The sequence below is a fragment of the Nonomuraea helvata genome (assembly GCF_039535785.1).
Taxonomy (GTDB): Bacteria; Actinomycetota; Actinomycetes; order Streptosporangiales; family Streptosporangiaceae; genus Nonomuraea; species Nonomuraea helvata.
Window position 1 is genome coordinate 1,756,925 of sequence record NZ_BAAAXV010000001.1, and the last position, 227,125, is coordinate 1,984,049.

Here is a 227,125-nt window from a genome sequence, read left to right on the forward strand (position 1 = left end):
CGCTCCCGACCGCGATCTGCACCTGGCCGCCCTCGCAGCGGAACAGCCCGTACGGGGCGATGGACGGGTGATGGTTGCCCTGCGCCCGCCCGACCTCGCCGGCCACGGTCCAGCGCGTGCCCTGGAAGGCGTGCACGCCGACGATCGAGGCCAGCAGCGAGGTCCGCACCACCTGGCCGCGCCCGGTCCGCTCGCGCTCGAGCAGCGCCGACACCACGCCGTACGCGCCGTACATGCCGGCCAGCAGGTCGCCGATCGGCACGCCGACCCGCTGCGGGTCATCCGGTGCCGAACCGGTGAGCGACATCAGGCCGGCCTCGCCCTGGGCGATCTGGTCGTAGCCGGCCCGCCCCGCCTCGGGCCCGTCATGGCCGAAACCGGTGATGGACAGCACCACCAGCCGCGGGTTGAGCTCGAGCAGGCGGGCGGTGGTGAAGCCGAGCCGGTCGAGCACGCCGGCGCGGAAGTTCTCCAGCAGCACGTCCGCCTTGCGGATCAGCGCCTCGAGGGTCGCCCGGCCCGCGTCGTCCTTCAGGTCCAGGGCGATCGACTGCTTGTTGCGGTTGCACGACAGGAAGTACGTCGACTCGGACCCGGCGAACGGCGGCCCCCAGCCGCGGGTGTCGTCGCCGCTCCCCGGCTGCTCCACCTTGATCACGCGTGCCCCCAGGTCCCCGAGCATCATCGCGGCGTGCGGCCCGGCGAGCGCCCTGGTCAGATCGACGACGACGTAACCCGCGAGCGGCCCGCTCATGAAAGACTCCCCGGCACGACGAGGATCGCCCAGCACAGCACCGGCGCGACGACCATGATGGTCATACCCCACGTCATCAGGCGTTTGAACACGTTGTCGCGGTCGTCGGCGTCGGCGTTCGCGACGACCAGGGCGCCGTTGGTCGAGAACGGGCTGCAGTCGACCACCGAGGCGGAGATCGCCAGCGCCGTGACCAGGCCGACTGCGCCGACCTGCCCGGTCTGCAGGAACGGCACGGCGAGCGGGATGAGCGCCCCGAGGATGCCGGTCGTCGAGGCGAAGGCGGAGACCACGGCGCCGATCAGGCAGATCAGGAACGCGGCGAGCAGCGGGGTGCCGACGTGGGCCACCCCGTCGCCGAGCCACTTCACCGTGCCCTGGTCCTCGAGCAGCGAGACGTAGGTGACGATGCCGCCGACCAGGAGCACCGTACCCCAGCTGATCTTGTCGACGGTGCCGCGGGCCGCGGAGGGGAAGATCAACGTGAGCACGACCGCCACGGCCAGCGCCAGGAAGCCGATGTCGAGGTCGAAGACGAGCGCGCCCACGGCGAGCACGGCCAGGCCGACCAGCGTGAGGGAGCGCTGCGCGTCGAGGCGGGGCAGGTCGTCGCCGGCGGGCTCCGGTTCGCTGTCACCGGCGGACCCGCCCACCCCCGCGCCCACCCCCGCGGGCGCCATCGCGGGCGCCTTCGTGGACTCGCGGTCGCGACGCAGCAGCTTCGCGCCGCCCAGGGTGAGGAAGCCGATCAGGCTGATCAAGGCGCACGCGCCCATCGCGCTGAAGAAGAGCACGGCCGGGTTGCCCGGCAGGTGGCTCTTGTCCACCACGCCGTTGGTGATCGCGCCGAAGATGCCGATCGGCGAGAAGCTTCCGCCGGTGGCGCCCTGAACCACCATCAGGCCCATCATCACCGGGTTGATCCGGTAGCGGGCCGCGAAGCCCATCGCCACAGGGGCCACGATGGCGACCGCGGCCGGGCTGGCGGCGCCGATCGCCGTGATCGCGGCGCAGACCACGAACATCACCCACGGCATCAGCGCGACGCGGCCGCGCACCGCGATCACGGCCCGGTGCACGATCCAGTCCACGGTGCCGTTGTTCTTGGCCAGCGCGAACAGGTACGTGACGCCGACCAGGATGACGAACAGGTTCGCCGGGAACCCGCCGAGCACGTCGGTCACCTTCACGCCGAACACGGCGGTGCCCACGACAAATGCGGCCACGAGCGCCAGCGCGCCCATGTTGATGGAGCGGACCGTGGCTATCAGGAAGACCAGCACCAGCACGATCAACGCAATGACTTCCGCCGACATCGGCGACTCCTCGGGTCAGTCTCAGTCCGGTTACGGGGGGATTTCCGGATTGGCCTAGCCTCTGCTCCACTGCGCCGTATGTCAATAGACTGTCGCCGTGACCAAGAAGCGCCCCCAGAGCTCCGTGGCCCCCGAGCGGCTGGAGCGTCCCCGCCTGTATGTGCAGCTGGCCGAGCACATCGCGCGCTTCATCGAGGCCCAGGGGCTCTCCCCCGGCGACCGCCTGCCGCCCGAGCGCCGCCTGGCCGCGGAGCTCGGCGTCAGCCGGGCCACCCTGAGCCGCGCCCTGGTGGCGCTCGAGGTCCAGGGCAAGGTGGAGGTTCAGCACGGCAACGGGGCCGTGGTGCTCGCGCCGGCCGCCGAGGAGGCGCGACCGGACCTGCCCTTATTCCTGGTGGGGCGGGACCGGGGGGAGATCGCGCGGGCCAGGGAGGCCGTCATGTCGGGGCTGGCGCGCAGTGCGGCGGCACATCCCGACCGCAGCCTCCGGCTCGCCCTGCTCGACGCTGACGGCCGCCCGGTCCGCTTCTCCGACACCTGGCCGTGCGTGCGCAGGCTCGCGGGCGACAGCCTGCTGGCCGACCTCGACGATCTGCTGGCCGGGTCCGCGCCGCTGGACGACGCCCGGATCCCGGCCGACCGCCTGGCGGCTCTCGCCCGGGCCGTCGTGGTCGGTGACGCCGACGCCGCCGCTGCCGCCTGCGCCCACCTGCTCCAGCCTTGAGCGTTCAGACGGTGGCGCCGCGGGCGGCGTGCGCGACGGCCGCCGCCGCGCACGCCCGCACGATGGGGTGGCACAGGTCGCCGTCCCCTGCCAGCTCCGGCTGGAAGAGCGTCACCAGGTAGAACGGGTGCTCCGGCAGCTCCGCGACGCGGATCTCGCCCTGGTCGTCGTGGCCGGTGAAGCGCATCCCGTGCGCGCGGAGCGTGTCGGCGTACGAGGCGTTCATGCCGTACGCGCAGTGGTAGCGCTCGACGGAGCGCTCGGTGCCGAGGATCCGCTCCACCCTCGAGCCGGGCTCGACCAGCACCACGCCCTCGTGGCCGACCAGCGAGCAGGCCAGCGGCACGACGATCTGCTGGCCGGCGTCCGGCATGGTCTCCGCGTTGCTCGCTCCGGCGAGGCCGCAGACGTGGCGCGCGTACTCCAGCAGGGCGTGCTGGAACCCGCCGCAGGTGCCGAGCAGCGGAATGCCGCGCTCGCGGGCGGTCCGGAGCGCGGACAGCGCCCCCGCTTCGCTGCGGTACGGGGTGCCGGGCAGCACCCACACCCCGTCGAAGCCCTCCACGCCGGTGTCCGGCACGTCGTCGGTGGCCATCCAGTACGCGTCCAGCGCCAGCCCGTCGTGGGCGCGCAACGTCTCGATCAGGTGGGGGATGCGGGTGTGCGAGCGTACGTGTGGCGAGCGGTCCCCCACGAGGGCCACCCGCGCGGTGCGAGTCTCAAGCATGGCTCTCATCCTCGCGACGCAGCCTCGATAAGGCCAACGACTGTTTCTCCACTGTCCATTAGCGATACTGATGCCGTGGACCCCCATCTGATCCGGACGTTCGTGACCGTGGCCCGCTGCGCGTCGTTCTCCACCGCCGCTGAGGAGCTGGGGTACACCCAGTCCGCGGTGTCCCAGCAGATCGCGGCCCTTGAGGCCGACCTCGGCGTGCCGCTGCTGCGCCGGCGGCCGGTGACGCCCACCGACGCCGGCCGGCGGCTGCTGGAGCACGCCGCGCCGATCCTGCTGCGCCTGGACGCGGCGCGCGCCGACATCCGCCGGGCCTCCGGCGCGCCGCCCGCCCACCTGCGGGCGGGCGCGTCGCCGCTGGCGGACAGCGGCCGCCTCGCCGAGGCGCTCGTGCGGGTGCGTCGATCGATGCCGCGCGTGTCGGTCGCGCTGTCGGTGCTCGGGCGCGAGGGGGTCGTCACCGGCGTCGCCCGCGGCGAGCTGGACCTCGGCCTGGTCGACGGCGTGACGGCGCCCAGCGACCCGCTGCGGCTGAGCGACGCCGGCGCGCTGACCAGCACCGTGGTCGGCGAGAGCCCGCTCGCGGCCGTGCTCCCGGCCGGTCATCCGCTGGCCGGTCGAGCCACGCTGCGTCTGGACGACCTCGCGGACGCCTGGTGGATCGACGCCCCTGATGCCGCCACCCCGCTCGCCCAGCTCCGGGCGGTGGCACGCGCCGACGGCTTCCGTTCCGGCTTCGGGTACGACGGCGCGGAGCTGTCGGTGCTGCTGGCGCTGGTGGCCGCCGGCGCCGGGCTCGCGCTGCTGCCCGAGTCGGTGGCCCGCGACCGGCCTGACGTGGCCGCGGTACGCCTCGCCGCCCCGGCTCCGGTGCACCGCACCGAGCTGGTGCACGGCGGCCTCACCGGTCCCGCCGCCGCCTGCGCCCGTCTGCTCCAGCCCTGACCCAGGGCCATCGGGGCGTTCGCCGACGTCAGCGCGCGTCGCCGGGGACGATCAGGCCGGTCTCGTAGGCGGCGATCACCGCTTGGGCTCGGTCGCGCAGCCCGAGCTTGGTCAGCACGTTGCTGACGTGCGTCTTCACCGTGTGCTCGCTGACCACCATGGCCTGCGCGATCTCGGCGTTGGACAGGCCGCGGGCGATCATCCGCAGCGTCTCCTGCTCGCGTGCCGTGAGCACGGCGAGCCGCTCGGACGGCGGCGCGGCGGGCCGGGCGGCCGCCCTGGAGGTGAACTGGGCGATCAGCTTCGTGGTCACCGACGGCGCGAGCAGCGACTCGCCGGCGGCCACCGCTCGTACGGCGTGGACGAGGTCGTCGCGGCGGACGTCCTTGAGCAGGAACCCGCTCGCCCCCGCCCGCAGCGCGTCGTAGACGTAGTCGTCCAGGTCGAACGTGGTCAGCATGAGGACGCGGCAGCCGCTCTCCGCGCACACGATCCTGGCCGCCTCGATCCCGTCCATGACGGGCATGCGGATGTCGAGCAGGAGCAGGTCGGGAGCATGGTCGCGGACCGCCGCGACGGCCTGGGCGCCGTCGCCCGCCTCGGCGACGACCTCGAAGTCCGGCTGGGCGCCGAGGATCATGCTGAACCCGGCGCGTACGAGCTCCTGGTCGTCGGCGACCACGATGCGCACGCTCACGCCGCCACCGCCCGCCCGGTCAGGGGCAGCCGTACGAGGACCCGGAAGCCCGGCCCGTCGGTGCGCCGGCCGATGTCGGCGGTGCCACCGCAGGCCGCGGCCCGCTCGCGGATGCCGATCAGCCCGTTGCCGCCCGAGGGCAGCGAGGACGCGGAGCCGCCGCCGTCGTCGGCAATGTCGATCATGAGGGTGTCGTCCTGCCAGGCGAGTCTGATGTCGGCGCGGGTCGCGCCCGCGTGCTTGACGATGTTGGTGAGGGCTTCCTGGGCGATCCGGTACGCGGCCACCTCCGCGTCGGGAGGCAGCGGCCCCGGCTCGCCGGAGGTGGAGTATGCCACGTCGAGCCCGGCGGCCCTGACCTGCTCCACCAGGCCGGCGACCGCGGCGATCGTCGGCTGTGGCGCGCGCGGGCCCTCCTCCTTCTTGAGGACGTTCAGGAGCCGCCGGAGCTGGTCCATGGCGTCGCGGCCCGCGGCGGCGATCGCGTCGAAGGCCGCCTCCGCCCTGGCCGGGTCGTTCCTGACCACCACCGGTCCCGCCTCGGCCTGGACCACCATGAGGCTGACCGCGTGGGCCAGGATGTCATGCATGTCGCGGGCGATCCTGGCCCGCTCGCGTTCGGCGGCCCGCTCGGCCTCGGCCTCGCGTTCGCGGGCCAGCTGGGCGGCCCGTTCCTCCAGGGCGGCGGCGTGGGCGCGGGAGACGGCGGCGGCCCGGCCGATGGCGTACGCGGCGACGCAGAGCACGACGCCGCGCATCGCGGTCTCGTACGAGCCCACTACGAGCAGGCCGCCGCCGACCGTGACGACGATCATGAGCCGTCTCAGCCATGGGGCGGAGTGGGCGGCCACGGTGTAGATCGCTATCCCCGCGCCGTACCAGATGGGCTGGGCGGCCACCTCGTCCACGAGGTCGTAGCACGCGGTCGCAACGAGGGTGGCCAGCAGGACGGCCGCGGGCGCGCGCCGCCGCCAGACCAGCGGCACCGTGGCGGCGACCACGACGACGTAGCCCCACCAGTGCCAGGGACCGCCGCTGGGGTTGTCGCGGGTCAGGAGCGGCCAGAGCTGCACGACCAGCACCAGGCCGGTCAGTGCGGCCTCCAGCCAGATCGGCGGCAACGCGCTCGACCACCGCCGGACCGGCGCCAAGAACCTCAGATCGGACACAAGGCTCAATCCTGCCTTCCCCGTCATGCGAGGGCGACGGCGGGCCTGGGCGCGGTGACGGCCGCCCGGGCGAGCGGGACGAAGGAGATCAGCAGGCAGACGGCGCCGAGCGGGATGAGGTCCTTGTCGATGAACGGCACGATGAGGTCGACCAGCACCAGGGCGGGCGTCCACGCCCTGACCCGGCGCATGACCGCGAGCTGCCCGACGAGGGCCAGCTGGCCGGCGTAGAAGAGGATCGGCACGGCGTCGTAGACCACGAACGGCACCCCGGGAACCTCCTTGACCTGCTCGAACAGGCCGCTCATGGCGGCGTGGTCGGCGGACAGGAGCCCGACCGCGATGTCGATGCCGAACTGGGCGAGCAGCGCCACGACGCCCACGGTCCCGGCCACCGCGCTCACGGTGGCCAGGGCGTTCCCACCGGCCATCCGCCGCATCCGCCAGAAGATGTGGACGAACAGGACGAGGGCCGCCATGAAGGCGAGATGGCCGGTGGTCCACGCGAGGCCGGGCCCGCGACTGCCGTCGAGACCGTCGAGGATGCGGATCACCCCGTAGGCGAACACGAGGACGGGCGCGGCGATGAAGGCGAAACGAGAGTTCATGCCGGAAATCCTCCGGCTCGCCGGGGGTGGCGAGCATCGCCGGTAGGGGCGATTCCGGGGCTCACTCTCAAGAGTGAGCACGAAACGGCAGTACCGGTCTTATGACCTAGAATCCGACGAATGTCCCCCGCCCCCGCCCGGCTGGCCTGGTTGGACGCCCTGCGGGGACCGGCAGCGCTGGCCGTCACCATGCACCACGCCGGCTGGACCTTCGTTCCGGCCCTCTGGACGGAGGTGGACCGCCGGATCGATCTCGGCACGTGGGGCGTGTTCGTGTTCTTCCTGGTCAGCGGCTACATCATCCCCGCCTCCCTGGAACGGCGCGGCGACCTGCGCGCCTTCTGGACCGGCCGGGCCTTCCGCCTTCTCCCCCTGCTGCTCGCCGCCTGCGGCCTCGCGCTCGTCCTCGCTCTCGCGGGCGTGTTCCCCCTCGAGCCGACGCTCGGCGAGCGCCCTCTGCCCGTGGTAGCGCTCGGCAACCTGACGATGCTGCAGGAGCTGATCAACCTGCCCGCCGTCGTCAGCGTGACGTGGACGCTCTCGTACGAGATGGCGTTCTACCTGATGAGCGTCGCGCTGTTCGAGACCCGCCAGGCGCACAGGTCGGCGGGGATCGCCGTCGCGCTGGCGTTGGCCGCCGTGCCCTTGGGGCTGCTGCTGCCGGGGGCGACGATCGGCGGCCGGGCCGACCTGGCCGCCGCGCTGCTCGCCCTCGCGGTCGTCGCGGCCATCGCGGTGACCGCGCTGGGACGCGGCAGGACGCGTACGGTCGCCGCGGTCGCGGGCGGTCTCCTCGGGCTCGCGCTGGTGGTCCTGGGCAGCCGGGCCGGCACCTGGCAGGGTGTGATCATCCTGGCCACGATGTTCGCGGGAACGGCGGTGCACCGCGCCGAGCAGGGAGCGATCTCCTGGCGCACGGCCGCGGCCGCGGTGGCGGTGGTGCTGGCGTGCGGGGTCCCCGCCAAGGACGATCCGGCTTGGGCGCCGGCGATCGTCCTGGCGTACGGCGCTTTCGCGCTGGCGTTCGCGCTGCGCCGACGGGCCTTCCCGCGCTGGCTGACGGGCCTCGGCGTGATCAGCTTCTCCCTCTACCTGCTGCACCCGATCCTGCTGCACGTGGTCCCGCACCTGGCGCTGTTCTACCTGGCCCTGATCCCGCTCAGCCTCCTCACCTACCACCTGATCGAGGCCCCGGCCCAGCGCCTCGGCAGGCGCCTGATCCACCGCGCCACGGAGCACTCATGACGCCGCGTACCTGCGGATCTTCGGCACCGCCTGGTCGCGGCGGCCCGCCTCCAGCCTGACCCGACTCTTCAGCGCCTTCCGCTGCCGCGCCGCGAACCCGAGCTGGTCATCGGCACGGTCGAGGAGCTGCTGCGCTACTGCTTCGGCGCTCCGCTCGCCCGTCTGGAGACGCAGCTCGCGCTGCGCGAAATAGCCCGCCGGCTCGTCAACCCACGCCTCGTACCGGCCGAACCAAGGGCTGCGCGGGCCGCGTCATCTCGCCGTCGAGTTCGACGCCGTCATCCCGGCCTAAACGGAAGGTCGTTTTCCCTCGACGCCGGTCCTTCATGCCACCTGTCACGGTGCTCTGACAGGTCGTAAGTAGATTTTTTACTCATATGTGTCATTTGCGAGGTATCGCCCTCTAAACTTCATGGATGCGTTATGTCCCTTTTGCCCTGATTGCTGCTGCGTCGCTCGCGCTCACCGCGACGCCCGCGGTGGCCATCACGAACGGCTCCGCCGACGGTGGGACGCACCCTGAAGTAGGGGCTCTCGTCGCCAAGAAGCAGTACGACGACGGCACATGGACGTACTGCACGGGCACGCTCATCTCGCCGACGGTCTTCCTCACCGCCGCCCACTGCGGGGGGCACAAGCTCAAGACCGCCCGGGTCACCTTCGCCAGTCAGTACAAGCCCGGGACGCCCGTCTACACCGGCCGCTACATCATCGACCCGCGCTACAACGGGAAGTCCAGCAACCACGACATGGCCGTCGTGGTTTTCGAAACGCCTATCCCGGGCATCACGCCCGCCCAGCTGCCGACTTCAGGGCTGCTTGACCAACTCAAGGCCAACAAATCCCTTAAGGCCGTACGTTTCACTCCTGTCGGATACGGCTCGCTGCTCCCGGTAAAGAAGGGACGTCACCAGCAATTCAAGTACACCGACACGCGCCACCAGGTCTCCATTTCCTTCAAGGGCCTGTCGCGCAGGTGGCTTGACCTGTCCCTGTCCACCAAGGGCGACGGGAGCACCTGCTTCGGCGACTCGGGCGGCCCCAACTTCCTGGGCGGGCCCGACTCGCACCTCCTCGTGGCCACCACGATCAGCGGGGCCGACAACGCCTGCAAGGCGACGAACTACGACTACCGCCTGGACAGCGCCACGGCCCGGCACTTCCTCGGCAAGTACGTCACCCTGCCCTGACCCCGTCCACGCGAGCACCCGGAGCGGGGATCGCCGCTCAGCCGTCCTGCACGGGCGACCGAGGCGGTTCTCCGTCGTCCGGACCCGCGCCGGCCACGGGAACGGGTGCCGCCACCTGGTCGGCCCTGGGTTGCGGCGCCTGATCGACGAGTGTCTGGATCGCCGTCCTGCGCCGCTCGATGCCCGCCCCGTCAATGCTGATCCGCCGTCTGCCCCGGCTCTTCTCATCCGCCACGGTCGGGAGCGTACTGATCGGGAGACCAAGGCCGGGTCACGAGCACGCCCGCATTCCCCCGGCCGCTACTCGATGACGAGGTTGACCGGGATGTTGCCCCGGGTGGCGTTGGAGTACGGGCACACCTGGTGGGTGGCCTCGACGAGCTCGCGGGCCGCCTCCGGCGAGAGGGTGTCGGGCAGCTCCACCCGGAGCGTGGCGTCGAGCTGGAATCCGCCCTTGCCGTTGGGTGAGAGGCCGATCTCGGCCGTGACCGACGCGTCCGAGACGTCGAGACCCTTGCTCGAGGCCACCAGCCGCATCGCCGAGGCGAAGCAGGCGGCGTAACCGGCGGCGAAGAGCTGCTCGGGGTTGGTGCCATCGCCGTCGCCGCCGAGCTCCTTCTGCAGCCCCAGCTTGACGTCCAGCTTGCCGTCGGAGGTGACCGCGCGGCGGTCACGCCCGGCGGAGGTCGCGATGGCGGTGTAGATGCTCATGTCCGTTGCCCCTTTGTTCTAGACAGACCTGTCTGTCTGCCAACAAGAGGAGACTAGACAGGTCTGTCTGGTATCGTCAACTCGTGAGCGCAGAAACGTTGAAAGGCAGCCGCCCCGGTTCGGCGCGCACCCGCGTCCTGGAGACCGCGACGCGCCTGTTCTACGCGGAGGGCGTCCACTCGGTCGGGATCGACCGGATCATCGCCGAGGCGGGCGTCGCCAAGGCGACCTTCTATCACCACTTCCCAAGCAAGGACGACCTGGTCCGCGCCTATGTGGAGGAGCAGAGCTCACTGCAGCGCACCCTGGTCGCCGGGATGCGTGCCGGCTCGCCGCGCGAGCAACTGCAGGGCATCTTCGCCTTCATGTGCGACTTCGGCGCCGGTCCCGGCTACCGCGGCTGCCCCTTCGTCAACACGGCGGCCGAATATCCCGATCCGGCCCATCCCGTACGGCAGGCCATCGCCGATCACCGCCGCTGGAACCGCGAGGTGTACCGCGACCTGCTGGCAGCCGACGGCCACCCCGACGCTGAGCGGACCGCCGACATCCTCCTGCTGCTGCGGGACGGGCTCGTGGTCGGCTTCGACCTCGACGACCCCGCCACGGTCCGCGCCGCCGTCATGGAAGCCCTCACCAGAGCGATCGGATGAGGTCGACGGCGGCGATCTTCGACAGGCGGCAAGCGATGCGTCGCGGGGCCTCAGCGCATGACGCAGAACTCGTTGCCCTCGGGATCGGCCATGGTCACCCACGCTTCGTGCTCGGCCAGCACGCGTGCGCCCAGCCCCACCAGCCTGCGGACCTCCACCTCGGCGTCGTCGGCCGTGAGGTCGAGATGCAGGCGGTTCTTGACCACCTTGGACTCGGGCACGAGCGTGAAGAAGAAGCGCGGCCTGACCCCGGGCCCGGCCTCCACCAGCACGCTCGGATCGTCCTCGGGATCGTCGATGCCGTTGCTCCGCAGACGCGCCAGCTCGGCCTCGTCGTACGGCGCCACCTGGTAGCCCTCGAGCGCCTGGGCCCAGAAGCGGGCGAGAGCGGCGGGATGCCGGCAGTCGATGACGATGTCGTGGATGCGCGCCATGATCACATATTGTCACCATCCCGCGACCGCCACCACTGCGCTCCGGAACCGGTCGTGCGGCGACGGTATTGACACCCAGTTGAGCCGGTGTTTACATGTGGCCCCAAGCTGTGATCTACGCGATTGCGCCGACTCGGGGAATTGCGGGCAATTTCCATAGGGCGCCCCCAACCCTCGGCTGGCAGCGGAATGGGGCACGCTGAGCATGAGGCCGATGCTGCGAGCAGAGAACCTCACCAAACGATTCGGCTCACTGGACGTGGTGAGCAATGCCAGTTTCGCGGTGCGGGCGGGGGCGGTCACCGGCTTTCTGGGGCCCAATGGGGCCGGCAAAACGACGACGCTCCGCCTTTTCCTCGAACTCATCCATCCCACCTCGGGCTCGGCGCTCGTCGACGGCCGGCCGCTCCACGAGTGGCCGGCGCCCGGCCGCAAGGTCGGCGCGGTGCTGGACGGCCATTGCGCGCACCCCGGCCGCCGGGCCATCGACAGCGTGCGCTGGGCGGCCCGGCTGGCCGGCGCCGGAGCGGACGCCGAGGAGTTACTCGGCCGGGTCGGCCTCGCCGAGGCGGCCGGCCGGCGCACCGGCGCCTTCTCCCGCGGCATGCTGCAGCGCCTCGCGCTGGCCATCGCGCTGGCCGGCGACCCGGAGATCGTGATCCTGGACGAGCCCATGAACGGCCTCGACGCCGAAGGCATCGCCTGGATCAAGACCGTCCTGCGCGACTTGCGCGACGAGGGGCGCACCGTGTTCATCGCCAGCCGCCTGCTGGCCGAGCTGGAGGACCTGGTGGACGATCTGGTGGTGATCGCGCAGGGCAATGTCGTGGGCAGCGGCTCGGCCGGGGCCTTCGTCGACCGCTTCCAGCCGCAGGCCGTCAGCGTCCTGTCGGACCAGCCGCAGGCCCTGGGAATCGCGGTGAGCCGGGCCGGCGGGCAGATCCTCGACACCAACGGGCAGCGCGTCCTGATCAGCGGCCTGACCTCTACACAGCTGGACGAGATCGCGCGCGACGCGGGGATCGCGCTGTTCGGCGTCACCGAGGAGAGCGGACCGCGCTCGGCTTTGAGCCCGGACCTGAGCCCGGCCGTGGGACCGGACCTGAGCCCGGACCTGAGCCCGGACCTGAGCCCGGACCTGAGCCCGGACCTGAGCCCGGACCTGAGCCCGGACCTGAGCCCGGCCGTGGGGCCGGATGCGCACCCGCCCATCGCGGACGTGGCCGGCATCGTGGGCGAGGTCTGCTAGACCCGGTCCTCACATGACCGTCCCGGAGCCCCCGAGGCTCCCGTCGTCAGGGTGCCCTGGGCAGCCAGGCCGTTGCCGTTGATGAAGGCGCGGGCCATCTTGGCCCTGGACGCGGTGCGCTGCATCCCCGAGACCCGGGCGATCTCCTCAGCGGTCGCCAGGTCGTCGTAGGCGGCCTTGGGGTCGCCCAGCAGGATCCGCGTCGTACCCAGATCCAGCAGGATGTCCGACTGCACCACCCGATCGCCGATGTGGATGGCGATCTCCAGCGCCTCCATCAGCTTGGGGTAGGCCTTCTCCGGCGTCCCCGCCTTGGCCGCGTGCATGGCCACCGCGCGGCGGATGCGGGCCTCGCTGCGCAGGCTGCCCGCGTCGCGGCACAGGCCGAGCGCGCGGTCCAGACAGTCCTTCGACGCGGCCCTCTCCCCCGTGCTGTGCAGCACCGTCGCCAGCCCGACCAGGGCCTCGGCCTCGGCGATCACGTCGCCGCTGCGGTGCAGCGCCGCCACCGCCTCCTGGTAGACCTCCCGCGCCGTGATCGGGGCCTGGTTGACGCGGTCGAGGTCGCCGACCAGGCGCAGGGTCAGCCCGCGGCCGTGCTCGTCGCCCAGGCGCCGGAAGATCGTCAGCGCCTCCTCCAGGTGGCAGGCGGCGCCGGTGTGGTCGCCCACCAGCAGGGCGCGGTAGCCCAGCGAGTACGTCAGGACGGCCTGGCCGCGCAGGTTGGCCGCGTTCCGGACACTGGCCAGGGCGATCTGGTGCGACTCCAGCCAGACGTCGAAGCGGGCGCCCGCCTCGAAGAGCGCCAGCGGCGCGATGGCCAGCTCCCAGCAGGTCTCGGGGAAGGCCACGGCGCGGCGTACGAGGGCGAGGTTGATGTCGATGTTCGCCTCGAACCAGGCCGAGCCGCCGCCCGTCCACGCCCGGGCCGCGGCGGGCCGGTAGCGGGGCGCCGTACCGCGCGGGATCGAGTTGTCCTTGCCGCGCATCGAGGCGTGGGCGGCGTCGGTCAGGGCCAGCCAGCCGCCGAAGGCGCGTCCCACGGCCGCGATCAGGTCCCGCTCGTCATCCTCCATGCGGGCGCGGGCGTCACCGAAGCCGAGCAGCAGCTCGTGGCAGTGGTAGCGCTCGTCGCCCGCGAGGGGGGTGACGAAGTGGGTCTCGGCCAGCTCCTCCAGCAGCACCTCGGCGGTGTCCACGGACACGTCCGCGAGAGCGGCGGCGAGCGGGGCGGTGAGTTGGGTGATGCCCAGGAAGCCGATCCTGCGGATGAGCGAACGCGACTCGGCGGGCAGGGCCTCGTAGCCGGCCATCAGCGCCGGGGTGATGCTCTTGCCGCCGTACCGCAGCTCGCCGAGGATCCTCGCCGGGGAGGACAGGCGTTCGGCCAGTCGCTGCAGGGTCAGGTGCGGCCGGGCGGCCAGCTTGGCCGCGACGATGTCGAGGGCCACCGGCAGCCCGGCGCACAGCTCCACGATCCGGTTGGCCGCCGCGGGCTCGGCCTGCATCCGCTGCCGGCCCGCCCCCGTGGCCAGCAGGGTGCGCGCGGCCGGGGCCTCCAGCCGGGAGACGGTCACCGTGAGGGCGTCGCGCGGCAGGGCGAGCGGCGAGCTGCTGGTCACGAGCACGGCACAGCCGGCGTGGCCCGGGAGGAAAGGCTGTACCTGCCCGGGGTCGGTCACGCCGTCCAGCACGATCAGCACATGACGTACGGCCAGGACGCTACGCAGGAAGGCGGCACGCGCTCCGACGCCCTCGGGGATCTCCTCGGCCGCCACTCCGAGCGCCGTCAGGAAGCCCGCCAGCACCTCGCCGGGGTCTCTCAGATCGTCGGCGAACAGCTGCCCGTCGGGGAATCGACCGGCCACCCGGTGCGCCGCCTCCAGGCTCACCGTGGTCTTGCCGACGCCTCCGGAGCCGGTGACCACCACCAGGGGTGAGGTCCCCCGCTCGGTCAGCCCCTCGATGATGCGGCGTACCTCGCCGTCCCGCCCGGCCAGCACGCCCGGACGGGCGGGCAACTGCCTGGGCAGGTCCATGACAGGGTGCGGCAGCTCCAGCGCGGAGTCCTGGCGGAGGATCTGGAGCCTCAGGTCGCGCAGCGTGGGGCCGGGATCCGTGCCGAGCTCCTCCCGCAGCTGCTCCTCCAGGTCGGTGAAGGCCTGCAGCGCCTCACTGCCCCGCTGGGAGCGGTAAAGGGCGATCATGAGCTGGGCCCAGAAGCGTTCCTTCAGCGGGTGCTGGTCGGTCAGGTGCTGGAGCTCCGCGATCACCGCGCGGTGCCGCCCGAGCGCCAGATCCGCGTCGATGCGGGCCTCGACGGCGGCCAGCCGCCGTTCGTTCCAGACGGCCGCCTCCGTGACGAACGCCTCGCTGTCCAGGCCGGACAGCGCAGGTCCGCGCCACAGCTTGAGCGCGGCGTCCAAGGTCTTGGCGGCCTGGGCGTGGTCACGCTTCTCGGCCAGCAGGCACGCCTGGTCGTACATGCGCATGAACACGAAGGCGTCGATGCCGTCCTCTGCCGCCTCAAGCTCGTAGACGTTGTCGTGCACGTCGATCGTCACACCGCTGCGCCTGAGTTCGCCGACACCACGGTGGACCTGATTTCGGGCGCTCTTCGTAGGGGAGTCGCCATAGATCGCGTCAATGAGGCTGTCAACCGACGCCGAGCGCGTGGGGCTCAGCAGCAGATGGGCCAGCACCGCACGCGATCGACGGGTGGCCAGCCTGATCTCACTTCCCTGTCTCCATATTGTCGGTTGCCCCAGGATTCCGTAGTGCATCAAGAGCACTTGCCCCCTCCGTCGCTCCCCGACCATCTCCCACACGGATCGCTCTGTCGTCGTTTCGGGCGTACTCACCTTGGTTGTCACAAGTGTGCGGATCACGACTTGCAACTGACTTTCGGTTTACCTTAAAACCCGTTGTCTTGGCGCCCCCTCAGAGGCGTTTTTCCTGCAAGGAGCGCTAAATATGCGTTTGTCGCTTTCGCTGCATGATAGATGTCACATCGCCCCCATGACATAGGCGCCTACCGGGCAAAACGGCTCCAGAGTCAGACTCCTGGTATGTCCACAGAGTCGCCTATCCGAGTTCTCCTCGCCGTCGACGAGCAGCAGACTCGGCGGGTGCTGGCCGCCCTGCTCAGCCTGGAGGAGGGCATCCAGGTCATCGCCGAGATCGGACATGGGGACGACGTCGTCGACGCGGTCCGGCGGCACCGGCCCGACGTGGCCGTCATCGACGCCGAGCCGCCCGGCAGCGACGGCCTGACCGCCGCCGTGCTGATCGGCGGCCGCTGCGCGATCGTCGTTCTGACCAGCTTCGGCAGGCCGGGCTACCTGCGCCGGGCGATGGCCGCGGGGGTGGGAGGCTTTCTCGGCAAGGACGCCTCCGCCGACGAGCTGGCGGCGGCGATCCGCAAGGTGGCCGCCGGCGGCCGGTATCTCGACACCGAGCTCGCCGCCGCCTCGATGACGACAGCGGACAGCCCGCTCTCCGAGCACGAGCGCGACGCGCTGCGCCTGGCCGGGGGCGGGGCCACGATCACGAGAATCGCCGTCGAGCTCCACGTGTCCGAAACCATGGCACGCGGGCTCGTCTCCAGCGCGATGACCAAACTCAACGCCGAGGGCCATCACGAAGCCGTCCACACCGCACGGCGACAGGGCTGGCTGTGACGCGATCCGACAACCATATGCAGACAAGTCGCACAGACGCGGACGGGAATCATGCACGGCGAGCGCGATGAACGGTTTCAGCGCGATACCAACGACGAGGTCACGGTGGAAGTAAACGGGGAAGAAGTCGGCCTGGATCCGGATCGCACGCGTACCATCCGCTATCCGCCGCCGAACCTGTCCAAGGGAGCGGACGAACCGTCTCCGTCTGTTCCGGAGCCTCCCATGTGGTGGCAGGAATCGGGGGACGGCGACGACCGGCGGCTCGGACATTTCGCCGCCGACGACGCTGACGGGGAGCTCACGCGGAAGACGCCGCCCATCGACCCGCTGAGCTCGCTCCAAGGGCTGGGGTCCTTCCCCCCGCCGCCCACGCTCAACCCGCCGGTCTGGAACCCTCCGGCGTGGGAGCCGCCGGCCTGGACGCCGCCGGCCGGGGGGCAGCCTCCGGCGCCGGCCGTTTCGGGCTCCGCCGACGTGCCGGCCCCGCCGCAGCACCCGCGCCCGGAAGCACAGGCCGTGCCAGAGGTGCCGGTCTTCCCGCCGCCCCAGCACGGCGAGCCCGAGGTGCCGGTCTTCCCGCCGCCCCAGCACGGCGAGCCGGGGCCGCCGCCTCCTGCGGACCTCCCGCCGGCCGGCACGTCCTCGGAGAGCCTGCGCCCGGACCGGCTGCTGCGCACGCGACGCCGCCCGCCTGTCGGTGGCTGGCGCAGGGCCGTCTTCAACCTGACCGGCGGCCTGATCCATCCCAAGGACTCCAAGGCGGAACGGCACCGCCAGGAGCTGATCGAGCGCATCAGGCAACCGGTCGCCGCGGGCCACTTCAGGGTCGCGGTGATGAGCCTCAAGGGCGGCGTGGGCAAGACGACCACGACCATCGGCCTGGGCGCCACGCTCGCCCACCATCGGGGCGACCGCGTCATCGCGGTCGACGCCAACCCCGACCGGGGCACGCTGTCGGAGAAGCTCCGGGTGGAGTCGCCGGCCACCGTACGGCACCTGCTCAACGACCGCGCGGGCATCTGGCGCTACGCCGACGTGCGCTCGTACACCTCCCAGGCGCCCTCGCGGCTCGAGGTGCTGGCCTCCGACCGGGATCCGGCCATCTCCGAGGCGTTCAACGCCGAGGACTACCGCGCGGTCGCGCAGATCCTGGAGCGGTTCTACTCGATCGCCATCACCGACTGCGGCACCGGCATGCTCCACTCCGCGATGAGCGCGATCCTGGACATGTCCGACCAGATCGTCCTGGTCAGCCCGGTCACCGTGGACGGCGCCAGGTCCGCGTCGGCCACCCTCGACTGGCTGCAGGCCCACGGTCACCAGGACCTCGCCGCGAGCGCCGTGGTCGTGCTGTCAGCGGTGAAGAACCCGCGGAGAAGCGCCGTCAACATCAGCGAGCTGAAGGACCACTTCACCAAGCGCTGCCGGGCGGTGATCGGCGTGCCGTTCGACCCGCACCTGGAGCAGGGCTCGGAGGTCGACCTCGACCTGCTGCGCACCGCAACCCGGGACATGTACCTGGAGGTGGGGGCCACCATCGCCGACCGCTTCGGCCCGGGGGCGGTCACATGACCTCCCTGCTCAGCGTCACCGACCTGTCCAGATCGCCGGATCTGGAGGAGGTGTCGTTCACCGTCGAGCGCGGCGAGGTCGTCTGCGTGGTCGGCCCGCCGGGCAACGGCGGCGCCACGCTGATGGAGTGCCTGGCCGGCACGGGCGAGCCGGACGCGGGCCACATCGAGCTGCTGGGCGTGACGGTCGGCCCCGGTGACCGGCGCCCGCCGGGGCTGGGCGCCGCCCTGCGAGGTGAGGCCCTCCCGGCCCGGATGAAGGTCGCCGAGGCCATGCGGCTGCTCTCCCGCCTGTACGGGACGCGCGGCCTGCCGGGGCGCCTGGTCGACCTGCTCGACCTGGAGCCGCTGCTGCCCAAGCGCTTCGGCCGGCTCACCGACGGCCAGCGCAGGCGGGTCATGATCGGCCTGGCCCTGGTGGGCAACCCCGAGCTGGTCCTGCTGGACGACCCGACCGCCGGGCTCGGGGAGGGCAGCAGGCGCCGCATCGAGCAGGCCGTCGACGAGGTGCGCGCCGCTTACGGCGGCGTCTGCGTCGTGCTCGACGACCTGGCCCAGGCCGAGCGGCTGGCCGACCGGGTGGTCCTGCTGCGCGCGGGCCGCGTGCTGGCCGAGGGCACGCCGACCCGGCTGATCAAGCTGCTCGGCTCGACGTACGTCATGGGCGTGCCCCCGCACCTGCGGGTGGACGGCCTCCGTGACGTGCGGGTGCTGCGCGGCGCGGCCGCCACCTACCTGTACGGCTCGCGCCCGGCGCTGGAGGCCGCCATCCAGGACCTGTCGCCGATGAGCGGCGACCGGGTCTGGTCGATTCGCACGCCCACGCTCAGGGACGCCTATCTCACGCTGTCGGCCGTGCCCGAGCCTGCCGCCTTGGAGGCATGAGGATGGCCGCGACAGCCCTGACCGAACGGCCCGCGGACGTGCGGGTGACCGGGACGGTGTGGACCCTCGTACGCGCGCAGCTCGCGCTGCTGCTGCGCACGCCGGTCGTGCTGGCCGCCGTGTTCGCGCTGCCGTTCGCGGTGCTGCTGGTGCTGATGCTGGTCATCGGCTTCCGCTTCCCCACGATCGAGTTCGGGGCGATGCCGGGGGTCAGGGTCATCGACCGGCTGGTGCCCGAGATGGCCGGGACGGTCGCCGCCGCGACCGGGATCCTGGTGCTCACGCTGCACCTGTCCGAGACGCGGGCCACCGGGATGCTCAGGCGGCTGCGGCGCACCCGCATGGGGGAGGCGTCGTACCTCACGGCGCAGGCGATCGTGGCCGGTGCGCTGGTGGCGGCGTCCACGCTGCTCTTCATGGTCGTCACCTTCGTCGTTTACGGCCTGCCCCGCTCCTGGCACCCGCTGTACCTGGCGGGCGCGCTGCTGGTGGTGGCGTACTGCTCGGTCAGCGCCGGGCTGCTGCTCGGCGGCCTGCGGATGTCGCGCACCGGGGCCAGGGTCGCCGCGCCGCTCTGTTTCGGGCTGCTGTTCCTCGGCAGCGGGCTCGGCGTGCCGCGCGAGGGCTGGGAGGGCGTGGCGCCCTGGTTCTACCAGGTCACCACGGTCAACCCGCTGGCCCAGCTCAACGATTTCGTCTTCCATGCCTATCAGGGGCGGCTGGCGGAGACCTGGCCCGCCGTGGCCGGGCTGCTCGCCACCGCCGTCGTCGTGAACGTCATGACCAGGCGTGTCTTCGACTGGGACGGTACGTCATGAGAAGAGTCCTGATAGCCGTCACCGTGCTCGCGCTGCTGGCCGGCGGATGCGCCCAGCGGGACGAGCAGAACCCGATCGCCATCGCCATCGCCGGCACCCCGCCGGCGGCCGCGGCCGAACAGGGCGCGCCCAAGGTGTCGCCGGCCACCACGGTCAATCCCGACGACGTGCTGTTCAAGGTCGCCCAGTGCCTGCGCCAGAACGGCATCGACGTGCCCGACCCCGGCTCCGCCGAGGACAAGACGTGGAAGTACACCGGGGACCCGGCCAAGATGGAGAAAGCGTTGAAGGCCTGCGAGAAGTACACCTCGCAGATCCCCAACCCCCTCAACGACCCGAAGGTCCGCGACCAGCTCATCCAGTACGCGCGGTGCATGCGGGAGCAGGGCATCGACATGCCCGACCCGCCCCAGGTCAACAAGAACCTCGACCCCAACGACCCGAAGCTGCAGAAGGCGGCGGGGTCCTGCGCCAAGCTGATACCGAAGATGGAGGGCGGCCAGTGAACGGGGGGCTCAAGGGGGCCGTGGCGGCCCTCGGCACCGTGGTCGTCGGCAGCGCGGTCACCGCGGGCGGTGTGTTCGCCGCGGCGGCGCTGTTCGACACCGGTCCGCAGGCGAAGGTGGCGCCCACGCCGACCGCACGCCCTGTCTCGGCGGCCACCGCGGCGATCACGCGCGGCGACCTGGTGGACGAGGAGAGCGTGGACGGCAAGCTCACCTACGCCGACAGCCGTACGATCAAGTCCGCGTCCGGGGGGACGATCACCAGCCTGCCGGCGGAGGGCCAGGTCATCAGGCGCGGCAAGAGCTTCTACTCCGTGGACCGCCGCCCGCGCGTCCTCATGTACGGCAAGCTGCCCGCGTACCGGACGCTCGAGGACGGCGTCAAGAAGGGTCCGGACGTCAAGCAGCTCGAGAAGAACCTGCGCGCCCTCGGCTTCGCCCGCGGCGTGACGGTGGACAGCCGCTTCACCGACGCGACGGCCCGTGCCGTACGGCGGTGGCAGAAGAAGAACGGAATGGAGCGGAACGGAAAGGTGACCACGGCGGACGTGGTCTTCCTGCCGGAGGAAGTCCGCGTCGCCAGGACGAACGTGGAGGTCGGCGACCAGGTCGGCGCCCCGCGGCCGATCCTGGACATCACCGCCACCGACCGCCTGGTCCGCATCAACCTGGACGCCGACAAGCAGGACCTGGCCAAGAAGGGCAGGAAGGTCACCGTCAAGATGGCCGACGGCAAGCGCGTCACAGGCAGGATCAGCAAGGTAGCCAAGGTCGCCCAGGTGACCAAGGGCTCCGACAACCAGGAGAAGGGCGCCACGGTCGAGGTGGAGATCAAGGTCGCCGCCAAGTCGCTCGGGTCGCTGGACGAGGCGCCGGTGACCGTCGAGCTGACCAGGCAGCGGGCCGAGAACGTGCTCACCGTGCCGGTGGAGGCGCTGCTGGCGCTGCCCGAGGGCGGCTACGGCATCGAGATCGTCGATCAGGGCGCGGCGAGGCGGGTGCCGGTGCAGACCGGCGCGTTCGGCAACGGCCGGGTCGAGGTGAGCGGCCCCGGGCTGGCCGAGGGCATGAAGGTGACGGTGTCGGGCCGATGAACGTCCTGGAGATCCGCGGGGTCAGCAAGACCTACGGCCGGGTGCACGCGCTCCGCAACGTGGACCTGACCATCCGCAAGGGCGAGATGGTCTCCATCGTCGGCCCGTCCGGCTCGGGCAAGTCCACGCTCCTGCAGATCGCGGGCACCCTCGACCGGCCGACCTCGGGCACCGTACGGGTGGCCGGCTACGACGTGAGCACGCTGTCCGACAGCCAGCTCTCGGCGCTGCGCGCCCGCTTCATCGGCTTCGTCTTCCAGCAGTTCCATCTCTCCCCCAGCCTGTCCGCGCTGGACAACGTCGCCGACGGCCTGCTCTACACCGGCCTGTCCAGGCGGCAGCGGCGGGAGCGGGCCGAGGTGGCGCTCGACCTGGTGGGGCTCTCCCACCGCCTGGGCCACCGGCCGAACCAGCTGTCCGGCGGGCAGATGCAGCGGGTGGCGGTCGCCCGCGCGGTGGCGGGGCGGCCGCCGCTGCTGCTCGCCGACGAGCCCACCGGCAATCTGGACTCCGAGGCGGGCGCCGAGGTGCTGTCGCTGTTCCGGACGTTGAACGCGCGGGGCATCACGATCGCGATCATCACGCACGACACCGAGGTGGCCATGGCCTGTCCGCGGCGCATCCGCGTACGCGACGGCCTGGTCAGATCCGAGGTCTCATGACGGCGGGGGTCCTGCGCGGACGGCGGGGGGATTCATGAGCACGGCGGGGGTTTCGTGAGCGCGCTGCGGGGGGTTTCATGAGCACGGCGCTTCGTCCGGCGCGGCTGCGGACGACGGACATGGCCCGGCTCGGCACCTCGGGCCTGCGCGCCAGGCCGGCGCGGGCGATCCTCGCCGCGCTGGGCATCGCGATCGGCATCGCCACCATGGTCACGGTGGTCGGCATCTCGGCCTCCAGCCAGGAGAAGCTCCTGCGCCAGCTCGACGAGCTCGGCACCAACCTGCTCAGGGTCTCCCCGGGCGACAGCCTCTTCGGCGACAAGGTCAAGCTCTCCAAGAACGCCGCCGAGATGGTCAAGCGCATCGACGGCGTCACCAGCGCCAGCCAGACCGCCGAGACCGGCACCACGGTCCGCCGCAACGACCTCATCCCCAAGGGCATCTCGCTGGGCATCACGGTCCAGGCCACCAGCCTCGACCTGCTCACCACGCTCGACGGCCGGGTCCGCCAGGGCACCTGGCTCAACGCCGCCACCGAACGCCGGCCCGTGGTGGTGCTCGGCCCGGTGGCCGCCGAACGGCTCGGCCTGCTCACCCCCGACGCCCAGGTCTGGATTGACAACAGGTGGTTCACGGTCATCGGCGTGCTGGACAAGACGCCGCTGGCCGAGGAGATCGAGCGGTCGGCACTGGTGGGCTTCCCCGCGGCCAAGGAGTACCTGAACCATGACGGCCACCCCACCACCGTCTACGAGCGCTCGGCCGACGAGGCGGTGGAGAGCGTACGGGCGGTGCTGGCCCGCACGGTCAGCCCGGAGAACCCGAACGAGGCCAAGGTGAGCCGGCCGTCGGACGCGTTGAAGGCCAAGGCCGCCGCGGCGGGCGCGTTCACCGGGCTCATGCTCGGGCTGGGGGCGGTCGCCCTGTTCGTCGGCGGCGTGGGGGTGGCCAACACGATGGTGGTCGCGGTGCTGGAGCGGCGCAGGGAGATCGGCCTGCGCAGGTCCTTCGGGGCCACCAGGGCTCAGGTACGCAACCAGTTCCTGGTCGAGGCGCTGCTGCTGTCGGCCTTCGGCGGCGGGGCGGGGGTGCTGCTGGGGGCGCTGGCCACGTTCGTCTATGCCCAGCTCAACGGGCTGCCGACGGTGGTGCCGCTGTGGGCGCTGGGGGGCGGGCTGGGCATCACGGTGGTGATCGGCGCGCTGGCGGGCATCTATCCGGCGCTCCGCGCGGCCCGCGTCCCTCCGACCGTGGCCCTCAGCACCTGAGCGGGGCTCAGCCGGGGCTCCTCCGGCCGGTGTCGGCCGAGGCTCCGCGCTCTTCGGCCGTCTCCCACTCGTCCAGGTTCATCAGCAACGACTCGAAGTAGGCGCGCAGCCTGCCGCGGTAGTCCCGGCTCGCCGCACGCAGCCGGGCGGCCTCCCGTCGCAGGCTCCCCGCCTCCGGTTGATGCTCCGGGCGCGGCCCGCTGCGCCGCCGGCAGGCGCAGCGCCCCCGCGGCCACGTTCGCGACCAGGTGGTCAGGGTCGCCGGTGCCGGGGATCGCCAGCACGTGCGGCCCGCGGTGCAAGGTCCACGCCAGCCGTACCTGCGCCGCGCTGACCCCGAGCTCGCGGGCGACGTTCAGCACCGCGTCGCTGTCGGCGCCGCTCGCGCCCGCCTCGCGGCCGGCGGCGGCGATCGCGAAGAACGGCACGAACGCCACTCCCTGCTCGCCGCAGGCGCGGACGAAGTCGTCCTGCCCAGGCCGGACGCCGATGCCGTAAGAGTTCTGCACGCACACCACCGGGGCGATGGCCTGGGCCTCGGCGAGTTGGTCCGGGCCGACGGCGGACAGGCCCAGGTGGCGGATCAGCCCGGCCTCGCGCAGCTCGGCCAGCGCGCCGAAGTGCTCGGCGACGGAGCCGGGAGCTGTCACGCGCAGGTTGACCACGTCGAGGTGGTCGCGGCCGAGCTGGCGGAGGTTCTCCTCGACCTGGCCGCGCAGCTGACCCGGGGTGGCGGGTGGCAGCCATTCACCGGAGGAGTCCCGGGCGGGTCCGACCTTGGTGGCGATGACCAGATCATCGGGGTACGGGGCGAGCGCGCGGTTGATGAGCTCGTTGGCCGAGCGCAGCGGCGAGAAGTAGAACGCGGCGGTGTCGATGTGGTTCACGCCCAGCTCCACCGCCCGCCGCAGCACGGCGACCGCACGGGCGCGGTCCATCGGGACGGCGTCGGCCGTGAGCGCCTCGCCGTGCTGGGCCAGCCGCATCGCGCCCAGGCCGACGCGGTTGACCGTCAGGTCGCCCAGCCGCCAGGAGCCCGACGCCGCCGCGGTGATCTGTTCTGAGGACATCCAGAGATTATGTCCGCTTTGTGGCGTGTGCCGTCAGGCGGCGGGCGATGACGCGCAGGGCGAGCACCTCGTCGGCGCCCTCGAAGATGGAGAGCACCCGGGCGTCCACGAACAGCCGCGAGACGCTGTACTCCTCCGCGTACCCGTAGCCGCCGTGCAGCTGCTGCGCCTCCCTGGTGACCCATTCGGCCGCCCGGCAGGCGAGCTGCTTCACCTGGGCGGCCTCCAGCTGGCCGTCGCCGTCCGCCACGGCGCGGGCCGCCGCGTACGTGAAGGCGCGGCACGCGGCGATCAACGCGGCCATCCTGGCGATCTTGGTTCGGGTCAGCTGGTAGCCGGCGAGAGGGCGGCCGAAGACCGACCGCTGCCGCGCGTAGCCGACGGCGCGCTCGAGCGCCGCCTGCATGACCCCCACCGCCCGGGCGGCGGTCTGCAGCCGCGCGTTGGCGAACGCCTGCATCTGCAGGTAGAACCCGCGCCCGAGGCCCTCGTCCAGGCCGATCAGGTCCCCCGCGGGGACGCGCCAGCGGTCGAAGCGGACCTCGAACGAGTGCATGCCCCGGTAGCCGAGGGTACGGATCGCGCGCCCCTCGACGGCTCCGCCGCCCTCCTGGGTGAGCCGCCATTCGTGACCGGTGAAGGACGGCTTCTCCACCACGAAGAGCGACAGCCCGCGATGCCCGGACGGATCGGTACGGGCCAGGACCAGGAGGTAGTGCGCGCGGCCGGCGAAGGTGCACCAGGTCTTGACGCCGTTCAGCACCCATGCGTCGCCGTCCCTGACCGCGGCGGTGGTGATGGCGGCGACGTCGGAGCCGTGGTCCGGCTCGGTCACCGCGACCGCGCAGAGCCGCTCCCCCGAGGCGATCGGCGGCAGCCAGCGCCGCTTCTGCTCCTCGGTGCCGCCACGGACGATCGCGGTGGCGATGATCTCGGGGCGGGTGATGAGCGAGCCGGCGGCGCCGAGCGAGGCGCGGGAGAGCTCCTCGGTCACCACGACCATGCTGAGCAGGTCGCCGCCCTCGGCGGCGCCGCCGTACGCGGCCGGGACGGACAGCCCGAAGCACCCCATGTCCGCGAGCCCGTCGATGATGTCGGCCGGGATGTCCTCGTCGTCGCGGTGGATCCGGTCCGCGACCGGGACCACCCGGTCCTCGGCGAACTCGCGGAAGGCCGAGCGGACCAGCCGCAGCTCGTCGGGCAGGTGCCGCGGCCCCGCCTCGCCGGTGGCCATGACCCGCTCGGCCACGCGTTCCAGGAACGCGGGGTCGCGTCCGGCTGCGAGGTGGGCCTCGACGCCGTCCAACGCCGTCCTGGCCACGCCCCACTGGGCCTGCCTGCCGGTCATCCGGCCGGCCAGGTCGGCGGCGACGTCGGCGGCGTACAGCAGCGCCAGGTCCGCGTCGTGCTTCAGGAGCTCGGCGGCCGCCGCGACCGCCGACGAGATCGACGCCACGTCGTACGCCACAGCCTGGTCCTGGTCCGGGCTCTCGGATGCGAGGTGCGCCGCCGCGCCGGCGACGACGGACCGCAGCACGTCGACGACGGCCCGCGCGCCGGTGGCCGCGTCACCCATGGCCGGTGCTCTCCTGGTCGATCGTCAGGGTGCTGTGGGGCTCCGGATCCGGGCCGAACACGCCGAGAGTGAGGGGTCCGGCGTCCTCGACCCGTCGCAGCCGCGCGGGCCGGCCGCAGAAGAGCGGCCTGCGGTTCCTGTGGCGCATGCGCCGGATCCGCCCGGCGTGCCCCTCCAGGCGCAGCACCTCCGCCAGGGCGAGCGTCATCAGCGGGCCGTGCACCACCAGGCCGGGATAGCCTTCCACGCGGGTGGCGTACGGCCAGTCGTAGTGGATGCGGTGCGGGTTGGACGTCGCCGCGCTGAACCGCATCAACAGCGTGGGATCCGTGGCGAGATCCCAGGCCCATTCCCCGGCCCGGGTCAGGGGTGCGCCGGCAGGGTCCAGGTCAGCCGGCTCCGCGGCGGGGGCGACGGCTCCGGAGTCGCGGTAGACGAGGTCCTGCCGCTCCTCGATCGCCGGCCGGCCGCTCTCGTCGTACAGCCTGGTGGCGACCACCACGACGACCAGCTTGCCCGAGCGCCCGGACTTCTCGGTGACCGACTCCACGGACGACTCGCGGCGTACCGTGCTCCCCACCGTGAGCGGCGCGTGGAAGACGACCTCGCCGCCCGCGAACATCCGCCGCGGCAGCTCCACCGGAGGCAGGAACGACCCGCGCGCCGGATGCCCGTCCGCCCCGAGCGCGGACGAGACCGGCCAGCGGGCCAGTGCGAGCCAGTGCCACAGCGGCGGCAGGGCGTCCCCCGGGCCGGCCGCGGGGATGCCGTCGTCGAACAGGGCCGACAGCGCCGCGACGGGATGGGGGTCGAGCGTCTCGGTCGTGACGACGGTGTGCGGCGCCCAGCTCACATGAACCGCCCGCCGGTGACTTCCAGCACCGTGCCCGTCATGTACGAGGACAGGCCGGAGGCCAGGAACAGCGCGACGGTGGCGACCTCGTGCGCCTCGCCCGCGCGCCGCATCGGGATCTCGGCCATCTTCTGGTCCCACGCCTTCTGCGGCATCGCCTCGGTCATGGCCGTACGGATCAGGCCCGGCTGGATGACGTTGACCCGCACGCCGTGGTGCGCCAGCTCCTTGGCGGCGGCCTTGGACAGGCCGACGATGCCGGCCTTGGCGGCGGAGTAGTTGGTCTGGCCCACCAGGCCGACCTTGCCCGACAGCGAGGAGATGTTCACGATCGCGCCGCTCCCCTGCTCGCGCATGATCGCGGCCGCCTTGCGCGTGCCGTTCCAGGCGCCCTTGAGGTGTACGTCGATGACCTGGTCGAACTGCTCCTCGGTCATCGTCCGCATCGTCGCGTCGCGGGTGATCCCGGCGTTGTTGACCATGACGTCCAGCGAGCCGAAGGCCTCCAGCGCGGCCCCGATCAGGGCGTCCACGTCGGAGGCGTTCGTGACGTCGCACCGCACGGCGCGGGCCACCGCGGGGCCGCCGAGCTCCTTGGCCGCCGCCTCCGCGGCGGCCAGATTCAGGTCGCCGAGTACGACCCTCGCGCCTTCCTTGACGAAGACCTCCGCGATGGCCAGGCCGATGCCCTGGGCGCCGCCGGTGACGACCGCGGTCTTGTCGGCGAGCAGCGTCATGGTTGACCAGCTTCTCTCGTTCGTGGGTCGCGATCTCGTTGATGCCCGCCCGGGTCCCGGATGACGCCGTCCTCCCGGAGCTTCGCGAGCTCGGCGGCGGACAGCCCGAGCTCGGCGCGGAGCACCTCGCCGGTGTGCTCGCCGACCTGCGGGGACGTCTCGGGCGGCGTCTGCTCCCCGTCCATGACCACGGGCGATCCCGGCGCCCAGTGCTCACCGACCCCGGGCTGCGTGAGCTTGCCCATCAGCGGGCTCTCGGGCAGCAGGGCCGCCAGCTCGGCGAAACTCCGGTACGCCGACCACAGCACGCGGGTGGCCCGCAGCGCCGACTCGGCCTCGGCGCGTGTCCGCGTCCCGAACCAGCCGGCGAGCAGGTCGCCGAGCAGCTTGCGGTGCCGGTGGCGTACCGACTCCTCGCCGAAGTCCACCCCGAGCGCGCCGGCCAGCGCGGAGACCACCTCGGTGAGGCCGGTCGCGGCCAGGAGGTCCTGCCAGTGCCGGGCGGTGAGCGCCACGACCATCAGCCGCCCGCCGTCGGCGGTGGCGAAGTCGCGGCCGAAGGTGCCGTAGACGTAGTTGCCGCAGCGCTCGCGCGGGGTGCCGCTCAGCTGTGCCTCGGCGAGGTAGCCGAGGTTTCCGGCGGTCGCCAGCGCGACGTCCTCCAGCGCGACGCGCACCTGCTGCCCCTCGCCCGTCAGCAGGCGGTGCCGCTCCGCGGCCAGCAGCCCGACCGTCACGTAGAGGCCGGCGGCCAGGTCCCAGGCGGGCACCACGCTGTTCACCGGCTGCGCCGCCTCCTCCGGGCCGGTCAGCAGAGGGAAGCCGGTGGCCGCCTGCACGGTGTAGTCCACGGCGGTCTCGCCGTTCCTGCGGCCGGTGAGCAGCACGTGGATCACGTCGGGGCGGCGCTCGCGCAGCGCCTCGAAGGCCAGCTCCGGGTGCCGTTCGGAGTTGCCGACCACGATCCCGCCGCGCCGCCCTCCGCTGACGACCAGGTCGGCGACGAGCCGGCGGCCCCGCTCCGATGACAGGTCCACCTCGATGGCGCGCTTGCCCTTGTTGAGCCCGGACCAGTACAGGCTCGTCCCGCTCTCGGCCAGCGGCCAGCGGGTGCGGTCGGGGGCGCCGCCGATGGGCTCGATCCGGATCACGTCCGCGCCCAGCTGCGCCAGCGTCATCCCGCTCAGCGGGGTGGCCACGTACGTCGAGATCTCGATGATCCGCATGCCGCGCAGCGGCCGCGAGCGCCGCGGCCCCGTCACCGGCCCCCTCTCATCTGAGGCCGGGTCCCCGAACGCTTCGCTCTCCACCGTCGGTCTCCTGGCATGGTCGTGGGCCGGTCAGCGGTCCGATCCGGGCGCACGGCCCCGCTGCTCAGGCGGGGACGCACTCCTGGTGGGCATCGTCCAAGGGTGGATAGCTCTCGCTGCCCATGCGCTCGGCCGCGTCGATGTAGTCGGCGAGAGCGTCGCGGGATTGGGCGAGCCTGTCCATCTGATCGTCCAGCAGCCGCAGCCGTGACCGCATCGCGGCCAGCAACTCGGGGCACCCGAGCAGCTCCGGGGCCTCTCCGACCGCACAGGGCAGCAGGTACGCGATGTCCTCAGAGGACAGACCGGCGCCAAGCAGGTGCCGGATCTGCTTCACGCGCAGCACGGCTTGCTCGTCGTACTCGCGGTAACCGTTCGCGCCGCGGTCGGCCTCCAGCAGTCCCTGGGCTTCGTAGTAGCGCAACTGATGGGCGTTCACGCCCGTCCGGCGACTCAGTTCCCCGATCAGCATCGAGACCTCGCTTGACCTTCATACCGGTATCAACGTTGACGATGCTGCCATGAACCGCAGAACCGATACACCCGTGACAGTCATCGGACTCGGACTTATGGGCCGGGCACTCGCCGGCGCGTTCCTGAAAGCCGGGCATCCCACGACCGTGTGGAACCGTACGAGCTCCAAGGCCGACCAGCTGGTGGCCGAGGGCGCACGGCCGGCGCCGACGGTCGGCGACGCGCTCAAGGCAGGTTCCCTGACGATCATCTGCGTCACCGACTACCCGGCCATGTACGAGCTGCTCGGTTCGAGCGACGTCGAGCTGGACGGCACGATGTTGATCAACCTGACCTCGGGCGACTCGGGCCAGGCCCGGGAGGCCGCCCGATGGGCGAAGCAGCGTGGCGCCCGCTACCTGGACGGCGCCATCATGGCCATCCCGCCGGCGATCGGGACCGCCGAGGCGGTGATTCTGCACAGCGGGCCGCAGCCGGACTTCGAGGCACACCAGCCGGCACTCGGCGCGCTCGGCACGGTCACCTACCTTGGTGCGGACCATGGGCTGGCGTCCCTGTACGACGTGGCCGGTCTCGCCATGATGTGGAGCGTCCTGAACGCCTGGCTCCAGGGCACTGCGCTGCTCAGGACGGCCGGTGTGGACGCCGTGACGTATGCGCCGTTCGCGCGGCAGATCGCCGCCGTGGTGGCCGAATGGCTGCCCGGGTACGCCGAGCAGATCGACAACGGCTCCTTCCCGGCCGAGGTGTCGGCCCTGGAGACCGACGCGCGCGCGATGACCCATCTGATCGAGGAAAGCGAAGCGGCGGGTGTCAACACCGAACTACCAAAGTTGATCAAGGCGATGGCCGACCGGGCGATCGCCGCCGGACACGGTCGGGAGCAGTATCCCGTGCTGATCGAAGAGTTCGGCAAACCCGGCGACGACTGACCGATCCCCCACCAGGCTCCAAGCGGCCGGAGAGGCCGGAGGCGGGGTGGGAGCGCCTCCGGCCCGCGGTCCGGACCGAGGTCAGAACGGCTGGTTGTCCAGCGTGTTGACCTTGATCGCGGTGATCTTCACCTGCTGCATCCGCACCTGCGCCGTGCCCGCGGGCTTGGTGCAGGCGAAGGTGAGCTGGCCGGTGCCGGCGAAGGTGTGCACGACGTTGACGAAGACGCCCTGCTTGCCGTTGGGCGGCAGGGTGACCTCGGCGAAGTCGGTGTCGGCGCCGCCGGCGGCGCTGATCAGGCACGTGTAGGTGATCGCGGCGGAGCCGGTGTTCTGCGCGGTGAGCTTCGCGGTGATCGTGTACGCGCCCGAGGCCAGGAACATGCTGAAGCCGGGGCTGATGGAGTTGCTGTGGATCAGCTCGTTGTTCCAGCGGCTGATCACCTCCGGCGGCACCGCCTCGGCCGACGTGGCGTTCCCCGCCAGCAGCGCGCCCACCGCCACGGTCGCCACGGCGGCCAGCGCGGACAGGCGCAGGCCCGTGCGGCGGCGGACCGGAGTGGTCAATGGCATGGTCATACGGATCTCCAAGGTGTGAATCCGGCCCCCCCGCGCGGGACTGCGCGGGGAGTGGCACGCCTGTCGCCGGCCGAGGCGGCGTGCGCCGGCTCACGTGCACCCGAGGAAGGTAGCTCCCAGCCGTCCCACGGCACCGCGCAGAAATACCGGCACCGGCTGTGCCCCGCGTCATCGCCCCTCGGGTGCGGGAGTCCTACGCCGTGGCGCCCTGTGAGGGTGTCGGGCGGCGGCGGGTCCAGGAGTCGGTGATGTGCCGGCGCATCGCCGCGGCCGCCCCCTCCGGGTCACCGGCCGCGATCGCGTCCTTGATCGCCTGGTGTTCGTCCAGCGTCTGGCGCATCACCGCCTCGTTGTACTCCCCGTGGTAGAGCATGCTGGTCCGGGCCTTGTCGTGGATGCGGTTGACGATGGCCCGCCCCAGCCGGTTGCCGGACGCGACCATGATCATGTCGTGGAAGCGCACGTCCGCCGCGGCGAAGTCGGGCGTGGAGGCGAGGTTGGCCCGCATGACCGCGAGCTCGGCGTCGATGCGCTCCTCGTCATCGGGGGTGCGCGCCAGGGCCGCGGCAGCGGCCATCTCGGCCTCCAGGGCCGTGCGTACGGCCACCAGCTCGTCCAGGAACGCCACGTTCTTGTCGTGCGCGATCACGGCGGTGAGCACGACGTCGTCCAGCAGGTTCCACTGACGGGGGTCGGTGATCTGGGTGCCGCGGCCGTGCTCGATCCTGACCAGGCCCTTCTCCTGGATCACCTTGACGGACTCGCGGATCACCGTCCGGCTGACCCCGAACTCCTCGCAGAGGTCGGCCTCGGGCGGCAGTGACGTGCCCGGCCGGAGCGCGCCGCGGACGATGTCGTCGACGAGTTGCTCGACCACGGTGGTGCCCAGTTTGGCCCCGCGGACGCGGCGCGGCGGCCGCTTTCCGGCGCCGCCCGGCGGCGGCGCATCCCATGGATCCGTCGTCGCTTGCTCAGTCAACGCAACCCCCATCCGCGCGTTCGGGTGAACACCCCTCAGTCTAAGCCATTGTGAATACGTCACACGTATGATGTCATATCTTCGACGCCGCATCGCGCTGCTGCTCGCCAACGCCGATCGCGACCTGCCCGAACCGGACATCCACCCCTGGCAGAACGTCAACCCCGTGGCGACCGAGGCCCTGGCGCAGCTGATGTGGGGCGGACTGTAGGTCGTCTACAACGTCGGCCTGCAGCAGGCCAGGGTGCGCTACGAGCTGAGCCCGGGTGGACCGGGCACGACACCGAGTACGTGCACCACGAGCCGGTGCGGTCGGTCACGGAGGCGGCGGTGAACGGGCCGCACCTCACGGTCGAACTGCCCGCCGGCATCACGGTCACCCTCACCCTCCGGCTCCGCCTCCACGCCTACCCGCCGTCCTACCGGTGGCCGTGGGAGCGAAAGCCCCGCCCCGGTTGACCGTGGACCAGGCTCTGGTGTGAGGCCGGCGCGGATGCCCGCACCGGCCTCACGAGCTCACCAGGCGACCCAGACGTCCTGGAGCCCGCCGGACAGCAGTCCGGTGCGCAGGCGCAGCTCGTCGGCGCCGTCCCGCAGGCGCAGGGTGGGCAGCCGGCGCGTGAGCGTGCCGAGCACGACCTGCAGCTCCAGGCGGGCCAGCGGCTGGCCGAGGCAGTAGTGCGAGCCGACGCCGAAGCTCAGGTGCTGGGCGGCGTTCTCGCGGCGCGGGTCGAACCGTTCGGGGTCGTCGAACTTGCGCGGGTCCCGGTTGGCCGCGGGCCGGCACGGGATCACGGTGCCGCCCGCGGGCACGACGGTGCCGCTGAGCTCGGTGTCCTCGGTGGCGACCCGGGGGAAGCCGATCACGCTGAGCGTGGTGTCGAGCCGCAGGACCTCCTCGACGGTGCCCGGGATGAGCTCGGGGTCGTCGATGACCGCCTGGTAGCGTTCCGGCTCCGCAAGGAGCATCGCCGTCATGATGGCGATCATGTTGGAGGTGGTCTCGTGCCCGGCCAGCAGGAGCGCCATCACGGTGGTGATCAGCTCTTCGTGGCTGAGCCTGCCGTCCTCGCTGTCGGAGATCTGGGTCAGCTCGCTGAGGAGGTCGTCGCCCGGGTTCGCCCGCTTCTCCTCGACCAGGGCGGAGACGTACGCGCCGAACTCCTCGTACGTCTGCCGCACCTCCTCCTGCGTGTAGCGCGTCAGCGTCAGCATGACCTGCGACCAGTGCGCGAACTTGTCCTGGTCCTCGCTGGGGGCGCCGACCAGGGCGCAGATGACCCGCACCGGCAGCGGCAGGCCCAGCTGGGCCGACAGGTTGGCCGGCGAGCCGGACTTCACCAGGTCGTCCACCAGTTCGTCGGCCATCTGCTGCACCCGGGGCCGCCACGTCTCCATCTTCCGGATGGTGAAGGACTTGTTGAGCAGCCGCCGCCACCGCAGGTGGCCCTCGCCCTCCCGCACCCTGGAGTTGCTGTTGCGGGCGAAGATCCCGCCGTCCTCCGTCGTGGAGATCCGCGCGGCGCCCTCGCCGCCCCGCCGGAACTGAGGGTCCGCGAGCACCGAGCGGACGTCCTCGTAGCGGGTCAGGAGCTGGGCCGTGTCGCCGCTCGGCAGCCGTATGTGGGCCACGGGACAGCGCTCCTGTAACTCGGCCCACTCCTGCGGCGGCTCCAGGGCCTTCTCCCGGGAGAAGGGGTAATCGGGCATGGTCTCAGTCATGACGCCCTCTATGTAGTTGACAATTCACCGCCAACCATAAGGAGGACGCCTTAGTAAGGCAAGGACCTTAAACATCCCCGGATCGGTAGTCGAACCAGTCGAAATCGGCGCTCCCCTCCGTGACGTACATGCCGATCACCCGTCCCGTGAAACCGGTCGCCACCTCCGTGGACAGGTACCGGCCGTCCAGCGAGGCCAGCAGGGCGCCGTCGGCGGAGAAGTCGATGGTGTCGGGTCCCCTGGCGCCGACGCCCGTTGCCTCTGCGGTCGGCTCGATGACCGAGGGCGGCAGGACGTCGCGGGTGCGGATGTCCAGAGTGAGGGTGAGCGGCCCGGGCGGCACCGGTCGCTCGGCCACGCACTGGCGCAGCGGGCCGATGCGCGCGATCACCCGCGCCCGCCCCTCGCTCACCTCCAGGTCGTAGTGGTGCGCCTCGTCCATGCGGACGGACAGCCCGGCCGTGCCGGACCCGGGATCGAGGCGGGCGGCGACCCGGCAGTCGTGGTGCTGCTGGCGGCGCCCCACGAAGGTGTGGCCGGGCCGGTCGAGGGTCGGCCCGGTGGCGCGCAGGGTCAGCCAGCCGGGGCGGTCGCCCAGCGACCAGGACCCGTCGGGGCGGCTGCGCGGCGAGATCCAGTACGGCGCGAGCGCCCCGGCGTCGAAGTCGTCGCGGTACGGCTCTTCGGGCAGCGGATGCCAGGCGGCGGGTGCGGGGTGGCGTTCCTCGACGGGGCCCACGACGGGCCAGCCGTCCTCCCACCGCACGGGGGTGAGGAAGGTCTCCCGCCCGAGGACCTGGTACTCGGGCGAGTAGCCGCGCGGGCGGGCGCCGAGCAGGATCATCCACCAGGTCCCGTCGGCGGCCTGCACGAGGTCGGCGTGACCGGTGCTCTGGATGGGCCGGTCCGTGCCGCGGTGCGTCAGGATCGGGTTGACCGGCCCGGGCTCGAAGGGGCCGCGCGGCGAGGGGCCGCGGGCGATCGACACGGCGTGGCCGCGCTCGGTGCCGCCTTCGGACATGAGCAGGTACCACCAGCCGTCCACCTGGTAGAGGTGCGGCGCCTCCGGATATTTCCCGCCGGTGCCCGACCAGATCGGGTACGGCCCCTCCAGGATCTTGCCGGTCGCCGGGTCGATGCGCGCCACCTGGTTGCCCGAGGTGGTGCACCAGCACGAGCCGTCCTCGTCCCAGGCCAGGTCGGGATCGACGCCGGGCAGGTCGATCCAGACCGGGTCTGACCAGGGACCTTCGGGGTCTTCGGCGGTGACGACGAAGTGGCCGCCCGCTCCCACGTTGGTGGTGATCATGTAGAAGCGGCCGTCGTGGTGGCGGATCGTCGGCGCGAAGACGCCGCCCGAGGCGGGCACGTCCGCGGGCAGGTCCAGCTGTGAGGGCCGGTCGAGCACGTTGCCGATCTGGCGCCAGTGCACGAGGTCCCGGCTGTGGAAGATCGGCACGCCGGGGACGTACTCGAAGCTGGAGCAGACGAGGTAGTAGTCCTCGCCGACCCGGCACACGCTGGGGTCCGGGTGGAACCCGGGCACGACCGGGTTGTCGTAGACGTTCACGTTGAGCCTTTTCGAAAGGTCAGCCCTTGAAGGCGCCGTCCATGATCCCGGCCACCATGCGGCGCCCGACGAAGACGAACAGCACCACCAGCGGCAGCGTGGACAGGAACGATCCCGACATGGCCAGGCCGAGGTCGATGTCCAAGCTGTTCTGCAGGGCCTTGATGGCAATCTGCGCGGTGTACATCTCGGGCGACTTCAGCACGATGAACGGCCACAGGAAGTCGTTCCACGAGTAGACGAAGCCGAGCAGCCCGAGCACGAAGGCGGCCGGCCGCACCAGCGGGAACGCGATGCGCCAGTAGATCTGCCAGGTGTTCGCCCCGTCGATGCGAGCGGCCTGCAGGATCTCGTCACTGATCGTCGAGGACAGGTGCTGGCGCATCCAGAAGATGCCGAACGCGCTGGCCAGACCCGGGACGATGAGCGCCTGCAGGGTGTCCACCCAGTTCAGCGAGGAGATGATCATGTACTGCGGGATGACCGCGAGCTGCGTCGGCACGGTCATGGTCAGCACCACGATCAGGAACAGCGCGTTCCGGCCCGGGAAGCGCAGCTTGGCGAAGGCGAAGCCGGCCAGCGTGCAGAGCACCGCGTGCCCGACGCCGATCGTCCCAGCCACGATCAGGCTGTTGATGATCGCGCGCACGAACGGCACGGTCGAGAACACCAGCCCCGCCAGCTCGAAGAAGTTGCCGCCGGGCACGATCTCGGGCGGCAGCTGGGTGGCCGTCGCCGAGTCGGTGGTGGCCACCACGAACATCCAGTACAGCGGGAACAGGCAGACGAGCGTGGCCAGGCCGATCAGCAGGTAGGTCCACCAGCGGATCCGATCGTTCATGACTTCCCCGGGCGGATGCGGGTGGACAGGACGTAGTTGAGCGCGGCGAACAGGATGATCAGGACGAACAGCGCCACGCCGATGGCGGCGCCGTAGCCGAACTGGAACTGACCGAAAGCCTGCTCGTAGAGGAACAACGTGAGCGTCTGGCACTGCCGGATCGCCCCGCAGGTCGTGGAGCGGGACATCAGCAGGGGCTCGGTGAAGATCTGCAGGCCGCCGATCGTCGAGGTCACGATCGTGAAGACGATGACCGGGCGCAGCGACGGGAGGGAGATGTGGCGGAACTGCTTCCACCCGCCCGCGCCGTCCACCGCCGCCGCCTCATAGATCGCCCGCGGGATCGCCTGCAGCGAGGCCAGGTAGAGCAGCGTCGTGTAGCCGAACCAGCGCCACGTCACCATGACGGCGATCATCAGGTGGCTGCCCCACACCGACTGCTTGAAGTCGATCGGCCCGATGCCCGCGAAGCCCAGCAGCCAGTTGAGCAGACCGTAGTCACGGTCGAACATCTGGGCGAAGACGATCGCGGTGGCCGCCACCGAGGTGATGTACGGCACCAGCATCGACATCCGGAAGAACACCGCCAGCCGCAGCCGGGCGTGGTTGAGCAGGTGCGCCACGCCCAGCGCGAGCACCAGCTGCGGGAGAGTGGACAGCAGCCAGATGCTGAGGGTGTTCCACAGGGCGTTCGAGAACCGGGGATCCCCGAACAGGCGGGTGAAGTTGTCGAAGCCGACGAAGACGTGCTCGCCGATGGGGTTCCAGTCGAACAGCGCGACATAGAACGTGAACAGCAGGGGGACGAGCCCGAACACCGCGAAGATCAGGAAGAACGGCGCGATGTAGGCGTAGGGGGCGATGCGCTCGCCGACGCTCTGGTGGACCCGGGTCGTGATGGGGGGCGCGTCCGCGACCCTGTCGAGTGTCGCGGTCACTTGCCGATCGCCGTCTTGATGTTGGTCAGCGCCGAGTCCCAGGCCTTGGCGGGGTCACCCTTGCCCTGCTCGACGCTGGTGATGGCGTTCAGGAACTCCTGGCCGATGGCCGCGCTGTCCGGGCCGATGTAGAACGGCTTGAGCCCGAGCAGCGACTCGGTGTAGATCTTCCCGATCGGCGCGTCGGAGAAGAACTCGTCCTTCTTCGCAATGAGCTTGGGGTCCTGGTAGACCGACGGGGTCGTGGGCAGCGAGCCGGAGTCCAGGAAGTGCGTGAGCTGGCTTTGCGGCGACTGCATCTTGGAGATGTAGTCCCAGGCGGCCTTGGCGTTCTTGGCGCCCTTGGGGATGGCCAGGTAGCTGCCGCCCCAGTTGCCGGCTCCGCCGGGGATCTTGGCGATGTCCCACTTGCCCTTGGTGTCGGGGGCGTTCCTGCGGATCTGGCCCAGCAGCCACGACGGCGCGGAGATCACCGCGAACTGCCCCTTGCCCATGCCCGCGCTCCAGCCCTCGGTGAACGAGGTCTGCTTAGCGCTGATCCCGGCCGCCACGGCCTTGAGCGACAGGTCGAAGGCCGTCTTGACCTGCGGGCTGGTGCTGTAGACGACGTTGCCCTGGGGGTCGTAGTACTTCTGCGGACCCTGGTTGACCGCCTGGTAGAACACGCTGGTCTCGGCGTTGTCGATGAACGCCTTGCCGGTCTTTTCGACGTACTTCTTGCCGGTCTCGATGAACGCGTCCCACGTGGGCCAGAGCTTGCCGACCTCCTCCCGGTCGGTCGGCAGCCCGGCCTCCTTGAACAGGTCCGTCCGGTACGCGATGGCCATGCCGCCCACGTCGGTCGGGATGCCGATGATCGAGCCGTCCTTGGCCGTGCTCTGGCTCATGACCCAGTCGAGGTAGTCGCCCTTCATCTTGTCCGCGCCGAGCTGCCGCAGATCGTAGAAGTTCTGCGGCTGCTGCACGAACTTGGGCAGGTCGTCGCCCTGGATGAGCACCAGGTCGGGCACCTTGCCGCCGGCCAGCGCCGTCGTCAGCGCCTGCGCCGTCTCGGTCGAGCCGCCCACCTCGGTGAGCTTCACCTGCACGTTCGGGTTGACCTTGTGGTACTCGTCGACCGAGGCCTTCTGGTTGATCCCGGAGAAGGACCAGAACTCGAACGACTTGCCGTCACCCGACGGCTGCGACGGGGTGCTGCCGGAGCCGCCTCCGCAGGCGGTGGCGGTCAGGGCGATGGCCGCGAGGAGCGCGGCTGGGGTTGCGATACGGAATTTCACGGTTGTTCTCTTCCGGGGTGGGGGTCAGGAGCGGAGCGCGGTGGCGGGCGGGGTGCACGCTGCGCTCCTTGGGTAGGGTTCGCAGCTTGCCTGAAAGTTTCGGTTCCAGGCCCGATTGTTAATCGGGGACTCTAAGCAGGCATGAGGAAACCCGTCAAGAACACAGGCGTAAGATCCCCGAAATCAATCGGGCTAGACTGCGCCCCATGACCGCGACCGAGCAGCCGTTCGACGCCGACACCCCGCCCGCCCGGCCGCTGACCATCACCGAGCTGGCCGAGCTGGCCGGCGTGTCCACCGCGACCGTCTCCAAAGTGGTCAACGGCCGCTCCGAGGTCGCCCCCGAGACGCGCGCCCTCGTCGAGGGGCTCATCCGCCGGCACGGCTACCGCAGGCAGCGGCGGCGAGTCAGCCCCGCCGCCCTGGTGGAGGTGGTCATCCACGCACTGGGAGGCGACTACCCGGTCGAGATCATCAAAGGGGTCGGGCAGGTCGCGCGCCAGCACAACCTGGCCGTGGTGATCTCCGACGCGCCGGACCGCGAAACCCCGGGTCGCGGCTGGATCGAGGGCGTGCTGAGCCGCCGCCCCAGCGGGGTGATCGGGGTGTTCTCCGGGCTGACCGACGACCAGCGCGAGCAGCTCGTCACCCGTGACATCCCCATCGTCCTGGTCGACCCGTCCGGCGACCCCGGACCGGGCTTCCCCTCGGTCGGCGCGGGAAACTGGAGCGGCGGCCTGTCGGCCACCCGCCACCTGCTCGACCTCGGCCACCGCCGCATCGCCATCATCACCGGCCCCGACTGGGCGCTGCCCAGCAGGGCCCGCCTCGACGGCTACCGCACCGCGCTCGACCTGGCCGGGGTGGCCGCCGACCCCGAGCTGATCGGTTCGGGGGACTTCCTCATCGAGGGCGGCCGCGCCCAGGCCCACCGGCTGCTGCGCCTGCCGAAGCCACCGACCGCGATCTTCGCCTGCAACGACGGGCAGGCAACCGGCGTCTACCGCGCCGCCCACGAGCTGGGTCTGCGCATCCCCCACGATCTCAGCGTCGTCGGCTTCGACGACCTGCCCTCGGTGGAGTGGATGAACCCGCCGCTCACCACGGTCCGCCAGCCGCTCTGCGAGATGGCCGTCGCGGCCACCGGCATGCTCATGAAGCTCGTGGGGGGCGAGCCGCTGCCGCAGAGCCGGGTCGAGCTCGGCACCGATCTGATCATTAGGGGCAGCACCGCGCGCCCTGCCCACTGACCGAAACTTTCTGGATTATTGCCGTACGTATCGCGGGTTGACAGCCTCCGCACAGCTGCCTAACGTGGCGCGCACATCGCGGCCGTCAGCCTCGAAAATTGAGTGTTAGCGCTAACAACGCAATGAGGGGAGGACGCAGATGCCATCCGGCGGCTCCTTGCAGGCGTACGACCGCGTCGTCCTGCCGCCGGTCCTGGTCTCGGGCACGTCCATCGGGCCGGACGCGGTGCTGAGCACCGGCCATCCGGACCTCGAGGTGCGCGAGGGCGTGATCACGAGCCGGTCGGCCGGCACCGTCCAGGCGGCGATCTCCGTGGCGGGCGCCGTCATGACGGACGTCCAGGACGTGCGGCGCATCCGCACGCTGGCCGATCCCCACCTCTTCCACACCCCGACCGGGTACGGCGTCGTGGCCACCGCGTGCCTGCCGGACGGGACCCCGGAACCGTACGTTCTGATCTTCACGACGCCCGACCTCGTCCACTACGAGGAACTGGGCCCAGTGGATCTCGCCGCGGTCGATCTCGGCACGGTCGATCTCGGCGCGGGCGGCCGCGTCTTCCGGCCCCGCGCGGTCTATGACGGCGCCCGCGACGAGTATGTGCTGTGGTGGACGGACGGCGCGGGCGAGCGGATGTTCACCACCATGAAGACGCTCGCTCGACGCCGAGCCGCTGCCCGCCCGGTTCGGGGCACCGCTCGTGCCGGCCCCCGAACCGCCCGCTCGGCTCAGGCCGCCGGGCCGCCTCCTGCCTGCCGGTGGACGAGACGGCGGCAGGCAGGAGGCGGCCCGGCCGGTCCTCAAGGCCGACGGCAGCCCGCTCCAACTGGACCGGGAGCACCCCGGCAGCTCCCTCGACATGACGTACTTCGAGGGCGCCGGACGCGGTTACGTCGCCTGGTCCCAGCGCTACATCACGGTTGGAGCGCTCCCCACGGATGAATCCGGGAGATTCCAGCCGTCCCAACCGTGCGGCTACGCGCATGGTCGCGACGCTGTTGCTTGGCGATTCACCTTCCGGCCCCGCATGCACGGGTTTCCACGCCCCAGCCCGCACACCCGGCCTGGGCTGCGCGGACTCCGCCCTCCCGGCGGTGAGTAGATCCTGCCTTGGCCTCCCTCGCGAGCTTGGTTATCACACGCGTGTTCGACCACGACCCACCATACCCGCACTGGATGGGCCGCCGCAGCCTGTTCTCGTCCATGCACGCTCGCGCCCTGAGGGGCACTCCCGCGCCGGGCTTGCCCCCATGGCTGAAGCCAGGGGTCCGCGCCCGGCATCCTCGATCGCCACCGTCGATCCCGCCGACCCGTGGCGGCTGACGAGCGATCCCGTCCGGCTGATCAGCGCCGAGTACGGCTGGGACCTCAACGACGGGAATGTGGCCGAGGGCCCCTTCGTCGTGCGGCACGGCGACCGGATCGTCATGACCTACTCCGGCTCCGCCGTCGGCCCGACGTACGTCATGGGCCTGGCCACCGCCGCCTCCGGCCGCGACCTGCTCGACCCGGCGAACTGGACCAAGCTCAACGCCCCCGTCCTCGCCACCGACGCCCGCCACCGGGGAGTGGGGGCCGGGGCACAACACGTTCAGCCACGACGAGGACGGCCTGCCGCTCGTCGTCTACCATGCCCTCACCGCCCCGGACGCGAAGGGCAGGAGCACCGCCATCCGCCGGATGCACTGGGCGGCCGACGGGCATCCCGTTCTCGACATGCGGCCGGACGAGGAGGTCGCCCCGCATCTCAGGACCGTGTCCACCAGCGTCCGAGTCAGCAGGCGACTATCCCTGTAGGTAATGTAGGGACATGTCCGAGACAGATCCCTCCACTCCGCCCCCATTACCCACGGCGTCGCCCACCACGGCCACACCCACTCCGACGTCCACCGGACCGTCCCAGCCTTCGCCGACTCCTTCCACGCCCACGTATCCCGCCCCCACGTATCCCGCCCCCACGTATCCCGCCCCCACGTATCCCGCCCCCACGTATCCCGCCCCCACATACCCCGCCCCCACATATCCCGCCCCCACCCCTTCGCCGACCTCACCTGGTCTCCCACGTCCGGGCATGCCGCCCACCGAGGTCCACGGGAGCACCTTCACGAGCGCGGCCGGCGGATTCACGACCGAGCACGAGGAACTGGCGAGGGATGCCCGCGGGATTCTCGACGCCCTCTTCGCACTGGGCGATTTCGCGGGCACGGACGAGGCGGGCAACAGGTTCAGGCAGGGCTACTCCACCGCGTTGAAGAAAGCGGAGACGTACGTCAACGCACTGCGCGACGTCTATCCCAGCGTCGGCGAACGGCTGGCCGGCATGAAGACCACCTTCGACGTCGCGAACTGGGCCACCATCGAATCCCTGCCGAAAGTGTCTGACCCACCCGAGTACTCGGAGTCGGACGGAAAGCTCACCCCCTGACGTCTTCTGGAGACCTGATGACCACACCGGACGACGGCGCGCCCTTCCTCGACGAGGAGATGCGCCGCTTTCTCGCCGAGTTCCAGGCCGACACCCGGCCGCTGGAGCAGTTGCAGGAGGGCCTCAATGCCGTCCGCGGCCGAGGCGAGGCGGCCAATGGCCAGGTGACGGCCGAGGTGCTGGCGAGCGGCGCGCTCGGAAGTGTGCGCATCGACCCGCGGGCGATGCGGCTCGGCGCGGACGCGCTGGCAGAGGCGGTGCTCGCCGCCGCGAACGCCGCCGCCGCGGACCTGACCGCGCAGATGGAAAGGATGATGACGGACGGCCTGACCCCGTTCGCCGACGAGGTCAGGCGGTTCAACCAGGGCTAGCCACCTGCTCACCGGCGGTCAGAGGCCGCGCCAGCGCCTGAACTGGTCCTGACCAGCGGCGACACCCAGCTTGGCGAGCATCTGCTCCCAGGTGGGCAACAGGCTGGCCGGATCGTCGATCACGTCGCCGGGTCGGTTGAGCGCGTTCGCCGTGGTGCTGAAGATGGTGGATCCGGTCAGGAACACCATGGCATTGCGCGCCGCGTCGTTCTTCGGCAGCAGGTTGGCGGCCTTTCCGAAGTTGGCCGGGTCCACGTGGTAGAAGACCATGGCCGCCGCGAAGTTCTTCAGCATGTACTCGCCGCGGTCGCTCCACGACCCCATGTCCTCGCCTCTCGCGAGCTTGAACCCGTCGATGAGCGCCTGGTCGAGGGCCGCGTAGGCGAGACTGCCGCCCACGGCGTAGATGAACCGCTTGCCCACCTCGTGTTCGAACATCTTGACGAGCAGCCGTGCCTGCGCCTTGCGCATCGCCCAGTTGATCATGGCCTGGACTTTCCTGTCGATCGCCGGCCAGCAGAAGAACATCAGCAGCTCGATCCACTGGATCATGGCCATGGTCCGCAGCGCGTGCTGGGTCTGCTCCAGCATGTCCGCGTAGTCGTCGACCGCGTCGGCCAGCCCGCGGAGGTACGCGGACACCCGCGGCGGATAGGGCGCGACCTCGTCGTTGAAGTATTTCCTGAAGGCGTCGACGCCCGCGCCGGACATGGGCGGCCGCCACACCCTGCTCGCGGCCTCCTCCACGTCGTCCAAGCTGGTGTCCACCCGCCTGGCCAGCCGCCGCAGCAGCTCCGCGGCCTCGCGCGCCTTGGCCGGGTCGCCGTCGGGATAAGCGACAGCCAGCATCTGCCTGACCACGGCGCCGACACCGACGGCGGAGAGCATGAACCCCGCGATCGGAAGCTTGGGGGACGGACTCACGTAGCAGACCCTTTCTCTCTCAACATCGACTGCCACGTTAGCCCCAAAGCCGCCACAAATCTCCCTATTTCTGGTCGGTTATGGCGCGAGGCGGGGCGGTGGAGCGGCGGGCGACCAGGGTGGGGGTGACAGAGAAGCGGACCGCGGACGTGCGCCCCTCGATGATGCGCTCGAGCAGCAGCCGCCCGGCCGTCTTGCCCATGATGGCCCCGTCCTGGTCCACGCTCGTCAGCGAGATGTGCGCGAGCGCGGTCACGCGGGCGTTGTCGTAGCCGACCACCGATACGTCGCCGGGCACGGTGAGCCCGGCCTCGTGGATGGCCGCGAGCGCGCCGAAGGCGGCCTGGTCGGCCCCCGCGAAGATCGCGCTAGGGCGGAGACTGCGGGCCAGCAGCTCACTGGTGGCCTGGTAGCCGCCCTCCTCGGTGTAGGAGGTGGCGACGACGGCGACGTGCTCGGCCAGGCCGTGCTCGGCCATCACCCGCTCGTACGTCCTGGCCCTGATGGTGTGCAGCCACGCGACGGAGCGGGACGGGCCGCTGTCCTTCTGCGAGATGTGCGCGATGCGGCGGTGGCCGAGCGCGATGAGGTGCTCGACGGCGAGCTCGGCGCCCACCTCGTCGTCGTCGAGCACGGAGTCGTAGACCGCCGAGCGGTCGTGGCGGCCGAGCACGACGGTGGGCGTGCTCCTGGCCGTCTCCTCGAGCCGGGACCTGGCGAGGACCGGGGCGACGATGAAGATGCCGTCCACCTGCCGGTCCACCAGGGCGTCGATCGCGCGGCCCTCGGAGCCGGGGTCCATGGTGCCGCCCTGGACGATGATGGCCTGGTAGCCGGCGCCGGCGATCTGCTCGTCGAGGCCGTCGAGGATGTCGGCGAAGAACGGGTTCCTGATGTGCGGCAGCACCACGCCGATGGTGAACGTGCGCCCCCGCATGGCCCGGGCCGCGGCGTGCGGGCGGTAGCCGAGCTCGTCGATGGCCGCCTGCACCTTGGCGCGCATCGCCTCGCTGACGCCGTAGGCGTTGCGCAGCACCTTCGACACCGCTGTGGTGGAGACCTGGGCATGGCTGGCCACATCGCTGATCGTCACCCGCCGCCGCCCGTCACGCGTGACCATCTGGCACCTCGCTCGACTAGACGCGACCCGATTGTACGAGCTCGGACCCGCCGCCGTGATGGATAACGATACCCATCGCAAAGGTCCGACGATCCTCACACCGGGGGCCCCACGTGGATCACGATCGGGGACCGTTCCTCAAATCGAGCCTTGACGCCGTACCACGTAACGCTTACGTTAACTGGAATCGGGGGGCGTTAAAACGATTCAACGGACCCGGAGGGGCGTTGTGAAGACCTCTCATCGCACATTGGGAGCGGCACTGGCCGTTCTCACGATGACTGCCCTGACCTCCTGCGGCTCAGGCTCCGAGCCGGCCGCCGACGGCACGGTCACCCTGAAGTTCCTCATCGACAACGGACAGGGAGCCGTCGACTCGGCCAAGGCGATGACGACCGCGTTCATGCAGGCCAACCCCAAGATCAAGATCGACACCGAGACGCGGCCGGCCGGCAGCGAGGGCGACAACATCGTCAAGACCAAGCTCTCGACCGGCGACATGGACGACGTGTTCCTGTACAACTCCGGGTCGCTGCTCCAAGCACTCAACCCGTCCCAGACCCTGGTCGACCTCACCGGCGACCCGGTGCTGCAGAACGTCCAGAAGGACTACCTGCCGGTGGTGACCCAGGGCGACCACGCGTTCGGCGTGCCCTTCGGCACCGCCATGGGCGGCGGCATCCTCTACAACCGCAAGATCTACGAGAAGCTCGGTCTGCAGGTGCCCAAGACCTGGGACGAGTTCATGGCCAACAACGCGAAGATCAAGGCTGCGGGGATCAGCCCGGTGGTCTCGACGTTCAAGGACACCTGGACCTCGCAACTCTTCGTGCTGGGCGACTTCTACAACGTCCAGGCCGCCGTGCCGAACTTCGCCGCCGACTACACCGCGGGCAAGGCCAAGTTCGCCACCACCCCGGCCGCCACGGCCGGGTTCCAGCATCTTGCCGACGTGCACGCCAAGGGCTACCTCAACGAGGGCTTCGGCTCGGCCACCGCCGATCAGGGCATGAAGATGCTGGTGGAGGGCAAGGGCGCGCACTATCCGATGCTCAGCGCCCAGTTGCCGCCGCTGGTGGCCTCGATGCCGCAGGCCGCCACTGACGTCGGCTTCTTCGGGATCCCGGGCACCGACCCCGCCAAGAACGGCGCGACGCTCTGGGAGCCGAGCGCCGTCTACATCCCCAAGAGCACCAAGAACCTCGATGCGGCCAAGAAGTTCCTGGCCTTCATCGCCTCGCCGGCGGCGGCCGACGCGGTGAGCAAGGCCGTGCAGCCGTCCGGGCCGTACCGGATCACCGGCGCCAAACTGCCCGACAACGCCATCCAGGCCGCCAAGGACCTCCAGGCGTACATCGACAGGGGCGCCACGGCGCCGGCGCTGGAGTTCGTCTCGCCGGTCAAGGGTCCGTCGCTGGAGCAGATCACCGTCGCGGTGGGCTCCGGGTTGACGCCGCCCGCCGAAGGCGCCGCCCAGTACGACAAGGACGTGGAGAAGCAGGCCAAGCAGTTGGGGCTCGCGGGGTGGTGACCGAGCAGGCGGCCCAGCCACGGCAGGGAGCCGGCGTCACGCCAGAACCGGGGGCCGCCCGCCCGGTCAGGCGCAAGTCCGCCTACCCGTACGCGCTCTACCTGCCGGCCGCCGTCGTGTACCTCGTCATCTTCCTGGTGCCGACGGTCATGGCCTTCTACTTCGCGCTCACCCGCTGGACCCTGTTCGACAGCACCTTCGTCGGCCTGGACAACTTCCGCGACTTCCTGTCCGAGCAGAACCTGCGCATCGGCTTCGTCAACACCCTCTTCTACGCGGTTGTCACCAGCGGCCTGAAGGTCGTCCTCGGGCTGCTGCTCGGCGTGCTGCTCACCTCGAGACTGCGGCTGCGCGGCTTCCTGCGCTCGGTGGTGTTCTTCCCCGTCCTCGTCTCCACGGTCGCGGTCGGCATCACCTTCAGCGCGCTGCTGCGGCCCGACACCGGCCTGGTCAACAAGGCCCTGGCCCTGGTCGGGATCGACGGGCCCGACTGGCTCGGCGACGCGAGCACCGCCCTGCTCTCGGTCGCCCTCGTCGACGTGTGGAAGGGCGTCGGCATCGCCACCGTCATCTACATCGCCGGCATCCTGTCCATCCCCCGCGACTACTACCAGGCGGTCGCCGTCGACGGCGGCGGCGCCTGGCACCGCTTCCGCCACGTCACGCTCCCCCTGTCCTGGCCCGCCACCTACTCCGTCATCATCCTGTCCTTCATCGGCGGCCTGCGCTCCTTCGACCTCATCTGGACGATGACCCGCGGCGGACCCGGCTTCACCAGCGACACCATCGCCTCCATCATCTACAAGCAGTACCAGGCCGGCTTCTTCGGCCTGTCCACCGCCGGCAACGTGCTGCTGTTCATCGTCGTCACCGCCATCGTCGTCCCGCTCAACTACGTCCTCGGCAAAAGGCAGGTGGCCGCATGACAGTCCTGCGCAGGTTCGGCGCCGAGGCCGTCGCCCTGACCCTGGCGGCCGTGATCTTCCTCGTCCCGTTCGCCCTCATGCTGCTCACCGCGGTCAAGGACCAGACCCAGGCCACCGACCTCGACTTCGCCTGGCCGACGAACTGGCCCATCGTCCAGAACCTCACCGAGGTGATCGAGGCCCGCGACTTCGTCCTGCTACGCGCCTACGTCAACAGCACGGTCCTGACCGTGGCGTCAGTGGCGCTGATCGTCGTCTTCGCCGCGATGGCCGCGTTCGTGCTGCAACGCCGCGCGGGCCGGCTCGGCTCGATGGCCAACTTCCTGGTGCTGTCCGGGCTGATCATCCCACCCGCGATCGTGCCCACCATCTGGCTGCTGCAGGCACTCGGCCTGTTCAAGACCCTCCCCGGGCTGATCCTGATCGAGGTGGCCTTCAACCTGGCCTACGCGGTGCTGCTGTTCCGCGCGTTCATCGCGGCCATCCCGCGCGAGCTGGACGAGGCCGCCATGATCGACGGCTGCACCGGGCTCACCCTGTTCTTCCGGGTGATCTTCCCCTTGCTCCGGCCGGTCACCATCACCGTGGTCCTGACCACATCGGTGGCCATCTTCAACGACTTCGTCAACCCGCTCTACTTCACCCCCGGCGACGAGAACGCCACCGTGCAGGTCACCCTCTACAACTTCCAGAGCCAGTACAACACCCAGTGGAACCTGCTCTTCATGGACATCGTGCTCATCACGATCCCACCGTTGCTGCTGTTCATCTTCTTCAATCGCAAGATCGTCGCCGGGATGACCGCCGGCGCCATCAAGGGCTAGGAGACCCGTGACCTTCGTGCATGTCGAAGCGCCCGCCTTCGAACACCACCGCGACCCCCTCGGCATCGGCGAACGCGCGCCCCGCCTGTCCTGGACCGTCACCACCGACATCCCCGGCTGGCAGCAGGAGGCGTACGAGATCGAGCTCAGCGACGGCACGGCCACCGGCCGGGTCGAGTCGGCGGAGTCGGTGCTCGTCCCCTGGCCGGGCGGCGAGCTGAGCTCGCGCGAGCGCCGGGGCGCCCGGGTGCGCGTACACGGCCGCGACGGCTCGGCCGGTGACTGGAGCCCCTGGTCGTGGGTGGAGGCCGGCTTGCTGGACCCGGCCGACTGGCAGGCGGGCACGGCCGCGCCGCCACTGGAGCTGCTGGGCGTCCCCGACGGCCCGGCGCTGCTGCTGCGCCGCGACTTCACCGTGCGCGGCCCGATCCGGCAGGCCCGTCTGTACGTCACCGCGCACGGCATCCACGAGACGGAGATCAACGGCCGGGTCGTCGGCGACGACGTGCTGGCCCCCGGCTGGACCACCTACGGCCACCGCCTGCGCTACCGCACGCACGACGTCACCGAGCTCCTGGCCGAGGGCGCCAACGCGATCGGCGCCACGCTCTCCGACGGCTGGTTCCGGGGGCGGATCGGCTTCGCGGGCGGCAAGACCGCCGTCTACGGCGACCGTACCGCGCTCATCGCCCAGCTCGAGATCACCTACGCGGACGGCACGACCGACGTGGTCGTCACCGACGACAGCTGGCGCTGCGCGAGCGGCCCCGTCACGGCGGCCAGTCTGTACGACGGCGAGAACCACGACGCCCGGCTGCTGCCGTCCGGCTGGTCGGGGCCCGGCTTCGACGACGCCTCCTGGCTGCCCGCCGACGCGCTGCCGCACGACCCGGCCCTGCTCGTCGCGCCGCTCGGCCCGCCGGTCCGCCGGGTGGAGACGCTGGCCCCGGCGGAGGTCCTGACCGGGCCGGACGGGGAGACGATCCTCGACTTCGGCCAGAACATCGCCGGCCGGCTGCGCATCCGCGTGCAGGGCCCGGCCGGGCACACCGTCACGTTCCGGCACGCCGAGGTCCTGGAGAACGGCGCGCTCGCTCTGCGGCCACTGCGTCACGCGGCCGCGCTCGACGAGTACACCCTGCGCGGCGACGACGCGCCCGAGGAGTGGGAGCCGCGCTTCACCGTGCACGGCTTCCGCTACGCGCAGGTGGACAACTGGCCGGGCGAACTGGACCCGGCCGACGTCCAGGCCGTGGTCTGCCACACCGACATGCGGCCCACCGGCGATTTCCGCTGCTCCGAGCCGCTGCTGAACCGCCTGCACGACAACGTCCGGTGGAGCATGCGCGGCAACTACGTCGACCTGCCCACCGACTGCCCCCAGCGCGACGAGCGGCTCGGCTGGACCGGCGACATCCAGGTCTTCGCCCCGGCCGCCGCCTTCCTGTACGACTGCGCGGGCCCGCTGTCGTCCTGGCTGGCCGATCTCTCCGCCGACCAGGCCGAGCACGGCACGGTGCCGCACTACGTGCCGTGGGTGGAGCTGGTGTTCGGCACCTCCCCCACCGCGGCCTGGGGCGACGCCGCGGTGCTCGTGCCGTGGACGCTCTACCGGCGCTTCGGCGACCTCGGGCTGCTGCGGCAGCAGTACCCGAGCATGAAGGCGTGGGTGGACCAGATAGCCGGGCTGGCCGGCGACGACCACCTGTGGGACGAGGGCTTCCAGTTCGGCGACTGGCTCGACCCGGCCGCGCCGCCGGACGACCCCGGCAAGGCCCGTACCGACCACGCGCTCGTCGCCACCGCCTACCACGCCTGGACCGCCGGCATCCTGGCCGAGACGGCGGCCCTGCTGGGGCACTCCGCCGACGCCGAGCACTATGCCGCGCTCGCGGGTTCGGTGCGCGAGGCGTTCCGCCGCGAGTTCGTCACGCCGTCGGGGCGGCTGGCCTGCGACACCCAGACCGCCTACGCCCTGGCTCTGACGTGCGACCTGCTGGACGGGCCCGCGCAGCGGGAGCGGGCCGGGCGGCGCCTGGTCGAGCTGGTCGCGGGCGACGACCACCGCATCGGCACCGGCTTCGTCGGCACCCCGCTCGTCTGCGACGCGCTCTGCTCGGTCGGCGCGTACGACACGGCGTACGCGCTGCTGCTCCAGCGCAACTGCCCGTCCTGGCTGTACCCGGTGACGATGGGCGCCACCACCATCTGGGAGCGGTGGGACAGCCTGCTGCCCGACGGCTCGGTGAACCCCGGCGAGATGACCTCCTTCAACCACTACGCGCTCGGGGCGGTGGCCGACTGGCTGCACCGCACCGTGGCCGGCCTCGCCCCGGCCGCCCCCGGCTACCGCCGCCTGCGCATCGCTCCCCGGCCCGGCGGGGACCTGACCCACGCCTCGGCCGACCTCGAGACCCCGTACGGCCCGGCGTCGGTCTCCTGGAGCAGGGACGGCGGGACGCTCACGGTCACCGCGTCCGTGCCGCCGGGCACGGTGGCCGAGATCGACCTTCCGGGGGCGGCCCCGCAGGAGGTGAGCTCCGGCACCCACACGTTCACCACCCGGATGTGAACACCCGGCGCCGGGCCGACCTGACTGGCCGGCCCGGCCCGGCCATGACACAAGACGCGCCCGATCACCTCTTGTCGCGCCGTCATCGCCGCCTGGTGGTCAGGCCACCGCCATCGGGATACCTCATGCAGTTCAGGTAGAACATTCTGCGACGAACCATCTATTTGCGGATAGATGATCTACGCGGGTCTCCTTCGGGAGGCCGAAATCGGATGGGCGACCAGAGCAAACCCCTGGCCATACGGAGCAATGTCTGCGCAAGGAATGATCAATCCTGCGGCGCGATCATGCTGGCAAGCGACCCGATCATGATGTGCTTTCGCCGAATCCGATCATGCGTGCAGTGAAGGCATGGCGACCTGTACGCCTGCCGATCGCTGCGTGGCGAAGCATCGACAAGGAAGGTCGCTATGTTCACGAGACCAGTGTGCTCCCTACCCACAAGTCTGGCGGCGGGCGCGCTGATGGCCGCCATGGCTCTCTCAGTCCCGGCGTCCGCGTCGGCTTCCACCTCCCCGGCTGACACCCGCGCGACCGTCGTCACCGCCCTCGACTACAACAGCACGGGCTGGAGGTACCGGCAGGTGCCCCCGGGAACCGACGAACCCTTCTTCTACGAAAGGGACTTCGACGACAGCGACTGGACGGCAGGACAGGAGGGCTTCGGCACAACCTCCGCTCGCGGGTGTTCCTGGAACAACCCCGCCACGGTCAAGACCCCGTGGGAGCTGAACACCGACATTCTGGTACGCCACTGGATCCACATTCCGCGGGACGCGCAGGAGGTCCGCATCCAGGGAACAGTGGACAACGACGCGCAGGTCTACCTGAACGGCCGGCTCGTGCAAACCGCCGTGAGCGGCAACTGCCGCGCCGGTGCGATCGACGTCGTCGTCCCGGTGAGGTACCTCGACTGCTGCAACGTGCTCGCCATCCGGGGCCATGACCGTGGCGTGGCGTCCTACCTGAACGTCAGGGTCACCTACGTCAAGCCGACCGCCGCCAGCGCCTGAAAAGGCTTCCCCACCCGCCAGGCCGCGAGGGTGGCCTGGCGGGACCGGGCCGGGCGGCGCGTGGTCGAGCTGGCCGAGGGGGACGACCACCGCATCGGCAGCGGCTTCGTCGGCACGCCGCTCGTCTGCGACGCGCTCTGCTCGGTCGGCGCGTACGACACGGCGTACGCGCTGCTGCTCCTCCGCCTGCCACTCCGCGGACTCGCGAGCTTCTCGGGGACGACTCGGATCGGGCAAAGGCGCCCAACCCTAGCAAGCCGCCCCGAAGATGATCAAAACTCGTTCTCGTAACGGCCGGGCGGTCGTCTCACGGCCCCTCGACAAGTGCTTTCAACGCGGGGGCTCCGCTTCCGTCTGCGGTGTCGCCGGCGGGGCGAACGCGGCCACGACGCGGGTGAGCACCGCCGACCACTCCTCGTCGTCCACCGCGTGCAGGTTCGGCGTGATGAGTGCGCTGCCCATGGAGAGCAGCAGGCAGAAGTGGGCCAGCGCGTCCGGGGGCAGCGCGGGGTCCAGCTCGCCGCCCGCCTGGCCCGCGCGCACCAGGTCGGCGAGCCAGTCGGCCCGCTCGCCCAGGTAGTCGCGCATCGGGCGGGCGACTTCCTGGTCGCGGCGGGCGGCGACCAGCGCCTCGACGATCAGGTGGCCGGGAGCCCCCTTACGGCGGGGCAGCCAGCGGCCGACGATGAGGAGCAACTCCGCGACCGACCGGTCGGGGGCGGCGGCGAGCAGCTTGGCCAGCATCAGCGGCCCGTGCGCCTTCAGCGCGGACACGAGCAGGTCGGCCTTCGAGCTGAAGTGCGCGTACAGCGCGCCGTTGCTGACGCCGGCCGCCGCGGCGATGTCGGCGACGCGCGTGCCGTCATAGCCGCGCTCGGCGAACACCTCGGCGGCCGCCTGCAGCAACCGTTCACGCGTCTCAGCTGCGGTGACGCCCGCTATGCGGCCCATGGAGGGAATTTAAAGTCGGTTCATTTCGCACGTCAAGACCAACGCCGCTCGGCCCGGCCTCTGACTTCTGCTTCGACGCCGGTCTTCTATGGCTTTTCTAAGGTTCGCCGACGGCTCGGTGAAGGTCGGCCGGGTTGGCTGGCGGCAGCCACCGGCCGGAGAAGCCGGCCGAGCGGTCGGAAGGAGAAGCGACATGGACCGACGAAGGGCCGGCCTGGCCGCCGGGATGGTCGTGGTGCTGATGTTCGGCGGGTCGGGGGCGCTGGCCGCCTCGCCCCCGCCGGGCGGCGCCGACGATCCGTGCGCCAAGGCCGCGACGTGCTCGCCCGCCGACATCGAGAAGCTGAAGGAGGAGGCGGCGAAGGCCGAGAAAGCCGGGACCCCGGCCGCCGATCCCGGCGGTGACGGGTTCAAGTGTTCAGCCGACGTGAAGCAGGGCAGGGCCGTTGACTCGGGCAAGCTGGCTCAAGCGCTGGCCGACACGCTGGGCGTCGGGCTCGACCGGGCGACCGCCGCCGTGGAGGAGCTCGATCTGCTCGCCCAGAAGGGCGGGACAAGTCCCGACTCGCCGGAGTTCGCGGCGTTGGCGGCGCGGCTGGGCGTGTCCGCGGATCAGCTGAACCAGGCGCTGTACGCGTTCAAGCGGTCATACGCACCGCCGGAGACCGGCACACCGGACCCCGCCGGAAAACCGGACCCCAAGAAGACTCCTGGTCCCGAGAAGACTCCTGGTCCGCAGGAGACGCCGGGCTCCTGAGCCTCAGGGCGGCGACCGGCCGGGCGGGCGCTCAGCCATCGGGGATTCACCCCCGGAGGCGGGGCGACGGCCATCCCGCCCGGCTGGGGCTTGCGGAGGGCTGGGCGGCGGCGGGCTTGGCGAGGAGAGTGTCATCATGCATGTCCTTGTGGCCGATGACGACGAGGCGGTGCGCCGCTCGCTGGCGCGTGCGCTCGCCCGCGAGGGGTACCACGTGAGCACGGCCGCCGACGGCCTGCGGGCGCTGGAGGCCGCGGGCGGCGGGCGGCAGGACGCGGTGGTGCTGGACATCATGATGCCCGGGCTGGACGGGCTGGAGGTGTGCCGCCGGCTCCGCTCCGGCGGAGACCGTACGCCGATCCTGATGCTCACGGCCCGCGACCTGGTCGCCGACCGGGTGGCCGGGCTGGATGCCGGGGCCGACGACTACCTGGTCAAGCCGTTCGCGCTGGAGGAGCTCCGGGCCCGGCTGCGCGCCCTGCTACGGCGCAGCGGCGCGGCTGAGGAGGTGCTGCGCTTCGCCGACCTGGAGCTGGACACCGCGGCCTGCCGGGCCTCCCGCGGCGCGCGGGTGCTCGACCTGACCAGGACCGAGTACACGCTGCTGAAGGTGTTCCTGCGCAACCCGAACCGGGTGCTGAGCCGCGGCGTGATCTTCGACGCCGTCTGGGGGTACGACTTCGGCCCGTCCTCCAACGCGTTGTGGGTCTACATCAGCTACCTGCGGGCCAAGCTGGAGGCCGGAGGCGAGCCGAGGTTGATCCAGACGGTGCGTGGGCTGGGGTACGTGCTGCGGGAGGAGCCGTGAAGCTGCGGACCAGGGTCGCGCTGGCGGGGGCGGCCGTAGTGGCGGCGGCGCTGCTGGCGGCCTCGTTCGTGCTGTATCCGTCGATGGCGTCCGGGCTGGCCGGGCAGCACGACGGGGAGCTGGTCCTGGCCGCCGGCCAGGCGCCCCGCCTGCTGAAAACGTTCAAGGTCACCGACGCGCGCCTGCCCGTGAGTCCGGTCACCGTGGGCAACACGCTGCTGCAGCTCTTCCCGCATCCCGTGGAGCCGGGCCCGACGGCCGGTTTCGTCCCGCTCACCGTCCAGGATGTCGCGGTCGCGGCAGGCAGGAGCAGCCCGTACTTCCAGGACGTGACCTACGACGGGCTGCCCTACCGCGTCTTCACGGCTCCGCTGACCGAGATCGACCAAGGGCTGGTACGCGCCGCGTTCCCGCTGGACCGGGACGACGCGACGCTGGGCAGGCTGAAACTCCTGCTGGCGGCGCTGACGCTGGGCGGCGCGCTGATCGCCGGGATGGGCGCGCGGCTGCTCGCCGGGCGGGTGCTGCGTCCCATCGGCCGCCTGACCCAGGTGGTCGAGCACGTCACCGCCACCCGTACGCTCACCGCCGGCGGCCTGGACGGCAGCGGGCGCGACGAGGTGGCCCGGCTGGCCCGGTCCTTCACCACGATGACGGGGGCGCTGCACGAGTCCCTGCTGGCCCAGCGGCGCCTGGTGGCCGACGCGTCGCACGAGCTGCGTACCCCGCTGACCAGCCTCATCACCAATCTGGAGCTCCTGGAGGAAGGACGCGGCACCGCCGACCCCCAGGCCCCCGCCCTGGTGCACGAGGCCCGCGCGCAGGCCGGGGAGCTGCGGGTACTGGTCAACGACCTGGTGGAGCTCGCCCGGTACGGCGACACCCAGATCCACCTCGAGGACGTCCGCCTCGACCTGGTGGCAGAGCGGGTGCTCGCCAGGGCGGGGACGCGCGCGCCCCATGTGCGGCTACGGGCCGAGCTCGCCGAGTGCCTGGTGTGCGCGGACCCGGACGCCGTCGAACGCGCCGTCGCCAACCTCGTCGACAACGCCGTCAAATGGAGCCCGCCGGACGGCGAGGTGCTGGTGCGGGTGAGCCCCTCGGGCACGCTGTCGGTCGCCGACCAGGGGCCCGGCATCGCGCCCCAGGACCTGCCGTTCGTCTTCGACCGGTTCTACCGCGCCGAGGCGGCCCGCTCGCTGCCCGGTTCGGGGCTCGGCCTGGCCATCGTGCGGCAGATCGCCGAGGCACACGGGGGCACGGTGCGGGCGGAACCGCTTCCGCAAGGGGTCCGGCTCGTCCTGTCGCTTCCCCTGGCGACCTGAGACGGTCCATCCAGACGCGCGTGCCCGGCCGCCTTCTGTCGGTGGTGGTGCGTAGCGTGCTGTCCATGGCGACACTCCTGGACAACCTGGTGGACCTCTCTGACTTCGCCTGGCAGCGCCTGCGCAACCGGCTCGAGGGTCTGACCGACGAGGAATACCTCTGGGAGCCGGTGCCAGAGTGCTGGACGATCCGTCCCTGCGCGGACGGATCGTACGAGGCCGACGGGGCGCGGCTGCCGCCCGATCCGCCGCCGTTCACCACGGTGGCCTGGCGCGTCACGCATCTGATCGACGTGCTCCAGGCCGAGCGGACAGCGACCTGGTTCGGGCACCGGCCGTCACCGCAGGACGGGCCGCCTGGGGTGCCGGGCGCCGCCGCCGACGCGCTGCGGGCGCTGGAGCACGCCTATGCGGTGTGGCGGGGGCGGCTGGCCGGCCTGAGCGGCGACGATCTCGCCCGGCCCATGGGTCCGATCGCGGGGCCGTACGCCGAGGCGGACGGCACCGCCTTCGCCCTGCACATCCTCGACGAGCTCATCCACCACGGAGCCGAGATCGGCGTCGTGCGCGACCTTTACCGTCAGCTCGGCCCGCAGGACCCGTTCGTGTTCACCTGTCTGCGCGGCGAGCGCGCGGAGATCGACGCCATGCTCCAGAAGGACCCGGCGCTGCTCGAGCGCATGCGTGCCGAGCGTCCCGCCCTGCTCGTGGAGGCGGCCGCGCTGCAGCGCTGGCCCGCGGTGGAGCTGCTCGTGGAGCTGGGCTTCGACGTCGACGCCCGTTCGGCGTCCGGCAGCGTCCCGGCCCACTATGCCGCCGCCACCGGCCACGTCGAGACCCTGCGGCTGCTGGTCGGGCGGGGCGCCGATCTGACCGTCATCGATTCGATGTACCAGGTCACCCCGCTCGGCTGGGCTCAGTGGTTCGGCCAGGAAGAAGCCGCCGACTACCTGCTGCGGCACCAGGCCGCCGGCACGGCCTGACACCGCAACCCACTCCCGCTGCCACGGCGGGGTCGATCAGTCGGAGGAACGGGGGCGGCCGGGCGGGACGAGGTCGCTGAGGGGGACGGCCAGCCAGAGCTGGAGCCGGTGGCCGGGGTCGGTCAGGGGGCGGCCGCGCGCCCGTGCCGGTTGAGTAGTCCCTTACTCAGGTGCGAATCGCACCATCCCGGCGACTCTGAGGCAATCGAGTCATGTGACGGGGAGGTGCAAGTGTGAGAGCTTTACGCAGAATGCGGCTCTGCGCGGAGTCGCTGGCGGTGACGCTCCTGGTGCTGGCCGGGGTGGCGCTCGTCGGCGTCACTCCGGCCCAGGCGGCTACCCACAAGGTCACCGTGAGCCTCTACAGGGTGGTCGAGCTGTCCTGCAACGAGGGCGACGGCGAGGCCTGCGGGAACGATTACTATCCGAAGTTCAACATCGACAACCAGGGCCTTTTCGACGGCAGAGACGATTTCTGCTGCGCCCATGGCAAGGATTTCACCACCAACTGGACGCACTCGGCCACCGTGGACGAGTCGCACAACCGGATCGCCATCCACCTGGAGCTGTGGGATCAGGACGACCTGACCCAGGACGACGTCATCCACTGGGTCAAGGGCAGGGACTACCTCGATCTCGAATTCGACCTGTTCACGTGCGTGTTCACGGGCAGCGGCCTGACCACGCAGCAGGGCGCGAACCTGCCGACGCTGGCCGGAGAGAGCGAGGGCACCGGCGACGACTCGGCCCGGGCCTACTTCACGATCAGCACCCCGCACTGCAAGGACGTGCTGAACGAGACCGACACCGACGGCGACGGCATCATGAACGGCTGGGAGACGCCCACGGGAGGTCTGGACGTCAACGGCGACACCCTGATCGACCTGCCTCTGGGCAAGGCGCCGTACAACGCGCTGCCGTACCGCAAGGACCTGTTCGTCGAGGCGGACTACATGCAGGGATTCGAGCCGCAGGACGGGGCGCTGGACGACGTCGTCAAGGCGTTCGCCGCCGCGCCGGTCGATCCTGATCCCGATTCGCCGGGCGGCTTCCGCGGGGTCACCCTCCACGCGATGAAGGGCGAAGAGGTGCCGCTGGTGCACGACATCCTGTTCAAGACCGACGGCGGTAACACGCAGGACGACTTCAACGACCTCAAGGGCCGCCACCAGGTGCCCGGTGAGTGCCCGGGCTTCTTCGGCACCGTCGACGACCGCAGGAGCGCGAACTGCGCGAACATCCTGAACGCCAAGCGGCAGGTGTTCCGCTACATGATCTTCGGTGACACCTTCAAAGAGGACACCCATTCGTCCGGCAGCTCCGAGTTCGACCCTGCGGGCCCCTCGGGCGGCAACGACTTCATCGTCACGATGGGCGCGCTCAGCCCCACGACCATCAACAGAGCAGGCGGCCGTCGGAACGCCGAGGCCGCGACCTTCATGCACGAGCTCGGCCACACGCTGAGCCTGGGCCACGGCGGCGGCGACACCGTCAACTGCAAGCCGAACTACCTCAGCGTGATGAACTACACCCTGCAGTTCGCGGACATGGACTCCTCGCGTCCGCTGGACTACTCCAGCGCGGTCAGGGGCACCGCTCTCACCACCATGCCGCTCAAAGAGGCCGGCCTCGACGAGAACAAGGGCGTGTACGGGACACCCGCCAACCCCAGCCGCAACATCGTGTACGGCCTCAAAGGCAAGGCCAAGGTCTGGCCCGCCAACGACGGCCGCGTCGACTGGAACGGCGAGCGCGGTGACAAGGAAACGAATGTCGCGGCCGACATCAACGTCATCGACTCGATCAAGCGATGCGACACCGCCAGCGCCGGGGAGACCCTGAACGGGTTCGACGACTGGGCCAACCTCCAGTACAACCCGCGGCTCGACGTCGGCTTCTTCGCCGACGGCGTGCGGCGCAGCGTGCCGGACGAGCTCACCGAGCAGACGATCCTGGCCATGACCCAGCGGGCCGACCTACAGGTCACGAAGTCGGCCGACCAGGCCGAGGCCGCCGGCGGCGACACCGTGAGCTACACCGTGGCCGTGACCGACCTCGGCCCCGGCACCGCGACCGCCGTCTCGGTCACCGACACGCTGCCCGACGGCACCACGCGGCAGCGCTCGCTGCCCGACCTGACCAACGGCGCCGTCCACACCGTCGCGCCGAAGTTCACCTACCAGGTGCCGTGCGACACGGCCGACGGCACGGTGCTCACCAACCGCGTCACCGTCGCCGGCAAGGACACCGACGGCGTGCCCGACCCGTACACCAGGGACAACGCCGCGCAGGCCACGACCACGGTCCGCGCGCCGGTGCTGACGGCGGGCATGACGGCGACGGCCGCGGTGAACGCCGGCGAGGCGATCGCCTACACCGTCACGTACGCGAACACCGGCGGGGGCGCCGCCTCGGACGTCACCGTCACCGGCACGCTGCCGGCCGGCGTCTACTACAGCCAGGCGCTCGACCAGGGCGCCGGGCCGAAGCCGGACTCGGTGACGCTCAACGCCGACGGCACCAGGACGCTGGTCTGGAAGGTGGGCGCCCTGCCCGCCGCCTCCGGCGACAAGAAGATCGTCTTCACGGCGCGGCCGACGCTGCTGGCCACCGCGGGCACCGCGTACACCGGCAAGGTGTCCGTGGCGTACCGGAACGCCGGCGGGGCCTGCGGGTTCGCACCGGTCACCGCCTCGGCGGCGACCTCGGTGACCGAGGTCGCGCCCAGCAGGACGCCGCTGCTCTCGACGGTGTGGGCGCTCCGGAACGACCTGCGCACCGCAGAGGTGCTGGCCCGCGTCCAGGCCACCGACACCCGCTTCGACGGCGCCGACGGCTCCACGCCGGACGGCGCGCTGTCCCAGCAGGAGGCGTCGGCGGTGCTGACGCTGCCGGTGACACAGCCGCGCACGCTCCAGGCGGAGCTGCTGGCCACGGCGTTCAACCTGGCCACGCGCCGGATCAACGCGGGCACCGCGGTGGACACGATCACCATCCGCCGGCTGGGCCTGAGCACGACCGGCGACGCCGTGCGGTACGCCCAGGCCACCCTGGCCCAGCCGCCGGGGCTGGGCAACCTCGTCCGCTACACCGACACCACGCTGGCCCTCACCGAGATCAACTCGGGCGTGGCCGAGCGCTACTAGTCCAAGTCCGACTCGGACAGCCCCGCTCGCGCCATGGCCGCCATGGGACAGCTGACTCTGCCCCGACCATCCTCAAGTGGGCCGACATCGGGCCAGAAGGGGTGGTCGGGGAGTGGTTACGGGGATGGTTGGGGGCAGGACGAGGAGGCGAAGCAGGCGGCCGACCTCGGCTTCCGGGTCGGTGGTGAGTCCCGTGTGGGTCGGACTTGCCTGGATGACGGTGCTTCGCGGTGCGGCGAGCCAGCGGAAGCGCTGACCGAGATCCAGGGTGATGGCCGGGCCTGCGGTGGCGTCGCCCACACAGATGGCGGCGACCGTCTGCAGGGCGTCTTCGATGGCCGTGATGTCCGCCGTGGGGTCGAGCATGCGCAGGCGATCGGCGTCCAGGTGGACCCGCGCGCCGAGGTATCGCCGCGCCCGGCAGTAGAGCATGACGCCCGCGTTGAGCGTTTCGCCGCGATCGATCCGTGGGACGACGCGCAGCAGCGCGTAGTCGAACGCCTCGGTCTGCTGGATCATCACAACCCCTTGCCACCGCGCGTGGCAGCGGGACGGCGCTCCGGCCGGGGCGGGGCCTGGGCGGCCGCGTCGAGTACGCCGGAGAGCCAGCTCTCGCGCGCTGCGAGACGGTGCGTGAGCCGGACCACGTAGGCTTCGCGGATCCGTTCCGGGGTGTCGAAGCCTTCCTCGCCGATGAGCCAGGGCTCCGGGACCGCCGCGACGGCGGCCTGGATGGCCTCGTCGGTGACCTGTGGCGTCAGCTCGGCGTCGGCGTCGGCGAGGTCGGGTTGGAAGCCGAGCATGACGTGGTCCGTGGCGTCGTAGGCTCGGGTGTCCCAGGAGGCCGCGCCGGCCCAGTTGTGGTGGAAGGTCAAAGCGGCCCCGTGGTCGATGAGATAAGGCCGGGCGTGCCAGGACAGCAGGTTCGGGTTTCGCCACGAACGGTCGACGTTGCCGATCAGTGCGTCGAACCACAGCACCCGCCCGGCCAGTTGCGGGTCGATCGTGAACGTTGCGGGGTCGAAGTCGAGGGAGCCGGGCAGGAAGTCCACGCCGAGGTTCGTGCCGGCGCTGGCCTTCAGCAGGGCCTGCACCTCGAAATCCGGTTCGGTGACGGCCAGCGCCGGGTGGAGCTCGACGGTGACCAGCCGCGGCACGGGCAGGCCCAACACCTCGGCGAGCCGGGCGCAGATGACCTCGGCGACGAGCACCTTGCGGCCCTGGCCGGCACCCACGAACTTGACCACATAGGTCCCGAGATCGTCGGCCTCCATGAGGCCGGGGAGAGAGCCGCCTTCACGAAGGGGCGTGATGTATCGCGTCGCGCGGACGCCTACCAGCTCGGTGTGGCTCATGCGTCGTGCTCTGTGCTCCGGAAGGTCGACCACGAGCGCATGAGCAGTTCGGCCGCGTCCACGATGACCTCCTCGGAGATCTCGTCCGGGAACAGCATCCGCTGGATGAGCAGGCCGTCTTCCAGGGCGTGCACGATCAATGCCAGGAATGCCGGATCGGCCGGGGGGTCGACGTCGAGGCCGGCGAAGGTGGCCTTGATGCTCCCGGTGTGGGCGTCGCGGGCGATACGTTCGCGTTCGGCCAGTTGCGGCCGGAATGAAGGGTTACGCAGAGCGTAAAGGATCAGCTCGGTGCGTAGCGACAGCCAGCCGAGCAGGTTCGCGGCCCGGTCCTTGTGCCATTCGCGGAGCCCTGCGTAGGGGTCTTGCTTCCGCGTGAGGGCGGTGACCTCCTCAAGTTCGCGGAGTGTGCGCTGTTTCAGCAGCTCGACGACGAGCTCGTGCTTGTCGGCGAAGTTGCCGTAGAACGCGCCGCGGCTGTAGCCGGCGTGCTCGGCGATCTGCTCGATGGACGCGCCGTTCACACCGCGCTCAGCGAACAGTTCCGCCGCGGAGGCGAGCAGCCGCGTGCGGGTTTCCTGCCTGCTCTCCTCACGGGTGCGTCGTCTGCGTGTCACATCCCACCCCAAATTTGGGTTCGTATCCAAATACAGTTGTGTATGTTAGCGGATTATGTGGAAGTCGAAAGCCACCGAGTTGGCCACCTCAGTACGTAAGGGCGAATACAGCGCGACCGAGGTCGTCCAGGCGCATCTGGACCGGATCGCCGAGGTCAACTCCACGATCAACGCGGTGACGGCCGTGCTCGCCGACAGCGCCATGGCCGCGGCCGCCGACATCGACCGCCGCCGGGCGGCGGGCGAACCGCTCGGCCCACTGGCCGGAGTGCCGTTCACCGTCAAGGAGAACCTCGATGTCGAGGGCGTGCCCACCACCCACGGCGTCCCCAAGTTCCGGGACAACGTGGCCGAGGCGGACTCGCCCTCGGTGGCACGGCTCCGCGCGGCCGACGCCATCCCGATCGGGCACAGCAACATGCCGGACCTGACGATCGGCGGATACACCAACAGCCAGCTCTTCGGCGAGACCCTGAACCCCTGGACCGTGGTGCGCAATCCGGGAGGCTCCAGCGGCGGTGACGGCGCCGCCGTCGCGGCCGGCATGGCCGCCATCGGCCTGGGAAACGACTCGGGCGGCTCCGTACGCGTGCCCGCGTACTGCTGCGGCGTCACCGCGCTCAATCCGAGCTACGGCCGCTTCCCGATGGTGCACCATATCAACGGGAGCACGCCGATGCTCGCGTCGCAGGTGTTCCCCAAGGACGGCCCCATCGCCCGCTCGGTGCACGACCTGCGCGCCGCCTTCGAGGCGCTGGCCGGCACAGACCCGCGTGACCCGCGCGCCGTCCCCGCCCCGCTGGACGGCCCCCCCGCTGCCCGGGCCCATCCGGGTCGCGGTCGTGGCCGACCCGGGCGGCTTCGGGGTGAACCCGATCGTCCGGGCGGAGATCGAGCAGGCTGCCGGAATCCTGGCCGACGCCGGTTACGCGGTGGAGGAGGCCGACGTACCGCGGCTGACCGACGGGCTCACCTCGTACCTCAAAATGATCACGTCCGAGTTCGGGCTGACCTGGCCGCGCCTGCGCACGCTGCTGACCGAGGAGAGCGCCCGGCACATGGAACTGAACCTGAAGCAACAGCCGCCGCTGGACCTCGCGGACTACCTCCAGCTCACCGCCGACCGGCATGCGATCATCCGTGACTGGCTGCTCTTCCTGTCCGACTACCCGCTGGTGCTCGGCCCGGTGTCCACCGAACCGCCGGGCGACCCGAGCGGCAGGGAACTGAACGCAGAGGAGAACGTCCGCATCGCCATGGCGGGGCGGCTGTGCACCGTGACCACGTTCGTCGGGCTGCCGGCCGTGGCCCTGCCCACGAGGGTCGACAACGGGGTGCCGCTGGGAGTCCAGATCATCGGCCGGCCCTTCCGCGAGGACCTGTGCCTGTCGGCCGCCGCGGTCATCGAGGCCGCCGCCGGCACGTTCACCCCGGTGAGCTGATCGCCGAGCCGAACAGGGAGAAGCCCGGGCCGGGCTTCGGTGAGGGCCGGATATCTGCCCTCACCGCGCCGCCTGCGAGGTGACTTCTCACGCCCACTTCGCGGAGTCGGCGAACGGCATGTGCTCGCCCTCCACGTACGTCGGGAACGGCTGGTACACGTTGGCCCCCGGCCGCCCGCGCAGCAGCAGGGCGGAGACGAACGGCTGCTGCTCGCTCGTGATGCGGGTCGAGGTCGGGATGTAGCGGATGGTCAGGCCGCAGCGGCGGCGCGGCGAGGTGTTGGCGTTGGAGGCGTGCAGGATGTTGGGGTGGTGGACCTCCACGTCGCCGGGCGCGAGGACGAGGTCCACCGCCTGCGACTCGTCCACGGTCACCGCGCTCTCCGAGCCGAGCACGTTGTCGATGTCGTCGCGCTGCCGCAGCTCGTGCAGGTCCTGCCGGTGTGAGCCGGGGATCACGCGCATGCAGCCGTTCTCGGGCGTGGCCTCGTCCACGGCCAGCCAGAGCGTGACCACGCGCATCGGCTCCAACGGCCAGTACGCGCCATCCTGGTGCCACAGGACCGGCTTGCCGGAGAAGGGCGGCTTGCTGATGTAGTGCGAGGCGAACAGCGCGATGTCCGAGCCGACGAACAGCTCGGCGAGGTCGAGCAGCCGGCCGTCGCTGACCAGCCGCACCCAGAAGGGGTCGCCCGCGACCAGCTCGGTGGCCAGGTCCTCGCCGAGCCGGTCCGGATGCTTGGCCTGGAGCCAGGCGACGTGGTCGTTCGCCTCGGCGATCAGGTCGGGGTCGAGGACGTCGCGGAAGATCGTGTAGCCGTCGCGGTCGTAGTCCTGGAGGGTCCGGTCGACATCCGTGATCACCATGTGCTCCTTGTGCGAGGTGGGCGTCGATCCGGATTCTTCGGTCTTCGGGCCGCGAGTTACTAGTACTCGCCGCTCCATAAGTATTAATTTCCTGACATGCCGACCGTCCTGCGCTGGGCCGAGTTCGCGGCCGGTCTGCCGTACCACGCGGCTCTGGTGCCGGTGAGGGGCAGCCGCAGGGACCGGCCCGAGCCGCACAGTCACGCGGACTTCCACGAGCTCGTCTTCGTCACCGCGGGGACGGGCGCGCAGAGAGTCGGCGAGGTGGAGCTGCCGCTGCGCGCGGGCGACGTGGTGCTGGTACGCCCGCACGACCGCCACGAGTTCTCCTCGACCGACGGCATGCGCTTCGTCAACATCGCCTTCCCGAGCGAGCGCTGGCGCGCCTTCGCCGACCTTGCCGGGCTCGCGGGCCCGGTGGACTGGGATCGCCGGGAGCTTCCGCTGTCGGCGCGGGCCGAGCTCGACGGGCCGGTGGCGGCGGAGTTCGGCCGCGTGCTGGGCGCCTATCCGGGCGTGCCCCGCGTCCTCGACCTGGTCGGGCTCTGGACGGCCGTCGTCCCCCTGCTGGAGCGCGCCGACGGCACGGCCGTGGACCCGCGGCCCGGTTGGCTGGTGTCGGCCTGCGCCGCGATGAGCCGCGAGGAGAACCTGCGCGAGGGCCTGCCCAGGCTGCTGGCGATGGCCGCGGTCAGCTCGGGCCACCTGGCCCGCTCGATGCGCAGGCACTACGGGTGTACGCCGGTCGCGTTCGTGGCCGGACGCCGGCTGGAGCACGCCGCCCTGCTGCTGGCCACGACGACGGAGGGCATCGGCCGGATCGCCCAGCGCTGCGGTTTCTCCGGCCAGTCGTACTTCGGCCGGCTCTTCCAGGAGCGGTACGGCATGGCGCCCAGACGTTACAGGGAGGTTACGCGGCGGGCGGTCGTCCCTATGGACACCCAAGATATCAAGTGATTAGATGACTCAACCCCCAAAGATCGAAGAGGAGGCCGGGCATGATCCGGTCACTTGGTATCGCCGCCGCCGTCTGCCTCGCTCTCGCCGCCTGCTCCTCCGGCGGATCCACCCCGAAGCAGGCCGCCGGCAAGACGGAGCTGAAGCTCTACAACGACAAGGGCGCCTGGAGCAAGTACTTCGACGAGATGGGCAGCCTGTCCAAGCAGCAGATCGGCCTGTCGATGAAGCCCGTGGGCTACACCGACGAGCCGACGTACCAGGCGTTCATCAAGGCGTCGTTCCGCACGGACGTGAAGCCCGACCTGTTCACCTGGACGACGGGCGGCCGGCTGGCGGAGATCGTCGCCCAGAAGCAGGTGTCGGAGACGACGCCGATCTGGCAGGAGGCGATCAAGAACGGCGACCTCTCGGCGGATCTGGCCAAGTACTACACGGTGGGCGGCAAGCAGTACTGCGTGCCGCTGAACGCGGCGTACTGGGGCATGTTCTACAACAAGTCGATCTTCGACAAGTATCAGCTCAAGCCCCCGACCACGTGGGACGAGCTGATCAAGGTCGCCGACACGCTGAAGAAGAACGGGGTGACCGCGTTCTACCACACGTCGGTGCTGTTCTCCTTCGTCTGGTTCGAGCAGCTCCTCGCCGGCACCGACCCCGACCTCTACGACCGTCTCGCGACCGGGCAGGCGAAGTACACCGATCCCGGCGTGGTGGAGGTGATGAAGCGGTGGAAGTCGATGATCGACGCCGGTTACTTCAACAACCCGGGCGACAAGACCGACCCGGGCGACGTGCTCAAGACCGGCAAGGCGGCGATGGTGTCGTTCGGCACGTGGTTCAACACGAGCATGACGCAGCGCGACCTCAAGGCGGGCACCGACTATGGCTTCTTCGTCATCCCGAACGTCAACCCGGCCCTGCCCAAGACCTCGATGATCTTCGAGAGCGGTCCGCTCTGCTCGCTGGCCAAGGCGCCCGACCCCGACGCCAGCATGAAGTACCTCAAGTGGTGGGTCGGCTCGGCCGCGCAGGAGAAGTGGTCCACCGCCAGGGGCGACGTGTCGGCCAATCCCAAGGTGGCCATCGCCGACCAGGCCATCGCCGAGGTCAGCAAGGCGGCGGGGAGCGGGCAGTATCGCCTGGTCAACCGGTATTTCGAGGCCACGCCGCCGCCCGTGCTCACCGCCGCGCTGGACGGCTTCGGCGCCTTCGTCGTCAAGCCGGACACCTATCAGAAGGTCCTCACGGACATCCAGGCCGCCGCCGACGAGTACTGGAGCACCCACCAGCAGGGGAACTGACGGCGGCCGCCCTGGCGCCCCGCGGACGAGCGGGGCGCCAGGGCGGCTACGGCGCCGGCTCGCCCACTACAAGATCCCCCGGTACGTCCACGTGGTGGACGCGTTCCCCATGACCGTCACGGGCAAGATCCGCAAGGTGGAGATGCGCGAACGGGCCGCCGCCATCCTCGGCCGCTCATGACCGTCACGAGGGCTCGCGGGCGCTCCAGCCCGCGGTGCCCTCGACGATCCTGACGGCGGCGCGGGCCAGCGGCTCCAGCCCGGCCACGTCCACCTTGTCCAGGGTGTCGGCCGAGTCGAACAGGTACATCGGCGCGGACAGGAAGTGCACCAGCGGCACGCCCTCCGGGTGGAAGTAGGCGCCGTCGGTCGGCGGCATCGGGGAGAACACGTCGGGCGGGAGCACGAACGAGCGCCGCAGGTCCTCGGCGACCAGCGCCTCATGGACGAGCCTCTCCAGCTGGGGTCGCCTGGAGGTGAACCACCAGCGCGGCTCAGGATCGCCCGTCGGCACCAGTTCGCCGTCCACGCCGACGCATCGGAGTGCGGCGTGCTCCAGGTGGAGCTGGAGCACGACGTCCGGGAGCATGGCCCGGTTCTCCTCGATGAACGCCCGCGTACCGGCGGCCAGCGCCATGTGACCGGCGGTGAGCAGGAAGATCAGGTTGTGCGGACGCTCGCGGGCGGGCACGGAGGCCCAGTGGCGGGCGGCGGCCAGCACGAGCGCGATCCCGGTGGCGTCCTCCACGGCCGAGGCCCAGGGCGCGTCGTGGTGCGAGCCGACGATCACCCACTGGTCCGACGCGCCCGGCAGGGTCCCGATGACGTTGTGCGAGACGGCGGGGCCGCTCTCCGCCTCGACGGTGAGCACGCCGGTGCGCGGCCCCTCGTCCATCAGCGCCAGCACCTGCCGGGCGTCGCGACCGGACAGCCACACGGCCGGGATGTCCCTGGGCTGGGCGTCGTAGGGGGCGTAGTAGTCGCGGGTCTCCCACGGCACGCCGGTCAGCCCGCCCGCGAACCCCGCAGCGCCGTCCCGCATCGCGCCGTGCAGCACGTCCAGGTAGTCGAGCTGGAACGGCAGCACCTGCGTGAGCGAGTCGAACACGCCTTCCGGGTCGTGCCAGGCGGTCGCCAGGTCCCTGACGTACGACTGCGGCAGCTCCGTGAACGCCGTCTCGGCCACCACGATCGCCCCCGGCGCGACCTGCCTGCTCAGCGGCGCCCGCACCTGGGCCTTCGCCCGCGTGTACGGCAGCGCGAACGCCTCGAACCCGGGCCCGCCCTCCACCGCGAGGCTGGCCGCGACCGGCTTCCAGCACGGCAGCTCGACGGGCGCCAGCCGCACATCCTCCAGCCCGAACTCCTCGAAACGCTCGGCGGCCCACGCGGCGGCCCAGTCGTCGGCCGGATAGCCGGGGCGTCTGATGCCCCGCTCGATGATGGCCTGAATCCACGCGACCATCTCGGCTGCACTCGGAATCATCGCGGCTCTCAGCTGAGGTTCTTGAGTGCCTGGTTCTGCCAGGCGGTGTTGGTGGGCAGCTCGGGCGCGGAGCCCGCGAAGGCGCCGCGGGCGAGCGCGTCGTCGCGTAACCGGTACATGAGCCAGGCGGTCAGGTAGCCGAGGAACCCGCCGCCGCCGTTCTGGATGTCGTTGTGGCCCGCGCCCTTGAGCAGCGCCTTGCCCGCCGCGCCGGGCACCTGGTCGTAGTAGCCCTGGACGGCGGCGGCCGAGGAGATGAGCCAGTCGTTCGCGCCGCTGAGGAAGAGCACGGGGCAGGTCAGCGCCGCGACGGAGAACTCGTCCCCCGCGCCGACCCAGACCTGGGCGGGCAGCGCGATCGGCACGACCGTCGTGATCAGCCCGGCGGAGTGGTTGGTGGCGTTGACCGAGCCGCCCGCGCCCTGGGAGTGGCCCACCGCCGCGACCCTGGTCACGTCGAGCTTGCCGGCGAAGACGCTGCCGGAGTCGGAGTTGAGCCCGACGAGGTGCTGTGCGGCGGCCAGGATCTCGGCTCCGGTGCCCGTGGTGGTGTCGGTCGAGGCGACGACGGCGAAGCCCCAGGAGGCGAGCTGGCTGAGCACGCCGGGGTAGTTGTCGGGGGTGGCGTTGGTGCCGTTGCCCCAGGTGACGATCGGGTGCGCGAACCCGCCCGCGCCCAGGTCGGCCGGGTAGTAGAGCCGGTGGCCGCCGGAGGTGCCGGTCGCGACCGCGTGCGGGCCGCGGACCGCGAAGTGCGACTCGATGGCGCTCGCCGCCTCCGCGGACGTCGTACGGGACAGGACGCCCGCCGCCAGGAGGCCCGCGATGCCCGTCCGGAGCGCGCGCCGCCGAGTGATGTGTTCCATGGTCACCTCGCGGGGAAGGGTTTGAAGACATGAACGTCTCCTAACCGAAGGGAAGTACGATCGGTGAGCGATGTCAAGGGATCAACAGAACGAAGTTCCAATCGCTGAGCCGCTCCCCCGGGGGCGGCACGGGCTCTCGCCGGAGACCGTGCGGAGCTCGCAGCGCGAGCGGCTGATCGAGGCGATGCTGCAGCTGGTGGCGCGGCGCGGCTATGCCGCCACGACCGTGCCCGACGTGATCGCGGCGGCCCGGGTCTCACGCAACGCCTTCTACCAGCAGTTCGCCGACAAGGAGGCCTGTTTCCTCGCCCTGTGCGAACGCGACCTGCCTGAGCTGATCGAGGAGATCCGCACGGCCGCCGCCGCGCCGGACGACTGGCGAGCCGCGAACCTGCGCGGGCTACGGGCGTATCTGCGCTGGTGGCAGGGGCGCCCGGCCTACGCGCAGGCGTACTTCGTGGAGCTGCCGCGCGCGGGCGAGCGGGCGGTGGCCCAGCGCGACCGCGCCTACCATCCGTTCGTCGGCATGGTCACCGCCATGGCCGCCAGGGCCAGGCAGGCGGACCCCGCGCTGCCACCGCTGCCCGCCACGACCGCGCGGCTCATCGTGTACGGGGTCACGGCGTTCGTCGAGGCCGAGGTACGCGAGGGCCGGGTCACCGGCCTGCTGTCCTGGGCCGACGACCTGCAGGACTACATGGTCACGCTGCTCACCGCCGTCAGGACCGGCCCCGGCTCATGAAAGCGGCCCGCCGCGAGAGAAGCGGCGGGCCGCACAGGACAAGGCGGTCAGTTCTGGTCGAGGAAGCGTTGGGCCAGCGTGCGGCCCAAGGTCACCGCCTGGGAGTGGTTCTCGATGGTCTGGACCTTGGTGTCGGAGCCGGTGAAGACGATGTAGGTGACGCCGCTGTCGGTGCCGCCGTTGCTGGGGTCAGGGTTGATGCCCAGGTCGGCGGCCGTCCGGTAAGAGGCCTCGCCGATGATGCCGCTCGGCCCCGTGTCGCCCATCACCGCGTACTCCACCTGCCCGTTGTAGACGATCGCCACCACGGTGCCGCAGCCGATGCCCTTGGTCCGGTAGTCCCAGATGGAGCTGGAGCTGGGCACCACCATGTACGCGAGCTGCGCCGCGTTGAGCGGCGAGTCGCCGCTGGTGTGGCAGAACGTGTCGGCCTGGAAGCAGCAGTCGGTGTCCTCGTTGCACTGCGACGTGCGGACTCCGTCGCAGTCGATGTCCATGTCGCCCTTCCAGAACACCGCGCCGGTCTTCTGGCACACCGCGACCGTCGCCGAGCTCACGTCGGAGTCCGTCTTGTACTTGCCGTTGGAGATCTGGTTGCACGACGTCACCTTCGCCAGGAGCTGGTCGGCCGTCGGGCCGGTGCCGCCGCCACCGCCGGTCGTGCCGCTGACCGCGGTGCTGTGCCCCGACTCGTTGCCGGCCGCGTCGAACGCGGTGACCGTGTACGTGTGCGTGGACCCGGCGGCGAGCCCGCCGATCGTGGCGCCGGCGGTCGGCGTGGTGGTGACCACGGCCGTCCCCTCGTAGACGCGATAGCCGGTGACGGCCACGTTGTCGGTGGAGTCGGTCCAGGCCAGCGAGATGCTGGAGGCCGAGGTGCCGGTGACACGGACGCTCACGGGCACGGTCGGCGCCTGCCCGTCGGGGCCGCCGGGGCCGCTGACCGAGAGCCGGTCCACGTTCGGGCCGCCGTTGGCGGTGGTGGCGGTCGCGCGGACGGTGTTGACGCCGGCGTTCAGCGTGGCGGTGATCTGGGCGTCCGCCCAGGTGTCCCAGTTGGCGGTGGCGGGGAAGTCCCGCGTGATGGCCGTGCCGTTGACGTCGATGCTCATCGGGCGGTTGGTCGACGTTCCGTTGGCGTAGCGGATGGTGAGCGTGTGCGAACCGGAGTCGGCCACGTTGACCGTCCACTCGATGTAGCCGCCGGTCGTGTTGACGTAGTCGACGAAGCCGGAGCCGGTGTAGCCGGTGTGGTTGGTCGCCACCGCGGCCTGCGACAGCGTGGCGGCCTCCGCCTGGTACTCGGTCGCGGGCGCGTCGGCCACGGTGACCTCGAGGTAGTCGAGGTTGGGGTTGCCGCCCGAGTTCGCGGCGGTGAGGCGAATGGTGTTGTCGCCCGCGTTGAGCGTCGTGGTGAGGGTCGAGGTGGCCCACGTGGTCCAGGCCCCGGTGGCGGCGAACGAGCGGCCGGCCGAGACGACCGTGCCGTTCACCGAGACGTCCGCGGTGCGGGCGCCGGTCGTGCCGTTGGCGTAGCGGATGGCCAGCGTGGCGGTGCCCGCCACGGGCGCGTTGACCGTCCACTCCGTGTACGGGCCGGAGGCGTTGTCGCTGTTGACGAAGCCGGTTCCGGAGAACCCGGCGTGGTTGGACTCGACGACGCCCTGCGAGATCGTCGCGTTCTCGGCCTCGTAGCGGACGGTCGCGGCCCGGGCGGGGAGCGCGACCAGCGCGGTGACGGCGAGGCAGGCGGCGGCCAGGACGATCAGAGGGCGTAAGCGCGCGAAACGGGGTAAGCGCAGGCGTGGGGGGTGCATGGGCGCTCCTTCCGGTCAGGAGAGGTCGAGGTAGTCGACGTTGGGGCCGCCGTTGGCGGTGGTGGCGGTGGCTCGGACGGTGTTGGCGCCGGCCTGCAGGGACACGGTGAACGTGGCGTCCGCCCAGGTGTCCCAGTCGCCGGTGCCGGGGAAGTCCCGCGTGGTGGTGGTGCCGTTGACGTCGATGGTCATCGGGCGGTTGGTCGACGTTCCGTTGGCGTAACGCAGGGTGAGTGTGGCGGTTCCGGCCGAGGCGGCGTTCACCGTGAACTCCACGTACGAGCCCACCACGTTGTCGCCGTTGACGAAGCCCGTCCCGGAGTAGCCCGCGTGGTTGGACTCGGCGGCGCCCTGCGAGATCGTCGCGTCCTCGGCCTCGTACCGCTGTCCCGCGCTGGGCCGTACCCGGATGAGGCGGGTCTCGCCGGGCCGTAACGTGGCGCTGTAGGAGGAGCTGACGGTGCCCTCCGACGCGCCCGACCACAGGTTCGTGACCGCCGCCGGTCCGCTGAAGCCCACCTGTGACCAGGTGACGCTCACCGTGGAGGTGCCCGACGTGCCGGTGTTGTAGAGCGCGACGATGTAGTCGCCGTTCGACTCCCGCTTGCGCCACACCTGGTTGACGCCGCTGTTGACGACGCGCTGCGCGGCGACGCCGTCCTGGTTGACCGCGATGAGCCGGTCGTTCTTCAGCATCGCCAGGTCCACCGAGGTGAGCGCGGTCAGGTCGGTGCCGAGCAGCAGCGGGCTCCCGGCCATCGCCCAGTGCGTCATGTGCGAGCGGCGCTGGTCGGCGGTGAGCCCGACCTGGTCGCCGTTGCCGATCTGCAGCGAGTCGTAGTCGTTCCACCCGCCGGGACCGGCGTACTGCTGCCAGGAGGCGGCCGAGTTGAACCGGCTCACGACGTGCGACCAGTCGGTCAGCGGGTAGCCGCTGCCGTTCGGCCCCGAGCCGCAGTAGCACTCGACGTCGCCCTGGGTGCGCCAGCTGTTGGCCAGCCGCTTCCAGGTGGTGGCCTGGGCGATCGGCAGGTTGTTGGAGAGCGCGAAGTTGATCGGCCGGCCGGTCTGGCGCAGCGCCTTGTCCCACGCCTCCACGTCGGCGACCGTGGTCGCGTCCACGCCGTCGATCTTGAGGTAGTCCACGCCCCACGAGGCCATCTGGTTGGCCCACGAGTTGATGAACGCCTGCGCGCCCGGGTGGGAGTACTTGAGCCGGTACATGTTCTTGCAGTTGTAGTTCTTGTGCGTCTGCGTCGTGTCCGCGATGTCCTGCGCGTGGTACGACGTGCCCTCGATCGGCTTGTTGGCGGTGACGGCGTTCTTCGCGATGCCGGGGGTGACGTAGAAGCCGAACTTCAGCCCCTTGGCGTGCACGTAGTCGGCCAGCGCCTTGATCCCGGACGGGAACTTGGCGGTGTCGACCGCCCAGCGGCCGTAATTGTCGACGACGAAGCCGTTGGAGTCGCACTTCTGGTAGAAGTCGTCGAGGTTGACGTAGACGTAGCCCTTGTCGGCCAGGCCGCTGCTGACCAGCGCGTCCGCCTGCGCCTTCATCTTGGTCTCGTCGGGCCAGCGGCGGACGAAGCTCCAGCTGCTCCAGCCCATCGCGGGCCTGATCGACAGCCCGTTGTCCGAGGCGGCGGCCGGAGCGGCCCCGGCGGGGACGGCCAGGCACGCGCCGACGAGCGCCACAGCCGCGAGTGCGCCCTTCATGAGACACCTCCCGTGGTGACGTCGATGTAGTCGAGGTTCGGGTTGCCGCCGTCCGTCGTCGCGGTCACCCGCAACGTGTTCACGCCGGCATTGAGCGAGACGGTGAACGTGTCGGTCGTCCAGGTGGTCCAGTCACCGGTGCCGGCGTAGTCGCGGGCCTGGGCGGCGCCGCCGTTCACGCTGATGGCCGCCGGCCGGTTGGTCGACGTTCCATTGGCGTAGCGCAACGCGATCGTGGCGGTTCCGGCCGCGGGCGCGTTCACGGAGAACTCCACGTACGAGCCCGTCACGTTGTCGCCGTTGACGAACCCCGTCCCCGAGTAGCCCGCGTGGTTGGACTCGGCCACGCCCTGCGAGATCGTCGCGTTCTCGGCCTCGTAGCGGGTGCCGGACGGGGCGCTTCCGCCCGCGTACTGGCCGCCGACCCACGCCTCGTCCACCCGCCAGCGGGCGACGCCGTGGTGCCCGGTCTTGCTGAGCCGGACATAACGGGCGGTGACGGCGCTCAGGTCGATGAACTGCACGCCGCGCGCGTTCGGGACGGTCCCGGTCTTGATCGCGCTCCCCCAGCTCGAGCCGTCGTCGCTGACGTGCACCTGGTAGCCGGAGATCCGCGCGGAGCCGGACGGCGGGTAGACGGTGGAGTCCTCCCGCTGGTTGACCGCGAGGTACTGGATGCGCTTGGCGGAACCCAGGTCGAAGGTGAGCCGCGCGGGCTCGGCGGCGTTGCTGTCCCAGTAGGTCAGATAGTCGCCGTCGCCCGCCGCCGCCGCGCCGTGGCCGCTGGTGGACGAGCTCGCCGAGAGCGTGACGCCGGTGTAGATCCCCTGGCGGCCGCTCGAGATCACCTTGAAGACCGTGTCGTAGGTGTCCCAGCTGCTGATGCCGCTCAGCGTCAGCGTCCCGCCCGACTGCGTGAACGCGACGGGCGCGCCGGTGCGCAGGTTCGTCACCGAGGTGATCCGGTAGCCGTTGTCCCGCAGCGACAGCGTGCTGCCGGACGGCGGCGTGAGCACGTGGACGTAGTGCCGGTCGGGGTCGTTCTTGGCGATCGTGGTCACGCCGTGCGCGCCGTTGTTCCAGAAGCCCGGCTTGAGCCCGCCGAACATGTAGCCGCCGCCCTCGGTGCCGCCGAGCGACTCCCAGATGGCCGAGAGGTAGGTGTTCGCGAAGTTGTTGAAGTCGGCCTGCTGGGCGGGGAAGCGGCCGTTGACCATGGCGGTCTCGGCCATGAGCGCCTTGACCGACGAGCCGGCGTTCGCGATGAGCCGGCCGAGCGTGAGCTTGCGGTCCACGGCCTGGTCGGAGCCGCCGTACCACCAGGGACCGCCGGTGGGCAGCTTGAAGTCGGCCTCGATCAGCCGCGGCAGCGCGGTGTAGACCGCCTGCGGGTAGTCGTACGACGGCGTCATGCCGGTCTTCTGCTCGTTGCTGATCATGTCCATGATCGGCGTGTCTTCGTTGTTGTTCGAGATCGTCATGTCGGGGCGCTGCTGGTAGATCTTGGCGTAGAGGTCGTTGCGCTCCCAATAGGCGTTGTCGTTGTCGATCCAGAACCCGGCCAGCTTCGGGTAGCGCTTCATCTGCTCGAAGAACTGCAGGTAGCTGAACTCGCCGAACCCGTCGCGGGTGGTCAGGTCCACGCTGTGGCCGACGTAGCTGGAGAAGGCCGAGGAGTTGAGCCAGTCGCCGGAGCTGAGCCCCTCGTTGTGCCACTGCGGGTCGTCGGTCATGTAGTTGATGACCTTCAGCCCCTGCGCGTCCGCGGTGTCGATCAACTCGCCGAGGAAGTCCCGCGTGGTGCGGCAGGAGCCGGGGATCTCGCTCGGGTACGGCCGGGCGTACCCGAGCCTGCTGTGGAAGGTGGCCAGCACGATGTACTGGGCGTGCAGCTTCTTGGCCTCGTTCACCCAGTAGGAGGCGCTCCAGCCGCCGTTGGTGACGTCGGCCTCCCACCCGCTGCAACTGGTGTGCTGCGGCGAGGTCCGCTCGCCCCAGTGGAGGAAGAGCCCGGCGATCGAGTTGCGCAGGAACGCCTGGCGCGGATGCTGCAGGTCGGCCCGCGCCGGAACGGCGGTGAGGAGGCCGAGCAGGAGCGCTAGGACGGCGAGCGTCGCCGTGCGTTTCATGGTGTGCGTCTCCTATGGTTCGGGGGTGAACGCGGGGTCGCTGGAGATGGCCACCCGGTCGAGGCGGGCGCCGTCCTCGCGGTAGGCGAAGGTGATCGTGCGCGCTCCGGCCGCCAGGTCGTACGTGACGGGCAGCTTGGCCCAGTGCCAGGAGGTGCCGATCGGGATGTTGTTCCAGTTGCTCCATGTTCCTGTGCCGGAGCGCGCCCAGAACGAGTCGTCACCGTCGTTGGCGGCGATCACCCGGGCCCAGACGGCGAAGGTGCCGCCGCGCGGGAGGTCGAACGCGAGCGTGGCCCAGCCGGTGGCGGGCGCGCTGGACTTGCTGTTGTTGCCCGCGGCCACGGTCACGTACGAGCCGCCGGACGCAGCGGTGTCGGCCGCCGTCTGCATCGGCGCGGTGATCGTGCCGGACTCCGCCTCGGCGTACAGGCTGACCGGGTCCTCACCGATGGGCGTGGAGTTGGTGGCCCGCACACGCAGCGCGCCGCCGGAGGTGTCGGCGCTGTCGCGCACGGCGTAGCCGTTGACGCCGCTGAACCCGGCGTCGTACGCGCTGCCGCTGCCGCGCTGCGCGACGACGCCGTTCAGTTGGACGTTGGAGGCGTCGTCGGCGATGACGTACGGCCGGTTGTCGTTCTCGTCGAACCGGGTCTCGCCGTTGAGCGTGATGCCGGTGGCGTGCCGGATCCAGTAGCCGTACGAGGGGCGCGCGCCGTAGTCGCGCGGCGGGTACGTGGTGAGATACTCGCCCGGCACCCTGCTCGCCTCCGAGGCCGGGTGGCCGCCGGGGACCGTGAGGTCGACGTTCTGGAACGTGATGCCGGGGCCCAGGTCCACGGACGGCGTGCCGGTCAGCGTGCTGGTGTAGTCGGACGCGCCGACCGTGCCGGTGACCACGGGCGCCGTGAGGTCGGTCCCGGTGACGTTCGAGATCGTGATGTTCCGGATCCGTCCGGCGGGCGGCGAGCCGGGGCAGCGCTTCCGCTCACCGATCTTGAAGAAGAAGGGCGACGTGGTCTTGGTGAGCGTCACGTTGTCGTAGTGGACGTCCTCGATGACCGCGCCGTCCATGGAGACGATGCCGATGCCGGCCTTGCCGGCGCCCAGCACGGTGATGTTCTCGAACCGGAAGTCGCGGAAGCTGCCGCAGGTCTCCGAGCCGAACTGCAGCGCGTTGTTCTCGTGCGAGTAGACGGTGGTGTCGCGCACGCGGACGTTCTGGCTGGTGTAGGTGTGGCCGAGGGCGTAGTCGCTCTTGAACACCAGGGCGTCGTCGCTCGCCTCGATGCGGCTGTTGGTGACGGTGACGTTCCAGCTGTTGATCAGGTTGATGCCGTCGCGCACGCCGCTGCCGGCGTAGACCGTCTTCAGGTTGTCGATCGTGATGTCGTGGCAGCCGTTGATCAGCGCGCCGAAGTGGCCGCCGCGCCGGAACGTGACCCCGGTCAGGCTGATGTCGGAGCACTCGGTGAGCGTGAGCGCCTTGTCGGCCTCGCCGGAGTCCGGGTTACCGGTGATCAGGTTGCCGTCGCCGTCGATCGTGCCGGTGCCGGTGAGGTGGAAGTCGGTGATGCCGCTGCCCCACATGAGCGAGTTGTGAAAGTGGCTGTGGCCGTAGTCCTGGTAGTCGTCGTTCGCGTTGGACTCGGGCGCGTCCATCCCGCTGCCCGCCGCCAGGAGGGTGGCGCCGGCGTCGAGCCTGAGCGTGACGTGCGACTTCAGGTGGATCGTCCGGGCCCGGTAGCGGCCGGAGGGGAAGACCACGGTGCCGCCTGGGGCGGCGCTCGCGGCGTTGATCGCGCGGTCGATGGCGTCGTCGTCATTGGTCGAGCCGTTGCCCGTGGCGCCGTAGTCGCGCACGTTGAACTCGGCGGCCGCTTCTGCTGGGAGTGGCACGGCTCCGAGCAGGGCGAGGGCGCACACCAGCAAGGCCCGGGCGAGCGGTTTCATGGCTGGAGCTCCACGTAGTCGAGGTTGGGGAGGCCGCCCGTTGTGGTGGCGGTGAGCCGGACGGTGTTGGTGCCGGAGACGAGGGGCACGGTGACGGAGACGGACGTCCAGGTCGTCCAGGCGCCGGTGCCGGGGGCGTTCACGGCGGAGCCGACGGCGGTCCCGTTGACGGTGACCGCGAAGGGCCGGTCGGTGCTCGTACCGTTGGCGTACCTGATGGTGAGGGGCCTGCTGCCGGCCGCCGCCGCGCTCACCGCGAACTCGACGTACGCGCCGGCCACGTTGTCGTAGTTGACGAACCCGGTGCCGGAGAACCCGGCGTGGTTGGACTCGACGACTCCCTGCGAGATCGTGGCGTTCTCCGCCTCGTACCGGTTGCCGGGGGACGACCCGTACAGGACGCCGTTGATGCGCACGTTGCGCAGCACGACGTCGTCCGCGTTGGAGAGCTGGGGCGCGGGCGTGTCGATCTGGGTGAAGGTGCTGTTGGTGATCGTCACGTTGCGGAGGTGGCTGGCGGACGAGCCCGACAGCTTGATCGCGAACGGCGAGTCGGCGATGTCCAGGCCGTCCACGGTGATGTTCTGGATGACCGGGTTGACGATCGGGCCCTGGCCCGGGCCGGTCAGGCTGTAGTTCATGTCGACGAAGAAGCCGCCCCGGTCGCACGGGCCGCCGGCCAGGTTGCGGACGTGCACGCCGTCCACCGTTCCGCCGCGCCGGTTGTTGGTCTTCAGGTAGAGCGCGTAGAAGGAGTGGTACGAGGAGCCCGCCTGGATGCGGTTGTTCTCGGCGAAGACGTTGCGGACGCCGCCGGACATCTCGCTGCCGACCGTGATCGCGCCCCAGCGGCCGTAGTAGGTGTTGCCGCGGATGACGATGTCGGTGGACGGCACGCCCACGCGGCGGCCGTCGGTGTCGCGGCCCGACTTGATGACCGTGCCGTCGTCGCCCGTGTCGAACGTGCAGCCCTCGATGAGCACGTCGGACGAGCACTCGGGGTCGACGCCGTCCACCATCGCGCCCCGGCTGTAGATTTTGACCCGCCTTATCGTGATATTTCGGGCTAAGACGGGGTGGATGGTCCACATCGCGGGGTTCCGGATGTCCAGGTCCTCGACGAGGATGTTCCGGCAGCCGTAGAACTGGATCATGCTCGGCTTGAGGTAGTGGCCGTCACCGAACTGCCGCTGCTCGACCGGCACGCCGTCCACGGCCAGTTGCTGCAACCGGTCCCAGTCGGGGCCGCGCTGGTCGTCGAAGCCGAACCACGGCCCGGCCGCCGCGTTCCCGTCGATCGTGCCGGTGCCGGTCAGGGCGATGTCGGTCTGGTTCCTGGCATAAATGAAGGGCGAGTAGTTGTAGCACTCGATCCCCTGCCAGCGGGTGTAGACGTTCGGCAGGTACGAGCCCGCGTCCGACCTGAACCGGATTGTCCCGCCGGCCTCGACGTGCAGCCGCACGCCGGACAGCAGGTGGATCTGGCCGGTGCGGAACTTGCCGGTGCCGGGGACGAGCACGGTGCCGCCGCCGGCCGCGTTGCAGGCGGCGATGGCGGAGCGGAAGGCGGGCGTGCAGTCGGTGGAGTTGTCCGGCTTGGCGCCGAAGTCGGTGATGGGGAACGTGCGGTCGGGAAAGGCCGGCGGCACGATCCTGGCCAGGATCGCGGGGACCTGATCCCAGGGCGACTCAACGGCCTGGGCCGTGGCGGGCGCCGGCGGCAGCACGGCGCCCGCCTGCACGGGGACGAGCAGCGCTCCTTTGAGCACGGCCCTTCTGGAGGGATGCATCGGAGGCTCCGGGGGGTGCTGGATCCGGCGGCCGCGCTGCTGCGCGGCCGCCGGCGTTCAGGGGGTGACTACTGGATGTTGGAGCGCCGGATCGTGTCGGCCGAGCCGTCTCCGTTGTTGTCGGAGTTGGTGGAGCCGAACCAGATGGCGTTGGCGCCGGGCACCTTCTCGACCGCGCGGAGCCGGCCGTACGTGCCGTTGAAGTACGAGTTGACGGTCGAAACGTTCTCGCCGTTCAGCACGATGCGCCACAGCCGCTGGCCGCGCAGCGCCGCCATGAAGACGGTGTTGTTGACGATGGCGATGCCGCTCGGCGAGGCCTCGGAGACGCTCCAGGTGTACTTCGGGTTCGTCATGCCGGAGGTGCTGCAGGTGCCCTCGCAGGTGGGCCAGCCGTAGTTCTTGCCCGGCTGGATGAGGTTGAGCTCGTCGCGCGAGGAGTTGCCCAGCTCCGACGACCACAGGCGGCCGGCCGAGTCCCAGGCCAGGCCCTGCGGGTTGCGGTGGCCGTAGCTGTAGACGCGGGTGCCGAACGGGTTGCCGGGCGCGGCGGCGCCGGTCTTGGTGATGCGAAGGATCTTGCCGTTGAGCGAGTCGAGGTCGGGCGCGTTGCTCGAGGACTGCGCGTCGCCGGTGGTGACGTACAGGTAGCCGTCGGGGCCGAACCTGATCCGGCCGCCGTTGTGGTACCGGTTCTTGTCGATGCCCTGCAGGATGCTCGCGTACCCGCTGAGCGCGGTGCCGTTGAAGTTCATCTTGGCGACCCGGTTGCCCTCGGAGGCGGTGTGCATGAAGAACACCTCCTGGTCGGTCGTGCCGTTCCAGGTGGGCGAGAAGTCCAGGCCCATCAGGCCGCCCTCGCCGCCGGTGGTCTGCACGTTGGGCACGGTGCCGACCTGCGTCTTGGTGCCCGACGGCGTCACCTTGAACACCTTGAACGTGTCGCGCTCGGTCACCAGCGCGTACGAGCCGTCCGGCGCCCAGGAGATGTCCCACGGCACGTCCCAGCCGCCGGCGACGCTGGTCGGCGTCTGCGGCACGGTGCCACAGCCACCCGTGGTGAACGACGCGGACGGCGCGCTCGGCGTCGAGAGCTGGTTGGCGCTGTCACGCGCGACCACGTGCACCTGGTACGTGTGCGCGCACTCGAGCGGCACACTGGCCGTGGTGGCGGGCGGGGTCCCGGTGACCGTGGCGAGCACGGCGTTGGTGGCGTTGTCACGCACCAGGTAGGCGCGTACCCCGTTGTCGTCCGTGGAGGCGCCCCAGGTCACGGTCGCCGAGGTGGCCTGCACGCCGCTGACGGTGGGCTGCCCCGGCGGGGACGGCGGGTTGTCGGCGGGCGCGGGCAGCGTCTGGCAGTTCGCCTCGGGGCTGCTCAGCGACACGTTGCCGGAGGCGTCGCGGGCGAACACCGACAGCTGGTAGGAGAAGTTCGGGTTGAGCCCGGTCAGCCGGTACGGCGGCGCGGTCGCGGTCGCGATCTGCTGGCCCTGGTGGTAGATGTCGTACGCGACGACGCCGATGTTGTCGGTGGACGGCGGCCAGTCCAGGGTCAGGGCGTTGTACGAGATGTCGGAGCACGTCGGCTGCCCCGGCGAGGTCGGCTTCTCGGTGTCGCCCGGGCCGCTGACCCGCAGCCGGTCGAGGTTGGGCCCGCCGTTGTCGGTGGTGGCCGTGGCCCTGACCGTGTTGCCGCCCGCGTTGAGCGGCGCGTCGACGCTGATCTCCTGCCAGGTGGTCCAGGCGCCGGTGCCGGGGAAGGAGCGGGCGGTGGCGACGGCGGTGCCGTTGACGGTGATGGTCATCGGCCGGTCGGTGGTGGTGCCGTTGGCGAAGCGGAAGGTCAGGCTCTGGGTGCCCGCGCCGGCCGCGCTGACGGCGAACTCGACGTACGAGCCGGTGACGTTGTCGTAGTTGACGAAGCCGGAGCCGGTGAAGCCGGCGTGGTTCGACTCGACGACGCCCTGCGAGATCGTCGCGGACTCCGCCTGGTAGTCGGTGAAGGTCGACGACTGGACCTCGGCGTCGAGGTAGTCCCAGTTCGGGTTGCCGCCCGCGCCTGTGGCGGTGGCCCTGATCTTGTTCGCGCCCGCCGTGAGCTGGGCGGTCAGCGTGACCGTGGTCCAGGTGGTCCAGGCGCCGGTGGCGGGGAACGACCGGGCGGCGGCGACGGTCGCGCCGTTGACCGCGATGTCGCTCGGCCGGTCGGCGCCCGTGCCGTTGGCGTAGCGGAAGGCCAGCGTGGCGGTGCCCGCGCTGGGCGCGTTGACGGTCCATTCGGTGTACGAGCCGGCGACGTTGTCCCCGTTGACGAAGCCGGTGCCGGAGTAGCCGGCGTGGTTGGACTCGACGACGCCCTGGGAGATCGTCGCGTTCTCGGCTTCGTACCGGGTGGGCGCCGCCTCGGCTGGGACGGTGACAGCTGTCATTCCCAGGGCGAGCAAGCAGGCGATGACGCAGGCCCGGGACTTGCTGAAGTTCATCGGGCGCTCCTGGCTGAGAGTGATGCCTCGAGTAAAGGGGAGGGAGCTTTCCAAACGTTTGTCACAAACCACCGTGGGCGTCAATACTTGGAACGGTCCATATTTTAGGAAACTTTCCTAACTCTTTGTTTCCGATACATCGGATGAAAGTGACCGGTAGACAGGCGCGAGGTCGGGATGTATGCATTTAAATGCGCCTCAGAAGATCGGAGCCATGCGCCGCTGGGTGCCGTACATCTGGACCGGCGGCCCGGCATCACCGCTCGTCAGACCCGGAGTGATACATGGGACGTCTTCGCGCGACCAGCGCCGCCGCACTCGGCGCGCTCGTGTTTCTGCAACCGGTTGCCGTCGCTCCGGCCGCGGCTGCCACCCGCTACGAGGCCGAGAACGGAACGATCTCGCAGGGCGTCGTGGAGTCGAACCACGCCGGCTTCACCGGCACAGGCTTCGTCAACTTCGACAACGTGGCGGGATCGTCCGTCGAGTGGACCGTGAACGGGCCGGGAACCGTCACGCTCGCCTTCCGCTACGCCAACGGCACGAGCGCCGACCGGCCGATGAGCATCACGGCCGGCGCCACGGCCACGACGCTCTCCTTCCCCGGCACCGGCTCCTGGACCACCTGGCGGACGGTGACGGTCCGGGCCGAGCTGGCGGCGGGCACGAACGCGGTCAGGGCCGCGGCCACCACCGCCGACGGCGGCCCGAACCTCGACTCACTGAGCGTGGACTCCGCGGCGGGTACCGACTGGTCCAGGGCGATGGTCGACTCGACGATGGCCCGCTTCTCCCCCAGCACGATCGGCGGCTGGAGCTACCCGCAGGGCCTCTACCTCTGGGGCCAGTACCTCGTCTACCAGCGCACGGGAGAGCCCCGCTACCTGCAGTACATCAAGGACTGGGCCGACCGGTTCGTGGACTCCTCCGGCGGCATCTCGCAGAGCTTCAACAACCTCGACAGCATGCAGGCCGGCAACGTCCTGCTCGCCCTCTACCGGGAGACCGGCCAGGCCCGCTACCGCACGGCCGCGGCCAAGATCAGGACCCGCCTGAACACGTACCCGCGCACCTCCGACGGCGGCTGGTGGCACTCCACGTCCAGCTCGCGCGAGGGCCAGCTCTGGGGCGACGGCGTCTACATGGTAGACCCGTTCCTCGCCCGCTACGGCGCCTGGGTGGCGGCCGACTCCTTCACGGGCGCCGAGCCGGCCAAGCAGCTCGAGATCTACTGGAGCCACCTGCGCCGCACGTCGGGCCAGGCCGCCGGGCTGCTGTACCACGCCTACGACGAGCCGGGCGGCCCCACCGCGTCCTGGGTCAAACCCTCACTGGGCAACACGAACGGGATCTCGTGGTGCCGGGCGATGGGCTGGTTCGGGATGGCCGTGACCGACATCCTCGAGCTGCTCCCGGCCGACCATCCGCGCCGGTCGGCGCTGATCGACATCCTGCGCGAGCTCGTGCCCGCGTACGCCCGTTGGCAGGACCCGGCCACGGGCCGCTGGTGGCAGGTGGTCACCGAGCCGTCGAACCCGTCGAACTGGACGGAGACGTCGTGCTCGGCGATGTACACGTACACGATCTCGCGGGCGGTCGAGCGCGGATACGTGGACGCCTCCTACCGCGCGAACGCGGAACGCGGCTACCAGGGCGTGCTGGCCCAGGTGTCACTCGGCGCCGACGGGCGGACCAACCTCGTGGGCGTCAGCGAGGGCACCAACGCCAGCGACTCGCTCAGCTACTACTTCGGGCGTGCCCGGCCGGTCAACGACTTCCACGGACTGGGGGCGTTCCTCATCATGAACGAGCAGCTCAGCCACTAGGGGCCGGGGCCCCACTCCCGCCGGCCGCTCCGCCCGCGATTGGCGCGGGCATCACCTGGTCGGGTCGGCCGGCGGGAGGCAGCGCGATGCGGTGACGGCCCGCGAGCGTGTCTGTGATCATGGCGAGGAGGTCGAACTCGGCGAAAGCGAGACCGAAATTCGCGGCGCCGCGGTTATTCGCATTTCCGTCCGTTGTTGCGTGCTGAATATGCCGACGTGTGGCTTCCTTGAATCGCCTGCTCACCTGCGGTTCGTATGCCCGGACGATCCCGGCGAAGAAGTGAGCGGCGGTGTCTAGGCGAAAGGCGGACACCCGGATATGGTGCGATACGGGCAAGCCACAGAATTAGCGATAGGTAGGCGTCGCATGCCGGATCTGTCGTTCGTCACTCAGAGGTTGCCGGGCGTGAGCGTGATCTCGGTGGCCGGCGAGGTCGACGCCACCACCGCCGGGCGGCTCGACCGCTACATCCGGCGCAGCCGCCGGGTGCCGGGCGAGCATGTGGTGATCGATCTCAGCGAGGCCCAGTTCATGGGGAGTTCGGGCCTTCGCGTCCTGCTCAACACCCATGCCTACGCCCGCCAGCACGGCGGCAGCCTGCGACTGGCCGCGCCCCCGCCGAAGCTCGCGAGGATCATGGAGATCACCCAGGCTCACACCGTCCTGCACGTGCACGCCACGGTGGAGGAGGCCGTACTCGCGGCACTCGGCAACCCGCTCCCCGAGTCGCTCGGCCCGCCGGCCGAGGACCGCGGCAGAGACGCGGTCTGAGCCCCACTTCCGATCAAGGGCCTCCCAGCTCCAGGCGGATCGTGCTCGACTCGGCGAGCATGACCACCACGCCCTCGTCGCGCCGCCAGTCGTCCGCGATCAGGAAGTAGCGGCCGCCGGTGTGCGCGAACAGGCGGAGGTTGCCGTACCGGTACTTGTAGGCGCCCTTGTCGGTCGAGACGGGCCCGGTCGAGGTGGGCAGGGCGGACTCCTTGCCCGCTCCCAGGTACAGGCGCTCGGCGCTGTAGACGGTCACCCTCGTGAGCTCGGTGACGGTGAAGTTCTGCGCCAAGGAGACACCCTGGTAAATGGCCAGGTTGGTGGCGCCGTAGAACAGCGAGACGCAGACGATGACCGACGTGAACGTGTACAGCAGCGGCAGGCCGTCGCGCGAGGACGCGCCGGGCAGCAGGGTGCGGAGGTGCGTTCCGTACAAGGTGAGCAGGACACCGGCGCCGATGCTGAACGGGAAGGCCAGGAACGAGGCCGTCCGCAGGACGAAGCCCAGCGCCCACATCGCGAGCGGCAGCACCAGCCAGGCCAGGGACAGGGCGCGGAGGGTGTGTCTGACCAGGCGGTCGCCAGTGCCGTCCCGCCTCGCGCGCGGAGCGAGCACGCGGTCGGCCTGCAGCCAGAGCAGCCCGGCGATGCCGATGATCATCAGGAGGTACAGCACCGGGCCTACGCTCCGGAGCACGTAGTCCTTGGTGGACATGTCGAGGATGCTCTCGTCGATGCCCAGCTCGAACGCCTGCACGGCGCTGCGCTGCCAGCCGAAGTACACCAGCAGCGCGGTCATGACGGTGACGTTGGCCAGCACGGCCAGCGCCCACCGGAGCACCGGATGCCCGGTGGACCCGGCGGGCCCGGCCGCCTCCGTGAGGTCGTCAGTCGAGGGCTCGGCCGCCTCGACTGGGTCGTCAGGCGACGGCTCGGCCGGCTTCTTGCGCATCTCGACGGTGGACTCGCTCGTCACGAACCCGATCCCGATCCCGTGTCCGTGCCGGAGCCCACGTCCGGAGTCTCGGCCGGGTCCGGGGTCTGCACCGGGTCAGGAGTGCTCTCCGAATCGGGAGACTCGGCAGGATCCGGACTGTCATCCGGGCTCGGAGGCAGCGGCAGGACCGGCGGGCACCCGCCGAAGGCCGACTTCGGTTTCTGCTTGACGACGCTCCCCACCGCCCGATGCAGCTCGCAGATGAACCACACGTCCGACCCCTCCCACACCAGCCGGGCGTACTCGGACTTGGCCGAGGCCACATCCTTCCGGCACAGGTATACCCCGGCCTGGAAGAGCGGCACGGTGGTCGCTGTCCTGAAGTTCCCTTTGGTCTCGTCGAGCGCCGTCTGAGCACCGGGGCAGTCCCCCTCCGCCAGCGCGTCGTACACCCGTCCCTCGTTGACGTCCACCGCGGTGTTGCCGGTGGGGAGGGTGAAGCCGTATTTGGTCCGCTGCTTGCCCGCCGCAGGGCCCTGCTTCCCCGCACGGGTCGAGGTGCCGTCGGGCCGATCCCCCGTGTCCGGCCCTTCGAAGGCCCCGCTCTTGCACGCTCCGATGGTGAGGCACAAGGCGAGTACCGTCGCAACCGTTCTAATCTTCATAGATCACGACGCTAGGCGCGTGATCCGCAAGGGTCTTGAGTATCCCCCTGCTCAAATCCGGCTCGGGGCGCCGGGCCGGAGAGGAGCAGGGGGATGGCGGGTCAGCGGTAGGCGGCGGCCTGGAGGGTGTAGAGGTCGGCGTAGAGGCCGTCGAGGGACATCAGGGTCGCGTGGTCGCCCTGCTCGGTCACCTTGCCGTGGTCGAGGACGTAGATGCGGTCGGCGTAGCGGACGCTGGCCAGGCGGTGCGTGATGAGCAGGACGGTGCGGCCGTCGGAGTGGTGGCGGATGCGTTCGAAGAGGGCGTGTTCGGCGCGGGCGTCGAGAGCGGCGGTGGGTTCGTCGCAGATGAGCAGGCTGGCGTCGCGGTGGAAGCCGCGGGCCACGGCGATGCGCTGCCACTGGCCGCCGGACAGCTCGTGGCCGTCCTTGAAGCGGCGGTCCAGCAGGGTGCGGTAGCGGTGCGGGAGCCCGGCGATGACCTCGTCGGCGCCGGCCACGGCGGCGGCCGCGTCCAGGGCCTCCGGGCCTTTGTCGGTGCCCATGGTGATGTTGTAGCGGGCGGTCAGCGGCCAGCGGGTGTGGTCCTGGGCGATGACGGCGGTGCGCAGGCGGAGGTCTTCGGGGTTGACCTCGCGCAGGTCGGTGGAGTCCCAGCAGACCGTGCCGGAGTCGGGCTCGTACAGACCGGCGAGGATCTTGGCGAGGGTGGTCTTGCCGGAGCCGTTCTCGCCGACGAAGGCGATCACCTCGCCGCGTTTGATCTCGATGGAGACGTCCCGCAGCGCGGGTTCGTCGGCGCCCGGGTAGGTGAAGGTCACGCCCGAGGCGGCGATGCGGTCGAAGCCCTCGGGGGCCGGGGTGGGTCGGAGGGCGGTCAGGCGGCGTTCGGCGTCGGCGCAGAACTCCAGGAAGTCGGTGAAGTACAGGCCCTGCTCGTAGAGCCGGTTGGTGGCGTACAGGAGGCTGCTGAGCGAGCTCTGACCCGATCTGATGGCCAGGACCGCCGTGCCCGCCACCGCCAGCGGGATGGCGGCCAGGGCCAGCAGCACGCCCAGGGCGACGTAGACGAGCGCGGTGCCGAGGCCGCCCAGCGCCTCGCCGATCAGCCGGACGAAGGTCTGGCGGCGGGCCAGGCGGAGCATGACCTCCTGCTCGGCCCTGGCCACCGCGTCGTACATGCGCAGCAGGAACCCGCGCATCGTGAACGACCGCACCTCGGCCGCCGACTCCCGCTCCGCCAGCAGCTCCGCGATGATCCACTTGCGGCGGCGGGCCGGGATCAGGCCGTACATGGTGGAGTAACGCATGCGCGCGCTGCGGACCGCCGCCCACGCGTCGGGCAGGACGGCGAGGAGCAGGAGCGGCAGCAGCACCGGATGGAGCACACCGAGCACCCCGGCCGCGGCCACGATGCCGACCGCCGCGGTGACCACGTCGACGGCCCCGGACACCACGGAGTCGGCCACGGCCGCGCCCCTGCCCCCGGCGCGTTCCAGCGCGTCGTGGAACTCCGGGTCGTCGTAGGCCACCAGCTCGACCCGGCTGGTCAGCCCGTACAGCCGCTCCTCAGTCAACCGGGTGATCTGCGGGGTCAGGCGCGACTCGGCCCACCCCGCGCCCGCCTGTACGGTCGTGCGCAGCACGGCCGCGCCGCCGACCAGCGCGAGGCTGGGCAGCGCGGCCATCACCCGGTCGGGGGTGGGGCCCTCGCTGAAGAGGGCGGTGAGCACGCCGGTCGTCGCCAGCAGGCCGAAGGCCGTGAAGACGCCACCGAGGAGGTTGAGGCTGATCGTGGCGAGCGTGTCGCGCGGGCTCGCGCCCCACGCCATGCGCAGCGCCTGGGACACCAGTGAGGGGAGCCGCCTGGCGATGGTCAGGAAGCCGACCTCCGCCATCTTGTCGTTGTGAACGTTCCATGTGGGGGTGGCGATCTCGCCGAGTTCGAGAGGCTCATCCGGCATGCTCTGAGTATGCGGGCGGGCACCGACAGTCTGTCATCCAGATAAATCGGAGCCGCCGAGCCGCCGAGGGGTCATATCACCGTGATAGGGGCAATCTAACAGCTCTCCCACGGGCGAAGGGTGCGGTTACCGTGACGGCCACCCCCAACTCCCCGAGGAGGCCACGTGCCAAGACACCTTCGTCTCGCGCTGTCCCTCTTACTCAGCCTCGCGTTCCTGCAGGTCAGCGCGCCCGCGCAGGCCGCGGTCCTGCTGGATGGGCAGGCAGGCCACAAGTCAGGGCTACAACCCCCTCCGCATCGCCGCCCACGAGATCGGTCACATCCTGGGCCTCCCGGACCGGCGCACCGGGCTCTGCTCCGACCTGATGTCAGGGTCGAGCGCGCCCGTGAGCTGCACCAACCCGAACCCGAGCGCCGCCGAGCGGGCCGAGGTCGACCGTAACTTCGCGGGAAGCACGCCGCAGGTGGAGTTCGACCGGCTCCTCGTGGACCGCTGACCCGGCCGGGCGGCGGTCTCTCCCTCCCTGAACGCCGCCGCCCGACCGCCTGTCCTCGCCCGTACGGGCGTCCGGTCAGGAGCCGGTGCCGGTGGGCGGGATGCGGACGATGCGGTCGTCCGTGGCCACCGGGCTGCCGCGGCCGTCCCTGTTGCTGGTCGTCACCCAGAGCCAGCCGTCGGGCCCGACCGTCACCGCGCGCAGCCGCCCGTACGTGCCCCGGAGCTCGGCGACCGGCGTCCCCGCCCCGCCGCTGCTCGTCACGGGCACCGTCCACAGCCGCGTCCCGCGCAGCGCGGCGACGAAGAGCGTGCCGTTCGCGTACGCCAGCCCGCTCGGCGACGCCTCGGCCGTCGACCAGGTGACGATGGGATCGCGGTACGACGGGTTGCCGCAGACGCCCTCGCACGTGGGCCAGCCGTAGTTGCCGCCCGCCACGATGAGGTTGACCTCGTCCCTGGCGTTCTGCCCCAGCTCGGCGGCGAAGAGCCTGCCCTGCGCGTCCCAGGCCAGCCCCTGTACGTTGCGGTGCCCGTAGCTGTAGACCCGGGAGTTGCCGAACGGGTTGCCCGGCGGGATGCTGCCGTCGGGCCTGATGCGCAGGATCTTCCCTGCGGGGGTGTTCAGGTTCTGGGCGTTGGCGGTGTTGCCCGCGTCCCCGGTGGCCACGTACAGGAGGCCGTCGGGACCGAACGCGATGCGCCCGCCGTTGTGGATCGAGGACCGCGGCACGCCGGAGAGCAGGACGGTCTGGGTCTGCGGGGCGCTCAGCCGCAGGCGCACGAGCCGGTTGTCGCTGCCGGTGCTGAAGTACGCGTACACCCACTGGTCCTGGGCGTACGTCGGCGACACGGCGATGCCGAGCAGCCCGCCCTCCCCTGAGGCGGAGACCCCGTTGACGGTGGCCACCTGCGTGGGCGCCTGGCCGGGGCGCACCTGCAGGATCCTGGCGGTGGTGCGCTCCGAGACCAGCGCGCTGCCGTCGGGCAGGAACGCCAGGCCCCACGGCACCTGCAGGCCGGTGGCGGCCACCTGCGCCCTGGAGTAGTCGAAGCCGCCGATGGCGGAGGCCGGAGGCGGGGCGACCAGGACGAGCCCCGCGGCGGCTAAGAGGAGCATGATCACGGTACGTACGCGCATGGCTAGCTCCTTGACACGGATTGTCGAGGTTTCTCTACGTACCCGTCATCCGCAGGTGTAGCCCGCCGCTCCTCGCGTCCCTGCAAAATGAGTGAAAGTTTCAGGCGCGCTCGCGGGCGAACGGCGGCGGCTCCGACGGGTCCTGGAGCGGGCCGCTGAGCTGGATGTTGGCGATCCGCCAGCGCTCACCCTGCCTGACGGCGACCAGCGTCACCCGGAACGAGTGGTTGGACTCGCGCCCCCTGACCGAGGTGCGCTGCTCCTGCACGGCGCTCACGATCGCGGTGTCGCCATGGAGGCGTGCCTGCGGGTCGAGGATCGCGAAGTGGTGGTTCTTCAGGTCGCCGCGGTGACGGCCGGCCCACTGCTCCTTGTCCAGCTTGAACCCCACGGGGCCGATGCCCGCGAAGTCGTCGCTGAGGAGGTCTCCGAAGGCGTCGGCGTCGCCGTTGAGCTCGGCCTGTGCCCAAAGGCCGACGAGGTCGAGGACCTGCTCCTGACTGCTCATGATCCATCCTTTCGTCATGATAAGTGGGGAGAGATCCCCCGGTTAACTGTCGCACGAGGCAACGAGCCAGCACAACCCAAGTGGGGAAATTTCCCCCGGTTAGCGGTTAAGGTGGTCTCGTGAAGTCCAAGCCCATGCGGGCCGACGCCCGGCGCAACCAGGAGCAGATCCTGCTCGCCGCGCGCGACCTGGTCGCCGAGCGCGGCCACGACGTGCCGCTCGACGACATCGCCCGGCGCGCCGGGGTGGGGAGCGCCACGCTCTACCGCCGCTTCCCCGACCGGGACACCCTCTTCCACGCGCTCGCCATGGACGCGCTGACCAGGACCGCCGCGGCGGCGGTGACGGCGGCCGAGGAGGAAAGCGACCCGTTCGAGGCGCTGGCGCGCTACCTGCGCGAGGCCCTGGAGCTGCGGGTCTCGGCTGTGCTCCCCGCCCTGCTCGACGTGGTGGACCCGGCCGGCGACCCGGAGCTGTCACCGGTGCGCGAGGAGTCCGCCGACGCCGTGCGGCGGATCATCGCCGACTGCCACGCGGCGGGCGCGCTGCCGGTTGACGTCACGTTCATGGACGTCGCGATGATGCTCGTCCGCATAGCCCGCCCCCTTCCGGGGCCGCTGTCGGCGGAGGCCAAGCACGAGCTCGCCCGCCGCCACCTGGAGCTGTTCATCGGCGGCCTGCGGGCGATGGGGGCGGCGTGAACCGGTGAACTCCCTCTTTCCTGACAAGATCCCCCGATGTATCGTGCCGGAAGGAAAGTTTCACCAATGGAGGAGTCTTGGGCAAGAAGCTTCACCTACTGGCTTTACCGGTCGCCGCCGCCGCTCTCGCGCTGACGGCACTGCCGGCCCAGGCGGCCACCGGCTATGACCGCTGCGCCGCCGGCTACTACTGCCTGTTCTCCGGCCTCGACGGCACGGGCGACATCGTCCAGATCAAGAGCGACACCCCGGATCTGGCCGCCTACGGCATCGCCGACCGCGCCAAGTCCGACTGGAACCGTACGAGCTCGTACATCCACCTCTTCTCGGAAGCCGGCTACGGCGGCTGCTCTGCCGTGACCAGCCCCGCCGGGAAGGGCAACTTCTACACGCCGTTCCGTGACTTCTTCAACTCCGTCCGCTTCGACGGCCAGAACGGCCCGTCGTGCTTCCCTCCCCCTGGGGAGGGGCTGACCGCCAAGACGGCTCCGGCCGACTCGCACGGCTGATCACCTTTGACAAGGGGAAACCCCCGGCCGGTGACCCCGGCCGGGGGTTTCTTTCAGACGGTGATCAGCCGGTGAAGCCGACGATCGAGTAGTCCGGGCTCTGGTAGCCACGCGCGCCCCAGTTGGCGAGCGTCTTCTTGGTCGCCTGGATGTCGGGCCGCTGGTACAGCGGGATGGTGTGCACCATGTCCCAGATGAGCTTGTCGGCGGCGTTGGCCTTCTCGATGGCCTTGGCCGCGTCCATCTCGCTCACCGCGGCGTCGATGGCAGCGTCGACGGCCGGGTCGCTGCCCTTCGGGAAGTTGCTCTCGGAGCCAGTGTAGTAGATCTGCTTCAGGCCGCCGATGGGGAGCGGCGTTCCGATCCACGAGAACGGCACCAGGTCGAAGTCGCCCTTGATGATGTAGTCGTTGAAGAACTTGTCAAGCGGGACGGGCTTGATGTTGACCTTGATCCCGGCCTCCTTGAGCATGGCCTGGGTGAGCTCGCCCTCCGTCTGCGACACCGGCGTGCCGGTCGGGATGACGAAGTTCAGGTCGAACTCCTTGCCGTCCTTCTTGCGGTACTCGCCCTCCTGCTTCCAGCCGGCCGCGTCCAGCAGCTGCTTGGCCTTCTCCAGGTTGTACTTGCCGAGGTCGCCGGAGTTGTCGACGTAGCCCTTGTGGTTGTTCATGAAGACGTGGTTGCCGAGCGTCTGGATCGGCCAGTCCATGTCCTTGAGGTCGGACTGGGTGATCACGTCACGGTTGATCGCGTACGAGACCGCGTGACGGATGTTCTTGTCCTTCAGGAACTCGCTCTGATTGTTGACGGTGATGTGCCGCCAGTTCGGGCTGAGCGCCTTGCGGATGTCCACGTTCGGGACTTCCTTGGCCCGCTTCAGCTCGGCCGGGGCGCCCGACGGGATCTCCACGCCGTCGAGCTCGCCGTTGGCGAAGGCGTTCACCTGCGCTTCCGGCGACTCGATCGCCCTGAAGATGATCTTGTCGAGCTTGGCCTTCTTGCCCCACCACTTGTCGTCACGGACGAGCGTGAGCGTCTTGGTGCTCTCGTCGATCTTCTCGACCTTGAAGGGGCCTGCGGTAACCGGGATTTTCTGCAGGTAGTCCTTCTCGTACACCTCGGGCGTCTGCATGTGCTTGGCGGGGTAAAGGTTCGGGGACCGAGAGAACTGCCCCATCCACTCCGGGTACGGCTTGGAGTAGGTGATGATGGCCACCTTGTCGTTGGCGCCCTTGGTCACCGATTCGATCTTGTCCCAGCCGTCCGTGGAGGCGGGCTTGAACTTCTTGTTCGCGCCGTTGTTGGCCTTCCACGCGGCTTCGAGGTCCTTCCACGTGATCGGCGTGCCGTCCGACCAGGTGGCCTTGTCGTTGATCGTGTAGGTGACGACCTGCTTGCCCGACGACAGGTCGTTCTTCACGTCGGCCAGATAGTCGGGGTTCGGGCTCCACTCGGCCTTGTCGTTGGAGACCATGAGCTGCGGCATGATGGGGTCCAGCATGAACTGGGTGTCGTCCTGGTTGCCGTCGACGTGGTTGCCGTTCCACTGGGTCGGCCACTGCCCGACCGCGAGCGTCAGCGTGCCGCCGTCCTTGACCTGGTCGTAGGGGACGGGGTTGATGCTGATGGCCGGGGTCTCCGTCATCTGCTTCTGGGCCTGCTGCGACTGCTCGGCGCTCGGCTTCTTGGCTTCGCCGCCGCCTCCGCCACAGGCCGCGACGGCCAGGGCCAGGACCGCGACACCCGCGGCCGCCCGGTAACGAACCTTCACTTTTCCTCCTGATCGTCCGAGGCCGTGATGACCTCGATCTCCTCCGCGTAGTGGCAGGCGGCGCCGTGGTCCACGGCACGCGCCAGCCGAGCAACCGAGGGCTCTTCGTCCACACACCGCCGCTTCTCCGCCTCGCTGAGCGCGGCGAACTTGGGGCAGCGGGTACGGAACCGGCATCCCGACGGTGGGTCTGCCGGGCTGGGCAGGTCGCCTTCGAGCAGGATCCGCACGCGGGTGCGTTCCATCTCGGGGTCCGGCAGCGGGATCGCTGACAGCAGCGCCTGCGTGTAGGGGTGGGCGGGGCGGTCGTAGACGTTCTCGACCGTGCCGATCTCGGCGATCCTGCCCAGGTACATGACCGCCACGCGGTCGGCCAGGTGCCTGACCACGGCCAGGTCGTGGGCCACGAACAGGTACGACAGCCCCAGCCTGTTCTTCAGCTCCTCCAGCAGGTTGATCACACCCGCCTGGATGGAGACGTCGAGTGCCGAGACCGGCTCGTCCAGCACCAGCAGCTTCGGCTCGAGCGCGAGCGCGCGGGCGATGCCGATGCGCTGGCGCTGACCGCCGGAGAACTGGGCCGGATAGCGCTCGGCGTGCTCAGGGGAGAGCCCGACGAGTTGGAGCAGCTCAGCGACCCTCTCGGCCACGTTCTTCTTGCCGTGCGCGCGCAGCGGCTCGGCGATGATGTCGCCGACCGGCATGCGCGGGTCGAGCGCGGCCATCGGGTCCTGGAAGACGATCTGCAGGTCTCGGCGCAGGCCCCTGCGCGCCGCGCCGTCGAGCTTGGCGCTGTCCTTGCCGAGCACCACGACCCGCCCGCCCTGCGGCGGCTCGAGCTGCATGATCTGCTGGAGCGTGGTGGTCTTGCCGCAGCCGGACTCGCCCACCAGCGCCAGCGTCTCGCCCTCGGCGATGTCGAAGCTGATGCCGTCCACCGCGAACACGGTGCCGACGCGGCGCTTGAAGACCGCGCCCTTCATCAGCGGGTAGTGCCTGATCATGTCGTCGAGCTCGAGCACCGTGGCGCGCTCGGTGCGCGGCACGCGTACGACGTCGCTCGGCGGGATCACCGGCACGGGGAACACGTCGGCCCCCGTCAGGCCCTTGTGCTCGATCTCGTGCGAGCGGATGCACGCCACGTGGCGCCCGGCCCCGAACGGGGTGAGCGGCGGCTCCTCGTCGTCGCACATGTCCACCTTCATCGGGCAGCGCGGTGCGAACGGGCAGCCGGGCGGCAGCGCCGACGGGGAGGGCGGGTTGCCCTCGATGGGCACGAGCGGCCCCTCCTCGCCGTCGATCCGGGGGATCGAGGCGAGCAGCCCCATCGTGTACGGCATGCGCGGCCGGTAGTAGATGTCGTCCACCGGGCCCTGCTCGACCGGCCGGCCCGCGTACATGACCAGCACCCGGTCGGCCATGCCGGCGATGACGCCCAGGTCGTGGGTGATCATCACGATGCCGGCGCCCGTCTCCCGCTGCGCGGTCTTGAGCACCTCCAGCACCTGCGCCTGGATGGTCACGTCGAGCGCGGTGGTCGGCTCGTCACAGATCAGCAGGTCGGGGTCGTTGGCGATGGCCATGGCGATCATCGCCCGCTGGCGCATGCCGCCGGAGAACTCGTGCGGGAACGACTTGGCCCGCAGGTGCGGGTTCGGGATGCCGACCAGGTCGAGCAGCTCGACGGCCCGCTTGGCGGCCTTGTCCTTCGCCATTTTCTGGTGGATGCGCACGGCCTCGGCGATCTGGTCGCCGATCGTGTAGACGGGCGTGAACGCCGACAGCGGATCCTGGAAGATCATGCTGATCGTCTTGCCGCGGACCTTGATCTGCTCGTCCTCGTCCATGCCGAGCAGCTCACGGCCGTGCAGCTTGACCGAGCCGCTGACCACGGCCTTCGGCGGCAGCAGGCCCATGACCGCCAGCGAGGTCACCGACTTGCCGGAGCCGGACTCACCCACGATGCCGAGCACCTCACCGGCCTCGACCTCGTAGCTGACGCCGCGCACGGCCTCGATGCCGCCGGGGAAGGTGACGGTGAGGTCCCTGACCTCCAAGATGCTCACGAGTTGCTCCCCGGGTCGAGTGCGTCACGGAGGCCGTCGCCGATCAGGTTCACGGCGAGCACCAGCAGCACCAGGAGGCCCGCGGGGAAGGCGAACAGCCATGGGTAGCCGGTGGCGTTGCCGGAGCCGGACGCGATCAGCGTGCCGAGCGAGACGTCCGGCGGCTGGATGCCGAAGCCGAAGAAGGACAGCGCCGCCTCGCCGATGATCGCGCCCGAGACGTTGACCGTCGCGTCGATGATCAGCAGCGAGGACATGTTGGGCACGATGTGCCGGAAAATGATCTTCCAGCGTGGGATGCCCATGTAGACAGCGGCCTGGACGTATTCGCGCTCACGCAACGAGATCGTCATGCTGCGTACCACTCTGGAGGTGATCATCCAGGAGAAGGCGGCCAGCAGCACCACGAACCAGAGCCAGGAGGAGCCCGCCTTGAGCCGCGGCGAGATGATGGCGATGATCAGGAAGCTGGGCAGGACCAGCAGCAGGTCCACGCCCCACATGAGCACCCTGTCCACCCAGCCGCCGAAATATCCGGCGAACGCGCCCACGACCGCGGCCACGCCGGTCGAGATGAGCGCGACCAGGAGGCCGATGACGATCGACTTCTGCATGCCGCGGAGCGTGATCGCGAACATGTCCTGGCCGATCGAGGTGGTGCCCCACCAGTGGTCGGCGTCGGGCGGTGACAGGAAGGCCATGAAGTCCTTCTCCTGCCAGTCGTACGAGCCGAAGTAGGGGCCGATGTAGGCCAGCGCCACCAGCAGGATCAGGGCGGCGAAGCCGTAGCGGGCCTGCTGGTTGCGGAGCAGGCGCCTGAGGACGACTTTCGAACGCATGTCAGCTCACCCGCACCCGAGGATCGAGGGCCGCCACCAGCACGTCGGACAGGAAGGCGGCGAACAGGACACAGACGGCGGTGAAGAAGGTCACCGCGGCGACGGAGTTGACGTCGTTCGCGTTGATCGAGTCCACCAGCCAGGCGCCCATGCCGTGCCAGGCGAAGATCTTCTCGGTGAACGTGGCTCCCGTGAACAGCGTGCCGAACGCGAAGGCGAAGTAGGTCGCGACGGGGATCAGCGCGGTGCGCAGCGCGTGCTTGGTCAGCGCCGTCCTGCGCCGCAGCCCCTTGGCCATCGCGGTGCGGACGAAGTCCTGGTTCAGCACGTCGAGCATCATGTTGCGCTGGATCCGGCTGTAGAAGGCGACCAGGCCGAGGCTCAGCGAGATGGTCGGCAGGATCAGGTGGTTCAGCCGGTTGACGAACTGGTCCCAGCCCGACAGGCGGGGGTTGTACTCACCGGTGTACTCGATCAGCGTGAAGCCGAGCCCTCTGTTCAGGTTGTACGTGGCGATCGCCAGCAGGGTCGCGAGTACGAGAACGGGGACCGCCATGATCACGAACGAGCCGACACCTATTAACCGGTCACTGAGCTTGTACTGCTCCACCGCGGACCACGCGCCCATGGCCACGCCGATGACGAAGCCCACGATCGTGCCGATGAGCATCAACCTGAGACTGACCATGATCCGGCGGCCCATCTCGGCGTTGACCGAGCCGCCGTTCCAGGTCTTGCCGAAGTCGCCGACGACGACGCCCTTCGCCCAGGTGGCGTACCGCAGGAGGACCGGGGTCTTGTCGTTCAGGTTGTAGGCGTCGAGGGTGCGGTCGATGACCTCCTCGGCGATCGGAGGCTGGCGGCCTTGGTACGCCGATCGCGGGTTCATCGTGCTGGCAGCGAGCATGTACGCCAGACTTGCCGCGATCACAACCAAGATCACATTTATAACCAACCTGCGGAGCAGGTACCTGCCCATTACTCTCCGTTCGCGCTGACCGGGGACACGTGCTTCCATCCGGAGAGGTGTCCCCGCAACGAAAACCCATCTCGGGCTGCGAAAATCACAAGCACCTCGAGATGGCGATCAACGCGCAGAATATAAGCAAAAATGTAACAGTCAGAAACCGTTGGACATAACGGTCAGGTCACTCGCAATAGCCATCCGAAGGTGGTCAGGCACCTTACCAAACCCGTCCCGACCTGCGCAAACGCCCCTCATTTGGACATCATTTACGGCGTCCGCCGGGCGCCAGTGTCACAGAATCCGGACATAATTTGACGATCACGGAAAGTGGCCCACTTCACGTCGATCTGATCGTCAAGTGAGTTCGGACAACACCCTGATCACAGCCTCGTACGTGTCCCGCACGCCGTCGCCGCTGCCCAGGCGGTGGCGCTCCAGCCGGACCGCCCCGAGGTGACGCACCTCATAGAGCAGGAAACGCCAGGTCGCGGCCGCGCCGCGGGCCGGCTCCCCGTACCCCTCCCAGAACGCCACGCGCTCGTCCGGCTTCTTCGCGACCATGCGCATGGTCCAGTCGGCCGCCGGGTCGCCCCACAGGGTCCGGTCCAGGTCGAGCACGCCGGTGATCGTCGGCTTGGGGGCTCCGGCGGCGATCATGGTGTTGACCGTCCACAGGTCGCCGGCGAGCAGGCGGGGCTCGGTGATCTCGTCGAGCACCGTACGGTTCTCCCCGGCGAGTGCGGCGGCCTTGCGGAGGTCGGCGGCCTCCAGCCCCGCGCGGTCGAGGTCGGCCGCGATGTCCTCCAGCGAGGCGATGACGGCCTGGCTCCAGGTGGCGTGCCCGCCGCCCGCCACCGGCCCGAACGCCGGGCCGCGTACCTGGTGGATCTTCCTGGTGATCTCCCCGAGCTGGCGGAAGAACGGTGCCCAGGCCGGTCGGGGGTAGTCCGGCAGCCCTTCGGGCGCCGGGACCCCGTCGAGGAGGGTCTGCACGAGGTAGTCACGGCCGATCAGCTCGTGCGACCAGTCGGCCGCGATCACCCGCGGCATCAGCGGGGCGATGACGGCGAGGTACGGCACCGTGGCGTACTCGTTGCGCATCAACTGCCGCTCGGAGGGGAACTGCGCGCCGGGCTCGGGCGCGAACCGCACCACCACGGGCCGCGCCTCGCCGTCGACGGTGACGCGATAGGTGCTGTTGTACGCGCCCAGCCCGAGCTCGACGGCGGACCGGGCGTCCCGGCCGAAGACGCGGCGGCACACGGCCTGGATGTGGTCGGGGGCCACCGGCCGCTGGAACGCGTCACCGGCCCGCTCGATCGCCTTGAACTCCATCCGGCCATCTTCCTACGCCCGCCGGCTCGGATTCGCCATGGTCACACCGGCCGTGTTCACCATGGGCACCGGTTTACTCACTCACCGCCTTTACCGCGAGTCGATATGACTGCTCGGACGAGGGTTGTGTTCTGTCTCGATGTGAGAGACGATCTCTCTAGAGAGCTTGGCATCTGATTAGGCTGGACAGCCGGTTAGAGGGGCCTCTTGTCGGAAATCATTGACCACGACCCCATTATCTCCCTCGCCTCTCCCGACCTCCTTGTCAATCCTTATCCCGGGTACGAAAGCATTCGCCGGGAAAGGCCGGTGTTTTTCTACGACCGCCTTGACTCATGGATTTTCACTCGGTACGACGATTGCGTCGCCGTGCTGAAGGACAGTGCGAGCTTCGCCGCCGACTGGCGCCGGGTCGGCGAGAAGATGCCGCCGCGGGCGATCAACATGCTGACCCTGGACCCACCGGAGCACACCGTGGTCCGGCGGCTGTTCATGGAGGCGCTGCGCGCGCAGGACCACACGGCCCTGGAGCGGATGATCGAGCAGCACACGACCGAACTGCTGGCCACGCTGGCCCGCCGTCCGTCGTTCGAGTTCCTCACGGAGTTCGCCGAACCGCTGGCGCTGTCGACGACCTCCGCGTACCTGGGCGTGCCGACGCCGGATCCGGCCTGGTCCAGCCGGATCGCCCGCGACATCGTCGCCGGAATGGACGCCGGGCTCTGGCCCGAGCGGGCACGACCCGTGCTGGCGGCGCAGGAGGAGCTGGCCGTGCTGGTCGAGGAGTGGCTCGCCCATCCGCCGCCCACCGGCGTCGTCGGCGTCATCGCGGAACGGGCGGCCGGCAGCGGCGTGGACCCGGCCATCATCGAGAACACTGTCAGAGGGCTGCTGTTCAGCGGCTACAGCTCCGGCAGCAAGCTGCTCGGGCTGGTGGCGATCGCCCTGCTCCACGAGCGGGCCGCCGAGCTGGAGCGGTTTCGGGCGGCCGACACCGCACGGGCCGTCGAGGAGATGGTCCGCTACGCCTCCCCGATCCAGGCGGTCGCCCGCGCGTGCGTGCGCGACACCGAACTGGGCGGCGTCGAAGTGCGTGCGGGACAGGCGGTCACGCTGCTCCTGGGCGCGGCCAACCGGGATCCCGCACGGTTTCCCGACCCCGGCACGGTACGGCTCGACCGCCATCCCAATCCGCATCTCGGCTTCGGCCGGGGCCCGAAGTCGTGCCTCGGCTCGCCCTTTACAGCCGTCTTCACCCGGGTGGTGCTCCGCGTACTCGCCGAGCGGTATCCCGGCATCAGGGCGCTCAGCGCGCCGACGTATTTCCCGAACCTGACAGCGCGCAGCGTTGAGCGTTTCGAGGTCGCCTTTCGGTGAAGGAGGATTACGTGCTGAAGGTCGTCGGAGCCTCGTACGGGCGCACCGGGACCACTTCCGTTCGATTAGCTCTGGAAACCCTCGGGTTCGGCCCCTGCCATTACATGAGGGAGCTTTTCACCAGCCCCGCGCATGCCCAGGAATGGCTGCGGGTCGCCGAGGGCGGTGCACCCGATTGGAAACGGCTGCTCGACGGTTTCGCCTCGACGATCGCGTGGCCCGCCGCCTTCTACTGGCGAGAGCTCGCCGCCGTCTTTCCCGAGGCGAAAGTCCTGCTGATCGTGCGGGATCCGGCCTCGTGGTACGCCAGCATGCGCCGCACGCTGTACCGCACCAGGCCCGCGGGGGCCGGGCCGGCGGCGAACGTGCGGGACCAGGTCATCGAGAAGATCGTCTGGCAGGGCACGTTCTCCGGGCGATTCGAGGATCGCGACCACGCCATCGGCGTCTACCTCGCGCATCTGGACGAGGTACGCGAGGCCGTGCCGTCCGGCCGACTGATCGAGTTCGAGCCGTCGCATGGGTGGGAGCCGCTCTGCGCGGCTCTGGGGGTCGGCGTGCCGGATGTGCCTTTTCCCACGGCGAACACCACTGATGAATATCTGCGCCGCGCCGAGCAGGCCGGGGTCCTCCCGCCACGGTGAGAACGCGGTGTGGGCAGGAGAGGACAGGGAAGTGTCGCTCACCGTCTCATCCACCACCGACCCGTACGGAGTGGCGGCGGCTTATTGGGACCGCCTTCACATTGGGCCCGGCTCAGCAGCGCTGGTCTCCTTCTTCGCCGGCCTGGCCCCGCCCGGCGGCCACGCGCTGGAGATCGGCCCCGGTACCGGCCGGGTGACCCTGGCGGTGGCCGGGCGTGTGGCGAGCGTGCACTGCCTTGAGCCCTCCCCCGCGATGCGTGCGGTGCTCATGACCAAGCTGGCCGCGGAGCCGGACCTGCGGGATCGGGTGACCGTGCTCGGCGCCGCCGCGCCGGACTTCCGTTTTGGCCGGCGCTTCGACTACATCTACCTGGCCGCCGTGTACGAGGACGTGCCGCCGGAGGCGCGCCGGCCGCTCTTCGCCGCCTTGGCCGAGTGCCTCGCACCGGGTGGCGTGCTGGCCATGGACATGGTGACCGACGAGGCCGTCCCCGACCATCCCCAGCGCGAAGTGCGCAGCGCGCGCCAGGGAGAGTGCCGCTACACCCTGTCGTCGGCCGTCTGGCCGCTCGGCCCCGACCTGGCCGGGGTGCGGCGCGTGTACCGCACCTACCACCGCGACACGCTGGTGGCCACCGAGACCACGAAAGGCGACTACCACCTCCATCGGCCCGCCGACGTGCTCGCCGATCTGCGCGCGGCCGGCCTGACCGCCGTGGGCGGCTCAGCCGTCACCGACGAGGTGACCCCGCTCGACGACAAGGGAACGCTGATCGCCCGGCACGACAGCTGACCCCTTTGAGCTCGAGGCTCCCCTGAACGGCCCACGCCATGTCGCCAGGTGCCGTTCGGGCCTCGAAACCCGTCCATCGGACCTCGATGGGCGGCAGCGGCGAGTCAAGGAGGTGCGCCATGCGGTACTGGTACTGACCGATTCGACCGTGGCCTGATCCTGCGGCCTGATCCTGCGCGATCAGGCCACGGCCTGGCAGCCACGCACCGACACGAACGGGGAGTCGTCTGATGCTCCAGTCCCACGAGACTGAGGTGCTGGTCGTCGGGGGCGGCCTCACCGGGTTGTCCTGCGTGCTGTTCCTCGCTCATCACGGCGTACGGTGCACGCTCGTGGAGCGCCACCCCGACCTGCTGAGCCATCCCAGGCAGCGCAGCCTGGTCCCACGCCTCATGGAGATCTACCGGCAGGTCGGACTGGAATCCCGGATCCAGCAGAATCGGGTGGATTTCGCGAGTTCCGCCGAATACACGGCCATCCGCGCGGAGACGCTGGCCAGTGCGCGGTACCTCCCCGTGGACCAGCAGGATGACGCCGCGCGAACCGCCGCCTTCAGCCCCTGCACCGGCACCCCCATCGATCAGAACCGGGTGGAGGCTCTGCTGCGGGCACGGGCGCGCGAGCTCGGCGCACGGATCCGGTTCGGCACCGAGCTGCTCGGCCTCGCCCGGCATGAGGCGGGGGTGGAGGCGCGGCTGCGCGATCTCGACGGCGCCGGGCACCGGCTCGTGGCCCGGTACGTCGTCGCGGCCGACGGCGGGCGCAGCCCGGTCCGGCACCTGCTCGGGATTCCGATGGAAGGGCCGGTCGACTTCTTCCGTCTGCTGACGCTGATGGTCGACGCCGACCTCCGGCCCGCGCTGGCCGGCCGTACCGCGCACATGGCCTTCCTCGAACGACCCCGGCCGAGGACGTACCTGATGGCGCTGGACCGGACGGGTCAGCGCTGGGTCTTCGGCACCACGGACGGTCCGGGCGACGCCGCGCCGGACGAGGACGAATGCATCGAACTGGTACGTGCCGCGGCCGGCCTGCCGGCGGTGCCGGTGGTGCTCCGGCCGCAGATACCCGGCACCGCCAGGACCGTCCTGCGGTTCGAGGTCGGCGCGGCCGTGGCGGCCGCGTACCGGAAGGGGCCGGTGTTCCTGATCGGCGACGCGGCGCATCTCATGCCGCCGACCGGTGGATTCGGCGGTGTCGTGGGCGTGGAGGACGCGCACAACCTGGCCTGGAAGCTGGCCGCCGTCGTGCATGGTCACGCCGGGGAGGGGCTGCTCGACACGTACGAGGACGAGCGCCGCCCGGTCGCGGCGTTCGCCCTGCGGCAGGCGCTCGCGCGGTACCGGTCCCGCCTGGCTTCCGGGGAAACCCTGGCACAGCTCCCCATGGCCGATGACCAGCCGGTGGACCGCTCGACCGTGATGATGGGACACCGCTACCGGTCTACGGCGGTGGCAGGCGGCGTGAGCGATCCGACCGCGCCGGCGGAGATCTCCGGCCTGTGCGGAGATCCCGGCACCAGGGCTCCCCATCTCCCGCTCGCCGGCTCCGGCGAGCGGTCCACGATCGACCTGTACGGCGGGCGCTTCGTCCTGCTCGCCGGCCCCGACGGCCAGGACTGGGTGTCGGCGGCAGGCAAGCTGCCGTTGCCGGTGACCGCCCGGCGGTTCGGGACCGACATCGCCGCAGCCGGCACCCCCGCGTCCGACGCCGCCGCCCGGCACGGCATCGGAGCAGGCGGTGCGGTGCTGGTGCGCCCGGACGGCTTCGTGGCCTGGCGCAGCACGGGGCCGGTCACGGACCCCGCCGCGGAACTGCTCGCCGCGTTCACCGCCATCCTGTCCCGTGACCAGGAGGCGCGGACCGAATGACGAACGGTGCCGTCACGGCATCCACTTGCCGCCCGCGACGTCGATCGTGAGCCCGGTGAGCCATGACGACGCCTCGGAGGCGAGGAAGGCGGTCACGTTCGCCACGTCGAGCGGCGTGCCGAGCCGCCCGATCGGGTGCTCGGCCAGCAGCCGCTCCTGGAACTCCGCCGGCATCCGCTCCTCCAGCCGCTCCGTCATGATCGTCGACGGGGCGACCGCGTTGACCCGGATCCCGGTGGGGCCGAGCTCGTAGGCCAGTTGCCTGGTCAGCGCGATGACTCCGGCCTTGGCCGCCGTGTACGCCACCGACGCGGCGGTCGGGGTACGGGCCGCCAGCGACGACATCGTGATGATCGATCCGCTCCGCCGCTCCCTCATGCGGGGCAGGAAGCTCCCGATGGTGAGGAACGCCGAGGTGAGGTTGGCGTTCACGGTGGCGTGCCAGTCCTCCACGCTCATCTGGTCGATGGGCCGCGGCATCCCGGTCCCGCCCCCGGCGAAGGCCGCCAGCACGTCCACGGGCCCGAGCCGCCGCTCGACCTCCTCCCGCATCGCCTCGACGGCGGCGAAGTCGGTGATGTCGGCGGCCACGCCGATCGCCGCGCCGCCGATCCCCTTCACGGCCGCCTCGACGGTCACCGGGTCACGCCCGTTGACCACGACCCGCATCCCCTGCTCGGCCAGCACCCGAGCGGTCTCCCGCCCGATCCCGCCGGAGCCGCCGGTGATCAGCGCCACCTTGCCCTGCAGGTCTGGGTACATCATGGCTTCCACTCCCTCTGCGCTTCGCGGCCGTCCCTTGGGAGTACAGGTTGCCCTGTGCGGGTGGCCGGGGACATCAGGCGCGAGGGGCGTTTCCCGCTGCGCCCGCGGGCGTGCGCCGGGGTCGCTGCCCATACTCCTCAGGTCGTACGCGGGGGCATGCGCTGAGGCGGCACGGAGCACGTAATCGTCACAGAACGGGTGTGACGTCGGTGTGAACGAAATCGTCGCCCTTGAAGAGCAGCGGCTCACGACAGTCTCTTGCCAGCGCATAGGAGAAGCAGTCGCCGAAGTTCAGCCCAGCCTTGTGACCGCTCCCCTTGCCGTAGTCCCAGTAGGCCCGGCGGGCGATGCGTACCTGCTGCAATGTGACAGGCATGATCTCGACCTTCATCCTGCTCAGGAAATCGTCCAGGAGCCGGGAAGCGGCCGGATCGCGCGTACGCTCGACCACGGCGGCCATCTCCAGATAGGTCGCGGCCGACATACGACGCAACGCGGCATCTCGGATGGCTTCGGTAAAGGCGGCGGCATCCGGCTCGCCCTTGAGGATCGCGACGATCGCGCTGGTGTCAATGATCACGCGGGGAGACCCGTTTCGGAGTCATACAGGAAGTCAGTGGACAGATCCGCGTCCCTCAACCTCGAGCGGATCTTCGCGGCGAGCGCGAGCAGATCTTCCGCCATCGTGGCGTCCTCCTCCTCCCGACTCTTGGCGAGCAGGCGCTCACGCCGCTCGCGCAGGGCGGAGATGACGGCTGCGGTCTTGCTCTCTCCCGTAAGCGCGCCGATCTCCGCTGCCAGCCGCTCGGCCTCGGGGTTCTTGATGTTCAGGCTCACAGCCTCTCCCCTTCTACCCTGTCCTTACTCAGATTCTACCCTTTCTACCATCGAGTCTCTTTGTCTTCCCCCGGCCTTCAGCGTGCGCCTGGCCATGCAGTCGGCGAAATAGCGTTCCTGCAGCGCATAGGGACGGTACCCCTCCACGACAGCCGGAACGGCGAATGCGGCCGGCCGTTCCCGTGCAGGGGGAACGACCGGCCTGGTCGCTAGGGCGCCTCGACCAAGGTGCGCAGGGTCAGTGGCCGGGCGAGTATCCGGTCAAGGACCCGCTGGGCGTGACGCAGGTGCGGGGTGGTGAAGTGCTCGTCGAAGGCCTGCCGGTTCTCCCAGCGTTCCACGATCACCATGGAGGCGGGGTCGTTGGGGTCGGCGTAGGCCTGGTAGGCGAGGCAACCGGGTTCGTCCAGCGTCGGCTCGATCAGAGCTTCCAGCGCCGTACGGAGCCGGTCATGCTGGCCAGGCGCGGCCAGGAACTCGGCGATCACGAAAAGGGACATGACGCGGCCTCCTTCACACGTGGCGGGCCGGGCCGCTGCCCGCGCCGGACACGGTGATCGCGGTGGTGATCTCCTCGAGGTCGGCGGGAGTCAGCTCCAGCGAGCCGGCGCCGATCCAGCCGTCCACCTGAGCGGCCGCGCGTGCGCCCACGATCGCGCCGGTGATGCCCGGCCAGGCCAGTACCCAGGCGATGGCGACCTCGGCCACGGTGCGGCCATGACGCTCGGCGATCGGGCGCAGCGCTTCGGCGAGCCGGAGGTTGGCGGTCAGGCCGGTGGTGAAGTCGTGGTGAGCGGTGCGCCAGTCCTCGGCGGGCAGGCCGGCCACGCGCTCGGCGGAGAAGGCCCCGGTGAGCAGACCGGACTGCAGCGGCGAGTAGACGATGACACCGGTCTCGTGGGCATGGGCCCAGGCGATCTCGGCGGCGGCCGACCGGTTGATCGCCGAGAACGGCGGCTGGATGACATCGACATGCGCGATCTGCTCGGCGGCCTCCAGCAGGTCGGGCGTGTGGTTGGACAGCCCGATCGCCCGGACCTTGCCTTCGGCCTTCAAATCGGCCATGACCTGCCAGTACTCCTCCAGCGGCGTGGCGTTGGGCGACATCGCGCCGAACCCGCCGCCGGCGTACTCCAGCGACTCGCCGGTGTCGGGATAGTGCACCTGGTACAGGTCGATGTGATCGACGCCCAGCCGCCGCAGCGAGTCTTCGAGCTCGCGGCGGACGCTGGCGGGCTTCATGATGCGCCGGGGCGCGGCCGACGGGTTGTCCGGGTCCCAGACCAGGCCGACCTTGGTGAACAGGTACGGGCGGTCGGTCTCGGGCAGGTCGGCGACCGCCTTGCCGACCAGTTCCTCCGAATGGCCCAGGCCGTAGACGGCGGCGGTGTCGATCCAGTTGACGCCGGCCTCCAGCGCGTGGCGGATCGCGGCGACCGACTCGGCGTCGTCCGTGGCACCCCAGCTGAAGCGCCAGCCCGAGCCCGACACGGCCCACAAACCGAAGCCCAACCTGGTGATCTCCATATCGGTACGCCCGAGCCGGTGGACGGGCAACTGCGAAGACGTCACGTGCGTGAACCTCCAAGGTCTTGCCGCCACGGTGTGCCCGAGGCGGCGCCGGAGCCGTTCCGGCGCCACCTACTGTGGGCGGGCGGCCGCGGCTCTGCCAGCGGCAGCGCGTGCCTGGGCACGCCATGACCAGGCACGTACAGGCGCGGGTCCGCGATACTGGAGGGCATGATGTTGGATCGACGTGCCGAGCTGGGCGAGTTTCTCCGGTCCCGGCGGGCCCGGCTGCGTCCGGAAGAGCTCGGCCTGACCGCGTACGGGCAGCGGCGCCGCGTCCCCGGGCTGCGGCGCGAAGAGCTGGCGCAGCTGGCCGGGGTCAGTGTCGACCACTACATCCGGCTGGAACAGGGACGCAGCCTGCACTTCTCCGCCGAAGTGCTGGACGCGGTGGCCCGGGCGCTGCGGCTGGACGCCGCCGAACGCGCGCACCTGCATCGCCTGGCCCGCCCCGCTCCGCCCGTTCCGCCCGGCTTGCCCGCCGCAGCCGGTCGGCCGCCGCTGCGCGCCGGCATCCACCGGCTGCTCGCATCGTTCCACGACGTGCCGGCCTACCTGGTCGACCGCGACACCACCGTCCTGGCCTGGAACCGGGCCGCCGCCGCGCTGATCACCGACTTCGGGGCGCTGCCGCCCGAGCAGCGCAACATGGCCCGGCTGACCTTCCTGGACGAGGGCATCCGCCACCTGTACGCCGACTGGCCGGCACGAGCCCGCGACATCGTCGCGTTCCTCCGCCTGGACGCCGGGCGTGAGCTCGCCGACGCGTCCATCGCGGCCCTGGTCGCGGAGCTGTCGGCCGCCAGCGCCGAGTTCCGCCGGTTGTGGAGCGAGCACCTGGTGAAGGACAAAGTCCACGGGCGCTACCTGTACCGGCATCCGCTGGTCGGGGAGCTCGAGCTGGCCTATGAGGCCTTGCGCCTGCCGGATGACCCGGGGCTGGCGCTCGCCGTTCACACCGCCGACGAAGGCTCTGCCTCCCAGACCGCGCTCCGGCTCCTGACCACCTGGGCCGATCAGGAGACACCCGCCCGCTGACCGCCTCTGGTACGGGCCAGCGGCCGTGTCAGCTGGTGCATGCTCTGCGGTTTCCCAGTCCTGCGAGATCGCTGGTTCCATGGCTTCCCCACAGCAGGCCACACTCCCGGCGCGGCGGACGCATTCTGGCCACCGGCGAGGCACACCAATGCCCCCGGCGGTGCGCCGGATCGGTGCCCACGGGCTCCAGCAGCGGGCCGTGTGCAGCTAGAGGAGCCTGGCGATCTCGGTTGCGGCGCCGAGTACGAGAGGGGCGATCTCGTTCTCGTCCCGCACCCCGATGGTCACCACGCCGACGCTGGCACCGGCCGGGCGCCGTGCCGTGGTGATCGGGGCGGCGACACCCCATGCCCCGGGCTGCAGCTCGCCCGCGGTGACCGCGTACCCGGTGGCGCGAGCCTGGGCGATCGCTGGGCGCTCCCCGGGCAGGGGCGGGCGGCCGGCCAGGATGGCGATCCCTGAGGCGCCGCGGTCCGCGGGATGCCGCGTGCCGGCGCGATAGCCGACGTGGATCTGTGAGACGCGCGGCTCGGCCACGGTGAGCACGACCGCCTGGCTCTCGTCGATGTCGAGCACCGTGATGAAAGCGGTGGCGTTGCAGGCGTCGGCCAGCACCTGGAGAGCGGCGGAGGCCGCGCTGCGGAGCCTGTGCTGCACGGCGGCGTTGAGCTCGACGATGCCGAGGCCGAGGGTGTAGCGGTTGCCGATCCGGGCGGCCAGCCGGTGGTTGCCGAGTGCGACCAGATGGCGGGAGACGGCGTTGCGATGGATCCCGGCCCGCTGGGCGAGCTCGGTGATGGTCAGCCCGTCCGGATGCTCCTTGAGGATCTCCAGGAGCCGCAGGCCGGTGTCGATCGTCTTCGAGCCCGCCGTGAAGGCGGCCGGGCTCTGCTCGTCAGTGGTCATTCGACGCCCAGAGGAGGTACGGGGGTGTAGCGCAGCGGCAGGTGCTTGACGCCGCCGATGAAGTTGGACACCAGCCGCACAGGTGGTCCGGCGAGTTGCACGTCCGGCAGCCGCCAGAGCAGTTCCCGGTAGAACACGCGGAGTTGCAGCCGCGCGAAGCGGGAGCCGAGGCACACGTGCGGGCCGTCGCCGAACGAGACGTGGTCGTTGGGGTGGCGGGCGATGTCGAAACGCATCGGGTCGGGGAAGCGGCGCTCGTCGAAGTTGGCGGCACCGTGGAAGACGACGACCTTGTCGCCTGCGGCGATGCGCCGCTCGGCCAGGACTGTGTCGTGCACGGCGGTACGGCGGAAGCTGAGCACGGGGGGATGCCAGCGCAGCATCTCCTCGATGGCCGAGTCGAGGAGCTCGGGCCGGTCGAGCAGGCGGCGATGCTGGTCGGGATGGTCCAGCAGGGCGAGCAGCCCGCCGGGCAGGGCCGAACGCACCGTGTCGTTGCCCGCGATGACCAGGAGGAAGAAGAACATCGACAGTTCGGGATCGGTGAGACGCTGCCCGTCCACCTCGGCCATGGCGAGCGCGGTCATGATGTCGTCTGCCGGATTGCGGCGTTTGTCGGCGGCGAGTGAGTGGGCGTACTCGAACATGTCGGCGAGCATGGCCGGGGATCGCGGGTTGACCGGCTTGCCGTCCGGGCCGCGGACGACGGTGGCGTGGTCGGGATCCTGGTAACCGATCACGCGGTTGGTCCACTCCAGGATCTGGCCGCGATCGGAGGGCGGGATGCCGAGGAGATCCGCGAGGTTGTGGATCGGGTAGTCGTCGGTCACGTCCGCCGGCAGGTCGCACGCGCCTCGCTCGGCGATCCCGTCGATGAGCAGCCGTGCCCGTGCCGCGACGCCGGCGGTGAAGCGCTCGATGCGCCTGGCGGTGAACACGCCGGAGACGATCCGCCGGAGCCGGCCGTGGTCCGGCGGATCGAGGTTGAGCATCATCCGCCGGATGAACGACAGGTCGGCGGGGTCCGGGTCGCGTATCTGGGTGGCGCCGAGCCAGGAGCTGAACTCGGCCGGCGTGCGCAGGACGCGTACGACGTCCGCGTGGCGGGTCACCGCCCAGAACCCGGGCCCCGCGGGCCAGTCACCGACCTCGTGCTCCTCCTGCCAGCGCACGGGATCGTGGTCACGCAGCCGGCGGTACGTCTCGTGCGGGATGCCCTGTGCGTAGATACGCGGGTCGAACACGTTGGCCGTCGTACTCATGTCGATCACGGGCAACCCTTCAAGAGATCGTCAGGTGGCCAGGAAACGTTCGATGGCGGAAACCAGGGCCAACGGTGTCTCGTCCATCGCGTAGTGGCCGGCGTCGGCGAATGTCAGCAGTTCGGCGTTCGGGTACCACTGCAGCCAGGTGCCCCGCATGACGTCGGCGGAGAGCGCGGGGTCGTTCTCACCGGCGATGACGAGCACCGGCGTGTCGGTGCCGGCCACCTCGGTGTGGAAGTCGGTGCGGGCCCAGGCGTCCAGGTAGGCCCGGTAAGCGGTCGCCGTGGAGTTGCGCAGCGAGTTGTCCACCATCTCGTCGAGCCACGGGCCCGGAAGCCGGTTGCCGGTGGTGAGATCGATGATCGCGCGACGGCCGGCGGGCTCGTCGGCGGAGCCGGCGAACAGCGCCCAGGCCTCGTCGTCGAACGGCACGCCGGAGGCCGGCACCGCGGAGATGCCGACGAGCTTGCGGACCCGGCCGGGCGCGTCCAGCATCACGCGCTGCATCGCCGTACCGCCCATCGAGTGACCGACCAGGGAGAAGGTCTCCCACCCCAGCTTGTCGGCGAGCGCGATCACATCGTCGGCGATCTCGGCGAGGGTGTACTCGCCGGTGATGTCGCGAGCCTGGCCGTAGCCCCGGTAGTCGGGGAAGGCGTAGGTGAAGGCCTCGCCGTTCAGGTACGGCTGGATCTTCCTGAAGGCGCCGCGGTCTCCGAACCAGCCGTGCAACGCGATTACGCGATGTGGCCCCGAACCGAGGACGTCGTGGGGAAGGACGACGGGGGACATGGCGGATCCTCCTTAGCGTTCGTGGCGTCGATGCCGCCGCGGCATTCCAGGCTGAACCAAACGTACTTGCCGTTCTCGTGCGGGACAGCGCCCCACTGGTCGGCCTGCGCGTCGACCAGGAACAGCCCGCGCCCGCTTTCGGCGAGGAAGTCGGGGATCCGCCGCGTGGGAAGAGCCGGATCGTGGTCGCAGACCGCCACCCAGATCGTGGCGTCCCCTGCTCGCACGTTGATCCTGATGTCGGAGGATCCCCAGGCGGGCGGGGCCGCGTGCTGGACCGCGTTGGTGACCAGTTCGCTGGTCAGCTCGGCGATCGTCGCCTCGTGAGCGAGGGAGAGAGACAGATCCCAGGAGGCGAGCATTGCCGACACCCAGCGGCGCGCGATGGACGAGGCGATCGGCGAGCGGGGCAGATCGCACCAGCGGGAGAACAGCCGGCTCTGAAGGTCGGTGACGACGACATTCACGGCGCGCCCCCTGCGATCGGCGGTAACGCGCCGCTCTCCATGGGGCGCCTTGAAACGGCTGCGGCGCGTCCGAACTCGGGTCTCAGGCGATGAATCGCGAACACGGCGTGGACTTCTCCCAGATGCCCAAATATTGGGCGTGATGGTCAAAAAATGGGCGTGCGCGAGGACAGCATCGGCCGGACCAAAGCCGTTGTCAACGGGAATGGCAGAAAATGTGGATCATCCACGTGGCGATGGCGGTCCCGAGGGGGTTGCATCTTGCCCGTCGCCACGTAACGTCCCGAGCAGCGGCCCTTGCGCGGGAGGAGAGATCGGCATGTCCGACGATGAGGCACGGCGCGTTTTCCAGGTGGTCGACTCGTTCGAGCCCGACAGGTTCGTGCAGTTGCTGGCGGAGGACGCCAGGCTGGTGTTCGGCAATGCCGAGCCCATGGTGGGACGCGACGCCATCGCCGAGGGGCTGCGGACGTTCTTCGCCACCATCGCGGGCCTGGCGCACAGGCTCGTCAGAACGTGGCAGGCCGACGCCGACACCATTGCCGAGACCGAGGTGACCTACCGGCGGCTCGACGGCAAGGACGTCAGCGTCGTGGCCGTGTCGATCTGGCGTACCCGCGACGACGGGCTGATCTCGGACTACCGCATCTTCGTCGACCTGGCACCCGTTTACGCGACGTAGGGCGCCTTCAGCGTGCGGCGGGCCGGCCAGGGAGGACGGCAGCATGATCTGGCTCGGCCCGCAGGAGTCGCGGACCTACCGCACGACGTTCCGCGTCTCTTGATGCAGCCGGTACGCGCGGCGGGCCGTACCGGCGAAGACCTCGGCCCGCTCGCCCTCCGACAGCCCCGCGCACAGCTCGTCCGCGGCCTGCGCCACCTGCTCGTACTCCGCCGCGAGCAGGCAGACCGGCCAGTCGGAGCCGAACATCACCCGCTCGGGCCCGAACGCCTCGAGCACGGTCTCGGCGTACGGCCGCAGGTCGGCCACCTGCCAGGACGCCCAGTCGGCCTCGGTGACCATGCCGGACAGCTTGCAGTAGACGTTCGGGTACGCGGCCAGCTCCAGGATCCGGCTCCGCCACGGCTCCAGCTCGCCGGAGGCGATCGGCGGCTTGGACAGGTGGTCGAGCACGAACGTCAGCTCCGGCAGCGCGCCCACCGTGTCGACGGCGGCGGGCAGCTGGTGCGGCAGCGTGAGCAGGTCGTACGTGAGCCCGGCGGCGGACACCGCGGCGAGCCCGCGCCGCACGTCGGGCCGGGTCAGCCAGTCGGGGTCCGGCTCGGACTGGACGCCGTGGCGGACGCCCACCAGCCCGTCCGGCAGCCCGGCCAGGGTGTCGGCGGCGTCGGGCGCGGTGAGGTCGATCCAGCCGACGACGCCCGCGACCAGCTCGGACCCGGCGGCCAGGGCCAGGAACTCCCGGGTCTCCGCCAGGTCGTGCAGCACCTGCACCAGCACGGTCGCCGTGACCCCGGCCGCCGCCGCGGGCCCGGCGAGGTCGTCGAGGGTGAACGTGCGGCGGACGGGCGCCATCGGCTCGGCGTCGAGCCAGCCGTGCGGGCGGGCGGCGAGGTCCCAGACGTGGTGGTGGGCGTCAATGCGGGTCATAGGTCCATCCAACTCGATCCAGAGGTCGTCAGGGATCGGGAGGGCGGCCAGGTCGAGGTCCTCGGCCATCTCCTCGGGACTGCGGGCGCCGACCACGACGCCGGTCACCGCCGGGTGGCGCAGCGGGAACTGCAGCGCGGCCGCCGCGAGCGGCACGTCGTACGCGGCGCAGCGGTCGGCCAGCCCGCGCGCCCGCTTCAGCACCGGCTCGGGCGCGGGGGCGTAGTCGTAGTACGCGCCGGGCCGGGGTCGGCCAGGATGCCGCCGTTGAACACCCCCGCCACCAGCACGCCCGCACCCCGCCCCGCTCGCGCAGCCGCTCGAGCGCCGGGTACGCGTGCCGCACAGCCTCCTCCCAGTGGTCGTCGGGGTCATGGATGAGCAGGATGTCGAACGCGTCCAGGCTGGAGCGGTCGAGGCTGGCGGCGAGCGAGGCGCTCGTCCCCGGCGACGCGGCCGGCATCGAGCTGATGAGCACCGGCCACAACGAGATCAGCAACATCGGGCTGACCGTCCGGCCCCGCACCCCCTTGGAGGGCGCCGCTAATGTTGAACTAGACTTATAGCAAGTATACTCCTACATTATAGGAGTGCTCATCGCCAAGCCTTCAGAGATCTTCGACCGCGATGCGGAATGGGCCGAACTGGTCGACTTCATCAACGATGATTCACCGTATCCGACGCTCGGCGTAGTCTCGGGGAGGCGACGCCAAGGAAAGACCCTGCTCCTTGGCTCCATCTGCGATGCGGCCGGGGGCATCTACATCGAAGGTACCGAGGCGGTTCCCGCCGAGCACTTCCATCTGATCGGCGAGCTGCTGGCTGCCCGGCTCGGTAGCCCTGCCCCGCTCCACTTCACCTCCTGGCGCGCGGTCATCGACGCGATTCTGGATCTGGAGACCTCGTCGCCCTTCCCCGTAGTGATCGACGAGTTCCCCTACCTGGTGAAGGTCTCGCCTGAACTGCCGTCCATCCTCCAGGCGGCTCTGGATCTGCGGCGACGCAAGGGAGGGTCACCGATTCGCCTGATCCTGTGCGGCTCCGCCCTTACCTTCATGGGCGGGCTGCTGGCCGGGAACGCACCGTTGCGTGGCAGGGCGGGTTTGGAGCTGGTCGTTCCCACGCTGGACTATCGGCTCGCGGCGGAATTCTGGCAGATCAGTGACCCCCGGCTCGCCTTGCTGACGCACGCCGTGGTGGGCGGAACTCCTGCCTACCGCCGCGAATACACTCGCGATGACGTCCCGCAGTCACTCGCCGACTTCGACGCCTGGGTCAAGCGCGCGGTGCTGAATCCCGCTCGCCCTCTCTTCCGTGAGGCGCGCTACCTCCTCGCAGAAGAGCCGGATCTGCGCGATCCCGCCCTGTATCACTCCGTTTTGGCGGCGGTGGCAGAGGGGAACGCCTCACGCGGCGGCATCGCCAATTACATCGGCCGAAAGGCCACGGAGATCAGTCACCCGCTCGCCGTGCTGGAGGATGCGGGGCTGTTGGCCAAATCCCCCGACATGTTGCGCGCCGCCCGCCCGCACTACCGGATCACAGAACCGCTGATCACCTTCTACCACTCGGTGATGCGACCGGCCTGGCGGGAGCTCGAACGCAGGCGAGCCGACCAGGTATGGAAGCGCAGCCGTGATCGGTTCCTGAGCGGGGTGGTGGGACCGCACTTCGAAGAGATCTGCCGCACGTGGGCCGCGGACTTCGCGGAGGCAGAGGTGTTCGGCGACGTTCCCGCAGAGGTCGGCCACGGCGTCGTCAACGATCCCGAACGCCGCACCAGTCACGAGATCGACGTGGTCGTCCTGTCCAAGCCCGACGGCGGGCCGCGCAAGGTGCTCTCCCTGGGTGAGGTCAAGTGGGGAGACATCATGTGCGAGGGGCATGTCGAGCGGCTCCGGCGCGTCCGCGACCTTCTTGCGGGCCGCGGCTACGACACGCGTTCGACCCGCCTGGCCTGCTACAGCGCCGCCGGTTTCACAGCGGACCTGCTCGCGACGGAAAACAGCGAAGTCCTGCTGGTGACGCCCGACCGCCTCTACTCCTGAGGATTCACCCAGTCACTCCCGAGCCTGTGCTCGGACACCCTTGACCGAGCACGGCGGTGGCCGGCGGCGCTCGTCATGGCTCTTCCAGCGCGTAGGCGACCGCCCGGGAGAGCGCGAGCCGCGTGCCGTCCCGGAAGGCCGCCGTGTACGCCCGGGCCCCCAGCGCGTGACGGGCCCGCTCGGCGCACTCCTGGTGTGACCTCGCCTGGTACTGCAGCCGCATCGGCGAGGCGGCGACCGCCTCCCACAACAGGTGGGCGGCGCCCAGCAGCCGGGCGGCCCGCTCGTGCCGGCCGCGCGCCCCGGCCGTCCAGGCCAGCACCTCCAGGCACTGGGGCAGGCCCCACCGGTCGTCGGCGGCGCTCCAGAAGGCGGCGACCTCCCGCATCCTGGCCTCGGTCTGCCGCCAGTCGCCCTGCTCCCAGCGGGCCATGCCGACCGCGTACAGCGCGTACGCGCGGAAGAGCGGCGCGTGGCGATCCTCGCACAGTGCCACAAGCTTCTCGCCGTACGCGGCGGCCCGGTCCGGGCTCATGGAGGCGGCGAAGAGGGCGGCGAGGTACAGGGTGACCCCTACGGCGTGGACGTCCCCTCTCGCCCAGTGGCGGGTGATGGCATCCTCCAGCAGCGCGAGCCCGCCTTCGGCGTCGCCCGCGCACAGTGCCGCGACACCGGAGAGCTGGACGGCGAACGCGAGCGCCGTCTCGTCCATCAGCCGCCACGCGAGCGCCGCGCACTCCCGCGCGTCGTCGGCCGCGGCCGGATCGCCCTGGTAGTGGCCGAGCAGCCCCTTGGCCCACAGGCCCATGGCCCTGACGACGCCCGATCCGGGGACGAGCGCGAGGCCGCGTCCCAGCCAGTACCGGCCCTCGCTGGGAGCACCGGCGACGAGCCAGTTGGCCCACAGCGTGGAGGCGATCTCCAGGCCGACAGGGGCGTCGCCGGGCAGGTGGAAGCAGAGGTCCAGAGCGACCCGCACGTTGGGGAGTTCCGGCTTCAGCGCCTGGACGTTGTCGGTCTGGCCGGGATCCACCCGGTCCACGCGCAGTCGTTCCGCCAGCCGGCGATAGTGATCGATGTAGCGCTCGCGGAGCGCCTCCTCGTCCGCGGCGGGCAGTCGTTCGCGGCCGTACGCGCGGATGGTCTCCAGCATGCGGTAGCGGACTCCGGTGCCGTACTGCTCGGCCCCGGACAGGATGGACTTGTCCACCAGGCCGCCCATCAGATCCAGCACGTCGTCGCGGTCCAGCCCCTGCCCGGGGCAGACGGCTTCGGCGGTCTCCAGGTCCACGCCTCCCGGGAACATCGCCAGCCGCTCCCACAGCAGCCGCTCGCCGGGCGAGCAGAGCCCGAAGGTCCAGTCCATGGTCGCCCGCAGGGTCTGGTGGCGTGCCACCGTGCCGGGTGCGACCTCGGCCGGCACCTCCAGGTGCTTGTCGAGCTCGTTCACGAGGTCCTGCACCGATGTCGTACGCAGCCGTACCGCCGCCAGCTCGATGGCCAGCGGAATCCCGTCCAGGCGCCGGGTCAGCCGGGCGACCGCCCGGGAATTGCCCGCGTCGACGAGGAAGCCCGGCCGGATCGTCGCCGCTCGCTCCGCGAAGAGGCGCACGGCGTCACGCCGGGCGATGTCGCGGGTGCTGTCACCGGGCTGCGGGATCGACAGTGACGGCACCGGCAGCACCCGCTCGCCGTACACCCCGAGCGACTGGCGGCTGGTGGCCAGGATCTGCAGCCGCGAGGTGTCGCGCAGGAACCGGTGCACCAGCCGGGCGCACGCGCCGAGCAGATGTTCGCAGTTGTCCAGCACCAGCAGCAGCTGTTTGTCCGCCAGATGCTCGGTCAGCAGGCCCACGAGGTCCGGTGTGGTGTCACGGATTCCCAGCGCGGCGGCCACGGCCGGGACCAGCAGGTCCTCGTCCTCGATGGCGGTCAGCTCCACCAGCCGGACCCCGTCCCGGTACCTGTGCGGCAGGATCTCGCAGACACGTCGTGCCAGACTGGTCTTGCCGACCCCGCCTGCGCCGGTCAGGGTCAGCAGGCGGGTCTTGGCCAGCATCCGCCTGACCTCGGAGATCTCGTGCCGTCGTCCGATGAAGGCTGGAGCGTCGGTCTGCCGCAAACCGGCCGCCGGGACGTTCCGGATCGTGTCCTGGACGGGCATGTTCACTCGCCTCCGGGAGGCCCCTCGCCGGCGAGGCGGGCCTGCTCCGCCACCCAGCCGACGATCTGGGTCCTGGAGGTGAAGCCCAGTTTGCGCAGGATGTGTTCGGCGTGGCCTTCGACGGTGCGCTGAGCGATCACCAGCGCCGCCGCGATCTCCTTGTTCCGCATCCCCCGTGCGATGAGCCGGGCGATCTCCATCTCCCGCGGGGTCAGCGGCGAGGACCGGCCCGCCTCACCGTCCCGGGTGCGGGCGGGCGCCTCCTCCATCAGGGCGTACGCGAGCGCCTCGCCGGAAGAGCACCTGGCCCCCCGCTTGACGGCCCTCTGGAAGGCCTGGTCGCCCAGGAGGCGGCGGGTACGGTCCGCGCATTCGTCGTGGTACCGGGTGAGGTGGCCGAACCCCAGCAGGGGCGCGCCGATCGCCTCCCAGATGTTGCGCAGGATGCCCAGCAGCTCGCCGGCCCGCGCGTACTCACCTTGTGAGGCGGCGATCCAGGCCAGCACCTCGACGGTGAGCCCGACCCCGACCGAGTCGTCCAGCGCGTGGAAGACGCGCAGGCTCTCCTGCGCCAGGGCGGTCGCGCGCCGCGTGTCGCCCTGGCGCCAGAGCTCGATGCCGAGCGCCGTCGCCGTGTACGCCCTGTGCCAGCTCTCACCATGAGCGTCGCAGACGGCGATGCCCTCCTCGGCGGCGGCGACGGCGCGTACGGAGTCGCCGAGGAACGAGCGCGCGAGGGAGAGCCAGGTCAGCGCCTGGACCTCGCCCGCGGGGTCGCCACCGGCGCGATGATGGGTCACCGCCTCCTCGAAGGATCGGATGGCCGACGCGGTGTCCCCCTCGTGCATGGCGACCATTCCGGAGTAGAGCGTGACATAGCCGAGCACCGGTTCCAGTCCGAGCCGCTCGCCGAGATCTTTGCTCTGGGCCAGCAGCCCGATGGCCGAGGCCCGATCGCCCTGGATGATGGCGAGCCAGCCGCACGCCCAGAACGCCCGGGCCCTGACCTCGGACCCGCCGGCGGTGTCCGCGAGTCCCTGCTCGAGCCAGGTGCGTCCCTCGCCCAGATGGCTGCTGGTGATCCAGTGGTAGAGCAGGTCGCTCGCCATGTCGATGCAGAGCCCGGTGTGCTCGGCATGGCAGTACTCCAGCGCGGTGCGCAGGTTCGGATGCTCGACGCGCAGCCGGGACAGCAGCTTGACCTGCGCCGGGCCGAACAGCTGCGCCTGCGCCTCGTGCGAGAGCCGCCGGTAGTAGTCGCGGTACCGGTGTTTCAGCTCCTCCTCCTGCCCTGAGGCGACGAGCTGCTCGCGCCCGTACTGCCGGATCGTGTCCAGCAGCCGGTACCGCACCCCGTACGGATGGTCCTCCCTGAGCAGGACGGACTTCTCCACCAGCCCGATCACCAGGTCGACGATCTCATCACGGGCGATGCCGTCCCCGGCGCAGACCGCTTCGGCCGCCTCCAGGTCCAGACTGCCGGTGAACACCGAGAGACGGGCCCACAGCAGGCGCTCCTGCTCGGTGCAGAGCCCGTGGCTCCAGTCGATCAGGGCGCGGAGCGTCCGGTGGCGGGCCACGATGGTGTTCGATCCCGCCCGGAGCAGGCGGAAGAGGTCGTCCAGCCGCTCGAGCAGCTGATGGACCGAGAGCGCGCGCAGTCGTACGGCGGCGAGCTCGATGCCGAGCGGCAGGCCGTCCAGGCGGCGGCAGATCCGCTCGATGACGTCCAGGTTCTCGTCCGTGACGGTGAAACCGGGGCTGACGGCCGCGGCCCGCTCGGCGAAGAGCCGCACCGCGTCAGGGATGGAGGACGACGTGTCGTGCGGGAATTCGCAGCTTGGCAGCGGCAGCGTCGGCACGGTGAACATCTGCTCGCTGGTGATGCCCAGCGACTGTCGGCTGGTGGCCAGGATCCGCAGGTCAGGGGCAGAGCACAGCAGCGTCTGGGCCACCGTGGCGGACTCGTCGAGCACGTGCTCGCAGTTGTCCAGGACGACCAGCGTGCGCTGCTCGCGCAGGTGCTCGGTGAGCACCTGCATGGGCGGCCGGGCGGAGTGGTTCTGGATCCTCAGCTCGGCGATCAGGGTCTGCGGCAGCAGCGCCGGGTTGTCCAGTTCGGCGAGTTCGACCAGCCAGACCCCGTCGGGGAACGCCCGGCGCAGGTCGGCGGCGACGCGCAGGGCCAGCCGGGTCTTGCCGACGCCGCCCGGCCCGGTCAGGGTCACCATGCGGGCGTCGGCCAGCAGGCGTTTGACTGCCGCTATCTCGTGCCGACGCCCGATGAAGCTGGTCACCTCAGCGGGCAGCCCGCCGGCGTACGTCTGTGTGCGCGATGTGCCAGTGGTCATCGATGCCTCGCATCGGCTCCCGCAAGTAGGTCACTATGAGCCGATATCACCAACATATGTACAGCAGGATCCCCTACCGAATCGTGGGCGACACTTGCCTTGTACGTGAGACAGATTTTGCCGTAGGTCGAGCTACGCGGCGGCGTTCACGATGCGGCGGACGATCTCCCGGGCCACCGGCTCGGTGCGAGCCGACGTGGTGACGCGCGTCCGGCCTGTCGCCTCCTCGAACGTGCTCGACCCGTCCGCCCCGATGATCACCTGTCCTTCGGGGCCGAACGCGAACAGCTCCGGCACCAGCATGGTCAGCACCGCGATCGGGTCGTGCGGGCAGTTCCACTCCGCGTTCCGCGACCGCCACCACTGCTCGACCTCCGCCTTCAGTGCCTCCCCCAGCGCCCCGGCGGCCGCGATGGCGGCCACGTCCGCGGCGTCCATCCGGACCGTGGTGGTGATCTCCAGCCCCGTGACCGTGATCGGCGCTCCCGAGCCGAACACGATGGCCGCCGCCTCCGGGTCGCTCTTCAGGTTGTGCTCGGGCTCGGGGCCGTCGAAGCGGCCCCCCATGATCCAGAGGTGCCGTACGTCCCGGGCGAAGGACGGGGAGGCCGTGACGGCGTTGGCGATGTTGGTGAGCGGCCCGACCGCCACCACGTCCACCTGACCGGGCGCGCGAGTCACCTCGTCGACCAGGTACGCCGCCGCGTCCCCGTCGTCCACCCGCTCGCTGTCCAGGTCGGTGAAGAGCGCGCCTTCGTGCCCCGCCCACCAGACGGGCCGGTCGGCCAGGGTCCTGACGGCTCCGGGCACGACGGCCGGTGATCGGCCTGCCAGGCCTGCCAGGCGCTTGGCCAGGCGCGCCCGCAGCAGCGTGTCACCGTAGACGGTCGTGCAGCCGATCAGCTCGACCTCCGGAGAGCCGAGCAGGACGGCGAGCGCGAGCGCGTCGTCGACGTCGCTGCCGATATCGGTGTCGAAGATGACGCGCATGGCTGAATTATCCCCTCCAGGCTCCAGTGCGCGACCGGGTCGCGAGGGCGTCCACGCGCCCGGCCACGAACTGCTCCAGCGCGCCGCCGAGCGCCTCGAGCACCTCGGTGACCGCCAGCAGGGCCGCCATCGCGACGAGCGGCCACACGATCGCGGTGGCGGGCTCCCGGCCGCTCGCGGAGCCGGTGAGCGCGGCCACCAGCCATCCGGTGGACAGGGCGGCGGCGGCCGGCGCCAGCGCCCCTCCGGCGTGCACGAGCACCAGGCCGGCGACGGCTTTCCGATCTTGGAGCGACAACTGTAACAGGCGGATGCGTTCGACCAGCAGCGTCCTCACGGAGCGGGGGCCTCCATGCGTGGGGGGATCAGGCCGGGCGCGCGGCGACGGTCAGGCCGCGCGCCCGGAGATCATATGTCAGCGATGCATGGGTGCCCAGACCGTCATCGGGCCGGTGCCTCGGTTGGCCCAGGCGCAGTAGGGCACGAACGTGAGATCGGCCGGGCCCCCGTGCTCCGGTTCGCAGGGGCCGGCGGCGGTGCGGCCGGTTCCGGGCGGTGGATGCCGCGCGGGCGGTAGCCGAGAGCGGCCGAGACGCCGAGGTAGTCGGCCAGCAGCCAGATGATGGCCAGCCACATCTCCGTGCCCTGCAGCCCCGGCGTGCGGGTCGTGCCGCTCCCCCGGCTCAGGGCGAAGCTGAAGCCCGCGCCGTCGTGCCAGCCGCCCACCGCCCGTACGAGGTGCTGCCGCGCCCACGCCTCCCCCTCCTCGCGCCGGTGCCGGGTCTGTCTGCCCAGCAGCCACAGGGGGTGGATGACGTCGAGCACGTTGCAGGCGTTGCCGGTGTCCGGGCCGAAGTATCGCGGGTCGGCGGTCTGGGCGAGCACGGTGTCGACGGCCCGCTCGGGGTACGGCAACGGCACGCCGAACTGCGCGAACGTCCCCCGCGTCAAGCGGTAGAAGCCGTTGACCACCTGCAGCCAGCCCGCGTCGGGATCCGGCTCGCCCCACATCCCGTGGGCCTGGCTGCAGCGGGTCAGCAGCCACCCGTACAGGGTCTCGAGCTCGCCCCGTACGCCGAAGTCGGCGAGGTTGCGGTGCAGGCCCGTTCCGAACGCGTCCACCCACGAGCCCGCCGACCAGGCGTTGCGGCTCCAGTCGAGGGAGTCGAGGGTGGCGATCAGGTCCTGCGAGCCGAGGTTCGCGACGGCGTGGACCGGGTGGCGGAATCGGGTGCCGAGCAGGTCGAGGGCGTAGCCGACGCAGAGCACGTGATAGGCGGCGGCTCCGTCAAGCTCCAGCGAGCCCTTCAGCGAGTCGGTCCCGCCGATCTCCGGGGAGCCAGGGACGCCGATCTCCGGGATCAGGCCCGTGGCCGGGTCCTGACGGTCGCGGAGGAACGCGACGATCTCCTCCCGCGCCGGGGTCGGCGGCGCCCCGTCCAGGAGCAGGTCGGCGATCTCGACCGCGTCGCACCAGGCCCGCACGGTCGGCGGGGCGTCCGGGCGGTCCACGTACCGCTCCCCCGTCCAGCACCGGCCGAGCACCGCCTCCGCCTGCGCCTTGGCGCGGGTGGCGAAGTCGGCGAGCAGCCGTTCCAGGTCCTGACCGGCGCTCGGGGCGGAGCGCGGGGTGCGGCGGTCGCGGATGCGGCGGGCCGGGTTGCCCGCGACCATGGCCCAGGCGGGCACGTCCTTGGTGACGACCGCGCCCGCCCCGACGATGGCGTGCTCGCCGATCGTCACCCCGTCGAGTACGACCACGTTCGAGCCGATCCACACGTCGTCGCCGATCCGGATGCCCTTCGACGTGGTCGCCTGGCGGAAGACCGGCCGGTCCGGCGCGGTCCCGTGGTTGAAGCCGAGCAAGGACGTGTGCGCGCCCACCCGCACCGCGTTCCCCAGCACGACGTCCCCCCGCACCACGGCATACGGGTTGATCGTGCAGTCGTCGCCCATGACGATGTCGTGGGTGACGTACGCGTGGGCGGCGATGTAGCAGTGGTCGCCCATGCGCAGGCTGTCGGCGTACACGGCCGCCAGCGGTGAGACGAACACCTTGCCCGCCACATCGACGGCGGTCCTGGCCCGCAGCGCCTCCAAGTGGCGCTCCTGGGCGAGGCGGTCCTCGTCGGTCGCATGGTCCCAGAACAGCCACGGGCAGAAGTCGAACTTGGTCGGTTCCGTCATGCGATCAATTCCTCTCAGAGCACCTCAACGTCATCGACCACGAGTGGCGCCGGACCGGCAGCCGGTACCGCTCGCCCCTCCGAGGCAAAACGTTTTAACGGTATACGTCTGGATCAGCCCTGACCACCCTGCCCGCTGGCACGCCGAGCGCTGCCAGCGCGCGACCGCCACCTGACCTGACGGGGGCGGATCAGGGGAAAGTCAGGGGCGATCACCGATGAGCGCCTCCCTGGCGAGAGGGCATCGTGGTCGCCATGAACCGCCTCACCCAGATCTCCTTCACCGCCGCGCCCGCCGCGCTGCTCGGCGGCTGGCTCCTCATGCGTCCCTCGGGCGCCGACATCGCGGGCGGCCTCTGGTGGACGGCCGCGCACGTGGCGTGCCTGGCGGGGTTCCTCATGTTCGGCGTCATGACGCTGGGGCTGCGCGGCATGGCCGGTCCGGTGGCGGGCGGGCGCCGGGTGGCGCTGGAGGCGGCGACGGGCGTCGCGCTGCTGGGCCTGGCCGCCGCCGTCGTGCGGCTGGTGATGGGCCTGTACGCGGGGTTCGGCGGCGAGCCGGGGGCCGGGTTCGAGGCGATCGTGTACGGCATCGAGGCGCAGGTGTTCTTCGGCGCCCTGGTCGCGCTGGCGGTCATCCTGGCCGCGCTGCAGCGGGTCACGGTCGTGAGCGCGGGCGTGACGACCCTCGGCATGGTGGTGCTGGCCGTCGGGATGTACCAGACCGGCAGGGAGTCGGCCCTGGCCGCCCTGGGCATGGCGTTCATCTGGCTGGGCACGCTGCTGCTGGGACGGGGGACGTCCGGGCAGGTCCCGCGGGTGGGGCCGGGCGTCGGCTCCCCCGAGCTCGGAGCCGGCCGCTGACAGCGCGGTCGGCGCGGGCCCGAGGTGGGTACGTTGACCACGACCCCTCCGACCCTGCAACGCAAAGGAAGTGGTTCCCCGTGCTCTACCTCTTCGGTTTCGAGCGCATCGGCGTGGCTGTGAGCGACATCTACTTCGTCGACCCGAACCCGACCGCGGGCCAGGAGGGAGCCGAGCGCGGTGTGCGCCTGGAGCTGCGCAGGCTTGAGCCGGGCGAGCTGCAGGGATCGATCTACTCGGCGCGGCCCATCACCGTGGACCGGCCCCTCTGGCGGGTGGACCTGCTGGAGTCGGTCACCGGCACGCCGGGGAGCTTCGACCGCACCCACCATCACCCCGCGCTGCGGGGGTGGGAGCCGGGCCGGCGGGTGTTCGACGAGCAGCTCTCCGGCGAGCCGCTGAAGTGGCTGGCGGAGCGGCTGGCCGACCTCGAGGGCGTGCTCGACGAGGCCGGGGTGGGCCACGACGAGATCAGCCCGGCCGACGTGGCGGGTCTGCGCGAGCGCGCCCCTGAGATCGTCGACGCCGTCAGCCGCCTGCTCGACGGCGTCCGCTCCGGCGCCCTCGCCACCCCGCCGAGCGACGCGCCGGACAGCTCCAGCGTCCGGGCCAGCTGGCTCTAGCCCCGGCCGGCGCGGAGCGACCTCCTCGCCGCCCCGCGCCGGCCTTTCAGCCGCCCATCCCGTACGACCCGACCAGCGTCGCCTCCACCCGCACCGGAGCGCCGACCACCCGTTCGCCGAGCCCGCGCTGGAACTCGGTGAACGCGCTCAACTTCGTCAGCGGCGAAAGGTCACCGTCGCTGATCACCACATGGACGAAGGTCACCCCGTCGGCCAGCCGGAGCGACATGTAGCGCAGCCCGCCGGGGTCCTCGGCGTTCAGCTCGGCGAAGACCTGCTCGACAATCCGCTGGTTGTCGTCGGCCACCTCCGGCCGCGTCTCGTACCTGATCATCGCCATCGTGCTCATCCGTCCTCCTGACCCAGTGCCCCAGTGCCATTCATCTCATATAGATCCGCATGCCCACCGAAATTCATCGGTCAGAGTAACGCGAAGGCGGCATGAGTGGATGTTCTCGGTGATTGGCGCGGACTTCCAGACGGGCGGTTTGGAACGTGACATCCCCTCCTGTTGAGCCGAAGAAGGACCACCGGGTCCAGATCATCGTCGCGATCATCGGCGCCTGCGCCGCGATCGTCACCGCGCTGATCCCGGTCGTGCTCATAGCGAACAAATCCGACGAGAAGCCCACCCCCAGCCCGGCACCCGGGACCACCACGATGGCCGCCCCTTCGACGTCCGGCAGGTCCGAGACGGCCGAGCCGGTCGTCGGGAGTTCGCCGGACGAATCGGTCTCCGTGCCGGAGGACTACCAGGGCACCTGGAGCGGCCGGATCGACTGGATGGTCCCCGGCTGGGGCTCGTACAACACCACGCTGACCATCACGTCGGGCTCGCTGACGGCGATGGTGGGCCAGTTCACCACGAACGGCGGCCAGTGCAGGGGGCTGCTCTACCTGGAGTCCGGCGGCGGCCCGGTGGTGCTGCGGCTGTCGACGACGTACAACGTGGGCTCCTGCTCGGTGCTGGCGGACGTGAAGCTGACGCTGAGCGGGGACGACGAGCTGGACTACGAGCTCGTCGGCGCGCAGTTCGCCAACATGATCGTCAATCAGCCCTCGCCCCCGGCCCGGGGGGCGCTGCGGCGCGAATGACCACTCACGCCTGGGGAGCGGCCGGGCGGCGGTGCAGGAGGCCGAAGCGCGTCCACATGGACTCCGCCGCCTCGATAGAGGCCCCCGTGCGGGCCGGGTCCACCGCGGCGAGCTGGGTGACCAAAGCCTGGGCCACCGCCATGCCGGCCGTCAGCGACGGGAAGAACGCCTCACCCTCCGCCGGCACGATCACCACCTCCTCCGCCGCGTCGGCCAGCGCGGGGCTGGCCGCGTCCGTCAGGGCGAACACCCGCGCCCCGCGCGAACGGGCCAGGTTGGCGGCCAGGACCGTGCTCTCGTACAGCCGCCAGAAGCTGATCGCCACCATCACGTCCCCTGCCCCGATGGCGGCCACCGTGTTGGCCAGCTCCGCGTCGCCGTTGGTCACGGCCGTGACGGGATAGCCCGCCAGGCGGGCGTTGTGCGCGAGAGCGAGCCCGACGGCCGCGTAGCTGCCGTCGGCGACGATCACCGTACGGCGGGCCGCGGCGACGGCCTCGGCGATCGCCACCAGCGCCCCTTCGTCCAGGCGCCGGTTGAGCAGCGCCAGGCTGTCCAGGTCGCGGCGGAGCGAACGGGAGCTGGGCGAGCCGCTGCCCCGGTGCTCGGCGGCGACCTGGCCGGCGCTCAGCGAGGACAGGTACCGGGCGCGCAGCTCCTGCTGGAGCGCCGGCCACCCCGCGAACCCGAGCGCCTGGGCCGTGCGCGTCACCGTCGCCACGTTCACCCCCGCGAGCTGCGCCAGCTCCCCGGCCGACCCGAACGAGGCCCGGCGCGGCTGCGAGAGCAGCACCTCGAGCACGGCGGCCGCCTTGCCGCGCAGGCCACGCGCGGGCACGCGGGCGCGCAGCCAGCCCTCGAAGCCGTCCCTGGCGTGCTCTGTCACGTGTCCCTCTCCAAGCGTCCCGGCGGAACATGCTACGCGGTCATGACGCCACCAACTTGCAAAGACCATTGCATTTCGTCCATTTCGCACTATATGTTGCTTCGCAATTGACTTGAAGGGCCACGACCTGGGGAAAGGTGTTGTTCGATGACCTTGTTGGCCCGTCTGGACCGGCTCCCGCTGAGCCGTCCCCACTACCTACTCCTCCTCATCGGCGGCCTCGGCTACACCTTCGACGGCATGGACTCGGCCGTGGTCGCGTTCCTGCTCCCGAGCGCGAAGGCCGCCTGGGGCCTGTCCGACGGCCAGCTCGGCTTCATCGGATCGGCCACCCCGTTCGGCTTCCTCTTCGGCGCGACCATCGCGGGCCTGCTGGGCGACCGCATCGGCCGCAAGAAGGTGATGATGTATGCGCTCGCCTTCTACGCCGTCTTCTCCGTGGTCGCCGCGTTCGCCCCGAACTACGAGGTGTTCCTGGCGGCCAGAGTCCTCGCCGGGGCGGGCGCGGGCGCGGAGAGCGCGATCATCGCGCCGTTCCTGTCCGAGTTCGTCCCGGCCAAGCGGCGCGGCTGGTTCATCGGCGCGCTGGCCGGGTTCTTCTCGTTCGGGTTCGTGGCGGCCGCGCTGATCGGGCGGTTCGTGGTGCCGACGATGGACGACGGCTGGCGGATCGCGCAGGTGGTCACCGCGCTGCCGATCGTGATGCTGCTGTGGTGGCGCCGCTCGCTGCCCGAGTCGCCGCGCTACCTCCTGCAGAACGGCCGCGTGGACGAGGCCGAGGCGGTGGTCGCCGACCTCGAACGCCGCGTCGAGCGGGCCACCGGCCGACCGCTCCCGCCGGTGCCCGAGTCCGCGGTCGCGCCCTCCACCGGCACGACCAAGGTCAACCTGCTCAGCGCGCTCCGCTTCCTGTGGAGCCCGGTCATGGCCAGGCGCACGGCGGTCACGTGGCTGGTCTGGTTCGTGATCACGTTCTCGTACTACGGGTTCTTCTCGTGGATCCCCACCCTGCTCGTGCAGCGCGGCATCACGGTGACCAAGAGCTTCGAGTTCTCGATCATCATCTACCTGGCGCAGGTGCCCGGCTACTTCTCGGCCGCCTGGCTGTCGGAGCGGCTCGACCGCAAGAACATCATCGCGATCTACCTGGCCGGCTCGGCGGTCAGCGCGTTCTGGCTGTCGCAGATGGACACGCCCCCCCACGATCACGCTCGCGGGCGCGGTGCTGTCGTTCTTCCTGAACGGCACGTACGCGGGCGTCTACTCCTACACCCCCGAGGTCTTCCCCACCTGGATCCGCGCCACCGGCACCGGCCTGTCGAGCGCGTTCGGGCGGGTCGGCAGCATCCTGGCTCCGACGATCATCGGGCTGTCGGCGGCGAAGCTCGGCTTCGGCGGCGTGTTCGGCCTGACGACCGCGGTGCTCGCGGCCGGGGTGGTGTGCGTGGTCGTGTTCGGCCTGGCCACGGCCGGGCGATCACTGGAGGAGCTGACGGAACCCGCCAAGGAGGCGACCCGATGACCGTACTGACCGAGCTCGAGGAGAAGGTGCGGCAGGAGGTGGGAGTGCGGCTGTTCACCGTCCTGGCCTGGGTGCCGGAGCGGCGCGCGCTCCGGCGGATCCACAGCAGCCATCCTGAGCAGTATCCGGTCGGCGGGGAGAAGACCGTGGAGGTCGCCCAGGGCTGGCTGGCGCGGTGCATCGAGGGGCGCGAGCCGTACTTCGGCAAGGACCGGGCCGCCGTGCGGGAGATCTTCGCCGACCACGAGCTGATCGAGAGCATGGGCTGCGGGTCGATCATCAACATTCCGGTGGTTCATCAAGGGGAGGTGCTCGGCGTGCTGAACATCCTCGACGCCGAGGGAAGCTATGACGAGGAGTCGGTGGCGGCGGCCCGGACGCTGGCCCCGCTCGCCGTACCCGCGCTGCGTGGAGGTGACGCGTGAGCGGCCTGCTGCTGCGTGACGCCCTGGTCCTCGACGTGGCGAGCGGCGAGTACGCCGAAGGCGACCTGCGCTGCGAGGACGGCCGCGTCGTCGAGGCGGGGCCCCGGCTGAGCGCTCCGGACGGCACACGGGTGATCGACGTCGCCGGCGCCCACGTGGTGCCCGGGCTGATCGACGCGCACGTGCACGTCACCGCCTCCACCGCGAACCTCGGCTCGCTCGGCGCCATGTCCCCCTCGTACGTGACCGCCCACAGCGCCCGGATCATGAGCGACATGCTCGACCGCGGCTTCACCACGGTCCGCGACGCGTCCGGCGCCGACTTCGGGCTGGCCGACGCCCAGGCGGAGGGGCTGATCCGGGGCCCGCGCCTGCTGTTCTGCGGCAAGGGGCTGAGCCAGACGGGCGGCCACGCCGACTTCCGCGGCCGCGGCGAGCACCTGCGCGACGACCACCCGTGCTGCGCGGGCGTCGGCCGCGTGGCCGACGGCGTCGACGCGGTCCGCGCCGCGGCCCGCGACGAGCTGCGCAAGGGCGCGCACCACATCAAGGTCATGGCCTCCGGCGGCGTGGCCTCCCCGACCGACCGCATCGACTCGACCCAGTACTCCATGGACGAGCTGCGCGCGGTGGTCGAGGAGGCCGAGGCCGCCAACCGGTACGTCGCCGCCCACGCCTACACCGCCAGGGCCGTCAACCGGGCGCTCGAGGCGGGCGTGCGCTCCGTCGAACACGGGAACCTGATCGACGACGCGAGCGTCGAGCTCTTCCTGCGGCACGACGCGTTCCTGGTGCCGACGCTGGTGACGTACTGGGCGCTCAAGCAGGAAGGACGCGACTTCGGGCTGCCCGAGCGGAGCTGGCGCAAGGTGGACGAGGTGCTCGAGGCGGGCCTGGCCGCGCTGGAGCGCGCCGCCCGGGGCGGGGTGCGGCTGGCGTACGGGACGGACCTGCTCGGCGGCATGCACCGGCACCAGAACCACGAGTTCCGGCTGCGGCGCGAGGTGCAGCAACCGATCGACGTGCTGCGGGCCGCCACCGTCGGGGCGGCGGAGCTGGTGGGGATGGCGGGCGAGCTCGGCACGCTGGCCGTGGGCGCGCACGCCGACCTGCTGGTGCTCGACGGCGACCCGCTGGCCGACATCGACGTCCTCGCCGACCCCACCCACATCCGCCACGTCGTCCAGGCGGGCCTGGTCGTCTCGGCCTGACCCCCCGAGGGACCCCACGCCGCTGTACGGCCCGTACTTCGGCCGGGGTCCCTTGGGAGAGAGACGGCGCGGAGGAGCGGGCATAGTGGCAGGGTGACGACGCTGACGCGCGCCGCTCTCGTGGTCGCCACGGTGCTGGTCCTGCTGCTCGCCCTCCTGTGGATGTGCCAGCGGCGGCTCATCTACCTGCCCGACAGCACCCCGCCCCCGCCCGCCGGGGAGGTCGTCCCGGGCGCGCGCGACGTCTCGTTCACGACCTCCGACGGCCTCCGGCTCGCCGCCTGGTACGTGCCCGGCACCCGTGACGTCACCGTCCTGATCGCCGGCGGCAACGCGGGCAACAGGCGGGACCGTGCCCCGCTGGCCCGCGCCCTGTCGGAGCACGGGCTCGCGGTGCTCCTGATGGACTACCGCGGCTACGGCGGCAACCCGGGGGCGCCGACGGAGGAAGGCCTCCACCGCGACGCCCTGGCCGCCCGCGAGCTCATCAGCGGCTCCCGCGTCATCTACTTCGGCGAGAGCTTGGGCGCGGGCGTGGTCACGAGGCTGGCGCTGGAGCGCCCGGCCGACGGCCTCGTGCTGCGCTCACCGTTCACCGACCTGGCCGCCGCCGGAGCGGCCAACTACCCGTTCCTGCCGGTCAGGCCGCTGCTGCGGGACCGCTTCCCGGTCGCGGAGAACGTCGCGCGGATCCGGGCGCCGGTCGTGGTCGTGTACGGCACGCGCGACGCCATCGTGCCCCCGCGGCTCAGCAGAGCGGTCGCCCAGGCGGCGGCCGGCCACGTCACGACCGTCGAGGTAGCCGGGGCGGACCACAACGACCTGGCCATGCTGACCGGCCCCGACGTCGTGGCCGCCGTGGCCGGGCTGGCCGAGCGGATCGCCCGCCGGGAGAACGGGTCATAATGAGGCCGGCCCATCCGCCGCTCTCCGAGGGGACCGCATGAAGCGATTACACGTCGGTGTGAGCGTCCTCGGGGCGAGCGCGCTGCTGGCCGCCGGCTTCCTGCTGCTGCGGGACGGCGACGAGGGCGTGCCACCGCGTGAACGTCTGGCGGTCGCCGCCACGGCGACCCGGCCCAACGTGCTGACGGACGCGCAGGGCGCCGTCATGGAGGAGCTCACCGGCGACTGCGGCGCCAGCCGATATCCGTACCTGTGCATGCGGGTGAAGAGCGAGCTCGGCGAGCAGCTGCTCGCCCGCGGCGGCCTGACCATCAAGACGGCGGTCGACCCGCGCATGCAGCAGGCCGCCCAGCAGGCCATCGACCAGTTGGTCAGCCGCGACGACCAGCCGATCGCCGCCCAGGTCATGATCGTCCCTGGCACCGGTGAGATCAGGGCCATGGCCACCAGCAAGGCCCCCGACGACGTGCTCGCCTTCCAGCAGGGCAGCACGGCGATGACGTACACGCTGACCGCGGCGCTGGAAGGCGGCATGCGCTACGACGACGGCTTCCCCTACGCCGGCGGGTACCGGGCACCGAACTACGCGGCGTTCAAGAACTGCAAAGGCGAGGCGGTCGGCGATCCGGCGTTCACCATCACCAACGCGAGGCAGCGCCACAGCGAGTTCACCACGCTGCGCTCCGGCACCCGGGCCGTCGAGAACACGTTCTTCATGAAGCTGACGGAGAAGGTCGGCCTGTGCGAGAGCGTGCAGGCGGCCCAGCGCCTCGGGCTCAAGCGGGGCGACGGGATGCCGCTGCAGGAGTACGAGACGTTCTCGATGGGCGTCAACGAGGTGGACCCGGTCTCGGTCACCGACACGTACGCGACCCTCGCCGCCCGGGGCAGGCACTGCGAGCCCAGGGCGGTCACGGAGGTGCGCGACGGGGCGTTCGTCCGTTCCTTCCCCGCGCAGTGCCAGGACGTGCTGGAGGCGCCGGTCGCCGACGCGGTGAACGGCGTGCTGAGGGAGACGCTGGGCGGGACCCCCCTCGGCCCGAACGTGGCGGCCATAGAAGGCAACGCCGACTCCTTCACCACCGCCTGGTACGCCGGTTACACCCCCGACCTGGCCTCCGCCGTCGCCGTCGGCGATCCCCGGCGCCCCCAGCACCAGCACCGCCTGACCGACGTCACCATCGGTGGCCTCCACTACGACCAGGTGTACGGTCTGTCGCTCCCCGGCCCCATCTGGAAGTCCTCGATGAGCACGGTTCTCCCCGGCCTCCCGGGGACGGCGTTCGTCAAGCCCGACGCCGACCGGTTCGGCGGCTGTCGCGACCACTGCGCCCCCTCATGAGGGGAGAAGCGACTCCAGCTCGGCGACCGCGTGATCGCGATGGACGTTGAGCGTCGCCACGGCCTCGTCGGCGGCACGGCGGCGGAGGGCGTCGAGCGTGGTGCGGTGCTCCTTGACGACCCGCTCCCGGTTGCCCGCGTCGCCGTAGTACATCGAGCGGTAGGCGTCCGTCGTGTCCCAGAGGGTCCTGATCAGGCGGGCCAGCCGCGGCAGGCCCGCGAGGTCGAACAGCGTCATGTGGAACAGCCGGTTGGCCGCCGCCATGGCCGGCACGTCGCCCGCCGCGGCGGCCCGCTCGACCTCCTCCTGGGCCGACTCCAGCCGGTCGAGGTCGTCGTCCGTGAGCCGGGCGACGGCGTGGCGGACGGCCTCCTCCTCCAGGAGCTCGCGGATGCGGTAGACCTCGCGCAGGTCGTCGAGCGAGAGCACGGCCACGCAGTAGCCCTTGTGCGCCTTGTAGGTGACCAGGCCCTCGCCTTCGAGCGTCTTCAGCGCCTCGCGCAGGGGCACGCGGCTGACCTGCAGCTCCTCGGCCAGCGCGTCCTGCCGGATGGGGCTGCCCGGCCGGAGGCGGCCGGTGGTGATGGCGCGGCGCAGCTCGGCCAGCACGAACTGCTGGGCCGTCGGCGGCCTGCGTGCCTCGTCCGGACTCACGGCCCCAATATCTCACGAACCCATGCGTCGTCCTGTCCGAGCCCGGGCGGCGGGCGGCGGTAGGAGGGCGGGGTGGCGCTGAGCCGCAGGGGGTTCGCGACCTGCCCGACGCCGTCCACCTGTACGGAGGGCTCCAGTCCGAGCTCCTCGGCCAGGGCGAAGGCGGCGGCCAGGTCGTTGATCGGGCCGCAGGGGACCCCGGCGGCGGTGAGCGTCTCGAACCACTCGTCGGCCGTGCGCGCGGCCAGGGCCGCGTCGATCTCCGCGACGAGGTCGTCCCTGGCGGCGACCCGGCCCGCGTTGGTGGCGTAGCGGGAGTCGTCGGCGAGGTCCGCGCGGTTCAGCGCCTCGCAGAGGGCCCGGAACTGGCGGTCGTTCCCGGCCGCGATCACCAGCGGGCGGTCGGCGGCCTCGAAGACCTCGTACGGGACGATGCTCGGATGCCGGTTGCCCATCGCCCGGGGCACCACCCCGGCGGCGGCGTAGGCCGAGGCGTGGTTGGTGAGCGCCGAGAGGAGGGAGGACAGCAGCGAGACCTCGATGCGCTGCCCCTCGCCGGTGCGGTCGCGGTGGCGGAGCGCGGCCAGGATGCCCAGCCCGGCGTGCAGGCCGGTGATCACGTCCACCAGCGCCACGCCCGCCTTCGTCCCCGGCCCGTCCGGCTCCCCGGTGACGCTCATCAGCCCGCCGACGGCCTGCGCGATCAGGTCGTACCCCGGCAGCCCGGCACCCGGTCCTGAGCCGAACCCGGTGATCGAGCAGTACACCAGCCCGGGGTTGAGCTTGCGCAGCGAGGCGTAGCCGAGCCCGAGCCGCTCCATCGTGCCGGGCCGGAAGTTCTCGACGAGCACGTCCGCCCGGGCGGCCAGGGCCCGCGCCACCTCCGCGTCCGCCCGCAGGTCGAGCGCGATCGAGCGCTTGTTGCGGTTGACACCTAGGTAGTACGTCGCCTCGCCGCCGGCCGCGTAGGGCGGCCCCCAGGCGCGGGTGTCGTCCCCGGCGCCCGGCCGCTCGACCTTGACCACCTCGGCTCCCAGGTCGGCGAGGAGCATCGTCGCGTACGGCCCCGCCAGCACCCGGCTGAAGTCGGCCACCAGCAGCCCGGAGAGCGCCCTCGTCACGCCGGCGTCCCCATGTAGACGGTCATCGTGCGGGTGTAGAACTCGCGGGCCGCCCGTCCCTGCTCCTTGGGCTCGAAGCCGCTCTGCTTGGTCCCGCCGAACGGCACGTAGGGGAAGGTCCCGACCGACTCCGAGTTGATGTGCAGCACGCCGACGTCCAGCCGCTCGACCGCCCGCAGCGCCACCCCGAGGTCGCGGGTGAACAGGGCGGCCGACAGGCCGTGGTCGCTCAGGTTGGCCAGCTCCAGCGCCTCCTCGGTCCCCGAGGCCCGCATCGCTCCCACCACGGGCCCGAACAGCTCGGTGTGCCAGAAGTCCAGCCCGATCCCCGGCAGGTCGAGCACGGTCGGCGGCACGAACCAGCCCTCCCCCTCCAGCGAGGCGGCGCCGGCCAGCGGCTTGGCCCCTTCCTCCACGGCCTGCGCGACCCCCGCGGTCACCCGGTCGCGGGCGGCGGAGCTGACCAGGGGGCCCATCTCGACGCCGGGCTCCAGCGGGTCGCCGACCACGGGGCGGGCGGCCCGGTCGGCCACCCGTTCCAGCAGCTCGTCCGCCACCTGGGAGGCCACGATGAGGCGCGAGGTGGCCGTGCACTTCTGGCCGGTCGAGCGGAACGCGCCGAGGCAGACCTGCTCGGCGGCGTGGTCGAGGTCGGCGTCGGCGAGCACCACGGAGGCGTTCTTGCCGCCCATCTCCGTCTGCACGGGCTTGCCGGGCTCGCCGCAGCGCGCGATCACGGCCCGCCCGACCGCGGTGGAGCCGGTGAACGAGATCGCGTCCACGCCGGGATGGTCCACGATGGCCGAGCCGACCTCGGTCTCGCCGTACACGAGGTTGAGCACTCCGTCGGGCAGTCCGGCCGACGTCAGCGCCTGCGCCAGCCGGTACGCCAGCAGCGGCACCAGCGAGGACGGCTTCCATACGACGGTGTTGCCGTAGCTGAGGGCCGGGGCGATCTTCCAGGCGGGGATGACGATCGGGAAGGTGAACGGCGTGATCAGCCCGGCCACGCCGATGGGCCTGCGGACCACGAGGACGTTCTCGCCGGGCCGCGGGGAGGCGAAGATCTCGCCGCTCTCCCTGTCGGCCTCGCCCGCGTAGTAGCGCAGGATCCGGGCCGCGCCCCGCACCTCGGCGACTGCCTCCGGCAGCGTCTTGCCCTCCTCACGGGCCAGCTCGGCGCCCCACTCGTCGGCCGAGGCGTCGACGAGGTCCGCCGCGGCGACGAGCACGGCCGCGCGGGCGTGGTGCGGCGTCGCCGCCCACTCGGGCGCCGCCGAACGGGCTGCGGCGACCGCCCGTTCCACCTCGGCGGCGGAGGCGAACCGCCCTCTCGCGACCACTTCGCCGGGCCGGGCCGGGTTGGTGTCGGCGAACTCCTCGCCCGCTCCCTCGACCCAGCGGTCACCGATGAGATTCAGAACGTCCATGGTCAACGCAGCCTAACTATGTCATATTGGATTTTCAATATTGGATCCAAAATACGAAGGAGCCTGGATGGTCACCCCGACCGCGCTGTTCGCCCTCGACACGCTGCTGACCGAGGAGGAGCGGGAGATCAGGAACACGGTCAGGCGCGTGTGCGACCGGGAGATCCGCCCGCACGTCGCCGCCTGGTTCGAGGCCGGGGAGCTGCCGGCCCGCGAGCTGGCCCGCACGCTCGGCTCGGTCGGCGTGCTCGGCATGCACCTCGACGGGTACGGCTGCGCCAGCATGGGCGCGGTCTCGTACGGGCTGGCCTGCCTGGAGCTGGAGGCGGCGGACTCCGGGCTGCGCAGCCTGGTGTCGGTGCAGGGGTCCCTCGCGATGTACGCCATCTGGAAGTACGGCAGCGAGGAGCAGAAGCAGGAGTGGCTGCCCGCGATGGCGGCCGGCGAGCGCATCGGCTGCTTCGGCCTGACCGAGCCGGACTTCGGCTCGGACCCGGCGGGCATGCGGACCACGGCCAAGCGCGAGGGCGGCGACTGGGTGCTGAACGGCACCAAGATGTGGATCACCAACGGCTCGGTCTCGGACGTGGCGGTGGTCTGGGCGCGTACGGACGAGGGTGTCAGGGGCTTCCTGGTCCCGGCGGGCACGCCCGGGTTCACCGTCAACGACGTCAAGCACAAGGTGTCGCTGCGCGCGAGCGTGACGAGCGAGCTGGTGCTCGACGGCGTGCGCCTGCCGGACGAGGCCGTGCTGCCGGGCGCCAGGGGCCTGTCCGGGCCGCTCGGCTGCCTGAACGAGGCGCGGTTCGGGATCGTGTTCGGGGCGATGGGGGCGGCGCTCGACTGCCTGGAGACGGCGATCGCGTACGCGGGCGACCGCGAGGTGTTCGCCAGGCCGCTGGCGTCGTACCAGCTCACCCAGGAGAAGCTCGCCGACATGGCGCTGGAGCTGGGCAAGGGCCTCTTGCTCGCCGTGCACCTCGGCCGGCTCAAGGAGGCGGGGACGATCACCCCCGAGCAGATCAGCGCCGGCAAGCTGAACAACGTGCGCGAGGCCCTGGAGATCGCCAGGAAGTGCCGCACGCTGCTCGGCGCGAGCGGCATCACCCTGGAGTATCCGGTGATCAGACACGCCGTGAACCTCGAGTCGGTGCTGACCTACGAGGGCACGTCCGAGATCCACTCCCTGGTGCTGGGCAAGGCCCTCACCGGGATCGGCGCGTTCCACTAGCTCAGAATGTCTGCCAGGTCGCCTCGGTGACCTGGCACGGCCCGCCCTGGTGCACCCGCAGCCGCGCGGCGGGCAGGTCCAGCGCGATCGTCGCGACGGTCTCCCAGCGCTGATTGATCGGCTGCGTCTGGTCGGGGTGGGCGCAGACGGGGGCGTCGTCGGGGCCGTGGCTGAGCATGGCCAGCGCGCGCGTGGTGTGGTCGTCGCTCTTCAGGCTCTCGGTGCTGGCTTGCAGGTGCTGGAGCCTGGCGTACGTGCTGGGCCGGTCGGTGGCGTGCCGCTCGCGTGCCGCCAGGTCGGGGTCGAGGAAGTGGTTGCAGTGCTGCAGCACGCCGTCCGGCTCCGGCCGGATGACGGCCACGCCGGCCGGGGAGATCTCGATCGAGCCCGCGTCCGACGAGGTCACCGCCGTGATGACGGTCGAGGCCGACACCGTGGCGGAGCGCGCGATGTCGGCGGCCTCCTCGACGGTGGTCGCGTCGTCCAGGATCCGGCGGGCGATCAGGTGCACGGGCACCCCGAGGTCGGCGGTGTCGGAGTCGTGGCGCAGGATGTTGAAGTGGATGCCGAGCCCGGCCGTGTTCACGCCGATCTTGGCGAGCGCCCCGGCCTCGGTGAAGGTGCGCACGACATGCCCGGGGCGCGGCTCCAGCTCCCAGAGCATGGGCGCGTCGCGCAGGTGGTCGTGCCAGTCCCAGGTCTGCACCGTGCGCGGCGGCAGGCCCTCGCCCGGCAGCACGACGGAGGTGGAGCACTCCCCCTCGCCGGTCGCGTCGATGGCGGCCAGGATCTCGGTGCGCGCGTTGACGACGGCGACCTGCCAGGGCCGCAGGCCCGCGCCGGCCGCGATCCCGGCGATCTCCTCAGCCAGATGCGGCGCCCAGTCCGCGGTGCGCTCGAGGGCCTGCTCGCCCCACGCGCGGACCTGCCCCGGGGTGGCGCCGGCGACGGTGAACAGGTCCGAGTAGCCGGCGAGGTTGGCGATGATCGCCTTGCGGCGGTGCGTGCCGAGCTCCTTGCCACGGGCTCGGGGATCGATTTCTGACGACGTGAAGGTGGGAAAGGTCATGAACCATCCATCAGGTCGGCGAGCCGGGGGTTCTCGGCGGCGAACGAGGCGCGGACGCGCGTGTACCGTTCGGCGTCGGTGTCCTGGCTCAGCTTGAACATGCTCTTCTCGGTATGCACATGCACTCTAAAAGCCACTACCCCCGGCAACAGTGCGGCGAACCTCTCCCTGGACGCCGGGGACGGCTCCCACGCGGGCGATCGCGCCGACTCCAGGGCGGCGACGGTCCGCTCCACCACGTCGAGCGCGTCGTCGAGCAGTTCGGCCCGGCCCGTCACATGCACGGCCGCGTAGTCCCACGTCGGCACGGCCGGGTCGGTGCCGTACACGGTGGGTGAGACGTACCCGTGGGGTCCCGAGAAGACGACGAGCACGTCGGGCGAGGACTCGAAGGAGCGCCAGTGGGGGTTGGCGCGGGCCATGTGGCCGACCAGGGTGGCGCCGTCCAGGATGACGGGCATCTGGACGCCCTGGTGTGCGCTCCCGCCGGGGCGGCCGCCGAGGTGGCGCCGCTGCTGCGGGAGGCCGGGGCGAACGTGCTGCTCGCCTCCTGCGTGGACAACGCCGCCACCCGCCAGTCGGACCCGCCGATCACCGCGATCGACCTGCGCCCGAAGGAAGCGGGGCGAGCTGCGCGGAGCTGCTGTTCGAGCTGCTGTCCGGGGCCGCGCCGATGGGCACCGAGCGCGTACACCCGATAGAGCTCAACATCCGCGCCTCGACCCGCCCCCGCCCGTAGCGGCTCAGCCGAAGTTGACGTCGCTGCAGAAGTAGAACGACTGGTCCATGTGGGAGGCCTGCCAGATCGTGTAGATCACGTGACGGCCGGTGCGCGAGCCCTTGCTGATGTTGTTGATCATGTACACGTCACTGGGCGCGTACTTGGGGGTCGTGCGGACCAGTTCCAGGTTGTTCCAGCCCAGGGGCGTGGTGAGGGCGTTGTAGCCCTGGCGGGTGATGTAGACCCTGATGTAGTCCGCGCCGTGCCTGGCCTGGTCGTTCAGGCGGATGTTGAACGTGCTGCCGAGGTTCGCCATCGTCCACGGTCCCGGCTTGTCCATGGAGCGGTAGCGGCCGCCTTCGGTCAGGCCGGCGCTGCACAGCTGGCCGTTGGGGATGACCGCCTCATGGTTGCCGCCGACCCCGTTGCGATAGAGGCCGTTCCAGTTCCACATGGCGTTGGTGTTGTCCTGCCAGGCCTGCCAGCACATGGGGTCCTGCTGCTGCATGGCGGGGTTCTGGAAGTCGTTGCCCCAGCGCAGCCAGCATCCGTAGTTGCGGGAGGCGGGGTCGACGACCGAGCCGTGCGCCGACGCCGAGCCGGCCAGGGGGATGGCGAAGATCATCGCTGTGGAGAGCAGCAGAGCCAGGGCGCGCCGCGCCCAGGGGTGGGGTCCTTTGGGCATTAGTGCGATCTCCGTGTTCCGGTCGAGGGTTCCGGTGGTGGGGAGCGCTCCGCGGGGCGACGGTATCTGACGGTGCGAGTCCGCACAAATGACGGATCATGTCAATGTGTCACGCTGGTGCTGGGTGGCGGGTCGATGTCGTGGATGAGCAGCGGAAAGGGCTTTCCCTTAGGCACTCAAATCGGTGAAACTTTCACCACCACCCAATGTCGGACGGTGTTCGTTCGGAAACTTAGGGTAAGAAAATTTGGGCAAGTAGCATGTGAGCGAGGGCAAGGTTCCCGATACTTGGTGGGTGACCGCATTGGCGACGATGGAACCGACCACGACGCGCAAGATCGTTCTTCCTGCGCCGCCGTGCACAGTCGATGACCTGCTCAAGCTCCCGGATGACGGGACCCGCTACGAGCTCTTCAACGGGAGCCTACTGGTGAGCCCTTCCCCCGCATCCCCCCACCAGCGCGCCATCTACCGGCTACAGTGCATCCTCGACCATGCGGCGCCGTCTGAGCTGGAGCCCCTGTCAACCGTCAATCTGCGAGTCACTGACAAGGACTACTACATCCCCGATCTTGTCGTCGTGCCTGCAGACACCGCTCAGCTCATGTTCTCACCAGAAGAGATCACCCTCGCGGTGGAGGTGGTCAGTCCGAGCACCAAGATGATTGACAAGGTCCTCAAAGCCACGGCGTATTCGGCGGCGGGCATCCCGATCTACTGGCGAATCGAGCTGGACGAAGGGCCCACTCTCTACGTCTACGAGCTCAACGGCGACAGCTATGACCCGCCGACCGCCTACAAGGCAGGTGCCGTCGCAAACCTGACGGTGCCTTTCCCGGTCAGCTTCGACCCTGCCGAACTCGACCGTCCACGACGCTGACCCCCTCCTCAGGTCGTGGTGAGCCAGAGCCGGAGAAGATGGCGGCGGCGGTGCGGCTCCCGGTAGTCCTCGTAGGCGGTGCGGCTGTGCAGGGCGACGTGGTTGTTGAGGAACTGCATGTCGCCCGCCCGCAGATCCATGGTCAGAGCGAAGCGGGTGTCATTGGTCAGCTCGTCGAGGAGGGCCATGGTCTCCTCCTGGGCCGGAGTGAACGGCGGCACGGTGGCGCCGCGCTGGGCCGAGCGCAGGTAGTCGGGGCCGTACGCGACCGACACCCTTCCGTCGTCATCCACCGTGCAGATCGGCTTGGCGTAGAAGCTGTCCGGGCCGTCGCCGGTGCGGCGGTCGTGCCACCACGGCTGGTAGAGGAGCTCCGCCAGGTCGGGACGGGTGCGGACGAGCTCGTTGTGCACCGCCACCGAGCTGACGATCGCGCTGAGGCCGCCGGATTTCGCCGGGCGCACGCAGAGGAGGGCCACCACGTCCGTCGGGTCGCTGTGGAAGCCGAGACGGCCGCTGTGCTGGTAGCTCTTCGCGCGTGACGGGTCGGCCCCCGTGTCGCGGACGTGCATGAGCGGCCGCGCGCCGGGACCCTGCGGGACGACGGCGCCGACATGGCGGGCGAGGCCGAGCGCGGCCCTCTCGCACTGCCGCTCGGTCATCTGCTCCACGGGCACCCCTTGGACCAGCACGAAGCCCCGGCCGTGCATGAGCTCGTCGCGGACCCGGTGGAGGGTCGGGGCGAGCGTCGGCAAGGGGAAGCTCTCCTCCGAGTCGCAGGCGGCGAGCACCTCTCGCCTGTGCGCCTCCGTCAGCGGGACCCGCCAGGCGTCGCTGTCGCGGAGCTCCGCGCCCAGCCACTCCCCCGGCCCCACGAACTCCGCGACCGCCATCGCGTGCCACCACCTCTCAGCCGACTGCTCTCACCATGCCCTTCTTCGCCGGAGGCCGCAGCACCTCATCGCCCAGAGCGGAAGGAATCGGAGGCGCGGGCGGCCCGCGACGTGTAGACCGTCACCTCGTCCGGCTGGACCAGCCCGTCCTGGATGGCGCAGATGAGCAGCTTCTCCTTGGTCGGCGCGGGGCGGCCCGCGGCGGCGTACTTGACCCTCGCCCGGTCGATGTACTGGCGTACGGTGCGCTCCTTGATGCCCATCCTGGCCGCCACCGACGCCTTCGACATCGACTGGAACCAGAACAGCAGGGCCGCACGCTCCTTGTCCGACAGCTGCGGCCGGTGCGGGCCCTCGTCCGTGGCGATCGCCTGGGCCATGGGCAGGGTGACGCTCGGCCGGTCGGCCGCCACCTCCAGGATGGTCTCCAGGCAGGACTCCCGCGTGGCCCGTCCCTTGCCGATGAAGGCCGAGGCGCCCGCGTCCAGCACCGCGCGTACCGTCTCCGGCTCCTCGTGCTCGGAGAAGACGATGACCCGCTGGCCGCCCGCGCACAGCTCGGCGACGCGGTCGACGACCATGGTGCCGTTGAGGTTGAGGTCCAGCAGGAGCACGTCGGCCGGCACGCCGCGGACCGACTCGATCGTCGGTCCCTGGGCGACCAGCTCGACCGGGCCCGGCCCGCCCAGCCACGACCTGACGCCGTCCACCACCACCTGATGGTCCTCCACCAGGACGACCGTCACCCGGCCCGCCGAATCCTGCCCCGCCGTCTCCTCCCCCGGCGCCTCGCTCCCGTGCCCGTTCCGGTCCGCCTCCGGCTCCGTCTTGCGTCCCATCCGCTCCGTCCCCTAGCCGATCCAGCCCGTCCCCAGATCCGTCGCTTGTTCGAGCGCATCTGTTACGGGTTGGCGCGCCGGCCCCCCTCCGGTCGGCGCGCTCCCCGCCCCACCCCTCATGGGCCCTGCCAGATGCTGTTCACCCACACGTCGCCGTCCTGCCGCTGGTAGGTGACGACGACCCCGCTCGGCTCGCGTACCGGGACGGCGCTGACGGGCAGGTCGTCATTGTCTGCCACGACGGCCACGCTCACCATGGTCGACATCGCCGACACGGTCACCCGGGCCCGCGACCGCGCGCCGTCCAGCGCCCGGACGGGCGCCCTGAGCAGGTCCTCCCGTACGCCCTCCGGCAGCACCGGCATCCGCTGCCCGAACGGCGGCGCCGTCACCAGCACCTGGCGCCGCTCCGCCGCGTCGATGCGCTCGCGCAGCACGGACACCAGCTCGTCGGGTACGTCCTCCCGTTCCGTGATGAGCCTGCGCAGCCGCATGGCCCCGGCCGTGCAGTCCTCGCGTACGCGGGGATCCCCCGGGTCGGCCCCGTCGGCGAGCTGATCGAGCAGCGACTCCGCCACTTCACGGATCGCGGCGTAGCGGCGGAGCCGGTCGGAGTGGATGCGGTGGGCGGACTCCCGCCAGGCGTCGTCGGCGGCCAGCCGGCGGGCCAGCAGCGCGGCGTCCTCGGCCCTGACCCGGAGCGTGTGGCAGCCCGCCGCGTACCCGAGCTGGAGCGTGGCGCTCCCGACGATGACCATGAGGTACCTGGCGATGGAGATCCGGTCGACCGTGCCCGTAACGATCATGGCGGTCAGCATGATGCCGGCGTTGGCGGAGAGGAACGCGATCAGCTCGACCCGCCACCGGGGCCGGTTCCACAGGAGCATGACGCCGAGCCAGCCCACCGAGCCCCAGCCCCAGTCGGCCGGGCCGAGCAGGTCCTCGGGGCGGCCGGCCACGATCACCGCGACGTCCACGGCCAGCACGGCGGCGGCCGGCGGGCCCACCCTGGCCGGGCCGCCGAACGTTTTCGCCAGCGCCCGCGCGGCGATCACCCCGATCGCCGCGTAACCGATCCACGCCGCCGCGGCCAGTGCCGGCCAGCGGAAGGAGGACCAGCCCGTGATGGTGACGGTGAGGTCGTAGCCGAGGTGCCAGGCCACGGCGATCACCACGGCGCCGAGCGCGGTGTAGCGGGCGTACCGCTGGGCGACCTCCTCGATGTCGTCGATCACGGCCGCCACCACAGGCTCACCCGGGTGCCTTCGTCGCCGGAGCGGATGTCGGCGCCGGCGTTCGGCAGCGAACGCATCGTGTCGAGGATCGACCCGCGTACGCCGAACCGGTCCGGCGGCACCCGCGCGAGGTCGAAGCCGCCGCCCTCGTCCGCGACCTCCACCCGGATCTCCCCGTCGCGACTGCTGGAGACCAGCTCGGCCTCGCGCACCCCGGCGTGCAGCGCCACGTTGGCCAGCGCCTCGGTGACCGCGCGGGCGAAGCGCTCGGCGACCTCCCCCGGCACCGTCTCCGGCGTCAGCCGCCTGCGTACGGCCAGTCCCGTCGCCCGTCCCGCCACCTCGTCGAGCAGGGCGTCCAAGGCGATGGGCGCGGAGCGGGCGCGCGGTCTGTCGCGCAGCTGCTCCAGCGCCGCCAGATCAGCCACCGCCTGCCGGCGCAGTGTGGGCGAGTGCCGCTCGTACGTGCCCAGCCCGACCATCGTCAGCGTGTGCAGCGACGTCTCGTGAACGCTGCCGACCTGGCGCAGCTCGTCCTCGCGCCGCAGCCGTTCGACGATGAGGGCGATCTCGGCGCGGGCGCTGTCCCGCAGGAACGCGTCCGCCGAGGCGGCGGAGCGGCGCAGCAGCGTCATCAGCACCGCGATCGCGAGGATCTGCACGAGGTGGATCAGCAGCGTCCCGGTCACATCCTGGTACGGGGCGGCCAGCCGCAGCCCGGCCAGGTACGCCGCCGCCACGAGCAGCCCGACGGGCACCGCCGCCCAGGGCCGCCACGTGACCCCCGAGACGACGATGGTCATCGTGACCAGCCCCGCGATCCAGCTCGATCCTCCGTCGAGCGCCGCGCCCGCGACGAGATGGCGCTGCGTGAGGCAGAGCGCGACCGTGATGGCCGCGTCACCAGCCACCAGCCAGGCGGGAGTCCGTGCCCTGCGCCGGGCCACGCGCAGGAACAGCCCGGTCCACACGAGGTCGATCGCCAGCGCGGGCGCCAGCCACGCGGCGGACACCGGCGGAACGGCGCCGAGGAGCGCGGCCACGACCGCCACGAGGCCCACCACGCCCCGCGCCCCGGCGCAGGTGCGGGCGATCGTCCGCTCCATGTGCCTGGCCGCCGAGTCGTATCGCGTGGAACCGGAGTGAGACATGGGCCGCCTGCTCGTGATGAGAGCACAAGACGGGCTTTACGATAACGCATCCGGTATGAGTGAGCACGCTGTGAATACAGCCATTTTGTGGAGGCTGGTGGAGACAGGGGGCGCATGGTCGTTTTCCTCGGTCCGGCTCTTCTCGCACCGTCGCTCACCGGGCCACCTGGTGGCATGACGGCTGATCGGCCGTCATCCGCTACGACGGCCGATCAGCCGTCAGTCGCGTCTCCTCCACAAGAGCGTGTACTGGCTGCGGGTCGCGAACGATGCGACGAGAGGGGACCTCATGACCTTTCTGGTGATCTCGATCCTGGTCGGCTGCCTGTCGGTGATGACGGCCCGCGGCCGGCAGGGGAACTGGCCGTCCGGCATGCCGGTGACGCGGCCGCGGCTGGTGACGGCCGGCGGCACGTACGCTGGCTGGCGCGGGCGGCCGGCGGACGCGTACGTCATCCAGGAGCGCCTGGTCGCGGTGGCCCACGGCACGAACGGCGAGCCGGCCTGCACGGCCGCGGCCCTGGCTCTGGGCGCGGTGGTCGCCGCGAGGCCGCAGTACCAGGCGGACCTCGACGAGTGCGCGCAGCTCGCGCACCGTGCCGTGCGCACCGCGGCCCTGCGGAACGCCTCCACGCCCGAGCTGGTCAGCACCCTGGACGTGGTCGTCCTCGAGCCCGGCGAGCGCCCGTCCCTGCGCTTCGTCCACGTCGGCGACGGCGCGATCTGGCACTGCGCGAAGGGCGCGGAGCCGCAGCCGCTCACGACGCCGCACTCCTTCGGCGAGCCCGGGAAGGGGGGCCGGCTGCTGCGCGGGCTCGGTCTGCCGTCGGCGCTCAACCCCGAGGTCGGCTCCGTCCCGCTCCGCCCGGGCGACCGCGTCGTCATCGTCTCGGACGGCGTGGTCAGGGCACTCGGCGCGGCGCGCATGAAGGAGCTGTTCACCGACGGCGTGTCGCCCGGCGCCTGTCTGGACCGGCTGTACGACGAGATGGCCGCCGCCGAGCCGGAGGACGACGCGACGGTGATCATCGCCGATTACGTGACGGCTTGAGTACGGGTGTACTCAGGCGGTTCCACCGGCGCTCAGTGACGATCGGAGGGAATCTCCCACTGGACACCGGAGGGCTCGCGATGAGCGCCATATTCGGAGAGACGCTGAGCTTCACCCAGGCGGAGGGCGAGGAGGTGCGGCTCGTCGTGTTCGGGGACGAGCACTACGCCCGCTACGAAACTCTCGACGGCTACACCACCGTCTACGACGCCTCCGCCGGCGCCTACTGCTACGCCGACCTGAAGGACGGGCGGTTCCAGTCCACGGGGGTCCGGATCGACTCCTACGACGCGCCCGGCGGCGTGCCGCGCCACCTGCGCGAGTCGGGCCCGGTCATGGCCGAGGCGCACCGGCGGCGCAGGCCGGGCACGCTCTCGGCGGAGGCGGCGGAGGACTCCGCGCTGACCTTCGGGCCGACGGGCGGGCTGCTGGAGGGCCGCAGGCTCAGCGTCGGCTCCGTGCGCGGCCTGACGATCCTCGTCGACTTCCCCGACCAGGCCACGACGGTCACGCCGGCGCAGGTGGACGCGCTGCTCAACGCCCCCGGCTATCGCGAGAACGGCAACGCGTGCTCGGTCAACGAGTACTACAAGACCATGTCGAGCGACCTGCTGGACTTCACCAACGACGTCGTGGGCCCGTTCAGGATGAGCCACGACATCACCTTCTACGCCGACCCCGCCAATTTCGACGTGCTGGTGCCGGAGGCGCTGCGGGCGGCCGTCGACTCGGGCGTCGACCTCACCCGGTACGACTCGCTCGGCCAGAACGTGGTGGACGCCCTGATCGTCCTGTACGCCGGCAAGACGCAGTACATCAAGGACAGCGTGCTGTGGCCGCACAACAGCGTCGTCGAGCTGGAGTTCGGCGACATGCGTACGCACTTCTACCTGGTGACGAGCATGGGCGAGGGCCCCGAGCAGCTCACGATCGGCACGTTCTGCCACGAGAGCGGGCACCTGCTGTGCCGCTTCCCCGACCTGTACGACTACGGCCGCCGCGACGGCGACGACTTCACCAGCTCGGGCCTCGGCCTGTACTGCCTGATGAGCGCCGGCAACCACCTGGACGGCGGCAAGACGCCCGCGCCTGTCAGCGCCTACCTGCGCGACCTGGCCGGCTGGTGTCCTGAGAAGACGGAACTCAACCTCGCCGGCGTGTATCAGGCCGAGCACGGCGACTACCGCAAGGTGTTCCGCTACTCGACCGGGACGGACGAGGAGTACTTCCTGGTGGAGAACCGCTCCAAGCTCGGCTTCGACCTCCACTCGCCGGCCGGCGGCCTGGCCGTGTACCACTGCGACACCCGCGGCTCCAACGAGCTGCAGGACGGGACGCCGCTGCACCACTACCAGATCGCGCTGCTGCAGGCCGACGGCCACCTCGACCTGGAGAACAACCTCAACTCGGGCGACAGCCGCGACCTGTACGGCCGGGTGGACGGCACGGCGCTGTCGCACTCGACCGTGCCCGCCAGCCTGCTGTGGAGCGGCGCCGAGTCGGGGTTGACCCTGTCGGCGATCAGCGACCCCGGCCAGACCATCCGCTTCAGGGCGGGGCCGGTGGGCGTGAACGGCGCCGCGTTCAGCTCGGTGTCGCGCCCGGCGCTGCGCATCCCCGACAGCGATCCGCACGGCGTGGCCGACACGATCACGATCGAGGCCGAGGGGACCGTGCGGACGCTGAAGATCCTCATCGACCTCGACCACAACCACCCTGAGGACCTGCGGATCGTGCTCCACTCGCCGACCGGCCGGCGCATCGTCCTGGCGCACCGGGAGGCCACCCTGGACACCTCGAAGCTGCTGCAGTACGCGACCGAGCCGCCGTCGGCCGTCACTCCGCTGGTGGGCCAGCCGGCGGGCGGCGGGTGGACGTTACTGGTGAGCGACCTCGCTCCCTCGCACGCCACGGCCGGGGTCCTGAGCGCCTGGCGGCTGGACATCGTCACGGGCACCTGACCAGGTACGGCCCCGAGAGCGCGCGTCATGGGCGGCCTGACGCGCGCGAAACCGTCCATCAGCCGAGAGATATTCCTTGACACGAATATTCGTCACAGTGAATACTTCTGGGCATGGACGCAATCCTCACCGCCCTGGCCGACCCGGCCCGCTGGCGGCTCGTGGGCCTGCTGGCCGAGCGGCCCCGGCCGGTCGGCGTTCTCGCCCAGCTCGCCGAGGCGCGCCAGCCGCAGACGACCAAGCACCTGCAGGCGCTCGAGCGTGCCGGCGTCGTCACCTCCCAGCGCTCCGGCCAGCGCCGCGTCTACGCGCTCCGGGCCGCACCCCTGCGGGAGCTGGCGGCCGCGCTCACTCGGCTGGCCGACACCGCGGAGCAGGCCGGCGGCCCGCGCGAGACCTACGACCGTTACGGGCTCAGCCTCCACGCGGAGCGACTCGCCGCCAGGGAGCCGGGCTGGGCCGACGGCCGCTCGTTCCGGTTCCACCGGTCGCTGGCGGCGGGACCGGAGCAGGTCTGGCGCCACCTGACCGAGGCCTCGCTGCTCGCCCGCTGGTGGACGCCGGACGACCTGCGCGTCTCCGAGCTCGTCTTCGAGGCACGGCAGGGTGGGCGGATCCTCCATGAATACCGCGATGCCGAAGATGTCGACGGCTCCGACCTGATCGCCGGGCGCGCGCTGGGAGTCGTCGAGGACGTACGCCCCGGTGAACGCCTGGCCTACCGGCTCTCCCCTCAGCTCGCCGACGGCAGCCTCGCCTTCACCGCCCACCTCGACCTGGACCTCCGGCCCACCGATACCGGCACGGAGCTCGACGTTCACTTCCGCATCACCGACAGCACGGTCGAGTCCGCGGACTTCATCGCAGGCGTCGAGATCGGCTTCGGCCAGAGCCTCGACAAGCTCGCGGCGATCCTCGCCGCGGAAACCCACACCCCTCATACCAGGAGCACCGAATGACCAACTCGACCGGACGCAGGGTGACCGCGAACCTGAGCCTCACCCTCGACGGGCGTTACAACGGCCCCGGCGGACCGGGCGATTTCGCCGCGTTCGCCCCCTATGTGACCAGCGAGGTCGCACGGAACCACATGAACCGCATCTGGGAGAGCGCGACGACGGCGCTGCTCGGCCGACTCAACGCCGAAGGATTCATGGGCTACTGGCCATCGGTCGCCGAAGACGACAACGCCGACCCTCGTGATCGCGGATACGCCACCTGGCTGGTCAACACGGAGAAGGTGGTCTTGTCGACCACCCTGACTGAGGCCCCGTGGGAACGCACCCGCGTGGTGAACGCCCCCGCCGCCGACGTCGTCGCCGACCTCAAGGCCACCGGTGAGGGCGACATTCTCGTCAACAGCAGCGCGAGCATCATCAAACCGCTCCTGGCGGCAGACCTGCTCGACCGGCTCTACCTGATGATCTTCCCCGAGATCGCCGGGGGCGGGCAGCGACTGTTCGACGACGGTCTGCCGGCGACCAAGTGGACCCTCACCCACCAGCAGAGCGGCGAACTGGGCGAGATCGCCATGGTCTACGACAGGGCCTGATGGTTACATACACGGGCCGGACTATAGTGCGATGGATCATACACTTCCGAAAGAGCGGAAAGTAATGCAAGCGTACTATCCCGAACTCATAGCGCCGGTGCGAAGGATCGGCAGGCGAGAGTTCGATTTTGCGCGACACATAGTGGTGATGGGAATTGTCAATCGCACCCCGAACAGCGGTCTGGATCCGAACAGGTCGATGGCGGTCACCCAGGCGGTCGGTAGAGCGGAGCAGGCTCTACGTGAGGGTGCGGAATGGATAGACGTCGGAGGGCGAGCGTTCCGGAGCGACCAGCCGCCTTTGTCGCCGGCCGAAGAGATAGACCGCGTGGTCCCGGTGATTCGCGGCATCCGGGAACTGAGTGACGCGGTGATCAGCGTGGACACGCATCTGCCAGAGGTAGCGGAAGCGAGCTACAAGGCAGGCGCGGACGTGATCAACGATACCCACGGACTCCGCTCGCCAGGCATGGCGGGGCTGATTGCCGAAACGGGAATGAGCGTCATCATCACCCATAGCCTGGGAGGGCCGGGCGAAAAGGTAGTGAGGCCGACCTACGAGGACGTTGTCTCCGAGGTGGCGGCCTTCCTGCGGCAGCGAGTGGACTATGCGGTCGGTTCGGGAATCGAGCCGGAGAAAATCATCATCGATCCGGGGCACGATCTGAACAAGAACACCGAGCACTCGAACGCGCTGAGTCGGAGGCTCGGCGAGATCACGGCCATGGGCTACCCGACTCTGGTGGCGTGCAGCAACAAGCATTTCATCAGGGAAAGCCTGGGTGCGGAGCGAGGCAGCGAAGAACTGCGAATCGGGACGATCGCCGCCAACACGATGTGCGTGTACCAGGGGGCGCGGATCGTGCGCGTACACGATGTGGCGGGGAACGTCGCCGCGATGAAGGCGGCAGAACTGGTCTTGGGATTGGCGGAAAGCTAATGCGGCGAGAGCCAGTCGCCCGGCAGGACGGCCTGGATCGCCGCAAGCGCTCACCTGCTCAGAGCCGGGCGCCGAGGACGGCGGTCTCGCCGGTGAGGCGGATGTCCGCGCGCAGCGGCCGCTCCTGCGCCGACGGCCCGGCGGTGAGCACGATCGTGCCCGGCTCGACGATGCGGCGCAGATCGATCCCGGTGTAGGAGAATGCGTGCGCGGGCACGTCGAACGCCACCACGCGCTCCTCCCCCGGCTCCAGCGCCACCCTGGCGAACCCGATGAGCTGGACCACGGGCCTGGCGACCTGCGCGACCGGGTCGGAGGCGTAGAGCTGCACCACCTCCTCGGCGGCCCTGGACCCGGTGTTGCGGACCGTCACACGCGCCTCGATCGAGCCGCTGGTGGGGCATTCGGCCCGATCCGTGGTCAGGGCCACGTACGCGATGGCGGAGTACGACAGGCCGTGCCCGAACGCGTACGCCGCAGTGGGATCGACCGACGTGATGCCCTCGGTCCTCCCGCCGAGCGGCGGCTGCAGGTAGGTGGACGGGTTGACGAAGGGCGTCTCGGGAATCTGCACGGGCAGGCGGCCCGACGGGTTCACCCGGCCGCTCAGGACGCCGGCCACAGCGGCCCCGCCCTCCACGCCGGGAAAGAACGCCTGGACCGCGGCGGCGACCCGGTCCTTGTACGCGCCGAGCGCGTACGGCCTGCCGGAGACGACGACCAGGACGGTGGGTGTGCCGGTCGCCAGGACCGCCTCCACCAGCTCCGGCTGGAGGCCGGGCAGCCGCAGGTGGGGCGCGTCGCACCCCTCGCCGGACGTGCCGCCGCCGAACAGCCCCGCCCGGTCCCCCACGAACACGAGCGCGAGGTCCGCCTCGGCCGCGGCCTCGGCGGCCCCGGCGATGCCCGACCGGTCGTCGCCCGACACGTCGACGCCCTTCTCGTACCGCACGTCGGCGTAGGGGAACTCGGCCCCGAAGCACTCCCTGATGGACGCGACGCTCAGCCCCATGCCGTGCTCCGGGTAGCGGTCGAGCACGTGGTTGGGGAAGGCGTAGCAGCCCATCATGGTACGCGGGTCGTCGGCGCACGGCCCGATGACCGCCAGCCGGGCGGTCGTGCCGGGGCCGATGGGCAGCAGGTTGTCGGGGTTGCTCAGGAGCACGACAGAACGTTCCGCGATCGCGGCGGCTATCGCGCGGTTGCGCGGGCTGTCCAGATCGACGCCGTCCGCGCCCTCCGGGACCAGCGGGCCGCCGTCCAGCAGTCCGAGCTCGATCTTCTGGCGCAGGATCCGGCGTACGGACTCGTCGACCGCCGACTCGGCCACCCGGCCGGCGCGGACGTTCGCGACCAGGTGGGGGCCGTACGAGATCGTCTCGGGCAGATCCACGTCGACGCCCGCGGTCAGCGCGACGGCGCCGGCCCCCGCGGCGTCCTCGGCCACCTGGTGCATGGAGGCCAGGAACGGGATGGACCAGTAGTCGGACACCACCGTCCCCTCGAACCCCCAATCCTCGCGCAGCAGCCGGCGCAGCAGGTCCGCGCTGGCCCCGACGGGCACACCGTCGAGGTCGGTGTAGGAGACCATGACTGAGCGGGCGCCACCTTCGCGCAGCGCGATCTCGAACGGCGGCAGGATCACGTCGGCCAGTTCGCGGGGCCCGATGCTGACCGGGGCGTGGTTGCGGGCCGCGCGGGAGGCCCCGTACCCGGCGAAGTGCTTCAACGTGGCGATGACCCCGGCGCTCTCCAGGCCGCGTACGTAGGCCGCACCCAGCCGGCCCACCAGGTGCGGGTCCTCGCCCAGGGACTCCTCCACCCGCCCCCACCGATAGTCCCGCACCACGTCCACGACCGGCGACAGCCCCTGGTGCACCCCCGCCGCCCGCAGGTCAGCGCCGATCGCCGCCGCCATCCGCTCGACCAGATCGGGGTCGAACGTCGCCGCCCACGCCAGCGGCGTCGGATACGCCGTCGCCCCGAACGTGGCGAACCCCGTCAAGCACTCCTCGTGGGCGATCGCCGGAATGCCCAGGCGGTTGGAGGCCACCACCCGTTCCTGGAGCTCCCGCAGCCGGGCGGCGCCCTCGGCGACGGACACCGGCGCGGTGCCGTAGACGCGGGTGAGGTGGCCGAGGCCGTGGCTCAGCTGCTCGTCCAGCGTCTCCACGGCCTTGAACCGGTCCTGCAGGGGCGCCACGTTGCCGTCTCCGCCGACCTGGAGCCAGATGGACCCGAGCTGCGCGACCTTCTCCTCCAGCGTCATCTCCGCCAGGAGTGCCTCCACGCGTTCGCCGACCGTGCGTGCGCTGTCCCGCCAGGGCGCGAGGCCCGGAGCGTTCACTGATGTCATGGCATTCCTTCTGAAAGTTTCGAAGGCTCAAACCGATCACTGATTTCGGACTCTAGATGTCCCTCTCAAAGGCCGTCAAGAATATTTCGGAGAGCCACCGAAACTTTCGGACATTACTAAGCCTCCCCGGTCATGCGGAGGCGCCCGCTCCACTGCGCTGAAAGCGGGCGCCTTTCGTGCAGCGGAGAAGGTCAGGCCACGTGTTCCTCGGCCTCCCGGTGGAGCGCCTCAAGGTCGAACGCGCCCGACTTGACCGCTGCGGTGAACGCCACCCAGTCGCGGCGCGGGACCTCCAGCACCAGGTCCGGGTTGTCCTCGTGGATGATCTCCACGTGGTCGTTGATCCGCTTGGCCGCGACGCGGCCGGCGTCTTGAGTCATGCCGCACTCCCTTCCAGTGCACTGCGGGGTTTCCGCCCCTGCCCCCTTCGCAGGACGACTGAGGCGGCTTCGGGCAGCTTTCCATCTCGACCGTGGCCTCTGCCACTGGTGGGTGCGGGAGTGCGGAGGGAAAAACCCACTCGCGGGGGGCCATCTCTTGACCTCGGATGCAAGATTGACGTCCCCGCGCGACCGGTGACTGCAAGAGCCTTGAAAGCGGGGAGTTAGTGGCGGGGCCTAAGTTACGAATAAATCGAATAGCAGCATCACATAAGAGGACATGTCATGAAATTGACCCTAGAGCGGCAAGTGCGGGTTTTCGGAACGCGGAGCGTCCGCATCACGTAGGCAAGCCGGCCGGGATCACGGATGTCAGGCGTGGACGTGCTGGGCGATCAGGGCGAAGCGGTGGGCGGTCGCTCGCAGTGGGCGGCCGCCCGCCATCTCCGCGTGCAGCGCGCGGAGCCGGTCCTCGTACTCCTCGACGGTGAAGCCGGGGATCTGCCACGAGACGACGCGGAGGTAGCGGACGAGCGCGCCCACGTCGTCGATCGTGACAGGTTGGCTCGACTCGCGGCACCAGGTGACGTCGAGCCCCGCCTCGGTGAGAGCGGCGGCCGCGGTCGCGAGGTCCCAGCCGTGGTCCTCGTGCGGCGGGGCGTCCAGGGCCTGGTTGATCTCTTCCAGGTCGCGCCCTCCCACCTGCTGGGTGACATACGTGCCGCCCGGGGTGAGGAGGCGGCGGATCTCGCGCGGTTCGTACGCCTCGTGCCGGTTGACGATCAGCTCGAACGAACCGCCGGGAAACGCGGAGCCCGCCTCGGCCACCTCGACGCCCAGCGGCTCCAGGCGGCGCCGGGCTATCGGGAGGTTGGGCGCGTACCCCTCGGTGGCGGCGGTGCGGGGCGGGAGCGGGGCCAGGGACGACAGCAGCTCGCCGCCTCCGGTGCCGAGGTCGAGCAGGGACGCCGCCTTCGGCAGCCGCTCGCGCACCAGCTCCTCGTAGTCCCACGGCAGGTCGTCGGCGGTGGTCATCCGGCCTCGGAAGACGGCCCAGTCCCAGCCCTGGAACGGCGTGGTCAGCGCCTCGCGGATCAGCTCCTCATAGCCCATGCCGCGATCATGCTTCGTGGCGGGGCCGTTCCGCACGCTCTTTTCCGTGGCGGGGCGGGGTGCTCTCACGCAGGACGACACAGGCCGGGAGCGGCACGCGCCCGGTGACCGTGCCGTCAACAGGGTGCGTAACGTGGGCATCGCCGGGCTCTGGGGGTGTTCGGCGCGCCTCCCTGCGGAGGCGCGCCCACTATGGCGTCCAGCGCTGTGGGTTGCCGCCGCAGGCTGCACGGGAATCCTCGTCCCTTCAGGGCGAGGTGCAGGTCAACGGGTGTGGACGATGGGGTTGGCCACGTCGTGCGCACGCAGGTGGCCGCACATGCCCCACCGGTCGTGCGCCGGGCTCTCCATCAGGGCGGACCGGCGCAGGTGCGTGCCGTCGCCGAGCTCCAGGGCGTCGAGGATGCCGGCCGTGCGGCGGGCCTGCTCGGCGACGGTCTCCTCCCAGATGGCACGCCATCCCGCCGCCTTGGGGCGGACGAGTGCGATGGCGTGGTCGTAGAAGCGGTGGAGCGGGGCCAGGTCGCCCTTGGCGGCGGCGTCGGCGAGTCGAAGGAACCCCTCGACGGCCAGCTCCCGCCGCCTCCGCACGGCCTCCTCCTGTCTTTGGGTGGGGAGGGTGGCGGCCTCTTGGTAGCGGTCCGGGTCGGAGACGATCTCCGAGGGGAACGTCATGACCGCGTCACCGGCCTCGGGGAGACCGGCGTTCGACATCACGACCACCACCTCCAGGCCGCCCCCATCATCGGCGCGGTTGACCGCGCGGTGGATGGTGCCGGGCGTGAACCACACGGTCGTCCCCGCGCTCAGCTCCGTCTCGCGCAGCCCGTTCACGTCGAGCGTCTGGAGCGTGCCGTGCCCGCCGACGACCACGTACGCCTCCGTGGAGGCCGTGTGCACGTGCGGCGTGCCGCCCTCCAGCCCGTCGGCGCACGGGCTGCCGGAGTAGACCGACAGGCGGCTGACCGAGGTGCCTCCGGGGAAGGTCATGCCAGCGCCGCCCGGCCCTGCTTGGCCAGCAGCTCGGTCCCTTCCTCGCCCCGGTCGCCGTCGGCGATCACGACCGCGTACCGGAACCGCAGCGACTCCCCGTCCGGCAGCTCGACCTCCTCGCTGAAGAACGGCGCCGGGCACAGGCAGGCGAAGTCCTCGCTCCTGGCGAACCACTGCGGCGGGTGCTGCGGGTTGGAGGCGGCGTCGACCACGACGATCGTGGAGTGGTCGCCGGTCTCGTCGTGCCGGCCGCGGAAGCCGAACCACTCGGCGCGCGTGCCGCGCAGCTCGTCACCGCCCGCCCCGGCCGGCGACTGGATGATGCCGTTGGTGAACGACCTGGGGCCGCGCCAGAAGAGGCCGCCGTACCCGGCGTTCTCGCGGCCCTTCGTGGTCGGGGAGCCGAACGCGAGCGTGCCGCCCGACACGTTCGTCATCTCCGTCTCGAACACCAGCGCCCACGTCGCCTCGTCCAGCACCTGCGCGGACAGCGACCGCCGCTCCCCGATGACCGGGGCGCCGGCCTGCGAGGTCCAGTCGAGCGTGTGCGCGATCTCGGCCCGCCCGCCGGTCGCCGTCAGCGCGGTCATCTCGCGGTGCGTGGCGCTGCCGTTGTTCTCGAGCTGCACGTAGAACTTCCCGTGCACGTACGTCGGCCCGCCCCAGAAGTTGTGCTCCCCCACATGCGGCAGCGACCAGGCGATGCCCTTGTGCCAGACGTGGTCGTGCGGCCGGAACAGCGACACCAGCCGGCCGCCGACGGTGCGGATCGGGTGCAGGTACGGCTTGGGCGACTCCAGCACCGGCGTGTCGGGACGGTAGACGTAGGTGAACAGGTCGACGTCGCCCGCCGCGACGGTCACTTCGCGGTCGAGCAGGTGTGTGGCTTGCAGAGTCACGGGTTCCTCACTTCCCCCAAGGAGCGCCTGTGCCGTCCATGCGCAGGGCGAACGGGCTGTCAGCGGTGATCTGTCCGGCTCGTACGCGCTCGCCGGTGAAGGCGGAGGTGTACAGCGCGGCGATGAACTCCATCGTCCGGCGGGCGTCCTCGGTGGTCACCGGAGGCGCCTCGCCCCGGTCGAGCGCGTCGTAGACGGCGGCGAGCCAGCCGTCGTGGCCGCTCGGCACGGTGCTGTGCCCCTGTGCCCACAGGTCCGACACCGTGTCCTGGCCGGGCGCCGGGGTCACGGTCCAGTCGTCGTCGGTGTAGCCGTACAGGTGCTCCACCTCGACGGTGGCGCGCTCGTAGTCGAAGCGGAGCCGGGAGGTCTGCCTCGGGGACACGACGGAGTTCACGACCGTGGCCACCGCGCCGTTCTCGAACGTCACCAGCGCCATGGAGACGTCCTCGGTGTCCACCGGGCGCGACTGGCGCGCGGCCACGGCTGTGACCTCGCGCCACGGGCCGAGGATCGAGAACAGCAGGTCGAACTGGTGGATGCCGTGCCCCATGGTCGGCCCGCCGCCCTCCGACTCCCACGTGCCGCGCCACGGGACCGCGTAGTACGCGTCGTCGCGGTACCACTGGGTGTCGCACGTGGCCAGCAGCGGGCGGCCCAGCTCGCCGGCCTCCTGCAGGCGGCGCAGCCGGAGCGCGCCCGCCCCGAAGCGGTGCTGCAGGACGGTCGCGACGTGCGCCGTGGTGTGACGCTCCGCCTCGATCAACGCGTCGAACTCGGCGAGCGAGAGCGTCGGCGGCTTCTCCACCAGCGCTGTCACCCCGGCCTCCAGGCACGCGATGGCCAGCGGCGTGTGCAGCTGAGGCGGCGTGCACAGGTGGACGAGGTCGACCTCCTCCTCCCCAAGCAGGTCGTCCAGGCTCGCGTGGGTGCTCGTCACGTCGTACTTCTCGGCGAACGCCGTCACCCGCTCGGCGTCCACGTCGGCCACGGCCACGAGCTCCGCCCGCCCGGACCCGCGGACGGCCTGGGCGTGCGCATGGGCGATCGCACCGGTTCCGACAATCGCGGCCCGGTACTTCCGTTTTGTCAAGATGATGCTCCTATGTGGGGGAATGTCAGGCGCCGGGCGGGAAAGCGTTTTCCATGGAGACGTATTCCGCAGGTTTGCACGTGTATTACCTGGACGTCAAGGGCGATCAACCGAGCTGAGGGCGCATGGTGGGGCTCTCCCACGCCCACGCCGCGATCTCCGTCCGGTTGCGCGCGCCGAGCTTGACCTGGATGCCCGACACGTATCCCTTGACGGTGCTCAGCGAGATGACCAGCTCGTCGGCGATCTCCCGGTTGGTGCGTCCCCTGGCGAGGGCCCGGACGATCTCGACCTCCCGCGCGGTCAGGGGCTGCGCGGGCACGCGGGCTCTGCGGGCGCCGGCGACCTGGCGCAGCAGCCGCAGGGTGATCGACGGCGAGATGAGGGCGTCCCCCGCGTACGCGGCCCGCACCGCTTCGACCAGCAGGCCAGGACCCGCGTCCTTCATCACGAACCCGGCCGCGCCGCACCGCAGCGCGCCGTGGACGTACTCGTCCAGGTCGAACGTGGTGACCATGACCACCCGGGGCGGGGCGTCGGCCAGGGCCCGGGCGACCTCGATCCCGTCGAGCCGGGGCATCTGGATGTCCACGAGGCACACGTCCGGGCGCGTCCTGCGGGCCTGCTCGATCGCCTCGACGCCGTCGCACGCCTCGGCGACCACGGCGATGTCGGGCTCGTTCTCGAGGATGATCCGCAGGCTCGCCCTGATCATCGGCTGGTCGTCGGCCAGCAGCACCCGGATGGTCATCGACGGGTGCGGGTGGGGACAGTCGCGCGGACGGCCCAGCCGGAGCCGGGGCGGGGGCCGGCGGTCAGGGTGCCGCCGAGGGCTTCGAGGCGTTCGCGCATTCCGACGAGTCCGTATCCGGCGCGGCGGTAGCGGCGGGCGGCCACCGGCGGGGCGTCGTCCTCGACCTCCACCGTGACGGCCCGCTCGTCCTGGGTGATGCCGACGGCCACCGCGCGGGCACGCGGGGCGTGCTTGGAGACGTTGGTCAGCGACTCCCGTACGACCCGGTACACGGTGCTGCTCACCTCGGGGGACCAGCCGGCCGGATCGGCGTCCAGCCGCAGATGCGCCCGGGGGCCGTGGAAGCCCTCGATCAGCTCGCCGAGCCGTTCGCCGCCCGCCGGGGCGGGAGCGGGCTCGCGCAGGAGGCCGACCACGCGGCGGGTGGCGGCCAGGGCCTCGGAGCCGGCGGTCTCGATGTCGGCCAGGGAGCCGGCCGTCTTCTCCGGGTGCCTGGCGGTGACGAGGCGGGCGGCCTGGGCCTGGAGCACGACGCTGGTGATGTGGTGGGCCACGACGTCGTGGAGCTCCCTGGCCAGCTCGAGGCGTTCGGCACGCCGTACGCGCTCGGCGACGGTGTGGCGGCGGGCGGCGAGGAGACGGGGGGTGAGCCCGATCGTCAGGGCGGCGAGCCAGGCCAGGCCGGCGAGCACCGGCACGGGCGAGCCGGGGTGGGCGAGGAAGCCGCCCGCCACCACGGTCAGGCCCGCGGCCCCGACGGCGCCGGCCGCGCGGGCGGGGAGCGTCCTGACGGCGGAGCCGACGAGCACCGTCAGGCCCAGGGACATGGCGGGGCCGGGCTCGGCGGGCAGGTGGACGACGAGGGTGGCGAGGACGGCGAGTGCCGCCGCGACCAGGCCCGCGACCGCGGTCCACAACCGGTCGCGGCGGCGCACCAGGGCGAGCACGCACACCACCGCGCCGGCGGCCGCCCCGAACAGCCAGGAGCCGCCGCCCCAGCTGCCGGCGACCCGGTAGGCCTGGTAGGCGACGGCCGCCACGAGCACGACGCCGAGTCCGGCGTCGGCCGCCACCCTGAGCCGATCGGGAACGCGCACAGCGTCCAGGCTAGGAGAGACACCCCGCCGTCTTGTACCGGCCGAAAGTACTGTTCCGGTCCCTGCTTTCCGCCGATGTGGGGAGCCGGTCGCGCTCCGCAGGATGAGGCCCGTGTCATACGAAATGTCATCCGAAGTTCGTCAACGACGCCGGCGGATCGCGGCGCTGGACGTGATCCGCGGGTTCGCGTTGTGCGGGATCCTGCTGGCCAACGTCCAGCCGATCGCCAGCATGGGCGCGCCGCCCGTGTCAGGAGGACCGGCGAGTCCCGGGGAGCTCTGGCTGGGCCTGCTGGTCGAGCAGCGCTTCTTTCCGATCTTCTCCCTGCTGTTCGGCGTCGGGTTCTCCCTCCTGCTGGACTCGGCCGCCGAGCGGACGGCCCGGCCTCGGCTGCTGCTGTTGCGCAGACTGCTGGCGCTGCTCGCGATAGGGCTGGCGCACCATCTGCTGCTGTGGGAAGGCGACATCCTGGCCATCTACGCCGTCGTCGGGTTGGTGGTGCTGCTGCCCTCGACCTGGCTGCCGCGCTGGACCGTCGCGGTGCTCGCCGCCGCCCTCATCGCGACACCGCCGATCCTCGGCATCAACGGCGTGCCACTGGTGCCCGGGCTGTTCCTGCTGGGCTCGGCGCTGACTCGATACGGCGTGATCGAACGGATAGAGCGCTCCGTCCGCGTTCCGGCCGCACTGGGCCTGGTCTTCGCGGCGGGGGCTGTGCCCGTCCTGTGGCTGCAGACCGAGACACGGATCAGCGACGCGACCTTCAGCCTCTGGTTCTCCATCGGAGGGTTGCTGATCGCGGGCGTCTACGTGTGCGTCCTGCTGCTCCTGCTCAGAACACCGCTCCGGCCGGCGCTGGAGAAGGTCTTCGCGCCGCTGGGACGGATGGCGCTGACCAACTACCTGAGCGCCACCGTGCTCGTGCTCGTGGCCACCCGGCTGGTCGGCGGGGTGCCGCACGAATGGTCCATAGCCACGGTCCTGGTGATCGCGGGCGTCATCCTCCTCCTCCAGTGGGTCTGGTCCACGCTCTGGCTCAACCGCTATCTCCAGGGCCCGATCGAGTGGCTGTGGCGGTGGGTCACCTGGGCCCGCCGCCCGGCCCTGCGTGCGCAGTGACGGGTGCGCTCACTCCCGGGTGCGGGTGCTTCCGCGGACGATCAGCCACCCTCCAGCACGAGCCGCTCACCCGTGCCCGCCTTCTCCAGCGCGAAGCGGATCGCCGCAGGGCCGCCGCCGCAGCCAGCACGCGCGCCTCGAACTCGGGCGCGACCTTCCGCGTGCTGCCGCCCAGGACCCTGGACTCGGTGGAGACCGAGACCCCGGCCGCCGCGGCCACGTCGTGCAGCGTGACCGTGGGCCGCGCCGCGTGGGGCATCCGACGTGTCCTTTCCTCGGCGAACGAGCCGGTAGAGAAGCGTACTGAACAGCAGGGGATGACTCGTGTCATGGGGAGCCGATGACACTGCCCACTGACGGCGCGTGCCCCGCTGGACGATGCTGCCTCCATGACATCTCGCCGATTCAGAACGCCGGTCGCGGGCCGCACCCTGCGGCTGGCCGTCGCGACCGCGGCAGGCGTGTTACTCGCGGCAGGAACGCTGACCGCCCCGGCCTTCGCCGGGACCGCCCAGGACATGAGGCCGGAGCTCCAGCAGTCCCTGGACGCCGTCCACGAGGCCGGCATGTTCGGCATCTACTCGGAGGTCCGCGACGGTGACCAGACGTGGCGGGGCGCGTCCGGCGTGGCCGATGTGGACACGCGCCGCCCCGTACGCCCCGACATGGTGCAGCGGGTGGGCAGCATCAGCAAGACGTTCACCTCGGTGGCCATCCTCCAGCAGGTCGGACGCGGCACCGTCGAGCTGGACGCCCCGATCGGCCGCTACCTGCCCGATCTCGTCCCCGGCGAGCGCGGCCGGCGGATCACCGTGCGGATGGTCCTCAACCACACCAGCCACATCGCCGACTACATCGGCCCGGCGTTCCCGTCGCTGCTGCAGGGCTCGACCAAGAGCCTGGACGACAACCGCTTCCGCACGTTCTCCCCTGAGGAGCTGGTCCGGCTGGGTCTGGCCGCCACCCCGACCGGCGAGCCGGGGGCGGTGCCCGGCTCGTACTCGAACACCAACTACGTCCTCGCGGGCCTGCTCCTGAAGAAGGTCACGGGCACCGGCGCCGAGCAGTACATCACCCGCAACGTCATCCGCAGGGCCGGCCTGCGCCACACGTCCTTCCCGCGCACGCCGCTGATCCCGGGCCCGCACTCCAAGGCGTACGAGTCGTGGTTCGGCCTCATCGACCCGCCGCGCGACTACAGCGTCTACAACATGTCATGGGCCGGCACGGCGGGCGCGATCGTGTCCACGATGGACGATCTCAACCGCTTCTACCGGGCGCTGCTGCGCGGCGAGCTCGTCGGCGCCGCCCAGCTCGCCGAGATGCAGAAGACGGTGCCGGTGCAGGTGGGCGGAGGGTCGGTCGCGTACGGCCTCGGGCTTTACGCACTCGACCTGCCCTGCGGCCGTTTCTGGGGGCACGACGGGGCCGTGTTCGGGATGGGCACGCAGTCGCTGTCCAGCCCGGACGGCGCCCGCCAGCTGTCGTACGGGTTCAACCTCATGAAGTACCAGCGGATTGACGACAACGGCCAGGTCGTGCCGAGCCCGATCGACTACGCCCTGGTCGACCACGTGCTCGTGGCCCTGTGCGGCGACAGCGCGGCCCAGGCCAAGGCGTCGCGACCGCTGTTCCTCCCGCTCCCCACGGACACCGCCGTATTCCGATGATCGCCCGGCGGGTGTGTCGCCGATCACTTTACCAGTGCGGATTTGTCCACAGATGATCGCTCCAGGTCTCCGTAATGTCCCTGCTGCCGGACGAACCGGCAGCACGGACAACGGGGAGGAAACCCAATGCGTAAGGCTCTTGCGACCATCGCCCTGGCAGGCTCGATGGCCGTCACCGGTGTCGCCATGACCCCCGCGGCTCAGGCCGCCACGCAGTCCCACTCGACTGTCAACTGGGGCAAGTTCTTCTCCAGCGACCACAAGGCGTACACGTTCGGCAAGACGTGGAAGAGCGGTGGCAAGGTCTTCACGAAGTGGTACGGCGTGGACAAGGTCGGCGGGAAGAAGGGCTGGGTGTGGTTCGAGTACGACGCGAACGGCGGCTGGCACAAGTTCAACCGCTCGTTCGACGGCAAGGTGGTCGGCGCCTGGCAGGGCCGGGGGATCAAGAAGATCTACACGTTCACTTGCTGGGCCGGCAAGTTCGACAACTGCGGCCGTAAGTACCGCATCTACTAAATCCTGACCGGTCGAGAGGCCCGGCGCCCACCGCGCGCCGGGCCTCTCGCGTGGCGAAAAAGCATTTGACACGTCCGCGCATTTCCAGAAATGCGGCCGCGGAAAATGGGTGTCTTTCTGCGGGATGAAATTCCTAAACTCGTGATCGTGGACACCCCGACTCTTCTCCAGCATTTCCGGACGCACGACACCCCTTTGGTCCTGTCCAGGGGCGGCGATCTGGCATGGGACGACGCGGAGCTCCACCGGAGTGCCCAGCTGAGCGACCCCGAGGGATACGCGCTGCTCGCGCTGGTGCCCGGTGCGCTCCCCTGGCAGCGGGCCCGCGTGCTGCTGCGTACGCTGGCCGGCTCGCAGGACGGCCTCGACGAGGGCGCCCGCGCGACGCTGGCCAAGGTCACCAGGGTGCTCATGTTCGGCCTGCCGCCTGCGCACGCCGTGACCGCGCTCCTGGCGCTGCGGCGTATGCGCGTCAACCACAAGCACGCCACGCGGGCCATCGTCGCGTTCGTCCTGGAGCACCCGGACGCCGCCGCGCTCATCGAGGCACGCAGGACCGCACTGGTCGACTGCTTCGAGCACGCGCTGGGCAAGGCGACCGCCCGCGCGTGTGCCCGGCTCGTCCGCGACGGCGACACCGGCTCCGGTTACCTGCGGCGGAGCCTGCTGCGGTTCACCTCCGACCCGGCCGTGGCGGTCGAACGGGTGCGCGCGCTCTACGCGCCCGGCACGTACGGCGCGGTGGCCCCGCACGAGCCGCCCGCGCCGCTCGACCCGGTCAGGGAGCACCCGCCGATCGTGACGCCGACCAACCGGGGCGACATCGCGGCGACGCTGGTGCACCTCTACCGCGGCGGGCCGGACGCCGAGCTGCGTCCCGCCCTGGCGGGGTACGTGGCCGAGGCGACGCGCGGGCTGCCGCGCATGACCGGCCACGTGGCCATGGTGCTCGACACGTCGGGCTCCATGCGCGGGTACGGCGAGCGCGAGTGGGCGGTCATGTCCCAGGCCGCGGCGCTGCGGCTGGTCCTGGGCGAGGTCTGCGAGCGCCTGACGGTGGTCGAGAGCGGCACCACGCAGGCGGTTCCCGAGGGGGCGACCGATCTGGCGAGCGGGCTGCTGGACGCCCTCGACACCCGCCCCGACCTGGTGGTGATCGTGACCGACGGCTACGAGAACGTCCTGCCGGGCGACCTGGCCCGGGTCGCGGCCACGCTGCCCAGAGCGGGCGTCACGACGCCCGTGGTGCTCTGCCAGGCCACGTTCACCCGCGGCGACGACCTCACCCTGCGCGACCCCGCGCCGGATCTGCCGCGCCACCCGTTCTGGCACCAGGACGACTTCGCCGGGCTGCTGCCGTGGATGTTCGGCCACTGCCAGCCCGGCCGGGACTGGATCCGTACGGCCATGCTCGGCCGACTGGAAGGAGCACGCACATGACCAGCCTCGACACGCTCCTGCCTGCGCCGCTCGACCTCGACGGCTACCGCGCGGGCACGCCGCAGCGCGCCGGGGCGCTGACCATGGTGCCTCTCTGGGGTCCCGAGCGTCCCGGCATCGTGCCGCCCCGCTCCGGGCTGAAGCTCAAGCGGGTCGTCGGGTACGGCCAGGTCGAGCTGCACAACGGCGCCCGCGAGGGCGTGGCGATCGTGCCGCTGCACCTCGGCTACATCCAGGACGCCGCCCAGAACCACGCCCTGTGCTCCTCGGCGCTGCTGGGCGCCGGGCAGACCAGGCGGTTCGACGACGCCTGCTGCGTCCAGGCCGGCCAGGGCGGCTATCTCGAGGGCCGCGACCAGTGGTTCTTCGTGCTGCCCGTCGAGCTGCGGGCCAAGGCGCTGCGGCAGCGCGGGCGCCAGGACTACGCCAAGCTCTGGCCGGACATCTCCGAGCTCAACCGCGCGTACGGGCTGCCGTCCCGGGGCCACCTGGAGCAGATCCTGTCGCGCAAGCGGGCCACGCTGACCCAGTTCCAGAGCCGGCTGGAGCTGCTGCCGGGCCAGCTCGGGGCGCTGTTCTTCGTGGACGGCAGGTTCGCGGGGCTGGAGCTGGCGCCCGACCCGGTGTACTTCGCCGAGATGTGGATGGCGCTGGTCTGCTTCGCGTACGGGGTCGCCGCCTGGCATGCCGAGCCCGAGCGGACCCCGGCGGAGGCGTACGACGCGGGGAGCCTGGCGGAGCTGCGCGCCGAGCTGGCCCGCGACCGGGCGGCGCGGCAGACCGAGGTGGCCTCCTGGCTGCCCGCGCCCGACGGTGACGTGCGCGTGGTCGAGGAGGAGCGCTACCTCGACCTGCGGCTGTCCACCATGACCGGCGGCGGCCTGGCCGGTCAGGTGGTCAGTGAGCACGGCCGACCGGTGTACGCGTCCCTCTTCGCCGACCGGTAAATCGGTTGCGACGCGAATCGGACGCCGGTTGAATGATCAGTGCGGGAACTGCGCCGGGCGTGACGGATGAAAACCCTCATTCCATGTAAGGGATGTCGTTACTAAGAACGACCGCAAGCATCCGTCGAGGCGCCGGCCGCCTGTCCCGCACTGAGATCTTGTCAGCCCTCTCACCCCGGCCGGCCAGTGCCACGCATCTGATGCTGCGGGTGGTCAGCACGCAGTGCACCGGCAATCCGCTGTACGCCGGTGAGCAGGACCAGGATCCGAGCCCCGCGACGGACTGCGCCACGGCCAGCCCGCAGCGGGAGCAGGTGAGGGCGGCCGAGTTCCAGGCGTTCTCGCACTGACGTCATGAGTCTGCGGCCCGCGCCGTTGGGGCGCGGGCCGTACGTCCTCCACCAGATCGGCGAGCACCGACCGCGCGGCCGCATGGCCGGATTCTTTCGCACAGTGGCTCTCCGGCCACTCGTGAAGAACCCAGAGCGCACGCAATGATTGCAAGCGCCGCATAAAGGCGGACGCACTGCAATTGGAGGATTCGAACATGCCTATCGGGCTTCTCGCCCTGGCGCTGGGCGGTTTCGGCATCGGGCTCACCGAGTTCGGGCTCATCGGCCTGCTGCCCCAGGTGGCGGCGGACTTCGGGGTCACCGAGCCGGTGGCCGGGTATCTGGTCTCGGGTTACGCGCTGAGCGTGGCGGTCGGCGCCATCGCGCTCACCGCGGCGATCGCCCGCTTCGACCGCAAGAAGGTGCTGCTCGCGCTGATGGTGCTGTTCATCGCGGGCAACCTGATCTCGGCGATCGCGCCGGTCTACCCGGCGCTGATGGCGGGCCGGATCGTCGCGGCGCTCTGCCACGGCGCGTTCTTCGGCGTCGGATCGGTGGTCGCGGCCGACATGGTCGCGCCGAACCGGCGGGCCGGGGCCATCGCGTTGATGTTCGGCGGGCTGACAGCGGCCAACGTGCTCGGGGTTCCGCTGGGCACGCTGCTCGGCCAGCAGTTCGGCTGGCGCTCGACGTTCTGGGCGATCACGGTCATCGGCGTCGTCGCGCTGGCCGGCATCCGGCTGCTGGTGCCGCCGACGCCGCCGCCCGCCGAGACGAGCCTGCGCGGCGAACTGGGCGCGTTCCGGCGGCCGCAGGTCTGGGTCTCCGCCGCGGTCACCGTACTGGCCTTCGGCGGCATGTTCGGCGCGTTCGCCTACATCGCGTTCACGCTCACCGAGGTCAGCGGGTTCGCCACCACCACGGTGCCCTGGCTGCTGGTGCTGTTCGGTGCGGGCACGTTCGCGGGCAACTTCGCCGGCGGCAAGCTCGCGGACCGCGCGCTGAACACCTCGCTGGCCGCGATCCTGGCGCTGCTCACCGTGGTGCTCGCGGTGTTCGCGCTGACGGCGCGGAGCCAGGCCATGACGGTCGTCTCGCTGGTGCTGATGGGCGCCGTCGGACTGGCCACCGCACCAGGGCTGCAGCTGCGGATCATGGGGTACGCCCAGGACGCGCCCACGATGGCCTCCGGCGCCAACATCGCGGCCTTCAACCTCGGCAACGCGCTCGGCGCCTGGCTGGGCGGCCTCGCCCTGGGCGCCGGATTCGGCTTCGTCTCACCGCTCTGGGTCGGCGCCGGAGTCACCGCCGCCGGACTCGCCGTCCTGCTGGTCGGCTCGGTACGGCTACCCCGACGACAGAAAACCCTTATTTCCTACCAGTTGGATTGACTATAGGAGACGGGCGATCTACGTTTGTGACGTGACAACCACGGCTCTGACCATCCGGGGCCACGTGGACTTCTGCCGCGTGGCCAGCGCGCTGTGTCCCTCCTTCCGACCGCAGGCCAACCCTCTTACGGAAGGAAAAGACCCATGTCATCCCTGTCCATCGCCCCTGTCGCCGGTCGCATAGGCGCCGAGATCTCCGGTGTGCGGCTCGGTGGCGACCTGCCCGCCGACGTCGTCGCGGAGATCCGCCTGGCCCTGCTGGGCCACAAAGTGATCTTCTTCCGCGGCCAGGACCAGCTGGACGAGCAGAGCCAGGTGGCCTTCGCCCGGCTGCTCGGTGAGCCGACCGCCGCACATCCCACCGTGCCCTCGCTCAACGGGAACGACCACATCCTCGACCTCGACTACCGCAACGGCCAGAAGGTGGATCGCTGGCACACGGACGTGACGTTCGTGGACCGGCCGCCGCTGGCGTCGGTGCTGCGGGCCGTCGCCGTTCCCGCCGCCGGCGGTGACACGCTCTGGACCAACACCGTGAGCGCGTACGAGCACCTGCCCGCCGAGCTGCGGGACCTGCTCGACCGGCTGCGCGCCGTGCACACCAACCAGTACGACTACGTCCGCGTCGCCACCTCCGAGGACGCCGACCGGGCCCGGGAGCACGCCAAGGTGTTCGCCTCCACGGTGTTCGAGACCGAGCACCCGGTGGTGCGCGTGCATCCGGAGACCGGCGAACGGTCGATCCTGCTCGGCGACTTCGCCAAGCGGCTGGTGGGGCTGCCGGCGCACACGTCCGCCTCCCTCATCCGGCTGGTTCAGGAGCACGTCACGGAGGTGGAGAACACGGTGCGCTGGCGGTGGGCGCCCGGCGACGTGGCCATCTGGGACAACCGGGCGACGCAGCACCGCGTGGTGCACGACTTCGGCGACCGGCCGCGGCGGCTGCACCGCGTCACGATCGCGGGTGACGTGCCGGTGGGCGTGGACGGCCGTCCCAGCGTGGCGCTGAAGGGCGACGCGGCCGCGTACTCCCCCATCGCCGCCTGATCGATCCCTGCCTGCGCAGGCCCCGGCCCCGATGATGGGGCCGGGGTCTTTCGCGTGCCACCACACAGACGAGCGGCCGCCCGGCGATGCGCCGGGCGGCCGTGCGTGCTGAGCGGTGCTCCTTACGGGTGGGCGATGAAGCGGCCGAAGCGGCCCTGGTGATAGAGGAGGGGACGGCCCGCGCTGTGCACCCTGGCCTCGGCGACCAGGCCGACCACCAGGAGGTGGTCGCCGACGTCCACCGTGTCGTGCGGGAGGCAGACGAGGTGGGCGGAGACGTCCTGGAGCAGGGGCGCGCCCAAGGGCCCTGGACGCCAGCGGGTGGGCTCGGCGAACCGGTCGATGTCCTTGCGCGCGAACCTGGCCGCCAGCTCGGCCTGGTCGCTGGCCAGGACGTTGACGGCGAAGTGGTCCGCGGTGCGCATCGAGGGCCAGGTGGTGGAGGACCGGTCGACGTAGAAGGAGACCAAGGGCGGGTCCAGGCTGACCGAGGAGAACGACGTGGCCGTGAGCCCGGCGGGGATGCCGTCGCTCTGGGCGGTGATGATGACGACCCCGGCGGCGTGCACGGCGAGCGCCCGCCGGAACCCGTCGGCGTCCACGGCACTGCCCGGCAGCGTCTCCACGGCCGTCATGAAAACGCCCCTACCTTGAGCACAGCGGCCACCTGCGGCGTCACCCGATCGGCCCATCCGGCCAGCACCTCCTCCACCTGCGGAATCTGCGACTCCAACAGCGCCAGCCCCGGGGTGGGCACGAAGGCCCCCAGCTCCACCAGCAGCGGCCGCAGGTGCACCTCCACCGCCAGCGCATGCTTGGGATCCCCCATGACCAGCAGCGGCAGCGCCGCCTTGCCCGCCAGCGCGTCCGGCGGCAGCCGGTCAAGGAGCGACTTCAGCAGTGCGGTATAGGTGCCCTTGTAGGTCGGGCCGGCCACCACGAGCAGGCTCGCCCCGGTGACGAGTTCCAGGGCCGCGCCCACGTCGGGGTGCTGGCCGGGCGAGAGCAGGTGGGGCCCGAGCCCCGACAGGTCCACGACCTCGTACGCCTCCGCCGAGGCCCCGAGGCGGCCGCCGACCGCCCGGGCCGCCGCCGTGGCGACGGCGAGGGTGCGCGAGCCCGCCCGGGGGTTGCCGACCAGCGTCACGATGCTCATCGCGCCACCGCGACTTCTTCCCGCCGGGCACCCGCGTACCGGGACGCGGGTCTGGGCAGGCCGTAGTTCTCGCGGAGGGTACGGCCCTCGTAGTCGTACCGGAACAGGCCTCTGACCTGCAGTTCCGGCACCACGTGGTCCACGAAGTCGCTCAGCCCGCCGGGCAGGATCGGCGGCATGATGTTGAACCCGTCGGCCGCCCCGGCGAAGAACCACTCCTGGAGCTGGTCGGCGATCTGCTCGGGCGTGCCGGCGAGGACGCGGTGGCCTCGGCCGCCGGCGAGGCGGCCGAGGAGCTGCCTGACCGTGAGGCCTTCGCGCCTGGCCAGGTCGATGACGAGCTTGCGCCGGCTCTGCGCGCCCTCCGTCTCGACGGACACCTCGGGCAGGGGCCTGTCCAGCGCGTCCTCGGTCAGTTCGATGCCGGTCATCTGGGAGAGCTGCGCCAGCCCGTACGCGGGAATGATGAGGTCCTCGAGCTCCTGCTCCAGGCGCAGCGCCTCGCGCTCGGTCGAGCCGATGATCGGCGAGATGCCCGGCAGGACGAGCACGTCCTCGTGCCGCCGGCCGTAGGCGGCCAGGCGGCGCTTCAGGTCGGCATAGAACTCCTGCCCCTCCTCCAGGGTCTGCTGGGCCGTGAAGACGGCCTCGGCGTAGCGGGCGGCGAACTCCTTGCCGTCCTCGGACGACCCGGCCTGGACCAGGAGCGGATGGCCCTGGGGCGAGCGGGAGGTGTTGAGCGGCCCGCTGACCGCGAAGTACTCGCCGGCGTGCTCGATCGCGTGGATCTTGCCGGTGTCGGCGTAGAGCCCGCCGGTGCGGTCGCGCAGGATCGCGTCGTCCTCCCAGCTGTCCCAGAGCTTCCGTACGACGTCCAGGAACTCGGTGGCCCTGGCGTAGCGGTCGGCGTGGGACGGCCGGACGACGCCGAAGTTGCGGGCCTCGGCCTCGCCCGCGGAGGTGACGATGTTCCAGCCGGCCCGGCCGCCGCTGATGTGGTCGAGCGAGGCGAACTTGCGGGCCACGTGGAAGGGCTCGTTGTACGTCGTCGACACGGTGGCGATGAGGCCGATGTGGTCGGTGACGGCCGCCAGGGCCGACAGGAGGGTCAGGGGTTCGAGGCCGCCGAGGGCGTTGTGCCGGAGGGCGTGGCGGACTCGGCCACTTTGGAAGTCGCCGTGGAGGGCCACGCCGTCGGCGAGGAAGACGGAATCGAGCTTGCCGCGCTCGGCGATCCTGGCGAGCTCCTGGTAGTGGCGGACGTCGGTGAGGCGGGCGGGCTCGGTCCGGGGGTGTCTCCAGGCCGCCTCGTGGTGGCCGACGCCCATGAGGAAGGCGTTCAGGTGGAGCTTTCTCGTCACGTGGTCCTCCAGGTGGAGAAGCGGCGCTCGACGGCGACCAGGAGCAGGTTGAACAGCACGCCGAGCACGGAGATCGTGATGATGCCCGCGTACATGTCGGGGATGCGGAAGCTGGACTGGGTGTCGAGGATGAGGTACCCGAGCCCGGCCTTGGCCCCGACCATCTCGGCGAACAGCAGGACGAGGATCGAGTACGCGCCCGCCAGCCGCACGCCGGTGAAGATGGTGGGCACGGCGGCGGGCAGGATCACCTTCTGGAACAGCCGGACCGGGCCCAGGCCCATCGACCTGGCCGACTTGATGAGCAGCGGCTCCACGGTCTTCACGCCGCTGACGGTGCTGAGCAGGATCGGCCAGGAGCACGCGTACAGCACGAACGCGACCTTCGTCGTCTCCCCGATGCCGAGGATCAGCGTGAACACCGGCAGCAGCGCCACCGCCGAGGTGTTGCGGAACAGCTCGAGCAGCGGGGTGAGGAAGTCGGCGACCGGTTTGTACCAGCCGATCAGCAGGCCGAGCGGGATCGCCAGCACGATGGCCAGGGCGAAGCCGGCCAGCGAGCGGGCCAGGGACGCCTCCAGGTGCTCGGGCAACTGGCCGCTGACGAGGAGGTCGTACCAGGCGACGACGTTCTCCGAGAGCGGCGGGACGAAGACGGGGTCCACGACGCCGAGCCTGGGCAGCGCCTCCCAGGCGGCGAGGAGGAGCAGGATGGCCGTGGAGTTCGTGACCGCCCGCCGGACGCGCCCGCCGAGCAGCCGCCGGCGCGGTCTCTCCTGCGGGACGTCCTCCTCGGCCTCGGTCTCGGCTTCGGCCTCGTCCTCGGGCAGGTCGTACCAGTGGATGTCGCCGGGGAGCAGACGCTGCTCAGCCATGAGCCGTCACCACCGTCCGCTCCTGCACCTGCGCCGCCGCGACCTCTTCGCGCAGCAGGCTCCACACGCGGTGGCGGTACTCGCCGAAGGCCGGGTCCGCCCTCAGGTCGCCCTCCCGTGAGTCGAAGCGCACGTCGATGACCTCCTTGATCCGGCCCGGCCTCGAGGTCATCACCGCGACCCGCTGCCCGAGGTAGACCGCCTCGTCGATGCCGTGCGTGATGAACACGACGGTCTTGCCGGTCTGCTCCCAGACGTGCACCAACTCCTCCTGCAGGGACTCGCGGGTCTGCGCGTCCAGGGCGGCGAACGGCTCGTCCATCAGCAGCACGTCGGGGTCGAACGCGAGGCTGCGCGCGATGGCGACGCGCTGCCGCATCCCGCCGGACAGCTCGTGCGGATACCGCTCCTCGAATCCGGCCAGCCCCACGAGCGAGAGGTGCTCGCGTGCCCGCCGCACCCGCTCCTTCTTCGGCACGCCCTTGGCCTCCAGGCCGAACTCGACGTTGGACTGGGCCGTGCGCCAGGGGAACAGCGCGTACTGCTGGAAGACGATGCCCCGGTCGAGCCCTGGCCCGGCAACCTGCTCGCCGTCGATGAGGATCCGGCCGGACGTCGGCACGGCCAGCCCGGCGATCAGGTCGAGCAGGGTGGACTTGCCGCAGCCGCTGGGGCCGACGAGCGTGAGGAACTCGCCCTCGCGCACGTCGAGGTCGATGCCGGAGAGCGCGGTGAACGGCCGCGGCTCGTCCCTGACCTGGAACGTCTTGGTCACGTTCCGGATGCTGATCTTGGTCATGAGCCGTTCCCTCCGGCGAAGGGGTTGTACTGGTTGGTGTAGAGGTCGGAGACCTTGACCTGGCCGGGCTTGATCTCGCCCTCGCGCTCCAGCCAGTCGACCCAGATCTTGAATTCCTGGTCGGAGAGGACCCCGCCCTTGGCGGCGATGCCGGTGCTCTTCCAGAAGCGCACGGTGTCGGCGCTCTCGTTGCGGCCGCGCTTGGCGATGATCTGCTCGAACTTGGCGACGACCTCGTCGCGCGAGTGGGTCTGCGCCCACTCGATGGCCTTCGCGAACGCGGTCACGAACGTCTTGACGGTATGGGGGTTCTCGGCGATGAAGTCCTCTCTGAGCACGACGGACCCCGCCGTGAACGGGCCGAACAGGTCGACGTCCTTGAACAGGGGACGCAGGCCGCCGCGCTCGAGCGCCTTGTCCCTGAGCGGACCGCCGAGAGTGCCGACGTCGAGCTGCCCCTGGCGTATCGCCTGCTCGGTGTTGACCGGCGGGATGACGACGAGCTGGACCTGCTTGATCTCCTCGGGCGTCAGCCCCTGGCGCTTGAGGTACTCCTTGATGACGGCCTCGTGGTGCGCGCCGAGGGTGTTGACGCCGATCTTCTTGCCGATGAGGTCGCGGGCGGTCCTGATCGGGCTGTCCTCTTTGACGTAGTAGCCCTGGTAGGTGTCCTTGTCCGAGCCGTAGTAGCCGATGACCGCCTTGATCGGGGCCTTGGCCGCCTTGAGCTTGATGACGGCGCCGTTGAACGCGCCGCCGAAGTCGGCCTGGCCGGTGGCCGCCGACTGGATGTCCTGCGGGCCGGAGGTGGTGTTGCCGACCCACTTCAGCTTGACGTCGCCGAGATAGCCGAGCGCCTCGGCCAGCTCGGGGAAGGTGACGGTGCCCGCGCTGCCCTGGTAGCGCAGCACCTTCACCTCCTTGCCCGGGTTCGCCTGCGCGGTGCCGCAGGCCGTCAGGAGGGCAGGCAGTAAGGCGGCCAGGAGGGCATGTCTGAACTTGATCACGATGGGTCCTCTGATGGACGGGAGAGAGGGTGTCAGCGGTACGTGATCAGCGACACTGCGCACTGGCGACGTGGCAGAAGTCCACGTGCGGGCGCGTGGTCAGGTAAAGGCCCATGACTACGAAACTACGAGCCCTAGACCCTAAAGTCAATATTTCCTACTGGATATACATGAATTAGGGTCAAGCCTGCGCGAGCAGCTCGTACGAGTCCCGGTCAACGGAGCACGGACGTGGGCAACGGGATCGCCGGGAACGGGTTGTCGGGCAGCAGGATGACGCGGCGCGGACGGTCGGCCTGACCTGCGGCGTCGAGGTGCAGGAGCGCCGCGCCGATGCCGGCCGCGCCCACCATGTAGCCGGTGTCGGCCGTCACCTCGCCCGGGCGCAGCCGCCGGTACGCCTGGTACCAGCGGTAGCCGCGCCCGTCATGGTCGGTGGCCCGGCCGATCAGGTCGACGGCGAGCCGGCGGGCGTACTCCAGGTGGGCCTCGTCGCCCGTGGCCGCCCACAGCCCTACGAACAGCTCGATCAGGCCGGCCGTGCCGCAGCACTGGCAGGCCACGTTCCAGTAGCCCTCGGTACGGCGCCGCGGCACGCCGCTCTTGACGATGCCGCGGGCCAGCCGCTCCACCCACTCCAGGTCACCGGGGTCGCCCGCCACCCGGTACAGCTCGTAGAACATCCTGGCCACGCCGGCCGAGCCGGAGCAGAAGCCCAGGTAGTGCAACTCGCGCGCATGCGGCACGTGGTGCGGGACGACCGCGCAGCCACCGCTCACGACGCTGATCTCGCGGACGAAGGCCGCCCCGCTGCGAGCGGCGAACAGGAACCGCTCGTCGCCGGTCACCCCGTACAGGCGGGCCAGCAGGAACGCCGTGCCGGACGTGCCCGCGAGGAAGCCGGGCGTGACCGCGTCCACGGGCAGGTCGGCGCAGTCGCCGAACCGGTGCCCGGGGACGGGCAGGCGGGCGATCCGCAGCCCCGCCTCCACGGCCGCCTCCTCGTAGGCGGGCACGCCGAGATGGGCCGCCGCCCGCAGCAGCCCGAGGATGATGCCGCCCTCGCCCCGCTGGGCGGGGTCCCGCGACCACCCGACGCCGTGCTCTGACTCCCGGCCCCTGCGCACGATCACGTCGGCGATGGCCGCCGCCTCCGCCTCGAAGCCGCCCTCGCCGAGCACCCAGCCCGCCTCCATGAGCGCGACCATCGTGCCGGTCAGCCCGTGGTAGAGGGAGAGGTCGTCCTGCTCGCGCCAGGTGGCGGCGAGACGGCGGGCCCCGGCCCTGGCGTCCTCCAGGTACGCCTCGTGACCGGTGGCGGCGGCCAGCTCGAGGAAGAACAGCACGATGCCCGCCGCGCCCGAATAGAGGGACCCGGGCTCGGCGGTGACCGCCGACCCGGCGTGCGGGTCGGGATTGGCCACCCAGTGCCGCCCGTGCCCGTCATCGGCCGCGGCGGACCTGATCCACTGGCCCGCCAGGATGGCGGCGGTCAGGGGGGAATCGGCTCGGGCGCTCGAAGCGCGGATCCTGTCCAGACTCACAACTCGATTATCCCACACATCTGGTAGGAAATTCAGGAAAGTCGCGGAACCGCCTCGACCAGCTCCCGCGTGTGCCGGCGTCGCGAGAACACCTCCGTGACCTCTCTCTGCTGTACCACCTTGCCGTCCTTCATGACCAGGACCCAGCCGATAGTCTCGTGCTGAAGTGCCGCCGAGCCGCGATGGAGCCAGTCCGATGATCTTCATTACCGCGAAGTTCCGCATCCTGCCCGAGCACGCCGACCGCTGGCCGCAGATCGCCGCCGAGTTCACCGAGGCGACCAGGGCCGAGCCGGGCTGCCTGTGGTTCGACTGGTCACGCAGCGTCGACGACCCGGCCGAGTACGTGCTCGTGGAGGCGTTCCGCGACGAGACGGCCGGGGCGGCGCACGTTCAGTCGGCCCACTTCAGGCAGGCCCAGCAGACGCTCCCTGCGCACTTGGCCGAGACGCCCCGTATCATCAACGCCGCCGTCCCGCAGGACGACTGGTCCCCGCTGGGCGAACTGGCCGTCCCGGACCGCGATTGACAGTGATGATGGAAATGAGCGCCTCTTGCCAGGTTCGCGGCTCATCCCACGGTTTTGACGGCACCCTGGTTGTCCCGGCCTTCGACGCGCCACCCGGCAATGTGTACGGCTCCTCGCAGAAGTAGCGGTTGAGCGCGTCAACGGCGGCCAGCAGCATGTGCGCGACCGCCGGATCGTTGCGCTGCACGTTGACCGACACCGTCATCCGGCGTCCGCCCGTGGCGTCAGCGAAACTGAAGGTCTGGTAGCCGGGGATCGAGCCGGTCGCGCCCCACATCTCGCCGCAGGTGAGGCCCACCGACTCCAGCCCGAGCCCGTACCGGGGGAAGACCGGGGCCTGCGGAGTGCTGACGCCGGTGCGCATCTGCGCCAGCGAGTTCTGGCTGACGAGCCGGCCGCCGAAAAGCGCTCGGTAGAAGCGGTTCAGGTCGCGGGCGTCGGACACCACTCCGTACGCTGCCCAGGCGAAGGACGGGTTCAGCCGGGTGATGGGCCGCAGCGAGCCCGGCCGGGTCGGGTCGGCGCCCGTGGGCAGGTGGTAGCCGGTGGCATGCGGGCCGCGGATGCCGTCCCAGGTCTTGGGCAGGTAGGAACGCGTCATACCGGCCGGGCGGAAGATCCTCTGGTCGAGCTCGGCGCTCAGCTCATGACCCGTCACCTTCTCCACGAGCAGCCCGAGCAGGATGTAGCCGGTGTTGGAGTAGGCGAAGCGGCCCCGCTCGGGCTGGGGCAGCCGCTCGGCCTCATCGATGAGCCGCTGCGGCGTGTAGGTCCGCTTGCCGTACTGCTCAGGGTCGGCGAACTCGGCGGCACGGTCGTAGCTGGCCAGGCCGCCGGTGTGGTTCAGCAGCTCCCGCACGGTGATCTGGTCGCCGTCGTGGATCTGGCCGGGTAGCCGCTTGCCGATCGGCTCGTCCAGGCTCAGTCTGCCTTCCTGGACGAGCTGCAACACGATTGCGGCAGACGGGCCACGTCGCGCACGCCGGTGAAGTCGTACACGCCGGCTTTCGGGGAGCCAGGAGCACCGCGAGAGGAGCTTTTATTTTTTCCGGACTCTTGACGAAAAACATGCGGGGTCGGCACACTTCCCGTTATGTCACACCCCCGTGGCCCTCTGGCGCAGCTGCGGCGCGGGCACGAAGAGCTCGTGCTCGAGCTGCTGCGCAAGCACGGCCCGCTCAGCCGGGGCGAGCTGGGCAAGCTCTGCCAGCTCTCCCGGACCACCCTGTACGACATCCTCGCAGGGCTGCTCTCCACCGGCGCGGTGGTCACCGCCACCCAGCCGGACGCCCCCCGCGGCCGCGGCAGGCCGGCCGAGACACTGACCCTCCACCCGGGTGCCGGCCAGGCCATCGGCATCGACTTCGCCCGCCGCGCGGTGCACGTCGCGGCCGTCAACCTGGCGCACGAGATCGTGGGGTCGGCCAGCGAGCCACACCCCGCCGACCTGTCGTGGGAGGGGCGGGTGGACCTGGCCGAGCGGCTCGTCGCCTCGCTCACCGACGGCGGCCTGCGGCTGGGCGCGCTCAGCGCGATCGGCGTCGGCGTGGTCGGCCCGGTCGACGGCCCCGACTCCGAGGACGCCCCCGATCCGGCGGGCGGCGAGAGTACCCCTGAAGCGGCGGATGAGCCTGCCCACCCCGCACAGGTGCTGCTCGGCGAGCGGTTCGGCGTGCCGGTGCTGCTGGACAACAACACCCGGCTCGCCGCCCTGGGCGAGGCGATCTGGGGCGCCGCCGCCGGCGGCCAGGACGTGCTGTACCTGCGCCTGTCCCACGGTGTCGGCGGCGGGCTGGTGGTCGGCGGATCGCTGCACCGCGGCGCGTACGGTCTGTCCGGCGAGTTCGGCCACATCACGGTGGACCCCGCAGGAGCGCCCTGCGACTGCGGGGGCACCGGCTGCCTGGAGACCGTGGCCTCGATAAGAGCCGTGCTGGACGCCTACCGCGCCGCCGGCGGCCGGGCCGAGGACGTGCCCGAGCTGGCCAAGGCCATCAGAGCAGGCGACGAAACGGCGCTGACCCTCCTGGAGGGCGTCGGCGGCAGGATCGGCGGCGTGCTTGCGGCCGTGTGCAACGCGATCGGCCCCAGCGTGATCGTGATCGGCGGTGAGCTGGCGGAGACCGGCGCCGCGCTCATCGAGCCGGTCGAGCGGGCGCTGCGCGCCCAGGTCATGCCCGTCTCCAGGCACCGTCTCAGCCTGCGCCGGGCCACGCTCGGCGAGGCGGCGGGCGCCCTCGGCGGCATCGCCCTGGTGCTGCACGAATCCCCGCTGCTCTCCCGTTACCCGGCGGGTCCCGACCTCGCGGCCGATCCCATCGACGTCTCCGAGCAGGCCCCGAAGGAGGGCTCATGACTTCGCTCACCACATTGGACAAGGCGCCGGCGGCGCGGCGCAGCTCCGGCGGCCGTCCCCAGCGCGCCGTCACGCTCAACCTGATCGCGGTCGCCGCCGGGCTCGCCCTGTGGACGCTGCTGGCCGTGGTCGGCGTGCAGGCCCTCCCGACCCCGCTGCAGGTGGCGGCCAAGGCCGGGGAGCTGATCGCCGACGGCACCCTCCTCGACGACGCGCTGGCCAGCCTGCGCAGGGTGCTGCTGGGCTTCCTGCTCGGCACCCTGCTGGCCGTCCCGATCGGCTTCCTGATGGGCTGGTACCCCACCGCACGTGCCCTGCTGGAGCCGTACGTGCAGTTCTGGAGGACCGTGCCGCCCCTGGCGATCATCCCCCTCGCCATCGTGATCCTCGGCATCGGCGAGGTGCCGAAGGTCTTCGTGATCTTCCTGGCGGCGTTCCTGTCCAGCGTCGTGGCGACCTTCCAGGGCGTGGTGGACGTGGACAAGACGCTGATCAACGCCGCCCGCGTGCTCGGCGCGTCCGACCGGACGATCTTCCTCAAGGTCGTGGTGCCGGCGTCCACGCCGTTCATCCTGGTCGGCATGCGGGTCGGGCTCGGCTCGGCCTGGGGCACGCTGGTCGCCGCCGAGCTGATCGCCGCCCAGGAGGGCCTCGGCTTCCGCATGCAGCAGGCCCAGCTCTACTACGACCTGTCCACGATCTTCGTGGGCCTGATCGCCATCGGCCTGCTCGGCCTGCTGATGGACCGGCTGCTGCTCCTGGCCGAGCGCCACCTCACCGACTGGCAGGAGCGCCGATGAACAGCAAGATCTCGTTCAGGGACGTGGTCAAGACGTACCCGATGAAGGACACCACCTTCACCGCGCTCGACCACGTGTCGCTGGACATCGCCGACCGCGAGTTCGTCACGGTCGTGGGCCCGTCAGGGTGCGGCAAGAGCACGCTGATGAGCATGGCGGCCGGGCTGGTCGAGCCCGCGTCGGGCGAGGTGCTGGTGGACGGCGTGCCGGTCACCGGTCCCGGGCCCGAGCGGGGAGTCATCTTCCAGCAGTACGCGCTGTTCCCGTGGCTGACCGTGCGCAAGAACGTCGAGTTCGGGCTGAAGCTCATGGAGCTCCCGCCCGACGAGCGCAGGCGGCGGGCCGAGCGGGCGATCGAACTGGTCGGGCTCTCCCACTTCGCCGACGCGCTGCCCAAGACGTTGTCGGGCGGCATGAAGCAGCGCTGCGCGATCGCCCGCGCGTACGCGGTGAACCCGCAGGTGCTGCTCATGGACGAGCCGTTCGGCGCGCTCGACGCGCTCACCCGGGTGCAGCTGCAGGACCAGCTCCTCGACACCTGGAGCCAGGAGCAGCGCACGGTCATGTTCATCACCCACGACGTGGACGAGGCCGTCTACCTGGCCAGGCGCGTGGTCGTCATGGCGGCCAGGCCCGGCCGCATCCAGCAGGTCATCGACGTGGACCTGCCCTACCCGAGGACCGAGGAGATGCGGCTGTCGCCCGAGTTCGGGCGGATACGCAACGAGGTCTGGCACTCCGTCTACCACCAGGCCCCCGCGGCCTGACACCTCCCGGAAAGGAACTACCGCCATGTGTTCTCTTCGCCGCGCCCTGACGGCCGCCACGGCGGTGAGCGTCATAGCACTCTCCGTGACCGCCTGCTCCGGCGGCGGCAGCACGGTCCGCTTCGGCTACATCAGCGACTACAACGGCGCGAGCCTGCTCGCCATCGCGAACAAGCAGGGCCTGTGGGACAAGCAGGGCCTCAAGCCGGAGATCAAGGTCTTCACCAACGGGCCGCTGCAGATCCAGGCGCTCGGCGCCGGCGACCTCGACTTCGGCTACATCGGCCCGGGCGCCATGTGGCTGCCCGCCTCCGGCAAGGCGAAGGTCGTCGCGATCAACACGCTCGCGTACGCCGACCGCGTCATCGGCCGCCCCGGGGTCAAGACCATGCAGGACCTCAAGGGCAAGAAGGTCGGCGTGCCGCAGGGCACGTCCGGCGACATGGTGCTCGGCCTGGCGCTGCAGAAGGCCGGGATGACCGAGAAGGACATCCAGAAGGTGCCGATGGACCCGGCCACCGTCGTGTCGGCGTTCTCGGCCGGGCAGATCGACGGCGCCGGCATCTGGTACCCGCTGATCGACACGATCAAGCAGAAGGTGCCCGGCACGGTCGAGATCGCCAGCACCAGGGAGTTCCCCGACCGCTCCTTCCCGACCGCGTTCGTCGGCGGCACCAAGGTGGACCAGGAGCTCACCAGCAAGGTGATCAAGGTCCTGCAGGAGGCCAACGACTGGCGGGCCACCCACCCCGACGAATCGATCGCCGAGGCGGCCGCGCTGCTCAAGCTCGACCCGGCCAAGGTCAAGGCCGACGCGGCGAACGTCCAGACGATGCCGACGGCCGACCTGGTGGCCAAGACGAAGGACGGCACGGTCGCCAAGTGGCTGAACAGCCTGGGTGACTTCTTCGTCGGCACCGGCCAGCTCAAGTCGCGGCCCGACCCGGCCACGTACTACACCGGCGACCTCTACGAGAAGGCTTTCAGCAAGTGAACCTGCTGTTCCTGATGACCGACCAGCACCGCGTCGACACCCTCGGCTGCTACGGCAACCCGCACGTCGCCACGCCCAACCTGGACAGGCTGGCCGCGACCGGCACGCGGTTCGACCGGTTCTACACGCCGACGGCCATCTGCACGCCCGCGCGGGCCAGCCTGCTCACCGGGCAGGCCCCGTTCAGGCACCGGCTGCTGGCGAACTACGAGCGCAACGTCGGCTACCTGGAGGACCTGCGCGACGACGCGTTCACCTTTCCCGGCGCGCTGCAGGAGCGCGGCTACCAGCTCGGTCTCATCGGCAAGTGGCACGGCGGCACCCGCCGCAACGCCGCCTCCTACGGGTTCGACGGGCCCGATCTGCCCGGCTGGCACAACCCGGTCGATCATCCCGACTACCTGGCGTACCTGGAGGAGCGGGGGCTGCCGCCGTACCGGATCTCTGACCTGATCCGGGGCACCACGCCCAACGGCAACCCGGGCAACCTGCTGGCGGCGCGGCTGCACCAGCCGGTGGAGGCCACGTTCGAGCACTACCTGGCGACCAGGGCGATCGAGCACCTCGACCGGTACGCCGCCGACGGCCGGCCGTTCTTCCTGGCCACCCACTTCTTCGGGCCGCACCTGCCGTATCTCCTCCCGGACGAGTACTTCGACATGTACGACCCGGCACTGGTCGAGCTGCCGCCGTCGATCGCGGAGACGTTCGAGGGCAAGCCACCCGTGCAGCGCAACTACAGCGAGCACTGGACGTTCGACACGATCCCGATCGAGGTCACGCGCAAGCTGATCGCGGTCTACTGGGGTTACGTGACGCTGATCGACCAGCAGATCGGCCGGATCCTCGACCGCCTCGACGAGCTGGGCCTGTCGGACCAGACGTCGGTGTTCTTCACCGCCGACCACGGCGAGTTCACCGGCGCCCACCGGCTGCACGACAAGGGCCCCGCCATGTACGAGGACATCTACCGCATCCCCGGCATCGTCCGCATCCCCGGCGCGGAACCGCAGGTCAGGAACGAGTTCGTGACGCTCACCGACTGCACCGCGACGATCCTGGAGCTGGCCGGCTGCGACACCGGGCCCGCGGTGGACAGCCGCAGCCTGGTCCCGCTGGTGCGCGGGCAGCACCCGCAGTGGCCGGGCGAGCTGCTCGCCGAGTTCCACGGCCACCACTTCCCCTACCCGCAGCGGATGCTCCGCGACGACCGCTACAAGCTGGTCGTCAACCCGGAGTCGGTCAACGAGCTGTACGACCTGCACGCCGACCCGCACGAGCTCAGCAACCGGTACGCCCACCCGGAGCTGGCCCCGGTCCGCCGCCGCCTGATGCGCAGGCTGTACGACCTGCTGCGCGAGCGCGGCGACAACTTCTACCACTGGATGACCCCGATGTACGACATCGGCTCCTCCGACTACGACCCCACGCTGAGCTCCTTCGAGAAGGAGAGCACCGCCACGTCAACTGCCACCGGCTGAAGCCGGTGGTTTGCTCTCGCGGTCCCGTCTGGCTGAGGGGAGGCCGGTAGCGTGTGGCTGGTTGACGGCAGCCCAGCCCGCGACGCCGCGTCGGGCGATGTTGCGGGCCGCGATGTGGTCGGCGTGCCCAGCGAGGCCGCACCGGGTGCAGGCGAACTGGCCGCGTGCCGGCCGGTTCGCTCTGCTGGTCCATCCGCATTGCGGGCAGGCCTGGCTGGTGTAGGCGGGATCGACCAGGGTGAAGGCGATCCCGGCCCGTGCGGCCTTGTAGCGGGTGAACTCGATCTGCTGGGCGAAGGCCCAGGAGTGCAGGGTGCGCCGCTGGAGCCGGTGAGCCCTTACCCGGGAGCGGATGCCCTGGAGATCTTCCAGGGCGATCCCGCGGCCGGTGCGTTCGGCTTCGCGCACCACATACTTGGAGATCTGGTGATTGAGGTCGGTCATCATCCGGCGCTCACGCCCGGCCAGGCGGCGCAGGACCCGCCGCGCCGCAGCAGTGCCCTTCTTCTGCAAGCGGCGGCGCTGCCGGTGCCGCCGCTCCCGCAGCGTGCGGGCATGGCCGTTGCCTTCGATGGGGCCGGGCAGAGTGGGGCCGGGCAGCACCGCCCCGTCACTGGTGACCGCCAGGTTCGCCACTCCCTGGTCCACGCCGAGGAAGCCGTTGACAGGCTCACCCACAGGTGGTCGGGGCAGGGTGAGGGTGACATGCAGCAGCCATACGCCGCGCCGACAGATCAGGTCGGCCTCCCCGATCGGCAGGGTGTCGAGGGCTTTGAGGTCTTCCTCGCGGCCGGTGTAGGAGACGTGGACGCGGCCGGTGGGAGACCACAACGACACGGTCCGCGCATCTCGGTTCCAGCTCATCAGGCGCGCGTCGTAGGGGATGGCGCCGTGCGGGCGGAAGATGTGGGCGCGTTTCTTGCTGGCGCGGCGGTTGGCGTAGGCGCCGGCAATCCGGGCGATGGCGCGCACGGCTGCTTGGGCGGCCAGAGCGCTGAAGTGGGCGCGCGCTTGGTGGTAGGCGAGCCGGTGCAGATCCAGCACGGCGAAGGTGCGCTGCTGCCAAGCCAGGCGAGAGATGAAGGTGGCTGCCTGATTGCACACCTGCACAGCGGTGGCCAAGGCGTCGGCCTGGGCGGGCGTGGGGGCGAGCCGCAGTTGCACGACCGAAGACAGGCCGTGCCGTTTGGCGGCCGAGCGGCGGATCGCCATCGCACACCTCCTGTCACCGGAGCATCACACACCGCACAGACTACCGACCGTTGCCGATGTTTTCCATACTGTTTTCGAAAGGAGGGGTGTCGCTTCCTCCCGGCCCGAATGACTAACCTCCGCACCACAGTCCACACGGCGTCCAGGCTGCTGGGGGACGCGCCGGAGGGCGACTACACCGTCGAGACGAAGCTGGACTTCGCGCTGACACGCGGCAACCAGCAGGCCGGTCTCGTGCTGTACGAAAACGACGACCGGTACTTCAAGATGGCCCATTCGGTGCTGCCCGCTGGCCCGTGGAAGCTGTGCGCGCGGCGACCAGCCGGGACGGGCAGCGCTGGGTGCGCAACGGCGTGTGGACGCTTCCGGCGAAGGGCAAGCTCAAGATCGGCCTGATCTCCATGAACCGGTCGGGCGCCGTCGCCAAGTTCGACTACGTCCGGACTTATCGCGACTGACGCCGCGTCGATGACGGGGCCGGTGGCGGGCTCCACCCGCCCGCCACCGGCCCCGTCATCGGCTCGCTTCAGACGGGCGTGCGCATCGGCTCCAAGCCCTTGACCACGGTGGTCGTGAGGATGCCGATCTCGCCGATGCCGATCGTCACCGCGTCGCCGTCCTGCAGTGTGAACGGCAGGTCGGGGACCAGGCAGGTGCCGGTGGCCAGCACGGCGCCGTCGGGGAAGAGGTCCGCGCGGAACAGGTAGCCCGCCAGATCGTCGAGCCGGCGGTTCAGCTGGGAGGTGGACGCCTTGCCGTCCCACACCGTCTCCCCCGCCCTGGCGATGCTCAGCGAAATGTCCAGCGCGTACGGGTCTGACACCTCCCACGCCGGCCTGATCGCGGGGCCGACCGCGCACGCGCCCAGGTAGATCTTGGCCTGCGGCAGGTACAGCGGGTTGACGCCCTCGATGGTCCGCGAGCTCACGTCGTCGACCACCGTGTAGCCGGCGATCTCCCCGGCCGCGTTCAGCACCAGGCCGAGCTCCGGCTCCGGCACGTCGATCTCCGAGTCCGACCGCACCGCGATGCGCCCGCCGTCGCCGGAGACCTTCCAGGCCACCGACTTGAAGAACAGCTCGGGGCGTTCGGCGTCGTAGACCAGCTCGTACACGTCGGCGGCGCGCTCGCTCTCGAGCACCCGGGCCTCGCGCGAGCGCCGGTACGTCACCCCCGCCGCCCAGACCTCCATCAGCCCGTCCACCGGCGCGAGCCGCCGCACGGACCCGGAGGGGAGCTCCGGCCCGTCGGCCCCGGCCAGCCGCTCCCGCAGCCCCTCGACCGGCAGCCGCAGCAGCTCGGCCACGGTGGTGACGCCGGACAGCTCCACCACCCGCTCGCCGTCGTCGACGCCGACCGCGGGCGCGTCGGTCAAGGGGCTGACGAACCGTACGATGTGCATTGCCTGCTCCTCATTCTCATCAGTACCGGTCTGGTGAGAGTCTCCCCTATCGGGTCAGATGAGCAGTTTGCCGGGGGGTGGGGCTAGCCGTTGATCGGCTTGCCGAGGGCGCTGCCCGCCAGCCAGTCGTCCCACGACTTCGCCCAGGGCGTCGGCCCGTTGCCGAACTGGAGCTTCCGCGACGTCCCGGTCACCTGGATGATGTCCCCCCGCTGCGTGAACTCGTAGAACCAGCGGGCGTTCTCCGGGCTGGCGTTCACGCAGCCGTGGCTGACGTTGCGGCTGCCCTGCGCGCCGGTCGACCAGGGCGCGGCGTGGAAGAACGTGCCGCTGTAGGTCATCCTGACGTTCCACTTGGTACGGATGCGGTACTCGCCGGGCTTGCCGATGGTGGCCGAGTCCATGATGGTCTCCGCGGCCTTCTCCTGGGCGATCATGATGCCGGAGTAGCTGTCGTCCCCGGGCTTGCCCAGGCTGATCGGGATGGTCTTGACGACGTCGCCGTTCTCCCGCACGACCGCCTGATGGGTCGAGTTGCTGACCTTCGTGATGTGCTCGGGCCCGACGGTGAAGGTCAGGCTGCGGTCCTTGGTCCCCCAGAGGTCCCGTCCGGCACGCAGGCCGGCCAGGTGGGCGATCACCGTGACCTTCTCGCCGCTCGGCCAGTACTCGCGCGGCCGGAACTGGACCTCCCGGTCGCTCACCCAGCTCCAGGCGCCCTCGACCGGCTTGGACATCCGCACCTCCAGCGACCGCTCGACCGCGGCGCGGTCGTCGCGCGCGGTCACCGGCTGCGACAGCAGGAGCTGGACCGGCATCCCGACGCCGACCTTCTCGCCGTCCAGGGGCGACATGCCGCTCTCCAGGACCCGCTTCGGCTTGAGCGTGGTGAACTCGCTCTGCGCCGTGACCGGCTTCCCGTCCGTGCCGGTCGCCTGGGCGCTCACCGTGTACGCGGTCGAGGGCTTGAGCGGCCACTTGGGCCGCCACGTCCCGTCCGCGGCCGCGCTCCCGCTCACCTCGCGCCCCTTGGCGTCCGCGACGGTCAGCTTGGTGATCCTGCCGTCGGTGACCTTCACGCCGATCCCGGTGTCCGGGGGGACCTTCTTCGTGCCGTCGGCAGGGGTGATCGACAGCTTGGCCACCGGCCGCTGCTGCTGCTCCTGGTCCTGTGGTTTCGCGGCGGGCCCTCCCGGGCCGCCCGAGCTGCAGCCGGCGGCGAGGAGCAGAGCCGCCGTGAAAGCGCTGGCCAGTGTGGTCCGGCCGTTCCGCATCGTCGATGCCTCCCAAGCCTGACAAATGGGGCAGATTTCACAGTAGGTGATCCCGACGGCTTCTGCCCCCGAACCGGGAGACCATGCCAGGCGCACTGACCGCCGTGTTAAAGCGGTTTAGCATCCGCTTTACTCGCCCTTCTGAAATTTTCCACCTCATAGCGAAAGTTTCGTTGCCCGGTCCACCCGCCCCGCACGATCATGGGGCAGGTGGACTACTACCTGATCTCGGACGGCCCCCAGCGGATCCTGGTGGAGGAGTTCGTCCTCGGCGAGGACCACACCGCCGCGGGCATCGACAGCGCCGCGTGGAGCCCCGGCGGCGGCACCGCTCAACCTGGGTGCCGCACCCGATGCGCGCCGTTACCGCATCCTGTTCGCGGGCGACTTCGGACCGGACGGGCCGGCGAACGCCCGCACCGCCCTTCGGCTCGAGCCCACCGGCGACCCGCGCGTGGTGGGTCAGGCGTCGGGCGGCGGCTTCACCTGGGAGCTGCGCCGGATCGGCGCGGGCATCGCCTGGTGTGTGGACGTGACCGCGCACCTCGAGGCCGCCCCGGCCGCAGCGCTCGGGGCGCTGCTGGACCATCACCGGCAGGCGATCCGCGAGCTGGGCCTGATCCCGGTCACCGTCGAACGCTTCGCCTGATGTCACATTTCGCGGCCTGATCCCGTCATGTCTATGACGTACCAACCCAGTCATAGGCGGGGACACCATGAAGGTCAGCTCACTGGCCACGGCACTCGATGATCGGATCGGCGGGGCCGGGTTCCTGAAGAAGGCGATGCGGAAGGTCTTTCCCGATCACTGGACCTTCCTCCTCGGGGAGATCGCGCTGTACGCGTTCGTGGTCGTTCTGCTCACGGGCGTCTTCCTGACGTTCTTCTTCAAACCGACCATGGAAGAGGTGCTCTACAACGGCGCCTACGCGCCGCTGCGCGGCGTCAGGATGAGCCAGGCGTACGCCTCGACGCTGGAGATCAGCTTCGAGGTGCGCGGCGGCCTGCTGATGCGGCAGATGCACCACTGGGCGACGCTCGTCTTCCTCGGCGCCATCGTCATCCACATGCTGCGCAACTTCTTCACCGGCGCGTTCCGCAAGCCGCGCGACCTGAACTGGCTGATCGGCGTGGTGCTGTTCGTGCTGGTGATGTTCAACGGGCTGTTCGGCTACTCGCTCCCCGACGACCTGCTGTCCGGCGCGGGGCTGCGCATCCTGCACGGGGTCACGGTGTCGATCCCGCTGGTGGGGACGTACCTGGCGATGTTCCTGTTCGGCGGTGAGTTCCCCGGCGAGGACATCGTCTCCCGGCTGTTCAGCATCCACGTGCTGCTGATCCCGGGGCTGCTGCTCGTGCTGATCCCGCTGCACGCGGTCGTGCTGACGTGGCGGCAGACGCACACCCAGTTCCGGGCCAAGGGGCTGAGCGACCGGGTGGTGCGCGGCGCGCCGTTCTTCCCCACGTTCCTGGCCAAGACGACGGTCTACTTCCTGTGGGTGCTCGCCACGGTGGCGCTGCTCGCGACGGTGTTCCAGGTCAACCCCGTCTGGCTGTACGGCCCGTACGCGCCCAGCACGGTCAGCGCGGGCTCGCAGCCCGACTGGTACATGGGCTTCCTCGAGGGCGCCCTGCGGATCATGCCGCCGTGGGAGCTCACGGTCTTCGGGTACACGGTGACGATGAGCGTGCTGATCCCGGCCCTGGTGGCGCCGGGGCTGCTGTTTACCGGGCTGGCCCTGTACCCGTTCGCGGAGCGCTGGATCACCCGGGACCACGCCGTGCACCACCTCCTCGACCGGCCGCGCGAGGTGCCGTCACGGGTGGGCCTCGGGGTCGCCGGGATCGTCTACTACGGCGTGCTCTGGTTGGCGGGCGGCAACGACCTGATCGCCTCGACCTTCCACATCTCGCTGTACGCGACCACCTGGATCTTCCGCGTCCTGTTCGTCGCCGGGCCCGTGCTCGGGTACGTGATCGCCCGGCGGATCGCCCTCGGGCTGCAGGGCCTCGACCGGCACACCGTCGCCCACGGGGTGGAGACCGGCGTGATCGTGCGCGGCCTGGACGGCGCGTTCGCCGAGATCGAGCGGCCGGTGAGCGAGGAGGAGTCCGCCGTGCTCGTGCCGGCCGCGCCGCCCGCGCTGCCGGTGGCGGCCGACGGCGACGTGCCGCCCCCGGCCCGGCGCCGCGTACGCGACGCCGTACAGCGCTCCTGGTCGAACTGAGGGTCGGACCCGCTCCGCGCCCCGGTCCAGCGGCAGGCCGCCTAAGTTTCCTCATCCGGAATGCGATCTTCTCCGAACCATGTGTGCGCGGCGGTTGTCGTATCTATTGGAACGATCCCCCGTCCGGGATCGTCGCTTATCGTCGCTTATATGAGGACGTGCCGGGGGCTCTGCGCTAGGGGGATTGATGAATGTTTGTGCGAGATCGCGTCCGCCGTTCCCGGCCGGGGCGAAGCGGGTGACGACGAGGGTGCTCGCCACGGCCGTGCTGGTCACGCTCACCGCCACCACGGGCGCTGCCCAGGCCTCCGCGCGCTCCGACACCGGAGAGGCGCGGTCGGACGCGTTAGGCGTGGCGCTGTTCGGGGCGGCCTCGGAGGTCTCGCTGCCGGCCGCCTCCCGCGCGGTGCTGTCGGGAGCGCCGGAGGCGGCCCTGCTGGAACCGGCCCTACTGGAACCAGCGCTGCTGCAACCGGCCCTGCGGGAACCGCCGCCCTCCGCCCCCGGTGACGCCGCCGCCGAGGCCCGGCCCCGGGTCGACTGCCGCCGCGTCAAGTGCGTGGCGCTGACGTTCGACGACGGCCCCGGGCGCTACACCGACACCCTGCTGCGCCATCTCGCCAAGTATCGCGCCCGCGCCACGTTCTTCGTCGTGGGCAGCAACGTCGTGACGTACCCCCGTGTGCTGCGCCGCACCGTCGCGGCCGGGCACGAGATCGGCAACCACACCTGGTCGCACCCCCTCCTGACGAGGCTGCCCGCCGCCCGGGTGCGCTCCCAGATCGCCCGCACCGACCGTGCGGTCAAGAAGGTCGCCGGCGTCGTGCCCCACCTGGTCCGCCCGCCGTACGGGGCCTTCAACAGGGCCGTGCGCAGGCAGATCTCCCGCCCGATCGTGCTCTGGAACGTGGACACCCTGGACTGGCGCTACCGCAACAGCGCCACGGTGGCCCGCAGGGCGCTCAGGTCGGTACGGCCGGGCAGCATCATCCTGTTCCACGACATCCACCGCACGACGGTGGGGGCCATACCGCGCGTGCTGAAGACCCTGGCCCAGCGCGGCTACCACTTCGTCACCGTCACCGAGCTGTTCGGCGGCCGCCCGCCGCACGTCGCCTTCCGCGCCGCCCCGCCGAAGAAATCCTGATCCGAACCCTTCTCGCGTTCCCGGCGTATCTCCCGGTGTCAGCGGTGATCGCGTGTGAACACCGAGCAGAAAGGATGGCGACACCGGCAGCAGGGACACCGCGCGGGCCGGCCGGGCTGCCGGCCTGCGCGGGCTGTGGGCTACGTCCCTTCGCTGATGGGTAGTCCTGGCACTACCTCTCGGACGGGCCGTGGCGCGATGGATATCCGCCCGCGCGGGCGCGAGCGTGGAAACCATGAATCTCGCAATCGTCAGCGCCCTGCTGGGCTCGCTCGTCGTCGTCCCTCACGCCTCGGGCCTCGAGTGGCGGGCCTGTCAGGATGCCGGGCGGCCGAAGGAGATGGAGTGCGCGTCCGTCGAGGTGCCGCTCGACTGGGCCGAGCCCGACGGCCGGAAGATCAGCGTACGGATCGCCCGGCTGCCCGCGACCGGGCGTAAGACCGGCACGGTGTTCAGCATCCCGGGCGGGCCCGGCGGGTCGGGGATCGACGATCTCACGTCGTACGGCAAGAGCTTCGCGGGGCTGCGGGAACGGTTCGACGTGGTCAGCCTCGAGCCGCGGAACGCCACCTCGTTCGGGATCCTGCCGCAGGAGTGCTTCGCCACCGGGCCGTGGCTCACCCGGCCCGGCAGCCCGCGCGAGTACGCCGCGCTGGGGGCGACCGTCCGCCGGAGCGCGGATGAGTGCAGGAGGCGCGACCCGGCGTTCTTCGACCACCTCGACTCGGCGTCCGTCGCACGGGACATCGACGCGATCCGCGCCGCCATCGGGGAGGAGCGGCTGAGCTTCGTCGCCACCTCGTACGGAGGCGTGCCCGCCGTCGCGTACGCCCGGCTGTTCCCCGGCAGGGTCCGGGCCATGTACCTGGACGGGGCGGTCAACCAGCTCCGGGATCCCCTGACGGATGCGCGGGCGAGGTACCGCACGTACGAGGCGCAGTTCGGGAGGTTCGTGACGTGGTGCGAGGCCGCGGGTGCGTGTGGGCCCGGCGTCGCGGAGCGCTGGCAGAGGCTCGTGGCAGCAGCCGATCGGACACCGATCCCCGTCAAGGGTCAGGCGGTCGCGTACAGCGGTTTCGACCTGCAGGTGGCCGCCATGCCGCACCTCGTCTCGCCGGGACCGGCGCCGGATCACCCGCGGTGGCGGCAGCTCGCCCAGGCCATGCGGCAGGCCGAGGGCGGGGACGCCGCCGGGTTCGCCGCGTACGTCCAGGCGGGGATCGGGAGTCTCAAGCCGCCGTCGTTCGTGGGCATGAACGCCACCCAGTGCGCCGACGGCCTGCGCTTCGGCAGCTATCGCGAGTACCGCGCGGTGCGGGCGCTGGGCGAGCGCGTCTCCCCGAACCTCTCCGGGATGGGACTGTGGCACCGCCTCGGCTGCGTGGGCTGGCCGACGCCGGTGACGAATCCCCGCGCGCCGCTGCCCGCCGGCCTGCCGCCGTTGCTGGGCGCGGGCTCGTGGACCGACCACGACGACACCGCCGACATCGTGCGGCGGGTGCCGGGGTCGGCGACGGTCCGGTACGACGGGCACGGCCACGGGCTCTACCTCACGGGCAACGCCTGCGTCATCGCCCATGCCGACGCGTACCTCATGGACCTGCGCCTGCCCCCGACCGGCACCGTCTGCCGCCCCTGACCTCGACCGGCACCGCTCGCTGCGCCTGCCCCCGACCGGCACCGTCTGCCGCCCCTGACCTCGACCGGCACCGCTCGCTGCCCCTGCCCCCGACCGGCACCGTCTGCCGCCCCTGACCTCGACCGGCACCGCTCGCTGCCCCTGCCCCCGACCGGCACCGTCTGCCGCCCTTGACCCCGACGCGCGCCCATCACGGCCTGCCACGCGGGACACCGCACTCCATCACCTGTCACCACCCGGCAACGGCCTCCCGCTGTCGGCAGCTCCGGGGAGGGGCCGCCGACAGCAGGAAGGCCGCAGGAGTACGGGCCGGTCAGGCGAGCAGGCCGGCGACCGCCAGGGCGGGCTCAGGGTGGCGGGGCTCAGGGTGGTCGGCCAGGAGCACGGCCACCTCCCGATGGCCGGGGCCGGCCGTCGCCGGAGCCTGCCACGAGCCCTCGCACCCGAGCAGCCCCGCCACCGCGTCGCACGCCGCCGGATGCCCCATGAGCAGTTCGGCCACCGGCCCCGAGGCCACCGGTGCGGCGGGCGCGGCCGCGGCGGGGCGGGCCGACCAGGGCGGCACCCAGCCGTCCACGGCGCCCAGCGTGCCGGGGAACGTGCGCCCCGCCTCGCGTACGAGCACCGGCACCAGCTCTGGCGCCTGGTCGCGCAGCGCCGTGATCAGCTTCGGCAGCCAGGGCAGCAGCACCCGGTCGGGCAGCCGCCCGAACGCCTTCGAGACGACCTCCACCACGAACCCCGACAGGGCGGGAACGGGCTCCATGGCCTGGACGAACCCGATGATGTAGTGCGGGAACGACGGCACGACCAGCGGGTTGGCCAGCAGTTCGTCGCACCGCTCCCGCAGCTCGGCGTGCGACAGCAGCCCGAGCTGGGACCGCGCCGCCCACAGCAGCGCGACCTTGGCCGGCGACTCGGGGTGGGACTGCTGCACGGCCAGCTCGAGCTGGGCCCGGTCGCAGCCGAGTGAGATCGCGAGGCTCTCCATCGAGAACAGGAAGCCCAGCATGGCCGCGACCTGCCGCACCCCGGTGTCGTCGTCGACGAAGGCGGTGGGCAGCAGCGTGCAGTAATGCGCGTATCCGGAGGTCGCGAACTCCTCGCACCAGGCCGGCAGCTCCGGCTCGTGGGCGCGGTAGTACGCCATCAGCCGCCGGATCCTGCGCAGCACCTCGGGCGCATCGTGCACGCTCCGCTCGGAGGCGAGCAGCTGCACCGCCCGTGCCCCCAGCTCGTCGGCGAAGCGCCGGCTGCCGAGGAAGATGACCGCGTCCTCGACCGCCGCCAGCGCGACGGCCGCGGTGGCCTTCGGATCCCACACGGAACGGCGCAGCCGCTGCTCCACCACCTGCTCGATGGTGACGCCCTCGTAGCCCAGCTCGATGATCGAGCGCTGGTGCTTGCCGAACGCCAGGTCCCAGCTCTCCTGGATGGAGCGCTCCCCCAGCCCGCGCTGGCCCATGATGGGGCGTACGGCATCCGAGGGCAGCAGGTAGCGCAGCTTCCACAGCAGGTCGGAGCAGGGCCGCAGCTCGGGGTTGGCGTTGAGGTCGAGCAGCGCCCGCTGGATCGTGCGTTTCTCCAGGTCGAGCCCGAGCGGCGCGAGCCGGTCGTAGACGTCGCGGGCCAGCGGCGGCATCGCGTCGTAGCCGACCTCGCCCACGCGGTCGCCGCCGAGCAGGATCTCGCACAGCCGCCGCACGTCGCGGCGGCCCGGCACGACGTCCTTCTCGATGCACGTGACGGCCGCGTCCTGGAAGTCGTACGGGGTGGGCCTGACCCGGTTGCGCATGCCGGCCAGCAGGATCGACGTCTCGAAGACGGCGATGGCGTCGGCGGTGCTGGACAGGTAGCCGTTGCGGCGGGCCAGCCGGACGATGTCGACGCTCCAGCCCAGCAGCTCGGCCTCGTCCAGCTCGTCGAGCGCGGGCGGCTTCGACAGGAACCCGGTCAGCCGGTCGGTCACCTCGGCGGGAGCGACGGGCGCGGGCAGTTTGGCAGCGCGCTTGCGCGCGCCCTTCTGCCCGGCCAGCTGGAACGGGGTCAGCTTGCTCCGGGTCAGCGACTTGGCCCACGTCGCCGCCGCGATCGACACCGAGCCCGAGGCGAGCCCGAACTGGGCCTCGATGGCCGAGTGGCTGGACGGGATGAGCCCGTACAGCCATTTCGTACCGGTGCGCGGGCTGATCTCGAAGGTCGCCGTGGACCTCACCCCGAACTGCTCGACGCGGCTGGCGGCGTGGAAGGCGCCGCACACGTACAGGCAGTCGGCGGGGTCGGCCCCGGACGCGGCCAGGTGCTCGCGCATCCTGGTCCACATGTAGCGCTCGCGGTCCTCGTCCACGGACACCCGGCCGCCGTCGCGGTCGAGGCGGCGGAACAGGCTGCCGATCAGCACCATGACCTGGCGGTAGGTGTCATAGTCCGCCCCGGCGAGCGGCTGCTCGACGTACTGGTCCCACCACTCCGACCAGTGGCGCACCTTGCCGTGGTGGAGCAGGTGCTCCTCCAGCTCGGCGAAGCGGGGGCGCAGGTCGCCGATCTCGACGCCCACCGCGTCGCCGTGCAGGCCGGACTCCTCGGCGTGCTCCTGCTTGTCCGGCTCCTCCTTCGGGGCCCACTGGAAGACGTGGTCGGTCGACCTGTCGACCAGCACCAGCTCGACGCCCGGGGTCTCCAGCGCGTACGAGATGGCCTGGTATTCGGCGGACGCCTCCGTGATGGGCGCCACCACGCTGAGCGGCGCCCACGTCGAGGGGAAGCCGTCGATCTCGGTGGCGAACGCCTGCACCGCCACCGGCAGCCGGCAGTTGCGCAGCTCGGTCAGCAGCGGCTGCAGGTCCTCGCAGAGCTCCAGGTAGATGACCTTCGGCTGCTTCTCCCGCAGTCTGCGCACCATGGCCAGCGCCGAGGCCGGCGAGTGGTGGCAGACCGGGAAGATCTCCAGCTCCTCGCGCAGCGCCCGGTCCACGTCGTCCACCAGCCCGGACAGGATGTCCGAGACGGCCACCGGGCTGTCGGCGAACGCGGCGGCGGCGTCGAGGAGCTGCTCGCGGAGCGAGGTGAAGGGGCTCGTCTGTCCGGTCATGAGAGCGTGGCGATGGCCTCGCGGCCGCCCTCGAGGAACTCCGGCCACTCCCCGCCGTCCTTCTTGCTGCGGGGCTCGACGACGCCGTGCCAGTACTTGTTCAGGATCGCGAGATCCTCGGGGGTGCGCCTGGCCAGCGAGCCGACCAGGGAGCCGGCGAGGGTCTGCGCGCGCAGCGTGCGGTCGCCGAAGAAGTTGCTGTGCAGGATGGCGTCCTCCAGCACGCCGATCTGCTCGGCCGTGGACAGGGCCGACTCGAGCTTCTCGTCGTCGCTGGTGGCCGACGCGGCGGCCGAACGCAGGTCGGCGAAGCTCTGCAGCAGGATGTCCAGCAGCGTGGGCGGGACGTCGAGCTCGATCCGGTGCCGGCGCAGCAGCTCTTCGGTACGGAAGCGGACGATCTCGGCCTCGCTCTTCTTGTTCGTCACGACGGGGATGCGGACGAAGTTGAAGCGGCGCTTGAGCGCGGACGACAGGTCGTTGACGCCCCGGTCGCGGCTGTTGGCGGTGGCGATGATGGAGAAGCCGGGCTGGGCGAAGACGATGTTGTCGTCGTCGAGCTCGGGGATGGAGACGTACTTCTCCGACAGGATCGAGATGAGCGCGTCCTGCACGTCGCTGGTCGAGCGGGTCAGCTCCTCGAAGCGGCCGATCACGCCCGTCTCCATCGCCGTCATGATCGGCGAGGGGATCATCGAGTCGCGGGACTGGCCCTTGGCGATGACCATGGAGACGTTCCACGAGTATTTGATGTGGTCCTCGGTCGTGCCCGCCGTGCCCTGGACCACGAGCGTGGAGTTGCGGCAGATGGCGGCGGACAGCAGCTCGGCCAGCCAGCTCTTGCCGGTGCCCGGGTCGCCGATCAGCAGCAGGCCCCGGTCGGAGGCCAGGGTCACGATGCTGCGCTCGACGAAGCTGCGGTCACCGAACCACTTCTGCGGGATCTCCCTGTCGATCCCGTCGGAGCGCTCGGAGCCGAGGATGAACAGCCGGATCATGCGAGGGCTCAGCCGCCACGAGAACGGCTTGGGGCTGTCGTCGATCGACTCCAGGTAGTCGAGCTCCTCGGCGTACTTCACCTCTGCGGGGGCGCGCAGCATATCGTCACTCATCAGGGGGTCTCCTAAGCGAGGAAGTTCTTGAGCTCGAAGACGAGCTTGCGGATGTGGCCTGAGATCACCGGGGTGCCCAGGTCCTTGAATTTCTTGCGGAACCACGGGTCCACGCTCTCCTGGCCCGAGCTGTTGACCGAGCCGACAGGGATGAACTTCACCCCCGAGCGGTAGACCGCCTCGATGCCGTCGTAGAGGGGCTGCGAACGGTCGAACTCGTAGAAGTCGGAGATCCACACCATCACGGTGTTACGCGGATCGCTGATCTTCGGGCGGGCCATGGCCATCGCGACCGGGCCGTCGTTGCCGCCGCCGAGGTTGGTACGCAGCAGCACCTCGAACGGGTCCTGCACCCATGGGGTCAGGTCGATCGCCCGGGTGTCGTACGCGATGAGGTGCACGTCCACCTTCGGCAGCCCGGCGAAGATCGACGCCAGGATGGTGCAGTTGACCATCGAGTCCACCATCGAGCCCGACTGGTCGACGACCACGATCAGGCGGGCCGGGGTGGTGCGGCGCGCGGTCTGCCGGTAGTAGAGCCGGTCGACGTAGAGGCGCTGGTCTTCCGGGCTCCAGTTGGTGAGGTTCTTCCAGATGGTCCGCTCGATGTCGAGGTTGCGGAAGACCCGCTTGGGCGGCACCGACCGGTCGATGACGCCCGCGCTGGTCTGTTCCACCTGGGTACGCAGCGCCTCGGCGACCTCGTCCACGTATCTGCGGATCAGCGCCTTGGCGTTGGCCAGCGCGACGCCCGACAGGTTGGACTTGTCGCGCAGCAGCTGCTCGATGAGCGACATGCTGGGGGTGAGCTGCTTGGACAGCGTCGGGTCGGCGAGCACCTCGCGCAGGTGCATGCGCTTGACCAGGTCGCCCTCCAGCCCGGCGAGCACCCCTGCCAGCTCTTCGTTGCCCGGGCTGTGCCGCAGCCCGCCGGGCCCGCAGCCCATGCCGCGCTCGAACCAGGCGGCGTCCTGCTTCCACGCCTCCAGCTGGCCCGCGGTGACGTTGCCCGAGCCCGTGGCGAACACGTTGAGCAGCAGCTTGGAGACCAGGGCCGCGCGGCGGACCTCGTCTCCCTCCTCGTGGTCCTGCTCCGCCATCAGGCCCTCGAACTCGGCGGCCAGGTCGGGGAAGCGCTGCACGAGGTTGTCGACCGAGATGCCGGGGTCGAGCAGGGCCGGCGGGAGGCCGAGGTCGTCGACGATGGCCACGCTCGCCCGCTCCAGGGTGGGCTGCTCGTCGGAGCTGAACAGGCGGGACAGCAGCCGCCAGTAGAGCACCTGGCGCCGGGTCTCGTCGGAGGTGGTCTGGGAATCGGTCATTTGCGCAGCAACCGCCCCGCTCGCTCGCGGAGGACGGCGACCACGTCGCCGGCCTTGGCCTCGGCCTTGACGACCTTGGGGTCGGTGGGGCCCATGGCCCAGTCGCCGGTGTGCGCGGTGACGGGCTTCTTCTTGACCGTGGCCTGCACGGCGAGTGGCTGCAGGAGCCACTGCCCGCCGTCCCAGCGCATCAGGCCGATGCACGCGGAGGAGGCCGACACCAGCTCGGGCGTGAGCGGCCCGCAGGACGGCAGCCGGTCGAGGGCCACCGGGAGCGTGTTGCCGCCCAGGTCGAGCGTCTGGCCGTGGATCGTGTAGCCCTCGAGGAACACGGGCTCCGCGATGCGTACGGGATGGCGGTCGAGGGGCGGGGTCGGCGGCGCCTCGGCCGCGGCGAGCTGGAGCCGCGCGGTCGCGAACGGGTCGGCCGCCGCGCCGGCCTGCGCGCGGTCGTCGTGCCACACCAGGTCGCCGCCGGGGAGCAGCGGCAGATCGGTGACCTCCAGGCTGAGGTGCCCGGCCAGCGCGCCCATGAGCACCGGGTGGTCGCTCATCAGCCGCCACACGGACGGGCCGGAGATCGTGTCCACCTTCGCGGCCGCCACGCTCGTGCGCACCAGCTTGGAGGGAGCGCCGCCGGCGGGCTCGAGGATGCCGTGGACCTGCACGCGTATCACGGTGGCGTGCTCGTGGACGTCGGCGCCCAGGATCAGCAGCCGCCCCGAGACCGGCTCGGCGGCGCCGTGCCAGGTGCCCTTCTGGGACAGCAGCAGGGCGCGCATCCACAGATCGCCCCACCTGCGGGCGGGGACCACGTCCATCGTGGCGACCGGGCACGACGCCCGCAGCTCCGCCGCGAGGCCGTCGAGCAGCACCGCCAGCCCACGCAGCTCGGGCACGGCGAGCAGCGCCTCGATCGCCTGGTCGGAGGAGGAGACGAGGTCGTGGTCGACGCCGCGCCAGCCGGTGATGGCCAGCTCGCGCAGCCAGCCGCGGGCGCCGGCCAGCACGCTCCCCGGCTCGCCCGCGCCTCCGCCGGCCTCCCAGGCCCCGCGGGCGCGGCCCAGCGCCGTGTCGAGCCGGGCGAGCAGGGCGTCGTGCACCGCGCCGAACAGCGCGGCCCGCCCACCGGCCAGCACCGCGAGGTGCTCGTCGCCGATCGATCCCGCGGCCACCTTCTCGGCCGCCTCGCCGATCCGGTCGCCGAGAGGGCTCGCGGCCAGCGCGCCCGCCAGGGCGGCCAGCGCCGCGGACGCCTCCTCACCGAGCCGGGCGAACCCGTGGGTGAGCGCGCCGTCGAACCCCGCCACCAGGTCGAGCGCCTCGCCGACCCCCGCGGGGGTGTCGCCGAGCAGCTCACCGAGCTGTACGTCCAGCATCATTGCACCGCCTCTGTCGCCGGGAACCAGTGCAGCTCGGCCAGCGGCTCCGTGCTGGCGGGCACCTCGAGGTAGGCGAGGTGGCGCAGGAACCGGCTGAACACCACGGCAGCGGGGGTGCGCTCGACCGGCCCGTTGATGGAGGACATCAGGTACTGCCCCTCGGGCACCTCCACCCCCAGGTAACGGGCCACCCGCTCGAGCCCGTACTGCAGGACCGCCTCGTCGGCCAGTTGGTGAATGTGCTTGCAGGCGTAGCCGTGCAGCGCGCCGCACGGCCGGTTGTTGTTGGTGCTGCAGCTCAGCGCGTGGGTGCCGGCGGTGATCGACGAGACGTAGACCCGCTCGATGTCGGACCCGCTCGACACGACCCCCTGCAACCGCCCGTCGGCCAGCTCGACGAAGGGCACCTTCGCCAGCTTGCGCGGCTTGACAGGCGGCACCATCTGCACCACGCTGCGCTGCTCCCACGCGGCTCTGTCCGCGTCCACGACCTCAGACCCTCCCGCCCCGGCCGGCTCGCGAGCGCAGGCGGGAGTGCCCGCACCGGCGCGACCGGCTGATCAATTGATCCGGGAACTTACCCGACCCGACCGACAGAACGGGGGCCAAACGATCAAAGCGCGAGGTCGGTCCGTACGGCTATGGACGAGTTCGCCACACGCCACGTCGAGTTCGCCCCCTGGGACGGCCGGCTGTGCGGCCGCGGATTGTCGATAATGTTCTCGACCAGCAACCAGCGGCCGGTCGAGGCGGACGTGTGCGAGACGTTCGAAGAACTGACGGGGAGGGGCTGATCGAGATCCTCCGGAACAAGGGGGCCCGCGTCCGTGCGGTCTCGAAGGCGGAGGTCATCGAGATCACGGAGGTGCGGATGGTGCTGGAGGGCCTAGCCGCCGCCAAGGCCGCCGAACGTGTCACGACCGAGCAGGCCGCCCGGCTGCGCGAGATCGTCGCGGAGATGCGCGCCGCCGTGGAGTCGAACGATCTCGACCGGTATGCGGGGCTGAACGAGTCCCTGCACGCCAAGGTCCGCGAGATCGCCGGCCACCGCACGTCGGCGTCGATCATCGAACGGCTCGGGGCGCAGGTGGTGCGGCACACGTTCCGCCTGGCCCGGCAGCCGGGGCGGGCGGCGGTGTCGTTGCCGCAGCACGAGCTGATCGTGGCGGCCATCGTCGCCCGCGACCCCGGGGCGGCCCTGACGGCCATGCAGCGGCATCTCCGCAGCGTCGCCACGGCCCTGGAGGCGAGCGCCGACTGACCTGTCCGCCTCCATCAGGTGGTCACGGAACCACTCCCCCAGCCCGGCCGCCTCGGCAGCCCGCTGAGACTCCATGATCAGCGCGCTCAGCCCTTTGGCCAGCACACTCCGCAGCAGCTTGCGAGCGGCCGCGTCCCCGGGCGGCGCACCTGCGGCGCGAGGCCGTGGGCGAGGACACGGCCTACTTCGCCGTAGCCGAGCAGCGCCACCTGAGGTCCGTTCATGAGCGTCCTCTCCACCCCGGCAGGGGCCACATTTCATGCATTGACGTCTCCGCAGGCGGAGGCTAACGTCGTCTCATATCTTAAAGGAAACTTTCCTAATAGTTTCCTGGCATCCCGCCCCCCATCCACCCCCCAACCGGATGTCGGAGAGCCATGAGACACAGCACCCTGAGCAAGATCCTGGTGGCGTTACTGCTGCCCCTCACCGCCGTGGCGGTCGCCCCGCCACCGGTCTCGGCCTCGGTCTACGTCGCGGCGGCCGAGTGGGCGCCGTGGACGGCGTACACGGCCGGCACGCACGTCACGTACAACGGCGTCGAGTACGAGTGCATCCAGAGCCACACCTCCCAGCCCGGCTGGGAGCCCCCGAACGTCCCCGCCCTCTGGAAGCCCGCGACCGGCGGCGGCACGGACACCACCGCTCCCTCGGTCCCGGGCAACCTGCGCTCGACCGGCGTGACCAGCAGCAGCGTCTCCCTCACCTGGGACGCCTCCACCGACAACGTCGCCGTCACCGGCTACGAGATCTACCGAGGCGGCACCCTCATCACCACCGTCACCGGCACCACCCACACCGACACCGGACTGACCGCCAACACCGCCTACACCTACACCGTCCGCGCCCGCGACGCCGCCGGCAACCGCTCCGCCAACAGCAACGCCATCACCGCCACCACGACCGGCGGCGGCGGAGGCGGCGGGAACAAGGTGCTCGGCTACTTCGTGCAGTGGGGCGTCTACCAGCGCGGATACCACGTCAAGAACATCGACACGAGCGGCTCGGCCGCCAAGCTGACCCACCTCAACTACGCGTTCGGCAACGTGCAGAACGGCCAGTGCACGATCGGCGACAGCTACGCCGACTACGACCGCTTCTACCAGGCGAGCGAGAGCGTGGACGGCGTGGCCGACACGTGGGACGCCGGCGCGCTGCGCGGCAGCTTCAACCAGCTGCGCAAGCTCAAGAAGAAGTACCCGAACCTGAAGGTGCTGTTCTCCTTCGGCGGCTGGACCTGGTCCGGCGGCTTCACCCAGGCCGCCCAGAACCCGACGGCCTTCGCCAACTCCTGCTACAACCTGGTCGAGGACCCGCGCTGGGCGGACGTGTTCGACGGCATCGACATCGACTGGGAGTACCCGAACGCCTGCGGCCTCACCTGCGACGCCAGCGGCGCGGCAGCGTTCAGGAACGTCATGTCGGCGCTGCGCTCGCGCTTCGGCTCCGGCAACCTGGTCACGGCGGCCATCACCGCCGACGGCACCAACGGCGGCAAGATCGACGCGGCCGACTACGCCGGCGCCGCTCAGTACGTCGACTGGTACAACGTCATGACGTACGACTACTTCGGCGCCTGGGCGGCGCAGGGCCCGACGGCCCCGCACTCGCCGCTCACCTCCTACTCCGGCATCCCGATCGCCGGTTTCTACTCCGACAACGCGATCCAGAAGCTCAAGAGCAAGGGCGTGCCGTCGAGCAAGCTGCTGCTCGGCATCGGCTTCTACGGCCGCGGCTGGACCGGGGTCACGCAGGCCGCGCCGGGCGGCACGGCCACGGGAGCGGCGCCGGGCACGTACGAACAGGGCATCGAGGACTACAAGGTGCTCAAGACCCGCTGCCCGGCCACCGGCACGGTCGCGGGCACGGCGTACGCGTACTGCGGCGGCCAGTGGTGGAGCTATGACACGCCGAGCACGATCGGCGGCAAGATGAGCTACTCGAAGAGCCAGAGTCTCGGCGGCGCGTTCTTCTGGGAGCTCAGCGGCGACACCACCAACGGCGAGCTGGTCACGGCCATGAGGAACGGCCTGGGCTGACAGTGATGCTGTAGGTGAGCGCCTTCCCGCCAGGGTCTGCCCCATGGGCTGACTGACCTCGAGGTCCTCAACGGGATCGGTCGGCCCTGGCCGGAAGGCGAGCCCGCCACTCCGATCAGAAGACGTTCTTCAGGAAGGGCAGCAGAGCCTCGGCCGTACGCTCGGGGAACTCCGACATCGGGTAGTGGCCGGCGTTGTCGATCACGACGGCCTGCCCGCGGAGCAGCGACGCCTGAGTCTGCGCCTCGGCCGCCGGGTCGGGGAAGTCGGGGTCCTTGGCACCCATGAGGACCAGGGCCGGGCAGCGGACCTGGGCGATGGCCTGCTCGGCGTCCGGTTCGCGATTGAGGAGCATGGTGCGCATCGCCTCGTGCCGTTCGGGGTCGCGCAGCATCGCCACCAGCTTGGCGCGGTGGTCGGCCAGGTCGTCGGGCTTGGCGGTCTGATGTGCCATGGCGTAGTAGAGGCTCCACAGCCGCGGGGACGAGGCGATCAGCCGGACCAGCGCGCGGACGGCGACGTTGAGGGGGACGGCTCTGATGAACCCGTCGATCGGGACGATGCCGGCCACCCGCTCGGGCGCCTCGGCGGCAGCGCGGACGATGCCGCCCCCGGCGTAGGAGTTGCCGAGCAGGACGGCGGCGGGCGCGTCCAACTCCTCCAGCAGGGCCACGATGTCACCACCCACCGCCGACTGGGAGTAGTCGTCCCATCCCGCCGACGACTCCCCGTGGCCGCGCAGGTCCATGGTCACCACCTGATATCCCGCCTCCACCAGCGGCGGGCGCAAGAATCGGTAGGCCTCGCGGGTGTCTCCCAGGCCGGGCACGCACACCACGAGCGGCCCTTCACCGACGGAGTCATAGGCCAGGCAACCGCCCGGAACGTCTACGAACATGTCACCACCTTCCCCCTGGCTGAGGACCTAACTGAGGACATCGACGGCGAGGCCCAGCACGAGCAGCAGGGCCATGACGCCGCCGGAGACGATCGCGCGCCAGGTGCTCGCGGCGCGTTGCCGTACCGAGCGGAAGTACAGGACAGCTCCGGCCACCAGCAGCACCCCCTCCACCACCGCCGTGGCCCACGGGACCTGCCACAGTCCGAGGCCGAGCAGCGGCAGGCCGCCGGCGTTACCGGGCAGCAGGGGCAGGTCGGCGCGGTGTACGAGCAGGTCGAGCAGCCAGTGACTGAACACCACGGCGCCCAGCACCCACCCGGTCCTGCGGCCCCACCGCCATGCGCTGAGGCTGCCGTACAACGCGGACAGCAGCAACGCGCCCAGCAGTGAGTGGGTGTACCGCGCGTCGATCAGCGCCTCGCCGTAGGTCCCCGGGGCGACGGCCTGGAAGGACTCGATCCCGCCCGCCAGGTACAGGACCACGAAGATGACGTCGAGGAACTGGGTGGCGAGCATGAGCGACCACAGCGGGACGCGCGACTGGGTCGCCTTGACCGCGGCGGCCAGACCGAAGTGTCCGACGAACATTCAGCGTCCCTTCCTGGAGTCCGGTCCGGGGGTGCGAGTGGCCCAGTGATCCAGCCACCCGCATAGCACGGCAAATAACAGCAGAAAGATCAAGAAATCCACACGTTTCTCCCTATGTCGGCGCGTCTCCATGCGCCTGCGTCTTGCAGTACGACGGTAGAGATCGGGAGCGTCTGCCCGGTATCGGACGATTGTCTGGTGACGCGGGACGCTACATTCTGATCGTGCTGTGGGGACGGGAGAAGGAACAGGCGGCGATCGATGCGCTGATCGCGCAGGCCAGGGGCGGCCGGAGCGGGAGCCTGATCCTGCGGGGCGAGCCCGGGATCGGCAAGTCCGCACTCCTCGACCACGCCGCCCGGTCCTCGGAGGGCATGCGTCCGCTGCGCGGCACCGGTATCGAGACCGAGGCAGAGCTGCCCTTCGCGGCGCTCCACCTGTTGCTGCGCCCGGCCCTTGACCGGATCGGCAGGCTTCCGGCGCCGCAGGCCAGGGCGCTGGAGGGCGCGTTCGGTCTCGCCGCCGCACCGGAGGACCGGTTCCTCATCGGCCTGGCCGCGCTGTCGCTGCTCACCGAGCTGGCCGAGGACGGTCCGCTGCTCTGCCTGATCGACGACGCCCAGTGGATGGACCGGTCGTCGGCCGAGGCGCTGCTGTTCGCGGCCCGGCGGCTGCACTCGGAGGGCATCGCCCTGCTGTTCGCTGCCAGGGACGCCTTCCACGCGCCCGGGGTGCCCGAGTTACGGCTCGAAGGCCTCGACCGGCAGGCGGCCGGCGATCTGCTGCGCGAGCACGCGCCCGGTCTGGGCCCCGCGGTACGGGAGAAGATCCTCGCCGAGAGCGGTGGAAACCCGCTCGCGCTGATCGAGCTGCCCCGGGTGTCGGATTCGCCGCACCACGTGCAGGGACCGCTGCCGCGCCGGATCCAGGAGGCGTACGAGGCGCGGATCGCCGTCCTGCCGCCGGACAGCCAGACGATGCTGCTGGTCGCCGCCCTGGACGACGCCGAGGACCTCGATGTGGCCGTCCGCGCGGCCGGGAAGCTGAAGGTCGATGCCGCCGCCCTGGGCCCGGCCGAACGCGCCGGTTTCCTGTCCGCCGCCGGCGGGCGGCTGTCCTTCGGCCATCCGCTGATGCGCACGGCGGCGGCGCGGCGGGCGACCTACGACGAGCGCCTGGCCGTGCACCGCGCCCTCGCGGCCGTGCTCGACGACGAACAGGACGCCGACCGCCGCGCCTGGCACCTGGCCGCGGCCGCGACCGGCCGGGACGAGCCGATCGCCGCCGCGCTCGAACAGGCCGCCGGCCGCGCCCGCGAACGCGCGGGCCACGCCGCGGCCGCCGCCGCCCTGGAGCGGGCGGCCCGGCTCACCCCCGGCCTGGCCGAACGCGCCCGACGGCTGGCCCTGGCAGCCGAGTCCTCCGCCGACGCCGGCGCCCTGGAACACGCGCAGGTCCTGGCCGATCAGGCGCGGCGGCTGGGCGACGACCCGCTGACCCTCGTCCGGCTGGCGGGCCTGCGCGGCCGGATCGCGTTCGATCGGGGCGCCGTGCAGGACGCCCACCGGATCCTCCTCGACGGCGCCGCCTCCATCGCCGATCTGGACCGCAGGGGCGCGGCGCTCCTCCTGCTGGATGCGGTACGCAACGCGTGGTACTTCAGCGATCCGGCGGCCGTCGCCGAGTCCTCCGCGCGACTCGCCGGCCTGCCGCTGACACCGGAGGACGGGCTGGATGGGTTCGTCCGGGCAGCTCGCGCTATGGCCGACTTCCTGGCCGGCGACCTGGACCGGGCGCTCCCGCCGTTTCGCGAGCTCATCGCCGCGGCCGCGGCGATTCCCGCCGGCATGACGGCCCTCAGGATCAGCATCTGCTCACTGGCCGGGATATCGGGCGACTTCGACAACGGGCTCGCCATCGCCCACTCGGCGATCGAGGAATGCCGAGCCGACGGCATGATCGGGCTGCTGCCGCTCGCCCAGGCGGTGCTGGCGATCCACCAGATGTACCTCGGGCGGTTCCGCGACGCCGTCACGACCGCGACCGAGGGACGCCGGCTCGCCACCGACATCGGCCAGACGCACCGCATCGCACACTTCGAGAGCGTCATGGCCATGGTGATGGCCGTCCAGGGCCGGGAGCAGGACTGCCGTGAGCTCGCCGAGCGGACGATCGCGCACGTCACCGCTCATCCGGTGGCGACGATCGTCGGCTGGGCCGAGTGGGCGCTCGGCCTGCTGGATCTCGGCCAAGGCCGCTTCGAGGCCGCGCTGGGACGCTTCGAGGCCGCCGCCCGCGGGGCGCTCCGGCACCAGATCATGCCCATCTACTTCGCTCCCGACCAGATCGAGGCCGCCGTACGGCTGGGTCGGCCCACCCGCGCCGCGCAACCGCTCGCCCACTTCGAGTCCTGGGCCACGGCCGCCCGCCATCCGTGGGCGGACGCCGTGCTGCACCGCTGCCATGCCCTCCTCGCCCACGACGACGAGGCGGAGCGGCATTGGGAGCAGGCCGTGCAAGCGCACGCCGATGCGAACCGGCCCTACGAACGGGCCCGCACCGACCTGCTCTACGGTGAATGGCTGCGCCGCGCCCGCCGGAAAACCGAATCCCGGGCCCGGCTGCGCGCCGCGCTGGAGACCTTCGAACGCGTCGGAGCCCGCCCATGGGCCGAGCGGGCACGCGCCGAACTGCGCGCGGCGGGTGAGACCGTGGCCCAGGGCTCCCCCGATCTGCTCGCCTCGCTCTCACCCCAGGAACTGCAGGTGGTACGCCTCGCCGCCACGGGGGCCACCAACCGCGAGATCGCCGCCCAGCTGTTCATCAGCCCCAAGACCGTCAGCCACCACCTGTATCGCGCCTTCCCCAAGCTCGGCGTCACCACCCGCACCGAACTCGCCCGCCTCGGCGTGGGCTGAACGTGAGCGGAGCCTCACGGCCGAGCTGACCCGCCACGGCGGGCCCCTCACAAGGGCCCGCCAAAAGGGCCCGTCAGCGGGTGGCGGTCAGCTCGCTCACCTGCTCGGCCGTCAGCTCCACGGTGGAGGCGGCGAGGTTCTCCTCCAGGTGGGCCACCGTGGAGGTGCCGGGAATCGGCATCGTCACCGGCGAACGGGCGAGCAGCCAGGCCAGGCTGACCTGCGCGGGCGTGGCGCCGACGACCTTGGCGACGTGGTCGACGGGACTCCCCGGAGCCGCCAGCGCGCCCTTGGCGATGGGGCTGTAGGGGATGAACCCGATCCCCTGCTCCTCACAGTGCTCCAGCACGCTCTCGGAGAACCGGTTGGTGAGGTTGTAGCGGTTCTGCACGGTGACGATCTCGACGACGCGCCGCGCCCGCTCCAGCTCCTCCACGCTCACCTCCGACAGGCCGACACTGCCGATCTTGCCTTCGTCCTGCAGCGCCTTGAGCTCGCCGAGCTGGTCCTCCAGCGGCACCTCCGGGTCGATGCGGTGCAGCTGGAGCAGGTCGATCCGCTCCAGGCCGAGCCGGCGCAGGCTCATCTCGACCTCCTGCCGCAGGTACGCGGGCCGGCCCACGACCACCCACTTGCTCGGCCCCGTGCGTACGAACCCGGCCTTGGTCGCGATCAGGAGCTGCTCGGGGTAGGGGTGCAGCGCCTCCCGGATGATCTCCTCGCTGATGTACGGCCCGTACGAGTCGGCGGTGTCGATGAAGTCCACGCCCAGATCGACGGCCCGGCGCAGCACCCGGACGGCCTCGTCGTGGTCGCGGGGCGGCCCCCAGACGCCGGGCCCGGTCAGACTCATGGCGCCGAAGCCGAGGCGGTGAACGCTCTTGCCACCGATGGGGAAGGTGCCGGTGGACTGGAGCTCAATGGACATGCGGAACACTCCGTCAGACGTCGGAACATCACTTCAGTACCAGCATGACGAACTCGTCCGCGGCACCGGCCACCCGGCTCCGCCGCCAGGGCAAGAGGACGGCCGTGCCGATCAGCAGGACCCCGGTGACCGCGACCGCGGTGCGCACGCTCGTGACTCCGGCCAGCACCCCCCCGGAGGGCCGTGGCGGCGGCGATGGCCGCGCGCCTGCTGATGGCCCAGGCAGTGCTTGGAAGGAGAGCGACTTCATGGGACCCCCGTGGGAGCGCAATGCATACAGCGGGTCGTGGTTGACCGGCTGAGCCGGACAGCGGTTGAACGATCACCCGGCGCTCCAGATGTCTCAACGTCTCGACGAACAGGGGCGACAAATACTCTCCCGGCTTGCACGCACACTTGCTGGCGCTTGGCCCCTGGCAGCCAGAGCAGTCCACCACCATCCGAACCCCCATATCCCACTCGGCCTGACCACAGACCAGGAGGAAGGCCTGCAATCACGCAGGGTCACCTCAACCTGCTCAAATTCTTTAGCTTCGAGGGTACGGTCCCGGGTGGGAAGAGCGCTGATCCCATCGAGAGCTGCGCTCTTTAATATTGAGACAGGATGGGGCGTTTCCTATGGCGATGCGGCCCAGAACTGTATCTTCAACAGAGTGAAGCCAACTATGTCTGGCGTGAATTCTTCATGCCCGAGGGACTTGCGATAGATTCTGGCGTTCCAGATTGTGTCCTGCCGGCCGAGGTCGAATTCTTCGCCGTAAGACGTTCCGCCGGAAGTACCGCTCATAGCGGTTACTATGCCAGAGGTAAAGCGTACGCTTCCGGTCCATGTCCTGTCCCAGGAGGCGAGAAGAGGAGGTGTCTCGTCCCAGAGTTCGTATTTTATGAGACATCTCTCGCTCCGGTTCTCGTTAATCGCGATCCCGTTTTCGCCCGTCTTGACCCATTCCGTCGGGTCGGTGCTGATGTCGTAGAGAGCCCACGTCGTCTCGGCATCTGAGATACCTCTAAGATACTCCGATATCTCAATTGGGTCGAGTAATTGGGCGATAATGTTTGCCATCGATTGTGATATTCCTATGTGACACACATGTGTCGCACGGCACTCGCGCTGCCATCCGGCGACTATCGGAATAGGTAAAAAGTACGCGCCAGGCTAGAAGATGTATCCTGACGCCGTCTCGCTGTCAGGCATGTGAAGATCGGCCATTGACAGGAAATGCCGGGGGCTCTCCATGAGCTGCCGGCCAAACGGGACGTCCACAAGGTGGGCGGCAACAGAGATCGCCCGGAGCACTCGGGCTGTTCCTTCGCTTCCCGCATTTTCCTCTAGTTCGAGATCTTCATCCTCCTCCCAGTCCGCACCATCCACCGGAAGGAGCTCTGCGGCGGCTAACTGGGGCAGCAGGGCGTCAGGCGCACTGCCCCCTCTACCCGCTGGATCCATGATATGGAAACCACAGACAAGAGTCCCGTTGTCGACATAGGCGAATTTGGGCGACCCGATGAAGTCAACTACGATGGCGATACGGGTATCCTGCGACAGCAGGGTGGCAATCCTTTTCATATATCCCGTGTGTCCGTCGCATTCGAGCATGATCGAGCCCTTCCCAGCATCATGCAAGCTCGCGATGAAGCGCTGATCTGCATCCTCCGCCTCGATGACTTGTGCGTTCGCAGAGGAAAGCAGCGCATCCTTGATCGCGTCACCAGGCTTGTCGGCGACAAAGGTGAGACAGAAGCCGCGAATCCAGTAGTGACTGAACTCATCTGCGAACCATTGGTAGTTGTCGCTGGCCATCGCTCACCCATCTCCGGTCAAAGCCCGACATGCTGGAAGTGCCGCGCCTTGTATGGACGCGCCACTTCCAGCATATCTTAGGTACGACTATTTCGACTCAGCCGATCCTCAGTCGTCATTGGCAGGAAAGTTGAGACCATCCTTATCCAGCCAGAGTGTGTCGTTGTCCAGGATCCGTTCGTTGTGGAGCCAGTTTCCCCATACTGCCGAGCCCCACCCGCCGTTCTGCTGGAGTCGATCACCATCACCGACCAGTTGTTCGAGAATTTTCCGTTGCTGTTTCTGTGCGTTGCTCCTTCGCGCGTCGACTTGAAAGGGAACTCGTCACATTCACCTTGCGGGCCCGGCCGCACGGCTTCCCTGCGCCCGCACAAGGCGGGTTTGGGGCCTTCTCTTGGAAGGACTTGCTGGGCGCTGTACGACCTGGAGAACGACCCGCACGAGCTGGTCAACCTGGCGGGTTTCCCGTCGCACGCCGAGGTGGCGGCACGGCTGCGGGAGCGGCTCGTACGGCGGATCGTGGAGGCCGGCGAGGCGGAGCCGGTCGTCGAGCCCGCGATCGAGCGGCCCGCCCGCCACCAGGCGATGGCCGATCCGGAGGTCCGCCTGCGCGGCCCGAAGCCGGTCCGCTTCGGCCACCAGCGCCCGTAGCCGGGGAACCATTCCTGACCGACTCAAAACTCTGTACGATCTACTCTGTAGGACATACGGAGTTATGGGGGCGCAGGACCGATGTCACAGATTCCGCCTGTCATGGCGCGGATGTGGGGGCGCGAGCCGGCCCCTCGCCGAGGCCCGCGGCCACGCCTCGACCTGGAGACCATCACGGCGGCGGCCATCGCGATCGCGGACGCCGAAGGGCTGGCCGGCGTGTCCATGAGCAGCGTCGCCGTCCGGGTCGGCGTCGCGCCGATGACGCTGTACCGGTACGTCGGCAGCAAGGAAGAGCTCCTGATCGTCATGTCCGACGGCGCCCTCCCCGCCCCGCCCGCGCGAGGCGACCTGACCTGGCGTGCCTACCTGGCCGCGTGGACCAGGGCCAACCGCGAATTCCTGCTGGGCCGCCCGTGGCTGCTCTCCCTCCCGTACCTCACCCCGCCCATGGGGCCGCGGAGGCTGTCCTGGCTCGAGTGCGTCCTGGACGCGCTCGCCGGCACCCCGCTCGACACCGGGGAGAAGTTCAACGTCGCCACCACGCTCTCCGGCTACGCGCTGACCTCCGCCACGACGATCGCCGGCATGCAGGAGCCCGACCCCGGTGACACCGTCGTGCATCCGTCCGACTACGGCGCCATGCTGGCCGAGGTGGTGGAGCCGCACGCCTACCCGGCTCTGTCGGCCGCGGTGCGGTCGGGGCTGCCCGGGGAGGCCGACGACTGGACGGAGGACGGCGACTTCCGCTTCGGGCTCGACCTCCTCCTCGACGGGGTCGCGGCGCTGATCGCACGGCGCGTGTCCCAGGCGGGCGGTGGCCGGTGATGGAGCGCGAGGCACGGTGGGAGTTCCGCGTCCTGGGGCCGCTCGAAGTGCTCCGCGCCGGAGAGGTGATCGAGATCCCGGCGGCCAAGCAGCGCATCGCGCTGGCGACGCTCCTGCTCCACCACAACGAGTACGTCTCGGCCGATCGGCTCACCGAACCGCTGTGGGACGGCAGTGCCCCGGACAACGCCCGGGGCGCCGTACACACGCACATCGGGCGGCTGCGCCGCACGCTCGGTGACGCGGGGAAGCCGATCCAGACGCGAGAGCAGGGCTACCGCATCGAGGCGGGACCCGACGACCTCGACCTGGCCCGGTTCTTCCACCTTCTCGACCTGGCCGCGCGGGCGGCGCGGACGGGCGCCGTCGCTGAGGAGGCCGGTCTGCTGGAGCAGGCGCTGGCGTTGTGGCGGGGGCCGCTGCTGGGCAACGTACCGTCGGAGTCGTTACACCGCGACCGGCTCGCCGGGCTTGCCGAGCGGCGCATCGACGTCCTGGAGCGCTCTTTCGACCTGCGCCTCCAGCTCGGCCTGCACGCCGAGATCGTCGCGGATCTCGCCGCCGCCACGACGGCCCATCCGCTGCGTGAACGGCTCTGGGCCCAGTTCATGCTGGCCCTCTACCGCTGCGGCCGTCAGGCGGAGTCGCTGGAGGCGTACCGGACCGTCGTGCGCCTGCTCCGTGACGAACTCGGGCTCGACCCGGGCGATGAGCTGCGCCGGCTGCACGAGGCCGTCCTCTCCGGCATTTCCGATCTCCAGCTCCCCCTCCAGGGCGAGCGTCCCGCTGAGCCTGATGCCAGGAATGCCCTCGGACCGGAATGGCACGTCCTGAACCAGCTTCCGCCCTCCTCGGCGGACCTGGTGGTCCGTGCCGACGTGATCGCGGCCGGACAGGCCCGCGCCGGCTCTCAGGACGCCGACGGGCTGCCGATCGTGATGTTGTGCGGCCCGCCGGGCGTCGGCAAGTCGGCCCTCGCCGTCGATCTGGCCCATCGGCTCGCGGACCGGTTCCCCGACGGCCAGCTGTACCTGCGGCTGGACGGATCGTCGCCCGGACGTCCACGCGATCCCGCCGAGATGCTCGCGGAGCTGCTGCAGAGTACCGGCACGCACCCGGCCTCCATCCCCGACGGCCTGGAACAGCGCTCCGCCGCCATGCGCGCCCGGTTCGCGGGCCGCCGGATCCTGCTCCTGCTCGATGACGTCGCGGACGTCCCGCAGATCGAGCCTCTGCTGCCGGGCGAGGCACGCTGTCTGGTCCTGCTCACCAGCCGCCGGCACCTGGTGGGCCTGCCCGGGGTCGATGTCGTCAAGATGACACCGTTCAGCGGCGAGGAGTCGCGCGAGCTGCTGGGACGGCTGATCGGACACGAGCGCGTTGCCCGCGAGCCCGCCGCGGCCGACGCCATCGCGGCTGCCTGTGGCTGGCTCCCGCTCGCACTGCGCATCGCGGGAGCACGGCTGGCGGTACGCCCTAACTGGTCGCTGGCACGGCTGGCCGCGCGGCTGCAGGACGAGTCACGGCGGCTGGACGAGCTGGTCACCGACGATCTCGCCGTACGTCCCAGCCTGGAGCTCAGCTATGAAGCGCTGCCGGAGCCGGTCGCGACGGCCTTCCGGCGCGCGGGGTTGCTCAACGGCTCCGACTTCGCCGCGTGGTCGCTCGGCGTGGTGGCGGGCGTCGCGGACGGCGAGCCGCTGGTCGAGCACCTCCTGCGGGCCAACCTCCTGGAAGCCGTCGGCACCGATGTCAGCGGCGAGCCCCGCTACCGGCTGCACGACCTGCTCTCGATATACGCCCGGGAACTGCTCGCGGGCGATGATCCGGCCGACACCCGCACCGCCGCGCGCCGCTACATGGACACTCTGCTGACCCTCGCCGACAGGTGCCACCGGGAGCTGGACGGTCATATCGCTCTGGACGATCTGCGGCCCGTTCCGTACGAGCCGGTGGCCACGCTCCCGGAAGGTCAGGTGGCCGAGCTCACCGACGCTCCGTTGCGGTGGTTGCTCGCCGAGCACCGGCAACTGTTCGACGCCGTCGAACGGGCCTGCGACCATGGCCGGCACGTGCAGGCGGCGGCCCTCATGGACCGTGTCACGCCGTTCCTCGACGTCTACGCGGGCCGACAGGAGATCGAGCGCCTCTTCACGTCGGTCAGGAAGGCCGCGCTGGCCGCGGGCGACGAGCGCCTGGCGTGGCGGGCAGAGTACTACCGCAACGGCCAGACGCTGGCCAGAGGTCTCCTCGCGGAGGCCACTGCCGGACTGCGCCGGTGCGTGGACGCCTTCGAGCGGTTGCCCTCCCCCTACGAGTACGCGCACGCTCTCGGCGCGCTCTCGTTCTGCCTCCACGAGGCGGGAGAGCCGGGCAAGGCCGTGGAGTTGGCCGGCCGGGCGGTGGAGGCGGCGCAAGCCGCCGGGGATGACAGCCTGCTCGCCGCCGCGCTGCGTGACCTCGCCAGCGGGATGTCCGCGCTGGGCGAGTACGACGAGGCCCGCGAGCTCCTCGAGCGTGCCGTGTCCATCGCCCGCCGGCTGGGAGCGAACGCCTCCATCGCGAACATCCTGGGGCGCTTGGCCGGAATCGCGCTCCAGCACGGCGACCCGCCCACCGCGCGATCCGCCGTCGACCAGGCCATCGAGGCGCTGGCGCAGACAGACGACCCCTATGGCGCCGCCTGGCTCCTCTGGCTGAAGGCCAGGACCAGCCTGGCCGAGGACCGGCCGGACGACGGCATCGGCCACGCCGTCCAGGCGCGCGCCCGCTTCAGGCAGCTCGGTGACCAGCGCGGCGAGCACCTCGCGCTGGTCACCGAGGGAGAGGCGCTGGTCGCGCTCGGCCGCGGCCACGAGGCCGCGCCGTTGCTGGACGCGGCCGCCTCGGCCCTGGCCGAGCTGGGCGCGGACCGGATGGCCGACCACGCCCGCGCCGTCGCCAGCGGGATCCCTGACTCTCCGCCTTCGTCGCCGTGACCTCGGCGAGTTCGCGGATCCTCTCCTCGGTCAGCGTGCCGGCGAAGGCGCGGACGTCGTCGACGGAGCCCACGAAGAAGTCGTCCTTCTCGCCGCTGTACTTCGCCCGGCCGATCGTCAGCGGGCGGCGGGAAGAGCGTAGGAATCCGGCCTGTCGTTTCCCTTTCTTCGCGCTGTCGTCCCCGGCCCTCTCACACGCCGAGGTGGCGGCACGGCTCGCTTGCCAGGAAACCTTAAGGATCAATCGGTTGATCACTCCCATTAAGCGCTATTAGCCTGCATTCCACTCGCACCCTCCAACGTTGCAAAGAAGGCAGTCAATGGTGATGACCCGACATATCCGCAGAGCCTTAGCGGTGGCCTCCGCGCTCGTGCTCACCCTGAGCCTGGTCTCGCACGCGGGCGCGGGGGCGGCCGCGGCCGCCAAGCCGCAGCGACCGAACATCATCTTCTTCCTCGTCGACGACATGTCCGCCGACCTGCTCCCGTACATGGACACCGTGCGCGGCCTGGCCGACGACGGCACGACATTCAGCAACTACTACGTGTCCAACTCGCTGTGCTGCCCGTCGCGCGCCTCGATGTTCACCGGCCAGTACCCGCACAACACCGGCGTGGCCACGAACCTGAACTCCGACCGCGGTGGCTACAAGGCGTTCGCGCCGCACGAGCCCAGGACGTACGCCGTCTCGTTGGCACAGGCCGGATACCGCACCGGCTACCTCGGCAAGTACATCAACGAGTACCCGGTGAAGGACGCGAACTACCACGTGCCGCCCGGCTGGGACGAGTGGCACGTGGCGGCGGGCAGCGGCTACCAGGAGTTCAAGTACCAGCTCACCCGCTACGTCAAGGGGGAGACGCCCGCCCTGGACACCTCCGACGGCACGTACCTGGTGGACGAGCTCGGCAAGCGGGCCACGGACTTCATCGCGCGCTCGCGCGCGATGGCCCCGGGCAAGCCGTTCTTCCTGCAGGTCTCGCCGTTCGCGCCGCACTCCAGGCTCAACTACAAGCCGGGCGACAAGGAGCCGCACTTCCCGCCCGCGCGCCGTGACCGGCCCAAGACCCAGTTCCCGGCCGGGGAGTTCCCGAACGGCGACTGCGGCGGGCCGGACTGCAACAGCATCGACGTGAGCAAGCTGCCCGCGTTCGACGAGGACACCTCCGACAAGCCCGCCTGGGTACGTCGCGCGCCGCTCGCCCCGGCCCTGGTCAAGACGCTGCGCAAGGACTTCCGGGACCGGATCCGCATGGTGCAGTCGGTGGACGACATGGTGGAGCGTGTCCTGGGCACGCTGACGGACGCCGAGAAGCGCAACACGTACGTGGTGTTCACCAGCGACAACGGCTTCCATCTCGGCCAGCACCGCCTCGAACGCGGCAAGTCCACCGCCTACGACCATGACATCCGGGTGCCGTTGCTGGTCAAACGGCCCACAGCGGGACGGAACGGCAACGTCGTGACCAACGCCATCGCCCAGAACGTCGACCTGTTCGCGACCTTCCTCGACATGGCCGGGGTCGGCGCGGCCACCCGCGACAGCCGCGACGGGCGCAGCCTGCTGCCGCTCATCCAGGGCAACAAGGCGAAGGACTGGCGCAAGACGGCGCTGATCGAGCACGTCAAGCCCAAGCGTGCCGGATCGGGCGAGACGGATCCCGACGCCGAACCGCTCCAGGCGGGGAACGCGCAGCCGCCCAGCTACGCGGCGGTGCGCACCGCCGGGGAGCTGTACGTCGAGTACGAGGGCGAGGCGAAGCCCGAGTACTACAACACGGTGACGGATCCGAACCAGGAGTCCAACGACCCGGACAACGCCAGGACCGCCGACCTGGGCAAGGTCCTCGACGCGCTGGCGGGCTGCGGGAAGCCCGGCGCGCCGGACTGCTGGACCGCGGCCCGACTCTGACCGGTTCGGCGTACGCATATGCGCACGATGTGCGCTAAGGTGAGGTCATGCCGACGAACGAACAACCGATCCCCTCGGTGTGGGCAAGACCTCGCCGTGGTCGGGAGCAGCCCGCGCTGAGCCGCGAGCAGATCGTGGCCGAGGCCGTCCGGCTGCTCGACGAGGAGGGCATCGACGCCCTGAGCATGCGCCGTCTGGGCAGCAGGCTCAACGCCGGGGCCACCTCGCTCTACCGCCACGTCGCCAACAAGGACGAGCTGTTCGAGCTCGCCGTGGACGAGGTCTACGGCGAGCTGCCCCTGCCGGAGCAGACCGACGCCGCCGGGTGGCGGGCGGGCATCGAGCAGACGGCCCGCAGCCTGCGCGCCACGATCCTGCGCCATCCGTGGATCGCCGCCAAGCTCGGCGAGGTCGGCCTGGCCTACCTCGGGCCCAACATGCTCCGGCAGACCGAGCACATGCTCGGCGTCTTCGAAGCCGCCGGCTTCTCGCTCGACGAGGCCGACCAGGCGATGAACACGCTCGTCGCGTACGTGCTCGGCGTGTCCACCGGCGAGGCCGCGATGCTGTCCATGATCGCCCGCAGCGGCCAGACCCAGCAGGAGTGGGTGGAGCGCCTGTGGCCGGCGGCCGAGCGGGCCGTCCAGGACTACCCGCGCCTGCGCGCCCGCTACGCCGCGCAGCGCGGCCAGGATCTGCCAGAGTCCGACCAGGACAACTTCGAGTACGGCCTCCAGCGGGTTCTCGACGGCCTCCAGACCCGCCTGGGCTGACCCGGCGTCGCACGAGGGTCATGGACGCTGCCCTGATGGCGAGTTACGCTCCGCTCGCCACAAGATGGGGGGCAATCCATGAGTTACACGCTCTTACGCGGCAATTTCGTGATCCGGTACGCGGATCTCCCGCGACAGGGCCCCGAGCCCGACGGCGACACCGTGAAGTTCCTGCCCGACTCGCCCGCGCTGGTGGAGGCGCTGCCCAGGCGCTCCGGCCGGCCACCGAAGATCAACGGTCGCGGCGTCTCCGTACGCCTGGAGGCCGTCGACGCCCTGGAGACCCACTTCGAGGAGACGCACCAGGAGCTCGCCGGAGCGAACGCGGCGCGGGACGAGCTGCTGCGCCTGCTGGGCTTCACCAACGTGCGTTACTGGGAGGACCTGCCGAACAAGGTGAGGTCCGCGGACCAGGACTCCATCCGCGGTCACGTGCTCACGAACGGGGTCGACGCGAACGGCCGGCTGATCGGGTTCGTCTACGCGGGCGACCATCCGGGGGCCGACGGGTCCTCGGTGTTCCTGGACCCGGCGCTCGCGGACGCGTCCGTGAACGGCACGCTGCTGGCCGCCGGGCTGGTCTATCCGGCGTTCTACGCGACGCTGCCCGCGGAGCTGCGTACGCATCTGGCGGCGGTGTCGCAGGCCGCCAGGGGGAAGGCCGTCGGCATCTGGCCCCGTTCCACCGCCGACCCGAACGGCGCCGCCGCCGTCACCGGCCTGGCGGACGCGGAAGGCCTGGTGATGTGGCCGAAGCTGTTCCGCCGCATCGTGCCGTACCTGGCGGCCGGGTTCACGGACTTCGACGGCTTCGACGCGTGGCTGCGGGCGGACCCGGTCAACCGGGACGACGAGGTGTTCCTGCTGGGCAAGCTCGAACGCGGCAACCTGCACGACGTGATCAAGGGCGCCGGGCAGCAGATCCAGCTCACGGTCTGGCCCGAGGAGTTCGTCATCGCCCCCGACCCGGCCCAGCCGGGAACGTCCGTCAAGCCGCCGCTCGTCGCGGCCGGCGACCTCCTGATCATGGCGGCGCTCCCCGACCCGGCCGGCGCCGACCTCGGGCACGAGACGGTCACGCTGCTGAACCTCACCCCGGCCCCGATCGACCTCGCGGGCTGGGCCCTGTCGGACGCCGCCGGCGGCCGCAAGGCGCTGACCGGCACCGTCGAGGGCGGGGCGGCGCAGAGGGTGACGCTGGACGGGGCCGTGCGCCTGGACAACAAAGGGGACACCATCATCCTGGTGGACCCCAAGGGCACCTCGATCGACCAGGTGACGTACAAGGCGGACCGGGTCAAGGCGGGCCGGACGATCGCCTTCGGCCGCTGACCCCCACGGGCACTCGTCTTCGGGCGGGTGCCCTCAGGTCAGGGGAAACGGTTGACGGCAGACGTCTCCACCGCTTACGGTTCCGGCGATATCGGTGAAATATATCTATATTTTTCCGAAACTTTCGGAGGCGTCATGCTAAGAGGAGTCGTCGCGGTCGCCCTGCTCGGCCTCCCCGCGGTGAACCCGTCCCAGCCACCGGCCGTCACCGTGAACGAGCACGTCAGGCACCAGGAGATCGACGGCTTCGGCATCTCCCAGGCGTTCCGGCGCAACGAGCTGCTCAAGGCTCTGTCCGAGTCCCAGCAGCGGGAGGTCCTCGACCTGTGGTTCGACCGCGAGAAGGGCGCCGGGCTGAGCATCCTGCGGCTCGGCATCGGCTCGTCCCCCGCCGGCAGCCCGTACGACCAGATGGTGTCGATCCAGCCCGAGGACCCGGGTGGCCCTGACGCCCCGCCCAAGTACGTCTGGGACGGCGACGACAACAGCCAGGTGTGGGTCGCCAAGGCGGCCAAGGCGTACGGGGTGAAGCGCTTCTACGCCGACGCCTGGAGCGCCCCCGGCTACATGAAGGACAACGGCACCGACACCAACGGCGGCACGCTGAAGCCGGAGTGGCAGCAGGCCTACGCCGACTACCTGGTGCAGTACACGAAGTTCTACGCCAGGGAAGGCATCAGGATCACCGACCTCGGGTTCACGAACGAGCCCGACTGGACGGCGTCGTACGCCTCGATGCGCTTCACTCCCGAGCAGGCCGCCCAGTTCGCCAAGGTGCTCGGGCCGGTCGCCAAGGGCGTGAACGTGGTCTGCTGCGACTCGTTCGGCTGGAACCAGTCGAAGGCGTACACGGCCGCGATCGAGGCCGACCCCGAGGCCCGCCGCTGGGTGAAGACCCACGCCGGGCACACGTACGCCAGCCCCGTGGACGCCCCGCTCCCGACGAGCAGGCGCACCTGGATGTCGGAGTGGAACCCCAACGGCAGCGCGTGGAACGAGAACTGGGACGACGGCAGCGGCTACGACGGTTTCACGATCGCGCAGGCCGTGCACGACGCGCTCACGCTCGGCAACGTCAGCGGCTACGTCTACTGGCTGGGCGGATCGCGCGGCGCGACCAGGGCGCTGCTGCAGCTCGACGACACGGCGAAGACGTATCACGTGTCCAAGCGGCTGTGGGCGCTGGCGGCGTACAGCAGGTTCATCCGGCCGGGCGCGGTCCGGCTGGACGCGCAGGCGGCGGATCCGGCGCTGAAGGTCTCCGCGTTCCGCAACGCCGACGGCTCGCGGGTCATCGAGGTGCTCAACACCGGCACCGCGCCTGTCACGTGGGAGGGCGTGCGCGGGCGGGCGACCGCGTACCTCACGGACGGCGCCAACTCGCTCACCCCGTCCCCGGTGACGGGCCGCACGGTGATGCTCCAGCCGCGGGCGCTCACCACGATCGTCATCCGCTGACGAGCCGCAGGAGCCCGGGCAGGCGCCGGCCCGGGCTCCTGTCCCGTCACCGCTCGGCCGCGACCGAGGTCAGCCCCACACCTCCTGCGCCGTCTCGACGATCAGCCGGAGCTTGGCGAACTGCTCGTCGGCCGTGAGCTGGTTGCCCTCCACCGTGGACGAGAAGCCGCACTGCGGCGACAGGCAGAGCTGGTCGAGGTCGATGAACTTGGCGGCCTCGTCGATCCGCCGCTTGAGCGTGTCCTTCGACTCCAGCTCCCCCCGCTTGGTCGTGACCAGCCCCAGCACCACCATCTTCCCGGGCGGCACGAAACGCAGCGGCTCGAAGCCCCCGGAGCGCTCGTCGTCGTACTCCAGGAAGAACCCGTCCACCTTCAGCTCGCTGAACAGCGCCTCGGCCACGAAGTCGTAACCGCCCGAGGCGGCCCAGGAGGAGCGGAAGTTCCCGCGGCACATGTGCGTGGTGATCGTCATCCCGGCGGGCTTGGCGGCGAGGGCGGCGTTGATCTGCTTGATGTAGCGCAGATGCATGTGCTCGGCGTCGTCGCCCCGGGAGGCCAGCTCCGCCCGCTGGGCCGGGTCGTTCAGGTACGCCAGGCTCGTGTCGTCGAACTGCAGGTAGGTGCACCCGAGCGCGCCGATCCTGCGCACCTGCTCGGCGTAGGCCGTGCTGAGGTCGCGCCAGAACTCCTCGACGTCGGGGTAGACCTTGGGGTCGATGGCCGCGGGCCCGCCCCGGTAATGGACCATGCTCGGCGAGGGGATGGTCAGCTTCGGCACGGCCGTGCTCACCGTCTCACGCAGGAAGGTGAAGTCGTCGGCGAAGACGGGCTCGTTCAGCCTGATCCGGTCGTGCACGCGCAGCGCGGCCGGGGTGAACTCGATGTCGCCCCGCTCGTTGTGGAAGCGGACGGTGATGTGCTCGTCGGTGGCCTGGCCGATGCCGCCGAGCTGGTAGATGAAGTCCATGTGCCACGACGCCCGCCGGAACTCCCCGTCGGTCGCGCTCTGCAGCCCGATCTCCTCCTGTCTGCGTACCACCTCCCTGATGGCCTCGTCCTCGGCCTCCCGCAGCGCGTCGCCCGCGAGGGCCTCGCGGGCGGTGAGCAGCGTGGACGGGCGGAGCAGGCTGCCGACGTGATCCGCGCGGAACGGCGGCGAGGTACGCATTGACGATCATCTCCTGTGGTCGTGGAGGCCGGAACCGTAGAGCTCTCTGAGGGGGGCCTTGAGCAGCTTGCCTGCCGCGTTCTTGGGTAATTCGGCTACGAATTGTAGATATTTCGGGATTTTGAAACGGGCCAGGCGGCCGTCCAGGTACGTGAGCAGTTCCCCAGCCTCGACCGTCGAACCATCCCGCGCGACGACCAGGGCCTTGCCCACCTCGCCCCACTTCTCGTCCGGCACGCCGATCACCGCGCATTCGGCGACCGCCGCGTGTTCGTACAGCACGCTCTCCACCTCGGCGGGGTAGATGTTCTCGCCACCGGAGATGATCACGTCCTTGAGCCGGTCGGAGATGCGCACGTAGCCGTCCTCGTCGGCCACGCCGACGTCCCCCGAGCGGAACCAGCCGTCCGCCGACAGCGCCTTCGCGGTCTCCTCCGGCCGCCGCCAGTAGCCGGGCGTGACGTTGGGGCCCTGTACGTACACCTCCCCCGACTCGCCGGGACCCGCGGCGGAGCCGTCGGACGCGACCAGCCGGACGTCGGAGAAGAAGCACGGCACCCCGGCCGAGCCCGCCTTGGCGATCGAGTGCTCGGCCCCGAGGAAGAGGGCGCCGGGGGCGGTCTCGGTCATGCCGTACCCCTGGAGGAACGTCAGCCCCCGATCCTGATACATCCGGATCAGCGGCTCGGGCACCGGCGCGCCCCCGCACAGCAGGTGCCGCAGGCTCGACAGGTCGGCCCCCGCCCAGCGCGGCGACCGCGCGAGGAAGCCGAACATCGACGGCACCCCGAACATCACCGTCACCCGCTCCGCCTCGATCAGGTCGAACGTCCTGTCCACGTCGAACGAGGGCTCCAGGATGACCCGGCCACCCTTGAGCACCGTGGGGACCAGCGTCTGGGCCAGCGCCGCGATGTGGAAGAGCGGCGCGCTGACCAGCGTGACCTCGTCGTGCGCGAGCGGCACGTCGACCAGCAGGTTGAAGGTGTTCCAGGTCAGGTTGGCGTGGGTGAGCATGGCGCCCTTGGGCCGCCCCGTCGTCCCGGACGTGTACATGATCAGGCACACGTCGTCCTGGCGCACCGGCTCGTCGATCGGCTCAGGCGAACCGGACGCGATCACCCTCTCGTAGTCGGCTGCCGCGAGGTGCCGCCCCGGCAGCCCGTCTCCGTCCTGCTCCTCGCCCAGGATGAGAACCGAGGGCTGCGCGTCCTCCAGGATGAAGCGGAGCTCGGGCCTGGCCAGCCGGGCGTTCAGCGGGACGAAGACCGCCCCCAGCAGCCCCGCCGCGAAGAACGTCTCCACCATCGCGGGCTGGTTGACCCCGAGGAAGGCGATTCGCTCGCCGCGCCCCACGTCCAGCGCGGACGCCAGCCGGTACGTCCGTTCGCGCAGCTCACGGTAGGTGCGATCACGCCCCCGGTACGTCAGTGCCACCCGCTCGGGCGTCATGCGAGCCCTGCGAGCCGGCCACGAGCCAATCCCCTGATTCCGCATCGGCCTCCTTGACGCTCAAGCCATCAAGTTAGGCCACTATCCGACTGCTGTCACCGTTCTGCCCAACTTTCATCGGGCAGGACGTCGAGGAGCCGTTCCGCGATCCGCGCCGCCTCCGGCCTGAACCGCTCGTGCAGCGCGTGGCAGACCCGCTGCGCCTTCTCCGCGGGCCAGTCGTGCGGCAGGTACCGCAGCGGCAGCCGCGGATCGGTCCTGATGATCTGGAGCCAGCCGGTCAGCAGCGTCAGCGACCGCGCCAGGTCGTCGGGCGCGTCCGGCGCGGGGTCGGCCCGGTCCCAGCGCCCCAGGAACTCGCGGTAGCGCTCGCCCAGGCCCGCCAGGTCGTACGCGTCCCCGACCAGCGCCTGCATGTCGGTGGGGTGCCTGGGCTCGGCGGAGAAAACCTTCACGTTGGCGCCGAGGTCGTCGATCACGCGGGCGGCGTCCACCTCGCCGGGCGCGATCCACAGGCCGTTCTGCAGCGGCCCGAACCCGGCCCAGACCAGCCGCGAGCGGAGTTCGTGCCGCTGCCGCTGCCAGGACTCGGGCAGCGAGAAGCCGATCAGCGTCCAGCGGTCCTCGTCGGCGTCGTTGACGACGCCGCTGTGCCAGATGCGGCGCTCGCCGTCCTTGAGGACCTCGGCGCTCGTGGAGGTGAGGCCGAAGTACATGCGGCGGCCGGAGCGCTGCCGGCGCAGCAGGCCGCGGCGGACCATCCGGGTCAGCGTCGAGCGCGTCGCCTCCTCGGAGATCCCGACCTTGGCGAACGCCTCGATGAAGCTGCCCGAGGACACGCAGATGCCGCGGCCGTACACATGGTCTCCCAGGAACGTCAGCATCACCGACTGAGGCCGCATCGAGAGCCCTCCCCGTATATTGGGCAAACTATTGACAGCCGTAATCTATCTGCCTACATTCAGGGCCACATCCCAGGAGGTCCCTGATGCGCAGGCTGCTCCCGTCCCTGGTTTGTCTCACGTTGACCGTTGCCGCGTGCGGTGGTGGCTCAAGCACCGAAGGCTCGATCAAGGTGGGCCTCATCGTCTCCCTGACCGGCAACTACACCCCGCTCGGCAGCGAGGACAAGAAGGCCGTCGAGCTGGCGGTCGAACAGGTCAACGCGCAGGGCGGGCTGCTCGGCCGCAAGGTGGAGCTGGTCACGCGCGACGACAAGACCGCTCCCGACCAGGGCATCGTGGCCTACAACCAGATCAAGGGCGACATCGACGCGCTGATCGGCCCGGTGTTCTCCAACGCGGCCCTCGCGGTCGAGCCGCTCGCGCAGCGCGACAAGATGCCGTACCTGTCGCTGGCACCCGCGCAGGAGCAGGTCGAGCCGGTCAAGTCGTACGTCTTCGTCACCCCCGCCCTGTCCAGCATGTACGCCGAGCGCTACCTGCAGTACATCCAGGCCAAGGGCATCAAGACGGTCGCGGTGGCCTGGGACTCCAAGAGCGCCTACTCGGTCTCCGGCCACAAGTCCATGGTCGCCCTCGCGTCCAAGTACGGCGTGAAGATCGCCGTGGACGAGCCGTACGAGACCACGACCTCAGACTTCAGCCCGCTCTTCACCCACGTGCGCGGCTCCGCCGCCGAGGCGCTGGTGTTCTGGGGCTCGGGCGCGCCCGGCGTGACGGCGGCCAAGCAGTACGTGGCCTCCGGGCTCAAGACGCCGCTGTTCCTGACCGCGTCGCAGGCCAGCAAGCTCTGGCTGGAGCCGATGGGCGGCGCGGCCGAGGGCATGACCGTGCAGAGTGCCATCGGCGTCGTCGGCGAGCACCTGCCCGACGGCAAGCAGAAGCAGGTCATCGAGCAGATGGCCAGGCCGTACCAGCAGAAGTACGGATATCCGCCGCCGCAGTTCGCGCAGGACGGCTACAGCGCGAGCCTGCTGCTCTTCGAGGCGATCAGGAAGGCCGGCGTCACCGACAAGGCCAAGGTGCAGCAGGCGCTGGAGCGCATGGACCTGGTCACGCCGAACGGCCGCTTCCGCTACTCCGCCACCGACCACTCCGGACTCTCCCCCGAGTTCATCTCGGTCAACACGGTGCAGAAGGGGAAGTTCGTTCCCACCGACTGGGCCAAGGAGCAGCTCGCCAAGACCGTCGGCGCGGGGTGACGCGTGCTGACGGTCACCGGTCTCTCCCGCTCCTTCGGCGGCGTCTACGCCGTCCGCGACGTCTCGCTGACCGTCGCGGACGGCGAGGTCTGCGGCGTCATCGGGCCGAACGGGGCGGGCAAGTCCACGCTGTTCAACCTGATCACAGGGCATCTGACGGCCGACCACGGCCAGATCTCGTTCCTCGGGCACCGCGTGGACCGGCTCGCGCCGCACCGGCGGGCCAGGCTCGGCATGTCGATCGTGTTCCAGGCGGCCAGGGTGTTCCGCGGCATGACGGTCAGGGAGAACGTCATGGTCGGGATGCACGGACGTACCGGTGCCGGGTTCGTGTCGGCGGCGCTGCGGCTGCCGCGGCACCGGCGCGACGAACGGGAGATCGCCGCCGAGACGGACGCCGTTCTCCGGCGGGTGGGGCTGGCCGATTGGGCGGACCGGCCCGCCGACCTGCTGCCCATCGGGCAGCAGCGGGCACTCCAGCTCGCCCGCGCCCTGTGCGCGCGGCCCCGGCTGCTGCTGCTCGACGAGCCCGCCTCCGGGCTGCGCGGCCAGGAGCGCGAGCGGCTCGCGGCGCTGGTGGAGGAGCTGCGCGCGGACGGCCTGACGATCCTGCTCGTCGAGCACGACGTCGCGTTCGTGACCCGGCTGGCCGACCGCGTGGTGGTGCTCGACCTGGGCCGGGTCATCGCGGACGGCTCCCCCGCCGAGGTGCGGGCCGACCCGCTGGTGCTCGCCGCCTATCTCGGCCAGGCCTCATGATCGACGTCAGGGACCTGGTCGTCTCGTACGGCACCGCGACCGCGCTCGACCGCGTCACGCTCACCGTACGGCGGGGCGAGATGGTCGCCCTGCTCGGCCCGAACGGCGCGGGCAAGTCGACACTGGCCAACACGCTCGCGGGGCTGGTCCAGCCGGCCTCGGGCACGGTCGAGATCGGGGGCAGGCTGGCGCTCATCCCGGAGGGCCGCCAACTTTTTCCTGATTTGTCGGTCGCGGACAACCTGGCCCTGGGCGGATGGCGCTCGGGCGAGCGCGACCCCTCGTACGTCTACGACCTGCTCCCCCGGCTGGCCGGGCTGGCCGGCCGGCGGGCGGGGGTGCTGTCCGGGGGCGAGCAGCAGATGGTGGCGTTCGGGCGGGCCATGATGTCGCGCCCGTCCGTGCTGGTGGTGGACGAGCTGTCGCTGGGGCTCGCGCCCAACGTGACCGCCGACCTGGCCGGGCACCTCGCCGAGCTGAACCGGGAACAGGGGCTGACCGTGCTGCTCATCGAGCAGAACGCGCGGCTGGCGTTCGAGCTGTGCGGGCGGGCGTACGTGCTGGAGTCCTCCCGCGTGGTGGCCGAGGGCGAGTGCGCGGAGCTGGCCGGCGACCCGCGGGTGGCGGGCGCGTACCTGGGCGGGGCGATCACATGAGCGCCTTCCTCACGTACCTGCTGAACGGGCTAGCCGTCGGCTGCGCGATCGCGCTCGTCTCCGGCGGCCTGGTCGTCATCCACCGGGTCACGGGTGTGGTGAACTTCGCGCAGGGCACGTTCGCGGTCGTGGCGGGGCTGTGCACGTCCTCACTGCTCGGGCTCGGGCTGCCGCACGGGCTGAGCGAGGTGGCCGCCGCCCTGGTCGCGGCGCTCGCGGGCCTGCTGACCGGGCTCGCCGCCATCGGCAGGCGGGGCACCACGCCGCTGTCGTCCCTGATCGTCACGCTCGGCGTGGGCGTGCTCGCGTACGCCGTCGAGATCGTCCTGTGGGGCGACCAGCCGCGTTCGGCGCCCGGCCTCGCGGGCTCGGTGACCGTGGCGGGCGCGCGGATCCAGACGCAGTACCTGCTGGTCATCGGCGTGACGGCGGCCACGTTCGCGCTGCTCGCGCTCTTCTTCGGGCGCACCTACCTGGGCAAGGCGCTGACGGCGTGCGCGTCCAACCCGTACGCCGCCCGCGTCGTCGGCATCGACACGCGGCTGATGGGGCTGATGGCGTTCGCGCTGGGCGGGCTGCTCGGCGGGGTCGCCGGGGTGCTGGTGACGCCGCTGCGGCCGATCTCGTTCGACACCGACGTGACGCTCATCGTGAACGCCTTCGCCGCTGCCGTCTTCGGCGCGCTCACCCGGCCCGTGATCACACTGGCCGGCGCGCTGCTGCTGGGCGTGGCCGAGACCATGGCCGCGGGGTACGGCTACGGGTCGCACCAACTGGAGGTGGCGCTGGGTCTCATGATCGTCGTGATGATCGTACAGGTGAGCCGGCGCCCGGCCGTCTCGCAGGAGCCGACGTGATCCGCGCGGCGGCCGGGCTGCTGGTCGCGGCCGTGACGCTGGCGCTGCCCGCGGTGCTCGACGACAGCGCGCTGGCCGTGTACATCCTGCTCGGGCTGGCCGCGATGGTCACCGTCGGGGTGTCGCTGCTCATGGGGTACGCCGGACAGGTCTCCCTGGGCCAGGGCGCCTTCTACGCCATCGGCGCCTACACCGCCGCGCTGCTGTCACTCCATGGCGTGCCGCCGCTGGCGGGCCTGGTCGCCGCCCCCGTCGCGGCGGCCGGGTCGGCGCTGGTGATCGGCGTGCCGCTGCTGCGGCTGCGCGGGCACCATCTGGCGTTCGCCACGCTGGCCGTGCAGCTCATCCTGCTCTCCCTGGCCGGGCAGTTGGAGATCACCGGCGGGGACATCGGGCTGCAGGCGATCCCGCAGTTCGCGATCGGCTCGTTCGAGGCGGGCTCCGCGGCCGCGTACGCGTACATGACCTGGGCGGGGCTGGCGCTCGTGATGCTGGTGACGCGGAACGTCATCGACTCCCGGCCGGGCCGCGCCCTGCGCGCGCTGGCCACCAGCGAGACCGCCGCCGCGTCCTCGGGGATCCCCGTCGGGCGGTACAAGCTGGTGGTGTTCGCGCTGTCGGCGGCGTTCGCGGGGCTGGCCGGCGGGATCTACTGCTTCTACACCGGGTACGTGGCGCCGGGGTCGTTCCCCGTGCTCATCTCGATCCAGTACATCGTGATGGCCGTCGTCGGGGGGCTCGGCACGATCTGGGGCGCGGTGGTGGGGGCGGCCGCGATCACGCTGCTCGTGCAGGGGCTGAACAGCCTGGCCGCGGTGCCGGGGATGCCGTCGTCCGCGCCCAGTGTGCTGTCGTACGCCGTGTACGCGCTCGTGCTGATCCTGGTCGTGCTCTTCCTGCCGCACGGCCTGCTGCCCGCACTCTCGGGACGCCTCTCCCGGAAGCGGGACGCCTCGCCCGTGGAAACCCGCTGATCGTCGCCGGTTACCGCTCGCCCCCCGGGTCCAGGACAGGTTTCACGTCCAGGACCGGCGTGCCGTCGAGTGCCTCGAGATTCCGCACGCGCAGCCGCAACCCGTCGATCGAGACGACCTCCACGCGGTGCAGCCCTATGGGGTTCGGCCGGTGCGGCGAGCGGGTGCTGAACACCCCCTGTTCCGGCCGGCTGAGGTCGCCGCGCGGATGGACGGTGAGCACGTCGCGGCGCGCGCGATCAAGCCAGGTCAGCACGAGGACCTCGGTTCCTGGCCGCAGGCCCTGGATGCCGTCGCGCACTCGTTCCTCGAACACCAACCAGGCTTCCGGAGAGCCCTCATCGCCCTGCAACGGAGCTGTGCCGGCATTCGTCAGGGGTGATTCGACCCGACCGATCGGCTCCAGCCATAACCCTGCTTCAGTCACGTTTCCTCCGCCGTACCGAGATGTCGTACAGGCCAGCAGAGCCATGAGCGTAGCCGAGATCAATGGGCCACGCGGACCGCCTCCGCCGCGGGAACGCCGACTGGCACCTCCCGTGCCTGGCCCGCGTAGCGCCCGACCAGCACCTGCTGGGCGTCATCGAGCCGCACGTGGGCAGCCACGAGCCCGCCCCGCTGCCGAAACGGGCAGCACCGGGAAGCAGTACACCCTGTCATATTGACGATCGGAGCCAGCTCGGCGCTGGGTCCCCGAGCGTTGGCTTGAGCGGATGGGGTCCGCCAAGTCGAGGTCATTGCCGGCGGCGACGATCGAGGGTCGAGGCGTCGTTGTCCGTGCGGGCATCGTTGAGCACCGGCGCCCAACCCAGTCGCTCGGCCAGCTCTCGGGGTGTCTCGTGAGGGTCGCTCTGGAGATCTGGGTCGGCGCCGTAGCGGAGAAGCACCGCGACGACATCCAGCCGTGGCGTCAGCAGTGCGCCGTGCAGTGGTGACCACCCGACGGCGTCGGCCGGTCCGTTGACAGCGGCTCCTGCCGCAAGTAGCGCCTCCACAATCTCGACCGGCCCGCCGAGGGCCGCAAACAGCGGATACGTGCCCCCCAATCGAGCTTGAGCGTCGGCTCCGGCGTCGAGCAGGCGCCGGACCAGATCAACGTCCTTCCATTCGATGGCCCGGAACAGCATGGGATCCGTAACGGCAGACAGCGGGCGCGGCCCATCTGGGTGAGGATCGTAGCGATCGATGATGAGCTGAAGATCGCCCCAGTCGCCGCCGTAGACCATGTCTTCAGCGGCACCAGGCTCGCGACTGTGCGCCAGCTCGTTGTACTTGTCCCAGGCGAAGAACACGTCACCGGGACCAAGGTGGGACCAAGGCAGGCGTCCCCATATCTCGTCGTCGAGGACTGTGCGCACTCTCAGGATGAGGTAGTAGTCGGAGTCGTCTCCATTGACGCGCGGCAAGTTGCAGTTGAGCGGGTCAGCGAGAGCAGCATGTCTACCCTCGTGCCGCACCACCACCGTGCGGTGAAGCGACACTCCGTTTGCCCCGTAGTAGAACCGATCGCCAGGTTCACCGACGATGAGGGCGCGCCAGTCGGTCCCCAACCACTCGCCGTCGGCGTCACGGGCAGGCAGCGGCACGTCGAAGTACGCGACCGTGTCCCGACTGGCCGAGGCGCCACCGGACACTGCCATGGTGGCAAATGATAGCCCGGCGCATCGAGCACCCGACCAGCCCAAGATCGCCATGAGGATGGACGGACTCCCTCGCCTCTGCTTGCAAAGCACTGAACACACGTTTAGTGTATTGAACATGTGTTCAGCCCATCTGGGAGACGAGGGCTCGGCGGATCTGACCGCCACCGCCAAGATCCGCAATGCCGCCATCGCGCACTTCGCCCGCGACGGCTTCCAGAAGACCAACCTGCGCGCCATCGCGGCCACGGCAGGGGTGAGCGCCGCCCTGGTCATCCACCACTTCGGCAGCAAAGAACAGCTCCGCAGCGCCTGCGACGACCATGTGCTGCGCGTCCTGATACGGCGCGCTCACGGCGTCGCCGACCCGGTCACCATTCAGGACATCTCCCGGGAATACGTGTCCGACCCTGAGGAGTACGGCCGCCACGTGCGGTACATGGCACGCGCGATCGAGGAGGACACGCCCGCGGCCGCCACGTTCGTCAACACGCTGGTGGACGAGTCCGAGCAGATCCTGCGGGCCGGGATCGCCGACGGCTCGCTGCGCCCGTCCTCGGACGTGCGGGCGCTGGCGGTGCTGAGCGTGCTGATCAGCCTGTCCACCCTGACCATGGCGCCGCCACTGACGCGTGCGCTCGGTTACGAGCAGGCCGGTCCTGACGTGCTGCACCGCCTCGGGCTGACCATGCTGGAGCTCTTCACCCACGGCATGTACGCGGACGACACCACCCTGAAGGCGGCCCAGGCCGCCTGGGAAGCATCACAGGACTCCCCGAAAAGAGATGAATGACCGATGCCATTCGCCATCCCGGCTCTGACGCCGTTGCAGGCGAGCCTGTGGCTGACCCTGTGTGGCAGAGCGCTCGACAACCGCCTGTCCCACCCGATCCTCGGCGACACGATGGCCGACGAGGTCGTGCGGAAGGTCGGCTACGACTACAAGAGGCTCCGCATCCCGTCGAGCAGCGCCATCTACATCGCCCACCGGGCCAGGAAACTCGACGAGATCGCCCGGCGCTTCATCGCCCGCCACCCCGACGCGGTCGGCCTGGACCTCGGCGCCGGACCGCTGACGAGCGCCATGCCATGTCCACGGTCCGAGGTTCGCGCTCACTTTCTCGGCGGTGGGCAGCCGCCTTGAAGCGGGAACGCGATCTCCACCAGGAGTCCTCCAGCAGGAGCGGCGTGGGCGGTGATGACCGCGTTGTGGGCCGAGGCGATGGCCTGAACGATGGACAGGCCGAGGCCGTGGTGCCCGTCGTCGTACGTCGTCCGCTCGGTCCTGAGTCGCTGGAACGGCGCGAACAATCGCTGGATCTCCCCTTGCGGGATAACCGGCCCGGTGTTGGAGATCGACAGTAGAGCCCGCCCATCCCGAACCCCGGTCGAGACGTTCACCCGGCCGTCCGGCACGTTGTAGTACACGGCGTTGTCCACAAGGTTGGCGACAAGTCGTTCGATCTGGGCCGGATCGCCCGAAGCGGGCGCGGACTTTAGCACCGCCTCGATCCAGGAAGGCGAGGTGTGCAGCACCCGCCGGACGACAGCGGCCAGGTCGAAGTGCTCTTGCCGGTCCAGCCCGCGCTCGCTGTTGGCAAGCATGAGCAGCGCTTCCAGCCGACGGCCCTGGTCCATGCTGAGCGCGAGCAGTCGTTCGGTCATGGCACGGTACGACGCCAGCGTGGCCTCGCCATCGGTCAGTGTCTCCTCCAGCAACGCGCGTTCGAGGGTCAGCGGCGTGCGAAGTTCGTGCGCGGCGTTGGCGACGAAGTGCTTTTGCGCGTCGAACGCCGACTCCAGCCGAGCCAGCAGCCCATCCACGGTGTCGGCCAGGTCCTTCAGCTCGTCGTGGGGCGTCTGGACCGAAAGCCGCTCGTGCAGGTTTCGGGCGGAAATCTCCCGAACGGTGGCCGCCATCGCCGCCATGGGCCGCAACGCGCGGCCCGCGACGAACCAGCCCAGCGCCACCGAGAAGACTCCCATGATGGCCAGTGCGATCCCCGACTGGACCAGCAGCTCATGCAGGATGCCCTCGCGCTGGCGGGCCCCCTGTGCCCAAAGCTCGCGGGCGATCCCGGGCAGGCTGGGCAGTCGGTCGCTGTTGTACGAGACGTCGCCTTGCTGTGGCCCGCCGAACTGTCCCGTGCCGTAGAAAACTCCTGCGGCATGGCTGACCAGCAGATATGTGATGCCGAGCAGGATCGCGCCCGAAACGGCGAAAACCGAGCTGTACAACAGGGTCAATCGCAGGCGCAGGCGCATGGTGAGGGCGAGCAGGCGCATGGCTCAGATCCGATACCCGCTCCGGGGCACGGTCTCGATCAGCGGCGGATCGCCCAGTTTGGCCCGCAGCCGGTTGATCGTCGCCTTGACTGTCGTGGTGAACGGATCGGCCGCCTCGTCCCACACCCGTTCGAGCAGTTCCTCGGAGGAAACGACGCGGCCCCGCGCGGCCAGCAGGTACTCGAGTACCGCCAGTTCCTTGGGGGTGAGCGCCAGCCGCAACCCGGCTCGGGTGGCGATCCGCTGCCCCGAGTCGAGCCGAAGATCGCCGTTGGTCAGGACGGGCGGCACCGGCGGCTGCGCGCGCCGGGCCAGTGCTCGGATCCGCGCCACCAGCTCCGCGTACGCGAAGGGCTTGGCCAGATAGTCGTCGGCCCCCAGACTCAACCCCTCGACACGGTCGGCGAGCGTGCCCGACGCCGTCAGCATGAGCACGCGCGAGGGGACCCCGCGGGAGATCAGCCTGTCGCACACCTCGTCCCCGTGGATCCCCGGCAGGTCGCGGTCGAGCACGACGACGTCGTACGAGGTCAGCTCGGCGCGTTCGAGCGCGGCGGCGCCGTCGTGGACGACGTCGATCGCCATCCCCTCACGACGCAGCACCCGTGCCACCGATTCCGCCAGTTCGAGATGGTCCTCGACGACCAGCACCCTCATAAACGGCGAGCATACGTGCCGGCGCGGTCACACCTGGGTCACAGAATCACGGACCGGGCTGTGACCAGCTGATCCGTACAAACAAGTCCTGACACGAAAGGACCTGACCTCATGACGAGACGAATCATCATGATCGCGATCCTCGGGCTGGGACTGGCTGCCTGCGGCGGCGATCCTCAGGCAGCGACGCGAGCCCCCTCGCCCTCGGTCGACGAGAACACGGCCAAACTGGTGAAGTACGCGCAGTGCATGCGCCAGAACGGGGTCCCCGAGTTCCCCGACCCGGTCAACGGCAAGCTGGAGCTCAAATACGGTGGGGACAAAGCGCTCGACATCAACACGCCGCAGTTCAAGTCCGCGCAGGAGGCCTGCAAGTCGCTCGCCCCGGCCGGTACCCAGAGCGGGCCGGCCGATGGCCAGCAGGTGCAGCAGATGCTGAAGTTCGCCAACTGCATGCGCGAGAACGGGGTCAAGAACTTCCCAGACCCCAAGGACGGCAACCTCATGATCGACGGCGTCGACCCCAACACGCCTCAGTTCAAAGCCGCGATGCAGACGTGCCGCAAGTTCATGCCGGGCGGCGGACCTGCGGGTGGCCAATGAGCGGACGCAGGCGCGGACGGCTCTTCGCCGGTGTTCTCGTGCTGACCGCGGTGGTGGCGGGGGCGGCGGTGGTCATCGTCACCGACCCGTTCAAAGCCGAGGAGGGACCACGCGCTGCCGTGGGGACCAGGACGGCTTTCGCGGCAGTGCGCAAAGGGCGGCTGTCCGCACAGATCAACCAGAGCGGCACATTGTCCTACCTCGCGCAGGCCGAC

At 70.6% G+C, this 227,125-nt stretch carries 216 protein-coding genes and 5 pseudogenes (2 of these 221 cut by a window edge); 108 read left to right on the plus strand and 113 right to left on the minus strand.

Translation table 11 applies throughout. The features are described 5' to 3' along the window. Both ABD830_RS08025 and ABD830_RS08030 read right to left on the minus strand, forming a co-directional pair. Positions 1-754, minus strand: partial view of a CaiB/BaiF CoA transferase family protein gene (locus ABD830_RS08025; protein WP_344985832.1) — the 5' portion only. 413 nt of this gene lie to the left of the window's left edge; 754 of the gene's 1,167 nt are visible here — the first part of the coding sequence; the start codon lies at positions 752-754; its stop codon lies off the left edge, out of view. Beyond that, positions 751-2,070 carry an SLC13 family permease gene (locus tag ABD830_RS08030; RefSeq protein WP_344985833.1) on the minus strand — a complete coding sequence of 440 codons (1,320 nt, stop codon included), beginning with the start codon at positions 2,068-2,070 and terminating at the stop codon, positions 751-753. Before ABD830_RS08030 ends, ABD830_RS08025 begins: the two co-directional genes overlap by 4 nt. A gap of 97 nt (positions 2,071-2,167) precedes the next feature. Here ABD830_RS08030 and ABD830_RS08035 point away from each other — a divergent pair, with 97 nt between their 5' ends. After that, positions 2,168-2,794, plus strand: coding sequence for a FadR/GntR family transcriptional regulator (locus ABD830_RS08035; RefSeq protein WP_344985834.1), 627 nt, complete (start codon positions 2,168-2,170; stop codon positions 2,792-2,794). A gap of 4 nt (positions 2,795-2,798) precedes the next feature. Here the strand turns inward: ABD830_RS08035 and ABD830_RS08040 are convergent, their stop codons facing one another. After that, positions 2,799-3,521 (minus strand): CTP synthase C-terminal region-related (seleno)protein, encoded by a 723-nt coding sequence (locus ABD830_RS08040; protein ID WP_344985835.1) that lies wholly within the window; start codon positions 3,519-3,521, stop codon positions 2,799-2,801. 75 nt (positions 3,522-3,596) lie between these two features. Between ABD830_RS08040 and ABD830_RS08045 the strand changes: the two genes are divergently transcribed. Beyond that, a complete protein-coding gene (locus ABD830_RS08045; protein WP_344985836.1) occupies positions 3,597-4,475 on the plus strand; it encodes a LysR family transcriptional regulator in 879 nt (292 codons plus the stop codon). A gap of 28 nt (positions 4,476-4,503) precedes the next feature. Here the strand turns inward: ABD830_RS08045 and ABD830_RS08050 are convergent, their stop codons facing one another. Genes ABD830_RS08050 through ABD830_RS08060 form a run of 3 tightly spaced genes read right to left on the minus strand, consistent with a single transcriptional unit; the run spans position 4,504 to position 6,949 of the window. Beyond that, positions 4,504-5,172 carry a response regulator gene (locus ABD830_RS08050; protein ID WP_344985837.1) on the minus strand — a complete coding sequence of 223 codons (669 nt, stop codon included), beginning with the start codon at positions 5,170-5,172 and terminating at the stop codon, positions 4,504-4,506. Beyond that, complete coding sequence (locus tag ABD830_RS08055) at positions 5,169-6,341, minus strand: sensor histidine kinase (protein ID WP_344985838.1); 1,173 nt, start codon at positions 6,339-6,341, stop codon at positions 5,169-5,171. Before ABD830_RS08055 ends, ABD830_RS08050 begins: the two co-directional genes overlap by 4 nt. Before the next feature lie 23 nt (positions 6,342-6,364). Further along, positions 6,365-6,949 (minus strand): hypothetical protein, encoded by a 585-nt coding sequence (locus ABD830_RS08060; protein WP_344985839.1) that lies wholly within the window; start codon positions 6,947-6,949, stop codon positions 6,365-6,367. A gap of 120 nt (positions 6,950-7,069) precedes the next feature. Here ABD830_RS08060 and ABD830_RS08065 point away from each other — a divergent pair, with 120 nt between their 5' ends. Both ABD830_RS08065 and ABD830_RS08070 read left to right on the plus strand, forming a co-directional pair. Next, positions 7,070-8,194 carry an acyltransferase family protein gene (locus ABD830_RS08065; RefSeq protein WP_344985840.1) on the plus strand — a complete coding sequence of 375 codons (1,125 nt, stop codon included), beginning with the start codon at positions 7,070-7,072 and terminating at the stop codon, positions 8,192-8,194. A 416-nt stretch (positions 8,195-8,610) separates the two neighbouring features. Next, positions 8,611-9,384, plus strand: coding sequence for a S1 family peptidase (locus ABD830_RS08070; protein ID WP_344985841.1), 774 nt, complete (start codon positions 8,611-8,613; stop codon positions 9,382-9,384). A 37-nt stretch (positions 9,385-9,421) separates the two neighbouring features. Here the strand turns inward: ABD830_RS08070 and ABD830_RS08075 are convergent, their stop codons facing one another. Both ABD830_RS08075 and ABD830_RS08080 read right to left on the minus strand, forming a co-directional pair. Next, on the minus strand, positions 9,422-9,619 hold the full coding sequence (locus ABD830_RS08075) for a hypothetical protein (protein ID WP_344985842.1): 198 nt from the start codon (positions 9,617-9,619) through the stop codon (positions 9,422-9,424). A 65-nt stretch (positions 9,620-9,684) separates the two neighbouring features. Continuing rightward, positions 9,685-10,095, minus strand: coding sequence for an organic hydroperoxide resistance protein (locus ABD830_RS08080; protein ID WP_344985843.1), 411 nt, complete (start codon positions 10,093-10,095; stop codon positions 9,685-9,687). Between the two features lie 83 nt (positions 10,096-10,178). Between ABD830_RS08080 and ABD830_RS08085 the strand changes: the two genes are divergently transcribed. Then, entirely contained in the window at positions 10,179-10,748 is a 570-nt protein-coding gene (locus tag ABD830_RS08085) for a TetR/AcrR family transcriptional regulator (RefSeq protein ID WP_344985844.1), read from the plus strand. Between the two features lie 50 nt (positions 10,749-10,798). On the opposite strand, the gene ABD830_RS08090 is transcribed toward ABD830_RS08085, so the two are convergent. After that, complete coding sequence (locus ABD830_RS08090) at positions 10,799-11,182, minus strand: VOC family protein (RefSeq protein ID WP_344985845.1); 384 nt, start codon at positions 11,180-11,182, stop codon at positions 10,799-10,801. A 214-nt stretch (positions 11,183-11,396) separates the two neighbouring features. On the opposite strand from ABD830_RS08090, the gene ABD830_RS08095 reads away from it, so the two are divergent. Next, positions 11,397-12,431: an ABC transporter ATP-binding protein gene (locus tag ABD830_RS08095; protein WP_344985846.1), complete on the plus strand. Its 1,035-nt coding sequence runs from the start codon at positions 11,397-11,399 to the stop codon at positions 12,429-12,431. Here the strand turns inward: ABD830_RS08095 and ABD830_RS08100 are convergent. Then, the gene (locus ABD830_RS08100) at positions 12,428-14,995 is read right to left on the minus strand and encodes an AfsR/SARP family transcriptional regulator (protein ID WP_344985847.1); all 2,568 of its coding nucleotides are present in this window, start codon (positions 14,993-14,995) and stop codon (positions 12,428-12,430) included. The two genes, ABD830_RS08095 and ABD830_RS08100, sit on opposite strands and share 4 nt — an antisense overlap. Before the next feature lie 504 nt (positions 14,996-15,499). Between ABD830_RS08100 and ABD830_RS08105 the strand changes: the two genes are divergently transcribed. From ABD830_RS08105 to ABD830_RS08140, 8 genes are all read left to right on the plus strand, one after another. After that, the gene (locus tag ABD830_RS08105; protein ID WP_344985848.1) at positions 15,500-16,111 is read left to right on the plus strand and encodes a response regulator; all 612 of its coding nucleotides are present in this window, start codon (positions 15,500-15,502) and stop codon (positions 16,109-16,111) included. Positions 16,112-16,336: 225 nt separating this feature from the next. After that, entirely contained in the window at positions 16,337-17,686 is a 1,350-nt protein-coding gene (locus ABD830_RS08110) for a MinD/ParA family ATP-binding protein (RefSeq protein ID WP_344985849.1), read from the plus strand. Further along, the gene (locus tag ABD830_RS08115; RefSeq protein WP_344985850.1) at positions 17,683-18,570 is read left to right on the plus strand and encodes an ATP-binding cassette domain-containing protein; all 888 of its coding nucleotides are present in this window, start codon (positions 17,683-17,685) and stop codon (positions 18,568-18,570) included. Before ABD830_RS08110 ends, ABD830_RS08115 begins: the two co-directional genes overlap by 4 nt. Positions 18,571-18,572: 2 nt before the next feature. Continuing rightward, a complete protein-coding gene (locus ABD830_RS08120) occupies positions 18,573-19,388 on the plus strand; it encodes an ABC transporter permease (RefSeq protein WP_344985851.1) in 816 nt (271 codons plus the stop codon). Continuing rightward, on the plus strand, positions 19,385-19,894 hold the full coding sequence (locus ABD830_RS08125; protein ID WP_344985852.1) for a hypothetical protein: 510 nt from the start codon (positions 19,385-19,387) through the stop codon (positions 19,892-19,894). The genes ABD830_RS08120 and ABD830_RS08125 overlap by 4 nt, the downstream gene beginning before the upstream one ends. Next, positions 19,891-20,988: an efflux RND transporter periplasmic adaptor subunit gene (locus ABD830_RS08130; protein ID WP_344985853.1), complete on the plus strand. Its 1,098-nt coding sequence runs from the start codon at positions 19,891-19,893 to the stop codon at positions 20,986-20,988. Before ABD830_RS08125 ends, ABD830_RS08130 begins: the two co-directional genes overlap by 4 nt. Then, positions 20,985-21,650 (plus strand): ABC transporter ATP-binding protein, encoded by a 666-nt coding sequence (locus tag ABD830_RS08135; protein WP_344985854.1) that lies wholly within the window; start codon positions 20,985-20,987, stop codon positions 21,648-21,650. The genes ABD830_RS08130 and ABD830_RS08135 overlap by 4 nt, the downstream gene beginning before the upstream one ends. A gap of 77 nt (positions 21,651-21,727) precedes the next feature. Continuing rightward, positions 21,728-22,918 carry an ABC transporter permease gene (locus ABD830_RS08140; protein ID WP_344985855.1) on the plus strand — a complete coding sequence of 397 codons (1,191 nt, stop codon included), beginning with the start codon at positions 21,728-21,730 and terminating at the stop codon, positions 22,916-22,918. Here ABD830_RS08140 and ABD830_RS08145 read toward each other — a convergent pair. The 6 genes from ABD830_RS08145 to ABD830_RS08170 all read right to left on the minus strand — a co-directional run bounded on the left by ABD830_RS08145 (position 22,864) and on the right by ABD830_RS08170 (position 28,936). After that, positions 22,864-23,988: an aldo/keto reductase gene (locus tag ABD830_RS08145; RefSeq protein WP_344985856.1), complete on the minus strand. Its 1,125-nt coding sequence runs from the start codon at positions 23,986-23,988 to the stop codon at positions 22,864-22,866. The genes ABD830_RS08140 and ABD830_RS08145 overlap by 55 nt on opposite strands. A gap of 7 nt (positions 23,989-23,995) precedes the next feature. Further along, the gene (locus ABD830_RS08150) at positions 23,996-25,564 is read right to left on the minus strand and encodes an acyl-CoA dehydrogenase family protein (RefSeq protein WP_344985857.1); all 1,569 of its coding nucleotides are present in this window, start codon (positions 25,562-25,564) and stop codon (positions 23,996-23,998) included. After that, positions 25,557-26,417, minus strand: coding sequence for an HTD2 family dehydratase (locus tag ABD830_RS08155; protein ID WP_344985858.1), 861 nt, complete (start codon positions 26,415-26,417; stop codon positions 25,557-25,559). The genes ABD830_RS08150 and ABD830_RS08155 overlap by 8 nt, the downstream gene beginning before the upstream one ends. Continuing rightward, the gene (gene fabG, locus ABD830_RS08160; RefSeq protein ID WP_344985859.1) at positions 26,414-27,154 is read right to left on the minus strand and encodes a 3-oxoacyl-ACP reductase FabG; all 741 of its coding nucleotides are present in this window, start codon (positions 27,152-27,154) and stop codon (positions 26,414-26,416) included. Before fabG ends, ABD830_RS08155 begins: the two co-directional genes overlap by 4 nt. Further along, a complete protein-coding gene (locus tag ABD830_RS08165; RefSeq protein WP_344985860.1) occupies positions 27,151-28,464 on the minus strand; it encodes a CoA transferase in 1,314 nt (437 codons plus the stop codon). The genes fabG and ABD830_RS08165 overlap by 4 nt, the downstream gene beginning before the upstream one ends. Positions 28,465-28,528: 64 nt before the next feature. Further along, positions 28,529-28,936 (minus strand): MerR family transcriptional regulator, encoded by a 408-nt coding sequence (locus ABD830_RS08170; protein ID WP_344985861.1) that lies wholly within the window; start codon positions 28,934-28,936, stop codon positions 28,529-28,531. A 73-nt stretch (positions 28,937-29,009) separates the two neighbouring features. Here ABD830_RS08170 and ABD830_RS08175 point away from each other — a divergent pair, with 73 nt between their 5' ends. Continuing rightward, the gene (locus ABD830_RS08175) at positions 29,010-29,870 is read left to right on the plus strand and encodes an NAD(P)-dependent oxidoreductase (RefSeq protein ID WP_344985862.1); all 861 of its coding nucleotides are present in this window, start codon (positions 29,010-29,012) and stop codon (positions 29,868-29,870) included. An 81-nt stretch (positions 29,871-29,951) separates the two neighbouring features. Here ABD830_RS08175 and ABD830_RS08180 read toward each other — a convergent pair whose 3' ends face one another. Together ABD830_RS08180 and ABD830_RS08185 are read right to left on the minus strand one after the other, a co-directional pair. Further along, the gene (locus ABD830_RS08180; RefSeq protein WP_344985864.1) at positions 29,952-30,449 is read right to left on the minus strand and encodes a hypothetical protein; all 498 of its coding nucleotides are present in this window, start codon (positions 30,447-30,449) and stop codon (positions 29,952-29,954) included. Between the two features lie 193 nt (positions 30,450-30,642). After that, positions 30,643-31,428: a FadR/GntR family transcriptional regulator gene (locus tag ABD830_RS08185; RefSeq protein WP_344985865.1), complete on the minus strand. Its 786-nt coding sequence runs from the start codon at positions 31,426-31,428 to the stop codon at positions 30,643-30,645. Positions 31,429-31,495: 67 nt separating this feature from the next. Between ABD830_RS08185 and ABD830_RS08190 the strand changes: the two genes are divergently transcribed. Together ABD830_RS08190 and ABD830_RS08195 are read left to right on the plus strand one after the other, a co-directional pair. Next, positions 31,496-31,639 (plus strand): hypothetical protein, encoded by a 144-nt coding sequence (locus tag ABD830_RS08190; protein ID WP_344985867.1) that lies wholly within the window; start codon positions 31,496-31,498, stop codon positions 31,637-31,639. An 80-nt stretch (positions 31,640-31,719) separates the two neighbouring features. Continuing rightward, positions 31,720-31,887, plus strand: coding sequence for a hypothetical protein (locus ABD830_RS08195; RefSeq protein ID WP_344985869.1), 168 nt, complete (start codon positions 31,720-31,722; stop codon positions 31,885-31,887). A gap of 57 nt (positions 31,888-31,944) precedes the next feature. Here ABD830_RS08195 and ABD830_RS08200 read toward each other — a convergent pair whose 3' ends face one another. The 5 genes from ABD830_RS08200 to ABD830_RS08220 form a co-directional block, all read right to left on the minus strand. Beyond that, the gene (locus tag ABD830_RS08200; protein ID WP_344985871.1) at positions 31,945-33,150 is read right to left on the minus strand and encodes a cytochrome P450; all 1,206 of its coding nucleotides are present in this window, start codon (positions 33,148-33,150) and stop codon (positions 31,945-31,947) included. Positions 33,151-33,217: 67 nt separating this feature from the next. Beyond that, complete coding sequence (locus ABD830_RS08205; protein ID WP_344985872.1) at positions 33,218-34,720, minus strand: glycoside hydrolase family 43 protein; 1,503 nt, start codon at positions 34,718-34,720, stop codon at positions 33,218-33,220. 19 nt (positions 34,721-34,739) lie between these two features. After that, positions 34,740-35,561 carry a carbohydrate ABC transporter permease gene (locus ABD830_RS08210; protein ID WP_344985873.1) on the minus strand — a complete coding sequence of 274 codons (822 nt, stop codon included), beginning with the start codon at positions 35,559-35,561 and terminating at the stop codon, positions 34,740-34,742. After that, a complete protein-coding gene (locus tag ABD830_RS08215) occupies positions 35,558-36,499 on the minus strand; it encodes a carbohydrate ABC transporter permease (RefSeq protein ID WP_344985874.1) in 942 nt (313 codons plus the stop codon). The genes ABD830_RS08210 and ABD830_RS08215 overlap by 4 nt, the downstream gene beginning before the upstream one ends. Then, a complete protein-coding gene (locus tag ABD830_RS08220) occupies positions 36,496-37,776 on the minus strand; it encodes an ABC transporter substrate-binding protein (protein WP_344985875.1) in 1,281 nt (426 codons plus the stop codon). The genes ABD830_RS08215 and ABD830_RS08220 overlap by 4 nt, the downstream gene beginning before the upstream one ends. 206 nt (positions 37,777-37,982) lie before the next feature. Here ABD830_RS08220 and ABD830_RS08225 point away from each other — a divergent pair, with 206 nt between their 5' ends. The 6 genes and pseudogenes from ABD830_RS08225 (at position 37,983) to ABD830_RS08240 (ending at position 41,823) form a co-directional block, all read left to right on the plus strand. After that, complete coding sequence (locus tag ABD830_RS08225; protein ID WP_344985876.1) at positions 37,983-39,026, plus strand: LacI family DNA-binding transcriptional regulator; 1,044 nt, start codon at positions 37,983-37,985, stop codon at positions 39,024-39,026. Between the two features lie 139 nt (positions 39,027-39,165). Continuing rightward, on the plus strand, positions 39,166-39,969 hold the full coding sequence (locus ABD830_RS08230) for a hypothetical protein (protein WP_344985879.1): 804 nt from the start codon (positions 39,166-39,168) through the stop codon (positions 39,967-39,969). Between the two features lie 308 nt (positions 39,970-40,277). Further along, positions 40,278-40,469, plus strand: a pseudogene (locus ABD830_RS54105) (hypothetical protein); the annotation flags it as partial. Positions 40,470-40,602: 133 nt separating this feature from the next. Further along, positions 40,603-40,824, plus strand: a pseudogene (locus ABD830_RS54110) (hypothetical protein); the annotation flags it as partial. Positions 40,825-41,098: 274 nt separating this feature from the next. Continuing rightward, the gene (locus ABD830_RS08235; RefSeq protein WP_344985880.1) at positions 41,099-41,452 is read left to right on the plus strand and encodes a hypothetical protein; all 354 of its coding nucleotides are present in this window, start codon (positions 41,099-41,101) and stop codon (positions 41,450-41,452) included. 17 nt (positions 41,453-41,469) lie between these two features. Continuing rightward, positions 41,470-41,823, plus strand: coding sequence for a YbaB/EbfC family nucleoid-associated protein (locus ABD830_RS08240; protein WP_344985881.1), 354 nt, complete (start codon positions 41,470-41,472; stop codon positions 41,821-41,823). 18 nt (positions 41,824-41,841) lie between these two features. Here the strand turns inward: ABD830_RS08240 and ABD830_RS08245 are convergent, their stop codons facing one another. Together ABD830_RS08245 and ABD830_RS08250 are read right to left on the minus strand one after the other, a co-directional pair. Then, positions 41,842-42,747, minus strand: a complete 906-nt coding sequence (locus ABD830_RS08245; protein ID WP_344985882.1) for a WXG100-like domain-containing protein — start codon at positions 42,745-42,747, stop codon at positions 41,842-41,844. Between the two features lie 64 nt (positions 42,748-42,811). After that, a complete protein-coding gene (locus tag ABD830_RS08250; protein ID WP_344985883.1) occupies positions 42,812-43,867 on the minus strand; it encodes a LacI family DNA-binding transcriptional regulator in 1,056 nt (351 codons plus the stop codon). 277 nt (positions 43,868-44,144) lie between these two features. Between ABD830_RS08250 and ABD830_RS08255 the strand changes: the two genes are divergently transcribed. The 6 genes from ABD830_RS08255 to ABD830_RS08280 all read left to right on the plus strand — a co-directional run bounded on the left by ABD830_RS08255 (position 44,145) and on the right by ABD830_RS08280 (position 51,024). Then, the gene (locus ABD830_RS08255; protein ID WP_344985884.1) at positions 44,145-45,398 is read left to right on the plus strand and encodes an ABC transporter substrate-binding protein; all 1,254 of its coding nucleotides are present in this window, start codon (positions 44,145-44,147) and stop codon (positions 45,396-45,398) included. Then, the gene (locus ABD830_RS08260) at positions 45,395-46,324 is read left to right on the plus strand and encodes a carbohydrate ABC transporter permease (protein ID WP_344985885.1); all 930 of its coding nucleotides are present in this window, start codon (positions 45,395-45,397) and stop codon (positions 46,322-46,324) included. The genes ABD830_RS08255 and ABD830_RS08260 overlap by 4 nt, the downstream gene beginning before the upstream one ends. Then, positions 46,321-47,148, plus strand: coding sequence for a carbohydrate ABC transporter permease (locus ABD830_RS08265; RefSeq protein ID WP_344985886.1), 828 nt, complete (start codon positions 46,321-46,323; stop codon positions 47,146-47,148). Before ABD830_RS08260 ends, ABD830_RS08265 begins: the two co-directional genes overlap by 4 nt. Before the next feature lie 7 nt (positions 47,149-47,155). Further along, complete coding sequence (locus ABD830_RS08270) at positions 47,156-49,720, plus strand: alpha-L-rhamnosidase (RefSeq protein WP_344985887.1); 2,565 nt, start codon at positions 47,156-47,158, stop codon at positions 49,718-49,720. A gap of 473 nt (positions 49,721-50,193) precedes the next feature. Then, a complete protein-coding gene (locus tag ABD830_RS08275) occupies positions 50,194-50,733 on the plus strand; it encodes a hypothetical protein (RefSeq protein ID WP_344985888.1) in 540 nt (179 codons plus the stop codon). A gap of 30 nt (positions 50,734-50,763) precedes the next feature. Continuing rightward, positions 50,764-51,024 carry an alpha-L-rhamnosidase-related protein gene (locus tag ABD830_RS08280; RefSeq protein WP_344985889.1) on the plus strand — a complete coding sequence of 87 codons (261 nt, stop codon included), beginning with the start codon at positions 50,764-50,766 and terminating at the stop codon, positions 51,022-51,024. 39 nt (positions 51,025-51,063) lie between these two features. Here ABD830_RS08280 and ABD830_RS08285 read toward each other — a convergent pair whose 3' ends face one another. Next, positions 51,064-51,684: a TetR family transcriptional regulator gene (locus ABD830_RS08285; RefSeq protein ID WP_344985890.1), complete on the minus strand. Its 621-nt coding sequence runs from the start codon at positions 51,682-51,684 to the stop codon at positions 51,064-51,066. Positions 51,685-51,877: 193 nt separating this feature from the next. Here ABD830_RS08285 and ABD830_RS08290 point away from each other — a divergent pair, with 193 nt between their 5' ends. From ABD830_RS08290 to ABD830_RS08310, 5 genes are all read left to right on the plus strand, one after another. Next, positions 51,878-52,441 (plus strand): hypothetical protein, encoded by a 564-nt coding sequence (locus ABD830_RS08290; RefSeq protein ID WP_344985891.1) that lies wholly within the window; start codon positions 51,878-51,880, stop codon positions 52,439-52,441. Positions 52,442-52,577: 136 nt separating this feature from the next. Further along, on the plus strand, positions 52,578-53,249 hold the full coding sequence (locus tag ABD830_RS08295; protein WP_344985892.1) for a response regulator transcription factor: 672 nt from the start codon (positions 52,578-52,580) through the stop codon (positions 53,247-53,249). Continuing rightward, the gene (locus ABD830_RS08300; protein WP_344985893.1) at positions 53,246-54,574 is read left to right on the plus strand and encodes a sensor histidine kinase; all 1,329 of its coding nucleotides are present in this window, start codon (positions 53,246-53,248) and stop codon (positions 54,572-54,574) included. Before ABD830_RS08295 ends, ABD830_RS08300 begins: the two co-directional genes overlap by 4 nt. A 65-nt stretch (positions 54,575-54,639) precedes the next feature. Further along, positions 54,640-55,557, plus strand: coding sequence for a DinB family protein (locus tag ABD830_RS08305; RefSeq protein WP_344985894.1), 918 nt, complete (start codon positions 54,640-54,642; stop codon positions 55,555-55,557). A gap of 233 nt (positions 55,558-55,790) precedes the next feature. Next, positions 55,791-58,703, plus strand: coding sequence for a hypothetical protein (locus tag ABD830_RS08310; RefSeq protein ID WP_344985895.1), 2,913 nt, complete (start codon positions 55,791-55,793; stop codon positions 58,701-58,703). A 72-nt stretch (positions 58,704-58,775) separates the two neighbouring features. Here the strand turns inward: ABD830_RS08310 and ABD830_RS08315 are convergent, their stop codons facing one another. The 3 genes from ABD830_RS08315 to ABD830_RS08325 are packed head-to-tail and all read right to left on the minus strand — an operon-like array spanning position 58,776 to position 60,675. Beyond that, a complete protein-coding gene (locus ABD830_RS08315) occupies positions 58,776-59,222 on the minus strand; it encodes a DUF3037 domain-containing protein (protein ID WP_344985896.1) in 447 nt (148 codons plus the stop codon). Beyond that, the gene (locus tag ABD830_RS08320; protein WP_344985897.1) at positions 59,222-60,058 is read right to left on the minus strand and encodes a HipA family kinase; all 837 of its coding nucleotides are present in this window, start codon (positions 60,056-60,058) and stop codon (positions 59,222-59,224) included. The genes ABD830_RS08315 and ABD830_RS08320 overlap by 1 nt, the downstream gene beginning before the upstream one ends. Further along, positions 60,055-60,675 carry a TetR/AcrR family transcriptional regulator gene (locus ABD830_RS08325; protein WP_344985898.1) on the minus strand — a complete coding sequence of 207 codons (621 nt, stop codon included), beginning with the start codon at positions 60,673-60,675 and terminating at the stop codon, positions 60,055-60,057. The genes ABD830_RS08320 and ABD830_RS08325 overlap by 4 nt, the downstream gene beginning before the upstream one ends. A gap of 55 nt (positions 60,676-60,730) precedes the next feature. Here ABD830_RS08325 and ABD830_RS54115 point away from each other — a divergent pair. Beyond that, positions 60,731-62,117: pseudogene (locus ABD830_RS54115) on the plus strand (amidase). Positions 62,118-62,204: 87 nt separating this feature from the next. Here ABD830_RS54115 and ABD830_RS08340 read toward each other — a convergent pair. Further along, complete coding sequence (locus ABD830_RS08340; RefSeq protein ID WP_344985901.1) at positions 62,205-62,984, minus strand: phytanoyl-CoA dioxygenase family protein; 780 nt, start codon at positions 62,982-62,984, stop codon at positions 62,205-62,207. Positions 62,985-63,080: 96 nt separating this feature from the next. Here ABD830_RS08340 and ABD830_RS08345 point away from each other — a divergent pair, with 96 nt between their 5' ends. Beyond that, positions 63,081-63,941 (plus strand): AraC family transcriptional regulator, encoded by an 861-nt coding sequence (locus ABD830_RS08345; protein ID WP_344985902.1) that lies wholly within the window; start codon positions 63,081-63,083, stop codon positions 63,939-63,941. 41 nt (positions 63,942-63,982) lie between these two features. Further along, positions 63,983-65,245: an ABC transporter substrate-binding protein gene (locus ABD830_RS08350; protein WP_344985903.1), complete on the plus strand. Its 1,263-nt coding sequence runs from the start codon at positions 63,983-63,985 to the stop codon at positions 65,243-65,245. A 184-nt stretch (positions 65,246-65,429) separates the two neighbouring features. Here the strand turns inward: ABD830_RS08350 and ABD830_RS08355 are convergent, their stop codons facing one another. Both ABD830_RS08355 and ABD830_RS08360 read right to left on the minus strand, forming a co-directional pair. Then, positions 65,430-66,710, minus strand: a complete 1,281-nt coding sequence (locus ABD830_RS08355) for a M28 family metallopeptidase (RefSeq protein WP_344985905.1) — start codon at positions 66,708-66,710, stop codon at positions 65,430-65,432. A gap of 29 nt (positions 66,711-66,739) precedes the next feature. Further along, positions 66,740-67,597 (minus strand): poly(ethylene terephthalate) hydrolase family protein, encoded by an 858-nt coding sequence (locus tag ABD830_RS08360; RefSeq protein WP_344985906.1) that lies wholly within the window; start codon positions 67,595-67,597, stop codon positions 66,740-66,742. A 148-nt stretch (positions 67,598-67,745) separates the two neighbouring features. Here ABD830_RS08360 and ABD830_RS08365 point away from each other — a divergent pair, with 148 nt between their 5' ends. Beyond that, the gene (locus ABD830_RS08365; RefSeq protein WP_344985907.1) at positions 67,746-68,339 is read left to right on the plus strand and encodes a TetR/AcrR family transcriptional regulator; all 594 of its coding nucleotides are present in this window, start codon (positions 67,746-67,748) and stop codon (positions 68,337-68,339) included. Positions 68,340-68,386: 47 nt separating this feature from the next. On the opposite strand, the gene ABD830_RS08370 is transcribed toward ABD830_RS08365, so the two are convergent. From ABD830_RS08370 to ABD830_RS08395, 6 genes are all read right to left on the minus strand, one after another. Continuing rightward, positions 68,387-70,156 carry a CBM35 domain-containing protein gene (locus ABD830_RS08370; RefSeq protein WP_344985908.1) on the minus strand — a complete coding sequence of 590 codons (1,770 nt, stop codon included), beginning with the start codon at positions 70,154-70,156 and terminating at the stop codon, positions 68,387-68,389. Positions 70,157-70,171: 15 nt separating this feature from the next. Continuing rightward, positions 70,172-71,872 (minus strand): carbohydrate-binding protein, encoded by a 1,701-nt coding sequence (locus ABD830_RS08375; RefSeq protein ID WP_344985909.1) that lies wholly within the window; start codon positions 71,870-71,872, stop codon positions 70,172-70,174. Further along, positions 71,869-74,001, minus strand: a complete 2,133-nt coding sequence (locus ABD830_RS08380; protein ID WP_344985910.1) for a discoidin domain-containing protein — start codon at positions 73,999-74,001, stop codon at positions 71,869-71,871. The genes ABD830_RS08375 and ABD830_RS08380 overlap by 4 nt, the downstream gene beginning before the upstream one ends. Positions 74,002-74,013: 12 nt before the next feature. Further along, complete coding sequence (locus tag ABD830_RS08385; protein ID WP_344985911.1) at positions 74,014-75,954, minus strand: glycosyl hydrolase family 28 protein; 1,941 nt, start codon at positions 75,952-75,954, stop codon at positions 74,014-74,016. Then, positions 75,951-77,744, minus strand: a complete 1,794-nt coding sequence (locus ABD830_RS08390; RefSeq protein WP_344985912.1) for a glycosyl hydrolase family 28 protein — start codon at positions 77,742-77,744, stop codon at positions 75,951-75,953. Before ABD830_RS08390 ends, ABD830_RS08385 begins: the two co-directional genes overlap by 4 nt. 68 nt (positions 77,745-77,812) lie before the next feature. Then, positions 77,813-80,230 (minus strand): PQQ-dependent sugar dehydrogenase, encoded by a 2,418-nt coding sequence (locus ABD830_RS08395; RefSeq protein ID WP_344985913.1) that lies wholly within the window; start codon positions 80,228-80,230, stop codon positions 77,813-77,815. Between the two features lie 284 nt (positions 80,231-80,514). Between ABD830_RS08395 and ABD830_RS08400 the strand changes: the two genes are divergently transcribed. The 3 genes from ABD830_RS08400 (at position 80,515) to ABD830_RS08410 (ending at position 82,828) form a co-directional block, all read left to right on the plus strand. Next, a complete protein-coding gene (locus ABD830_RS08400; RefSeq protein WP_344985914.1) occupies positions 80,515-82,056 on the plus strand; it encodes a glycoside hydrolase family 88 protein in 1,542 nt (513 codons plus the stop codon). 91 nt (positions 82,057-82,147) lie between these two features. Beyond that, positions 82,148-82,354 (plus strand): hypothetical protein, encoded by a 207-nt coding sequence (locus ABD830_RS08405; RefSeq protein WP_344985915.1) that lies wholly within the window; start codon positions 82,148-82,150, stop codon positions 82,352-82,354. A gap of 69 nt (positions 82,355-82,423) precedes the next feature. Beyond that, on the plus strand, positions 82,424-82,828 hold the full coding sequence (locus tag ABD830_RS08410; protein WP_344985916.1) for an STAS domain-containing protein: 405 nt from the start codon (positions 82,424-82,426) through the stop codon (positions 82,826-82,828). 13 nt (positions 82,829-82,841) lie between these two features. Here the strand turns inward: ABD830_RS08410 and ABD830_RS08415 are convergent, their stop codons facing one another. From ABD830_RS08415 to ABD830_RS08425, 3 genes are all read right to left on the minus strand, one after another. After that, a complete protein-coding gene (locus ABD830_RS08415; RefSeq protein WP_344985917.1) occupies positions 82,842-83,804 on the minus strand; it encodes a hypothetical protein in 963 nt (320 codons plus the stop codon). Next, entirely contained in the window at positions 83,801-84,430 is a 630-nt protein-coding gene (locus tag ABD830_RS08420) for a hypothetical protein (protein WP_344985918.1), read from the minus strand. The genes ABD830_RS08415 and ABD830_RS08420 overlap by 4 nt, the downstream gene beginning before the upstream one ends. 101 nt (positions 84,431-84,531) lie before the next feature. Further along, positions 84,532-86,394 carry an ABC transporter ATP-binding protein gene (locus ABD830_RS08425; protein WP_344985919.1) on the minus strand — a complete coding sequence of 621 codons (1,863 nt, stop codon included), beginning with the start codon at positions 86,392-86,394 and terminating at the stop codon, positions 84,532-84,534. 256 nt (positions 86,395-86,650) lie between these two features. Between ABD830_RS08425 and ABD830_RS08430 the strand changes: the two genes are divergently transcribed. Continuing rightward, positions 86,651-86,893 (plus strand): snapalysin family zinc-dependent metalloprotease, encoded by a 243-nt coding sequence (locus ABD830_RS08430; RefSeq protein WP_344985920.1) that lies wholly within the window; start codon positions 86,651-86,653, stop codon positions 86,891-86,893. Positions 86,894-86,968: 75 nt separating this feature from the next. Here the strand turns inward: ABD830_RS08430 and ABD830_RS08435 are convergent, their stop codons facing one another. Together ABD830_RS08435 and ABD830_RS08440 are read right to left on the minus strand one after the other, a co-directional pair. Next, a complete protein-coding gene (locus ABD830_RS08435; RefSeq protein ID WP_344985921.1) occupies positions 86,969-88,033 on the minus strand; it encodes a PQQ-dependent sugar dehydrogenase in 1,065 nt (354 codons plus the stop codon). Positions 88,034-88,133: 100 nt separating this feature from the next. Next, positions 88,134-88,541, minus strand: a complete 408-nt coding sequence (locus ABD830_RS08440; RefSeq protein WP_344985922.1) for a nuclear transport factor 2 family protein — start codon at positions 88,539-88,541, stop codon at positions 88,134-88,136. A 119-nt stretch (positions 88,542-88,660) separates the two neighbouring features. Here ABD830_RS08440 and ABD830_RS08445 point away from each other — a divergent pair, with 119 nt between their 5' ends. Both ABD830_RS08445 and ABD830_RS08450 read left to right on the plus strand, forming a co-directional pair. Beyond that, positions 88,661-89,242, plus strand: coding sequence for a TetR/AcrR family transcriptional regulator (locus ABD830_RS08445; RefSeq protein ID WP_344985923.1), 582 nt, complete (start codon positions 88,661-88,663; stop codon positions 89,240-89,242). Positions 89,243-89,319: 77 nt separating this feature from the next. Continuing rightward, positions 89,320-89,751 carry a peptidase inhibitor family I36 protein gene (locus ABD830_RS08450; RefSeq protein ID WP_344985924.1) on the plus strand — a complete coding sequence of 144 codons (432 nt, stop codon included), beginning with the start codon at positions 89,320-89,322 and terminating at the stop codon, positions 89,749-89,751. Positions 89,752-89,815: 64 nt separating this feature from the next. Here ABD830_RS08450 and ABD830_RS08455 read toward each other — a convergent pair whose 3' ends face one another. The 5 genes from ABD830_RS08455 to ABD830_RS08475 all read right to left on the minus strand — a co-directional run bounded on the left by ABD830_RS08455 (position 89,816) and on the right by ABD830_RS08475 (position 96,732). Then, entirely contained in the window at positions 89,816-91,525 is a 1,710-nt protein-coding gene (locus tag ABD830_RS08455) for an ABC transporter family substrate-binding protein (protein WP_344985925.1), read from the minus strand. Then, complete coding sequence (locus ABD830_RS08460; RefSeq protein WP_344985926.1) at positions 91,522-93,591, minus strand: ABC transporter ATP-binding protein; 2,070 nt, start codon at positions 93,589-93,591, stop codon at positions 91,522-91,524. Before ABD830_RS08460 ends, ABD830_RS08455 begins: the two co-directional genes overlap by 4 nt. Then, entirely contained in the window at positions 93,588-94,430 is an 843-nt protein-coding gene (locus ABD830_RS08465) for an ABC transporter permease (RefSeq protein WP_344985927.1), read from the minus strand. Before ABD830_RS08465 ends, ABD830_RS08460 begins: the two co-directional genes overlap by 4 nt. 1 nt (position 94,431) lies before the next feature. Further along, positions 94,432-95,409, minus strand: a complete 978-nt coding sequence (locus ABD830_RS08470; protein ID WP_344985929.1) for an ABC transporter permease — start codon at positions 95,407-95,409, stop codon at positions 94,432-94,434. A 342-nt stretch (positions 95,410-95,751) separates the two neighbouring features. After that, on the minus strand, positions 95,752-96,732 hold the full coding sequence (locus ABD830_RS08475; RefSeq protein WP_344985930.1) for a phosphotransferase family protein: 981 nt from the start codon (positions 96,730-96,732) through the stop codon (positions 95,752-95,754). Between the two features lie 369 nt (positions 96,733-97,101). Between ABD830_RS08475 and ABD830_RS08480 the strand changes: the two genes are divergently transcribed. The 4 genes from ABD830_RS08480 (at position 97,102) to ABD830_RS08495 (ending at position 101,417) form a co-directional block, all read left to right on the plus strand. Continuing rightward, positions 97,102-98,109: a cytochrome P450 gene (locus ABD830_RS08480; RefSeq protein ID WP_344985931.1), complete on the plus strand. Its 1,008-nt coding sequence runs from the start codon at positions 97,102-97,104 to the stop codon at positions 98,107-98,109. An 11-nt stretch (positions 98,110-98,120) separates the two neighbouring features. After that, entirely contained in the window at positions 98,121-98,753 is a 633-nt protein-coding gene (locus ABD830_RS08485) for a sulfotransferase family protein (protein ID WP_344985933.1), read from the plus strand. Between the two features lie 31 nt (positions 98,754-98,784). Continuing rightward, complete coding sequence (locus ABD830_RS08490) at positions 98,785-99,546, plus strand: class I SAM-dependent methyltransferase (protein WP_344985934.1); 762 nt, start codon at positions 98,785-98,787, stop codon at positions 99,544-99,546. A 230-nt stretch (positions 99,547-99,776) separates the two neighbouring features. After that, a complete protein-coding gene (locus tag ABD830_RS08495) occupies positions 99,777-101,417 on the plus strand; it encodes an FAD-dependent oxidoreductase (protein WP_344985935.1) in 1,641 nt (546 codons plus the stop codon). Positions 101,418-101,429: 12 nt separating this feature from the next. On the opposite strand, the gene ABD830_RS08500 is transcribed toward ABD830_RS08495, so the two are convergent. From ABD830_RS08500 to ABD830_RS08520, 5 genes are all read right to left on the minus strand, one after another. Beyond that, positions 101,430-102,182, minus strand: a complete 753-nt coding sequence (locus tag ABD830_RS08500; RefSeq protein WP_344985936.1) for an SDR family NAD(P)-dependent oxidoreductase — start codon at positions 102,180-102,182, stop codon at positions 101,430-101,432. 187 nt (positions 102,183-102,369) lie between these two features. Continuing rightward, positions 102,370-102,762, minus strand: a complete 393-nt coding sequence (locus tag ABD830_RS08505) for a type II toxin-antitoxin system VapC family toxin (RefSeq protein ID WP_344985937.1) — start codon at positions 102,760-102,762, stop codon at positions 102,370-102,372. Continuing rightward, entirely contained in the window at positions 102,759-103,019 is a 261-nt protein-coding gene (locus ABD830_RS08510; RefSeq protein ID WP_344985938.1) for a type II toxin-antitoxin system VapB family antitoxin, read from the minus strand. The genes ABD830_RS08505 and ABD830_RS08510 overlap by 4 nt, the downstream gene beginning before the upstream one ends. Positions 103,020-103,228: 209 nt before the next feature. Beyond that, positions 103,229-103,519, minus strand: a complete 291-nt coding sequence (locus ABD830_RS08515) for a putative quinol monooxygenase (protein WP_344985939.1) — start codon at positions 103,517-103,519, stop codon at positions 103,229-103,231. A gap of 13 nt (positions 103,520-103,532) precedes the next feature. Further along, entirely contained in the window at positions 103,533-104,591 is a 1,059-nt protein-coding gene (locus ABD830_RS08520; protein ID WP_344985940.1) for an aldo/keto reductase, read from the minus strand. A gap of 168 nt (positions 104,592-104,759) precedes the next feature. Here ABD830_RS08520 and ABD830_RS08525 point away from each other — a divergent pair, with 168 nt between their 5' ends. Next, positions 104,760-105,626, plus strand: a complete 867-nt coding sequence (locus ABD830_RS08525) for a helix-turn-helix domain-containing protein (RefSeq protein ID WP_344985941.1) — start codon at positions 104,760-104,762, stop codon at positions 105,624-105,626. Positions 105,627-105,833: 207 nt separating this feature from the next. Here ABD830_RS08525 and ABD830_RS08530 read toward each other — a convergent pair whose 3' ends face one another. The 4 genes from ABD830_RS08530 to ABD830_RS08545 are packed head-to-tail and all read right to left on the minus strand — an operon-like array spanning position 105,834 to position 109,056. Further along, positions 105,834-106,532, minus strand: a complete 699-nt coding sequence (locus ABD830_RS08530) for an IclR family transcriptional regulator (RefSeq protein WP_344985942.1) — start codon at positions 106,530-106,532, stop codon at positions 105,834-105,836. After that, positions 106,529-107,794 (minus strand): cytochrome P450, encoded by a 1,266-nt coding sequence (locus ABD830_RS08535; protein WP_344987649.1) that lies wholly within the window; start codon positions 107,792-107,794, stop codon positions 106,529-106,531. The genes ABD830_RS08530 and ABD830_RS08535 overlap by 4 nt, the downstream gene beginning before the upstream one ends. A 30-nt stretch (positions 107,795-107,824) precedes the next feature. After that, complete coding sequence (locus ABD830_RS08540; protein ID WP_344985943.1) at positions 107,825-108,589, minus strand: alpha/beta fold hydrolase; 765 nt, start codon at positions 108,587-108,589, stop codon at positions 107,825-107,827. Continuing rightward, the gene (locus ABD830_RS08545) at positions 108,535-109,056 is read right to left on the minus strand and encodes an ATP-binding protein (protein WP_344985944.1); all 522 of its coding nucleotides are present in this window, start codon (positions 109,054-109,056) and stop codon (positions 108,535-108,537) included. The genes ABD830_RS08540 and ABD830_RS08545 overlap by 55 nt, the downstream gene beginning before the upstream one ends. Positions 109,057-109,375: 319 nt before the next feature. On the opposite strand from ABD830_RS08545, the gene ABD830_RS08550 reads away from it, so the two are divergent. After that, positions 109,376-109,738, plus strand: coding sequence for a nuclear transport factor 2 family protein (locus ABD830_RS08550; protein WP_344985945.1), 363 nt, complete (start codon positions 109,376-109,378; stop codon positions 109,736-109,738). 75 nt (positions 109,739-109,813) lie between these two features. Here the strand turns inward: ABD830_RS08550 and ABD830_RS08555 are convergent, their stop codons facing one another. Then, positions 109,814-111,043, minus strand: coding sequence for an amidohydrolase family protein (locus ABD830_RS08555; protein WP_344985946.1), 1,230 nt, complete (start codon positions 111,041-111,043; stop codon positions 109,814-109,816). An 11-nt stretch (positions 111,044-111,054) separates the two neighbouring features. Between ABD830_RS08555 and ABD830_RS08560 the strand changes: the two genes are divergently transcribed. Further along, on the plus strand, positions 111,055-111,234 hold the full coding sequence (locus ABD830_RS08560) for a hypothetical protein (RefSeq protein WP_344985947.1): 180 nt from the start codon (positions 111,055-111,057) through the stop codon (positions 111,232-111,234). Positions 111,235-111,258: 24 nt separating this feature from the next. Beyond that, positions 111,259-112,716 carry an ATP-binding protein gene (locus ABD830_RS08565; RefSeq protein WP_344985948.1) on the plus strand — a complete coding sequence of 486 codons (1,458 nt, stop codon included), beginning with the start codon at positions 111,259-111,261 and terminating at the stop codon, positions 112,714-112,716. Between the two features lie 73 nt (positions 112,717-112,789). Here ABD830_RS08565 and ABD830_RS08570 read toward each other — a convergent pair whose 3' ends face one another. The 6 genes and pseudogenes from ABD830_RS08570 to ABD830_RS54125 all read right to left on the minus strand — a co-directional run. After that, entirely contained in the window at positions 112,790-114,880 is a 2,091-nt protein-coding gene (locus tag ABD830_RS08570; protein ID WP_344985949.1) for an ATP-binding protein, read from the minus strand. Positions 114,881-114,882: 2 nt separating this feature from the next. After that, positions 114,883-117,231 carry an ATP-binding protein gene (locus tag ABD830_RS08575; protein ID WP_344985950.1) on the minus strand — a complete coding sequence of 783 codons (2,349 nt, stop codon included), beginning with the start codon at positions 117,229-117,231 and terminating at the stop codon, positions 114,883-114,885. 132 nt (positions 117,232-117,363) lie between these two features. After that, positions 117,364-118,221, minus strand: a complete 858-nt coding sequence (locus ABD830_RS08580) for a nucleoside hydrolase (RefSeq protein WP_344985951.1) — start codon at positions 118,219-118,221, stop codon at positions 117,364-117,366. Between the two features lie 7 nt (positions 118,222-118,228). Further along, positions 118,229-118,558, minus strand: coding sequence for a hypothetical protein (locus ABD830_RS08585; RefSeq protein ID WP_344985952.1), 330 nt, complete (start codon positions 118,556-118,558; stop codon positions 118,229-118,231). 78 nt (positions 118,559-118,636) lie between these two features. Continuing rightward, positions 118,637-119,347 (minus strand): hypothetical protein, encoded by a 711-nt coding sequence (locus ABD830_RS54120; protein WP_425567075.1) that lies wholly within the window; start codon positions 119,345-119,347, stop codon positions 118,637-118,639. A gap of 578 nt (positions 119,348-119,925) precedes the next feature. Continuing rightward, positions 119,926-120,408, minus strand: a pseudogene (locus tag ABD830_RS54125) (acyltransferase); the annotation flags it as partial. Between the two features lie 254 nt (positions 120,409-120,662). Between ABD830_RS54125 and ABD830_RS08595 the strand changes: the two are divergent. Together ABD830_RS08595 and ABD830_RS08600 are read left to right on the plus strand one after the other, a co-directional pair. Continuing rightward, on the plus strand, positions 120,663-121,271 hold the full coding sequence (locus ABD830_RS08595) for a hypothetical protein (RefSeq protein WP_344985954.1): 609 nt from the start codon (positions 120,663-120,665) through the stop codon (positions 121,269-121,271). An 80-nt stretch (positions 121,272-121,351) separates the two neighbouring features. Further along, the gene (locus tag ABD830_RS08600; RefSeq protein ID WP_344985955.1) at positions 121,352-121,894 is read left to right on the plus strand and encodes a hypothetical protein; all 543 of its coding nucleotides are present in this window, start codon (positions 121,352-121,354) and stop codon (positions 121,892-121,894) included. A gap of 46 nt (positions 121,895-121,940) precedes the next feature. Here ABD830_RS08600 and ABD830_RS08605 read toward each other — a convergent pair whose 3' ends face one another. Next, positions 121,941-122,243: a hypothetical protein gene (locus ABD830_RS08605; protein WP_344985956.1), complete on the minus strand. Its 303-nt coding sequence runs from the start codon at positions 122,241-122,243 to the stop codon at positions 121,941-121,943. A gap of 146 nt (positions 122,244-122,389) precedes the next feature. Between ABD830_RS08605 and ABD830_RS08610 the strand changes: the two genes are divergently transcribed. Beyond that, complete coding sequence (locus ABD830_RS08610; RefSeq protein WP_344985957.1) at positions 122,390-122,989, plus strand: hypothetical protein; 600 nt, start codon at positions 122,390-122,392, stop codon at positions 122,987-122,989. Between the two features lie 4 nt (positions 122,990-122,993). Here ABD830_RS08610 and ABD830_RS08615 read toward each other — a convergent pair whose 3' ends face one another. Continuing rightward, the gene (locus tag ABD830_RS08615) at positions 122,994-123,875 is read right to left on the minus strand and encodes a MurR/RpiR family transcriptional regulator (protein ID WP_344985958.1); all 882 of its coding nucleotides are present in this window, start codon (positions 123,873-123,875) and stop codon (positions 122,994-122,996) included. A gap of 147 nt (positions 123,876-124,022) precedes the next feature. On the opposite strand from ABD830_RS08615, the pseudogene ABD830_RS54130 reads away from it, so the two are divergent. The 6 genes and pseudogenes from ABD830_RS54130 to ABD830_RS08635 all read left to right on the plus strand — a co-directional run. Beyond that, positions 124,023-125,051 (plus strand): annotated as a pseudogene (locus tag ABD830_RS54130) (MFS transporter); the annotation flags it as partial. 46 nt (positions 125,052-125,097) lie between these two features. Further along, positions 125,098-125,397, plus strand: coding sequence for an MFS transporter (locus ABD830_RS54135; protein ID WP_425567076.1), 300 nt, complete (start codon positions 125,098-125,100; stop codon positions 125,395-125,397). After that, positions 125,394-125,822, plus strand: coding sequence for a GAF domain-containing protein (locus tag ABD830_RS54140; RefSeq protein ID WP_378521015.1), 429 nt, complete (start codon positions 125,394-125,396; stop codon positions 125,820-125,822). The genes ABD830_RS54135 and ABD830_RS54140 overlap by 4 nt, the downstream gene beginning before the upstream one ends. Then, complete coding sequence (locus ABD830_RS08625) at positions 125,819-127,033, plus strand: metal-dependent hydrolase family protein (protein WP_378521014.1); 1,215 nt, start codon at positions 125,819-125,821, stop codon at positions 127,031-127,033. The genes ABD830_RS54140 and ABD830_RS08625 overlap by 4 nt, the downstream gene beginning before the upstream one ends. A 93-nt stretch (positions 127,034-127,126) precedes the next feature. Beyond that, positions 127,127-127,939 carry an alpha/beta hydrolase gene (locus tag ABD830_RS08630; protein WP_344985960.1) on the plus strand — a complete coding sequence of 271 codons (813 nt, stop codon included), beginning with the start codon at positions 127,127-127,129 and terminating at the stop codon, positions 127,937-127,939. Positions 127,940-127,976: 37 nt separating this feature from the next. Continuing rightward, complete coding sequence (locus ABD830_RS08635) at positions 127,977-129,281, plus strand: hypothetical protein (RefSeq protein ID WP_344985961.1); 1,305 nt, start codon at positions 127,977-127,979, stop codon at positions 129,279-129,281. Here the strand turns inward: ABD830_RS08635 and ABD830_RS08640 are convergent. The 3 genes from ABD830_RS08640 to ABD830_RS08650 are packed head-to-tail and all read right to left on the minus strand — an operon-like array spanning position 129,276 to position 132,486. Beyond that, a complete protein-coding gene (locus ABD830_RS08640; protein WP_344985962.1) occupies positions 129,276-129,935 on the minus strand; it encodes a GntR family transcriptional regulator in 660 nt (219 codons plus the stop codon). The two genes, ABD830_RS08635 and ABD830_RS08640, sit on opposite strands and share 6 nt — an antisense overlap. After that, positions 129,932-131,056, minus strand: a complete 1,125-nt coding sequence (locus ABD830_RS08645) for a CaiB/BaiF CoA transferase family protein (protein ID WP_344985963.1) — start codon at positions 131,054-131,056, stop codon at positions 129,932-129,934. Before ABD830_RS08645 ends, ABD830_RS08640 begins: the two co-directional genes overlap by 4 nt. Beyond that, complete coding sequence (locus ABD830_RS08650) at positions 131,053-132,486, minus strand: aldehyde dehydrogenase family protein (protein WP_344985964.1); 1,434 nt, start codon at positions 132,484-132,486, stop codon at positions 131,053-131,055. Before ABD830_RS08650 ends, ABD830_RS08645 begins: the two co-directional genes overlap by 4 nt. Before the next feature lie 67 nt (positions 132,487-132,553). On the opposite strand from ABD830_RS08650, the gene ABD830_RS08655 reads away from it, so the two are divergent. Continuing rightward, positions 132,554-133,717, plus strand: a complete 1,164-nt coding sequence (locus ABD830_RS08655; protein WP_344985965.1) for an acyl-CoA dehydrogenase family protein — start codon at positions 132,554-132,556, stop codon at positions 133,715-133,717. Between the two features lies 1 nt (position 133,718). Here ABD830_RS08655 and ABD830_RS08660 read toward each other — a convergent pair whose 3' ends face one another. Both ABD830_RS08660 and ABD830_RS08665 read right to left on the minus strand, forming a co-directional pair. Continuing rightward, on the minus strand, positions 133,719-134,786 hold the full coding sequence (locus tag ABD830_RS08660; protein WP_344985966.1) for a C45 family autoproteolytic acyltransferase/hydrolase: 1,068 nt from the start codon (positions 134,784-134,786) through the stop codon (positions 133,719-133,721). Continuing rightward, a complete protein-coding gene (locus ABD830_RS08665) occupies positions 134,783-135,247 on the minus strand; it encodes an FMN-binding negative transcriptional regulator (RefSeq protein WP_344985967.1) in 465 nt (154 codons plus the stop codon). Before ABD830_RS08665 ends, ABD830_RS08660 begins: the two co-directional genes overlap by 4 nt. Positions 135,248-135,259: 12 nt before the next feature. Here ABD830_RS08665 and ABD830_RS08670 point away from each other — a divergent pair, with 12 nt between their 5' ends. Continuing rightward, positions 135,260-135,487, plus strand: a complete 228-nt coding sequence (locus tag ABD830_RS08670) for a hypothetical protein (protein WP_344985968.1) — start codon at positions 135,260-135,262, stop codon at positions 135,485-135,487. Between the two features lie 42 nt (positions 135,488-135,529). On the opposite strand, the gene ABD830_RS08675 is transcribed toward ABD830_RS08670, so the two are convergent. Continuing rightward, the gene (locus tag ABD830_RS08675; protein ID WP_344985969.1) at positions 135,530-136,192 is read right to left on the minus strand and encodes a lytic polysaccharide monooxygenase auxiliary activity family 9 protein; all 663 of its coding nucleotides are present in this window, start codon (positions 136,190-136,192) and stop codon (positions 135,530-135,532) included. Positions 136,193-136,487: 295 nt separating this feature from the next. Between ABD830_RS08675 and ABD830_RS08680 the strand changes: the two genes are divergently transcribed. Further along, on the plus strand, positions 136,488-137,072 hold the full coding sequence (locus tag ABD830_RS08680) for a Uma2 family endonuclease (protein WP_344985970.1): 585 nt from the start codon (positions 136,488-136,490) through the stop codon (positions 137,070-137,072). Between the two features lie 8 nt (positions 137,073-137,080). Here the strand turns inward: ABD830_RS08680 and ABD830_RS08685 are convergent, their stop codons facing one another. The 4 genes from ABD830_RS08685 to ABD830_RS08700 form a co-directional block, all read right to left on the minus strand. Beyond that, complete coding sequence (locus tag ABD830_RS08685) at positions 137,081-137,965, minus strand: TauD/TfdA family dioxygenase (RefSeq protein ID WP_344985971.1); 885 nt, start codon at positions 137,963-137,965, stop codon at positions 137,081-137,083. Positions 137,966-138,030: 65 nt separating this feature from the next. Continuing rightward, positions 138,031-138,804 (minus strand): response regulator, encoded by a 774-nt coding sequence (locus ABD830_RS08690; protein WP_344985972.1) that lies wholly within the window; start codon positions 138,802-138,804, stop codon positions 138,031-138,033. Between the two features lie 116 nt (positions 138,805-138,920). Next, entirely contained in the window at positions 138,921-140,039 is a 1,119-nt protein-coding gene (locus ABD830_RS08695; RefSeq protein ID WP_344985973.1) for a hypothetical protein, read from the minus strand. Beyond that, positions 140,036-141,190, minus strand: a complete 1,155-nt coding sequence (locus ABD830_RS08700) for a sensor histidine kinase (RefSeq protein ID WP_344985974.1) — start codon at positions 141,188-141,190, stop codon at positions 140,036-140,038. Before ABD830_RS08700 ends, ABD830_RS08695 begins: the two co-directional genes overlap by 4 nt. Before the next feature lie 289 nt (positions 141,191-141,479). Between ABD830_RS08700 and ABD830_RS08705 the strand changes: the two genes are divergently transcribed. From ABD830_RS08705 to folP, 5 genes are all read left to right on the plus strand, one after another. Further along, a complete protein-coding gene (locus ABD830_RS08705; protein WP_344985975.1) occupies positions 141,480-142,241 on the plus strand; it encodes a SpoIIE family protein phosphatase in 762 nt (253 codons plus the stop codon). 80 nt (positions 142,242-142,321) lie between these two features. Next, positions 142,322-144,202 (plus strand): M6 family metalloprotease domain-containing protein, encoded by a 1,881-nt coding sequence (locus tag ABD830_RS08710; protein ID WP_344985976.1) that lies wholly within the window; start codon positions 142,322-142,324, stop codon positions 144,200-144,202. 113 nt (positions 144,203-144,315) lie between these two features. Continuing rightward, complete coding sequence (locus ABD830_RS08715; protein WP_344985977.1) at positions 144,316-145,161, plus strand: metalloregulator ArsR/SmtB family transcription factor; 846 nt, start codon at positions 144,316-144,318, stop codon at positions 145,159-145,161. Then, positions 145,158-145,754, plus strand: a complete 597-nt coding sequence (locus ABD830_RS08720; protein ID WP_344985978.1) for a dihydrofolate reductase family protein — start codon at positions 145,158-145,160, stop codon at positions 145,752-145,754. Before ABD830_RS08715 ends, ABD830_RS08720 begins: the two co-directional genes overlap by 4 nt. Positions 145,755-145,818: 64 nt before the next feature. Beyond that, complete coding sequence (gene folP, locus ABD830_RS08725; protein WP_344985979.1) at positions 145,819-146,694, plus strand: dihydropteroate synthase; 876 nt, start codon at positions 145,819-145,821, stop codon at positions 146,692-146,694. Positions 146,695-146,752: 58 nt separating this feature from the next. Here the strand turns inward: folP and ABD830_RS08730 are convergent, their stop codons facing one another. The 8 genes from ABD830_RS08730 to ABD830_RS08765 form a co-directional block, all read right to left on the minus strand. Then, on the minus strand, positions 146,753-149,050 hold the full coding sequence (locus ABD830_RS08730) for a glycoside hydrolase family 3 protein (RefSeq protein WP_344985980.1): 2,298 nt from the start codon (positions 149,048-149,050) through the stop codon (positions 146,753-146,755). A gap of 191 nt (positions 149,051-149,241) precedes the next feature. Next, positions 149,242-149,430: a hypothetical protein gene (locus ABD830_RS08735; protein WP_344985981.1), complete on the minus strand. Its 189-nt coding sequence runs from the start codon at positions 149,428-149,430 to the stop codon at positions 149,242-149,244. A gap of 372 nt (positions 149,431-149,802) precedes the next feature. Next, positions 149,803-150,543 (minus strand): class I SAM-dependent methyltransferase, encoded by a 741-nt coding sequence (locus tag ABD830_RS08740; RefSeq protein ID WP_344985982.1) that lies wholly within the window; start codon positions 150,541-150,543, stop codon positions 149,803-149,805. Positions 150,544-150,807: 264 nt separating this feature from the next. Then, the gene (locus ABD830_RS08745; protein ID WP_344985983.1) at positions 150,808-151,533 is read right to left on the minus strand and encodes a cupin domain-containing protein; all 726 of its coding nucleotides are present in this window, start codon (positions 151,531-151,533) and stop codon (positions 150,808-150,810) included. Continuing rightward, entirely contained in the window at positions 151,530-152,435 is a 906-nt protein-coding gene (locus ABD830_RS08750; RefSeq protein WP_344985984.1) for a DUF6807 domain-containing protein, read from the minus strand. The genes ABD830_RS08745 and ABD830_RS08750 overlap by 4 nt, the downstream gene beginning before the upstream one ends. Positions 152,436-152,442: 7 nt before the next feature. Next, positions 152,443-153,528, minus strand: coding sequence for a Gfo/Idh/MocA family protein (locus ABD830_RS08755; RefSeq protein WP_344985985.1), 1,086 nt, complete (start codon positions 153,526-153,528; stop codon positions 152,443-152,445). A gap of 106 nt (positions 153,529-153,634) precedes the next feature. Continuing rightward, positions 153,635-154,279, minus strand: coding sequence for a response regulator (locus tag ABD830_RS08760; protein ID WP_344985986.1), 645 nt, complete (start codon positions 154,277-154,279; stop codon positions 153,635-153,637). Continuing rightward, positions 154,276-155,379: a sensor histidine kinase gene (locus ABD830_RS08765; protein ID WP_344985987.1), complete on the minus strand. Its 1,104-nt coding sequence runs from the start codon at positions 155,377-155,379 to the stop codon at positions 154,276-154,278. The genes ABD830_RS08760 and ABD830_RS08765 overlap by 4 nt, the downstream gene beginning before the upstream one ends. Before the next feature lie 124 nt (positions 155,380-155,503). Here ABD830_RS08765 and ABD830_RS08770 point away from each other — a divergent pair, with 124 nt between their 5' ends. Continuing rightward, positions 155,504-156,499, plus strand: a complete 996-nt coding sequence (locus tag ABD830_RS08770; RefSeq protein WP_344985988.1) for a DUF418 domain-containing protein — start codon at positions 155,504-155,506, stop codon at positions 156,497-156,499. Here ABD830_RS08770 and ABD830_RS08775 read toward each other — a convergent pair. Next, entirely contained in the window at positions 156,462-156,758 is a 297-nt protein-coding gene (locus ABD830_RS08775) for a LacI family DNA-binding transcriptional regulator (RefSeq protein WP_344985989.1), read from the minus strand. The two genes, ABD830_RS08770 and ABD830_RS08775, sit on opposite strands and share 38 nt — an antisense overlap. Before the next feature lie 130 nt (positions 156,759-156,888). On the opposite strand from ABD830_RS08775, the gene ABD830_RS08780 reads away from it, so the two are divergent. The 7 genes from ABD830_RS08780 (at position 156,889) to ABD830_RS08810 (ending at position 163,845) form a co-directional block, all read left to right on the plus strand. Next, positions 156,889-158,169, plus strand: coding sequence for a serine hydrolase domain-containing protein (locus tag ABD830_RS08780; RefSeq protein ID WP_344985990.1), 1,281 nt, complete (start codon positions 156,889-156,891; stop codon positions 158,167-158,169). Between the two features lie 126 nt (positions 158,170-158,295). Then, positions 158,296-158,688, plus strand: a complete 393-nt coding sequence (locus ABD830_RS08785) for a hypothetical protein (RefSeq protein ID WP_344985991.1) — start codon at positions 158,296-158,298, stop codon at positions 158,686-158,688. A gap of 147 nt (positions 158,689-158,835) precedes the next feature. Further along, on the plus strand, positions 158,836-160,128 hold the full coding sequence (locus ABD830_RS08790; RefSeq protein WP_344985992.1) for a vWA domain-containing protein: 1,293 nt from the start codon (positions 158,836-158,838) through the stop codon (positions 160,126-160,128). Next, positions 160,125-161,075 (plus strand): ARPP-1 family domain-containing protein, encoded by a 951-nt coding sequence (locus ABD830_RS08795; protein WP_344985993.1) that lies wholly within the window; start codon positions 160,125-160,127, stop codon positions 161,073-161,075. Before ABD830_RS08790 ends, ABD830_RS08795 begins: the two co-directional genes overlap by 4 nt. Positions 161,076-161,233: 158 nt before the next feature. Beyond that, on the plus strand, positions 161,234-161,425 hold the full coding sequence (locus ABD830_RS08800; protein ID WP_344985994.1) for a hypothetical protein: 192 nt from the start codon (positions 161,234-161,236) through the stop codon (positions 161,423-161,425). Between the two features lie 197 nt (positions 161,426-161,622). Further along, complete coding sequence (locus ABD830_RS08805; RefSeq protein WP_344985996.1) at positions 161,623-162,798, plus strand: MFS transporter; 1,176 nt, start codon at positions 161,623-161,625, stop codon at positions 162,796-162,798. 144 nt (positions 162,799-162,942) lie between these two features. Next, the gene (locus ABD830_RS08810) at positions 162,943-163,845 is read left to right on the plus strand and encodes a TauD/TfdA dioxygenase family protein (protein WP_344985997.1); all 903 of its coding nucleotides are present in this window, start codon (positions 162,943-162,945) and stop codon (positions 163,843-163,845) included. A 122-nt stretch (positions 163,846-163,967) separates the two neighbouring features. Here the strand turns inward: ABD830_RS08810 and ABD830_RS08815 are convergent, their stop codons facing one another. The 7 genes from ABD830_RS08815 to ABD830_RS08845 all read right to left on the minus strand — a co-directional run bounded on the left by ABD830_RS08815 (position 163,968) and on the right by ABD830_RS08845 (position 170,587). Further along, a complete protein-coding gene (locus ABD830_RS08815) occupies positions 163,968-164,480 on the minus strand; it encodes a flavin reductase family protein (RefSeq protein ID WP_344985998.1) in 513 nt (170 codons plus the stop codon). After that, complete coding sequence (locus ABD830_RS08820; protein WP_344985999.1) at positions 164,477-165,001, minus strand: NADPH-dependent FMN reductase; 525 nt, start codon at positions 164,999-165,001, stop codon at positions 164,477-164,479. The genes ABD830_RS08815 and ABD830_RS08820 overlap by 4 nt, the downstream gene beginning before the upstream one ends. Further along, a complete protein-coding gene (locus ABD830_RS08825) occupies positions 164,998-166,362 on the minus strand; it encodes an LLM class flavin-dependent oxidoreductase (protein WP_344986000.1) in 1,365 nt (454 codons plus the stop codon). Before ABD830_RS08825 ends, ABD830_RS08820 begins: the two co-directional genes overlap by 4 nt. Then, entirely contained in the window at positions 166,359-167,237 is an 879-nt protein-coding gene (locus ABD830_RS08830; protein ID WP_344986001.1) for an ABC transporter permease, read from the minus strand. Before ABD830_RS08830 ends, ABD830_RS08825 begins: the two co-directional genes overlap by 4 nt. Next, positions 167,230-168,036, minus strand: coding sequence for an ABC transporter ATP-binding protein (locus tag ABD830_RS08835; RefSeq protein WP_344986002.1), 807 nt, complete (start codon positions 168,034-168,036; stop codon positions 167,230-167,232). Before ABD830_RS08835 ends, ABD830_RS08830 begins: the two co-directional genes overlap by 8 nt. Further along, positions 168,033-169,043 (minus strand): ABC transporter substrate-binding protein, encoded by a 1,011-nt coding sequence (locus tag ABD830_RS08840; protein WP_344986003.1) that lies wholly within the window; start codon positions 169,041-169,043, stop codon positions 168,033-168,035. The genes ABD830_RS08835 and ABD830_RS08840 overlap by 4 nt, the downstream gene beginning before the upstream one ends. A 215-nt stretch (positions 169,044-169,258) precedes the next feature. Continuing rightward, a complete protein-coding gene (locus ABD830_RS08845) occupies positions 169,259-170,587 on the minus strand; it encodes a lanthionine synthetase LanC family protein (RefSeq protein WP_344986004.1) in 1,329 nt (442 codons plus the stop codon). Positions 170,588-170,783: 196 nt separating this feature from the next. Between ABD830_RS08845 and ABD830_RS08850 the strand changes: the two genes are divergently transcribed. Further along, on the plus strand, positions 170,784-171,116 hold the full coding sequence (locus tag ABD830_RS08850; protein ID WP_344986005.1) for a putative quinol monooxygenase: 333 nt from the start codon (positions 170,784-170,786) through the stop codon (positions 171,114-171,116). Here the strand turns inward: ABD830_RS08850 and ABD830_RS08855 are convergent. After that, positions 171,049-172,068 carry a serine hydrolase domain-containing protein gene (locus ABD830_RS08855; protein ID WP_344986006.1) on the minus strand — a complete coding sequence of 340 codons (1,020 nt, stop codon included), beginning with the start codon at positions 172,066-172,068 and terminating at the stop codon, positions 171,049-171,051. The genes ABD830_RS08850 and ABD830_RS08855 overlap by 68 nt on opposite strands. 141 nt (positions 172,069-172,209) lie before the next feature. Here ABD830_RS08855 and ABD830_RS08860 point away from each other — a divergent pair, with 141 nt between their 5' ends. From ABD830_RS08860 to ABD830_RS08880, 5 genes are read left to right on the plus strand one after another with little or no spacing between them, the layout of a single operon-like run. Then, positions 172,210-173,472 (plus strand): ROK family transcriptional regulator, encoded by a 1,263-nt coding sequence (locus ABD830_RS08860; protein ID WP_344986007.1) that lies wholly within the window; start codon positions 172,210-172,212, stop codon positions 173,470-173,472. Then, the gene (locus ABD830_RS08865) at positions 173,469-174,272 is read left to right on the plus strand and encodes an ABC transporter permease (protein ID WP_344986008.1); all 804 of its coding nucleotides are present in this window, start codon (positions 173,469-173,471) and stop codon (positions 174,270-174,272) included. Before ABD830_RS08860 ends, ABD830_RS08865 begins: the two co-directional genes overlap by 4 nt. Beyond that, complete coding sequence (locus ABD830_RS08870) at positions 174,269-175,039, plus strand: ABC transporter ATP-binding protein (RefSeq protein WP_344986009.1); 771 nt, start codon at positions 174,269-174,271, stop codon at positions 175,037-175,039. Before ABD830_RS08865 ends, ABD830_RS08870 begins: the two co-directional genes overlap by 4 nt. Positions 175,040-175,064: 25 nt before the next feature. Further along, positions 175,065-176,033, plus strand: coding sequence for an aliphatic sulfonate ABC transporter substrate-binding protein (locus ABD830_RS08875; RefSeq protein ID WP_344986010.1), 969 nt, complete (start codon positions 175,065-175,067; stop codon positions 176,031-176,033). Continuing rightward, complete coding sequence (locus ABD830_RS08880; protein ID WP_344986011.1) at positions 176,030-177,514, plus strand: sulfatase family protein; 1,485 nt, start codon at positions 176,030-176,032, stop codon at positions 177,512-177,514. The genes ABD830_RS08875 and ABD830_RS08880 overlap by 4 nt, the downstream gene beginning before the upstream one ends. Here ABD830_RS08880 and ABD830_RS08885 read toward each other — a convergent pair. Further along, positions 177,497-178,726, minus strand: a complete 1,230-nt coding sequence (locus tag ABD830_RS08885; RefSeq protein WP_344986012.1) for an RNA-guided endonuclease InsQ/TnpB family protein — start codon at positions 178,724-178,726, stop codon at positions 177,497-177,499. The genes ABD830_RS08880 and ABD830_RS08885 overlap by 18 nt on opposite strands. A gap of 296 nt (positions 178,727-179,022) precedes the next feature. Here ABD830_RS08885 and ABD830_RS08890 point away from each other — a divergent pair, with 296 nt between their 5' ends. Continuing rightward, positions 179,023-179,184 (plus strand): hypothetical protein, encoded by a 162-nt coding sequence (locus tag ABD830_RS08890; protein ID WP_344986013.1) that lies wholly within the window; start codon positions 179,023-179,025, stop codon positions 179,182-179,184. Between the two features lie 68 nt (positions 179,185-179,252). Here ABD830_RS08890 and ABD830_RS08895 read toward each other — a convergent pair whose 3' ends face one another. Both ABD830_RS08895 and ABD830_RS08900 read right to left on the minus strand, forming a co-directional pair. Continuing rightward, positions 179,253-180,128, minus strand: coding sequence for a fumarylacetoacetate hydrolase family protein (locus ABD830_RS08895; protein WP_344986014.1), 876 nt, complete (start codon positions 180,126-180,128; stop codon positions 179,253-179,255). Positions 180,129-180,211: 83 nt separating this feature from the next. After that, positions 180,212-181,402, minus strand: coding sequence for a L,D-transpeptidase (locus ABD830_RS08900; protein ID WP_344986015.1), 1,191 nt, complete (start codon positions 181,400-181,402; stop codon positions 180,212-180,214). Between the two features lie 457 nt (positions 181,403-181,859). Between ABD830_RS08900 and ABD830_RS08905 the strand changes: the two genes are divergently transcribed. The 4 genes from ABD830_RS08905 to ABD830_RS08920 all read left to right on the plus strand — a co-directional run bounded on the left by ABD830_RS08905 (position 181,860) and on the right by ABD830_RS08920 (position 186,416). Beyond that, positions 181,860-182,051 (plus strand): hypothetical protein, encoded by a 192-nt coding sequence (locus tag ABD830_RS08905; protein WP_344986016.1) that lies wholly within the window; start codon positions 181,860-181,862, stop codon positions 182,049-182,051. A gap of 67 nt (positions 182,052-182,118) precedes the next feature. Next, a complete protein-coding gene (gene qcrB / locus ABD830_RS08910) occupies positions 182,119-183,630 on the plus strand; it encodes a cytochrome bc1 complex cytochrome b subunit (RefSeq protein WP_344986017.1) in 1,512 nt (503 codons plus the stop codon). 238 nt (positions 183,631-183,868) lie between these two features. Continuing rightward, positions 183,869-184,777, plus strand: coding sequence for a polysaccharide deacetylase family protein (locus ABD830_RS08915; RefSeq protein WP_344986018.1), 909 nt, complete (start codon positions 183,869-183,871; stop codon positions 184,775-184,777). A 235-nt stretch (positions 184,778-185,012) separates the two neighbouring features. Next, entirely contained in the window at positions 185,013-186,416 is a 1,404-nt protein-coding gene (locus ABD830_RS08920; protein WP_344986019.1) for an alpha/beta hydrolase, read from the plus strand. 313 nt (positions 186,417-186,729) lie between these two features. On the opposite strand, the gene ABD830_RS08925 is transcribed toward ABD830_RS08920, so the two are convergent. From ABD830_RS08925 to ABD830_RS08945, 5 genes are read right to left on the minus strand one after another with little or no spacing between them, the layout of a single operon-like run. Beyond that, on the minus strand, positions 186,730-189,507 hold the full coding sequence (locus ABD830_RS08925; RefSeq protein ID WP_344986020.1) for a DUF5682 family protein: 2,778 nt from the start codon (positions 189,505-189,507) through the stop codon (positions 186,730-186,732). Continuing rightward, on the minus strand, positions 189,504-190,619 hold the full coding sequence (locus ABD830_RS08930; protein WP_344986021.1) for an ATP-binding protein: 1,116 nt from the start codon (positions 190,617-190,619) through the stop codon (positions 189,504-189,506). Before ABD830_RS08930 ends, ABD830_RS08925 begins: the two co-directional genes overlap by 4 nt. An 11-nt stretch (positions 190,620-190,630) precedes the next feature. Further along, positions 190,631-191,941 carry a VWA domain-containing protein gene (locus ABD830_RS08935; protein WP_344986022.1) on the minus strand — a complete coding sequence of 437 codons (1,311 nt, stop codon included), beginning with the start codon at positions 191,939-191,941 and terminating at the stop codon, positions 190,631-190,633. Next, on the minus strand, positions 191,938-193,323 hold the full coding sequence (locus ABD830_RS08940) for a hypothetical protein (protein ID WP_344986023.1): 1,386 nt from the start codon (positions 193,321-193,323) through the stop codon (positions 191,938-191,940). The genes ABD830_RS08935 and ABD830_RS08940 overlap by 4 nt, the downstream gene beginning before the upstream one ends. Continuing rightward, complete coding sequence (locus ABD830_RS08945; RefSeq protein WP_344986024.1) at positions 193,320-193,811, minus strand: hypothetical protein; 492 nt, start codon at positions 193,809-193,811, stop codon at positions 193,320-193,322. Before ABD830_RS08945 ends, ABD830_RS08940 begins: the two co-directional genes overlap by 4 nt. Positions 193,812-193,964: 153 nt before the next feature. Between ABD830_RS08945 and ABD830_RS08950 the strand changes: the two genes are divergently transcribed. From ABD830_RS08950 to ABD830_RS08960, 3 genes are all read left to right on the plus strand, one after another. Continuing rightward, positions 193,965-194,117 carry a hypothetical protein gene (locus ABD830_RS08950; protein WP_344986025.1) on the plus strand — a complete coding sequence of 51 codons (153 nt, stop codon included), beginning with the start codon at positions 193,965-193,967 and terminating at the stop codon, positions 194,115-194,117. After that, positions 194,081-194,584: a GntR family transcriptional regulator gene (locus ABD830_RS08955; protein ID WP_344986026.1), complete on the plus strand. Its 504-nt coding sequence runs from the start codon at positions 194,081-194,083 to the stop codon at positions 194,582-194,584. The genes ABD830_RS08950 and ABD830_RS08955 overlap by 37 nt, the downstream gene beginning before the upstream one ends. A 377-nt stretch (positions 194,585-194,961) precedes the next feature. Further along, the gene (locus tag ABD830_RS08960) at positions 194,962-196,623 is read left to right on the plus strand and encodes a glycosyl hydrolase family 18 protein (protein WP_344986027.1); all 1,662 of its coding nucleotides are present in this window, start codon (positions 194,962-194,964) and stop codon (positions 196,621-196,623) included. Between the two features lie 115 nt (positions 196,624-196,738). On the opposite strand, the gene ABD830_RS08965 is transcribed toward ABD830_RS08960, so the two are convergent. Both ABD830_RS08965 and ABD830_RS08970 read right to left on the minus strand, forming a co-directional pair. Continuing rightward, entirely contained in the window at positions 196,739-197,521 is a 783-nt protein-coding gene (locus ABD830_RS08965) for an alpha/beta fold hydrolase (RefSeq protein ID WP_344986028.1), read from the minus strand. A 27-nt stretch (positions 197,522-197,548) separates the two neighbouring features. After that, on the minus strand, positions 197,549-198,112 hold the full coding sequence (locus ABD830_RS08970; RefSeq protein ID WP_344986029.1) for a permease: 564 nt from the start codon (positions 198,110-198,112) through the stop codon (positions 197,549-197,551). 224 nt (positions 198,113-198,336) lie between these two features. On the opposite strand from ABD830_RS08970, the gene ABD830_RS08975 reads away from it, so the two are divergent. Further along, positions 198,337-201,030, plus strand: a complete 2,694-nt coding sequence (locus ABD830_RS08975) for a helix-turn-helix transcriptional regulator (protein WP_344986030.1) — start codon at positions 198,337-198,339, stop codon at positions 201,028-201,030. A gap of 73 nt (positions 201,031-201,103) precedes the next feature. Here the strand turns inward: ABD830_RS08975 and ABD830_RS08980 are convergent, their stop codons facing one another. The 3 genes from ABD830_RS08980 to ABD830_RS08990 form a co-directional block, all read right to left on the minus strand. After that, the gene (locus ABD830_RS08980; RefSeq protein ID WP_344986031.1) at positions 201,104-201,958 is read right to left on the minus strand and encodes an aldo/keto reductase; all 855 of its coding nucleotides are present in this window, start codon (positions 201,956-201,958) and stop codon (positions 201,104-201,106) included. Positions 201,959-202,574: 616 nt separating this feature from the next. Further along, positions 202,575-203,021: a hypothetical protein gene (locus ABD830_RS08985; protein WP_344986032.1), complete on the minus strand. Its 447-nt coding sequence runs from the start codon at positions 203,019-203,021 to the stop codon at positions 202,575-202,577. 93 nt (positions 203,022-203,114) lie between these two features. Beyond that, positions 203,115-203,759 (minus strand): DUF6461 domain-containing protein, encoded by a 645-nt coding sequence (locus tag ABD830_RS08990; protein ID WP_344986033.1) that lies wholly within the window; start codon positions 203,757-203,759, stop codon positions 203,115-203,117. A gap of 381 nt (positions 203,760-204,140) precedes the next feature. Here ABD830_RS08990 and ABD830_RS08995 point away from each other — a divergent pair, with 381 nt between their 5' ends. The 7 genes from ABD830_RS08995 to ABD830_RS09025 all read left to right on the plus strand — a co-directional run bounded on the left by ABD830_RS08995 (position 204,141) and on the right by ABD830_RS09025 (position 213,692). Continuing rightward, complete coding sequence (locus ABD830_RS08995; protein WP_344986034.1) at positions 204,141-204,410, plus strand: hypothetical protein; 270 nt, start codon at positions 204,141-204,143, stop codon at positions 204,408-204,410. Positions 204,411-204,491: 81 nt separating this feature from the next. Continuing rightward, complete coding sequence (locus ABD830_RS09000) at positions 204,492-205,238, plus strand: TetR/AcrR family transcriptional regulator (protein WP_344986035.1); 747 nt, start codon at positions 204,492-204,494, stop codon at positions 205,236-205,238. Next, on the plus strand, positions 205,238-208,216 hold the full coding sequence (locus ABD830_RS09005; RefSeq protein ID WP_344986037.1) for an AfsR/SARP family transcriptional regulator: 2,979 nt from the start codon (positions 205,238-205,240) through the stop codon (positions 208,214-208,216). The genes ABD830_RS09000 and ABD830_RS09005 overlap by 1 nt, the downstream gene beginning before the upstream one ends. 326 nt (positions 208,217-208,542) lie before the next feature. Further along, on the plus strand, positions 208,543-210,129 hold the full coding sequence (locus tag ABD830_RS09010) for a sulfatase family protein (protein ID WP_344986039.1): 1,587 nt from the start codon (positions 208,543-208,545) through the stop codon (positions 210,127-210,129). Positions 210,130-210,176: 47 nt separating this feature from the next. Next, positions 210,177-210,902, plus strand: a complete 726-nt coding sequence (locus ABD830_RS09015; RefSeq protein ID WP_344986041.1) for a TetR/AcrR family transcriptional regulator — start codon at positions 210,177-210,179, stop codon at positions 210,900-210,902. Positions 210,903-210,980: 78 nt separating this feature from the next. After that, the gene (locus tag ABD830_RS09020) at positions 210,981-212,234 is read left to right on the plus strand and encodes a lamin tail domain-containing protein (protein ID WP_344986042.1); all 1,254 of its coding nucleotides are present in this window, start codon (positions 210,981-210,983) and stop codon (positions 212,232-212,234) included. A 135-nt stretch (positions 212,235-212,369) separates the two neighbouring features. Further along, entirely contained in the window at positions 212,370-213,692 is a 1,323-nt protein-coding gene (locus ABD830_RS09025) for a glycoside hydrolase family 30 protein (RefSeq protein WP_344986043.1), read from the plus strand. A 69-nt stretch (positions 213,693-213,761) separates the two neighbouring features. On the opposite strand, the gene ABD830_RS09030 is transcribed toward ABD830_RS09025, so the two are convergent. The 3 genes from ABD830_RS09030 to ABD830_RS09040 form a co-directional block, all read right to left on the minus strand. Beyond that, on the minus strand, positions 213,762-214,862 hold the full coding sequence (locus ABD830_RS09030; RefSeq protein ID WP_344986044.1) for a 5-methyltetrahydropteroyltriglutamate--homocysteine S-methyltransferase: 1,101 nt from the start codon (positions 214,860-214,862) through the stop codon (positions 213,762-213,764). Between the two features lie 6 nt (positions 214,863-214,868). Then, a complete protein-coding gene (locus ABD830_RS09035; RefSeq protein ID WP_344986045.1) occupies positions 214,869-216,314 on the minus strand; it encodes an acyl-CoA synthetase in 1,446 nt (481 codons plus the stop codon). 95 nt (positions 216,315-216,409) lie between these two features. Further along, positions 216,410-217,216 carry a PaaX family transcriptional regulator gene (locus tag ABD830_RS09040; RefSeq protein WP_344986046.1) on the minus strand — a complete coding sequence of 269 codons (807 nt, stop codon included), beginning with the start codon at positions 217,214-217,216 and terminating at the stop codon, positions 216,410-216,412. An 86-nt stretch (positions 217,217-217,302) separates the two neighbouring features. Between ABD830_RS09040 and ABD830_RS09045 the strand changes: the two genes are divergently transcribed. From ABD830_RS09045 to ABD830_RS09065, 5 genes are read left to right on the plus strand one after another with little or no spacing between them, the layout of a single operon-like run. Continuing rightward, positions 217,303-218,478, plus strand: coding sequence for an ABC transporter substrate-binding protein (locus ABD830_RS09045; RefSeq protein ID WP_344986047.1), 1,176 nt, complete (start codon positions 217,303-217,305; stop codon positions 218,476-218,478). Between the two features lie 3 nt (positions 218,479-218,481). Beyond that, complete coding sequence (locus ABD830_RS09050; RefSeq protein ID WP_344986048.1) at positions 218,482-219,237, plus strand: ABC transporter ATP-binding protein; 756 nt, start codon at positions 218,482-218,484, stop codon at positions 219,235-219,237. Continuing rightward, complete coding sequence (locus ABD830_RS09055) at positions 219,234-219,893, plus strand: ABC transporter ATP-binding protein (protein WP_344986049.1); 660 nt, start codon at positions 219,234-219,236, stop codon at positions 219,891-219,893. Before ABD830_RS09050 ends, ABD830_RS09055 begins: the two co-directional genes overlap by 4 nt. Continuing rightward, the gene (locus ABD830_RS09060) at positions 219,890-220,750 is read left to right on the plus strand and encodes a branched-chain amino acid ABC transporter permease (protein ID WP_344986050.1); all 861 of its coding nucleotides are present in this window, start codon (positions 219,890-219,892) and stop codon (positions 220,748-220,750) included. Before ABD830_RS09055 ends, ABD830_RS09060 begins: the two co-directional genes overlap by 4 nt. After that, on the plus strand, positions 220,747-221,724 hold the full coding sequence (locus ABD830_RS09065) for a branched-chain amino acid ABC transporter permease (protein WP_344986051.1): 978 nt from the start codon (positions 220,747-220,749) through the stop codon (positions 221,722-221,724). The genes ABD830_RS09060 and ABD830_RS09065 overlap by 4 nt, the downstream gene beginning before the upstream one ends. Before the next feature lie 10 nt (positions 221,725-221,734). Here ABD830_RS09065 and tsaA read toward each other — a convergent pair whose 3' ends face one another. Together tsaA and ABD830_RS09075 are read right to left on the minus strand one after the other, a co-directional pair. Then, positions 221,735-222,151, minus strand: a complete 417-nt coding sequence (tsaA, locus tag ABD830_RS09070) for a tRNA (N6-threonylcarbamoyladenosine(37)-N6)-methyltransferase TrmO (RefSeq protein ID WP_344986052.1) — start codon at positions 222,149-222,151, stop codon at positions 221,735-221,737. A 307-nt stretch (positions 222,152-222,458) separates the two neighbouring features. After that, a complete protein-coding gene (locus tag ABD830_RS09075) occupies positions 222,459-223,364 on the minus strand; it encodes an ankyrin repeat domain-containing protein (protein WP_344986053.1) in 906 nt (301 codons plus the stop codon). 118 nt (positions 223,365-223,482) lie between these two features. On the opposite strand from ABD830_RS09075, the gene ABD830_RS09080 reads away from it, so the two are divergent. Both ABD830_RS09080 and ABD830_RS09085 read left to right on the plus strand, forming a co-directional pair. After that, positions 223,483-224,157, plus strand: coding sequence for a TetR/AcrR family transcriptional regulator (locus tag ABD830_RS09080; RefSeq protein WP_344986054.1), 675 nt, complete (start codon positions 223,483-223,485; stop codon positions 224,155-224,157). A gap of 3 nt (positions 224,158-224,160) precedes the next feature. Next, positions 224,161-224,508: a hypothetical protein gene (locus ABD830_RS09085; protein WP_344986055.1), complete on the plus strand. Its 348-nt coding sequence runs from the start codon at positions 224,161-224,163 to the stop codon at positions 224,506-224,508. Here the strand turns inward: ABD830_RS09085 and ABD830_RS09090 are convergent. Both ABD830_RS09090 and ABD830_RS09095 read right to left on the minus strand, forming a co-directional pair. Further along, positions 224,478-225,650: a sensor histidine kinase gene (locus ABD830_RS09090; protein WP_344986057.1), complete on the minus strand. Its 1,173-nt coding sequence runs from the start codon at positions 225,648-225,650 to the stop codon at positions 224,478-224,480. The genes ABD830_RS09085 and ABD830_RS09090 overlap by 31 nt on opposite strands. Before the next feature lie 3 nt (positions 225,651-225,653). Next, positions 225,654-226,307 (minus strand): response regulator transcription factor, encoded by a 654-nt coding sequence (locus ABD830_RS09095; RefSeq protein WP_344986059.1) that lies wholly within the window; start codon positions 226,305-226,307, stop codon positions 225,654-225,656. Between the two features lie 129 nt (positions 226,308-226,436). On the opposite strand from ABD830_RS09095, the gene ABD830_RS09100 reads away from it, so the two are divergent. Continuing rightward, positions 226,437-226,910: a hypothetical protein gene (locus ABD830_RS09100; protein ID WP_344986060.1), complete on the plus strand. Its 474-nt coding sequence runs from the start codon at positions 226,437-226,439 to the stop codon at positions 226,908-226,910. Between the two features lie 38 nt (positions 226,911-226,948). Continuing rightward, on the plus strand, positions 226,949-227,125 hold the 5' portion of the coding sequence (locus tag ABD830_RS09105; protein ID WP_344986061.1) for a peptidoglycan-binding protein. It continues 897 nt past the right edge of the window; only the first 177 of its 1,074 coding nucleotides appear in the window; its start codon is at positions 226,949-226,951; its stop codon lies off the right edge, out of view.

Coding starts and splice junctions, on each gene's coding strand:
- ABD830_RS08675 (WP_344985969.1), bottom strand. CDS start 136,192: ATGCCCAAAGGACCCCACCCCTGGGCGCGGCGCGCCCTGGCTCTGCTG.
- ABD830_RS08410 (WP_344985916.1), top strand. CDS start 82,424: ATGCCGGATCTGTCGTTCGTCACTCAGAGGTTGCCGGGCGTGAGCGTG.
- ABD830_RS08275 (WP_344985888.1), top strand. CDS start 50,194: ATGGCTCTCTCAGTCCCGGCGTCCGCGTCGGCTTCCACCTCCCCGGCT.
- ABD830_RS08780 (WP_344985990.1), top strand. CDS start 156,889: ATGACATCTCGCCGATTCAGAACGCCGGTCGCGGGCCGCACCCTGCGG.
- ABD830_RS08145 (WP_344985856.1), bottom strand. CDS start 23,988: ATGTCCTCAGAACAGATCACCGCGGCGGCGTCGGGCTCCTGGCGGCTG.
- ABD830_RS08950 (WP_344986025.1), top strand. CDS start 193,965: ATGGACGAGTTCGCCACACGCCACGTCGAGTTCGCCCCCTGGGACGGC.
- ABD830_RS08060 (WP_344985839.1), bottom strand. CDS start 6,949: ATGAACTCTCGTTTCGCCTTCATCGCCGCGCCCGTCCTCGTGTTCGCC.
- ABD830_RS09025 (WP_344986043.1), top strand. CDS start 212,370: ATGCTAAGAGGAGTCGTCGCGGTCGCCCTGCTCGGCCTCCCCGCGGTG.
- ABD830_RS08560 (WP_344985947.1), top strand. CDS start 111,055: ATGTCGAACGCGTCCAGGCTGGAGCGGTCGAGGCTGGCGGCGAGCGAG.
- ABD830_RS08140 (WP_344985855.1), top strand. CDS start 21,728: ATGAGCACGGCGCTTCGTCCGGCGCGGCTGCGGACGACGGACATGGCC.
- ABD830_RS08435 (WP_344985921.1), bottom strand. CDS start 88,033: ATGCGCGTACGTACCGTGATCATGCTCCTCTTAGCCGCCGCGGGGCTC.
- ABD830_RS08570 (WP_344985949.1), bottom strand. CDS start 114,880: ATGCCCGTCCAGGACACGATCCGGAACGTCCCGGCGGCCGGTTTGCGG.
- ABD830_RS08465 (WP_344985927.1), bottom strand. CDS start 94,430: ATGCGTTCGAAAGTCGTCCTCAGGCGCCTGCTCCGCAACCAGCAGGCC.
- ABD830_RS08815 (WP_344985998.1), bottom strand. CDS start 164,480: ATGACGGCCGTGGAGACGCTGCCGGGCAGTGCCGTGGACGCCGACGGG.
- ABD830_RS08495 (WP_344985935.1), top strand. CDS start 99,777: ATGCTCCAGTCCCACGAGACTGAGGTGCTGGTCGTCGGGGGCGGCCTC.
- ABD830_RS09090 (WP_344986057.1), bottom strand. CDS start 225,650: ATGCGCCTGCTCGCCCTCACCATGCGCCTGCGCCTGCGATTGACCCTG.
- ABD830_RS08540 (WP_344985943.1), bottom strand. CDS start 108,589: ATGTCCCCCGTCGTCCTTCCCCACGACGTCCTCGGTTCGGGGCCACAT.
- ABD830_RS08650 (WP_344985964.1), bottom strand. CDS start 132,486: ATGGACGTTCTGAATCTCATCGGTGACCGCTGGGTCGAGGGAGCGGGC.
- ABD830_RS08285 (WP_344985890.1), bottom strand. CDS start 51,684: ATGGGCCGCATAGCGGGCGTCACCGCAGCTGAGACGCGTGAACGGTTG.
- ABD830_RS08125 (WP_344985852.1), top strand. CDS start 19,385: ATGAGAAGAGTCCTGATAGCCGTCACCGTGCTCGCGCTGCTGGCCGGC.
- ABD830_RS09005 (WP_344986037.1), top strand. CDS start 205,238: ATGGAGCGCGAGGCACGGTGGGAGTTCCGCGTCCTGGGGCCGCTCGAA.
- ABD830_RS08320 (WP_344985897.1), bottom strand. CDS start 60,058: ATGAGCCACACCGAGCTGGTAGGCGTCCGCGCGACGCGATACATCACG.
- ABD830_RS08690 (WP_344985972.1), bottom strand. CDS start 138,804: ATGGGACGCAAGACGGAGCCGGAGGCGGACCGGAACGGGCACGGGAGC.
- ABD830_RS08930 (WP_344986021.1), bottom strand. CDS start 190,619: ATGAGTGACGATATGCTGCGCGCCCCCGCAGAGGTGAAGTACGCCGAG.
- ABD830_RS09015 (WP_344986041.1), top strand. CDS start 210,177: ATGCCGACGAACGAACAACCGATCCCCTCGGTGTGGGCAAGACCTCGC.
- ABD830_RS09085 (WP_344986055.1), top strand. CDS start 224,161: ATGCCATTCGCCATCCCGGCTCTGACGCCGTTGCAGGCGAGCCTGTGG.
- ABD830_RS08070 (WP_344985841.1), top strand. CDS start 8,611: ATGCGTTATGTCCCTTTTGCCCTGATTGCTGCTGCGTCGCTCGCGCTC.
- ABD830_RS08430 (WP_344985920.1), top strand. CDS start 86,651: ATGGGCAGGCAGGCCACAAGTCAGGGCTACAACCCCCTCCGCATCGCC.
- ABD830_RS08860 (WP_344986007.1), top strand. CDS start 172,210: ATGTCACACCCCCGTGGCCCTCTGGCGCAGCTGCGGCGCGGGCACGAA.
- ABD830_RS08785 (WP_344985991.1), top strand. CDS start 158,296: ATGCGTAAGGCTCTTGCGACCATCGCCCTGGCAGGCTCGATGGCCGTC.
- ABD830_RS09040 (WP_344986046.1), bottom strand. CDS start 217,216: ATGCGGCCTCAGTCGGTGATGCTGACGTTCCTGGGAGACCATGTGTAC.
- ABD830_RS08090 (WP_344985845.1), bottom strand. CDS start 11,182: ATGGCGCGCATCCACGACATCGTCATCGACTGCCGGCATCCCGCCGCT.
- ABD830_RS09060 (WP_344986050.1), top strand. CDS start 219,890: ATGAGCGCCTTCCTCACGTACCTGCTGAACGGGCTAGCCGTCGGCTGC.
- ABD830_RS08095 (WP_344985846.1), top strand. CDS start 11,397: ATGCTGCGAGCAGAGAACCTCACCAAACGATTCGGCTCACTGGACGTG.
- ABD830_RS08795 (WP_344985993.1), top strand. CDS start 160,125: ATGACCAGCCTCGACACGCTCCTGCCTGCGCCGCTCGACCTCGACGGC.
- ABD830_RS09020 (WP_344986042.1), top strand. CDS start 210,981: ATGAGTTACACGCTCTTACGCGGCAATTTCGTGATCCGGTACGCGGAT.
- ABD830_RS08925 (WP_344986020.1), bottom strand. CDS start 189,507: ATGACCGGACAGACGAGCCCCTTCACCTCGCTCCGCGAGCAGCTCCTC.
- ABD830_RS08990 (WP_344986033.1), bottom strand. CDS start 203,759: ATGGCCAGCGACAACTACCAATGGTTCGCAGATGAGTTCAGTCACTAC.
- ABD830_RS08885 (WP_344986012.1), bottom strand. CDS start 178,726: ATGGCGATCCGCCGCTCGGCCGCCAAACGGCACGGCCTGTCTTCGGTC.
- ABD830_RS08135 (WP_344985854.1), top strand. CDS start 20,985: ATGAACGTCCTGGAGATCCGCGGGGTCAGCAAGACCTACGGCCGGGTG.
- ABD830_RS08810 (WP_344985997.1), top strand. CDS start 162,943: ATGTCATCCCTGTCCATCGCCCCTGTCGCCGGTCGCATAGGCGCCGAG.
- ABD830_RS08555 (WP_344985946.1), bottom strand. CDS start 111,043: ATGACCCCGACGACCACTGGGAGGAGGCTGTGCGGCACGCGTACCCGG.
- ABD830_RS08895 (WP_344986014.1), bottom strand. CDS start 180,128: ATGCACATCGTACGGTTCGTCAGCCCCTTGACCGACGCGCCCGCGGTC.
- ABD830_RS08745 (WP_344985983.1), bottom strand. CDS start 151,533: ATGACCTTCCCCGGAGGCACCTCGGTCAGCCGCCTGTCGGTCTACTCC.
- ABD830_RS08665 (WP_344985967.1), bottom strand. CDS start 135,247: ATGCCCGTCATCCTGGACGGCGCCACCCTGGTCGGCCACATGGCCCGC.
- ABD830_RS08170 (WP_344985861.1), bottom strand. CDS start 28,936: ATGCTGATCGGGGAACTGAGTCGCCGGACGGGCGTGAACGCCCATCAG.
- ABD830_RS08980 (WP_344986031.1), bottom strand. CDS start 201,958: ATGTCCATTGAGCTCCAGTCCACCGGCACCTTCCCCATCGGTGGCAAG.
- ABD830_RS08030 (WP_344985833.1), bottom strand. CDS start 2,070: ATGTCGGCGGAAGTCATTGCGTTGATCGTGCTGGTGCTGGTCTTCCTG.
- ABD830_RS08830 (WP_344986001.1), bottom strand. CDS start 167,237: ATGGCTGAGCAGCGTCTGCTCCCCGGCGACATCCACTGGTACGACCTG.
- ABD830_RS08740 (WP_344985982.1), bottom strand. CDS start 150,543: ATGGGCTATGAGGAGCTGATCCGCGAGGCGCTGACCACGCCGTTCCAG.
- ABD830_RS08375 (WP_344985909.1), bottom strand. CDS start 71,872: ATGAAGGGCGCACTCGCGGCTGTGGCGCTCGTCGGCGCGTGCCTGGCC.
- ABD830_RS09095 (WP_344986059.1), bottom strand. CDS start 226,307: ATGAGGGTGCTGGTCGTCGAGGACCATCTCGAACTGGCGGAATCGGTG.
- ABD830_RS08710 (WP_344985976.1), top strand. CDS start 142,322: ATGAGCGCCATATTCGGAGAGACGCTGAGCTTCACCCAGGCGGAGGGC.
- ABD830_RS09055 (WP_344986049.1), top strand. CDS start 219,234: ATGATCGACGTCAGGGACCTGGTCGTCTCGTACGGCACCGCGACCGCG.
- ABD830_RS08255 (WP_344985884.1), top strand. CDS start 44,145: ATGACTGCCCTGACCTCCTGCGGCTCAGGCTCCGAGCCGGCCGCCGAC.
- ABD830_RS08580 (WP_344985951.1), bottom strand. CDS start 118,221: ATGCGCGTCATCTTCGACACCGATATCGGCAGCGACGTCGACGACGCG.
- ABD830_RS08395 (WP_344985913.1), bottom strand. CDS start 80,230: ATGAACTTCAGCAAGTCCCGGGCCTGCGTCATCGCCTGCTTGCTCGCC.
- ABD830_RS08180 (WP_344985864.1), bottom strand. CDS start 30,449: ATGACCATGCCATTGACCACTCCGGTCCGCCGCCGCACGGGCCTGCGC.
- ABD830_RS08440 (WP_344985922.1), bottom strand. CDS start 88,541: ATGAGCAGTCAGGAGCAGGTCCTCGACCTCGTCGGCCTTTGGGCACAG.
- ABD830_RS08940 (WP_344986023.1), bottom strand. CDS start 193,323: ATGATGCTGGACGTACAGCTCGGTGAGCTGCTCGGCGACACCCCCGCG.
- ABD830_RS08870 (WP_344986009.1), top strand. CDS start 174,269: ATGAACAGCAAGATCTCGTTCAGGGACGTGGTCAAGACGTACCCGATG.
- ABD830_RS08350 (WP_344985903.1), top strand. CDS start 63,983: ATGATCCGGTCACTTGGTATCGCCGCCGCCGTCTGCCTCGCTCTCGCC.
- ABD830_RS08360 (WP_344985906.1), bottom strand. CDS start 67,597: ATGGAACACATCACTCGGCGGCGCGCGCTCCGGACGGGCATCGCGGGC.
- ABD830_RS08265 (WP_344985886.1), top strand. CDS start 46,321: ATGACAGTCCTGCGCAGGTTCGGCGCCGAGGCCGTCGCCCTGACCCTG.
- ABD830_RS08290 (WP_344985891.1), top strand. CDS start 51,878: ATGGACCGACGAAGGGCCGGCCTGGCCGCCGGGATGGTCGTGGTGCTG.
- folP (WP_344985979.1), top strand. CDS start 145,819: ATGCAAGCGTACTATCCCGAACTCATAGCGCCGGTGCGAAGGATCGGC.
- ABD830_RS08370 (WP_344985908.1), bottom strand. CDS start 70,156: ATGCACCCCCCACGCCTGCGCTTACCCCGTTTCGCGCGCTTACGCCCT.
- ABD830_RS09100 (WP_344986060.1), top strand. CDS start 226,437: ATGATCGCGATCCTCGGGCTGGGACTGGCTGCCTGCGGCGGCGATCCT.
- ABD830_RS08305 (WP_344985894.1), top strand. CDS start 54,640: ATGGCGACACTCCTGGACAACCTGGTGGACCTCTCTGACTTCGCCTGG.
- ABD830_RS08820 (WP_344985999.1), bottom strand. CDS start 165,001: ATGAGCATCGTGACGCTGGTCGGCAACCCCCGGGCGGGCTCGCGCACC.
- ABD830_RS09035 (WP_344986045.1), bottom strand. CDS start 216,314: ATGACGCCCGAGCGGGTGGCACTGACGTACCGGGGGCGTGATCGCACC.
- ABD830_RS08190 (WP_344985867.1), top strand. CDS start 31,496: ATGATGTCATATCTTCGACGCCGCATCGCGCTGCTGCTCGCCAACGCC.
- ABD830_RS08500 (WP_344985936.1), bottom strand. CDS start 102,182: ATGATGTACCCAGACCTGCAGGGCAAGGTGGCGCTGATCACCGGCGGC.
- ABD830_RS08935 (WP_344986022.1), bottom strand. CDS start 191,941: ATGACCGATTCCCAGACCACCTCCGACGAGACCCGGCGCCAGGTGCTC.
- ABD830_RS08660 (WP_344985966.1), bottom strand. CDS start 134,786: ATGACCTTTCCCACCTTCACGTCGTCAGAAATCGATCCCCGAGCCCGT.
- ABD830_RS08470 (WP_344985929.1), bottom strand. CDS start 95,409: ATGGGCAGGTACCTGCTCCGCAGGTTGGTTATAAATGTGATCTTGGTT.
- ABD830_RS08960 (WP_344986027.1), top strand. CDS start 194,962: ATGAGACACAGCACCCTGAGCAAGATCCTGGTGGCGTTACTGCTGCCC.
- ABD830_RS08390 (WP_344985912.1), bottom strand. CDS start 77,744: ATGCATCCCTCCAGAAGGGCCGTGCTCAAAGGAGCGCTGCTCGTCCCC.
- ABD830_RS08575 (WP_344985950.1), bottom strand. CDS start 117,231: ATGACCACTGGCACATCGCGCACACAGACGTACGCCGGCGGGCTGCCC.
- ABD830_RS08315 (WP_344985896.1), bottom strand. CDS start 59,222: ATGATCCAGCAGACCGAGGCGTTCGACTACGCGCTGCTGCGCGTCGTC.
- ABD830_RS08355 (WP_344985905.1), bottom strand. CDS start 66,710: ATGGTCGCGTGGATTCAGGCCATCATCGAGCGGGGCATCAGACGCCCC.
- ABD830_RS08065 (WP_344985840.1), top strand. CDS start 7,070: ATGTCCCCCGCCCCCGCCCGGCTGGCCTGGTTGGACGCCCTGCGGGGA.
- ABD830_RS08900 (WP_344986015.1), bottom strand. CDS start 181,402: ATGCGGAACGGCCGGACCACACTGGCCAGCGCTTTCACGGCGGCTCTG.
- ABD830_RS08850 (WP_344986005.1), top strand. CDS start 170,784: ATGATCTTCATTACCGCGAAGTTCCGCATCCTGCCCGAGCACGCCGAC.
- ABD830_RS08875 (WP_344986010.1), top strand. CDS start 175,065: ATGTGTTCTCTTCGCCGCGCCCTGACGGCCGCCACGGCGGTGAGCGTC.
- ABD830_RS08605 (WP_344985956.1), bottom strand. CDS start 122,243: ATGAGCACGATGGCGATGATCAGGTACGAGACGCGGCCGGAGGTGGCC.
- ABD830_RS08705 (WP_344985975.1), top strand. CDS start 141,480: ATGACCTTTCTGGTGATCTCGATCCTGGTCGGCTGCCTGTCGGTGATG.
- ABD830_RS08635 (WP_344985961.1), top strand. CDS start 127,977: ATGAAGCGATTACACGTCGGTGTGAGCGTCCTCGGGGCGAGCGCGCTG.
- ABD830_RS08525 (WP_344985941.1), top strand. CDS start 104,760: ATGATGTTGGATCGACGTGCCGAGCTGGGCGAGTTTCTCCGGTCCCGG.
- ABD830_RS09000 (WP_344986035.1), top strand. CDS start 204,492: ATGTCACAGATTCCGCCTGTCATGGCGCGGATGTGGGGGCGCGAGCCG.
- ABD830_RS08380 (WP_344985910.1), bottom strand. CDS start 74,001: ATGAAACGCACGGCGACGCTCGCCGTCCTAGCGCTCCTGCTCGGCCTC.
- qcrB (WP_344986017.1), top strand. CDS start 182,119: ATGAAGGTCAGCTCACTGGCCACGGCACTCGATGATCGGATCGGCGGG.
- ABD830_RS08110 (WP_344985849.1), top strand. CDS start 16,337: ATGTGGTGGCAGGAATCGGGGGACGGCGACGACCGGCGGCTCGGACAT.
- ABD830_RS08475 (WP_344985930.1), bottom strand. CDS start 96,732: ATGGAGTTCAAGGCGATCGAGCGGGCCGGTGACGCGTTCCAGCGGCCG.
- ABD830_RS09075 (WP_344986053.1), bottom strand. CDS start 223,364: ATGGCAGTGTCCGGTGGCGCCTCGGCCAGTCGGGACACGGTCGCGTAC.
- ABD830_RS08985 (WP_344986032.1), bottom strand. CDS start 203,021: ATGGCAAACATTATCGCCCAATTACTCGACCCAATTGAGATATCGGAG.
- ABD830_RS08735 (WP_344985981.1), bottom strand. CDS start 149,430: ATGACTCAAGACGCCGGCCGCGTCGCGGCCAAGCGGATCAACGACCAC.
- ABD830_RS08105 (WP_344985848.1), top strand. CDS start 15,500: ATGTCCACAGAGTCGCCTATCCGAGTTCTCCTCGCCGTCGACGAGCAG.
- ABD830_RS08760 (WP_344985986.1), bottom strand. CDS start 154,279: ATGACCATCCGGGTGCTGCTGGCCGACGACCAGCCGATGATCAGGGCG.
- ABD830_RS08530 (WP_344985942.1), bottom strand. CDS start 106,532: ATGACCACTGACGAGCAGAGCCCGGCCGCCTTCACGGCGGGCTCGAAG.
- ABD830_RS08770 (WP_344985988.1), top strand. CDS start 155,504: ATGTCATCCGAAGTTCGTCAACGACGCCGGCGGATCGCGGCGCTGGAC.
- ABD830_RS08340 (WP_344985901.1), bottom strand. CDS start 62,984: ATGGTGATCACGGATGTCGACCGGACCCTCCAGGACTACGACCGCGAC.
- ABD830_RS08385 (WP_344985911.1), bottom strand. CDS start 75,954: ATGAAACCGCTCGCCCGGGCCTTGCTGGTGTGCGCCCTCGCCCTGCTC.
- ABD830_RS08425 (WP_344985919.1), bottom strand. CDS start 86,394: ATGCCGGATGAGCCTCTCGAACTCGGCGAGATCGCCACCCCCACATGG.
- ABD830_RS08685 (WP_344985971.1), bottom strand. CDS start 137,965: ATGGCGGTCGCGGAGTTCGTGGGGCCGGGGGAGTGGCTGGGCGCGGAG.
- ABD830_RS08250 (WP_344985883.1), bottom strand. CDS start 43,867: ATGGTCACGCGTGACGGGCGGCGGCGGGTGACGATCAGCGATGTGGCC.
- ABD830_RS08550 (WP_344985945.1), top strand. CDS start 109,376: ATGTCCGACGATGAGGCACGGCGCGTTTTCCAGGTGGTCGACTCGTTC.
- ABD830_RS09030 (WP_344986044.1), bottom strand. CDS start 214,862: ATGCGTACCTCGCCGCCGTTCCGCGCGGATCACGTCGGCAGCCTGCTC.
- ABD830_RS08700 (WP_344985974.1), bottom strand. CDS start 141,190: ATGTCTCACTCCGGTTCCACGCGATACGACTCGGCGGCCAGGCACATG.
- ABD830_RS08420 (WP_344985918.1), bottom strand. CDS start 84,430: ATGAAGATTAGAACGGTTGCGACGGTACTCGCCTTGTGCCTCACCATC.
- ABD830_RS08345 (WP_344985902.1), top strand. CDS start 63,081: ATGCCGACCGTCCTGCGCTGGGCCGAGTTCGCGGCCGGTCTGCCGTAC.
- ABD830_RS08200 (WP_344985871.1), bottom strand. CDS start 33,150: ATGACTGAGACCATGCCCGATTACCCCTTCTCCCGGGAGAAGGCCCTG.
- ABD830_RS08775 (WP_344985989.1), bottom strand. CDS start 156,758: ATGCCCCACGCGGCGCGGCCCACGGTCACGCTGCACGACGTGGCCGCG.
- ABD830_RS08240 (WP_344985881.1), top strand. CDS start 41,470: ATGACCACACCGGACGACGGCGCGCCCTTCCTCGACGAGGAGATGCGC.
- ABD830_RS08120 (WP_344985851.1), top strand. CDS start 18,573: ATGGCCGCGACAGCCCTGACCGAACGGCCCGCGGACGTGCGGGTGACC.
- ABD830_RS08730 (WP_344985980.1), bottom strand. CDS start 149,050: ATGACATCAGTGAACGCTCCGGGCCTCGCGCCCTGGCGGGACAGCGCA.
- ABD830_RS08720 (WP_344985978.1), top strand. CDS start 145,158: ATGACCAACTCGACCGGACGCAGGGTGACCGCGAACCTGAGCCTCACC.
- ABD830_RS08865 (WP_344986008.1), top strand. CDS start 173,469: ATGACTTCGCTCACCACATTGGACAAGGCGCCGGCGGCGCGGCGCAGC.
- ABD830_RS08225 (WP_344985876.1), top strand. CDS start 37,983: ATGACCGCGACCGAGCAGCCGTTCGACGCCGACACCCCGCCCGCCCGG.
- ABD830_RS08535 (WP_344987649.1), bottom strand. CDS start 107,794: ATGAGTACGACGGCCAACGTGTTCGACCCGCGTATCTACGCACAGGGC.
- ABD830_RS08920 (WP_344986019.1), top strand. CDS start 185,013: ATGAATCTCGCAATCGTCAGCGCCCTGCTGGGCTCGCTCGTCGTCGTC.
- ABD830_RS08080 (WP_344985843.1), bottom strand. CDS start 10,095: ATGAGCATCTACACCGCCATCGCGACCTCCGCCGGGCGTGACCGCCGC.
- fabG (WP_344985859.1), bottom strand. CDS start 27,154: ATGACGCTGCTCGCCGACAAGACCGCGGTCGTCACCGGCGGCGCCCAG.
- ABD830_RS08400 (WP_344985914.1), top strand. CDS start 80,515: ATGGGACGTCTTCGCGCGACCAGCGCCGCCGCACTCGGCGCGCTCGTG.
- ABD830_RS08655 (WP_344985965.1), top strand. CDS start 132,554: ATGGTCACCCCGACCGCGCTGTTCGCCCTCGACACGCTGCTGACCGAG.
- ABD830_RS08805 (WP_344985996.1), top strand. CDS start 161,623: ATGCCTATCGGGCTTCTCGCCCTGGCGCTGGGCGGTTTCGGCATCGGG.
- ABD830_RS09010 (WP_344986039.1), top strand. CDS start 208,543: ATGACCCGACATATCCGCAGAGCCTTAGCGGTGGCCTCCGCGCTCGTG.
- ABD830_RS08515 (WP_344985939.1), bottom strand. CDS start 103,519: ATGTCCCTTTTCGTGATCGCCGAGTTCCTGGCCGCGCCTGGCCAGCAT.
- ABD830_RS08715 (WP_344985977.1), top strand. CDS start 144,316: ATGGACGCAATCCTCACCGCCCTGGCCGACCCGGCCCGCTGGCGGCTC.
- ABD830_RS08235 (WP_344985880.1), top strand. CDS start 41,099: ATGCCGCCCACCGAGGTCCACGGGAGCACCTTCACGAGCGCGGCCGGC.
- ABD830_RS08970 (WP_344986029.1), bottom strand. CDS start 198,112: ATGTTCGTCGGACACTTCGGTCTGGCCGCCGCGGTCAAGGCGACCCAG.
- ABD830_RS09080 (WP_344986054.1), top strand. CDS start 223,483: ATGTGTTCAGCCCATCTGGGAGACGAGGGCTCGGCGGATCTGACCGCC.
- ABD830_RS08965 (WP_344986028.1), bottom strand. CDS start 197,521: ATGTTCGTAGACGTTCCGGGCGGTTGCCTGGCCTATGACTCCGTCGGT.
- ABD830_RS08230 (WP_344985879.1), top strand. CDS start 39,166: ATGCCATCCGGCGGCTCCTTGCAGGCGTACGACCGCGTCGTCCTGCCG.
- ABD830_RS08595 (WP_344985954.1), top strand. CDS start 120,663: ATGAACCGCCTCACCCAGATCTCCTTCACCGCCGCGCCCGCCGCGCTG.
- ABD830_RS08295 (WP_344985892.1), top strand. CDS start 52,578: ATGCATGTCCTTGTGGCCGATGACGACGAGGCGGTGCGCCGCTCGCTG.
- ABD830_RS08210 (WP_344985873.1), bottom strand. CDS start 35,561: ATGAACGATCGGATCCGCTGGTGGACCTACCTGCTGATCGGCCTGGCC.
- ABD830_RS08115 (WP_344985850.1), top strand. CDS start 17,683: ATGACCTCCCTGCTCAGCGTCACCGACCTGTCCAGATCGCCGGATCTG.
- ABD830_RS08835 (WP_344986002.1), bottom strand. CDS start 168,036: ATGACCAAGATCAGCATCCGGAACGTGACCAAGACGTTCCAGGTCAGG.
- ABD830_RS08150 (WP_344985857.1), bottom strand. CDS start 25,564: ATGGGTGACGCGGCCACCGGCGCGCGGGCCGTCGTCGACGTGCTGCGG.
- ABD830_RS54140 (WP_378521015.1), top strand. CDS start 125,394: ATGACCGTACTGACCGAGCTCGAGGAGAAGGTGCGGCAGGAGGTGGGA.
- ABD830_RS09045 (WP_344986047.1), top strand. CDS start 217,303: ATGCGCAGGCTGCTCCCGTCCCTGGTTTGTCTCACGTTGACCGTTGCC.
- ABD830_RS08040 (WP_344985835.1), bottom strand. CDS start 3,521: ATGCTTGAGACTCGCACCGCGCGGGTGGCCCTCGTGGGGGACCGCTCG.